Origin of the sequence: Pantoea sp. B550, assembly GCF_024158165.1 — a bacterium.
Lineage (GTDB): Bacteria > Pseudomonadota > Gammaproteobacteria > Enterobacterales > Enterobacteriaceae > Pantoea > Pantoea alfalfae.
Window position 1 is genome coordinate 1,321,280 of record NZ_JAMYXI010000003.1, and the last position, 226,320, is coordinate 1,547,599.

Here is a 226,320-nt window from a genome sequence, read left to right on the forward strand (position 1 = left end):
TCTGTTTGCCGCTGCAGGATTAACAGTTGCTGTTCCATCATTAACCCAGGCGGCGACGACCTCGGGAACCATCAATGCCACGTTAACGCTAACTACCGGTTGCCTGGTAAATGGTCAGTCAGCCACGGCGGGCGTTAACTTCGGTACCCTGAACTTTGGTAGCAGTGCTGCCACCTTTGATACCCTGAACGCCACCCTGGTCGGTGCAGCCGGTAACGGTATTTTTGTGCGCTGCACCACCGGTCAGGACTACAACGTGGTGGTCACCAGCAGCAATGCTGCGCCAGCCACTATCTATGGCACCGCCTCAACGTCGCCGCGTTATCTGATACTGGGATCGAATAATGCGCAGGGCATCGCCTATACCCTTTACAGTGACGCCTCCTTTACCACGGCGATCGCCAACAATACGCCTATCGCCGCCAGCGGTACCACCGATCCGACGCTGGGGACCAACTACGCCATCTATGGCCGGGTGGTCGGCGGCGGTTTTAACCCCCTGATCCCTGCCGGAACCTATACCGACACGATTAACGTTGCCGTGAACTATTAACTGCTGTCGCAGGTAAATACGGGTGGTTCTCTGGCGATCCTGCCTGACGATCGCATGCGGTCTGCTCCTGCTGACAGGGAGTATCAGCGCCTGGAGTCTGCCTACCAGCACCTTTCAGGTTACCGCGTCGATTGTGGCAGGCTGCGTGATATCCGGTACCAATACCGGCGTCTTTGGCACGCTTAATTTCGGTACGCAGTCTGGCGTGGCGGCGAATACCGTCAACGCCAGCTATCTGCAGAGCACCTCGATTAATCTCGCCTGTACGCCAGGCACCACGCTGAGCATGAGCATTAATCAGGGCAACAATTTCACCACGACCCGTAACCTGAAGCTGCCCAATTTCAGCAATACCGTTCCCTACACGCTCTTTAGCAACGCCAGCCGCACCACGGTGATCCCGGTCAATCAGGCGGTGCCGTTGAGTTATAGCAATGCCAATAACATTACGCTGCCGATCTACGGTCAGCTACAACTGCCCGGCACTGCGCGCGCCGGCGTTTATACCGACACGCTGACCGTCACCCTGAGCTGGTGAGGTGATAGAAAACAAGGATATGATCATGAAGCCACTGCGCGCTCTGTTGCTGCTGCTAAGTTCCACCCTGCTCTCACCGGCCTTCGCCGCGAATTCGGTCATGATCTGGCCCATCGATCCCGCCATTAATCCTGAAGAGAAAGCCAGCGAACTCTGGCTGGAGAATCGCGGTAACAGCACCACCATGATGCAGATCCGCGTCTTCAGCTGGCAGCAGAACAATGGCCAGGAGCAGTATCAGACTCAGCAGCAGGTGGTCGCCAGCCCGCCGATGGTGCGGATGGAACCGGGCCAGAAACAGCTGGTCAGGCTGATTAAACAGACGCCGCCTGCGGCCGGTAAAGAGCTGGCCTATCGGGTGGTGCTGGATGAGATCCCGACCCCGCGTAATCCCGGCGAGAATCAGGCCGGGCTGACCTTCCAGATGCGCTATTCGGTGCCGCTGTTTGTTTATGGCACCGGGCTGAACACAGACAGCGCTCGCCCGGCTCTGCGCTGGCAACAGATTAGCGAGGGCGGCAGGCGCTGGCTCCAGTTAACCAACAGCGGCAGCGGTCACGCCCGGTTGAGCAATGTGGCGATTGGCGGTCGCAAACTGGGCGAAGGATTATACGGGTATGTGCTGGCTGACAGCTATCACCGCTGGCCGCTCTCCTCGCCGGTAAGCGGCGAGCTCACCGCAGAGGTTAACAAGAGCCCGTGGCGCAGCGCCGCCAATAAGTAAGCGCTGAATGAGACCGTTTTCTCTGCATCCCTGCGGGCTGGCCGTGGCCAGCGTGATTTACGCCCTTACGCCGGATCCTGTGCTGGCGGAGACTTACTCATCCCTGCCCCCGCCACCCAGCCTGCAGACCAGCGGCAGCGGTCAGCGTTATATGCTGGAGCTGGTGATTAATCAGCAGGAGAACGGCAATATTGTGCCGGTAGAGCAGCGCGACGGTCATTTCTGGATTCGCAGCGGCGATCTGCAGCGTGCCGGCCTGCCAGCGGATAAGCTGGGCCAGCAGCCGCAGGTCGATGTCAGCAGGCTGCAACCCATCAAAGTGGAGTATGACGCTGCGCGACAGCGTCTGCTGCTGACCGTACCGCCTGAGTGGCTGCCCGGTCAGGTCATTGGCGAGGCGAAGAACGGGCCCCGCTATCCGGGCCGTACCAGCAGCGGCGCGCTGATTAATTATGATCTTTACGCCAGCCGCACGGATAACAGTGGCTCCCGCCTGTCCGCCTGGAACGAACTGCGGCTGTTTGGTGATGCCGGTCATTTCTCCACTAACGGCGTCTGGCAACAGCAGCTGGAAGGCAGTACGACTAATCAGGATGATGGCTATATCCGCTACGACACCTGGTGGAGCAATGAAGATGAGAACACGGCGGTAAGCTGGCGGGTCGGGGATCTGATCACCGATTCGCTGGCCTGGAGCAGCAGTGTGCGGCTCGGCGGCATCCGCGTCGGCCGCGACTTCAGCGTCCGTCCCGATCTGGTAACCTATCCGCTGCCCGCCTTTTCCGGTCAGGCCGCCGTGCCTTCCACCGTCGATCTCTTTATCAACGGCTATCGTTCCAGCCAGGCAAACGTGCAGCCTGGCCCCTGGTCGATGACCAATGTGCCGTTTGTTAACGGCGCGGGTGATGCCGTGATCACCACCACCGATGCGGTTGGTCGCCGCGTCACCACCACCATGCCGTTTTACGTCTCCAGTAACCTGCTGAAATCGGGGCTGTCGGACTACGCCTTCTCTGCCGGGGCAATCCGCGAAAACTACGGCATAAAGAATTTCGATTATGGTGAGGCCGCGGCCAGTGGCTCTTATCGTTACGGTATGACCGACTGGCTGACGCTGGAGAGCCACGCCGAAGGCAGCGAAACGCTGGCAATGGGTGGGCTGGGTGGTCAGCTGCGCGTCGGCAGTTGGGGCGTGGTCAACGGCGCGGTGGCGCAAAGTCAGCTCGATGGGGAGAGCGGCAGGCAATATAGCTGGGGATATCAGTACAACAACCGCTGGTTCAACATCGGCACGCAGCAGACCCAGCGCAGCAGCGACTTCGGCAATCTGGCGCTGGTCGGCAGCCGTGCCGGTAGTCAGGCGGATAGCCGCTACGCACTCTCACGCCGCAGTGCGCAGTACAGCGCCAGCGTCTCGCTGAATCGCTTTGGCAGCGTTGGTGCCGCCTTCATCGACATCACCGACGGTCAGGGCGATCGCACCCGGCTATGGAACCTTTCGTGGAGTAAAAATCTTTGGGGTAACAGCAGTCTGTATGTCTCGGCCAGCCGCGATCAGGAAGAGAAGAGCTGGACCGGTGCCATCTCGCTGGTGATCCCGTTTGGCGAACAGGGCAGCGTTGCCCTCAGCACCGAACGCGATCAGCGTGGCCGCGACAGTCAGCGCGTTTATGCCTCCAGCGCCATGCCCAGCGACGGCGGGTTCGCCTGGGATGCCTCGTGGGCGAATCAGAGCGGAGACAGCGGCGATTATCGTCAGGGCAGTCTGCGCTATCGCAACAACCAGATTGATACCTCAGCGGGCTTCTATGGCGATGATGACAACCTCACGCAATGGGCCGATCTCTCGGGTGCGCTGGTGTTAATGGATAACAGCGTCTTTGCCGCTAACGCCATCAACGACGCCTTTGTGCTGGTGAAAACAAGCTATCCCGACGTGAACGTGCGCTATGAAAATCAGTCGATGGGACGCACCAATCAACAGGGCTATCTGCTGGTGCCCGCCATCAGCAGCTATTACCCGGCCAAATATGATATCGACACCCTCGACCTGCCGGCAGATATGACCACGCCGCGGGTTGAGCAGCGCTTTGCGGTGAAACGCCAGAGCGGCTACCTCCTCAACTTCCCGGTGGAGAAACTGCGCGCCGCCAGCGTAATCCTGGTTGATGCGCAGGGCCAGCCGCTGCCGGTCTCAAGCCTTGTACAGCGGCCTGACCATCCCACCGGATATGTCGGCTGGGATGGTATCGTCTGGATGGAAGATCTTACCGCCAGCAACCCGATCGAAGTGGTGACGCCCGATGGTCGCCGCTGCGAAACCGAACTGCATATCGCCAGCGGTCAGCCGCAGGCGCTGAAAACCTATGGCCCCCTGACCTGCGCGCTGCCGGCTCCAGTTGCAGGTAGCGCCGCCGCGCCTGCTGAACCTTTTACGTCCGGAAACCCACTATGATGAGATCTCTGTTACTGGCTGGTCTGCTGCTGTTACTGCCATCGCTGGGTTACGCAGCCTGTACCCTGCCCGCCTCCACAGCGAGCTTTGGTTCGGTCACCACCTTTGTAGCGAATACCACCGTCAGTTCGGTCACCACCAACGCCAACGTCAACTGTGGCTCCGGCTCGTCGCTGTCGCTGCTAGGCAATAACCAGATAACCTTTCAGCTGACCGGCGCAACCAATAGCAACGGCACGCGCGGTACGCTGAAACGCAGCGGTGATACCGGCAGTGATAATGTGCCGGTGCGGCTCTGCACCGACACGGCCTGCACTACTGAACTGACGATTGGCGGCACGCCGTTTGTCTATGGTTCGCAGACCCTGATCAACCTGGCGGGCTTGCTGGGCAGCCTTAACTTCGCCATCCCGGTCTATCTGCGCACCGTTCCCGGACAGGTGGTCGCCGCCGGAACCTATCAGGTGACGCTGAACATGGCGGTGACCTATCGCATCTGCACCAGCGTCGGGGTGGGCAATCTCTGCTTAAGTGAGCAGACCGGTAGCGGCGTAATTCCGATTAACATCACCGCTATCCTGACCAATGACTGTACGACGATCACCTCGCCCAATATCAGCTTTGGCAGCGCGCCGCTGGTCGGCAGCTTCTCCGCCGTCTCGCAGACCATCAACGTATTGTGCAGCAAAGGCAGTACCTATACCGTCGGGCTGAGCAATGGCAGCTATGCGGCGGGTAGCGTCAGGAATATGGCAAGCGGCGCGAATCGGCTGAGCTATGAAATTTATAAAAGTACCACCAGCAATCGCTGGGGATCGGCAGGCACGGAACGCTGGAGCAGTACCACCTCGACGGCGGTATCCACGGATGGACTGACGCGCGGCTTTAACTACACCGCGCGCATCCTGACCACGCAGAACACGCCCCCTGCCGGTAACTACAGCGACAGCGTGGTGGTCGATTTGTCGTTTTAGAGTGAAGCACTGACCGGCGTAGCGCTGTGACGGGTCTGATACTGCTTCACCATCCGGCCAATCAGCAACGTGCCGATCAACCCACAGACTGCGGCAAAGGTCAGCCAGACGCCCGGCATCGCTTTGTCACCGGTTGCATGGATCAGATAGCTGGAGATGGCAGGCGTGAAACCGCCAAACAGCGCCGTCGCCAGGCTATAGGCCATGGAGAAACCGGCGGCGCGCACCTCAGCAGGCATAATCTCCGCCAGATAGACCACCATCGCACCGTTGTAGCTGGCATAAAGAAACGACAGCCACAGTTCCGCTTCCAGCAGATGAGCGAAGCTGGGCGATCCCACCAGCCAATGCAGTACCGGCCAGGTAGTCACAATCATCAGCAGGGTAAAGATGATCAGCAGCGGGCGACGACCGACGCGATCCGACAGCGCGCCCATCAGCGGTAGCCAGAAGAGGTTTGAAACACCGACGCAGAGGGTGACCAGAAACGCCTGTTTGTCGCTCATCATCAGCACGGTTTTACCAAAGGTCGGGGTAAAGGCAGTGATCATGTAGAACATTACCGTGGTGGTGACCACCATCAGCATACCCGCCAGCACCAGCGCCCAGTTACTGGCAACTGAGCGCATGATTTCCGTCATGCTCGGGTGATGTTTACGTTTGCTGAACGCTTCGGTCTCCTCCAGCATCCGGCGGATGTAGAACAGGAATGGCACAATCAGACAGCCGACCACAAACGGGATACGCCAGCCCCACTCCGTCACCGCCTCTTTCGCCAGCAGATGATTCAGCATCAGGCCCAGCAGCGCGGCAAAAATAACCGCAATCTGCTGACTGCCCGACTGCCAGCTGACGAAAAAGCCTTTACGACCTTTCGGCGCGACTTCCGCCAGATAGACCGACACGCCACCCAGCTCGACGCCTGCCGAGAAGCCCTGCAACAGGCGTCCCAGCAGGATCAGAATCGGTGCCGCCGCGCCCAGCGTGGCGTAGCCTGGCACCAGCGCAATGGTCAGGGTACCCATCGCCATCAGGCCCAGCGTCAGCAACAAGCCTTTACGACGACCGTGATGGTCGATGTAGGCACCCAGAATGATCGCCCCCAGCGGGCGCATCAGGAAACCGGCACCAAAGGTCATCAGGGTGAGCATCAGGGAAGCAAACGGGTCATCACCGGGAAAGAAAGTTTTGGCAATGGCGGTGGCGTAATAGCCAAACACCATAAAATCGTACATCTCCAGAAAGTTACCACTGGTGACGTTAAAGATGGTTCGGGCCGCACTTTTCGGCGGCTTTTGTAAAGACGTGGTGTGACTCATGACGGCTTCCTGTTGTTTTTTAGCCGTTTTAGCCTGACTAAGGCGAGATTAATGTGACCTGGCTCACCATTGCACTTTACAATTCTGTGTACATGAGTAACAACCAATTAACAATTCAAATCAGGCAGCATAAATGATCTGCCTGGCCGCAGATCTGCCTGATTTTATCTGGCTGAAGCGCCGCCATAAAAAAAGGCGACCTTAACAGTCGCCTTTTCATTGTGCCGGATAACCCGCTATTTCTTCACAGTTTCCATGCCCATCAGACCAATTTTCAGGTAGCCCGCCGTGCGCAGCTTATCCATCACGCTCATCAGCGTTTCATAATCTACCGACTTGTCTGCCTGGAAGAAAATGGTGGTCTCTTTGTTGCCCTGCGTCTGGCTGGTCAGCACGTTAACCAGCGAATCCGGCGTGACCTGATCGTTACCCACGTAAAGCTGCTTATCCGCTTTAATCGACAGATAGACCGGCTTTTCCGGCCGCGGTTGCGGCGCGCTGGTGGACGCGGGCAGATTAACGCGCACATCAACCGTGGCCAGTGGCGCGGCCACCATAAAGATGATCAACAGCACCAGCATGACGTCGATAAACGGCGTCACGTTGATCTCATGCATTTCACCATCGGTTTCCAGATCGTCGTTTAATCGCATGGCCATAACAACTTACCCTAAGCGCAGTTTCTGGGCGGTCGCAGGACGCGGAACTTCTTTGGCAACGGTGCCCAGGTCGATATCACGACTCTGCAGCAGCATCACCTGAGCAGCGACATCCCCCAGCGAGGCTTTGTAGTTGGCGATCATGCGGGCAAAAACGTTATAGATGACGACGGCCGGGATCGCAGCGACCAGGCCAATCGCAGTCGCCAGCAGCGCTTCGGCAATACCCGGTGCCACCACCGCAAGGTTAGTGGTCTGGGTTTTCGCGATGCCGATAAAGCTGTTCATGATGCCCCAGACGGTGCCAAACAGGCCGATAAAGGGTGCGACAGACCCGATAGTCGCCAGGAAGCCATTGCCCCGTCCTGCATGGCGGCTGAAGGCGGCGACACGGCGCTCAAGACGGAAACTGGTGCGATCTTTAATGCCGTTGGTATCTTCCACACCCGCCGACAATTCAAGTTCATTTTGCGCATCGTTCAGCAGCACCACACTGTGGCTGTGCCCGGTAAACGACTGGGCAATGCGGGCGGCGTCATTCAGATTGCGGGCTTCGCCCAGTGCCAGTTGCTCACGCTTAAGGCGACGCTTAGCCGCGCTAAGTTCGGCATATTTGCCGAAGAAGATCGCCCAGGTCACCACTGAGGCCAATAACAGGCCAATCATGACCACCTTTACCACGATATCGGCATGTTGATACATGCCCCAAACGGAGAGGTCCGTTTGCATCAAATCACTGGCTACCACGCTGCTTCTCCAACTTCTGATTCAGGGATGCGAAACAAGCGCAAATAATAGCAAAATGGTGGCGAATTGATAGTAGTTCTCATTAGTATTTACAAAGCTGATCTGCGCTATTGACCTGTTGTTGAGCGGGTTCAGGCACGGCTTGTGAGGATGTTTCGAAAATGTGAAGCTGCATGAAAATTTATTAAAACAACGTTTCAAAATGTGACGGAATTCATTCAATCAGCATTGCTACATTTTACTCAGACGCGTTTTCACTATGCTGGCTCCTCACGGCCCTCTGCAGTTAGCCCAGACTGCAGGCCGTCTTACCTCTGCGGGAGACAATATAATGATAATGATGAAAACATGCGTAGCCAGTGCCCTGGCGGCGATGATAGCGAGCGCCACCGCCACGGCACAGGTGATTAAAGTGGCTGAAGTACAGCCTGCCGGTTATCCCACCGTGGTCGCCCTGCAACACATGGGCGACAAACTGAAACAGGCCACCGATGGACGGCTGGAGATGAAGCTCTACGCCGGTGGCGTACTGGGCGATGAAGATCAGACGCTGCAACAGGTGCAGCTGGGTGCCATCGATATGATCCGCGTCTCGCTGGCGCCGGTCACCTCGATTGCCCCGGAAACCAGCGTGCTGACCCTGCCCTACGTTTTCCGCGACGTTGATCACATGCACAAAGTGCTGGATGGCGAGATAGGCCGCGAGATCGCCGACAAGTTCGACAACGATCCCAACGCCCGCATGGTGTTCCTGGGCTGGACCGATGCCGGTGAGCGCAACATGATCACTAAGAAGCCGCTGGCGAAGCCGGAGGATCTTAAGGGCATGAAGATCCGGGTGCAGAATAGCGCCATCTCGCTGGCGACGCTGAAAGCGATGGGCGCGAATCCGGTGGCGATGGGCGTCAGTGAAGTGTTCAGTGCGATGCAGACTGGCGTGGTCGATGGCACCGAGAACAACCCACCGACCTTTGTCGCTCATAACTACATGCCGGTTGCGAAGTATTACACCCTCAGCGGCCACTTTATCCAGCCAGAGATGATCCTGTTTTCAAAACGCGCCTGGGATCGCCTGAAACCCGAAGATCAGGCACTGCTGAAAAAGCTCGGCAAAGAAGCACAGGATGAGGAGCGTCAGCTCTGGGCGACCTATACCGAAGAGTCGATCGCCAAAATGAAGGCGGGCGGCGTCACCTTCCAGCAGACTGACCGTGACTATTTCGTCAAAGCGACTCAGCCAGTACGCGATCAGTTTGGCGGCAAATATCAGGATCTGATGACCCGGATTGCTGAGGTGAAATAACCCTTCCCGCGCCACACTGCCGTGTGGCGTGCTTAATCAGGTATCAATTATGTCTGCTTATACGCGTCTGATGGATGGGCTTTATCTGCTCTGCATGCTGGTGGCCGCCGTGGCACTGTTGATCATGGTAACGGTCATCCCGATTGGGATCTTCGCCCGTTACGTGATGAACGGCGCGCTCTCCTGGCCGGAGCCGGTTGCCATTATCTGCATGATTATTTTTACCTTTATCGGCGCGCCGGTGGGTCTGCGCGCCGGAACCCATATCTGTGTATCGATGGTCACTGACCGCCTGTCGCCTGCCCGGCAGCGCCTCATGCTGCGCGTCAGCGATCTGCTGATGATTATCACCTGCCTGGTGATCTTCCAGGCCAGTTACAGCCTGTGCGAAGCGATGTGGGTTCAGACCCTCGCGTCACTTCCAGCGGTGACCTACGGCGAGATGTATCTGCCAATCCCGATTGGCGCGATCTTCACCCTGCTGTTTGTTGTTGAGCGCCTGCTGAGCGGCGATCAGAGCCAGCGGCCGATTGTCACGCTGGGCGGCACCCACTAACGCGGAGCAGAAAAATGGATGCATTGATCTTGATAGGCAGTTTGCTGGTGTTGCTGATGGTGGGCTTTCCGGTCGCCTTTGCGGTGGGACTGAGCGCCTTTATCGGGGCCTGGTGGATCGACCTGCCGCTGGAGGCGGTGGTGATTCAGGTGACCAACGGGATTAACAAATTTTCCCTGCTGACCATTCCGTTCTTTATCCTCGCGGGCGCGATTATGGCCGAGGGCGGCATCGCCCGCCGGCTGGTCAACTTCGCCTATATCTTTGTCGGCTTTATTCGCGGCGGGCTGTCGCTGGTTAATATCGTCGCTTCAACGTTCTTTGGCGCTATCTCCGGTTCGTCGGTGGCGGATACCGCCTCCATTGGTTCGGTAATGATCCCGCAGATGGAGGAGAAAGGCTATCCGCGTGACTTCGCCGCGGCGGTGACCGCCAGCGGTTCGGTACAGGCGGTGCTGACGCCCCCCAGCCACAACTCAGTCATCTACTCGCTGGCGACCGGCGGCATGGTCACCATCTCCTCGCTGTTTGTTGCCGGGATCTTCCCTGGCCTGCTGCTCGGCGGATGCCTGATGGTGATGTGTCTGGGCTTTGCCCATAAACGCGGTTATCCCAAAGGCGAGCGTATTCCGTTTCGTCAGGCGCTGAAGATTTTCTTCGACGCGTTCTGGGGTCTGTTTACCGTCGTGATCATCATGGGGGGGATCCTCTCCGGCATCTTTACCGCCTCGGAATCCGCTGCGATTGCCTGTATCTGGGCCTTCTTTGTCACCATGTTCATCTATCGCGACTTTAAATGGAGCCAGCTGCATATCCTGCTGTTCCGCACCATTAAAACCGTCACCATCGTGATGGTACTGATCGCTTTCGCAGCCGGGTTTGGCGCAGTGATGACCTTTATGCAGCTGCCGACCATTATTACTGAGGCGTTCACCAGCCTCTCCGATAACAAATATGTGATCCTGATGTGCATCAACATCCTGCTGCTGGTCGTAGGCACGCTGATGGATATGGCGCCGCTGATTCTGATCCTGACGCCGGTGCTGCTGCCGGTAGCCACCGCGCTGGGGGTCGATCCGGTTCACTTTGGCATGATCATGCTGACTAATCTGGGCATCGGACTGATTACGCCGCCGGTCGGCACCGTGCTGTTTGTGGCCAGCGCGGTGAGTAAGCAGAAGATTGAGCAGGTCGTCGGGGCGATGCTGCCGTTCTACGGCATGCTGTTCCTGGTGCTGATGCTGATTACTTATATTCCCGCTATTTCACTCTGGTTGCCGCGCCTGATGGGCGTCATGTAAGGCAATGGAAACCGGCTCGCTTGCGGGTCTCAGACTGCTGACAAACTCGAATCAGGGTGCAACTGGCAGCGATGGATTAGCTCAACAGGCAGGGAACACGGTCAGAGGAGGAAAGCGGCCCGCCGCCCGGAAAAAAACGCCGGGAGCGTTTTTGAACAACGCAACGCGTTGGCCCGGCAACGGGCCGAGCGAGCCAGGGATTGGCGTAAGCGCCTTTCCGGTCTGACCGGGTTTCCTGCACTGGCTCGGTCTCACAGCTAACCGGGCCACACTTAGTCATCAATCTCCGGCCCGCTCGCGAGCCGGTTTTTTTCCTGCGACGCACTCTGATAATCACCATTGAGTCTCAACCCTGCTGGCCGTTTCGTGATAACGTGAGGGCTTAGTCTGAAGCGGTAAAGGCGACTCATGACCACCAGAAAAATTGATACCACGCTCGTCAGTGCGGGACGCAGCAAGCGTTATACCCAGGGCTCGGTGAACAGCGTCATTCAGCGCGCCTCTTCGCTGGTTTTTGATACGGTTGCGGAGAAAAAACGCGCCACCGCAGGTCGGGCAAAAGGCGAACTTTTTTATGGCCGTCGCGGCACCCTGACGCACTTTGCACTGCAGGATGCGATGACCGAGCTGGAAGGCGGCGCAGGCTGTGTGCTCTATCCCTGCGGCGCAGCGGCCGTCGCGAACGCGATTCTGGCATTTGTCGAGGCGGGCGACCACGTACTGATGAGCGGCGCGGTCTATGAACCGACACAGGACTTCTGTACAAAAATTCTCGCTAAGCTGCAGGTTTCCACCGGCTGGTTCGATCACTGCATCGGCAGTGAAATCGGTGAGCGGGTGCAGCCCAACACCCGTGTTGTCTTCCTGGAATCGCCTGCTTCGATAACGATGGAAGTGCAGGATATTCCGGCGATTGTGGCAGCGGTACGCGCTAAAGCGCCCGAGGCGATCATCATGATCGACAACACCTGGGCGGCCGGTATTCTGTTTAACGCGCTGGCGCACGGTATCGACATTTCGATTCAGGCTGGCACCAAATATCTGATTGGTCACAGCGATGCGATGATCGGCACGGCGGTCGCCAATGCGCGCTGTATCGACCAGTTGCGTGAGAACTCTTACCTGATGGGCCAGATGGTGGATGCCGATACCGCCTACATGGCGAGTCGCGGTCTGCGTACGCTGGGTACCCGTCTGCGTCAGCATGAAGAGAGTGCGATTCAGGTGGCAGAGTGGCTGGCGGCGCGCCCGGAAGTGGCACGAGTGAATCACCCGGCACTGGCGCAAAGCAAAGGTCATGCGTTCTGGCAGCGCGATTTTAACGGTAGCAGCGGCCTCTTCTCGTTCATCCTGCAGGAAAAATTAAGCGCGCCCCAACTGGCGGAATATCTCGATCACTTCCATCATTTCAGCATGGCTTACTCCTGGGGCGGTTATGAATCGCTGATCCTGGCGAATCAGCCGGAAGAGCTGGCAGAGATTCGTCCGGCGGGCGGTGTGGATTTCACCGGCACGCTGGTGCGGCTGCATATTGGTCTGGAGCACGTTGATGATCTGCTGGCTGACCTGGAGGCCGGTTTTTCACGCCTGACGCGCTAAGTCAGATAAACAGAAAGTAAACAGAAGATAAACCACGTAGCGGTGGCCCGCAGAGTTTGCCGGGCACCGGCTCATTTGTTGTTAAAATTTATCCCGCATCGTTCAGGTTATCAGTGAAATCACTGCGCTGTCTGAACGCAGACGGATTGTTCCTTGTGACGTGATGGAATCGCTAATGGGTGTTTTACACGAGATTGTCCAGGCGCTCTGGCATCAGGATTTTGCCGCACTGGCAAATCCGGATGTAGTGTGGGTGGTATACGGCGTAATGTTCCTGACGCTGTTTCTGGAAAATGGTCTGTTGCCCGCCTCTTTCCTGCCAGGCGACAGCCTGCTGCTGCTGGCCGGGGCGATGGTGGCCAAAGGGGTGATGGATTTTGTGCCGACGATGGTGATTCTCACGACCGCTGCCAGCCTGGGCTGCTGGCTGAGCTATCTGCAGGGCCGCTGGCTGGGGAATACCCGGCTGGTGAAGAGCTGGCTGATGCATCTGCCGGCACAGTATCACCAGCGCGCCTGGAATATGTTTAATCGTCACGGGCTGATGGCGCTGCTGGTCGGCCGTTTTCTCGCCTTTATCCGCACGATCCTGCCGACTATGGCGGGCATTGCAGGCTTACAGAATGGCCGCTTTCAGCTGTTTAACTGGCTCAGCGGCGTGCTGTGGGTCGGCATTGTCGTTGCCTTTGGCTATGGCATCAGTCAGGTGCCGTTTATCAAGCGTCATGAAGATCAGGTGATGGCGATCCTGATGATACTGCCGATGGTGTTGCTGGTGCTCGGCCTGTCCGGCAGCATTGTGGTGATCTGGAAAAAGCGTCGCCAGAAACGCGCCTGACGCGCATCTGGCTTTCGGATCCGCCGCCACTCAGGCGGACGGATCCGCTACCGTCTGCCTGACACGACTCACCTCTTCCCCCGGCGTCACGCCGAAATAGCGTTTAAACTCCCGCGAAAATTGTGAAGGGCTTTCATAGCCCACCCGCACCGCCGCCGCACTCGCCTTTAGTCCATCGTGCAGCATCAGCAGTCGCGCCTGATGCAGGCGATAGCGCTTGAGATACTGCAACGGCGAGGTCTGCGTCACCGCTTTGAAGTTATGGTGAAAGGCTGAGACGCTCATGTTCACTTCTGCTGCCAGCGCATCAACGCTGAGGTTTTCCGCATAGTGATTCTCAATCCGTCGCAGGGCACGCGCGATCAGGCTGAACTGCGTCTGTCGGCTCACCAGCGAAAGCAGCGCGCCGCCGATCGGACCGGTCAGCACATAGTAAATAATTTCACGCACGATGTGCGGCCCCAGAACGCGCGCATCGCGCGGCTGGGTCATCACATCCAGCAGCCGCTCCGCGGCGCACAGCATCGGTTCCGTCAGCCACGCTGAGTGGATACCCGAAGTCTGCGGCTGCGGCTGAAACTGATCGTCGTCGCCGATTTCAATCAGCAGATCCTGCAGGCTGGCGGTATCAACCCTGAGACACAGCCCGGCAATCGGTATTTCCGGCGAGGCCCAGGTTTCGCACTCCACCGGCAGCGGCACGGTCAGCATCAGGTATTTGCTGGCGTCATACTGAAACACGGTGCTGCCGAGATAGCCGGTTTTGCTGCCCTGAAACAGGATAACAATGCCGGGCTGATACATCATCGGCGTACGGGGACGATATTGATTAGCATAAATCAGTGACACATTTTCGACCGGGCAAAGACGGTCGCGACCATGAGTCATTAAGGTGACTACCTGCTGTGCCAGCCGGTGACAGAGTGCATCGTGCGCCATAGCGACTCCTTTTCGGACAAAAAGCCAGTGTGCCGCGCGAATGCCTGAACCGCCAGCAGCCTGGAGAATCAGGCAAGAAATTTACCGGATCGGGCAGAAGAACAGACCTGCTGTTGTTGCTGACGCTGAGCAGGCTGAAAATTGTTGGCTAGACTTAAGCACAGTGAATTCTCACGGGTTAACCGCAACGGAAAGGAGCAACTATGGCAGACCAACCCATTATCAAACTGCGCGATGGCAATATGATGCCGCAACTCGGACTCGGTGTCTGGCAGGCCAGCATCGAAGATGCGCGTCATGCGGTGCTGAAAGCGCTTGAGGTCGGCTATCGCTCAATCGATACCGCCGCCGCCTATAAGAATGAAGAGGCGATTGGCCAGGCTCTGCAGGAAACCGATGTGCCGCGCGAAGAGATTTTCGTGACCACCAAACTGTGGAACGACGATCAGCAGAATGTTCAGCAGGCGATGGAAACCAGCCTGGAGAAACTCAAACTGGAGCAGGTCGATCTCTATCTGATGCACTGGCCGTGCCCGGAAAAAGACCACTACGTTGATGCCTGGAAGAAGATGATCGAATTGCAGCAGCAGGGGCTGACCAAAAGCATCGGCGTCTGTAACTTCCATGAAGCGCACCTGAAGCGTCTGCTGGATGAAACCGGTGTGACGCCGGTCGTGAACCAGATTGAGCTGCACCCGATGCTACAGCAGCGTACGCTGCATGCGTGGAACGCGCTGCACCAGATCCAGACCGAATCCTGGAGTCCGCTGGCACAGGGCGGCAAAGGCGTTTTTGATCAGGAGATCATCAAGTCGCTGGCGAAGAAATATGGTAAGACCCCGGCGCAGATCGTGATCCGCTGGCATCTGGATAGCGGTCTGGTGGTGATTCCGAAGTCGGTGACGCCAGCACGTATCGAAGAGAACTTTAAGGTATTCGACTTCCGTCTGGATAAGCATGAAGTGAGTGATATTGCGAAACTGGACAGCGGTAATCGTCTGGGGCCGGATCCGGACACTTTTAACTGACGTGAAGGTGAACTTAACCGCTCTGCCCTGCCGTTGACGGGCAGAGGGGGCTTAATGCGGTCAGGCGGGTTCTTCCTGCCTGACCGCGCTGTTATGCAGTGGGCTGCACCACCAGCTGACCCGCCGTACCGCGATCGGCCAGTTCCAGGGTCTGACTGTGGTAGACAAACGGGAAGTGATCTGACGAACTTTGCGGGAAGCTGACCATCAGTTCCACGCTGCCATCGACCCACACCGTATCTTTCCAGCCACGATCTTCGCCCATCGGCTGTGCGCCATTCACACTTTTAATCAGGAACATAACGCCCTGAATATGCAGCGACTGTGGCCGATCGGCGTGCAGGATCCAGCGCTCAAAGGTGCCCTGCTGCGCAGTGGTGTCAATGCGGTTCATATCCCAGAGCGCGCCGTTGATGCCCGGCATGCTGTCACCGATGCGGAATTCGCGGGTGCGCACCGCCACCCCATCCAGAATCTGGTCGGCCAGCAGCCGCATCGGGAGATTATCCGTCACCAGCGGCAGTAAGCCGGTTGGGCGCAGCGTCAGGATCAGGGTGGAGGTCAGAATAGAAGATGGCTCAAAGAAACCGCGCAGCCGATCCATAATGCCTGCCGCCGTTCCCGCCGTAATCGACACTTCATCGCCCTGCGACATATCCACCAGCACTTCGCGACGTTCGCCCGGCGCCAGTGACAGACGCTGCACCGCAACCGGCGCAGGCAGATAGCCCTGATCGCTGGCAATCACCATAAACGGACGATTATCGCTGAGCACCATCTCATAGCGTCGCGCATTCGAGGCGTTCAGCAGACGCAGGCGTACCCAGCCGCGTGACACCTCAACATACGGATTGCGTACCCCATTCACCAGCAGCGTATCACCCAGGAAACCACCATCCTGCGGCGGGTCATAGACCGGCGTGGCAAAGTTATCGAGCCGCTTGTCCTGAATGATGATGGGGAAGTCATCGACGCCGTAATGCTTCGGCAGCGGCAGCTGTTTACCGATGTCATCTTCCACCAGCCACATACCCGCCAGACCGTTATAGATATGCGGCGCCATGCGGTTTGGGGTATTGGCGTGATACCAGCAGGTTGAGGCCGCCTGACGAATCGGCAGTACCGGCGACCAGTCGACACCGGCCGACATCATACGTGGCGCGCCACCCATTAATGCACCCGGCAGCTGTAAACCGCTGACGGTCATGGAGACGGACTCATTCAGCCGGTTGCTGTAGATCAGCTTTACGTCGTCACCGCTGTAAACCCGGACGGTCGGGCCAAGATAGAGGCCATTGATACCCCACACCGGCACTTTGTTATTGTCGCCATTAAATGACCAGTGGCTGCGCTGCATCGTCAGGAACAGCGGCTGGCCGCGACGGGATTCCAGCAACGGCGGAACCGGAAGCGGTGTATCGCCATTGGCTGAAGAGGCGGCATGTGCCGCATGAGGGAGTAAACTGGCGCTAAGCGCCGCTCCGGCAGAAAGCTGGATGAACTGACGTCTGCTGAAAGACATAAAACTTCTGACCCTTTACGCGTGGCGCTAAGCGCCGACCCTGTTTTTATTGATCTGTTTTTGCTGTGCTGCGTTCACGGCGAGCCGGATAAGACCCGCCGCGCGGCATCCATGCAGGATAGTTCGGCGAATGACTCGCCGGTCAGATTTTTCCGTTTTTTTCGCGTTCTGCGACTTCGGCGTTGAGTTCTTCCAGCTTCGCCGCCATCAGTTCGCGACAGTGGGTAGCCAGCTTACGCACCGACGAAGACTCGAATGCTTTTACATCAACCGGCGGCAGCATCTCAACAATAACCAGCCCGTTGTTCCAGCGGTTGAGATCGATCTTGCCATGGGTATTGGAGACCACAATCGGAATGATCGGCACGCCCGCCGCCACGGCAGCGTGGAAGGCACCAGTTTTAAACGGCAGCAGGCCACGGCCACGGCTGCGCGTTCCCTCAGGAAACATCCAGATGGAGATGCGCTTGCGGTTAAACTGATCCACCAGCTCACCGATGGTGCCGCGCGCTTTCGCCCGGTCATCGCGGTCAATCAGCAGGTTGCCGGTCAGCCAGTAGAGCAGGCCAAAAAACGGCACCCACAGCAGGCTCTTCTTGCCCACGGTTACCGTATAGGGCTGCACCATTTTAGCCGCGGTGACCATGTCGTAGTTGTTCTGATGGTTGGCGATATAAATCGCATTACCATAATTCTCTGCGCCTTCCGGTTTGCGCAGATCGACTTTAAGACCAAACACCGTCGATAATTTGCCGAACAGACGGCCAAAAGTGGCGACGTGGCGCGGATCGCGTGGTGAAAAAAGACACCAGATACAGCCAAAGATACAGATTAGGATCGAATAAATGACGACGATAATGGCACGCAGAATCAGTAACATAGTTCCCTCATTGAGCCACGGCTGACGCAGGATCAGCCGGGTAGTTTACGCTTCGCTATCCGGGCTCGCCGGACGCGCAGGTGCATCCAGTTCAACACGATCAATTTTTTGCAGACCGCGCGGTAACAGCGTGCCGCGACGTCCGCGATCGGCACGGAATTTCTGTAGCTCTTCACTGCGCAGCAGCATTTTACGTTTGCCCACGTGCAGTGTGATCGCACTGCCCGGCGGCAGGATCATCAGCCAGGCCAGTTTGTCCTGACCCGCGGCGGCTTCTGCTGACGGAATAGAGATGATTTTGTTGCCCTTGCCTTTCGACATCTGCGGCAGTTCGCCAACCGGGAACATCAGCATCCGTCCCGCCTGGGTAATCGCCAGCAGCATGTCATCTTCATGATGGACCGCCATTGGCGTCATTACGCGGGCATTGTCCGGCAGCGTCAGCAGCGCTTTACCGGCACGGTTGCGCGACACCAGGTCGCTGAAGGTACAGATGAAACCGTAGCCCGCATCAGAGGCCATCAGCAGACGCTGGTCATCCGGCTCCATCAGCACCTGTTCAACCACCGCACCCGGCGGTGGCGTCAGCTTGCCGGTCAGCGGCTCGCCCTGTCCGCGCGCGGAAGGCAGCGATGTCGGATCCAGCGTATAGCTGCGGCCCGTGGAGTCGATAAAGGCCACCGGCTGATTGCTCTTGCCGCGTGCGGCAGCCAGATAGCTGTCGCCCGCTTTATAGCTCAGTCCGGCTGGATCGATATCGTGGCCTTTGGCGCTGCGCACCCAGCCCATTTGCGACAGCACAATGGTGACCGGTTCAGACGGCACCAGCTCGGTTTCGCTCAGAGCTTTGGCTTCTTCACGCTCACACAGCGGCGAACGACGATCGTCGCCGTAGCTGGCGCTGTCAGCCTGTAACTCTTTTTTCAGCAGGGTATTCATCTTGCGTTCAGACGCCAGCGTCGCCTGCAGCTGATCGCGCTCTTTTTCCAGATCCGCCTGCTCGCCACGGATCTTCATCTCTTCCAGTTTTGCCAGGTGGCGCAACTTCAGTTCGAGGATGGATTCGGCCTGCGTTTCACTGATGCCAAAACGCGACATCAGGACCGGCTTCGGCTCATCCTCAGTACGGATGATCTCGATCACTTCATCAATGTTCAGGAATGCGACCAGCAAACCTTCCAGAATATGCAGGCGGCGCAGCACGCGATCCAGCCGGTAGTTCAGACGGCGTTTGACCGTATCGCGGCGGAACACCAGCCATTCGGTCAGGATTTCATGCAGATTTTTCACCGCCGGGCGGTTATCCAGGCCTATCATATTGAGGTTAACGCGGTAACTCTTCTCCAGATCGGTGGTGGCGAACAGATGGTTCATCACCTGATCGAGATCGACGCGGTTGGAGCGCGGAACGATCACCAGGCGGGTCGGGTTCTCGTGATCCGATTCATCACGCAGATCCTCCACCATCGGCAGCTTTTTATTGCGCATCTGGTTAGCAATTTGCTCCAGCACGCGCGCGCCTGACACCTGATGCGGCAACGCGGTGATGACCACCTCGCCCTCTTCTTTCTTCCATACCGCACGCTGGCGGATGGAACCACGCCCGGTCTGATAAATTTTGCGGATTTCGTCACGCGGCGTAATGATCTCCGCCTCGGTCGGATAATCAGGTCCCTGGACAATATCCAGCAGCTGTTCCAGCGTGGTTTTCGGCGCGTCGATCAGTGCGATCGCCGCCTGAGCCACTTCGCGCAGGTTGTGTGGCGGAATATCGGTCGCCATGCCTACGGCGATACCGGTGGTGCCGTTCAGCAGAATATTGGGCAGGCGCGCCGGTAACATCTTCGGCTCCTGCAGCGTGCCATCAAAGTTCGGCTGATAGTCGACCGTGCCCTGACCCAGCTCGCCCAGCAGCAGCTCGGCATATTTTGACAGACGGGATTCGGTGTAACGCATCGCCGCGAACGACTTGGGATCATCCGGCGCCCCCCAGTTGCCCTGACCGTCAACCAGCGGATAACGGTAGGAGAACGGCTGCGCCATCAACACCATCGCTTCATAGCAGGCGCTGTCGCCGTGCGGATGGTATTTACCCAGCACGTCACCCACGGTACGTGCCGATTTTTTGAATTTTGCGCTGGCGCTAAGCCCCAGCTCGGACATGGCGTAGATGATACGTCGCTGAACCGGCTTTAATCCGTCGCCAATGTAAGGCAGTGCGCGGTCCATGATGACGTACATCGAATAGTTTAAGTACGCATTCTCGGTGAATGTGTGCAGGGCGAGACGCTCTGCACCATCCTGAGTCAGTTCACTCATTAATTTCTCATCCTCACATCGTGGCCCACAACGGCGGGACACCCGGCGGTGGTTTGGCGAGGATAGTACCTTATTCCCTGGTGTTAGTCACAGGGGAAGCGCGGGACAATAGGCGTCCCGCCGCGCAATTTCATGTGCCGGAAGCACGCCGGATTCAGACCGGCAAGTGCCTGACCTCTCTGCTGAAGTGAATCAGGGCTTTGACCCTATCCACTGACGGGCAATATCACGATATTCACCCGTGGCGATGCTGAGATGCACCCACTGATCGACATAGAGTTTCCAGCTGATGTCGTCACGCGGGATCATGTAAGCCTTCTCGCCATACTGCAGCGGTGTGTCGGGATTGATCGCGCAGAGCGTCGGGTAATGCTGCTGCTGAAAACGCGCTTCTGAGGCATCGGTGATCATCACATCCGCTTTGTTATCGACCAACTGCTGGAAGATGGTGACGTTATCGTGAAACAGCGTCAGCGAAGCCTCTGGCAGATGGCTGTGTACAAAGGCTTCGTTAGTACCACCTGCCGGTTCAATCAGCCGTACGTCAGGCCGGTTGAGCTGTTCGAGGGTCTGGAAGCGCTCTTTATCGCTGCAGCGCACCAGCGGGATTTTGCCATCCACGTCCAGCGGCTGCGCGAACCAGGCCGTCTGCTGGCGTTTCAGCGTGACGGAGACGCCGCCGACGGCGATGTCACACTGCTTTGCCAGGAAGTCTGGCATCAGGTTTTTCCAGCTGGTCTGTACCCACTCTACTTTTGCGCCGAGCGAGGTAGCCAGCGCGTTCGCCATGCTGATATCCAGCCCTTCATACTGACCATCGGGTCGCAGATAGCTATAGGGTTTGTAATCGCCCGTGGTGCAGACTTTGAGCGTCTTAGAACGGAGAACGGTGTCGAGATGAGATTGCGCATGGACAGCACCGCTGGCCAGCAACAAAGCGAGGATTAATTTTTTCATTCTGATTTTTTCTATGATTTTTATGGTGAGTTTGCCCACCGATGGTGCCATAAACCGGCGTATTGTTGCTGCTGCAGCAAAAGTGTTGTGATCAACCACGCATTTTTCTGCGGCTGCGGCGCACGTAAGCTGAGCACCATATTCAGGAAACGAGGCAACCTATTCATGAGCAAGATTTTAATTATCGATGGCGGCAAAACTTTTGCCCACTCTAAAGGCGAACTGAACCACACCCTGACCGATGTTGCGGCCAGCCAGCTGCGTGACATGGGACATGAAGTGTCAGTCACCGTGGCTGACAGCGATTACGTGATCGCCGATGAGGTGCAGAAATATGTCGACAGCGATGTGGTGATTTATCAGATGCCGGGCTGGTGGATGGGCGAACCCTGGACAGTGAAGCGTTACATCGATGAAGTCTTTACTGAAGGCCACGGTTCGCTCTACGCCAGCGATGGTCGTACCCGTTCCGATGCAGCAAAAAAATATGGTTCCGGCGGTCTGCTGCAGGGCAAAAAATATATGCTGTCGCTGACCTGGAATGCGCCGCTCCAGGCCTTTACCGACCCTGAACAGTTCTTTGAAGGCGTCGGCGTCGATGGTCTCTATCTACACTTCCACAAGGCCAACCAGTTCCTGGGAATGGAAGCGCTGCCGACCTTTATCTGCAACGACGTGATTAAAGCGCCGGACGTGCCACGCGATATTGCCGCTTATCGGACCCATCTTAGCCGCGTTTTTGCGTAAGATGGTTGGGGGCTATCCCCTATTTTCCCACGAAAGAGGAATTCGCGAATGTTAACAGTCGTTGCTGAAATTTGTGTTAAACCCGGTCGCCGTCAGGCTGTGCTGGATGCAGTGAAAAAGCTGATCCCGCAGGTCTTAGAAGAAGATGGCTGCCATCAGTATGACGCGCTGCTGGATCATCAGGCGCAGGTGCCATGGAAGCAAAACTCGCCAGACTCTATTTTCATGCTGGAGCAGTGGGAAACGCTGCGCCATCTGGAGCAGCATCAGCAGATGCCGCATATGGATGCGCATCGCGCCATCATTAAAGATGATGTGGTGGATGTGAAGATTCTGGTGCTGGAACCGAGTGCCTGATGATTGCTGAAACCTTAACGCCGGTTGTGTAGCGGGGGTTAAGGCTGGTGATGAAGTCTCAGCAGGGTGCCTCTGGCAGCAATAAATTAGCTCAAAGCGCAGGGAACACGGTCAGAAGAGGAAAGCGTCCCGCCGCCCGGATAAAAACGCCGGGAGCGTTTTTGAACAACGCAAAGCGTTGGTCCGGTCAGGGCGCACCTCAGGGATGAGGTGCGTAATCGCGCGGGCCGAGCGTGCCATGGATGGCGGTAGTTGCGTCTTTCCGATCTGACCGTGTTCCTTGTGCAGGCACGTTCTGAAAGCAAATCCGGCCAGACTTTGTCACCCTCCTCAAACCTCTGTCCTGTGACAGAGGTTTTTTGTTTCTGACAGGCCGGTTCAGAGCATCTGACGCCGATCAATCTCGGTGCGGAGAAAATCGAGAAAGCAGCCGATACGCGAAGAGAGCGTGGTGTTACGGTAATAAACCGCATGCACCGGCAACCGCAGATCGCGGGTTTCCGCGGGAAGAACCGGCACCAGCCGGCCAGCGGCGCAATCTTCCCGGCTGACAAAGTCGGAGAGCCGTGCGATACCCTGTCCTGCCAGCGCCAGCTGCCGGATGGTTTCACCGCTCGAAGCCGAGAGCGTCGGCTTGACACGCATAAAATCACCATCGGGCTGCCAGATCGGCCAGACGTTGAGGGTGTCAGGATAGCTGAAGCCGATGGTCTGATGGTGCGCGAGATCGGCAACGCTCTGCGGCGTGCCCGCTTTTGCCAGATAGGCCGGACTGGCCATCAGCCGGATTGCACTACTGCCAAGCAGCCGGGCGCGCAGCGTGGAGTCACGCAGTTCGCCAATGCGAATGGCAATGTCGGTCTGCTGCTCCAGCAGATCGATCATGATGTCGTCGGTATTCAGTTCGAGTTGGATCAGCGGATAACGGGCGCGAAAATCTTCAACCAGCGGCACAATTACATGCAGCATAAAGGGCGTGGCGGCATTCACCCGCAGCCGTCCTGACGGTATCTCACGCCGCAGTGCAATCTGCTCTTCCGCCTGCTCAACCGAGGCCAGGATCTGGCGCGCATGCTCCAGAAAAACCTGCCCCTCTTCGGTCAGCGCCAGCCGTCGGGTAGTCCGATGCAACAGCGTGGTCTGCAGCTTACTCTCCAGCCGCGATAGCGCCCGGCTGATGCCGGAACTGGTCTGCGCCAGCTGGGATGCCGCCGCAGTAATGGAACCGCTGTCCACCACCGCCACCCAGGCGCGTAGCTCTTCCAGGGTAATTTTCACAAGGGTTACTGTCTCTGCTCTGAATCTGCCGGATTCTCTGAGGATGTACAGGCTGAAGTACAAAGCAAACAGGACGCTTTCGCGTCCTGTTTTCTACACTTCAATATCGGCCATATCGCCTTTTTCCTGCAACCAGTTACGCCGGTCTTCGGAACGTTTTTTCGCGAGCAGCATATCCATCATGCGCAGCGTCTGGTCAACATCCTCTTCACTGATCGTCAGCTGAACCAGCCGACGGGTATTCGGATCCAGCGTCGTTTCGCGCAGCTGTAACGGGTTCATCTCACCCAGCCCTTTAAAGCGCTGAACGTTCGGTTTGCCCTTCTTGCGTTTCAGCTGCTCCAGCACGCCCTCTTTCTCATCTTCGTCCAGCGCGTAGTAAACCTCTTTACCGAGATCGATACGGTAGAGCGGCGGCATGGCGACGTAGACGTGACCATTTCTGACCAGTGAGCGGAAATGCTTCACGAACAGCGCACAGAGCAGTGTAGCAATGTGCAGACCATCGGAGTCCGCATCCGCCAGAATACAGATCTTGCCGTAACGCAGCTGCGAAAGATCTTCGCTGTCAGGATCAATGCCGATCGCCACGGAAATATCATGCACTTCCTGCGACGCCAGCACCTCATCGGAAGAGACTTCCCAGGTGTTCAGGATCTTGCCTTTCAGCGGCATGATCGCCTGATATTCACGATCGCGCGCCTGCTTGGCCGATCCACCTGCCGAGTCCCCCTCGACCAGGAACAGTTCTGTTTTATTCAGGTCCTGCGCGGTGCAGTCCGCCAGTTTGCCCGGCAGAGCCGGTCCGCTGGTGAGCTTTTTACGCACCACTTTTTTGGCTGCCCGCATACGACGCTGGGCGCTGGAGATCGCCAGCTCAGCCAGCATTTCCGCCGTCTGAATATTCTGGTTCAGCCACAGGCTGAAGGCATCTTTTACAACGCCAGAGACAAAGGCAGCACACTGACGTGAGGAGAGACGCTCTTTGGTCTGCCCGGCGAACTGCGGATCCTGCATCTTGACCGACAGCACATAGGCACAGCGATCCCAGATATCTTCCGCTGAGAGCTTCACGCCACGCGGCAGGATGTTGCGGTATTCGCAGAACTCGCGCATGGCATCCAGCAGCCCCTGACGCAGGCCGTTGACGTGCGTTCCGCCCTGCATGGTCGGGATCAGGTTAACGTAGCTTTCCGTTAACAGCTCACCGCCTTCCGGCAGCCACAACAGCGCCCAGTCCACCGCTTCCACATCACCGGCAAAGCTGCCGACAAAAGGTTTTTCCGGCAGCGTCGGTAAGCCATTCACCGCTTCACACAGGTAGTCGGTCAGGCCATCTTCGTAGCACCAGCGCTGTTCGGTATTGTTCAGCTTGTCTTTGAAGACAATCTCAACGCCAGGGCAGAGCACCGCTTTGGCTTTCAGCAGATGGGAAAGACGCGATACCGAGAAACGCGGGCTGTCGAAGAAGCTTTCATCGGGCCAGAAATGGACGCGCGTGCCGGTGTTACGTTTAGCCACCGTGCCGGTGACGGTGAGATCCTGCACTTTGTCGCCATTTTCAAACGCCATGTCATAGATTTCGCCATTACGGCGCACCGTGACTTCGACCCGTTTTGACAGGGCGTTAACTACCGAGATACCGACGCCGTGCAGGCCGCCCGAAAACTGATAGTTTTTGTTGGAGAACTTGCCGCCCGCATGCAGACGACACAGAATCAGCTCGACGGCTGGCACGCCCTCTTCCGGATGGATATCCACCGGCATGCCGCGGCCATCATCAATCACTTCCAGCGACTGGTCAGCGTGCAGAATCACTTCAACCCGCTTCGCATGGCCGCCCAGCGCCTCATCGACGCTGTTATCAATCACTTCCTGACCCAAATGGTTGGGCCGCGTCGTATCGGTATACATGCCCGGACGACGGCGAACAGGCTCAAGGCCAGTCAGGACCTCAATGGCATCCGCGTTATAGTTAGATTGACTCATCGTAAATGTCTGATTAGAAGGGTGAAATGGGGTGCGATTTCCGCATTACTCAGGGATGATTCAGACCGAGAAAGTCCAGAATCTGCGGGAAATGGCGCTCGAATCCAGTAAATGCATGATTTCCGCCCTCTTCTACCGTATGACGGCACGCGCTGTAATAATCGAGCGCCTGGCGGTAATCGAGAACTTCATCGCCGGTCTGTTGCAGCAGCCAGAGTAAATCGGGCGCTTCCAGCGGTTCAATCTGCATTACTTTGAGATCGTAAATGTGGCGTGACTCTAACACATATTGCTGGCCGGTGTAGGGATTCTGATTTTCGCCCAGGAAATCCGCCAGCAGCTCAAAAGGTCGCACCGCAGGATTGACGACTACGGCGGGCAGCATAAAGCATTGCGACAGCCAGGTGGCGTAATAACCGCCCAGCGAAGAGCCCACCAGCCCCAGCGTTTCGCCACTGCGGCTCAGCACCAGATCTTCCAGCATGGCCGCGGCATCGGCCGGAAAAGTCGGCAACTGAGGCACGATCATCTCGATGCCGGGGTGCTGCGCCTCTAACCATTGCCGGAACTGCGTTGCCTTCGCCGACTGCGGCGAGCTGTTAAAACCGTGCAGATAAAGCAATGCCGCCACGCGTTAATATCCTTCTGAGTCTAAATCGGGACGAAAAGCGTCGGTGTCAAGCCGGTTGACCTCGGTCTCAAGGCCGCCATCCGGATGCAGGGTAAACCAGCGCCAGCCAGGCGCCACGGTGTCAATCGTAAAGCTGGTACAGTGCGGTTTGAACTGGACGCAGGTTGACGGCGTCGCCAGCACGCGGCGGCCATGCCACTCCAGATCCAGCTCCTGATGAATATGACCACAGACCAGCGTCCGGGCTAACGGGTAGCGCTGTAATACCGCATCGAGCTGATGGGAATTGCGCAGGCTGTGCTGATCGAGCCAGGTACAGCCCGAGGCCAGCGGATGGTGATGCAGCAGGACCAGCGTATGGCGTTGCGGAAAGCGGGACAGCGCGTTGTCGAGCCACTCCAGCTGATAGTCGCTCAGCATCCCATGCGGGACACCGTAGACCTGGCTATCGAGCAACACAATCTGCCACTGCTCACCCACCAGCACCTGTTTATGGGCATTAATGTGCGCTGCCGCCAGCGTGTCAACCATCGCGGGCTGAAAGTCGTGATTACCGGGCAGCCAGACACAGGGTCGCGGTAAACGTGAGATGCCCTCAGCAAAATGCTGATAGGCTTCGACAGAGTGATCCTGGGCGAGATCGCCGGTAGCGATGATCAGGTCATAGTCGCGCTGTTGCGCAATAATCGCATCCAGCACCGCGTCATAACTCGACCAGGTGTTCACGCCAAGCAGCGATTCATGTTTTCCCGCGAAGAGGTGGGTATCCGTGATTTGCAAAATCCTGATTTCGGAACCGTTCGCTGCAGGAAGAGTTAGCAGGCTATCCAAAGCGTTTCCTTCGTCTCCACGCCATTTACTGCATTATACGCATCAGCAGACCGGAACTGCCATCGCGCCATGCGCCAGGCAGTAGCGCAGCCAGTCTGCAAGAAACTGGTTTATCTGATGCTTTTCATCGCGCTGATGCAATTTTTTATTAGGATAATCATAGCGCGCTTTGAAGCGATAGATCTGTTGAGTTGAACACACTTCGGCGACCATCGCATCGTGATAGAGCCGAACCGACATTGAGGGCAGGCTCCAGTAACTCACAGCAGGCGCGACCTGGCGGATCTCCACCAGCGTGGTGTAGCGCGTCGACTCCTGAATCGTCAGCTGATAACGGGCGCCATTTACCTGATAAATCACCGATTCTCCCGCCTCATCGTTGCGCGGCAGCAGGCGGCGTAACTGGGCGAAGTTGGTTTCGCAGAGCCGCATCATTTCGGGAAAGTCAGGGGTATAGCGCTGTTTCATTTTTGTATCCACTCTTCGCGTAGTTTTTCATGGTGCAACGCCAGCCATTGCAGGGCGATGACAGACGCCGCATTGTCGATTATCCCCTCTTCCACCCAGCGATAAGCCTGTTCGCGGCTTACCACATGCACAAGAATATCCTCATTCTCTTCCTCCAGACCATGGCATCCCTCTGCCTGGCTGGCATCCACTTCCCCAATCAGCACCGACAGACGTTCGCTGGTGCCACCAGGGCTGGCCAGATAGCTAAGCACAGGCTTAACCCGGCCAACGTCCAGACCTGCTTCTTCAACGGCTTCACGGCGCGCAACCTGCTCAACAGATTCGCCGGGTTCAATAATGCCGGCGACCATCTCCAGCAGCCAGGGTGAAGCACTGCTGTCATAAGCCGGGATGCGGATCTGCTCAATCAGCACCACTTCATCGCGTAAGGGATCATAAGGTAGCAGCACGGCGGCATGTCCGCGCTCAAAAACTTCACGCTGCACTTCCCCACTCATTTCGCCATTAAACTGGCGATGGCGGAAGCGGTAACGTTCGATGGAAAAAAAACCATCATAGACGGTTTCGCGTGCAATAATTTCTACATCGTTTTTTGTGAAAGTCACAGGGGATTTTTTTTCTTCCGGCATCATCAGGTTCCTTGTGCAGATTGGGGTGGAGCGAAAAAAGCCTGTAACTGTGCTCCATGTAAGTAGTTCTTTCTGAATTATTTACGTAAATTAGAGGGAGAAGGCACGTTCAGCCAACTTATCTCACAGTTGCCCTCTGCTAGAATCGGCGATAATTTTTGGCTTACCCGGCAGCGCACCCACTGCAATTTGCTGCAACAAAAGGAATGCAAATGAAAAAACTGCTCCCATTTTTTATTGGGCTGAGCCTGGGCGGTTTCAGCTTCGCCAGCCAGGCCGAAGACCTGCTTCAGGTTTACCAGCAAGCGCGTCTGAGCAACCCGGATCTGCGCAGCGCCGCTGCCGATCGCGATTCTGCTTTTGAGAAAATCAACGAAGCGCGCAGCCCATTATTACCCCAGCTCGGCCTGGGTGCAGACTACACCTATAACAACGGCTATCGCGACAGCAGCGGTCTCCATTCCAACACGACCAGCGGCACGCTGCAATTGACCCAGACTATTTTCGACATGTCGAAATGGCGCGCGCTGACCCTGCAGGAAAAAGCTGCCGGTATTCAGGATGTCACCTATCAGGTCGCACAGCAGGATCTGATTCTGAACACCGCGACCGCCTACTTCAACGTGCTGAAAGCGATTGATACGCTTTCTTACACTGAAGCGCAGAAACAGTCGATCTATCGCGAGCTGGATCAGACCACTCAGCGCTTTAACGTTGGCCTGGTTGCCATCACTGACGTACAGAACGCCCGCGCCCAGTATGACAGCGTGCTGGCCAACGAAGTCACCGCGCGTAACAACCTTGATAATAACGTAGAAACGCTGCGTCAGATCACCGGCATGGATTACATGTCGCTTGCTTCGCTGAGCATCGATCGCTTCAGAACCGATAAGCCGGAACCCGTGAGCGCACTGCTTAAGCAGGCGGAAGCCCGTAACCTGTCGCTGCTCTCTGCGCGTCTGAACCAGGATTTAGCCCGTGAGCAGATCCGCCAGATGGAAGCGGGTCATATGCCTACTATTGGTCTGACTGCCTCTACCGGCCTGTCAAACAGCAAGTATGGCGGCAGCCGTGCGAACCAGAGCCAGGGTTCAACTGACTCCATTACCGGTTCTAACCAGGTTGGCCTGAGCTTCTCACTGCCACTCTATAGCGGCGGCAGCGTCACCTCTCAGGTGAAACAGGCGCAGTACAGCTTCGTCAGCGCCAGTGAATCACTGGAAAGCGCGCACCGCTCTGCGGTTCAGACCGTACGTTCATCGTTTAACAACGTGAATGCGTCTATCAGCAGCATCAACGCCTACAAACAGGCCGTGGTCTCTGCGCAAAGCTCTCTCGATGCGTCAGAAGCAGGCTATCAGGTGGGTACACGTACTATCGTCGATGTGCTCGATGCAACTACCGTGCTCTACAACGCGAAGCAGCAGCTCTCTGATGCGCGCTATAGCTACCTGATTAACCAGCTGAATATCAGTTATGCGCTGGGTACGCTCAATGAGCAGAGCCTGCAGAAACTGAACAGCCAGCTTGGTAAAGAGATCCCGACGTCACCGGAAACCGTGGCACCGGAAAATGCCCAGCAGACCGCACGTGTGGATAGCGGTCCGGTGGCAACCGGCTCTTCTGAGGCCGCACGTCCTGCGGCTCGCCACAGTAGCGGTAATCCTTTCGGTAATTAATCAGCAGGTGGGCTGCTTTGCGGCCCGCCTCTCTGTTGAACGTATAACTAAGTAAAGATCCCTGTTGCATCAGGCCTCCAGCTTCAATTTTACCCCCCCATCCCCTATTCTATGCGCTACCTTTGGGCACAGGATAATCATAATGAAACGCACAAAATCTATTCGCTATGCCGCTTTTCGTAAGAGCTGGCAGGCACGCCATTTAACGCCTGTTGCTATCGCCGTTTCGGCGGTATTTATGCTGGCTGGCTGTGAACAGAACGATGAAACGGTTTCGATGTACCAGAACGCCGATGACTGTTCGAAAGCCAATCCGGGCCAGAGTGCGCAATGTACCACCGCATTCAATGAGGCCAAAAAAGAGGCGGAACGCACCGCGCCAAAATATGCCACCCGTGAAGATTGTGTCGCTGAATTTGGCGAAAACCAGTGTCAGCAGACACCGGCTCAGGCAGGCGTGGGCACCACCAATGCGGAATCACAGCAGAGCGGCGGCAGCTTCTGGATGCCACTGATGGCGGGTTACATGATGGGCCGCATGATGGGCGGTGGTTCGGGCTTTGCGCAGCAACCGCTGTTCTCTCCGAAAAATGCCCGCAGCCCGGCCAATGGTCAGTTTGTTGATGCATCGGGCCGTAACTATGGCGCAGCTACCTCTGGCAAAACCATGACTGTGCCGAAAACGGCGCTGGCACCAAAACCGGCGACCACGTCGACCATTACCCGTGGTGGCTTTGGTGAAACCGTCGCGAAGCAGAACAGCATGCAGCGCAGCAGCGCCACCGGCACCTCCAGCCGCTCAATGGGAGGCTAACGCCCCAATGGAACGCATTGCCATTTCAGAGCGCCCGGGCTGGCGCGAAAAAGCCACCGAATTCGGTTTTCGTTTTCACACCATGCATGGCGAGCCCTACTGGTGTGAAGATGCTTATTATCAGTTCACGCTGGCGCAAATTGAGCATCTGGAAGATGTTACCGCTGAGTTGCATCAGATGTGCCTGCAGGTGGTGGAAAAAGTGGTCAACAGCGAAGCGCTGCTGACTAAATTCCGCATTCCTAAGCATACCTGGGATTTCGTGCGCGATTCATGGCATCAGCGTCAGCCATCGCTGTACTCTCGTCTGGATCTCGCCTGGGATGGCAAGGATGATGTTAAACTGCTGGAGAACAATGCCGATACGCCGACCTCGCTGTATGAAGCGGCATTTTTCCAGTGGCTCTGGCTGGAAGACCAGCTTAACGCCGGTCAACTCCCCGCCGGCAGCGATCAGTTTAATAGCCTGCAGGAAAAGCTGATTGAACGCTTTGCCGCGTTACACCAGCAGCACGGCTTTAACTGGCTGCACTTCGCCTGCTGCCGCGACACCGACGAAGATCGTGGCACCGTGCAGTATCTTCAGGATTGCGCCACCGAAGCGGGTCTGCCGAGTGAATTTCTCTATATTGATGAGATTGGCCTGGGCGAAAAAGGTGAATTCACCGACGCTCATGATCAGGTGATTAGTAACCTGTTCAAGCTCTATCCGTGGGAGTTCATGCTGCGTGAAATGTTCTCTACCAAGCTGGGCGATGCTGGCGTGCGCTGGCTGGAACCGGCATGGAAAAGCATCATTTCGAACAAAGCTCTGCTGCCGCTGCTGTGGGAGATGTTCCCAAATCATCCTAACCTGCTGCCCGCCTGGTTCGCAGAAGATGACGTGCCACACATGGAAAAATATGTGGTGAAGCCACTGTTTTCACGTGAAGGCGCTAACATCCGGATCGTGGAAAATGGTCAGGAGATTGCCCGCGTTGATGGGCCGTACGGCGAAGAAGGAATGATCGTCCAGCAGTTCCATCCGCTGCCAAAATTTGGCGACAGTTATACGCTGATTGGAAGCTGGCTGATCGACGATCAACCGGCCGGAATCGGCCTGCGTGAAGATCGTGACCTGATCACTCAGGATCTTTCCCGTTTCTATCCGCACGCCTTTATCGGTTAACGCACCGCGATAATAACAGGCCAGCTTCTGGCCTGTTTTCTCTCCGCTTCGCCCTAACCTACCTGAACCGACAACATGCTGATGGCACCCATCTCCATGCCATCAACCGGAATGCTGATTGTCTCATCCGGCTGACGTGCGCCCAGTACATAGAGCAGCGGCAGATAGTGCTCAGGTGTTGGGTTAGAAAGCGCCGCGCCAGGATGGTCCATAAAATTAACCAGCGGATGAGAAGCGGCATCGCTCTGCACCGCCAGGTTATCGCGGACAAACTGCTCAAAACTGCTGGCCCACGGATAGACTTCGCTGTTGCCATCCCAGCGCACTTTACGCAGGTTATGCACCACGTTGCCGCTGGCGACAATCATTACGCCCTGATCGCGCAGTGCTGCCAGTTTCTGGCCCATCTCAAAGTGCCATGCCGCAGGTCTGGTGCCGTCAATACTGAGCTGTACCACCGGAATATCGGCATCCGGGTACATCTTAATCAGGACACCCCAGGAGCCATGGTCCAGTCCCCAATCCTGATCCAGCTTCACCTCGACGGGCGCTAACTGCTCTGCCAGCTGCCGAGCCAGTTCAGGCGATCCCGGTGCCGGATAGCGCGTATCAAACAGCGCCTGTGGGAAGCCACCAAAATCATGAATGGTCTTCGGCTGTGCCATTGCCGTCACGGCGGTGCCACGCGTATACCAGTGCGCCGAAACCGCAATAATTGCGCGTGGACGTGGCAGCGTATCGCCAGCGTGACGCCACGCGGCGGTATAGCGGTTCTCTTCAAGGGCATTCATCGGGTTGCCATGGCCTAAAAACAGGGCTGGCATGCGTAACTGGCTCATTCGTCATCTCCGGGATCCGGTTGTTTAATAGCCACTACGATACGCGCATTCGCCAGGTTATCACGCGGATAACCGTGATGATGATCACCAGGAAATTTGAATGAAATTTGACGTATCAGATTAAAACGAATTCAGCAGGGAGAAGTGAGGAAAAGCGAGAGTTCAGCCCGCGCCATGACGGTGCGACAGGAATGAAACAGGCCCCGCTCGGGGCCTGTTTATCGCATCAAAGAGATTAGCTGGCGTAGCGCGTTTCGTGCCCGCGACGCCAGGCGATCAGATCTTCGATGGTGACTACCGGCATGTTGTGCTGACGGGCAAACGCAATCGCTTCAGGCGCATGAGCCATAGTGCCGTCGTCGTTGGTCAGTTCACACAGCACACCAGCGGGCTTAAAGCCGGCCAGCGTCACTAAATCGATAGTTGCTTCAGTATGTCCGCCACGGGTCAATACGCCGCCTTCGCTGGCACGCAACGGAAAGACATGACCAGGGCGATGCAGATCGGTAGGTTTGGCATTGTCGGCAATGGCGGCGCGGATGGTGGTGATGCGATCCTGCGCGGAGACGCCAGTGGTGACGCCTTCAGCCGCTTCAATGGTCACGGTGAAGCCGGTGCCAAAGGAGCTGGTGTTGTTTTCCACCATCATGGGCAGGTCAAGCTGCTGGCGACGCGCTTCGGTCAGGCAGAGGCAGACGATGCCGCTGCCGTGACGAATAGTCAGCGCCATCTGTTCAACAGTCATGGTTTCTGCGGCGAAGATCATATCGCCTTCGTTTTCACGATTTTCATCGTCGAGTACCATCACACCGCGTCCCTCACGCAGGGCGGCGATAGCACGTTCTACACGCTGTTCAGGCGTGCCAAATTCAGAAAGTAGCGTCTGATTCATGGTAATAAAAACCTTAAAATGTATGGGTTACCAGAATCAGGGCGTGCTTAGGAGTGACGTCAAAAAGACGTGGCAATAACGTGATGCAGACACAACTGTCCGACAGATGTCGTTACCCTCTCCCATCCGGACTGTAACCGTCGGCTCCGGAATTACACCGGATCTGCTGACCTTTACCTCTCTTTTCATTGAGATAAAGCGCTCGCGGGCTTTCAGCCGAAGCTGATTTACCGCCGGTGGGGAATTGCGCCCCGCCCTGAGAATAAGCCTTTCAACTATAACGCCGATCGTTTGAGGCGGCAATCATCAATAGCGCAATTGCTTTTGCATTTCCTGCGTTACCGATTTGAGGTTTATCCTTTTCATTTCTGGCATTACACTTAACACTTATTACGTTGGTAAACACGCTGACACAGCTCTCCGTAACCAGGAAATCATCATGATCGACACGAAAAAAATTGAACAACTTGCCCGTCAGGTTCACGAAGCGATGCCTAAAGGTGTTCGTGAGTTTGGTGATGATGTCGAAAAGAAAATTCGTCAGGTTCTTCAGGCGCAGCTGACCCGGATGGATCTGGTCAACCGTGAAGAGTTTGATGTGCAGACGCAGGTATTACTGCGTACGCGGGAGAAACTGGCGGCCCTGGAGCAACGTCTGGCCCAGCTGGAAAGTCAGGGGTCATCAGCGGGTACGCCTCCGACTGCAACGGTAACCGCACCGGCAACACCTGTTGCAGCGGCGACACCATCCGCTTCAGTAGCCACTTCACCTGCCGTTTCTCCGCCACCGGTTGCCGATGTCGTGAAACCTGTTCCGGACAACAAGTCAGAATAAGTGTTAAGCGGGAGCCAGGCTCCCGCTTACTTTCTGCTTTAGCTGCCGCGAATAGTTTTGATGATGTTGGTGGTGGAGATACCATCTTCGAAGTTCAGCACCTGCACGTCGCCGCCATTTGCCCACACTTCTTTGCTGCCCGCGATTTCTTCCGGCTTATAATCACCGCCTTTGACCAGCAGGTCGGGCAGAATCCCTGCGATCAGCCGCTGCGGCGTATCCTCTTCAAAGACGACTACCCAGTCGACTGCTTCAAGCGCGCCGAGCACGATCATCCGGTTTTCCTGCGGATTGACCGGACGGCTTTCACCTTTCAGACGTTTAGTGGATGCATCGCTGTTCACCGCGACAATCAGTCTATCGCCAAGCTTGCGTGCATTGGCCAGATAAGAGACATGTCCCGCGTGCAGAATGTCGAACACGCCGTTAGTCATCACCACTTTTTCGCCACGACGACGGGCCATCTCAACGGCGGCTTTTAACTGCGCTTCCGTCATGATGCCGAACCCCTGTTCCGGGCGGGCGTGAATCGCATTTTCCAGCTCAACAGTGCTGACGGTCGAGGTACCGAGTTTACCCACCACGACACCCGCCGCCGCGTTCGCCAGGAAACAGGCCTCTTCCAGCGAGTCGCCCGCAGCCAGTGCTGCCGCCAGCACGCCAATCACCGTGTCACCGGCACCAGTCACATCATAGACTTCCTGCGCCTGGGTCGGCAGATGCAGAGGCGCTTTGCCCGGCTGCAGCAGCGTCATACCGTTTTCGGAACGGGTCACCAGCAGCGCGGAGAGGTCAAAATCCGCGATCAGCTGCGTGCCGCGCGCCACGATCTCCTCTTCGTTTTTGCATTTGCCAACCACGGCTTCAAATTCGGAGAGGTTCGGCGTCAGCAGCGTTGCGCCACGATAGCGCGCAAAATCAGTGCCTTTCGGGTCGATCAATACCGGCACGCCCGCTTCGCGGGCCAGGGTAATCATGGTCTGCACGCTGGAGAGCGCGCCTTTGGCATAATCGGACAGCACCAGCGCACCCGCAGCAGCCAGTGACTCACGCATCTTCTGGTGAATCGGCTCCGGATCGACCTGTTCAAAGCCCTCTTCAAAATCGAGGCGGATCAGCTGCTGATTGCGGGAAAGTACGCGCAGTTTGGTAATGGTCGGATGGCTTTTGACCGCCACGAAGTCACAATGAACGTTGACGTCTTTGAGCGTATTACTTAACACGCGCGCCGCATCATCTTCACCGGTCAGGCCAATTAGCCGGGACGCGGCACCGAGTGCTGCAATGTTCATCGCCACGTTTGCCGCGCCGCCAGGGCGCTCTTCAACCGTGTCCACTTTCACCACCGGAACCGGGGCTTCAGGGGAGATACGGCTGGTTGGGCCATACCAGTAACGATCCAACATTACATCGCCAACAACCAGCACTGAGGCTTGGCCGAACGCGGGCAGAGTCACTTTCATTCCAGACACTCCAGACTGCATTAAAAATAGTGCGCGGATGATAGCACAGTTGCGATTTGTGCTATCAGCATCACGCCAGGATAGACGCAGGCGTTATCAGCCAGCGTTGCCAGCTGTTCAGAACCGTCTGCCGCTCCGCTGCGTAAGCCTCTGGCTCAACGTGGCCCGGCAGCGCCTGCAGGGCGCGATGATGCAGGGCGTCGCGCAGCGTGACATAAGCCTGCGTCAGCGCCTGCGCTTCATCGGCGGGCATTTTATGGTACTTCGCCATCAGCTCAAAAATGCGCACATTGTCAGACCAGCGCGTCAGCTCGGGCTGCTCAGCGGCGTAGCGTAAGACAAGATATTGGGCGATGAATTCAATATCGGTGATGCCACCCGCATCGGCCTTGATATCCCACCGACCTTTATGTTTGTTACTGAGGTGAGCACGCATCTTTTCACGCATCTCACGCACTTCGGTTTGCAGCGCGTCTGCAGGACGTGGCAGCGACAGAATCGTCTGACGAATCGCGTTGAAACGATCACCCAGCGCGGCTTCGCCAAACACCACGCGCGCCCGGACCAGCGCCTGATGCTCCCAGGTCCAGGCTTCACTACGCTGATACTCTTCAAACGCTTCAAAAGTACTGACCAGCATGCCTGCCGCGCCGGAAGGACGCAGACGCGCGTCCACTTCGTAGAGAATGCCGGAGGCGGTACGGGTACTGAAGAGATGCATAATGCGTTGAGCAAGGCGCAGATAGAACTGACGGCCATCAATGCTGCGCTCCCCTTCTGTCACTGCGTCTGCCGGACAGTCATGCAGGAAGACTAAATCGAGGTCAGAACTGTAACCCAGCTCCCAGCCGCCCAGCTTGCCATAGCCCAGTACGGCAAAACCGCGTTCATATTCATTGTTCAGGTGAGAGGGACGACCATAGCGCTGCACCATCATGTTCCACGCCTGACGTACCACAGAGTCGATGATTGCTTCAGCCAGCCAGGTGAGATGATCGCTGACTTTCATCACCGGCAGCGTGCCTGCGATGTCAGCGGCGGCAATACGCAGATGTTGCGCCTGCTTAAACTGCCGCACCGCTTCCAGCTGCTGCTCCTCATCCTCAGTGGGTATGCGCAGCAGATATTGTCGCAGCTCATCGCGATAGGCGTCAGTGGCGGTCGGCTGATAGAGCGTGGCCGGATCGAGCAGTTCATCCAGCAATAAAGGGTGACGCGCCAGCTGGCTGGCCACCATCGGTGAGGCCGCGCACAGGCGAATCAGGTGACGCAGGGCACCGTGATATTCGGTCAGCAGCTCCAGATAGGTGCTACGGGTCAGCACGCCGAGCAGCAGCGGCGTCAGACGACTCAGCGTGACCGCCGCATCTTCACGCGGGCAGACCTCGCTCAGCAGACGCGGCATCAGTTGATCCAGCGCCTGACGGCCACGCGGACCGATAGTGCGCCGGCTGATGTCCTGACGAAACGCCTCCAGCGTCTGATGCAGTGTAAGCCGCTGATCGTCACTGAGCTGCGGTACCAGCGGCGCCAGCTCATTATTCTCCAGCTGGTCCTGCCACAGCACCTGAAACTCCGCCAGCTCACGCTGATCGCCAATCTCAGGCGTATCTTCCCCAATCAGCTCGTCAAAGATTGTCCGTACCGCTGCCATCTGAGCCTCAAGCTGGGTCATCAGCGCAGGCCAGTCGGCACAATCCATCGCCCACGCCAGCCGGGCGCGATGCAGCTCATCTTCCGGCAGCGTCTGGGTCTGCTCGTCGCCCAGGCTTTGCAGCAGATTCTCCAGCCGCCGCAGGAACAGATAGGCGTCACGCAGCGTATCCACCTGTTCAGCAGGCAGCAGAGCCAGGGTTTTGATCGCCTCCAGCGTCGGCAACAGGGCACGTAACTGAAGCGAGCGCTCACGCCCGCCCCGAATCAGCTGGAACACCTGTACGATAAACTCGGTTTCACGGATGCCGCCCGCCCCCAGTTTGATATTGTTTTTCAGTCCGCGACGCCGTACCTCGCGGCTGATCATCCCTTTCATGTTACGCAGTGACTGGATCACGCTGAAGTCGATGTAGCGGCGATACACGAACGGCCGCAACATCTGCTGCAGCTCCAGGCTCCAGCGGTCGTGGTCATCGCCCATCAGGCGCGCCTTGACCATGGCGTAACGCTCCCAGTCGCGTCCCTGCTCCTGGTAGTAATCCTCCAGCGCGGCAAAACTCATCACCAGCGGACCGCTGTCGCCAAATGGCCGCAGCCGCATATCCACACGGTAGACAAAGCCATCCATGGTGGGTTGATCCAGTACTTTGATCAGCCGCTGGCCCATACGGGTAAAGAACTGAGCATTGTCGAGCTCACGCCGTCCGCCACGCGTGGTGCCGTTTTCCGGCCAGGCGAAAATAAGGTCGATGTCAGAGGAGAAATTGAGTTCGCCGCCGCCCAGCTTGCCCATGCCCAGAATCAGCAGCGGCTGTGCGTCGCCGTCGGCATTACAGGGCGTACCAAAATCACGGCAGCAATCCTGATATACCCAGTCACGCGCCCTGCTGATCAGCACTTCGGCTAAAACGCTGAGCTGGTGCAGGCTCTGTTCGGTCGTGGCGTGTTGCAGCGCCTGCATCCAGGCAATACGCACCAGCATACGGCGGCGAAACAGCCGCAGTTCGCGCATCAGGCTCGCTTCACTGTCGATGCTGCTGAGCACCTCGTTTAGCCATACAGCGTAGTGCTGCCACTCTTCAGGCTGCGGCGGCTGGTCGAGCATCATCTGCCACCAGTCGGGATGTTGTTGCAGATTTTCCAGCACAAAGTCGCTGAAAGCCAGCCCGGCGGCCTGCTCCGGGCTGAGCGAAGCCAGCGGAACCCCAAGCTGTCGGGCGGCCTCTTCGGCCTGATCGCGTAGCAACGCGGGAAGTGCTGCCAACATAACGCCCTCCTTGATGGCGGTACGAATTACCCGTTAGCGGCCAGCGCCGCTGGTGAGCCAGAATGGCTGCTGTTTCAGAGCCTGCGACGTCAGCCAGGCTAAGCCGGATGACTGCTTTTCATGAATCGCCGACAGCAGTTGCTGCCAAGGTTCCAGCCAGGCCATTACCGTTTCTGCAGGATAAGATCCGGCCAGCAAATGCACCGTAAGCAGCTGACGCGCCAGACGCGTGGCTTTGTCCTGATACTCGTTAGGTTGTTTGACCGTGACGAACGTCTCTCTCAGGTCAGCATTGACGCGACTCAGCATGATGTCGCTGAAGCGCTTAAATGAACCCTGCAGCTTGGCCTCCCCTTTGGCATCAATCCACTGACGCCACTGAGACTCAGCCAGCCAGTGGGTCAGCGCCCGCTGCGTTTCAACCGAGAGAGAAGATAAGCAGAACGTCGCCGCCTCCTGCTCTTCGTTCACCAGCATCTCTTCCAGCGTGGTCAGTTGCTGACGCAGGGCGCTGCTGGCTTTGCGTGGCACCAGCGCACCGAACAGGCTGAATGCCTGACGCAGCAGATCCAGCGCTTCGCGCACCGCATCCTGCGCCGCCGCGTTGCCGCGCAGCCAGACTTCTTCATGATATTGCCAGTGACGCAAGCCAGCCGACATCGCAGCGACCATGCCCTGCTCAACTGTCGCTTTAACGCCGGCTTTCAGCAGCGGGAAAGCCTCAATCTGGCGTGGCGAATTACCCTGCGCCAGTTGATAACCGCGGGCGGCTTTGCTCAGGCTGCCCATACGCAGACCACCCAGCGCCACCAGCTGCTGTGCGAAGGCCAGCAGATCCTGGCGTTCGCCACGTTTCAGCTCCAGCTCGATCTCGCACAGCGGTTCGCTGAGATCACCTGCCGTGACCTCGCCCTGATCAAACGCCACTTCAATTTCACTGTTGCCTGTGGTGATCAGCCAGATCTCGCGCTGAAAATGGGTGGTAAACAGGGGCTGCAAGCGCGGCTGCAGCGCTGCGACATCGGTGCCCTGCGGCCAGATTTCTGCAGGCAGGCGGGCAATATCCAGCACCGGCTCGCTGAGTTCAACGTTGTATTCCGGGCGCTGATGCAGCCCGCCGAGCGTCTGGCCCGCCGCTTTCAGCGTCATTTCGTACCGCTGGTCGATGCCACGGATACGCAATCCCATATCCCAGCGTCGAAGCTGGTTGTCGTCGGTTTCGAAGTAGATGTTGGTCAGCTCGCGAGCAGCCTGATGCTGATGCGGCAGAGTGGAGAGCAGTTCAGCCAGTTTCCCGGCCGCTTGTGGAGTTGCAATGAACTTTAGTTCGATTTCGATGGTCATAATTTTTTATTCACTACGCCGCTGGCACTTAAGAGAGTTTTTCCTGCATATTTCAGGCGATTATCAGCAGGTTACTCACGCTGTCGCCTGGAGGGCAAGGGGGTATCAGGCGAAGATTAATGCACAGAAGCCGCGCTGTCTCTGCTTTCTTTGCTCTTTCGCAGACCTTTTCGCACTCTCATGAGACCAGGATAGTTCTCATTCAGATTTATGCGAGGCCTCTCCAGACTGTGCCGGTAAATTTTAGTCAGACTAAGCCAAACGAAATCGAATGAAAAAAATCACACTCGCTGGACTCACTTTGCTGGCCCTCAGCACCCTTGCACCTGCCCATGCCGACGAAAAACGCTATGTTTCTGATGAACTCTCAACCTGGGTACGCAGCGGGCCGGGCGATCAGTTTCGCCTGCTCGGTAAGCTGAACGCCGGAGAAGAGGTGCAGCTGTTACAGACCAACAATGACACCCATTACGGCCAGATCCGTGATTCGGAAGGCCGCACTACCTGGATCCCCCTGTCGCAGCTTAGCGCGAATCCGAGCCTGCGTACCCGTGTGCCGCAGCTTGAGCAGCAGGTGAAAGATTTGACAGCCAAGCTGGATAACATCGATAACAGCTGGAACCAGCGTACCGCTGAGATGCAGAACAAAGTCGCCAGTAGCGACGGCGTGATCAACGGGCTGAAAGGCGAGAATCAGAAGCTGAAAAATGAGCTGATCGTCGCTCAGAAGAAAGTCAGCGCCGCTAACGTTCAGCTGGATGACAAGCAGCGCACCATTATCATGCAGTGGTTTATGTATGGCGGTGGCGTGCTGGGTGTTGGCCTGCTGCTGGGACTCTTACTGCCGCACATGCTGCCGCGTCGTAAGAAAAGCGACCGCTGGATGAACTGACCCCCCTTCTGTCGGTCTGATCAGGGGATCACAGGATCCCCCTTTTGGCATGTCTGCAATCCGGGGAATCTGTGCAACAATAAAATGAGATGCACCGCCGATTTCTGGCGCGGGATACGCCCGGCGTGCAGGTCATTTCTTTTTCTCTGGAGTGTTGCGTGAAGACGTTTCTTGTTGGCGGTGCGGTGCGTGATGCGCTGCTGAATCTGCCGGTTACAGATAAAGATTGGGTGGTAACAGGTTCCACGCCCGAAGCCATGCTTGAGCAGGGTTATCAACAGGTCGGTCGCGATTTTCCCGTTTTCCTGCATCCCGTCAGTCGCGAAGAGTATGCGCTGGCCCGGACCGAGCGGAAAAACGGGAAAGGCTACACCGGCTTTGTCACCTGGTCTGCGCCCGACGTGACGCTGGAGCAGGACTTACAGCGCCGCGATCTGACCATCAATGCCATCGCACAGGATGAAAACGGCGAGCTGGTTGATCCCTACAACGGCCAGCGTGATATTGCCCTGCGCCTGCTGCGTCACGTCTCGGAAGCCTTCAGTGAAGACCCGCTGCGGGTATTGCGTGTCGCGCGCTTTGCTGCGCGTTTTGCTCATCTCAACTTTCGTATTGCCCCCGAAACCCAGCAGCTGATGCAGCAGATGGCTGCAAGCGGTGAGCTGTCGAATCTCACTGCCGAACGGGTGTGGAAAGAGACAGAAAAAGCACTGGGCACCCGTAATCCGCAGGTCTACTTTCAGGTGCTGCGCGACTGCGGTGCGTTGCAGGTGCTGTTTCCTGAGCTGGATAATCTGTTTGGTATTCCTGCACCGATTAAGTGGCACCCGGAGATCGACACCGGTGTGCATACGCTGATGACGCTGGCGATGGCCGCCGCGCTCTCCGGCGAGATCGATGTGCGCTTTGCTACGCTGTTCCATGACGTCGGCAAGGCGCTGACACCGCCTGAATTGTGGCCAAGCCACCACGGTCATGGACTGGCAGGCGTTCCGCTGGTCGAGGCGCTGTGCCAGCGGCTGCGGGTGCCCAACGCAATTCGCGATCTGGCGCTGATCGTGACCGAATTTCACGACATTGTGCACACCATTGAGCGGCAATCTGCGGCGTCACTGGTAGCGCTGTTTGATCGCATCGATGCCTGGCGTAAGCCGCAGCGCGTTGAGCAGATGGCGCTGACCAGCGAAGCAGATGCGCGCGGACGTGCCGGGCTGGAGAGTATGCCTTATCCGCAGGGCGACTATCTGCGTCGTGCTTTTGCGCTGGCGCAGACGGTGCCGACTAAAGCGGTCGTCGAAGCGGGATTCAAAGGGATGGAAGTACGAAAAGAGATGACGCGACGACGCATTGCCGCTGTCGCGCAAGGTCTGGCGATTGGGCAGCCTGACTAGCAGGCTGCCACAGGTTTACATGAAGACCATGTAAACCGCTGCCGCCACGATGAAGCGGTAAATGGCGAACGAGACAAAAGAGATGCGTTTGATCAGCTCAAGGAAGGCTTTAATCGCAATCAGCGCCACGATAAACGCCGTGACAAAGCCCACGGCGAACATCGGGAAGTCCGCCATCGTCAGGAAGCCGATGCTCTTGTACATGTCCAGTACAGTCGCACCCATCATCATTGGCACGGCCAGGATGAAGGAGAATTCTGACGCGGCATAGCGGCTCACACCCATCAGCATCCCGCCGGAGATGGTTGCTCCAGAACGTGAGAAGCCCGGCCACAGCGCTAAGCACTGGAAACAGCCAATCATAAACGCCTGACGATAGGTAATATCATCGACACCTACGGCTTTCGGCTGTTTTGGCTTGAGATACTCTGCGGCCAGCAGCAGCACACCCCCCACGACCAGCGCGTACATCACGTTGATCGGATTGAACAGCGTTTTGATCTGATCGTGCAGCACCAGACCCACCACCACAGCCGGAACCATACCCAGCAGGATATGGATCAGCGACAGACGACCGGTGCCGACACCTTCATGTTTGACTTCGCCAAAGTGAATGCCGATCAGGCCAAACAGACGGCGCCAGAACATCACTACTACAGCCAGAATCGATCCTAACTGGATCACAACTTCAAAGGTCTCGGCTTTTTCACCTTCAAAGCCCAGCAGGTGACCCACTATAATCATGTGCCCTGTGGAAGAGACCGGTAAAAATTCGGTCAGCCCTTCCACAACGCCCAGGATTGCAGCTACCCAAAGCTGATGAATATCTGCCATCAAATGTTCCCTCTATCCGTTTCAAAACCATTAAAAAGGCGGTAGCGCGTTGCTATCGCCTGAAATCATGCCGCAATTAGCCTGAATTAAACCTTAAGCTCCGCTCCGTTTCGCCTGCTGTAACGAAACGGTCCACGCTATGACAGACAGTAATTTGGTTTGGTTTCATTGTGATGGCAATCACATCGTATTTATTTAGGAATAGTCCCGCGCTCAATTCGCACGCCAACCTGCGCCGCCTGGGCTACAGCGCCCGGTTTGCTTACCTTTATGCGTACGCCAGGCGAATTGAAACGGTTCATCAACAGATCCGCGATTTCTTCAGCTACCCGCTCAACCAGGGCAAAACGCCCCCCATTCAGATGGGTCAGAATCGCAGAGGAGACATCGGCATAGCTGAGACAATCTTTCACATCGTCGCTGCTGGCCGCCAGACGGTTATCCCAGGCCATTTCGACATCGAGCACCAGCTTCTGCTGTATACCCTGTTCCCAGTCGTAAACGCCAATGGTGGTGAACACCGTGAGTTGTTCTATAAATACGATATCCATGATGAGGGTCTCTGTTTTTGGCTAAGCCGGATACCACTTCCGGCGGATTATGCGTATTATCCACGGTTGATGAGATCAAAACGACCCTAAAGGGAACGGTACGGTGTTATGAGTGCTTTCGCGCTTGGTATGATTATTTTCGCGTATCTTTGCGGTTCGATTTCCAGTGCGATTCTGGTTTGCAAACTCGCTGGCCTGCCCGATCCCCGCACACACGGTTCCGGTAATCCGGGTGCCACCAACGTACTGCGTCTGGGCGGTAAAGCCGCTGCAGCCAGCGTATTAGTGTTTGATGTGCTGAAAGGGATGGTACCGGTCTGGCTGGCTTATCTGATGCACGTGACGCCGCTCTATCTTGGCCTGACCGCCATTGCCGCCTGTCTCGGTCATATTTATCCGGTGTTCTTTCACTTTCGCGGTGGCAAAGGCGTAGCAACGGCATTTGGCGCGATTGCGCCGATTGGCTGGGACTTAACCGGGCTGGTTACCGGCACATGGCTGCTCACGGTGCTACTCAGTGGCTATTCTTCGCTGGGGGCGATTGTCAGTGCACTGATCGCGCCATTCTATGTCTGGTGGTTCAAACCGCAGTTTACCTTTCCGGTTTCCATGCTCTCCTGTCTGATCCTGCTGCGTCATCACGATAATATTCAGCGGCTGTGGCGCGGTCAGGAAGGTAAAATCTGGAAGCGCAAAAAGAAATCTCAGCCATAAAAAAAGCCGGCAAGCCGGCTTTTTTCACATCAGATCGCGGGCAACTCCGCCAGCGGCCATCGCGGCCGCACGCTGACGCTTAACTCGCCCCGTGTTCCGCCTTTTAACCGCACCATGCCCGCATACGCGATCATTGCACCGTTGTCGGTACAGAACTCCGGGCGGGCGTAAAACACTTCGCCGCCGCGCTTTTGCATCATAATTGCCATCTGCTCGCGCAATGTGCGGTTAGCGCTGACGCCCCCGGCAATCACCAGACGCTTAAAGCCGGTCTGATCCAACGCGCGTTTACATTTGATCGACAGCGTATCCACCACCGCATCTTCAAAGGCGCGGGCGATGTCAGCACGGGTCTGCGCATCATCAGGATTGGCGCGAATCGTATTAGCAGCAAAGGTTTTCAGGCCGGAGAAGCTGAAATCCAGGCCCGGACGATCGGTCATCGGACGCGGGAAGGTGAAACGCCCCGCCGTGCCCTGCTGCGCCATCTTCGACAGCATCGGCCCGCCCGGATAATCCAGGCCGAGCAGCTTCGCCGTCTTATCAAAGGCTTCGCCCGCGGCATCATCGATCGATTCACCCAGCAATTCATATTCACCGACGCCGGTGACGCTAATCAGCTGGGTATGCCCGCCGGACACCAGCAGTGCGACAAACGGAAACTCCGGTGGATTCTCTTCCAGCATTGGTGCCAGCAGGTGCCCTTCCATATGATGAACCGGCACGGCAGGCACTTTCCATGCAAACGCCAGCGCGCGGCCAATGGTGGCGCCGACCAGTAGCGCACCGACCAGTCCGGGACCGGCAGTGTAAGCGACTGCATCAATCTGCTGCGGCTCCAGACCCGCTTCTTTCAGCGCCGCCTGAATCAGCGGCACGGTTTTACGCACGTGATCGCGTGAGGCCAGTTCCGGCACCACACCACCATAGTCGGCGTGCAGTTTTACCTGGCTGTAGAGCTGGTTAGCCAGTAATCCAGCCTCGTCATCATAGATTGCGATGCCGGTTTCATCGCACGACGTTTCAATACCCAGAATTCGCATTGCATCACCTCATTCTTGCGGCGCGCAGTTTATCACAGCAATGTGATGTGCAGCGCGGGCATCCCGCGTAAAAAGTCATTTTCTGTCGGCTAAAGAGTGCGCTATACTCCCGCCCCTGGAAAAACCGGCAGCCGCACAGGCAAACGCTCCTGTTGGTTTCAAATTATCCATGGTGCTTTACAAACCAACATGAGTTGGAGTAAAATGCTGCACCATTTTGAAATGTGCTGGCGCCGCAGTCAGCAGCAAAACCGAATTTTATCGAGGTGAGAGTTACATGCCGGTAATTAAAGTACGTGAAAACGAGCCATTTGACGTAGCACTGCGTCGCTTCAAGCGTTCATGCGAGAAAGCAGGCGTTCTGGCTGAAGTTCGTCGTCGTGAGTTCTATGAAAAACCGACTACCGAACGTAAGCGCGCTAAAGCGTCAGCAGTTAAGCGTCATGCCAAGAAACTGGCTCGCGAAAACGCACGCCGCACTCGTCTGTACTAAGTCGTTCCGGAGGTTCGCCTCCACCGCGTGATTCACGCAGACAGAGTCAAGTAAAAGGCCGTGCTTTCCGAAAGGAAGCGCGGCTTGTTGCCGTTTATGAGCTGAAAATCTGGGGCGTATGGCTGGACGAATTCCACGCGTATTTATCAACGATTTACTTGCCCGCACGGATATCGTGGATCTTATCGATGCCCGCGTTAAGCTGAAAAAGCAGGGTAAGAATTTCCATGCGTGCTGTCCTTTCCATAATGAAAAAACGCCCTCTTTCACCGTAAACGGCGAAAAGCAGTTCTATCACTGTTTCGGCTGTGGTGCACACGGCAACGCTATCGACTTTTTAATGAACTTTGATCGTCTGGAGTTTGTTGAAAGTATTGAAGAGTTAGCCACTTCCCACGGTTTAGACGTGCCTTACGAAGCAGGCAGTGGGCCCAGCCAGATGGAACGCCATCAGCGCCAGAGCCTGTATCAGCTGATGGAGAACCTGAACGGTTTTTATCAGCAGGGTCTGCAGCAATCCAGTGCGCAGCCAGCACGCGACTATCTTGATCGTCGTGGTCTGAGCGCCGACATCATCAATCATTTCGCCATAGGTTACGCGCCAGCCGGCTGGGATAATGTTCTCAAGCGTTTTGGTAAGCAATCGGAAGACCGCGAATCGTTGATGGAGGCGGGCATGCTGGTCAGCAATGACAAAGGCCGTACCTATGACCGGTTTCGCGACCGCGTCATGTTTCCGATCCGCGATAAACGTGGACGCGTCATCGGTTTTGGTGGCCGCGTACTGGGTAACGATACGCCGAAGTATCTGAACTCACCGGAAACCCCTATTTTCCATAAAGGCCGCCAGCTCTATGGCCTGTATGAAGCAGTTAAGAACCATCCTGAACCCGCCCGCCTGTTAGTGGTCGAGGGATACATGGACGTGGTTGCGCTGGCGCAGTACGGGATCGATTATGCCGTCGCGTCATTAGGCACCTCAACCACGGCTGAACACATTCAGTTGCTGTTTCGCAGTACCGACACCGTGATCTGCTGTTACGACGGCGACAGGGCGGGTCGTGAAGCGGCATGGCGTGCGCTTGAGACCGCATTGCCTTACATGAATGATGGTCGTCAGCTACGCTTTATGTTTTTACCTGAGGGTGAAGACCCGGATACGCTGGTACGCAAAGAGGGTAAAGCCGCCTTCGAAGCGAGGATGGAGCAGGCCATGCCGCTCTCTTCGTTTTTGTTTGATAGCCTGCTGCCGCAGGTAGATCTGAGCTCACGCGACGGAAAAGCGCGTCTGAGCACGCTGGCTTTACCGCTGATTACCCAGATCCCCGGTGAGACCTTGCGTATTTATATGCGTCAGGAGTTGGGGAACAAACTGGGTATTCTTGACGACAATCAACTTGAAAAGCTGATGCCGAAGCTGGCTGCAAGTGGAACGGCGCCAGTTGCGCCACCGCTGAAACGGACCACCATGCGTGTGCTGATCGCCTTGCTGATTCAGAACCCGCAGCTGGCTACCCTGGTACCTTCGCTTGATGGGCTGTCTGAGTCAAAAATGCCGGGTTTACCGCTATTTATTGAGTTAGTGGGTCGTTGCACTGAGAATCCTGGATTGACCACCGGACAGCTACTAGAGTTATATCGCGGAACAAATTTTAGTCAGACGCTTGAAACGCTGGCGATCTGGAACCACATGATAGTAGATGAAGAAGCCGAAGCGGTATTTCAGGACTCGCTGGCCAGCATCTACGATTCTGCTCTTGAAGAGCGTTTGGAATTTTTGATTGCGCGTGAGCGCACCCAGGGACTGAGCGCCGATGAGCGCCGTGAACTCTGGACACTCAGTCAGGCTTTTGCCAGGAAATAATTTAGCACGCTGCCCGTTCTGACGAAGGGCAGCGTGGCTGTTTTAAGGCCGGGAGCGTTAAGCCAGGCCTGTACCACCAAAATTTATACAAGCGGCTTAAGTGCCGATTACTGTTGGGCAAAGCCCACGCCGCGACGAAGGCAGCGGCAAGAATTAAACGCCTTTACTGCTATTGTTGGCTCGCTGCCGACCGACACCAATCTAATTTAACAGAAGTGTGGATACCGTCTTATGGAGCAAAACCCGCAGTCACAGCTCAAGCTTCTTGTCACCCGTGGTAAGGAGCAAGGCTATCTGACCTATGCTGAGGTCAATGACCATCTGCCGGAAGATATCGTCGACTCAGATCAGATCGAAGACATCATCCAGATGATTAACGACATGGGTATTCAGGTGGTTGAAGAAGCCCCGGATGCTGACGATCTGATGCTGAATGAAAACAGCTCCGATACTGACGAAGATGCCGCGGAAGCTGCCGCTCAGGTGTTATCCAGCGTTGAATCTGAAATCGGGCGCACCACTGACCCGGTTCGCATGTATATGCGTGAAATGGGTACCGTTGAACTGCTGACGCGCGAAGGCGAAATCGACATCGCCAAGCGTATTGAAGACGGTATCAACCAGGTTCAGTGTTCCGTAGCCGAATACCCTGAAGCGATTACTTATCTTCTGGACCAGTACGACAAAGTTGAAGCAGGTGAATCACGTCTCTCCGATCTGATCACGGGTTTCGTCGATCCTAACGCAGAAGAAGATCTGGCCCCGACGGCAACGCACGTGGGCTCCGAACTTTCTGAAGCCGATCGTAACGACGACGATGAAGAAGATGAAGAGGATGATGACAGCTCCGACGACGATAATTCTATCGACCCGGAACTGGCACGCGAGAAGTTTTCTGACCTGCGTAAGCAGTATGAAACCACCCGCGACGTGATTAAAAGCAAAGGTCGCAGTCATGCTGCTGCCGTTGCCGAAATCCAGAACCTTTCCGACGTCTTCAAGCAGTTCCGCCTGGTACCGAAGCAGTTCGATTACCTGGTAGGCAGCATGCGCACCATGATGGAACGTGTCCGTACCCAGGAACGTCTGATCATGAAGCTCTGTATTGAGCTGTGCAAAATGCCGAAGAAAAACTTCATCACGCTGTTTACCGGCAACGAAACCAATGAAAGCTGGTTCAAAGCCGCACTGGCAATGAACAAGCCGTGGTCTGAGAAGCTGCTGGAAGTGCAGGATGACGTAATGCGTTCCCTGCAGAAACTGGCACAGGTTGAAGAAGAGACCGGCCTGACTATTGAACAGGTTAAAGATATTAACCGTCGCATGTCGATCGGTGAAGCTAAAGCCCGTCGCGCCAAGAAAGAGATGGTGGAAGCGAACCTGCGTCTGGTTATTTCGATTGCCAAAAAATACACCAACCGCGGTCTGCAGTTCCTCGACCTGATTCAGGAAGGTAATATCGGCCTGATGAAAGCGGTAGATAAGTTTGAATATCGCCGTGGTTACAAGTTCTCGACCTATGCGACCTGGTGGATCCGTCAGGCTATCACCCGCTCTATCGCTGACCAGGCACGTACCATCCGTATTCCGGTGCATATGATTGAGACCATTAACAAGCTCAACCGTATTTCGCGCCAGATGCTGCAGGAGATGGGCCGCGAACCGACGCCGGAAGAGCTGGCTGAGCGTATGCTGATGCCGGAAGATAAAATCCGCAAAGTGCTGAAAATCGCTAAAGAGCCGATCTCGATGGAGACGCCGATTGGTGATGATGAAGATTCACATCTGGGCGATTTTATCGAAGACACCACGCTGGAGCTGCCGCTGGATTCTGCTACCTCAGAGAGCCTGCGTTCTGCCACCCACGATGTGCTGGCTGGCCTGACCGCGCGTGAAGCGAAAGTACTGCGCATGCGTTTCGGTATCGATATGAATACCGACCATACGCTGGAAGAAGTGGGCAAACAGTTTGACGTTACGCGTGAGCGTATTCGTCAGATTGAAGCGAAAGCCCTGCGTAAACTGCGCCATCCGAGCCGTTCGGAAGTGCTGCGTAGCTTCCTCGACGATTAAGTCCGACAAAAACCCCGGTTTGCCGGGGTTTTTTATGCCTGTCTGCTACCCGCCTCTCCCCTGCCCTGCGCAGGTTCAGCTGCTCTCCGGATGCAGTTCCAGCCAGAGCTGACGATACGCCTCAACCATTTCGTCCAGTGATGCGCGATTCAGACCACTGGGATTCGGCAACACCCATACCTGCGTTTTCCCCATACAGATCGGCTGTTTCCCCCATTCGACTTTGCTCTGCTTAAAGGCACGACGAAACGCATCTTTACCCAGAATCGCCAGCGCGGCGGGCTGATAATTCAGCACCTTTTCCATCAGCCGCTTGCCGCCGTCCCGCAGCTCATCAGGCGCTAACTCATTCGCCTGCACCGTGGGCCGCTCGACCAGCATCGTGATGCCGCAGCCGGTTTCCTCCAGGCGCTGCTCCTCTTCGGGTTTCAGCTGTTCCCGGGTGAATCCCGCCAGATGGATCACCTTCCAGAAGCGATTACCGGGATGTGCAAAGTGGAACCCCTGATGGGCCGTTGACTGGCCTGGGTTAATGCCGCAGAACAGTACATCCAGACCGGAACTGATGATGTCGCGGATAGCGTGTTCACTCATGCGGTGACCTCCAGCGTGCGCTGCTTCAGCGCTGTGCGACTGCGTTGCAGCAGCAGGCTGGCCTGCTCCGCATCCGGACAGGCTCGCGCCAGCGCCAGCGCGCCAATCATCTCTGCCATCATGCTTGAAGCAAGCGTATCCGCTTCCGTCCACCCCAGCTCACTCAGCAACTGCGTCAGGCTGACATGCATCGTACTGAAGCCCTGAGCGAAGATCTGTCGCGTCGGTTGGGGAAGATGCGCCACTTCGCTCACCAGCGCTGCCATCGGACAGCCCTGCGCCGGTGCATTACGATGCGCCTCGGATAGATAGCTATCAATAAAGTCTGCCACCTGCTGCGCTGGCTGGGTCACGGACTCAGCGGGCTTAAAGGTATCGGCTTCAGCGAACATATGCTTTAGCACCTCCTCAACCAGCTCCTCACGTGACGCAAAATGTGCATAAAAACCGCCGTGTGTCAGCCCGACCCGCTTCATCAGCGCCGCTACACCGATTCCTTCGGTGCCGGTTTCACGCATCACACGCGCCGCCTCATCAAGGATACGCCGCCGCGTCTGTGCTTTGCTGCTCTGCTTCTCCATCTTATTTCCTGCGGTGCCTGCTACGTAGCGTCTGGCTATTATAGTAATTATTACGGTCATCATATTCCAGCTTGACGGCAGATATGATGATCGTCATATTTATAGCGATTATGACGATCATCATACGAGGAAAAAAGATGTCAAAATCAGGCACAGCATTAATCACCGGCGCATCCAGCGGTATCGGCGCGACTTATGCAAAACGACTGGCAGCACGCGGTTATGATCTGATCCTGGTCGCCCGGGATCAGGCGCGACTCACCACCCTGGCGGACACACTGGCAAAGCTGCACGCTGTTCAGGTGACCGTGATGAAGGCTGACTTAACGCAGGAGCAGGACCTGCAGCGTGTGGAGTCGGAGCTCGCGAACAACGCACAGATTACGCTGCTGCTGAATAACGCGGGCATGAACGTTGAGGGTGAGTTTCTGGAGGCGGACATCACACGCATTAACAGCATGCTGGCGTTAAATATTCTGGCCCCAACCCGTCTGGCACAGGCGGCTGGCCGGGCATTCAAAGCACGCGGTCACGGCATCATTATCAATATCGCGTCGGTGCTGTTGCTGGTGCACGAGATGTTCAATGGTGCCTACAACGCCACCAAGTCTTACGTGCTGACACTGACGCGTGCGATGCAGCGCGAACTCGCAGAGAGCGGCGTGCAGGTACAGGCGGTGTTACCCGGTGCGACCCGTACGGAGATTTTCGACCGCGCAGGCCAGTCTATCAATGAAATCCCGGCTGAAATGCTGATGGACGTTGATGAGATGGTGGACGCCGCGCTTGCCGGACTCGACAGCAAGGAGACGGTAACTATTCCGGCGCTGGAAGATCTGCAGATGTGGCACGATTACGATCGGGCGCGTGGTGCAATGGTTCCTCACCTTTCACGGGACAAATCGGCATCCCGCTATCGTCAGAAGTGAGTCAGTCTTAATTCTTTCCGCCTGAAGTACAGTTCTGTTAAAGGCACGGTAAAGCATTATCCGTGCCGTTTTGCGACTACAGCTTCAGGCGTTGCCAGATTTGTTATAGAAATCAGCAGCTAAATCGCTGCTGCTTATTTCAGCAACCGATGGCGGAGTGCTGGATCGCCCTGAAGAGATACTTTATAATCCCCGCTCCGCTGGCCCCTTAGCTCAGTGGTTAGAGCAGGCGACTCATAATCGCTTGGTCGCTGGTTCAAACCCAGCAGGGGCCACCAAATTTTAGCTGTAAAATCAGCAGATTAAAGCCACCTTTCACGGTGGTTTTTTTTATCCTTCAAATCTCACTTCCTTGTTTCTCTCTTCCTATAAAAATCTGAAATTTTTCTGTTAAGCCACCGACAGCTAACCCGGCAGGCCGGAAATCTGCTGATTGATGTCCGACTTCATCAGATGGAAAGTTCGGCCTTTCGCGAACTCAACAGGCGGCGTGGTGATGCCTTAGTGCGCATAGCCCAACTGGTCGGGGCCGTGCCAGGTAAGCTACGTCAGGGAGATGAAGGCTTCAGTATATTGCCGCGTCAGCCGTTTCACCTCTCCCTCACTCTTTCCCTGATTAACCTCACACTCTCATATCCACTATTTTCCCTGTAAAAGACGCCACTCATGCTCACTCTGATAACCCGACGGATACCCCGGAGTCACTTTTTAACTCTGCAGAGGGTATATCAGATTATTTTCATAAACCCGCTATATTTACGGATATGAACAAATGCAGTCAAAACGGGCCAATTGAAATCTGCACAACGTGTGCGCTGAGCTCAGATTAACAATGCTGCAGATTAATTTATTGAACAGAAGATTATGAATAGATTAGAGGTTTATCATGAAAAGTTCATCGAGTGCTGAACTCTGCTGCCGGGTAATTCGTGGAAGAACCATCATGCCGCTGGAGAAAGTTGCGTTGTATCAAGTCGAATTTGAAAATGGCAGATTTTCTGTGTTACGCATTAACAACCTCCTGTCGCTTCAGGAAGGCGATATTATTTCAAGAGTTAATGACGTGTGGTCTGCAGGATCAGATATCATTCAACTTTCACCATTCGAATTTCTCGACCAGGGTGAATCAAAGCGTTATTTCACCGAGTATGAAAGATAATGCAGAGTTATCAGCACATTGAAATACATGTTACGAAGATATTGCCTCAATGAGGGATAAGGTTAAACAGTATAACTTGCTGATGCCTGGTGATCACAACATAAAAAGACGACGGACTTTATATAACATACAATGACTTACAGTGAGGGCATAAAACTGCCTGTCCTTTATTCTTTTTAGCTACAGACTGTCTGGAAAACTTTTTACACACCGGACACTGTGTATTGGTTTCGCTGCTGTGTAGCGCGTCGAAGAGAAAGCTCAACCAGGTCATGTCGTTATCCTCTGAAATGTTGCCATCAGCGTAACACAGTGGAGGTAAATTAATTTTTTTATCTGTCGGCTATGATGTTAAAAAGGGCTAAGGTGAGGAGAAGGCAGCTGTTTATTTTTTTTAACGTTATTTAATCGCCATAAAAGAACGTCAGCCGGATAATCAGGAAAGCTACGAATAACGCAAACAGGACTATAATCAATACCATCTACACCTTTTTATCACCTCCAGCCCTTCTTTTGGCTCCTTTTTTGTCATCCTTTCTTTTTTTCCGGATCCAGCTGCTGCGCAAGCGCAAGGAAATGAGTGTGAAAATAAAACTGACGACGTGGTTCAGCCGGGAAAGTGAATTATCCGATGAGCATTTTCCTTTGTTCCCGACAGAAGGTATTTATCAGGCCCATCGGCCAGATGTTTTTTCGGCTGAACAAATGGATAACTACGGCGAAAAATTAGCGAAAACGCATAATCTGTCGGGTGGGAAATGGTCCTACCGACTGTTGCAGCAGCTGGCAGATAATGAACAGTCATTGACGCGCAGCGCAGAAATCCTGAGTGAAGGCGATAAGCGCAGCCAGACACCAGCGGCCGTCTGGATACTCGATAATTTTTACATCATTGAAGAGCAGATCCGCCTGGTCCGGCACCTGTTACCGGCCAAATTCGGTAAAGGATTGCCCATGCTGGAGGAGTCGGCCCATTACCTTCGCATCCAGGCTATCGCCGAGGAGATGATTAAGCACAGTGATGGCCGCCTGGAAACCAGCGTTCTACATCCTTTTATCGCTGCCTACCAGCGTGTTACGCCCCTGCTGCTCGGCGAACTGTGGGCCCTGCCTGCCATGTTACGTTTTGCGCTTATCAACAATCTGTCCCGGATTGCGGATGACGTGGCCAGGGTACATCAGGAACGTAATAAAGCGGAGCAGTGGATCAGCGATATCCTATCCACTGCCGCCGAAGATGCGTCAAAAGTTATTCTGGTCATCGCTGATATGGCCCGCCAGAACCCGCAGGTTTCCGGCGCTTTCGTCGCTGAACTTGAACGGCGATTAAGTGGCCAGAACAATACCCTGGCGTTAACCTGGGTTGAACAACAGCTGGAAATTACCGGCCGGAAAACCTCGGAAGTCATTGAGCAGTTCAACCGGCAGCTGGCCCTGAGTCAGCTCTCTGTCAGCAACACTATTACCGGCCTGCGGCAACTCGGCGAAATTGACTGGCAGGCCTTTGTCGAATCCGTCAGCCTGGTTGAGAAAGTCCTGCAGCAGGATCCCACCGGGACATACCCGCTGATGCATTTTGACAGTCGTGATGACTACCGCCATGTGATTGAACGTCTGGCACGACACAGTCGGTTTGATGAACGTGAAGTCGCCCAGGCTGTGCTGACGCTGGCCAGCCAGCCTGATCTTCCCCTGCGTCAGCAGCATGTCGGCTATTACCTGCTGGATAAAGGATTTCAGCAACTGGAACAGCAGCTTGACGTTAAGGTGACGTGGCTGAACAAGAGCCGGCAGCATCTGAGCCAGACTCCTTTACTCTCCTGGTTAGGCAGCCTTTTACTGCTGACAACCGCGTTTACCGCCGAGATGCTCTACAGCACCCATCAGGCGGGCATGGCATCTTTACTGTGGTTGCTGGTGCTGCCCGCCATCATTGTCAGCAGCCAGTTAGCCTTACAGTTGCTGAGTGAGTTAACCACCCGCAGCCGCCATCCCCTTCCCCTGCCACGACTCGATTATGCTCAGGCGATACCAGAGCATGACCGTACACTGGTGGTTATCCCCTGTTTGCTCAGCAGCAATGAGGGCACAGACGCCCTGTTGCGCTCTCTGGAAATCTGCTATCTCGGTAACGCCTTGGCGAATATCAGTTTTGCGTTACTGACCGACTTTACCGATAGCGCCGAACAGGACCATCATCATGACGCCGCGCTTATCCGTTACGCCGTGCTGAAAACGGAAGCCCTGAATCGGCGCTACAGCGGGGGTAAATCGGACATTGCGCTATTCTCCCTGTTACACCGTGACCGCACCCATAATATTTCTCAGGGCGTCTGGATGGGGTATGAACGCAAGCGCGGTAAGATCCATGCCCTGAATCGCTGGCTTCAGGGTGAAGAAAACGCCTTCAGCGTCACGGTAGGTGCCACGCAGACGCAACTGCACAGCGTTAAATATGTGATTACTCTCGACAGCGACACAATACTGCCGCGTGAGACAGCGCATAAGCTGATTGGCGTCATGGCCCACCCGCTCAATGCGCCGGTGTTCGACGATGTCAAAAATCGGGTAGTTGAAGGCTATGCCATCCTGCAGCCTCGTCTGGCTGAAGAGATACCAGTTAACGGTCAGAGCCGCTATGCCCGGCTGTGCAGCAGCACTCCGGGGAATGATGCTTACTCCTCACTCTCATCCGATATTTATCAGGATCTGTTTGGTGAAGGCTCATTTGTCGGCAAGGGTATTTACGATGTCGCTGTCTTTAGCCGGGCGATACGCAATACCTGTCCGGAAAATCTGGTGCTGAGCCATGACCTGCTGGAGGGATGCTATGCCCGCTCCGGTGTGGTCAGTAACGTCGTCCTGTATGAACAATATCCGGATAGTTACCTGAGTGATGTTGCCCGACGATTTCGCTGGGTGCGGGGCGACTGGCAGCTCCTGAACTGGCTACGGCTGCAGGTGCGGCAGGAAGATTGCAGCCGTCAAAAAAACCCACTCAGTGCGCTTTCCCGCTGGAAATTAACAGACAATCTGCGCCGCAGCCTGGTAGCACCTGCCCTGCTGATGCTGGTGTTTATGCTGTGCACGATAGTACCAAACCCAATATTCTGGGTCGGATGCATCATGCTCTTTCTGCTGCTTCCGGGACTGCCAGCGTTGGTGATCGATGGGGTGACGAAAAGTAAAACGCGTACCTGGCGACAGCATTTATCCATGCTGGTCACCGATGCCTTTAACCGCCTCTCCCGCGCTGGCCTGGCGCTGGCCATCCTGCCTCACGAGAGTTACTGGTCGCTGAAGGCGATTATCGTGACCTTATGGCGCCTGACTATCAGCCATCGCTACCTGAACGAGTGGAAAAGCGCTTCATCACAGAAACCTGTCGAGCCTGATGTGCGCCACTTCTACCGCTGCATGTGGATTAATCCGGTAGCAGGCGCGGTTCTGGTATTCCTGACCAGCCTGAGCATGCCGTCGATGACGCATGTTGCACTGGCGCTCGCTTTATTGTGGGCGGTCGCCCCCGCGTTACTGAGCCGCATGAGCCAGCCTAAACGCGCTCAGCCAGGCAGCCTTTCAGCGGAACAGCGCATCTTTTTGCGTCGCACCGCGCGTAAAACCTGGGCCTGGTTTAACGAATTTGCCAGCAGTGACAACAACCATTTGCCGCCGGATAACCTGCAGGAGATTCCGGAGTCGCGGGTGGCCCACCGGACGTCACCGACCAACATTGGCCTGTCGCTGCTGGCAAACCTGACGGCCTGGGATTTTGGTTATATCAGCCAGAATCGGGTCATCAGCCGGACGCTCGACACCCTCGATACTCTTGACCGAATGGAGCATTTCAGAGGACATCTTTATAACTGGTATGACACCCAGACGTTAAAACCGCTGAACCCACGCTACGTCTCAACGGTAGACAGCGGTAATATGGCGGCTCACCTTGTAACCCTTCAGGCTGGCCTGGCGCAGTGGAAATACCAGCCGGTGATGTCTCTTCCCTGTATCCTGGAAGGTCTCTCCGATACCTTCTCACTGCTTAAAGACCAACTGAGCGACACCCGCAGCGACATTGTGGAAAAAATCGATGCGCAATTAAGCCTGATACAGCACGCTTCGCCCGCCGATTTTCACGCCGGGATGCAGGCTCTGCTGGCGTTAAGCGTGGTGGCAGAACAGACTTATCTTCCGACAACACGGGTAAACTGGCCGGCGCTTTTCCACCAGCAGCTGGTCGATTTTACTCAGGAGTGGTCCCTCCTTTTCAGCTGGGTTAGCCCGGATGCGCCACTGCCTGCCGACATTCCGTCATTGCTGTGGCTCGCTGAGTTGAACCTGAACCGCCCCGGACTCCCGGAAAAACAGGCAGAGGCGGTGATATGGGCCGCCCGCGAACGTATGGCTGCCCTGCTGGAGCTGGACAGCCGCCTTAACGATCACGCCAGTATGGACTTCCGCTTTCTCTATTATCCAGCCACGTCTTTACTCAGCGTGGGCTATAACATGGACAGCGGTCTGCTGGACGCCAGCAAATATGACCTTTTCCCTTCAGAAGTCCGCCTGACGCACTACTTTGCTATCTCCACCAGTCAGCTTCCGGCTAAGAGCTGGTTTGTGCTGGGTCGCTTATTTACTCAGCTGAATAACCAGCCCGCCGTGATGTCATGGAGCGGCTCAATGTTTGAATACCTGATGCCGCACCTGGTCATGCCGGTTTACCCCGACACGCTACTGGAAAAGATGGCGTTATCGGCGGTCAGGCAACAGATTGCCTCGGGTAACAGCACCGATACGCCCTGGGGCGTTTCGGAATCGGGTTACGCTGCGTTTGACGTCAATCATAACTACCAGTATCGGGCATTTGGCACGCCAGAACTGGGTCTGAAACGCGGCCTGAATGACAATCATGTTGTTGCGCCCTATGCGACGCTGCTGGCGCTGATGGTGCTGCCGCAGGAGGCGACGGCTAATCTGATAAGACTTAAAAAAATGGGTGCCAGCGGTGACTACGGTTATTACGAAGCGCTGGATTTCACCGCGGACCGACTGGCTCCCGGTCAGCCATTTTCGATCGTCAAATCGTATATGGCCCATCATCAGGCGATGGGATTGCTTGCACTCTCTCACCAGCTGCTGGATGCGCCAATGGTCGCGCGCTTTATGTCCAGCGCACTGTTTCAGTCTTCGCGTTTGCTGCTTCAGGAAAAAGTGCCTGATGATATTGAGCTCTATACCCCACGCCGCAGTTTTGTCGAAAACAGTGACCCTAAACAGCAGCGCAGCATTACCGACCAGCGAGAATTCAGTGGTTCAGATCCGCACCAGCCACAACTGCAGCTGCTTTCAAACGCAGATTATCACCTGATGGTGACGCACGCGGGGACGGGCTACAGCCAGTGGAAGGGGCTGGCACTCACCCGCTGGCGTGCGGATAGCACCAGCAACAACTACGGAACGTTCTGCTACGTTACCGATCAGCAATCCGCCGAAGTGATTGCTCACAGCTATCAGCCGACCTGCTGCGAGCGTCCGCATTATAAAACCCGTTTTACTGATGCCGGGATTGAGTTTGACGCTTCAGGCACCACCTTCAGCATTCACACGCATATCGTGGTCTCCCCGGAAGATGATGTGGAGATCAGACGCATCACGGTCACTAACCGTTCCCGTCAGACCCGCCCGTTCGATATCACCAGCTACACCGAAGTGGTACTGGCACCAGCAGCCAGCGATATGGCCCACCCTGCGTTCAGTAATCTGTTCGTCCAGACTGAGATCGTTGACAGGCTGGAAGCGATCCTGGCTCACCGACGGCCACGTGAAGAGAAAGAAGTGACGGCATGGATGTTTCACGCGATGGCGATACATGGCAATACCGGCCGCCAGACCTCTTTTGAAACCGACCGGGCTGGTTTTCTCGGGCGTGGCAGGATACCAGCCGATGCTCAGGCGCTGATGCCGGGCAGTGAATTAACGGGTCAGCAGGGAGCGGTGTTAGATCCCGTGTTATCAATTCGCCAGTCAGTGACGTTAAAAGCGGGAGAGGCCGTCACCATCGATATGCTTTACGGTGTGACACTTCAGCGTGAAACAACTATTGCGCTGATTGAGAAGTACCGTAACCACATTAGCGCCGATCGGGTGTTTGAACTGGCGTGGTCCCACAGTCAGGTCGCCTTGCGTCAGTTGAATATCCGCACCGAAGATACCAGTCTGTTTAATCAGCTGGCCAGTGCCGTACTGTTTTCCAGCGCCGAAATGCGTGGCGAATCAGACGCGCTGATGCAGAACCGGCTGGGCCAGGAGTCATTGTGGCGTCATGCGATTTCGGGTGATCTGCCGATTCTTCTGGTTCGGATAGAAAACATTAATCAGCTCGACCTGGTCACCACCCTCATTCAGGCGCATCAGTACTGGCGACAAAAAGGGCTGATGGTCGATCTGCTCATCCTGAACAGCGACCAGGGCGGCTACCAGCAGAATCTGTTCAATCAGCTCACGACTCTGATCCCTGCCGGAGACGAACGACAGCAGGCAGACAAACCTGGCGGCATCTTTATCCGCAAAAGCGAAAGTTTTTCCGCTGACGATCTGCAATTGTTGCTGAGCGTCGCGGCGGTCGTGCTGGAAGGCCGAAACGGCAGCCTCGCCGATCAACTCAGCACGCTGTTAAAACCGGTGCGCACCCCGCCTGCTTTTGCGTTTCCATCGGTCAGTAAGACGCCGCAGCCTGCAGCCGTCACCTTTTCGCCGGAGCGGTTGCAGTTTTTTAATGGCACCGGTGGCTTCAACGAGGACGGCAGCGAATATCACATCATTCTTTCCGGCCAGCAACAGACATCTGCGCCGTGGTGCAATGTGCTGGCCAACAGCCAGTCTGGCACCGTCATTTCCGAGAGTGGCCAGGGCTATAGCTGGTATGAAAACGCGCATGAATATCGCCTGACGCCCTGGCATAATGACCCCGTCAGTGACAGCTCTGGCGAAGCGCTTTATCTGCGTGATGAAGAGACGGGTGATGTCTGGTCGCCCACGCCGCTTCCGGTTCGCGGCAAGGGGGATTATCTGACCCGTCATGGCTTCGGTTACAGCACGTTTGAACACACGGAGTATGGCATCAGCAGCACGCTGACGGTGTTCGTGGCAGAGGAGGCGCCGGTCAGACTTTCCCTGCTGACGCTGAGTAACCTCTCTGGCAAAACGCGTAATCTGTCGATTACCGGATACGTCGAATGGGTTCTGGGTGAGCTGGCGAGCCGCTCCGCAAGGCATGTGGTGACGTCCCCTGCCGCTATTGCCACAGGCAGCGCGGTTCTGGCCAGAAACTTTTATAACAGCACGGGCTCTGCGCGGACCGCTTTTTTTGCCGTCACAGGAACCCGGATTGCGCACAGCGGCAACCGGCTTGAGTGTCTGGGTCGTAACGGCACCACACGGCAGCCCGCGATGATGAATGTTCGTGGTCTGTCAGGTAACACCGGGGCAGGAATGGATCCCTGCGCCGCGCTGCAAACGCTGACGACACTGATTGACGGCGACAGCCGCAGTTTTGTTTTTGCCCTCGGCGTCGGGGAAGATGAGGGTGCAGTGACCGCGCTGATGCAGCAGTTCCTCTCCACCGGGGAGGCTCAGAACGAGCTGACCAGGGTTAAACAGCACTGGCACCAGCTACTGACTAAAGTGCAAATCCAGACACCGGCAACGGAGGTCGATTTACTGGCAAACGGCTGGCTGCTTTACCAGACGCTGGCCAGCCGTTTGCTGGCGCGCAGCGGATATTACCAATCCGGTGGTGCCTTTGGCTTCCGCGATCAGTTGCAGGATACGCTGGCGCTGACCCACGCAGCCCCGCAGCGGCTGCGCGATCAGCTGTTGTTGTGTGCATCCCGCCAGTTTATCGAGGGAGATGTACAGCACTGGTGGCATCCGCCTGCTGGCCGTGGCGTCAGAACCCGCTGCTCCGACGACTACCTGTGGTTGCCCTATGCGCTGTGCCGCTATGTGCAGGCAACCGATGATATTGCGCTGCTGTCACAGCCCGTCAGCTACCTTGAAGGTCGCCTGCTGGCAGAGGACGAAGAGTCTGTCTATGAGCTTCCGGGCGTCAGTAAGATTAATGAAACGCTATGGCTGCACTGCGTTCGCGCGATTAACCACGCCCTTAATTTCGGTCAGCACGGCCTCCCGCTGATGGGCTCCGGGGACTGGAACGATGGTATGAGTACCGTCGGGATTGCCGGCAAGGGTGAAAGCGTCTGGCTCGGCTTCTTCCTCTATACGGTTCTGGACCGCTTTGCCGCGCTGGCTGTGCGGTTCGGCGATACCGATACCGCCCGGCACTGTCAGGACAATGCGCAGGCGCTCAAAACCGCGCTTAACCATGCGGCCTGGGATGGTGAATGGTATCTGCGCGGCTTTTTTGACAGTGGTCAGACGCTCGGTTCACATGCTGACAGTGAGTGCCGGATAGACGCCATTGCCCAGAGCTGGTCGGTACTCTCTGGCGCAGGCGAGGACGCCAGATGCCGGTCAGCGATGGCGGCACTTTATCAGCATCTGGTTGATAAGGATAACCGGCTGATTAAATTGCTTACTCCGCCTTTCGATGGCGCAGGGCCAAATCCGGGCTACATTCGCGGTTATTTACCGGGCGTCAGGGAAAATGGCGGTCAGTACACCCATGGGGCTCTGTGGGCGATTATGGCCTTTGCGGCGATGGGTGAAACAGAGCGCGCCTGGTCCCTGCTCTCGATGATTAATCCGGTTAATCATAGTGGCAATCAACAGGATATGGCGATCTACAAAGCGGAACCTTATGTGATGGCTGCGGATGTGTATGCAGCCGAAGGCCACAGCGGGCGAGGCGGCTGGACCTGGTATACCGGTTCATCAGGCTGGGCCTATCAGCTTATCAGTGAGAGTCTGCTTGGGATAATCCGGCGCGGCAACGCGCTGTCTGTCCGGCCACAGCTTCCCGCTGAATGGTCAGAGATAAAAATTGTCTACCGTGAGGGGGAAGGGATCTACAACATCCGGGTTACTCGCGGTGGCAGCACCTATCAGCTGTGGCTGGATGGCAAACGGTGTGACGGCGACGAAATAGCGCTGGAAAGCCATAGCCAGGAACATCAGGTTGAAGTCTGGCTGGGCTCTGCGTCAGATTAAGTTAAACCAGACACCCCGCCTGCATCAGGTTAAAGAGGAGATTAAGTGGCCTTTGCGAGCGGGCCGTTGAGCTGCCACCCGCGCCGCTACGGGCAGCTCAACGACAGCGATCGGGTGAATGGCGAGGGTTAATCGCCTGCTCACAATTATCTCTCGCCCCACCCTGTTTTCCCGCGCAAACCCCATGCTATCTTGTGGTTTTGATTTTTTCAGTGGGCAAAATTGATGACAAAGTTGCGGGTAGGGATCGTGTTTGGCGGCAAATCGGCTGAGCATGAGGTGTCGTTGCAGTCGGCCAAAAATATCCTTGAGGCGATCGACAAAACCAGGTTTGACGTGGTGTTGCTGGGCATCGATAAGCAGGGACACTGGCGTCTTAACGATGCGTCAAACTTCTTACTTAACGCAGAAAATCCGGCGCTAATCGCGCTGAATCACGCCGCTGAAGATGTGGCGCTGGTGCCCGGCACGACTCAGCAGCAGATCATCACCCGCCACAACGCCCATCCGCTGTCGCAGATCGACGTTATCTTCCCTATCGTGCACGGTACGCTGGGTGAAGATGGCTCTCTGCAGGGCCTGCTGCGCATGGCCTCGTTACCCTTCATCGGTTCCGACGTGCTGGGTTCTGCGGTCAGCATGGATAAGGATTTCACCAAACGCCTGCTGCGTGATGCCGGCCTCAACGTCGCGCCATGGCTGAGCATTACTCAGGCACAACGCGCCCTCCTGGATGCAGAGGCAGTCATTGCCCGCTTTGGCCTGCCGCTGTTTATCAAACCCGCCAACCAGGGGTCATCAGTCGGCGTCAGCAAAGTGGATAGCATGGAAGAATTTGATGCGGCGCTGGCGCTGGCCTTCTCTTTTGACCGCAAGGTGCTGATTGAACAGGGTATCAAAGGCCGGGAGATCGAGTGCGCGGTGCTCGGTAACGATGCGCCGGAAGCCAGCCCGTGTGGCGAAGTGGTGGTGCATGACGCTTTCTACTCTTATGACACTAAATATATCTCTGAAAGTGGTGCGCAGACGGTGGTTCCGGCAGCCATTGCAGCGGAAACCAGCGATGCAATCCGTGACGTCGCCATCAAAGCCTTCTCCGCGCTGGAGTGCTTTGGCATGGCGCGCGTCGATGTGTTCCTGACCGATGACGGCGAGATTATCGTCAATGAAGTGAATACCCTGCCCGGCTTCACCAATATCAGCATGTATCCGAAACTGTGGCAGGCGGCCGGACTCAGTTATCAGGATTTGATCAGCCGTCTGATCGACCTGGCGATTGAACGCCATCAGCAGGCCAGCACCCTGAAAAGCAGCGTCAGTTGATCGAACCCGGTGACGTGGCGTTATGCCACGTCGCTGGTAATCGTGCGGTAGTTAACCGGCGAAGTCTGATTACGGCCATTGCGCTTCGACAGATAGAGATTTTTATCCGCCGCAGAGATTAGCCGGTTGATCACGCGGTGCCATTCCGTCGCCTCATCGGCACTGCCATGGGCCAGCCCCAGGCTGACGGTCACCGTAGCCGTGCTACCCTGCAACCAGAACTTCTCTTTCGCCATCTTCTGCCGGATTGCCTCCGCCAGAAAATAGAGCTTTTCCGCATTCTGGTCGAACAGCACTACCACAAACTCCTCTCCGCCAAAGCGACAGATGCGCCCCGCTTTACCCACCACGCACTGCATCCGGCGGGCGATCTCTTCCAGCACGCTGTCACCCGCATCGTGACCAAAATTGTCATTGATGGCTTTGAAGTAATCAACATCAAGCAGGATCACGCCCACTTTGCGATCCGGAAAAATCGGCTCCGCACGCAGGCTTTCATATAAACCGGAACGTGACAGCAGGCGGGTCAGGAAATCGTAATTCGCGCGCAGCGCCAGACGCTGATTAAGCTGGCGGATTGCATCCATGCTTGCAGCCACGATCAGCGGACTAATTGCGATGGTTGCCACACCCAGTCGCGCAGAGGTCAGATGGCTGAGCGGCAACAGATTATCGTCGCCCTGAATGTTCATCACACCATGAGAGACCAGAATGATTTCAGTAATACCGGTCAGCAGGATCACCAGGCTGGTCAGCGGCATCGGCAACACAATAGCGCACCAGACCAGCGCCGGAACCGGCAGCGTCAGGCTGCCCGCGCCCCCCATCATTGCGCCGATCATCAGCGAAACCATCACGGCGATGACCGGTGCCAGCTTGCGGAACTGCAGAAACTGGCGGGGCGACAGCGACGACCAGTCGCGCGTCAGCAAAAAGGGCAGCAGCATCAGCCCGGTTGATAACTGCTCACTGAACCAGTCACCCCATGCCACCGCCAGTCCGGCATCAAAATCAGCCTGCTGTGCCAGCGCTCCCCAGCTGGCACAGGCCAGCGCGGCCAGCAGACAGGCAGGAAAAATACGCAGCACACTGGTAATACGCTCGCTGCCGGAGTCATGCTGAAGATGCTTTACCAGCAGCGTGGCGGCCACCAGCACAAACAGAATATTCGCCAGGTTGAGGGTAAATGCAGAAAGCGCCCAGCCGGAAAATACGGTGTCGTTAAACACCATCGCGGCAAAGATGGCCAGGTAAGAGCGGGTCTGATGCAGAAAAGGATTACGGACGATAACGCCAGTGACGATCGCGTTGACCGGCCAGAAAAGAGACAGCTCCTGGGGGAAACGCAGGTGTCCGCCGATAAAGCAAAACAGCAGCGTGATTAAAAACAGCAAAAATGCGTTCTTCTTAGCGTTGTGCTCTTCAAACAGCTGTATACGCATACATCCGGACCTTGTCGCAGAGAGGCTGGCTGTCCACGCCAGCCTGAACAGGCGCGTGGTGTCAGAATGATTAAATCCTGAATACCCTCAATCTCATCCGGCGATAAAGCCTCATTTCGTGGGATGATTCAGGAAAGTTATCCTGCAGTGGCTAACCCCATCCGATGACAGCAGAAATTGGGAACTTATTATGCCTCGCAAATAAAAAAATCGGATATCCGAGATATCCGATTTTTTCCTTTTAAACCCCTTTACCGTTGCGCTAAGCGCTATTTTACCGCAACCGGCCACTGACTCAGGCGAATGCCGCGTTTATCGGCGTTATCACCAAAATCTTTCAGCACCGCTTTAACGTCCGGATCGATATATTCCGCATTGTCGTTATCGACGATAACCACGCTGTTCTCCGGGATCTCATCCAGCAATCCCTGCAACTTTGGATTGTGCATAAAGGTCAGGTTCTGCTGGAAGCGCAGCACGTAATGGTCATCATAACGGGTAAGCTGCAACGCGTTGCGATGGCTCTTATAGATGCTGTAGAGGATTTGTGTGGCGATACCGATGCCAATACCAACCAGCATACCCAGCGTGATAATGCCGACGATGGTGGCCAGAAACGGCACGTACTGCTGTGCGCCCATCCGGAACTGCTCAACAAACAGTTTAGGTGTCGCCAGCTTATAACCGGTATAGAGCAGTACGGCAGCCAGGCTGGCCAGCGGAATGGCATTCAGCATCTCACTGAACCACATGCCACAAATCAGCAGCAGCACGCCGTGAATGAAGATCGAGAGCTTCGTCTGCGCGCCCGCACTGACGTTGACCGAGCTACGTACAATCACTGCCGTTATCGGCATCGCCCCAAGAAAACCCGCCGCCAGGTTACCGATACCCTGCGCGAACATCTCTTTATTGGGCGACGGCGCGGGCGTCTGAGGGCGCAGTTTTTTCAGCGCCTCCTGACTCAGCAGCGTTTCCAGACTGGCAACCAGTGCCAGAGTCACCGCCACTACCCAGACCTGCGGATTCTGCCAGGCCATCCAGTCGGGCGTTTCCAGTTCAGCCATCAGTGCGGAAACGCTGTCAAACGCAGGCAACGAAATGCGCGCCAGCCCCTGCGTCATTTCAGGGAAGAGCCGCCCTCCTGCTACCGTCGCCAGACAGCCGATCAGTACCGCAATCAGCGGGCCAGGGATCCAGGCGAGCGCTTTGATCCGTTTCACCGGCGCGGTCGTCCAGAGACAGAGAATGGCCAGGCCGACACCCGCCACCGCTATCGCTGGCAGCGAGAAAGTCATCTGGCCGGTCACCAGTGACACCAGCTCTGCATCACCAGCGGCGCCCAGCGCCACCGGAATCTGCTGCATAATCAGCAGCAGGCCAATCGCCGCCAGCATTCCTTTGATGACACTACCCGGCACCAGCGAAATAAACCGTCCGGCGCGCAGCAGGCCAAACAGGCATTGCAGTGCCCCGGCGATAATCAGCGCAGTGAGAAAAGCAGAGAAGCTGCCCAGTGAAGCCATCGAGGCGACGACAATAGTGACAAGCCCCGCCGCCGGGCCACTCACGGCAAACCGGGATGGGCTTAGTGACGTCACCACCAGACCGCCAATCACACCGGTCAGCAGACCGGCAAACGGAGGTAATCCGCTGGCCTGTGCGATGCCAAGGCAGAGCGGCAAGGCGACCAGGAAAACCACCAGACCCGCAGGAATATCGCGACGCAGGGTATCGAGGTTCATAATGAAGGCTCCTCTGCAGATTGATGAATCAGCTCTTTGAGATGGCCGGAGCGCAGGTCATAAACACAACCAAACACCTCCAGTTCCTGGCCCGATTGCCAGATTTGCCGGACCGGTTCAGATTTCACCAGCCGGGCGAATTGCGCCTTAACGTTTGCCTCAACCAGCCGATCGAGCTGTTCACCCGGCGGCGCGTCTGAGAGGGGAATGTCTGTCAGACCCGCCTGAATATCATCACGCAGGGTCTGAATGCGTCTCGCCAGTGCGCTCTCCTGACCGTCCAGCACACTGCCCGGCAGATTTTGCGCGGCTTCTACGCCGCCGCAGCCATAGTGACCACTTAATACAATGCGTTTAACGCCGAGAAAGAAGAGTGCGTATTGCAGCACGCTCAGTAAATTGTCATCGTCCTCAATCACCATGTTGGCGATATTGCGATGCACAAAGAGTTCGCCGGGATGGGAGCCGGTTAAGACTTCTGCCGGAACGCGACTATCAGAGCAGCCAATCCAGAGTGAGTGTGGCTTTTGCTGATGAAGGAATTTGTTAAAATAATCCGGATTACGCTGGCGGCGCTGTAAGGCCCAACTGCGATTTTTCGCTAATAAGGGTTTAAGTGTCGTCACAATCATCTTCTCTCTACTACCGGGATGTCGCATCCTGGCTAACCACAAAGTGTATCGGCTCACAAATAAAGCGTGAGCCGCCAGGTTAATAAGAACTGAGTCACAGAAAAAGGTTATAGACGCTAACTAATTTCAATGCACGCGTAATATTTCACAGCGATTTAACAATACCGCTATTGTCAACTAACAGTCAGTAAAGGTCAGGGTTAAGTAAATTTAATTCAGCAGCAGAAATGTGGGCAAATAAATCAACCGCCTTATTAATACAGTAAAATCAACCAGATAAAATAGTAATAAAAATAAACTAAAGTTACTGATGACAAATAAATACAATTAATAAATGAGGGGATATTCGCTGCCATACCAACCGGTGGGCTTTTTTCCAGGAATACTCTTAATTAAAAAATTAACCATTAGCACAATCCACCGGCTTAATTGCTGACAGCCAGTTAAATATGCCTGTAATAAGAGAAGAATGAAGCAAGAGATGATTAATTTAATTTGCATCAGAATAGTGACGGCAGTAAGTAAATCAGGACCAGTTCTGAACAGAGCCTGAACGAGCAGGCTCTTTTTCTTGACGAATTATTTACCGTTCCAGCTTTGCAGCCGTGATTCCCGCACCGACAACTGCTGCTCCGGTGTCAGTTTATTGTAGTTTTCCGCCATTCCGCTCTCCCAGTCGCCATAAAGTGGATTCGGCAGAACGATGAACTGCGTACCAAACTGCTTGTGGTTTAGACTCACAAAATCGCGACGCGTCTGATTACCCTTATGCCAGGTCGACCCACCAAAATCGTTGAGGTTGTCGCCGACATAGAGCACCACGTTGTAACCCGCGTTTTTGATGGCATCGAAACGCGCCTGCTTGTTGGAGCTGTCGGTATTCAGACGTACCGTTTTATCACTGACGTTCGGGAAGCCGAGCTGCTGCATATTGGCGACCGTGGCGGCGTAATCTTTCTGATCGCGGTTCGACACATAGAACAGCGTGCCGCCCTTCTCTGTCACATGACGCGCGAACTCGACCGCACCCGGCACTGCTTTCGCCTGACGCGCCTGCGTCCAGGCTGACCAGGTTTTGCTGCTGAACGGCTGGCCGTTCTTCGCCTGCCATGCACTGTAGGCGCTGTTATCCAGCATGGTTTCATCCAGATCGACAATCACCGCTTTGGGTTTGCCGGTCAGCGACGGTGCCTGATCAAACGCCATGCGCGCGGTATTGAACGCCTGCCAGGTCAGTGCCTGATATTCGCCTGACTGCTGGAACCAGTTTACCGCCAGCACCGATTGCTGCCCGAGCTGCTGTTGCGCGGTCTGATGTGTTGACGAGGCGCAGCCGGTCAGCAGCAGCGCGACCAGTCCGGATGCAGCGAGTTTTGCGGAGGTTTTCATCATTTCATCCTTAAGGTGAGAAAGGTCTGAGGAGAAGCTTCAAAAATGTAGCAGTTAACGTAAGCTGTGGGCAGCCTAACGCACGCTGTTATAACAGGAGATTCTTATGGCCGTGATCCCGCGCTCGCCGTTGCTCGATTCACTGGAGTGGCTCGATTATGCGTTTCAGCCCGCCGGTGAGCCGCCTCCCGCCGATGCCGCCTGGGGCCATCAGCGCCACAGCGCGACTGTGGTCACCGACATTGAGAACACCCCGCCGAAAAGCTGCGAGTCGGATGGCGTGATCGGTAGCGGAACACGCCCGGTGGCGGTTTATACCGCCGACTGCCTGCCGGTGCTGTTCGCCGACCGCAATAAACGAATCGTGGCGGCAGTTCATGCCGGACTTAAGGGAACACTGGCGGGCGTGCTGACCCGCGCCGTGGAAAAATTGGGCGAGCAGGGCTGCAACCCGCAGGACCTGGTGGTGGCGATTGGCCCGGCAATGGGGCCCTGCTGCTATGAGCTGGCTGAACCGCAGCTTGCAGAGATTGCGCAGAACCCGGCGTTTGCCAGCGGGCTGCGCTGGCACCGGAACCCGCCGGTCAATCCGCTGGCGCAACGTCCACAGGCTGCTGCCCGCCAGCAGGGCGTCTGGTTCGATCTGCCTGCGCTGGCAACGCATTTGCTGGTGCAGGCGGGTGTGCCGGTCGCGCAGATCGATAACGTGAACGTCTGCACCTACTGCATGGCGGAGAGCGGATCAAGCTACCGCTTTAATACTCATCATGGCAGCGGCTATCGCTCACGCTATTCGTGGATCCGACGGCGCTAAGCGTTTCAGAGTCAGAAACATTAAAGGCCACGGATAGTTGTGCTGCGTAAGGCACAACCTCCCTGCTCCCGCTCATCAGCACTTCCCCACCGATGTTTATGATTTCACTCACACCCTGACATTATTTCACTTTTTTTTAACGCAGAAGTGGCTAGAGTTAACTCATCCGACCACTTAACTGTGAGTGACTATCATGCCCGTCAATCCTGATTATCCTGCGCTGTTTACGCCGCTGAATCTTGGCTTTACCCAATTGAAAAACCGCTTTCTGATGGGGTCAATGCACACCGGTCTGGAGGAGCATCCGGATGGCGCAGCGCGGCTGGCGGCGTTCTACGGCGAGCGGGCGCGTGAAGGCGTTGCACTGATTGTCACCGGCGGCATTGCGCCTAATGCTCAGGGTGTCACCACCGCGCATGGCGCGATGCTTATCGACGAAGCGCAGTGCAGCTGGCATCGGCAGATCACGGAGGCGGTACATCAGCATCAGGGCAAAATCGCCCTGCAGATCCTGCATACTGGCCGTTACAGCTATCAGCCCGATCTGGTTGCGCCTTCGGCACGTCAGGCCCCGATTAACCCGTTCACGCCACAGGCGATGAGCGAGGCGGCGATTGAACAGACCATTGATGACTTTGCCCGCTGCGCCCGTCTGGCGCAGCGGGCGGGCTACGATGGCGTGGAGATCATGGGTTCCGAAGGCTACCTGATTAATCAGTTTCTGGTGAAGCACACCAATCAGCGAACCGACCGCTGGGGCGGCGACTTCCGCCAGCGGATGCAGTTCGCGCTGGCGATTACCCGCGCGGTTCGCGCCGCAACCGGCGATGCCTTTATCATCATCTTCCGGCTGTCGATGCTCGACCTGATCGAAGAAGGCAGCACGCTGGAGGAGACGCTGCTGCTGGCGGGCGAGCTGGAGCAGTGCGGCGTCACGCTGTTCAATACCGGCATTGGCTGGCACGAAGCGCGCATCCCGACCATCGCCACCTGCGTGCCGCGCGCGGCCTTTGCCTGGGTGACGCAGCGCCTGCGCGCCCATGTGTCAGTGCCGGTGATCGCCACCAATCGCATCAACCACCCCGCCGTTGCCGAAGAGCTGTTGCAGTCGGGCTGCGCCGATATGGTCTCGATGGCGCGCCCTTTCCTCGCCGACCCCGCCTTTGTCAGCAAAGCGCAGCGCGGCGAACCGGACAGCATCAACACCTGCATTGCCTGTAACCAGGCCTGTCTCGACCAGGTGTTTGCCGGGAAGATCACCTCCTGTCTGGTCAATCCGCGCGCCTGCCATGAGTCGCTGATGCCGGTTATCGTCAGCACCGCACCGCGCAGGCTGGCAGTAGTGGGTGCCGGTCCCGCCGGGATGGCGTTTGCGCTGCAGGCGGCACAGCGCGGCCATCAGGTGACACTCTATGAGGCCGCGCCGGAGATAGGCGGCCAGTTCAATATTGCCCGGCTGATCCCCGGCAAATCGGAGTTCAGCGAAACGCTGCGCTATTTCCGCAATCAGCTGGCGGCAGCGGGCGTGATGGTCAAAACCGGCTATCGGGTCACGGCGGATCAGCTGAGTGACGCCGATGAAGTGGTGCTGGCGACCGGCATTCAGCCCCGTACGCCTGATATTCCAGGCATCGATCACCCCAGCGTGCTGAGCTACCTTGAGGTGCTGCGTGATAAGCGCCCGGTGGGTAAACGGGTGGCGATTATCGGCGCGGGCGGGATTGGCTTTGATGTGGCGGAGTATCTGTCACAGCCTTCACATGATGAGGATCGGGCGGCGTTTTACGCCGAATGGGGCATCGACCACAGCCTGACGCAGCGCGGCGGCATCGTGAAACCTGAGCCGCCTGCCGCGTTACGGCAAATCTGGCTGCTGCAGCGCCGGACAGGGAAACCCGGCGCCGGGCTGGCAAAAACCACCGGCTGGATCCATCGCGCCAGCCTGCAGGCGCGCGGCGTGGACATGTGGGGCGGCGCGGAGTATCTGGCGATTGATGATAGCGGCCTGCACTTGCGGCGTAACGGCGAAACGCTGCTGCTGGCGATCGATAACGTGATTATCTGTGCCGGACAGGAGCCACAACGCGAACTGGAAGCCGCGCTGCGTGCAAAAGGACAGGTAGTGACGGTAATAGGCGGTGCAGACGTAGCGCAGGAGCTGGATGCGCGCCGCGCGATTGCGCAGGCAACGCAGCTGGCTTTAACGGTCTGACTAGCGCATTTTCACCGCGCGCAGCACCACAAACTTCTGGTTAGAGGCGATCAGCGTGCAGTTGCCGAACAGCTTCTTCAGTTTGTGGTGATAATCAAGGTGGCGGTTGCCGACAATACGCAACTCACCGCCATACTGAAGGCAGCGTTTCGCATCGCGGAACATCTGCCACGCCAGATGATCGGTGACAGCGTGCTGCTGATGGAACGGCGGGTTGCACAACACCGCGTGCAGCCGATCTGACGGATAGCCGCTCAGCACGTTGTTCACCAGGAACTGACAGCGCGACAGATCGTCAGGACGGTTCACTTCCACATTAAGCTGGCTGGAGGCGACCGCCATATAAGACTCATCAAGGAAATGCACTTCGGCCTGCGGATTCTGCTCCAGCGCCACCAGCCCTACCACGCCGTTGCCACAGCCCAGATCGACAATCTCACCTTCAATGTTTTCCGGCAGATGCTGCACGAACAGCCGTGCGCCGATATCCAGCGACGAGCGCGAGAAAACGTTGGCATAGTTGTGGATCTGATAAGAGGTGCCATCCAGCGGCCAGACCAGCGTCGGCGTCGCCTCACGCAGTGCAGGCTTGCTGAACTGGCTGAAAATCAGACGCGCTTTTTTCCACGCCAGTGAGGTTTTGGTTTCACCGATGATCTGTTCGAACAGCTGAAGGGTAGAGTTATGGATCTCTTTGGCGCGCGCCGCCGCCAGAATCACCGTATCGGGTGTGACCACTTCGCGAATGGCACGCAGCTGATGCTCCAGCAGCGCCAGCGTTTTCGGCACCTTAATCAGCACTGCCGCCGGAGCCGCCGGCAATTCCGCGAGGCTATCAACAAAGTGTACGTCGCTGTCATCCAGCCCATTAAAGGAAAGGTTCTGACGGGCGGCCTGCTGGCTGAGCCAGGAGTCGCTGACATGCCAGACGGTGCGTGGATTCAGGGCGCAGGTTAATGCCCCGAAACTGTCGTTGAAGACCAGCACCGGTCCTGCCGGCAGCGCCTGCTGTAAGAGATATTCATCAGCCGCATCCCAGGCTTGTAATGGACTTTCGTCACGCATCTGCGGGAAGCGATGCAGGATCAGTGTGCGATCGTTCAGTTCAAGTTGGCTCATGAATTCTCCGGCGTGGTACACTTTGGTTGATTTTCGCCCCAAAAACGGGGGCGCAGTATACTGTCTTTCGCCTGGAATCCCTAATGTCCTCACTGATCTACCTTCAGGGTTATCCTGCCCCCCTTCTTGAGCAGGTTCAGACGCTGATTACCCACCAGCGCTTAGGTGCGTTTCTGCAGGAACGTTATCCGGACACTCACGACGTGATGAGTGATAAAGCGCTATATGACTACACCCAGGCGCTGAAAAATCGCTATATGCGCAACGCGCCACCCATCAGCAAAGTGATGTGGGATAACAGGATTAAGGTGATGAAGCACGCACTTGGCCTGCATACGGCCATCTCACGGATTCAGGGCGGCAAACTCAAGGCGAAAGCGGAGATCCGCATCTCGACCTTTTTCCGCCTTGCGCCAGAGCCGTTTCTGCGAATGATCGTGGTGCATGAACTGGCACACCTGAAAGAGAAAGACCACGATAAGGCGTTCTACCAGCTCTGCTGCCATATGGAGCCGGATTACCACCAGCTCGAATTTGATGCGCGGCTCTGGATGACTGATCAGGCGATGCGCGGTAACGCGGCTTAAAGAAACTCCTGTGCTTTCTGAATCAGGCTGGTTTTGGTCAGCGCGCCCAGAAAGCGTCGTTCCTGGGGATTGTTAAGCACCGGCAGTCGCTCCAGCGTGACCGCCGCAAACGCCTCCCACCCTTCACGCATACTCTGATTCTCAAACACCACCGGAAAATCCTGATCCATCACGCACTGCACCGGTGAATCAAGGGTGATCTCCTGCGCCAGCACCCGGCGCGAAATCTCATGAATTGAGACCACGCCGAGGAAAGCGCCTGCGGCATTAATGACATAGACGTAGCGTTCACGCTTAAGCGAGCTGACCGCCAGCGCCTGCCCTACCGACTCTTCCGGCTGCAGCGCCGCGCCGGGAATAATCAACTCGGCAATGCGCATATTATCGAAATCATATTTCGCCTCTGAACGGCTGAAGTGATGACTCACCACCGGATAGGTACTGACTGATTGCAGGCGATAAACCACCATCGACGCCAGCACGGTAGCGATCATCAGCGGGAACAACAGGCTGCTGTTGAGCGTCATCTCCAGCACCATCAGCATCGCCATCAACGGCGCCTGACTGACCGCCGCCAGCACTGCCGCCATGCCAATGGCGGCATAGAGCAGCACATTGCCGAGCGGCAGATGCAGCGCCGCACCCACCGTCGCGATGATGACGCCAAGCAGTGCGCCAATCAGCAGCGAAGGCGTGAAGAGTCCGCCGACCGCGTTCGATCCTACCGACAGGCTGGTGGCGAGGGTTTTCAGCACCAGTAGCAGCAACAGGCCCGGCAGCAGATAGTCGCCCGCCATCACTTTGACGATGACCTCGTAGCCGTTGCCGAGGATATCGGTGGAGATCAGCGCCAGTAAGCCTACGGCGAATCCGCCCGCGCCCAGACGCACGGGCAGCGAGGCGACCCGGCTGAACAGCATTTTGCTGCGAGCGATACACTTAATCAGCATCCAGCCCGCCAGACCGGCGCTCAGACCGATCACCACCGTCATCAGCAGGCTGCTCAGATCCATAGCGAAATTCGCGTCCGCCAGCGGATAGAGCGCGCTGCGGAAGCCCAGCGTCCACATAGTCATCACCGCCGTCGCCGAGGCGATAATAAGCGGGATCAGCCGCTGCAACGCGGAAATACCGAAGGCAATCTCCGCGACGAAAATCGCCGACGCCAGCGGCGCATGGTAGACCGACGAGAGGCCCGCCGCGGCCGCCATCGCCACGACGTCACTGTTTTTCAGGTTAAGCGAGGACGGTAACAGGCGGCCAATCGCGCTGCCGCACAGTGCTGAGAGCTGCACCATCGGCCCCTCTTTACCGATCGACGCGCCGCTGCCGATACTGGCAATCGACGACAGGGCGCGGAACAGCGAGGTTTTGGTCGGCACCGCATCGAGCCGGGCGTTGATCACTTCAAGGTAATCCGTTTTCACCGTCTGCTGCTGCTCAATGGCAACCGCATAACGCAGGAAAAAGCCCGCCAGCACGCCGCCCGCGCCCACCAGCAGCGGCCAGAAGATCCACGGCCAGAGATGCAGGGATTCGGTAATGTCGCCACTGCGCGCAAACAGCAGATGGTTGATCATTTCAATGACGCCGCGAAAAGCCAGCGTCACCAGCGACGCCGCACACCCGACCGGAATGGCAATCAGCAATGTGGTCCAGTTTAATGCGTGCTTACTTGCTTTCACCTGTGCTCCCTGGTTGATGCCTGTTTATTATTGCTTCCGCATAGTATTGGAATGCGGATCGCAGGATCAATCCCTGCCTGCCCGGCGCGCTTGCACCGCGTCGGTGAGATGTTACTCTGCCGCTTTACCGCTGCCGGAGAGATGACGTGATTCGTTTTGCCATTGTGGGAACAAACTGGATTACACGCCAGTTTATTGATGCCGCTCATGAAACCGGAGCGATGAAGCTCTGCGCGGTCTATTCACGCAGTCAGCAGCAGGCCGACGCCTTTATCGCCGATTATCCCTGCAAACAGACCTTTACCTCACTGGACGCCCTGGCCGCCAGCCCGGCGATCGATGCGGTCTATCTGGCCAGCCCCAACGCCCTGCACTGCCAGCAGGCGCTGCTGTTTATGTCGCACGGCAAGCATGTTATTTGCGAAAAACCGCTGGCCTCAAATCTGGCCGAAGCAGAGAAGATGATCGCCTGCGCTCGTGAGCATCAGGTGGTGCTGTTTGAGGCATTTAAAACCGCCAGCCTGCCGAATTTCCTGCGTCTACAGCAGGCGCTGCCTGACGTGGGTAAACTGCGAAAAGCGCTGCTGAATTACTGTCAGTACTCTTCACGCTACCCGCGCTATCTCAACGGCGAGAACCCCAATACTTTTGATCCGCGCTGGTCGAATGGCTCGGTGATGGATATCGGGTATTACTGTCTGGCCTCGGCGGTGACGCTGTGGGGCGAGCCAGATAGTGTGCAGGCCACTGCGACATTGCTGACGAGCGGCGTGGATGCACATGGCGTGGTGGTGCTGAGCTACGGTGATTTCGACGTGACGATTCTGCATTCGAAGGTGAGTGATTCCAGCCTGCCCAGCGAGATTCAGGGTGAAGCGGGCGCGCTGGTGATTGAAAAGCTATCGGAGTGCCAGCAGCTGACCTTTGTGCCGCGGGGCGCGGAAAAGCAGGCGCTGAGCCAGCCGCAACATATCAACACCATGCTGTACGAAGCGGCCGTTTTTGCCCGGCTGGTTGAGCAGCGCCAGGTGGACCATCCGGGGCTTGAGGTTTCGCGCATTACCGCCGCGTTGCTGACCGAAATCCGGCGTCAGACCGGCGTGATCTTCCCTGCCGATCATGCTGCTGTGTAAATATTTCTAAATATGTCTGTGAGGAGTTGCTTCCTGTGCGGCTAAACCGTAACTTACCCTCCTGCAAAGGGGAGTAACTTGTAAGCTGATTGATCGTCACTACGATGCGCAGGCATCCGGTCATCAGGCAACCCGGAATCCATTTCTGTGTTGTAAGTGAGACCTTGCCGGAAGGCGAGGTTTGCTTACACAAAAATAAGCGGCTGACGTCTTCTGACTTCAGCCGTTTTTTTATTTTTAAGACAGGATACGAATATGCAAACTGTGGGTACGCCTTTACTGTGGGGCAGCTTTGCGGTTGTGGTGCTGATCATGCTGGCTATCGACCTGCTGTTGCAGGGACGTCGCGGCGCGCAGACCATGTCTTTCAAACAGGCGGCTGTCTGGTCGCTGATCTGGGTTTCCGTCTCACTGCTGTTCAGCGCCGCTTTCTGGTGGTATCTGGAGGGCAGCGCGGGACGTGAAGTGGCTAATACGCAGACGCTCGCCTTCCTGACCGGTTACGTGCTGGAAAAAGCGCTGGCGGTGGATAACGTCTTCGTCTGGCTGATGCTGTTCAGCTACTTCTCTATTCCGGCCAACCTGCAGCGACGGGTACTGATCTACGGCGTATTAGGCGCTATCGTGCTGCGTACCATCATGATCTTCGCAGGTAGCTGGCTGGTCACGCAGTTCAGCTGGATCCTCTATGTGTTTGGTGCGTTCCTGCTGTTTACCGGCGTGAAAATGGCGCTGGCGAAAGAGGATGACGGTGCGGTGGGCGACAAGCCAGTGGTGCGCTGGCTGCGTAAGCATTTACGCATGACCGATGATCTCGACGGCGAGAAGTTCTTCACCCGCAAAAACGGCGTGCTGTTTGCGACGCCGCTGCTGCTGGTGCTGATTATGGTGGAGCTCAGCGACGTGATCTTTGCCGTCGACAGTATCCCGGCGATCTTCGCCGTCACGACCGACCCGTTTATCGTGCTGACCTCAAACCTGTTCGCGATTCTGGGATTACGTGCCATGTACTTCCTGCTGGCGAACGTGGCAGAGCGCTTCTCAATGCTGAAGTATGGCCTGGCGATTGTGCTGGTGTTCATCGGCTTCAAAATGCTGATTGTCGACCTCTACCATATTCCGGTCGGGATCTCACTGGGCGTAGTCGGTGCCATTCTGGCGTCTACCCTGCTGATTAACGCCTGGGTTAACCGCAAAAGAGACCAGAAAAAGCTCACACCATAATTACCTGCAGGGGCAGCGGATGCCCCTGTTTTATTTTGCGGCAGCCTGCCACGCCATTTCATCTCTCTGTCACACTTCCACTATTCAGCATAATAAAAATCCGACATACCCCACAGCAACAGAACTTTCTCTTTTCTCGTCCGATCTTTTCCTTATACTCCGCCGGGCAAACCGTTTTAGCCGATGCAAAACATCGCGTCTGAAACTACATCCGCGACAAAATATAGAAAATATTATGCAGAAAACTCTCTCCGCACGTCTGGGCACGCTGCTCGCCGGAAGCCTGGTGAAGCAAATCATGATTGGGCTGATCGCCGGTGTGGCGCTCGCCTGGATTTCACACGATGCCGCGCTGGCGGTCGGTCTGCTGGGTGAACTGTTTGTCAGTGCGCTGAAAGCGGTCGCGCCCTTGCTGGTTCTGATGCTGGTCATCGCCTCAATCGCCAACCACCAGCAAGGCCAGAAAACCAATATCCGGCCAATTATTATGCTCTATCTGCTGAGCACCTTCTTCGCGGCAGTCGTCGCGGTGGTCTTCAGCCATCTGATCCCGCAGACGCTGACGCTGGCGGTGGGCAGCACGGAAATCGTTCCCCCTTCCGGCATCACCGAAGTGTTACGTGGACTGCTGATGAGCATGGTTTCGAATCCGATCACTGCATTGATGCAGGCTAACTATATCGGCATTCTGGTATGGGCCATTGGCCTGGGGCTGGCGTTCCGTCACAGCAGTGACAGCACCCGTGCCTTTCTCAACGATGCCTCTGAGGCGGTAACCTGGCTGGTGCGCTGCGTCATCCGCTGCGCCCCGATCGGTATTTTCGGTCTGGTGGCGTCGATTCTGGCCTCAACCGGCTTTGGCGCGCTGTGGCAATATGCCCATCTGCTGGCGCTGCTGCTGGGCTGCATGGTGCTGATGGCGCTGGTGGTGAACCCGCTGCTGGTCTTCTGGAAAATCCGTCGCAACCCTTATCCGCTGGTCTTCACCTGCCTGCGTGAAAGCGGCGTGACCGCCTTCTTTACCCGCAGTTCTGCCGCCAATATTCCGGTGAATATGGCACTGGCGAAACGTCTGGATCTCGATGAGGATACCTATTCGGTGTCGATTCCGCTGGGCGCGACTATCAGTATGGCGGGTGCGTCGATCACCATTACCGTGCTGACGCTGGCGGCGGTGCATACGCTGGGGATCAGCATTGATGTGCCGACCGCGATTCTGCTGAGTCTGGTGGCGTCACTCTGTGCCTGTGGTGCATCGGGCGTGGCGGGCGGTTCGCTGCTGCTGATCCCGGTGGCCTGCAATATGTTCGGCATTCCGAATGATCTGGCAATGCAGGTGGTGGCGGTCGGCTTTATTATCGGCGTCCTGCAGGATTCGGCGGAAACCGCACTGAACTCCTCAACCGATATTCTGTTTACTGCCGCTGTCTGTCAGGCAGAAGCGGAGCGCGAAACAAGCCGGGCCTGATTCAGTTAACATAAAAAAGGCGACCCGTATGAATAATTACGGATCGCTTAAGGCTGCTGCCATGCCCACATCAGGGTTAATCCAGCCGCAACGGATAAACTCAACGCGCAGGGAACACGGGCAGAAGAGGAAAGCGTCCCGCGCCAAGGATGGCGCGGGCCGAGCGTGTCATGGATGACGGCCTTTGCGACTTTCCGATCTGACTGTGTTCCCTTCGCAGGCTCGGTCTCACCGCCACAGAGCCGGACTTTATCAACGATCTCAAGCGACCCGCACTTTAGCGGGTCGTTTTGTTTAAAGCGTCACACCGCTTTTAAAAATCGCCAGCTCGCGGAAATCGTTTTTCTCATTGTTGGTCTGCTGACCACTGGCAATCGCCACAATGCTGTCGACAAAATCTTCCAGCATCGCATCCATGCTCATCCCTTCGATCAACCGTCCGGCATTAAAGTCGATCCAGTGCGGTTTTTTCTCCGCCAGCGGCGTGTTGGTCGCCAGCTTCACCGTCGGCACAAAACCGCCATAAGGTGTGCCGCGTCCGGTACTGAACAGCACCATGTGGCAACCGGCGCCGGCCAGCGCACTGGTAGCGACCGCATCATTGCCCGGCGCACTCAGCAGATTCAGCCCCGGCGTTTTTAACCGCTCGCCATACTTCAGCACATCGACCACCTGACTCTGCCCCGCTTTCTGCGTACAGCCCAGCGACTTCTCCTCCAGCGTGGTGATACCGCCCGCTTTGTTGCCCGGTGACGGGTTCTCATAGATCGGCTGTTGGTGATCGATAAAGTACTGTTTAAAGTCGTTGATCATCGCCACCGTTTTGCCGAAGGTCTCTTCGTCGCGACAGCGGCTCATCAGGATGCGTTCTGCGCCAAACATTTCCGGCACTTCGGTCAGTACGGTGGTGCCGCCATTGGCGATCATCTGGTCTGAGAAACGCCCCAGCAACGGGTTGGCGGTGATACCAGACAAACCATCCGAACCGCCGCACTCCAGACCAAACTTCAGCTCGCTAAGCTTGCCCGGTTCACGCCGGTCATGGCGCATTTTTTCATACAACGCATGAAGACGCTCCAGCCCGGCTTCCACTTCGTCGTCATGCTGCTGGCAGACCATAAATTCGACCCGGTCGCTTTCAAACGCGCCGAGGGTGTCTCTGAAGGCATCGACCTGATTGTTTTCACAGCCAAGACCAATCACCAGCACCGCGCCCGCGTTGGGATGGCGCACCATATTCTGCAGCATGGTGCGGGTGTTTTCATGGTCCTGCCCCAGCTGCGAGCAGCCGAAGGTGTGGCTGAACAGGAATGCGCCGTCAATGCCTTCTGCGTCCCGGGTCTCTTTCAGGAAACGCTGCAGGATCTGACGTGCAATCCCGTTGACGCAGCCAACGGTCGGCAGGATCCACAGCTCATTGCGGATGCCGACTTCGCCACCGGCACGACGGTAGATCTGTACCTCCCGGTCACCCGGCTGCGGTGAAAGCGTTACAAACTCGGGCTGATACGCATACTCATCCAGATCGCTGAGATTGGTGCGGGCATTCTGCGAATGGATGACCTCACCGGCGGCCACAGGCTGTGTGGCATGGGCAATCGGCAGCCCATATTTGATCACCAGCTCATCCTGCGCGATGGGCTGCAGGGCGAATTTATGCCCGCGTCCCACGGCCTGTTGCAGCGCCACGCTCAGTGGCGGCAGTTCAATCGTGGCGCCCGCCTCTAAGTCACGTAACGCCACGGCGACGTTGTCGCGGGGATCAATTTTAATTGCGTCTTGCATAGCGTTATCTCAGTTGGCTCAGCGCCTCACGCATTCCGTGGGCGATGATATTTTGCAGGTGTTGGGTGACCACCGCAGCCAGTCCGGGCTGACGGGTTAAATCTTTGCCCCAGTGTTGCGCGTCGCTGAGCACAGCATGCACCAGCTGTTGTGGCAACATCTGGTCCGCATTAACCGCTTTCCAGGCATCGGCGTAGCGCTGTAACCACTGCGGCTCATCCTGTAACGGCCAGCTTTTGCCGGCTGACTCACCGCGATAAAAGGCGATCAGCGCCGCCAGCGCAAAGGTGATGTGTGTCGGCCATTCGCCAGTTTGCTGATGCGCGGCAAGCAGTGGCGTCAGCAGACGGGTACGGAACTTGGTCATGCCGTTGAGAGCAATCGACAGCAGCGCGTGGCGAATGAACGGATTGCGGAAACGGCGCTGAACCGCATCGGCAAAGGCGTGAAGTTCATCGGCGGGCAGATCGAGCGTCGGGATCACTTCGTGACGCAGCAGGTTATCGACAAATCCGGCAATGGCCGGATCGGCCAATGCCTCGCCGACGCTTTCAATCCCGGCAAGATACGCCACCGGTACCATCGCGGTATGCGCACCATTGAGGATCGCCACTTTTTGCGCTTTATAGGGCGCAATATCATCCACATGCCGGACCTGCGGCGACAGCGTCGCCAGCTTCAGCTCACTGAACAGCGCCGACGGCCCCTGAATCACAAACTGGTAGTAGACTTCGCCCGCCACCAGATAGCGATCTTCATAACCCAGCTCACGTTGCAGCTGCTCGCTTTCCGCCGGGAAGCCAGTGACGATGCGGTCCACTAACGTGTTGTAAAATGCACAGTGCTGATGAATCCAGGTTTTAAATTCGGATGGCAGATGCCAGTGGTCGGCATAGCGCAGCACCAGCTCGCGCAGCGTGTCGCCGTTATGGTCAATCAGCTCGCACGGCACCACCAGCCAGCCCCGATCGCTGGCACCACTGAAGTGCGAATAGCGCGCCCACAGCAGCTGCGTCAGTTTGCCAGGGAAACTGCTGGCGGGCTGATCGGTGAGCTGGTCCGTGCCGACAAAGGCGATGCCCGCTTCAGTGGTGTTGGAAAAGACCATACGCAGATCGGGATTACGGGCCAGCGCCATAAACTCGCCAATCTGCTGATAAGGCTGAATTTCACGATTCAGGCTGCGGATCAGCCGGGTTTCGCTGACCTGTTCGCCCTGATCGTTTAACCCGCGGATCAGCGTGGTGTAGAGGCCATCCTGCTGATTCAGGCTGTCGCTGACTTCACGGTTGCGCGGCCGCACCACCACAACCCCCGCATCGGTGCCCTGATGTTCGTTCAGCCAGTCAATCTGCCAGTCAATAAAGGCGCGCAGGAAGTTGCCTTCGCCAAACTGGATCACCCGTTCGCGATAGACCGCGCCCGGAAAGTCGTGGCGGTTTAGCCTTTTCATTATCAGGCTCCCAGCTCGATGCCAAAGTAGTCGCGGGCATTGTTGAAGCAGATGTTCTGTACCATCTGACCTAACAGTGCTTCATCGGCTGGCGCTTCACCCTGCTCTACCCAGCGGCCAATCATCTGGCACAGCAGACGGCGGAAATATTCGTGGCGGGTGTAGGAGAGGAAGCTGCGGCTGTCGGTCAGCATCCCGACGAAGCGGCTCAGCAGGCCAATCTGCGCCAGCTGCGTCATCTGACGCTGCATGCCATCCAGCTGATCGTTGAACCACCAGGCTGAACCAAACTGCATCTTGCCCGCCTGGCCTTCGCCCTGGAAGTTACCCGCCATCGTCGCCAGTACTTCGTTGTCGCGCGGGTTCAGGCAGTAAAGAATGGTTTTTGGCAACGCGTTATTGAGATTCTGTGCGCCCAGCAGTCGCGCCAGCGGTTCCGCCAGCGGCTGATCGTTGATGGAATCAAAGCCCACATCCGGCCCCAGCAGCTGATACTGGCGCGGATTGGTGTTGCGCAGTGCGCCAATATGATACTGCTGCACCCAGCCACGGCGGGCATATTCGCTGCCCAGCCAGACCAGTACCGCCGTTTTAAACTGGGCCGTTTCCTGCGGGTTGGGCGCGGCACCGCTGCGACGACGCGCCAGGATTGCATCCAGCGTGGCGTCATCCGCCTCGGCATAACAGACGACATCCAGCGCGTGATCGGAGACTTTACAGCCGTGAGCCGCAAAGTGATCCAGCCGCTGATGCAGTGCGCGGCGCAGATCGTCAAAACGCTGCACGCTGATATCAGTCAGCTGCTCCAGCGTCGCGATCCACGGCAGAAAGGTTTCGGCTTCGATATTAAAGGCTTTATCCGGACGCCAGCTCGGCAGCACTTTGACGCTGAAGCTGGCATCGTCTGCCAGCGCGCGGTGATGGCGCAGATCATCCAGCGGATCGTCGGTGGTGCCGACCATCTTCACCTTCATCTGCTGCATGATGCCGCGCGTGGTAAAGCTATCCTGCGCCAGCAGTTCATTGCAGCGATGCCAGATGGTGTCGGCGGTTTTCTCAGAAAGCAGCGTATCGGTGATGCCGAAAGGCCGGCGTAACTCCAGGTGGGTCCAGTGATAGAGCGGGTTGCCGATGGTGTGAGGCACGGTGCGCGCCCAGGCGTCAAATTTTTCACGATCGCTGGCGTTGCCGGTACAGAACGCCTCAGCCACACCGTTAGCGCGCATTGCCCGCCATTTGTAGTGATCGCCCTTCAGCCAGATGTCATAAAGGTTGGCGAAGCGATAATTTTCGGCAATCTGCTGCGGCGGCAAGTGGCAGTGATAGTCGAAAATCGGCTGATCCTTTGCATAGTCGTGATAGAGACGACGGGCGAATTCGGTATCCAGCAAAAAATCTTCGGTCATGAAACGTGACATACATGCTTCCTCATCGACTGAACCACTGATGGCCCAAAGTTATCATACCAATTTTAGTTCGTTACGGATTTATTTGAGATCCTGCTCACATAAACGACGGTGACTGACTGCCGTTATGGACGTTTCTGTCGTCCGCAGCGCGCTAAATGGCTGTCATTTCGCAGGTTTCCAGTATCCCACAGTGCAGAAAGGGTTTTTGTGATGGCTCTCAACTTTTAAAGTTGTATAACAAGTTAGGCTCTGGCCCCATCGTGAGGTCGTTAGCGACTCACAAAGGGCAAGGTCATAACAGGGTTGCTCATACAGAACCTGCGGGCGTGAGCAGAGCTGCATCACGTGCTGTCCCGCTCCAGATAACAACAGCGGCAAGACCGCATACAGAACTGGAAGAGGTAGAGGATGCGTAAGATCAAAGGGTTACGCTGGTACATGATTGGGCTGGTAACGCTCGGTACGGTATTAGGGTATCTGACCCGTAACACCATTGCCGTGGCGGCCCCGACACTAATGTCAGAGCTGCATATCACCACGCAGCAGTACTCCTACATCATTGCGGCCTATTCAGCCTGCTACACGCTGATGCAACCGGTGGCAGGTTATGTACTGGATCTGCTTGGCACCAAAGTTGGCTACGCGGTGTTTGCTATTATGTGGGCGATTTTCTGTGCCGCTACGGCGATGGCGGGCAGCTGGGGCGGCCTTGCTCTGGCGCGTGGTGCCGTCGGTGCGGCTGAAGCGGCGATGATCCCGGCCGGACTGAAGGCGAGCAGTGAGTGGTTTCCGGCCAAAGAGCGTTCGGTTGCGGTAGGCTACTTTAACGTCGGTTCGTCTATCGGTGCGATGCTGGCTCCGCCACTGGTCGTCTGGGCAATCGTGGCGCATAGCTGGCAGATGGCCTTTGTCATGACCGGTGTGCTGAGCATGGCGTGGGCACTCTGCTGGCTGGTGTTCTATAAGCACCCCAAACAGCAAAAGAAGCTGAGCGATGAAGAGCGTGACTATATTATCTCTGGTCAGGAAGCGCAGCATCAGACCAACAACACCCACAAAATGTCGGCCCTGCAGATTATCCGTAACCGTCAGTTCTGGGGCATCGCGCTGCCGCGTTTTCTGGCAGAACCGGCGTGGGGAACGTTCAACGCCTGGATACCGCTGTTTATGTTCAAGGTGTACGGCTTCAATCTGAAAGAGATTGCAATGTTCGCCTGGATGCCGATGCTGTTTGCGGATTTTGGCTGCATCCTGGGTGGCTATCTGCCGCCGCTGTTTCAGCGCTGGTTTGGCGTTAACCTGATCGTCTCCCGCAAGATGGTGGTGACAATGGGTGCGGTATTAATGATTGCGCCAGGCACCATCGGGCTATTTACCAACCCTTACGTCGCCATTGGCCTGCTGTGCGTCGGCGGCTTTGCGCATCAGGCCCTCTCTGGCGCACTGATCACCCTGTCGTCAGACGTTTTCGGCCGCAACGAAGTTGCGACAGCGAACGGCTTAACCGGCATGGCCGCCTGGACCGCCAGTACCATGTTTGCGCTGGTTGTCGGCGCCCTGGCCGATACGCTGGGCTTCAGCCCGCTCTTTGCCGCGCTGGCAGTGTTCGATCTGCTGGGTGCTGTCGTTATCTGGACGGTCCTGAAAAATAAACCTGTTTCAGAGCTGAATACTGAAGCGGTTATTCCGTCAGCCAGCGCCGTTCGCAGTTAACCCGCCGGGCTGGCTTGCGCCAGCCCATTTCCTCGCACGCCCTGAAGTGGTATAACAACTTATCTGTCTGCTACCAGGATTGTGCAATGGACATCACTGAATCCCGTCGACTCTATCAACAGCTGGCCAGCGAGCTGAAAAGCCGCATTGAAACCGGGATCTACCCGGTGGGTGAAAAACTGCCTGCCGAGCGCCTGATTGCTGAAGAGATGGAAGTGAGCCGCACCGTCGTCCGCGAAGCGATCATCATGCTGGAAGTTGAAGGCTATGTTGAGGTTCGCAAAGGATCGGGTATTCATGTTATCGCCAGCCAGCAGCAGAACCGCATCGCCGCTACCAGCAGCCAGCTTGAGTTTGCCACTTTTGGTCCGTTTGAATTACTGCAGGCGCGCCAGCTGATTGAGAGTAACGTGGCGGAATTCGCTGCCACCCAGGTAACGCGTCAGGACATTATCGATCTGATGGCGATCCAGGAAAAAGCCCGCCAGGAGGATCACTTCCGTGACTCCGAGTGGGACATGCAGTTTCATGTGCGAATTGCACAATCCACCCAAAACAGTGCCCTGGCCGCCATCGTTGAAAAAATGTGGCTGCATCGTCTGCACAATCCCTACTGGCTTAAACTTCACGAACATATCGACCAGCGCAGCATTCTCAGCTGGTGCGACGACCACGATCAGATTCTCAAAGCCCTGATGCGTAAAGATCCCGCCGCCAGCAAACTGGCGATGTGGCAACATCTGGAAAATACTAAACAGATGCTGTTCAACGCGACGGCGGATGATTTTGAATTTAACGTGGATCGTTACATGTTTGGTGAAAATCCGGTCATCCTGCCTGATGGATCCAACAACGCCCGCTAAAAGTGCCTGAAAACACCCTGAGATGGTCAGTTAATCTGCAATAGTGTCAGGTCATGTAAAGCTCCTTTTTACACGCCGTTTCACAAGGTAAAACTCCTGTTTGCCAGAGAGTTTTCCTGTCTCAGACAGGCGATTTTTGTTACAGTTATCGCCCTTTTATTACCCTTTGCGACAGGGTTTTATAAAGTCGCTGATTTAACAATCAATTCTGGAAGGATCCGGAAAACCCCGCCCAGGCTGCGCTCCTAAAATTTATAACGAAATGCCGGTCTGCGTTTAAGTCCCTGTGGGACATGTTTAACAATGATGTTCAGGAATGATTGATGGATATTTTGCAAGCGTTGCTGCATGCCCTGTGGCAACAGGACTACGAAACTCTCTCCGACCCCACGCTGGTATGGGCCATTTACGGCGTGCTGTTTATGATTTTGTTTTTAGAAAATGGTCTTCTTCCTGCCGCATTTCTGCCGGGTGACAGTCTGCTGATTCTGGTTGGTGTTCTGATTGCCAAAGGCACCATGAGTTTCCCGTTAACGATTCTGGTTCTCACTACTGGGGCCAGCCTTGGCTGCTGGGTGAGCTACATTCAGGGCCGCTGGCTGGGCAATACGCCTACGGTACAGAAATGGCTCTCTCACCTTCCCGCCCAGTATCATCTACGCGCGCACAGTCTGTTCCATCGCCATGGTCTGTCTGCCCTGTTGATTGGCCGCTTTATCGCATTTGTGCGAACGCTGCTGCCGACCATCGCCGGATTGTCAGGCCTCAGTAATGCCCGCTTTCAGTTCTTCAACTGGGTGAGCGCCTTCCTCTGGGTAGTCATTCTGACCGTTATCGGCTTTGCGCTGGGTAAAACCCCGATTTTCCGTCGTTATGAAGATGAGATGATGTTCTTCCTGATGATGCTGCCACTGGCGCTGCTGATCTTTGGCCTGGTGGGATCGCTGGTCGTGTTATGGCGTAAGCGTCAGGCGAATCAGAACGGGAAAGCCGAGTAATGAAACTGCTGCAGGCTATTCCTAAACGGTGGATACCGTGGTTGATCGCTGGCGCACTTGCGCTGACCGCGCTTTGTGTGGTTCCTCCTCTGATGCAGCACGAGACGGTAGTGAAAATTCGGGTTTCTCATGCTGGTGCAACGCTGCCTGATGGCTTTTATCTCTATCAGCAATTAAGTGCGCAGGGTATTCGTATCAAAAGCATCACGCCTGCGGGTGACGCACTGATTATCCATTTTGACAGCGAAGAGCAGAGTCTGGCCGCACAGAAGGTATTGCGCCGACTGTTGCCACAGGGTTTTATCGTGGCCCAGCACGATCACGCTCAGCACCTCTCTCTGGCGTAATAAGCTCCTCTCTTTGCTTTCAGGCCGCCGCGGCAGGGTGTGGCAGTCTGAAAGGCGCCCTATCTCCCGGTCTTCTTTGAACTTTTTACTATCGATGTCTATGCTTAACTGAGAGTCGATTCTCAGCACGCGCAGGCATAACATTACGCGTGTGATGAGGAATCAGATCGCAATGGAAGGTTCAGGACCGATGAAATATCAAGTATTACTGGGCGTCGCGCTGCTTTCGTTGTCGGGTTCGCTGCTGGCAGCAGAATCGCTTTGTGAACAGAAAGAACAGGATATTCAGCGTGAAATCGGGATGGCACAGAAGCATAACAACCAGCGCCGGGTTAACGGCCTGGAGCGCGCGCTGACCGAAGTCCGGGCTGATTGCAGTGATAAAAAGCTGGAAGCGGCCCATCTGGAAAGAATTAATGCTCAGAAGCAGAAAGTGGCTGAGCGTGAGCACGCACTCAGGGAAGAGCGTGAAGAGGGCCATGACAGGGAGAAGATTGCCAGGCGACAACAAAAACTGGATGAAGCGCGCCGGGAGCTGAAAAAGTTACAGGCGGAGCCCTATTAATCGGAATTAACCAACTGATGTTAAAGGAGTATTTTATGTCTAAAGACACATCATCGGAACATTTACGTGCTGAACTGAAAAACCTTGCTGATACGCTGGAAGAAGTGCTGAGCAGCAGCACCGAAAAATCCAAAGGTGAGCTGGATAAACTTCGCAATAAAGCGCGTGTGGCGCTGGATAGCTCTCGTGAGCGGCTGGGCGAATCAGGCGAGCGCATCGCTGCGACTACGCGCGAAGCGGCGCAGAAAGCTGAAGGCTACGTGCGTGAAAATCCATGGCATGGTGTGGGTATCGGTGCAGCGATTGGCGTCGCACTCGGCATGCTCATTTCGCGTCGCTAACCATGGCAGACTCACAGCAGAACCACGGCCCGGCTAAAGGGGTCATTAACATCGGCCAGCGTATCGTTACCACGCTGGTTGGCATAGTTGAGACACGCGTTCGTCTGGCAGTGGTGGAACTTGAGCATGAGAAAGCGAATCTGATACAGATGCTGTTGATGACTGGCCTGACAATGTTGTTCACTGCATTTGGTCTGATGAGCCTGATGGTCCTGATCATCTGGGCAGTGGATGCACAATATCGTCTGATGGCGATTGGCATCACGACCGGTACGCTGTTTTTGCTGGCGGTTATTTTCGGACTCTGGACGCTTCACAAATCACGTCAGTCCACGCTGTTGCGCCACACGCGCAAAGAGCTGGAAACAGATCGTGATTTGCTTGAGGACCAGCGCTGATGAGTCGCCGCGAGCGTGAAGAACGCATCCATGAACTGCTTAAGCATGTGCAGCAGCAGCGGCTGGATTTAAGCGCTGCGCGGCGTGACTGGCTGGAAGGCACCGCCCACTACGATCGCGGCTGGTTTACTTTCCTCAGCTTACGTCGCTATCTGGCCATTGGCAGCAGCGCGCTGGCCGTTTACTCCATTCGCAGTCCCAGCAAGCTGTTGCGCTGGGCAAAGCGGGGATTCGGTGCATGGAGCACCTGGCGCATGATCAAGTCTGCTCTGCCCCCGCGTTAATTCTGCTTAAAGCCGGTCCTGAAAAGGCCGGTTTTCTTCATCAGAATTTCTGAAGAACACTGACAGTATATCTCGCTTACAACCTTTCCACGCCGCGATTATCATCTCCAGCTATCAACCCAATGAATGCAGAACTGCTTTCAGCGGGCATAAACCCTGCGGGCAGCTTGCCCTGCATTCCTGATAGCGCTGGAGTAAATGATGAAAAAATTCGAAGACGTTGGTTTGTTACTGGCTCGCATCCTGATGCCAATCCTGTTCATTACGGCTGGCTGGGGCAAAATCACCGGTTATGCTGGCACTCAGCAATATATGGAAGCAATGGGCGTCCCGGGCTTTATGCTGCCGCTGGTTATCCTGCTGGAGTTTGGCGGCGGTCTGGCCATCCTGTTTGGTTTCCTGACCCGTTTCACTGCCCTGTTCACTGCAGGCTTCACCATCCTGACCGCGTTTCTGTTTCACAGTAACTTTGCCGAAGGCGTGAACCAGCTGATGTTCATGAAGAACCTCTCTATCGCCGGGGGTTTCCTGGTGTTAGGTCTGGTGGGTCCGGGTGCATATAGCCTTGATCGCCTGATTAGCAAAAGAAAAGCACAGCCAGCGATTGCGCGCTAATCTCACATAAAGCGTAATGCCACATATACTTAGCAGGGCGGGGACATTTCCCCGCCCTGTTTGCATTGGAGCCATTATGGGACAGTTAATTGACGGTGTCTGGCATGACACCTGGTACGACACTAAATCTACCGGCGGACGCTTCAAGCGTTCAGAGTCGGCTTTCCGCAACTGGGTTACCGCGGATGGCAGTGCTGGCCCGGCAGGTAAAGCGGGATTTGTCGCCGAACGCGACCGCTATCATCTTTATGTCTCGCTGGCCTGCCCCTGGGCGCACCGCACGCTGCTGATGCGCCAGCTGAAGGGCCTGGATAGCATGATCGATGTCTCCGTGGTGCATCCGCTGATGCTGGAGAATGGCTGGACCTTCGATGATAGTTTTCAGGATGCGACCGGCGATAAGCTCTACCAGAATGAGTTCCTCTATCAGCTCTATCTGCACGCCGATCCGCAATACAGTGGCCGCGTAACCGTGCCGGTATTGTGGGACAAACACCAGAATACCATCGTCAGCAATGAGTCGTCGGATATCATCCGCATGTTCAACAGTGCGTTTGATGCGGTGGGCGCCCGTGCCGGTGACTACTATCCCGAAGCGCTGCGCGAGAAGATTGATGAGCTGAATGGCTGGATCTACGACACGGTGAACAACGGCGTCTATAAGTCAGGCTTCGCCACGTCGCAATCCGCGTACGATGAGGCCGTCACGGCGCTGTTCCATTCGTTGTCGCGGCTGGAGCAGATCCTGGGCCAGCATCGCTACCTCACTGGCGATCAGCTGACCGAAGCGGATCTTCGGTTGTGGACCACGCTGGTGCGCTTTGATCCGGTCTATGTGACCCACTTTAAATGCGATCGCCATCGCATCAGTGACTACAGAAACCTCAGCGGTTTCCTGCGTGATATCTATCAGATGCCGGGTATCGCAGAGACGGTTAATCTGCCACATATCCGCCATCATTATTACTGCAGCCATAAGACCATCAACCCGAACGGCGTCATTTCGCTGGGCCCGGCGTTTGACTGGGATGAGCCGCACGGCCGCGGTTAAGCTGCCAGCACATATCCCACAAAGCAAAAACCCCGCCGAAGCGGGGTTTTTGATAAAAAGTCGAAGCTGACCGTTAAGCCGGGTTCTGTCGTGGACAGTCATTCATCTAGGCCAGCAATCGCTCACTGGCTCAAGCAGCCTACCCGGGTTCAGTACGGGCCGTACCTTGTGAACCCCTATTTGGCCTTGCTCCGGGTGGAGTTTACCGTGCCACGAACTGTTGCCAGTCGCGCGGTGCGCTCTTACCGCACCCTTTCACCCTTACCTGATCCCATTTCTGGGCCATCGGCGGTTTGCTCTCTGTTGCACTGGTCGTAGGCTTGCGCCTCCCAGGCGTTACCTGGCACCCTGCCCTATGGAGCCCGGACTTTCCTCCCCTCTGCCCGTCTCCCCACAAGTGAGGACGACGACAAAGCGGCGACTGTCTGGTCAGCTTCGGCGCAGGATAATAGGCGATTCGCCAGCGTTTGTCACGCCTCTTGCTGCTCCAGCGCATACTTATAAAGAGCATTTTTCTTCACGCTATGGATCTCAGCGGTCAGCGCAGCCGCGCGTTTCAGTGGCAGCTCTTTCTGCAGCAGCGCCAGCGTACGTAGCGCATCGGCCGGTAGCGCATCTTCATCATCGACTTTATACCCTTCAACAATCAGCACCATTTCGCCTTTGCGACGATTCTCATCTTCTTTCACCCAGGCCAGCAGCTCGCCAACCGGTGCACCGTAGATCGACTCCCAGGTTTTAGTCAGCTCGCGCGCCAGCACCACGTAGCGTTCGGCGCCCAGCTCACTCACCATATCCTGCAGGCTGTCGATCAGACGATGAGTCGACTCATAGAAAATCAGCGTGCGTGGCTCCTGCACCAGCGCCCGCAGCGCATCGCAGCGGCCTTTGGTTTTAGCGGGCAGAAACCCTTCGTAACAGAAACGATCGGATGGCAGTCCTGCAGCACTTAACGCGGCAATGGCAGCACAGGCACCGGGCAGCGGCACCACACGAATACCCGCTTCACGGCAGCGACGCACCAGATGGTAGCCCGGATCGTTGATTAGCGGCGTGCCAGCATCGGAAACTAAGGCTATGCTTTGACCCTCCTGCAGCTTCGTTAACAGCAGTTCAGCCTTATGCTGCTCGTTGTGGTCATGAAGTGAGAAGAGTCGCGCATTGATGGCGAAATGTTGTAGCAACAGCCCGGTATGACGTGTATCTTCCGCAGCGACCAGATCGACGCTCGAAAGCACCGTCAGCGCCCGCTGGGTGATATCACCCAAATTACCAATCGGGGTTGGAACGATGTAGAGCGTGCTGGCAGAAATCTCTGCCCGATCGAGTTGTTTCATTGTTTCATCCGAATTGCCGATTTAATATTGAGCATCTTGAAAAAAACATCACTGGATACAGTATGCTTCCTTCAAAAGTCGTTCGTCATAAAGCAGGACGCTTTCTGCCTGTCATTCTTGCTGGGCTGATTTTAGCCGCGTGTAGCGGTCAGGGGCCGCAAACCTCAACCGTCAATATTCAGGGGCCAGTCACCGCCAGCTCCGCTTACTATCTGCAGCAAGCGCAGCAAAGCAGCGATGATAGCAAGACCGACTGGCAATTACTCGCAATCCGCGCCCTGTTGAAGGAAGGAAAGTATCCTGAAGCGACCCAGCAACTGAGCCAGTTGCCGCAGCAGCTCTCAGAGACGCAGCAACAGGAATCCCTGCTGCTGAGAGCGCAATTGCTGATTTCACAGCAGAAAACCAAAGAGGCTGAACCCCTGTTAGCACAGGTGAAAACCGGTTCGCTGTCGCAGGATCAGCTGGCACGTTATTACAGTCTGCAGATCGCCAGCGCCCAGGGTCGCCCTTCACTCTCACTGCTGCGCACCTATATTGCGCAGGAGCCGCTGCTGAAAGGCACCGATCATCAGGCCAACATTGACGCCACCTGGCAGACCCTGACGCAGATGTCACCACAGGAGGCCAGCAACCTGGTGATTAATGCCGACGAAAATGTGCTGCAGGGCTGGCTCGATCTGCTCGCGGTCTGGCGTGCCAACGCCCAGGATGCGGAGATGCTCAAGTCCGGCATCAAAGACTGGCAGACCCGCTATCCGCAGAACCCGGCGGCTAAAACGCTGCCGACGCAGCTGAGCCAGATGCAGAACTACACTAAAGCCTCTACCAGCATCATCGCCCTGCTGCTGCCGCTGAATGGCCAGGCGCAGGTCTTTGCGAATGCGATTCAGAAAGGCTTTAACGACGCGAAGAATGGCGTAACCGCGCCGGTCGCCCAGCCAGCGGCTGCCCAGCCTGCTTCTGCAGATGCGACGGCCAGCACGCAACCTGCCGCCGCGGGATCGGCTGCCGATCCCATCAGCGCGCCGCAGCAGTCTGCTGACACCACAACACAACCTCAGTCACAGCCCCAGTCTCAGTCTCAGTCTCAGTCTCAGTCTCAGTCTCAGTCTCAGTCTCAGTCTCAGTCTCAGCCTGCTGCAGCCGCACCGGCCAGCAACGCCCAGATCAAGGTTTATGACACCAGCAGCCAGCCTATTGAGCAGGTCATGCAGCAGGCCCAGCAGGATGGTGCGACTATCGTGGTCGGCCCGCTGCTGAAGAGCAACGTTGAGAAGGTCGCCAACAGCCAGACGCCACTGAATGTGCTGGCGCTTAATGAGCCGGAAAAGATCCAGAACCATCCGAATATTTGCTACTTTGCGCTTTCTCCTGAAGACGAAGCGCGCGATGCCGCGCACCATATCTGGGATCAGGGCAAACGCCAGCCGCTGTTGCTGGTGCCGCGCAGTGGACTGGGCGATCGCGTCACCAACGCTTTTGCTCAGGAGTGGCAGACGCTGGGGGGCAGCACCGTCATGCAGCAACGCTTTGGCACGACATCTGAGCTGAAACAGGGCATCAACAGCGGTGCGGGCATCAGCTTATCGGGTACGCCTGTGAACGCTGCACCTGCCGAGCCACAGGGCGTTTCGATTGCAGGCCTCACCATTCCAGCACCGCAACAGAGCACGCCAGATGTGGTCAGCACCAGCAGCGGTGGCGGCGTCGATGCGGTCTACATCGTCTCCACGCAGGATGAACTGCAGCTGATCAAACCTATGATTGCCATGCGCACTGGCAGTCGCAGCAACATTTCGCTCTATGCCAGCTCGCGCAGCGCGCAGGCAGGTGCAGGACCGGACTTCCGTCTGGAAATGGATGGCCTGCAGTTCAGCGATATTCCGCTGCTCTCCGGCAGCAACCCTGGCCTGATGCAGCAGACCTCGAAGTCATTCAATAATGACTACTCGCTGGTGCGTCTCTATGCCATGGGAATGGATGCCTGGACGCTGGCGAACCACTTTAACCAGATGCGTCAGTCTGCTGGCTTTACGCTGGATGGTAATACCGGCAAGCTGAGCGCCGACACGGATTGTGTGATCAACAGGAAGTTGACATGGAACCAGTATCGTCGGGGCGAAATCGCACCGGCCAACTAAATCGCCGTCAGATTGGTGCCGGGCATGAAGAAAATGCCCGACACTATCTGGAGCAGGCAGGCCTGATATGGGTCGCCAGCAATGTTCACTTTCGCAACGGTGAACTTGACCTGATTATGCGTGACGGGCACTGTTGGGTGTTTGTTGAAGTCCGCTACCGGCGCGATGCGCGTTATGGTGGCGCACTCGCCAGCATTACCCGGAATAAACAACAAAAGCTGCTGCGCGCCGCTGCTCTCTGGCTGGCGCAACGCGGCGGCAGTTTTGAAACAGTGAATTGCCGTTTCGACATCATCGCCATTACCGGCACGGCGCTCGAGTGGCTGCCGAATGCCTTTAATGCAGACGTTTAGAACCAGGTGGTCGTGTGCAGGAAAGAATTAAAGCGTGTTTTACCGAAAGTATTCAGACTCAGATTGCCGCAGCAGAGGCGTTGCCCGACGCTATTTCCCGCGCAGCCATGACGCTGGTGCAGTCGCTTCTGAATGGCAATAAAATCCTCAGCTGTGGCAACGGTGCCTCATCCGCCAATGCACAGCACTTCGCCGCCAGCATGATTAACCGTTTTGAGACTGAGCGTCCCAGCTTACCGGCGCTGGCATTAAGTGCAGACAACGTGATGCTGACCGCGATTGGTAATGATCGTCTGCACGATGAGATCTATGCCAAGCAGGTACGCGCGCTGGGACACGCAGGCGATGTACTACTGGCTATCTCAACCCGGGGCAACACCCGCGATATCGTTAAGGCCGTCGAAGCAGCGGTAACACGCGATATGACTATCGTTGCGCTTACCGGGTATGATGGCGGAGAGCTCGCCGGACTGCTGGGGCCGCAGGATGTGGAAATCCGCATTCCATCGCACCGTAGCGCCCGTATCCAGGAGATGCATATGCTGACCGTGAATTGCTTATGCGATCTGATCGATAACACTCTCTTTCCCCATCAGGAATGACCGAAGGAGCACGAATGAAAGCATTGAATGCTATAGCTATTCTGTTAACCGCCATGCTGCTTCAGGGCTGCGTTGCGGTTGTGGCTGGCGGCGCAGCGGTTGCCACCAAAACGGCGACCGATCCACGCTCGGTAGGTACGCAGGTTGATGACGGCACTCTGGAGCTGCGCGTCACTAACGCGCTGGCGAAAGATCAGCAGATTAAAACCGATGCACGCGTCATCGCCACGGCTTATCAGGGCAAAGTGCTGCTGACCGGTCAGGCACCTTCGCAGGATATCGCCAATCGTGCCAAACAGATCACCATGGGCGTCGATGGCGCAACCGAAGTCTATAACGAGATCCGCATCGGCCAGAAAGTGACGTTAGGCACTACGTCGTCCGACACCTGGATTACCACCAAAATCCGATCGCAGCTGTTGGGCAGCGATCAGGTGAAATCCTCCAACGTGAAAGTGACGACCGAGAATGGCGAAGTATTCCTGCTGGGTCTCGTGACACAACAGGAAGCGCAGGCTGCGGCCGATGTTGCCAGCCGCGTCAGTGGCGTGAAGCACGTCACTACGGCCTTCACCATGCTGAAGTAATTCCTGAAACGCAAAAAAGGCGGCCATGGCCGCCTTTTTTATGGTCCGATTTTCAGACCGGAATGTCGATGACCAGCGCGCGGGTCGCGGTTTTTGCTGTCAGCTGCAACTGTTTCTCTTCCTGTAAAAACGCACCATCGCCACAGCCCAGCTTCTCCTGATGATCCGTGCCGGACATCGCCTCCAGCGAGCCATGAATCGACTGCAGATAGGCGCGCGGGCCCTGTATCGGCAGCGAGTAATGTTCGCCCGGTGCCAGCTCGACCTGGTGGATCCACACCTGCTGACGCAGTTGCAGACTATCGTCCACGCCATCCGGCGAGGCGATAAGCTGAGACAAGCGACCTTCCGTGAGGGCTATTTTCTGCATCCGCAGATTTTCGCGCTCCGGACAGGCAGCCAGCCAGAGCTGCATGCGTGTCAGCGGGCGATCTTTGCTCAGATTAATTTCGGTGTAACTCACACCGGGTTGAGCAGAGAGCAGCAGCGCTTCCCCTTCCCGCACGCTGATCGTATTGCCTTCGCTGTCGCGATATTCGGCTTCACCCTGCAGCACGATGTTCAGCACATCGACCTGCGGATAGGTGCGCGGCTGAAAAGCGGCACCCGGCGCCAGCACTTCCTGGTTCAGTACGCGCAGCGATGCGTACCCCATCAGTTTGGGATCAAAGTAGTGGCCAAAAGAGAAACTGTAGCGGCCCTGCAACCAGCCGAAATCGGCCTGACCACAGGCGGACGCACTGCGTGTCGTTATCATTATTTACCTCCGGCATCCGGTGACGAGGATCGGCCACGGACTTTATGCACCCATGGTAAAAGTCTGGACGCCGGATTGTTAGCCAGTTAATCTGCCCGGCATGTTCAAATTTCCTGACAGAGAACCGGGATGGCTAAAGAGCGTGCGTTAACCCTTGAATCGTTACGCGTTATGGATGCGATCGATCGCCGTGGCAGTTTTGCAGCAGCAGCGGATGAACTGGGGCGTGTACCGTCTGCCCTCAGCTACACCATGCAAAAGCTGGAAGAAGAACTGGATGTGGTGCTGTTTGACCGCTCCGGTCACCGCACCAAATTTACCAACGTGGGGCGCATGCTGCTGGAGCGTGGCCGGGTACTGCTGGAAGCGGCCGACAAGCTCACCACCGATGCGGAAGCGCTGGCGCGTGGCTGGGAAACCCATCTGACTATCGTTACCGAAGCGCTGGTGCCCATTGATGCACTCTTTCCGCTGGTGACCCGTCTGGCCGACAAAGCTAACACGCAGTTTTCGCTGGTCACAGAAGTACTGGCGGGCGCATGGGAACGACTGGAACAGGGCCGCGCCGATATCGTGATTGCCCCCGATATGCATTTCCGCGCCTCCACCGAGATCAATACCCGCAAGCTCTACACCATGATGAGCGTCTACGTCGCCAGTGCGGATCACCCGATTCATAACGAGCCGGAACCGCAGTCTGAAGTGACGCGGGTGAAATACCGTGGCATTGCAGTCGCGGATACTGCGCGCGAACGTCCGGTGCTGACCGTGCAGTTGCTGGATAAGCAGCAGCGCCTGACCGTGAGCAGCATGGACGATAAGCGCCGTGCGCTGCTGGCGGGTCTGGGCGTGGCAACCATGCCCTATTCATTAGTCGAGCAGGATATTGCTGAAGGTCGTCTGCGGGTAGTGAGCCCGGAATATACCCGCGAGGTCGATATTATTATGGCGTGGCGACGTGACAGCATGGGCGAAGCCAAATCCTGGTGCCTGCGCGAGATCCCGCGCCTGCTGGCGAAGAAAAACTAAGTATCGTGGTTTCAGGGCGAAGCTAAGACCGGCTCAGGCAATCCATCGCCACCGCCCTGAAGCTGTTAAAATCGCTGCTGTCCCGCAGGCGGGTCATCGCCCGTTCACGCAGGAACGTCACAAACAGATCGTAAATTGCCATTGCTTCTTCATATTCACTTTTGCTGATCGCCAACAGGAAGATGACATAGGCGGTATCGTCGCCCCACGCGATGCCGTGCGGTGCCAGCACGGTATAGACCACGGTTTTCTTTGCCAGCAGTCCCAGCGAATGCGGCAGCGCAATCCCTTCGCCGAGCATGGTGCTGACAATCGCTTCACGCTCTTCAACCGACGGATAGAACGCCGCATCTACAAAGCCCTCAGTCTGTAGCTGATCGCACAGCTGACGGAACAGTTCAGACTGGGTCATCGGCCTGTCAACGATATGAAAGTGCTGGGCATCAAAAAATTTCGCCAACATGTAGGGCCGGGTCCGGTCAACCAGCACCAGCTTGCCAATCTGCTCCAGCTGAAAACCGGTGGGAAACGGTGACATCACTACCACCGGTTTCTCTTTTTCACTGAGCCGGATGGTCGAGATAACAAAATCCTCGTCAATACGACTTCGCGCTTCATATTCGCGCTGTGACAGGCGCGCCGTGATCTGTAACTGCGGGTATTTGCGCAGCAGCATCGCCTCTATCATGCGCAGCGTAGAGTTACCACTGTCGCACACCAGCAACACCTGCGGATGACGCTGATAGCCCACGTCATAGTGGCGCTCCAGCCCGACGCCAATATGCAGCACCAGAAAGCCGATCTCATTCTCGGAGATAACATATGGAGTATATTTCCCCCAGCTGGTCACCGCCGCTAAGGTGACATCGTAGGCCATCGGATAGTGCTGCTTAATGTTGCTGAGCAGCGGGTTGGGAATGTGGATCTGATAACGCACCCGGGTAATCATAGTTTTGATGTGGGTGAGCAGGTCAGCACGCAGCTGCTGATCGTTTTGCAGATTGAAGTTGTAGTGCGTGTTGATAAAGCTGAGCAGATAATCCACCAGCGCGTCGGCATCATCCGCATTGATGGCGCTGGGCGCGATCGCCTGAATGCGTCGCGCCGCAATATTGACCCGCAGCCAGTTCTCTTCCGCCGGTGAAATCGGTTTGCTGACCAGCGGGCGCATCAGATTAATCAACTGATGCGCCGCTTCCCGCACTTCATCGCCAATCTCCTCGGCACCCGGATCGTTAAGCGGATAGCCCTCGCTGATGCGACGCACCGCCACGGCGCAGTAAAGCCGCAGATAGCGTTCACCTTCATCGCTGAGGCGAATGTTGTGTTGAGCAAAACAGCTTTGCAGCAGCGGGCGCAGCGTCTTCAGCATGCCGCTGTTCAGCGCTTCAATCGTCAGCAGCGGACTCTCTGGCTGCGCCTGATCGATTTGCCATAACAGGTCGGTCAGGCAGGTACGAATTGCCACTTCGCTGCCAAACAGCTTCATGCCGTAGTGTGGCTTGCTCTCAATGGTGAGGTGATAGCGACCCAGCCATTCGCGCACCTCCGCCATATCATTCTGCAGGGTGGCGCGGCTGACAAACCACTCTTCGGCCAGCTCTTCAAGTTTCAGCGAATAAGCCGCAGTGAGAAAGCGGGTCAGCAGGTAACGAACCCGGTCTGGCGAGGTGCGTGGCACTCGTAGCGGCGACGCGGTGTGCTGCTGCAGATGCTGAAAGCGCTGAATATCCTCAATCTTCAGCTGATAGCCCGCGCCACGGCTCAGGATAAACTGCGCGCCATGCTCTGCCAGCAGCGCATTCAGCGCCGTGATATCGGTGCGCACAGTGCGGGTCGAGACGGCAAAACGCCGCGCCAGCTCATCCTGAGGCAGCGTTTCGTTTTGCAGGGCATCGAACAGTTGCGCAAGGCGCTGATTGGGAAATCTCACAAGCGTTACCTGTTTGCAGACAGAAAGTGGGAAGATCAGCCTACGGCGATCGTCACGCAACGTCCATGTCGCGCGATCGGCCTGCCGCAGGCTGATCGTGTCGATCTTCAGGTCAGCAGCGTTTTACAGATGGCCAGTAGCTGCTGCACATCTTCAATGCGGGTCTCTCCGCTGGCTTTGTCAATGATCGAACTGTAGACGTGCGGGATCACTTTGCTGACGCCCGACTCCAGCGCAATGCGCACGATCTCGCCGAAATTGTCCAGATCGATGCCGCCGGTGGGCTCCAGCCAGAAATCCTGTTTTGCACAGGCTTCCGCCACAGCGCGGTACTCATCCACCGCCTGCAGGCCGCCCATCGGGAAATATTTCACCGAGCTGCCGCCCATATCCTGCAGCATCGCAATCGCCGTTTCGATGGGCACGATCCCGTCCTGCTCTTTTGCGCTGCGCGGTCCGGTAGAGATTTTGACCCGGCCGGGCGTGCCGGTGGGCGAGATCAGACCGTTCACGATGGTCTGTGACTGGCCCAGCAGCGCACGACTGGTGGCAACGCCGGTAAAGACCTGGTTCACATGCTGTGGTTGCAGCACCGCCGAAATCTCACTCACCATCAGTGACTGATTGGGATCGCCCGCGCCCAGCCCCACCGAGAGTGCATTATCGATCAGCGCGGCATACTCACGCATATCCGCGATAGCAGCGTCATTGCTGGCGTAGTTTTTTGACAGCACGCCGACCAGCACGTGCCCTTCTGCTGCCTGCCAGATGGCGCGGGCGTTCTCCTTTGATCCCGCCAGGACGTTAAGGCAGATGCGATCCTGATAAAAGTTGGGGGTCAGCGTCATGCGTGTTTCTCTCCGTTTAACAGTGCCTGAATGCGGGTGAAAATCGTGTGCAGTTGATCGGCGCTGACGCTGCGCACGTCCGCCTCAATGATCCCCTCGTTGGCTTTGTAGCCACGGAAGTAGATCGCGACGTCGCCCTTTTTCAGCGCCTGCACCAGATCGCCGGTGCGCTGCTGGATCGCGGCTTCGTCAAATGCGATCTCAGCGCGGGCGATATCGCGTCCGGCTGCATCCCACACGATGCGGGCCGTCACGCCATTCAGGCTGTTGAGCCGCTCAATAAACGGCGTCATTTTTTCCACCATCTGCGCGCCGCTGATTTTTGGCTGAGACAGATAGTTTTCAATCGCCTGGGTCAGCCCGAGAATCCCCTCTTTGCCCACTTTCATCGCGCGGCCTATACCGTTAGTCTGGCGTTTGACCCACTCAACGTAGTGGTGTCTGCCAATGACCAGTCCGCTGGTCGGCCCTTCAATCGCTTTTGCGCCGCTGTAGATCACCAGATCGGCACCCGCCTGGTAGTAGCATTGCAGATCCTCTTCCGCTGCCGCATCGACGATTAGCGGCACACCATGCTCACGCGCAACCGCCGCGGCCTGTGCCACATCGAGATGGCTTTTCTGCACGCAGTGGTGAGATTTCACATAGAGGATCGCTGCGGTCTGTGGCGTGATCGCCGCCGCCAACTGGGCGGGTGAGCACTCGTTGCTATATCCTGCTTCCACAAGTTGCCCGCCACCCAGCGCCACCATGCTGCCGACCGGTGCGCCATAGTTCACGTTGTGCCCTTTCGGCACGACAATCTGGTGCGGGATGGTCAGCGGTGCGGCGTGCAGGTTGTCCACCAGCCAGTCGCTGTCTTTCACAATCACCGCCGCCACGCTCTGGGCAATACCGGCCGAGGCGCAGGAGACCACCAGCGCGTCCTCCACCTTCAGCAGACCGGCGATATAAGTACCCGTCTTATCCACCAGATCTTTCATTTCAAAGTAGTGGTCGAGGCCGTACTTCACCGTATCGATCACGTCACTGGACGGCGTTGAAACGCCGAGGATCGTCATACGGCCAGAGGCGTTTATTACCGGCTTCAGGCCATACTTTTCATATACCGAGTTCATGCGCTATTCCTTCTTTTGTCGCGAACCACGTACCAGCGACGACGGCCGCCAGCGGAACAAGATGCTTCTCACCGGCGATCTGTTCACCTTCTGAATCGATAAAGGGCCGGGTTTCCTCTTTGACGCTAAAAACCGTCAGGTCGGCGTCGTAGCCAATTTTCAGCTGGCCCTTGCGCAGCAGGCGAAGTCCTGCCGCCGCATTGACCGTTACGCAGTCAATCACCTGCGGCAGCGTCATGCCGACGCTGAAGAATTTCGACATCACATGTGCCAGGCTGTGAACCGGCCCGCTCAGGCGATTACGGCAGTAGATGTCAGAGCTGATGGTGTCGGGCAGAATGCCCTGCGCAATCGCCACGCGGGCAACCTCAAAGCTGAAACTGGCGCTACCGTGGCCGACATCGAGTTTTACGCCACGTGCAATGGCATGTTTTACCGCCGCTTTGAGTTCACCCTGCGGCGTCAGAATGCGGTTGGGTTTGCCATTAAAACAGTGCGTGATGATGTCGCCCGTGGTGAGCAGATCCGCAATCTGGTCGAGATTGGGTGGATTATTGCCGATGTGAACCATTAGCGGCAGACCGCCACTTTCCTGCTGAATTGCCTTAGCTTTTATCAGCGGCTGGACGCCGTTCTGACCCACCACGCTGCTGCTGATGCGCGCCTTAAGGCCGACAATAAAATCGGGCAGTCGTGCTACGGCCTGCTGCACCGCTTCGCCGTCGATCTGCGTCATATCGGCCAGCTCATTCTGGGTGACGATGCCGGTGCGGGCGATATTGATCAGCGCATAGACCTGAGTCTGCGCCGCACGCGTCAGCTGGTAGAAATCGTCAATGTGTTCTGCGCCGGTGCTGCCCGCATCGACTACCGTGGTGACGCCATGCGCCACACCAATCGCGTCCGCTTCATCATGGTAAATCGGTGATTTGGGATAGCAGTGAACGTGTGAGTCTATCCAGCCAGCGCTGACGTAGTAGCGGCCCGCCAGATCGCGCTCGTGCCGGGCCTTGCCCTGCACGTTGCCGATAGCGGCAATGCGGCCATCCTGCAGCGCAATGTCGACCACCTGCTCATCGCAGAGTCTTGCTGCGCGGATAATCAAGTCGTACATGGTTTCTCCTTAACGGCAGCCCGCTGCCGGGCTGCCGGTGAGATTCAGAGAGCAATCGGGAACAGCGCACCCAGAATCATCGCGCCGAGGATGGCACCGCCGGTAATCGGTTTGTTCCAGAGGTAGAACAGCAGCGCACCCAGCAGTGAGCCCAGGCCAATCGGAATGGAGGCTGCCATAGCGGACAGGATGATCAGCGGACCCAGGAAGCGGCCCGAAGCATTACCCGCGCCCATCATCACGTCTGCGCCGTAGGTGGAGTCGCTCTGATTGATGGTGAATTTACGCGCCAGAATAATCAGGTAGCCAATCGCCACGCCAATCACCAGGCCGGTCGCCAGCGAAGCCGCGAAGTTCGCCACCGGAAAGACGATGCCCGCCCCCAGCAGCAGTGCCGGAACACCCAGCCCGACGCCGGTCTGGATCGCGCCGCCGATATCCAGAATGCCCACCAGCGAACCTTCAATGATGCGGGCAAACAGGAAACTGGCACCGAAGGCGGCGACTGCACCGTAGACGCCGGTCTCCATGCCCGCGCGCAGCATCGAAACAAACGCCACTTCGTTAAACGCGCCGATGCCATAGAGGTAATACATGTGGGTCCCGGCAAAAACGCCCGAGGAGAGCAGGCCAACAAAGATTGGGAAAGACCAGTCGGCGTACCAGAAGCCTTTATTTTCGTTCATCGCATCGCCTCTTATTTGCCGCTGACTGCGTTATGGATCATGTCGAGCCAGCCGGGAATGCCGAACTGGAAGGACTGCAGCAGCTTCATGTCGAAACCACGGAAGAAACCGCTGAGCACAAACAGCAGCACGATGGCGGTCATCATCACTTTAGTGACCCGGTTCCAGCCGCTCTCTTCCACGCCTTTACCGATCAGGATACCCAGCACCAGACCTGGCACGGCGTTGCCCATAATCAGCTGCGCCAGACCGCCAAAAATGGTGGCCCAGAAGCCTGATTTTTTGCCTGCATCAATCGCCGCCAGCCAGAAGATCACCGGCATGACGGTATTCACCAGCAGGTTAGCGGCGGGCACCAGTACTTTGACCGCGGTCACCTGCAGTGCAGCCGGCACAGCAGAGGCAGTGGAGTTGAGGAAGGCGACCACGATCATGCCGATGATGCCGCAGGCGATGGCCATTTTTTTCGGATCGTGCAGCGTCTCCGCCACATTACGGTTCTTCACCATCAAAGCGGCCGCGCCCCAGTTTGGAATGATGCGGTGATCCACATCCTGCGTGAATGAACCGGCTGCGACAGACGATGCCCAGGCATTGAAAAAGAAGCCAAGACCAAAGGAGAAGTGGGATGCCGGATCGCCCTCGCACGAATTCAGCTCGCCCAGCGTACGAAAGGCGCCCATGCCCTGGGTGGTGGGCGCATGGAACATGCGCGCAGCACCCGCACCGACGCCGACCCCGACCAGCCCGCCAATGATCAACGACTTAAACAAAATGATTAAAAACATGTTGTTGTACCTTGTTGTCGTTTTTACCCGCCCTATCCGCGACGCCGCATTGACCTGGCCTGACCGCCGCGCTATCGCAACAGCAGTGGAACGGACAAACGGCGGGCTGATGTGAACAGGTTCTGTTTTATGATGCCGCCGTGAACGTCACCTGTTCGGTGTCGAAAACGGTGACGCTGACGGTGATCTCCAGCGTGACGCTGAAGCTCCTCCGCTGGCGCGCCAAAAAGAAGAAGAGAAACTTCTCGGTTCTGACGCTCTCCTGCGCGCGCAGCACCCGGACATCCTGAGGTTCAATGCGCAGCAGAATTTTTTGCGTCGCGCGCAGGACCTGGTTCTGCACCCGACTCAGGGCATCGGCAAAGGCTTTCGCTTTGGTGTCGCCTTTGCCCTCGACCGTCACCTGGGTAACGTAGTGTTCTTTCATAATCAGCTGCCGTGCTTCTTGTTCCAGGCCTGCACCAGCCGCTCGCCTAACTCTTCTTTATCCATAAAGCCGAAGCCCAGCACCGTGGCACCTTCATTGATGGCAGTGACGCCTTCGTCGACAGAACGCATGCCATGTTTTGCTTTGTAGCCATATTTGTTCTGCGCGGTAATAGCACCCGCGCCACCGCTGCCGCAGAACGAGATGCCGAAATCAGCGTTCTCTGCCTTCATCACGTCACCCAGCTTCATGTCAGCGGCCACGCCTGGCACCACGACGGCACGACCACCCGCTTTCTCGATGCCCGCGGCCACTTTCTGGCCCTTACCTAAACGATCGCCAATCACTACTGTTACCATGGTGTGTTCCTCTCTATTTGTTTGATCGCGCGACTTCAATATGCACTGACAGCAGCCAGGCCTCTTCGCGGGGGAGATTGCCAAACAGGTCGACAACCTGCTGCGCCAGCGCGACCGTTTCCGGCGGAATATCCTCAAACAACTCCGCTTCCACTTCCGGTAACGGCTCGCCGCTCAGCGAGCGTGACGCCATGGCTCCGACATGCGATTGCAGCATCTGCTGCTGGACCGCATTGGGCTGAATGCCATGCTGCTGATAGATCGCCGCAATCTGCGTCATTACGCTGTCAGCCAGCTGCTGCACTTTCTCCGGTGGCGCTTCATACACCGGGACGCCGTTATTGCTCACCTTGCTACTCCTGTTAAACCGGATAATTCGCGTTAGAAATAAATTAGCGGTCATCACCCCGGCTGTGGAGAGGCAACATTTCCAGCAGCAAGTGGAAATTGAAGTGAAGGTTGTGCGTCAGATCGCAGGCTGCATGCTTAGTGCGATCTGCGTCTCAAAATGCGCAAAATGATGGCGTTAGCTTCGCCAGGCGGTAATGTTGTGCGGCGACCAGACTGCCAGACGGTAGTTTACGGCGCGGTAATAAGCAGAAGTGATGGTAAAAACTGCCGGTCGGGCTGACCGGCGGTCGGATTAGCGGAATTTCTTATGGTTAGTATTACGGATGTCATCAAATTTAGCGGCTTCGCGTTTTGCGCCGTCCACGTTGTTAGCTTTCGCCAGCGTGCTGACCACATCAATCTGTGCGATGAGTGAGTCCAGGCCAGCGTGATAGTCTTTGATCTGCGCACTGTCAGCAGGCTGACCTTCCAGCTTATCGGGCGTCGACTTTTTGGCATCCTGCGCCGCGGCACGCATTTTGGTTAACGCCTGCTGCATCTCCTGCGCACTGTCCGTTTTCTTAACGATTTTCAGGTTCGCATTCAGCGTGTCCATATCCTGCTCCAGATCTGCCGCATAGAGACTGACGCTGGAGAACAACAGAGAAGCCGACAACATTGCAATCACATGCTTACGCATCATTACTTCCTTTTTATTGTGATGAAAAAAAAGCAGCCAACAGGCTGCTTCAGGAATTCATCTTTATTGTCCCGCTATCTTCATCTCAGGCAGTAGCACCGAACCGCACTGGATATTACTGCGGGTTTCAATATCGTCACCGATGGTCACCATGTTGTGCCACATCTCTTTAAGATTGCCGGCAATAGTGACTTCGCTGACCGGGTACTGAATTACGCCATTCTCAACCCAGAAACCGGCTGCACCGCGTGAGTAGTCACCGGTAATGGCGCTGACGCCCTGGCCCATCAGTTCGGTCACCACTAACCCGGTACCCATCTGCTTCAGCAGGTCGTCAAAGCTGTGGCCCTGACCCGCAATGCGCCAGTTATGAATACCACCAGCATGGCCGGTGCTGGTCAGACCCAGTTTACGGGCGGAATAGCTGGTCAACAGCCAGGTCTGCAATACGCCATCTTTGATGATGTCGCGCGCCTGAGTCCGCACCCCTTCACTGTCAAACGGCGTAGAGGCGAGCCCTTTCAGCAGGTGTGGCTGTTCACTGATAGTGAGCCACTCCGGCAGAATCTCCTGACCCATTGAATCCAGCAGGAAAGTCGATTTACGGTAAACGCTGCTGCCGCTGATCGCACCAACCAGATGGCCAAACAAGCCAGTCGCCACTTCAGCGGCAAAAATCACCGGGGCTTTCATGGTCGGAAGTTTACGCGGGGCCAGACGGGAGAGCGTACGGCGCGCGCACTCTGCACCTACCCAATCCGGGCTTTTCAAATCTTCAAATGCACGGCCAATGGTATAGGCGTAGTCGCGCTCCATGTTGCCATCCTGCTCAGCGATAACGCAGCTGGAGAGCGAATGGCGGCTTGAGCAGTAGCTCTGCAACATTCCGTGGCTGTTGCCAAAGACTTTGATGCCGACGTGGCTGTTGAAACTACCGCCTTCGGTGTTGGTAATACGCTTGTCGGCACGCAGTGACGCCTGTTCCGCCTGCGCGGCCAGTTCAATGGCACGATCAGCGTCAATTTCCCACGGATGGTAGAGATCCAGATCCGGCGCATCATAGGCCAGCAGTTCTGCGTCGGCCAGACCGGCAAAGGGATCGGGTGAGGTGTAGCGGGCAATATCAATCGCCGCCTGCACGGTACGCTTGATCGCATCCGGGCTGAGGTCGGTCGATGAGGCACTGCCTTTACGATTCTGATGATAAACGGTGATGCCCAGCGCACCGTCGCTGTTAAATTCAACGTTTTCCACTTCGCCATAGCGGGTGCTGACCCCGATGCCGGTGGTCTTACTGACAGCCACTTCCGCGCTGTCAGTGCTTGCTTTAGCCAGTTCAAGTGCCTGCGCAATGGCCTGCTCCAGTACTTTTCGCTGTTCTGCAACCTGAGTAGATACGTTCATCGACCTGCCGTCTAATCTTATGTGTGAATGATTTGAGTCTATCAGAGTCAGAGAACAATTTCGCAGTCACCCGATAAACTGGTAGGATTAGCCTCTTTTTTTTGGGAGCCCGGAAATGACCAGACAGCCCGATGAGTGGCTCGACGATGTGCCAGATAATGACGAAGAAGAAGATGAAGAGATTATCTGGGTCAGTAAGAGTGAAATTAAACGCGATGCAGAAGAGCTAAAGCGCCTGGGAGCCGAACTGGTTGATCTGGGTAAAAACTCGCTGGATAAAATCCCGCTGGATGAACGCCTGCGCACCGAGATCGAACTGGCACAGCGCATCAAGAAAGAGGGTCGCCGCCGTCAGCTGCAGCTGATCGGTAAACTGCTGCGCAGTATTGATGTGGAGCCGATCCGCATTGCGCTGGATAAGCTAAAGAATCGCCACAACCAGCAGGTTGCGCTGTTCCACAAACTGGAAATGCTGCGCGATCGTCTGATTGAGCAAGGCGATGAGGCGATGAGCGACGTCATTGCGCTTTATCCCGATGCCGATCGTCAGCAGTTACGCAGCATGATCCGTAACGCGCAGAAAGAGAAAGCGGGCAACAAGCCGCCGAAGTCTGCCCGTCAGATTTTCCAGTATCTGCGCGAGCTGGCCGAAGCGCAGTAATGCCATGGCGGGCAGTTTCGCCCGCCTCCCGGCAGCCCTTACCGATAGATATAGAGAATACCGGTGCGCAGCCGCAACTGGCGTTCGCTCGATGTCGCAGAACGTCCGATATCGCCAAAGGTGACGTAAGGCACCCAGACGCGATCGTTGCCAAGCGCATAATCGAACTGTAATTCCTGTTCATAGTCATCATGCTTATTAGCAAACAGTTTCGCATCCGCGTGCTTATATACCAGCTTATAGGTGGTGGTGAGACGATCGGTTTTATTGCGCAGATAGAGGTCAAAACGGTTAGCCGTGCGATGCCGGTCAGTATCGCAATAATCAATCCCCCCGGTGCGGCATTGATCGTCATGGGCATAATCGGTCAGTTCAAGGCGATATAATCCGCCAACAGACCAGCGGTCATTAATTTTATACCAGGGCGCCACACCAAACTTCCATTCGGTGCGCGAGGAGTTAAATTCCGGCTGGATAAAAGGTGACAGCGTCCAGTTACCCCAGTAATAGGACTTCAGAAAGGTGACTTCCACCACATTTAACACGGTGTCGTTATAATATTTATCTTTTGGATCGGCGCCACCGGTTTTAAATTTGGTTTCGACGCCAAGAAACATATTATCCGGCAGCGTGGTACTCAGCCCCAGCTTGTCATAGTGCGTGCGGTCGCGAAGACGGTATTCGTGCCGGTAATCCACCGTGGCTGTTGCCAGTGCTGCTGCGGAAGTGCATAACAGCGTAACGCCCAGAGCCAATGATCGTGTTGTACTTTTTCCCATAAAAAACATCCTTATTCTCAGTCATCAGGGCAATGAATTATCCGAACTCATTTAACCCAAAGTTAACTTATATTTAAAAACCGTATTAATATAAGATGCCACATAAATAAAACCTGTTATTTTTTAACCTGAATCCTTCTGGTTATTATTTATTTCCCGGCTACAACAGAGACGATGCTAAAAATAACCGACAGGTGTGGCCTTTCTGTTTCAGACACTAATAGAGAAAATATGGCAACTGAAGGAAGAGTGAGCAGATCAAATTCAAAAATATGTGGTATTTGTTGAGAAGATAATATTATGGGGAATACTACGTTTAAAAAAACGCCCGATATGGGCGTCGGAGATTGTTGATAAAGTTCGGCCCTGTAGCGGTAAGACCGAGCCTGCAAAGAGAACGCGGTCAGATCGGAAAGACGCAAAAGCTGTCATCGATGACACGCCCGGCCCGCGTCATCCGTAGCGCGGGACGCTTTCCTCTTCTGACCGAATTCCCTTCGCCTTGGGCAACTGCGTTGCTGCCAGATTCACCCTGATTAGGGTTTGTCATCAGTCTGAAACGCCCGAAACGGGTGCCTGTTTTTAGGCCAGCCTGTCCAACAGCTTCTGATGAATGCCGCCAAACCCACCGTTGCTCATCACCAGAATCGTGTCACCTGGCTGAGCGGCTTTTGCCACCATTTCTACCAGGGTATCGATATCCGCGCTCCAGTGTGCAGGCGGAATGCACGCTTCTGCGACATCTGAAACCTGCCACGGAATATGGTGCGGCTGGAACAGGAAGACCTCATCAGCACGCGCCAGCGACGGTGCCAGGTCGTTTTTGCTGACGCCCATCTTCATGGTATTGGAGCGAGGCTCCAGCACGGCCAGGATGCGTGCTCTGCCGCCCACTTTGCTGCGCAGGGCAGCCAGCGTCGCCAGAATTGCCGTCGGATGGTGAGCGAAGTCATCATAGACTTTGATGTTATTTACTTCGCCACGCAGCTCCAGCCGGCGACGTGCATTGATAAAGGTGTTCAGCGCCTGGCCTGCATCTTCCGGCTTCACACCGACATGCCGCGCGGCTGCAATCGCCATCAGCCCGTTGTGCATATTGTGTTCACCCACCAGCGCCCAGTTCACTTCCCCGACTTTTTCGCCGTCGAGCCAGATTTCCCAGTGAGACGCATCGTTGGTCAGCTTCTTCGCCTGCCAGCGCCCGTGCTCGCCAATGCTCTCCTGCTCGCTCCAGCAACCCATCGCCATCACCTGTTTGAGGTTAGGATCATGTTCCGGCAGCAGGATCTTGCCCTGCCCCGGCACGATCCGCACCAGATGGTGGAACTGCTTCTGGATCGCCCGCAGATCGTCAAAGATATCGGCGTGATCAAATTCAAGGTTGTTGAGTATCAGGGTTCGTGGAGAGTAATGGACAAACTTGGAACGCTTATCAAAAAACGCGCAGTCATACTCATCCGCTTCAATCACGAAGAATGGACTTTTTCCTAATTTTGCCGAGACATCGAAGTTTCCAGGCACACCACCAATAATGAAGCCGGGTTCCAGGCCGCAGGCCTCGAGAATCCACGCTGCCATGCCGGCTGTGGTGGTTTTACCGTGGGTTCCGGCCACGGCCAGCACCCAGCGATCGCGCAGCACGAAATCGTGCAGCCACTGCGGGCCAGAGAGGTAGGGAATGTTGCGTTCCAGCACCGCTTCCACACAAGGATTACCCCGCGTCATCGCATTGCCGATAATGACTAAGTCAGGCACCGGATCAAGCTGACTGGCATCATAACCTTCTGTTAATTCAATACCTTGCTGTTCGAGCAGTGTACTCATTGGCGGATAAACGTTGGCGTCTGAACCGGTCACCTGATGACCCAGTGAACGAGCCAGCACCGCCAGACCACCCATAAAAGTGCCACAAATCCCGAGGATGTGAATGCGCATAACATGATCCATTACTCAAAAGTTCGGCGCACAGTGTAACGCCGCTCGCAGACGGAAGAAACGGATTAGGACTATGGTTTTTGAAGTTCAATCGGCTAAACTGCGTACGCATCCGTTGGCAGACTGTTACGCGTGCTGCCACTCCATCGAAGATTCAGGGAATGTGTTATGAAAACGTTGGGCGAATTTATCGTCGAGAAGCAGCATGACTTTCCGCACGCTACAGGTGAACTGACAGCGCTGATTTCCGCTATTAAGCTGGGTGCCAAAATCATCCACCGCGACATCAACAAAGCCGGTTTAGTGGATATTCTGGGTGCCAGCGGCGTCGAGAATATTCAGGGTGAGCAGCAGATGAAACTGGATCTGTTTGCCAACGAGAAACTGAAGGCAGCACTGAAAGCACGCGGCATCGTCGCCGGTATCGCTTCTGAGGAAGAAGACGAGTTTGTGATCTTTGAAGGTGAAGAAAACGGTAAGTACGTGGTGTTAATGGATCCACTGGATGGTTCTTCTAACATCGACGTTAACGTTTCTGTCGGCACCATTTTCTCTATCTACCGCCGCGTCAGCGAACCGGGTACGCCGGTTGTTGAAGCGGACTTCATGCAGCCAGGCAACAAGCAGGTCGCTGCGGGTTACGTGGTTTACGGCTCCTCCACCATGATGGTTTATACCACCGGTGCAGGCGTGCATGCGTTTACTTACGATCCGTCTCTGGGTGTATTCTGCCTCAGCCACGAACGTATGACCTATCCACCAACGGGTTACACCTACTCCATTAACGAAGGTAACTACATTCGTTTCCCGCAGGGTGTGAAGAAATATCTGAAGTTCTGTCAGGAAGAGGATCTGCCAACGCACCGTCCTTATACCTCACGTTACATCGGATCGCTGGTCGCGGATTTCCATCGTAACCTGCTGAAAGGCGGTATCTACCTCTATCCAAGCACCGCCAGCCACCCACAGGGCAAGCTGCGTCTGCTGTATGAGTGCAATCCGATGGCCTTCCTGGCCGAGCAGGCGGGCGGTAAAGCCAGCGACGGTCAGAAGCGTATTCTGGATATTCCACCGGTCACGCTGCACCAGCGCTGCCCGTTCTACTGCGGTAACGAGGCGATGGTGAACGACGTTGAGCGTTTCCTGGCCGAGTTCCCGGATTGCCGTCAGGGTTAATCAGGTAGTGGTTTAATAAGAGATATAAAAAGGGCGCGATTTCGCGCCCTTTTTGCTTTTACGCCGTCTGCAATCTGAACTGCGCCATCGTCGCCTGAAGCTGGCCGGACTGCGCTTCCAGCGACTGGGTCGCGGCGGTGGCCTGCTCTACCAGTGCCGCATTCTGCTGCGCCGTTGCATCCATCTGCGTGACCGCCAGATTGACCTGCTCAATGCCACGGCTCTGCTCGTCGGAGGCCATCGAGATCTCTTTCATCAGTGCCGTTACGCGCATCACTTCACCAGAAATTTCATCCATGGTTTCCCCGGCGCGCGTCGCCATCTCCGTCCCCTCTTTGACCCGCGACTGTGAATCACTGATTAGCGTGCGGATCTCTTTGGCCGCGTTAGCACTGCGCTGCGCGAGCGTACGCACCTCATTCGCCACCACCGCAAAGCCACGCCCCTGTTCGCCGGCTCGCGCCGCTTCGACGGCGGCGTTAAGCGCCAGAATGTTGGTCTGGAAGGCGATGCCGTCAATCACGCTGAGAATGTCGCCGATACGATTGGCGCTATCGGTAATCTCATGCATTTTTTCCATCACGTAGCAGACCACTTCAGCGCCGCGATCGGCGGTATCAGAGACCGCGTTAGCCAGCTGATGCGCCTGCTGAGCGTTGCTGGCGTTAAGACGGACCGTGGCCGTAAGCTGCTCCATGCTGGCCGCCGTCTGCTCCAGCGAGGCAGCGGACTCTTCGGTGCGCTGCGACAGATTGACGTTACCCGCCGCCAGTTCACGGCTGCCGATGTCGATCTGCATACTCGCTTCACGCACCTGACTCACCGAGGTGCGCAGTGACTGCTGCATCCCGCTCAGTGCATGATTAAGCCTGCCCAGCTCGTTGTTGCTGGACGGCGGCAGCGCCTGCGACAGGTCGCCAGCCGCGATCTGTTCAAGATGGACAATCGCCAGATTCAGCGGCTGCAGCAGCATCCGGCGCAGCAGTTGCCAGGCGAGCACCAGCAGCAGTAGTGTTAATACGCCTGCCACAGCGATCAGAATTTTCATTTTGGTTTCATTGTAGGCCGCCTGTGCGAGCTGGGCCTCGGTGACCTGTCCGGCGAACTGGCTGAAGTCTGTGACAGCGTTGTTGTAGCTTGCCGCCAGCGTCGCCAGGTTGCCTTCCAGCAGCTGGTAATATTCGTCAGTGTATTGCTTATCAAGCGCGTCCATCATCGGTTTGATGCCCTGGTCGAGATAGGCTTTGTAACTGGCTGAAATCGCGTCCGCCAGCATTTTCCCGTGCGCCGTCACCGTTCCGGCATCCACAAAGCGCTTCAGGTTTCGCTGTGATGACACCACATCCGCCTGCGACAGCTTTGTCACTGCCGCGCCCTCTTCCAGCATACCGATTTCAATTTTACGCACCGCCAGCGCTGCATTAGCGCGGGCCCGCATCAGATCTGAATTACTCTGGTAAAGACTGTTCAGCTCGATCCCCTGAATACGGTTGATCACATCCAGCGAGCGATTCCCTTTATTAATTGCCACGATACCCATAAAACTCACCGCCAACAGCAGCAGTGTCATAAATGCCAGCAATGCCAGCAACCCCGTGCGAAGTGATATCTGTTTCATCCTGATAATTTCCGTGTAAGAGAAAAGGCGAATTTTCCAGCGGCCCTAAAACGGATGAAGTATCGGCAGTAACGGCGCGAAACTTTAACTCTGATTAGTGTTAACAACTTGATCATCACGGGAACATCCATCAAGCTAATCGCCGCTTATCCGTTATCCGGAGAAAAGAATGAAACCAGGATTACTTCTGATGCTGCTGTGCCTCAGCACGGCGGCGCTGGCAGGGGATCTGCCGACAGACGCCTCGCCCGACCGCTGCCTCAATGACGCCTCGACTACCCTTGCCATGAACCAGTGCTACGCTGCGGCCAATCGGGCCTGGGATCAGGAGATGAATAAGCAGTACAACACACTGATGAAAACCCTCTCCGGTGAACCTAAAAACAAACTGCGTGCCGCGCAGCGCGCCTGGCTGAGCTACCGCGACAGCTGGCTTGAGGCGAGCCGCAGCCAGCTCACTACACAAGGCTCGCTGGGCAGCGTGGCGCTGAGCGCTCAGAGCCTGAGCCTGGTGCGCAATCAGGCACTGATGTTGCAGTCACTTGGTAAAGGCAGCTGTGCTAACCCCGATGACTGCTGATCGATAACCGGCTTTTGCGCTGGCTGAAGTCAGCGCGCTCATTCACCTTCAGGGAGAAACCATGGCTGCTTACGCCTCGACCATCATTCTGATTTGCCTTGCCGTGCTGAGTTATTTCGTTCACAACAACGCGGTCACGATTTCGATTCTGGTGCTGCTGGCGATTAAAATTACCCCACTGGCGCAGTTCTTTCCCTATGTGGAGAAACAGGGCATTACTTTAGGCATCATTATTCTTACCGTGGCGGTGATGGCCCCGCTGGCCAGCGGCTCACTGCCCGCCTCCGCGCTGCTCAAATCGTTTGCCAACTGGAAGTCGATTGTGGCGATTGTGGTGGGGATTTTTGTCGCCTGGCTGGGCGGTCGTGGCGTGAACTTTATGAGCGTGCAGCCGTCGGTCATCGGGGGACTGCTGATTGGCACGGTGATCGGCGTAGCGTTCTTCCGCGGCGTGCCGGTAGGGCCACTGATTGCCGCAGGCATTGTTTCGCTGTTTGTGGCGGCGAAGTAGCGTTTGGGCGCATTCCGAAACGCCAAAAAGAGGGCATACTTTCAGAGTCAGTTGGCTATAATAGCCGACACTCAACATACGACTACTGAAGGAATGCCAGATGAGTTTGAACCAGGTGCCAGCAGGTAAAGACCTGCCAGAAGATATCTACGTTGTCATTGAGATCCCAGCGAATGCTGATCCGATCAAATATGAAGTTGATAAAGAGTCTGGTGCCCTGTTTGTAGACCGTTTCATGTCTACCGCCATGTTCTATCCGTGCAACTACGGCTACATCAACCACACCCTTTCTCTGGATGGTGATCCGGTTGACGTACTGGTTCCGACCCCGTATCCACTGGTCCCAGGCTCAGTGATTCGCTGCCGTCCGGTTGGCGTGCTGAAAATGACCGACGAGTCTGGCGAAGATGCCAAACTGGTTGCCGTTCCGCACACCAAGCTCTCTAAAGAGTACGATCACATTAAAGATGTGAACGACCTGCCAGAACTGCTGCGTGCACAGATCACCCATTTCTTTGAGCACTACAAAGATCTGGAAAAAGGCAAATGGGTGAAAGTGGATGGCTGGGATAACGCCGAAGCCGCTAAAGCCGAAATCATCGCCTCTTACGAGCGCGCACAGAAGAAGTAATCCTGCTGCCGGTTTGTGAGTCGAAAAAAAAACACCGTCCAACTGGACGGTGTTTTTGTTCAGGCCTCTGGCTCCTCATCGCGCTTCAGCCAGTCACCACTCATAATGCGCTGGCGTCCTGCCACTGAGCGTTGATAGACATAAAGCCATGCACTGCCAAACGGCGTCTGAGTCAGATAACGTTTGTACTCTCCCCCTTTGGTGCGAAGCGCATCCAGCTCCGCAAGGGTTGAGGCATCAATGCGGTACACTTCACACTGTACCGCTCCATTGCCCTCTATGACGCCGGGATAATGCCCCAGACTGTAAAGCTCAAAGCCTTCAATCTGGTGATCACCCAGCCACTGCGCATTCGTCATCCAGTGACTGTTTCCCTGTTTGCGCCGTAAACTGCCGTAGACAATTATTCGCATTGCTAAAACTCAAACTGATAGAGCAAATCGAGAGCCTGATCCACACCGGACACGGCTTCCAGATAGAGTTTAGGCATCAGGCGGTAACGCAAGGTTAACGTCGCCAGTGAATCAAATATGCCAACACCGTATTTTACCTGCAGACCCGGTAGTACATAGCCACTGACCTGCACCTGCTGGCTATCGCCAACACCCGCAGTATCAACGGCCAGATTACTGACACCGAATGTCTCCCCGATTTTACCCACAACCTGCCCACTTTGTGCAACCCCTAAGCCAACAAGAGCCGAAGTCAGGGCGTTACTGTCGCCGTCACTGCCCAGTCCCTGACCGCGCAGCAGGTAGGAAAGCGCTTCCTGTTGCGACATCGCCGGATCGGAGAAGACCTCTGCTTTCGGCTCATCGGCAAGGCCGGTGACGCGCAGACCGGCAGTGACGCCATCTTCAGTCGCATCCGGGTTACGGATGGCTTCCAGGTTGATGTAAGGCTGGTCCGGCGGGCCAGCAAACTGCAGTTCGCCTTTACGCACAATCAGATCCTGACCGTAGGCGTGGAAGCGACCTGATGGGATATTGATCTGACCGTTTAAGCCCAGTCCTGACCGATCCTGCACCATTTTCAGATCGCCATTCAGTTTCGCTTTCAGGCCAAATGCTGAGAGCCGCACATCGTTACCGACATGGATCACCAGATTACTGTTAATCGGAATCGCGGCGGTTTGCGGTGCGATTGGCTTCAGCTGTTTATCCAGCATCACTTCATCCGACGAGACGCCAGTGGCGCTTTCCGGCACTTCCTGCACCGTGATGCGCGCCCACGGAATGTCGACCCGGCCATCAAGGTTAAAGGCGGCTGGCGTCGCTTCAAATACCAGATCCGGCGAGACGTCCATACGCACCATCGGCGGCACGGTCACGCGAACCCGGCTGCCCTGCGCCGCAATGCGCGCACGCCAGTTATCAAGCTGACTCCAGTCCGCGTTACCGCTAAGGTTGATGTTGCCCTGCCCGGTCTGCACCAGACCGTTCAGGGTCGAACTCATTCCGTTGAACACCAGATCCAGGTTAGCGGCAGTGAGATCGACCGGCATAAAGTTGCCATCCACATCGACACCCGTCAGACCAAGCTGACCAAACACCTGTGGCTGCTGGATGCTGCCACCCAGACGCAGGCTGCTGTTCAGGCTGCCTTTGATTTTCTCACCCTGCATCAGGGCCGGATTGAGCATCGCCAGCGAGATATTGCGGATGTTAACGTTGCCACCCAGCGTGCGCCGGTTTTGCGGATCGTCGATCTGCACACTGCCATCCATCTGCCCGTTTTTAGCGATGCGGATCAGCCAGTCGAGCTGGGCGCGTCCATTACGCAGCGCGGCATTGAGGTTCAGCGTATCAAAGGCGATGGGCAGGTTATTGCCCTGCACATCCTGCACCACTTTCACGCCATTGCCTTTCAGCGCCACGGTTCCGGTCGGCAGCGCGCCGTCGGCCGTCCAGTTGACGCGCACATCACCGCTGAACAGGCCGCTGAGTTGGGTCGCATCCGGCATAAACGGCTTCACCATCGCCAGGTCAAAGCGATTCAGCACGACATGCGCCTTGCCTTCCGGCCCGGCTTCTACCGGCTCTGGTACACAAATCTGTGCATTCGGGTTCTGCCAGCAGTGCGGCCCAATGGTCGCCGTCTGGCGGCTGTTGAGATAGTCGATGGCCATCGCGCGGGTCAGACGCCACTCGCCGACAGGCGTATCAAAGCGGGTATCGTTCAGCGAGCCTCTCCAGCGTTCGGTCTGGCGATCAAAGCTGCCATTGAGCGCCAGCTGGCCAGAGACCGGTTTGCCCTGCACATTCAGCTTCAGCTGATGCTGACGCTCGTTGCCATCCGCATTCAGCGTCAGCAGGCTGATGTTCAGCGCATCCTGCTTCAGTTGCTCGACGCGCAGTTGCAGTTTACCCGCCACCTGTTCGCCGGAACGCACATCGCCATTCAGCGTAACGCGATTAATTTGCATCTGCTGCCAGCGCAGACCACGACCGTTGAGATCGGCCAGCAGCTGCGGCGCCTTCAGGGTGCCGCGCGCTTTGAGGGTGCCGTTGACGACACCGCCCAGACCGGGCAGTGCATTATCGAGCTGCGGTGCGTCGATGCTGGCATCGAGATCCAGACTGTCACCCAACGCCCCTTTGACATCCAGATGGTTGCGTCCCAGCGCCAGCTTAATGCCCGGCACTGTCCACTGGTTGTAGCTGTTACCGGTCAGTGAGCCGTCAGCGGTCACGGCGTTCTGCTTCACGTTTCCTTTCAGCTGAAGCTGCGGCACACTCAACTGCCAGCTGCCGCCATAAAGGCTGCCGCGGGTGGTAATTTTTCCATCCAGCCGCGCCGGCCAGTCAGGATACTGTTTCGCGGTGTTGATCCCGGCCAGCGTCAGCTCACTGCGCCAGCTGATCGCCTTGCTCCAGTCCACCAGCGCGGTGAGATCGATGTTGCCCTGCAATGCAGCCACGCGCAGGCGATCCAGGCTGAACTGCTCAACATTGCCTTTACCCGTCAGCGAGATAGTGGCTGGTGGTACGGACTCGCCCTTCACGGCGGTTTGCAGTGACATCACATAGTCAGTGGCTTTGCCTTTGAACTGATAGTCCAGGTTATCCGCCTGGTACTGTACCGGGCCGGTTAACGGCCAGCGAAGCTGCGGGCTGGTCAGCTTCAGTGACAGCGGCAGTCCCGCCACCGCCAGCTGGGTCGTGGCGTCCAGCTGCGCATTCACCGGACCGGAGAGGTTCAGCCCCATCTTCAGCTCGTCGCGCATCGCGCCATTCAGTTTCAGCGCCAGCTTTTCGCCTTTAATCGGATCGGTGTTAACTGTACCGTTAAGGGAGAAATCGACCGGCCAGTTATCCGCCAGCGTCGCCTGACCACTACCCTTCAGGTTGCCGAGGTTCGAGTCCACCTCCAGCGTGCTGAGTTGCATCTGACGATCGGCGGTTTTAGCTTTCAGCAGCAACCGGCTGACGGAGATATCGGTATCGCCGGTAATGCGCAGCTGTTCGCCCAGAATCTGCTGAACCTCAATATCCAGCGGCAGACGGAAATCGGGCAGCGCAGGCAGCAGCGGTTGGGCAAACATCGCCTGCAGCGTTTCACCCAGCGGTTTCTCGGCAGGATGGGGCTGCTGGACTTTCGGTTCTACTACCTCGTCATTGACCACTTTCGCCGCTTTCGGCAGCGCAATCAGCAGGCTTTGAATATGGGTCGGATTCAGCGTCAGCGCGCGATCCTGCCATTGCAGGCCGGTAGTAAAGTCGAGCAGCGAGATCGCCGTGTCATCCACTTTGACATTGATGTTGTGCAGGCCAAGATGACGCAGCGTAATCGGGTATGGCGTGCTGAGGTTAGTGCTGCCACTCTCCTCTTCCGGCGCAGGTGCAGCAGGTGTCATCTTCTTGCTGTCAACGACCACGCTGATATCGTGCAGGGAGACGTCGTTAACGCACACGGAGGAGTGCAGCAGGCAGTTGAGATCCACCGCCAGATGAATCTGCCCGGCATCCACACTGACGCCTGGCATTTCATAGCGCAGACCGTTGAGCGTCAGGTTACGCCAGCCGCCATCGACCTGTTTGATTGACAGGCCGGGCACCCAGCGCGATGCCCCTTTCAGCACTAAATGCAGCCCAGGCGTGGTACCGATTAAAAATGCCGCGCCGCCCAACAGCAGTACCAGAAAGATCAGAATACCGATCAGGACCTTTTTCCACAGCTTCATAGTTCTGGCCCCAGCCCTACGTAAAATTGTAATCCATGTGCCTCGTCATCCCCGATAGGTCTGGCGATATCAAATTTGATGGGGCCAACTGGTGAAGACCATCGTACGCCGACGCCCGCACCGGTTTTGACGTTACTTTGCTTGATGTCGTTAACCGCTTCGCCCGAGTCGACAAACACCGCGCCCCACCATTTCCCGGTGACGTTGTACTGATATTCCAACGATCCGGTGGCGAGTTTGGATGCACCGGTGAGTTTGCCGTCGTCATCACGCGGGGAAATGTTTTTGTATTTGTAGCCACGAATACTGCGGTCACCCCCGGCAAAGAAGCGCAGATCCGGCGGCACTTTGTCAAAGTCGTTGGTTTCGATCCAGCCAAGATTGCCGCGCGCCACAAAGCGATGGCTGTCGCCCAGCGTGCGGATCCAGACGTTTTGCGCCTGCAGGATCAGAAAGTCAACGTCCGAACCCCAGGTCGTATCAGAGACGTCCACCGAGTAGCGCTGTGAATCGCCCCAGGTCGGCATCAGACCGCCACGCGAACGGGTGCGGTTTACGCTGACGCCGGGATAGAGCAGCATCGTGGTGTTGGTCACGCTGCCCTGCGTAAAGTGGTCCAGGCTCCAGCGCAGGTTAACGGCCTTCTGCCAGCCGCTGCTGCTGTCCCAGTTGCGCGACATCGCCAGCGTCGTGGTATCGGCTTTCGTGTCGTTGAGGTCGGTGCGCTTCAGACCGCCAGAGAAGGTGTAATACTGCTCCAGCGGGCTTTTCAGCAGCGGCACTTTGTAGCTGAGATCGACCTGCTGTTCCGGCGCAGAAACGTAGGCGCTGGCCGCCAGGCTGTGGCCGCTGTCGTTGATCCACGGTTTTTTCCAGGTGCCTTTCAGGCGCGGACCGACATCTGTGGAGTAGCCGACACCGGTTTCAATAGTATTTTCGGTGCGGGGCGACATCACGGCATTCAGCGGCAGGACTTTGGTCTGGCGTCCCTTGCTGAATTCCGGCGCGACCACCACCGAATTAAACCAGCCGGTGGCGGAAAGGCGGCGATTCAGTTCGGCTAAATCGCGGGAACTGTAGTAATCCCCCTCTTTGAACGGCACCAGATTCTGCAGGTACTCTTCGCGAATCTGCGACCCCTGGAACGTGACGTCGCCAAAGCGATAGCGCTCGCCGCTGTCGTAATCAATATCCCAGAAGGCTTCACGCCGCTCTACCGAGACGCCGAGCTGGCTTTTTTTAAACGTACCGTCGAAGTAGCCGTTACGCAGCGCAAGATTTGAGAAACCGCTTTTGAATTTGTCATATTGCCCGTGGTTAAGCTGCGCGCCCACTTTGGGCCGTCCCTGCTTCACCCAGGCTTTGTAATCGGGATCATTGCGCGCATCGCCTTCAACGACGATGGTGCTGCCGCCGATTTTGACAGGCTCGCCAGGGGTGACATGGGCCACTAATACCGGGCGTCCGCCCTGCGCAGGCGCGGGGCGGGATTCAAAATCGATGGTGGGCTCATAATAACCGAGTGCACGTAGCCCCTCTTTTATCGCAACAGAAACACGCGCGCGAAAACGGCCATCGTTAGAGACCTCATCGCTGCCGATGGTCGACAGGCGCGCCCTGACATTTCTCTGAAGATCCCCGGTTAAGCCGTCTACCTGTAATCGCACTGTCGCCGCCTCAAGGGCGGGCGCGGCAAGCAGCAGGCCAGCCATGCAATAAACATAAAATCGTGGCACCTGTACTCCTGTTAATCATGCCGGCCCCTTTTCCGCGGGGCACTTATTAATCATCTTTGCCCGCACTACCGCAACGGCAACACCCTCATCATAGCCGCACTTTATGGTAAACGGCGGCGCAACGCTGACATCTAAGTCAAATAACAGGGTATTGTCGGTAAATGAGGATCGCGATACAACTCCTGAGGAGTGGAATGATCAATTTCAGATGACTCAGCCAGATAAATCCGAGCCGATAACCGGCTGCTCTGGACGCTAATGCTGTCCGATGCGGCGGTTTGCCCTCTGGCGGCACAATGAGCGCTCCTGCTATAATCTGCCACCACAGGCATTCCGCCTGTTTTCATTTCTGCCCCGACATCTTTTTTCCTGTCGAACAGGCGCAGACATTTTTGGCACGGATAGCTGTGTTTCACGGATAAACCAACTCTGTTTGCGCTTACCCACGCTGCCCAGGCCAAAAATGACAAGTGGATAACCCTTTGGATCTCATATGTTAGATAGCTTACTTGTCATTCTGTTGCTGATCGTAATCAGTGCCTTTTTTTCTCTGTCAGAGATATCGCTGGCGGCCGCCCGTAAGATCAAACTCAAACTGCTGGCCGATGAAGGCAATGTTAATGCGCAGCGTGTGCTTAAAATGCAGGAAACGCCGGGCATGTTCTTCACCGTGGTGCAGATTGGCCTTAACGCCGTCGCCATCCTGGGCGGTATTGTCGGCGACGCCGCCTTTTCACCGGTTTTCAGCGGCCTGTTTAACCGCTTTGTCTCGCCAGAACTGGCAGAGCAGCTCAGCTTTATCTGCTCTTTCACCATCGTCACCAGCCTCTTTATCCTGTTCGCCGACTTAACGCCGAAACGGGTCGGCATGGTCGCCCCGGAAACCATCGCGCTGCGCATCATCAACCCAATGCGTTTCTGCCTGCTGGTGATGCGTCCGCTGGTGTTTCTGTTTAACGGCCTGGCCAACGTCTTCTTCCGTATATTCAAACTGCCGATGGTGCGCAAAGATGACATCACCTCTGACGACATCTATGCCGTCGTTGAAGCGGGTGCCCTGGCGGGCGTGCTGCGTAAGCAGGAGCATGAACTGATTGAAAACGTGTTTGAGCTGGAATCACGTACCGTTCCCTCTTCCATGACCTCGCGTGAGAATATCGTCTGGTTTGATCTGCATGAAGATGAAACCAGCCTCAAGACCAAAATCGCTGAGCATCCGCATTCTAAATTTCTGGTCTGCAGCGGTGATATCGATCATATCGTCGGTTATGTCGACTCTAAAGAGCTGCTGCTGCGTGTGCTGGGCAATCAGAGTATGGCGCTGAACAGCGGCCTGCAGATTCGCTCTGCGCTGATTGTGCCGGACACGCTGACCCTCTCCGAAGCGCTGGAAAGTTTTAAAACCGCTGGCGAAGATTTTGCGGTGATCATGAACGAGTATGCGCTGGTCGTGGGCATCATTACCCTGAATGACGTGATGACCACGCTGATGGGTGACCTGGTGGGACAGGGCATGGAAGAGCAGATTGTGGCGCGCGATGAAAATTCATGGCTGGTTGAGGGCGGCACACCCATTGATGACGTAATGCGCGTGCTGGACATTGATGATTTCCCGCAGTCAGGCAACTACGAAACCATCGGCGGCTTTATGATGTATATGCTGCGTAAGATTCCGAAGCGTACTGATTTTGTGAAGTTTGCTGGCTACAAGTTCGAGGTGGTGGATATTGATAGCTATCGCATCGACCAGCTGCTGGTGACCCGCATCGACGAACGACCGCCGGTACTGAGCATGACGAAAAGCGAAGAAGAGTAGAATGACTCAGGGCCAGGTTCAGACTGTCAAATAAAATAGTCTGACGGGCCAGACACTAAGGGCGCCATCGGCGCCCTTGATATTAGTTGAACTCAAGCTTGAGACGAACGACCTGGCGGTTAATTTCTGACATCACGCTCAGATGCTGTTTGTCTTTAACGCGCGGGATTAAGACTTTCCCTTTATCGAACTCGAACGCGCCAACGTCCTTGATATACAACCTTCCTTTGAACAGCGTTTTTACATATTTCGCTATTTGTAGCGGATTATAGCGCTGGAAGATCTTCATACTGACTAACTCCTGTACATTTTTAAAGCACGCTTCGCCGTTTCCAAATTTGGTTCCAGCCCATGAAGCGCGAATTCGCGATAACTATAGAACACTAAAATCGACTGGTGTTCCGAAAAGTGAATTTTTTTACTGAATTGACACATCATTACAGAACACTCTGTTATCAGCGTCATACAAGACAGTATAAACCTTCATTGGTTAAGGAATTGTGGTGTCCATAACAAACCTGACACCTTTCCATGACAGGCGCATCATCCCTGCTTACTATTGCAGTAAAATGACTAACTGGTCCGATCACTCAAGGAAATAGCAATGCGAAACATTCTGACCGCGGTGGCGCTGTCTTTGCTGATACCAGCAAGCGTGATGGCCCATGACCTCAGGCTGGGATCACGAGTCCCCGCCATTGGCGTCAACGATAAGGGCGAACTGTTATTACAGCAGAAGAAGTTTAGCTACAAAAACTGGAATAGCGCGCAGCTTAGTGGAAAAGTTCGCGTGGTCCAGCATATTGCTGGCCGCTCCTCCGCTAAAGAGATGAATGCGGCACTGATAGAGGCGATCAAGGCCGCGAAGTTGCCGCACGAGCGCTATCAGACCACCACTATCGTAAATACCGATGACGCCATTCCCGGCACCGGCATGTTTGTGCGCAGCAGCGTTGAGACCAACAAGCAGCAATATTCCTGGTCGCAGTTTGTCATCGACAGCAAGGGCAATGTGCAGCATGCCTGGCAGTTACAGTCGGGCGGTTCCGCCATTGTGGTACTGGATAAACAGGGCAAGGTGAGATTTGTGAAGGATGGATCGCTGACGCAGGATGAAGTGACAAAAGTGATGGCGCTGCTGGCCTCACTGCTGAAAGAGTAATCGCTGAAATCCCGGCGGTCACAGAGCGACCGTCGGCATTTCATAAGCCTGCAAATTCAGACAGCATTAAAACAGTGAGACGCGGAAGCCAGGATTAAGAAAGGATTCGCGCGGCGCGTAGTCCAGGGTTTTACCCTGCCAGTCATGAACATGGGCGCCAGCGGCCATCGCCACGGCATGACCCGCGCCGGTATCCCAGATGTTGGTTGGCCCGAAACGGGGATAGAGCTGGGCTTTCCCTTCCGCCACCAGGCAGAATTTCAGAGAAGAGCCGGTGGCGACGGTCTGATGTTCACCCAGCTGTTTCAGGTACTCTTTCATCTCGGCGTCATCGCCATGTGAGCGGCTTACCACCACCAGCGGAGGACGCGCGTCACGGGCATGAATCTGCTCACGCTGACCGCCCTCCTCTTTCCACGCTTTGCCATCTGCTGCGGAGTACATTACGCCCAGCACCGGCGCGTAAACCACGCCCATCACTGGCTTGCCCGCTTCGATCAGCGCAATATTGACGGTAAATTCGCCGTTACGCTTGATGAACTCTTTGGTGCCATCCAGCGGATCGACCAGCCAGTAACGCTGCCAGTGCTGACGCACCTCCCAGGCAGGGGGATCTTCTTCTGACAGCACCGGGATTTCAGGCGATAACTGCTTCAGGCCCTGCATGATAACGTGGTGCGCCGCGATATCTGCGGCGGTCACCGGTGAATCGTCCGATTTGTGAGAAACGTCAAGCGGCGCGGCATCGTTATAGACCTGCATAATCGCGTCGCCCGCTTCGCGTGCCAGTTGGCAGATTTGCTCTAACATTTTTCACCTCGTTGTGTCTGTCTGCTGCGGGATAGGTTCACCCCAGCTAGTGACATTTTAGCAGTTCAGCCTGCGGTGCTCATGCACAGGCAGGCTGACCCATCAATTTATAGATATATCAATACCATAGTTACACGCTTATCGCTACGCCTGCGCCGATGCGCCTCCGGCGTATAAGAATCCGCCGCTGGCTGATGCACCAAAACGTTATATCCATCACGATTTAAAATGACTATCTGTCATGCTTTTACATTATTTTGAGAGCCTTAATTTAATTTGCAGCAGGAGCAAGCATGTTTAAGCCCGGAATGATGTTACTGGCCCTGAGCGTTTCCGTCGCCACCCAGGCCGCAACGGTGGATTTGCGGATACTTGAAACCACCGATCTGCACAGCAATATGATGGATTTCGACTATTACAAAGACACGCCAACCGCGAAGTTTGGGCTGGTGCGAACCGCCACGCTGATTCACACTGCGCGCCAGGAGGTGAAGAACAGTCTGCTGGTCGATAATGGTGACATCATCCAGGGCAGCCCGCTGGGTGACTATATGGCGGCCAAAGGGTTACGTGATGGCGAGATTCATCCGGTCTATAAGGCGCTCAACACCCTGGATTACAGCGTCGGCAACCTCGGTAATCATGAATTCAATTATGGCTTGCCCTACCTGAAAAAAGCGCTGGCAGGCGCCCGCTTTCCTTATGTGAACGCCAACGTGATTGATGTGAAGAGCGGCAAGCCGCTGTTTACCCCATATATCATCAAATCCACCACGGTGGTTGATCGTGAGGGGAAAACACAGACCCTGAAGGTTGGCTATATCGGCTTTGTGCCGCCGCAGATCATGGTGTGGGATAAAGCCAACCTGCAGGGCAAGGTACGGGTCGATGACATCACCGAAACGGCACGCCGCTACGTGCCTGAGATGCGTGCGCAGGGTGCCGATCTGATTATTGCTATCCCTCACTCCGGCCTGAGCAGCGAGCCGTATCACACGATGGCGGAAAACTCGGTTTACTATCTCAGCCAGGTAGAAGGCATCAATGCCATCCTGTTTGGTCATGCACATGCAGTCTTCCCCAGTGAGGAGTTCGCCGCCATTAAGGGTGCAGACATCGCTAACGGCACGCTGAACGGGATTCCGGCAGTGATGCCAGGCATGTGGGGCGATCATCTGGGTGTGGTCGATCTGGTGCTGAGCAATGAAGATGGACACTGGCAGGTAAGCAGTGGCAAAGCACAGGCGCGGCCAATTTATGACATCGCCGCAAAGAAATCACTGGCCGCAGAGGATCCGACGCTGGTAAAAGTGCTCGCTGACGATCACCGCGCAACACGGGAGTTTGTGGCGAAACCCATCGGCAAGTCCGCCGATGTGATGTACAGCTATCTGTCGCTGGTTCAGGACGACCCAACCGTGCAGATCGTCAATAATGCTCAACGCGCCTATGTGGAGCACTTTATTCAGGGCGATCCGGATCTGGGCCGACTGCCGGTACTCTCCGCTGCTGCGCCGTTTAAAGCGGGCGGACGTAAAAACGACCCATCAAGCTACACCGAAGTGGAGAAAGGCGCGCTGACCTTCCGTAACGCCGCCGACCTTTATCTCTATCCCAATACGCTGGTGGTGATGAAAGTCACAGGCGCACAGGTCAAAGAGTGGCTGGAGTGTTCTGCGGGCCAGTTTAACCAGATCGATCCACACAGCAGCAAAACGCAGTCGCTGATCAACTGGGATTTCCGCACCTATAACTTCGATGTGATCGATGGGGTAAATTACCAGATCGATGTGACTCAACCCGCGCGCTACGACGCGGAGTGTAAACTGATCCACCCGGATGCTTCACGTATCCGCCAGCTTACCTGGCAGGGTAAGCCCGTCGATCCGCAGGCCACTTTCCTGGTCGCGACCAATAACTATCGCGCTTACGGCGGCAAGTTTGCTGGCACCGGGGATAAGTACATTGCCTTTGCTTCGCCGGACGAGAACCGGGCAGTGGTTGCGGCTTATATCAGCGCGGAAACCAAAGCACACGGTGAAGTGCAGCCGAAGGCGGACAATAACTGGCGTCTGGCACCGATTACCGCATCCACCCCGCTCAATATTCAGTTTGAAACGGCACCGGGTGATAAGGCGACCAACTTTATTCAGCAGCATGCGCAATATCCGCTTCAGCCCAAAGGCACAGATGCGATTGGCTTTGCGCTGTGGCAGGTGAATTTACAGCAAAAATAAGGCGGGAGAAAAACGCTGCAACCGGATTGGTTGCAGCGTCCGGGTATTACAGAATTTCCAGCAGTTCGACTTCGAAGATCAGGGTGCTGAATGGTGGGATAGAGGCACCCGCACCGCGCTCGCCATACGCGAGGTTCTGTGGGATCACCAGTTCCCATTTTGAGCCAACCGGCATCAGGGTCAGTGCTTCGATCCAGCCAGGGATAACACCACTTACCGGGAATTCAGCCGGTTCGCCACGGGCAACCGAGCTGTCGAATACGCTGCCGTCGATCAGTTTGCCGGTGTAATGAACGCGTACGCGATCCTGACGTGATGGGATTGGACCTTCGCCCTGAGTAATCACGCTGAACTGCAGGCCTGATTCGGTGCTGCTCACGCCTTCACGCTGCGCATGTTCCTGCAGGAACGCCTGACCTTCTGCTGCCATGGCTTCGGTGCGCTCACGGCGCACGCCTTCTGCACGTTCGTGTACTTCACGCAGTGCGCGATGAACCACGTCAACCGGTACGGCCGGTGAGTTCCCTTCCAGCGCGTCGCGCAGACCCGCGAGCAGTGCTTCTGGTTGCAGACCCTGCAGACCAGATTCCAGCAACTGCTGGCCAACCTGTAAACCAATACCGTAACTTGCTTGTGCTTCGACGCTGTCGAAAGAAGGGGTAGTCATCTTCGTTCCTTTCACTCTCGGATAAATTCGAACCGGCAGCATAGCAGTGCAGGCCGCTGGCGTAAAATGCCCTGCGTCGCAGATGACTTTTACTGATGAAAGAGAAACAATAGAGCCGTCAAATTTATCAATGCTGGCAGGCACTTCGCGCCGGTATTGCCCATACTATAACTATCGATGGGGATCACCCCGTCTGTAGCACCTGAATAAGAGAGTAAACATGGGCCAGATTGCCCCACGCCGCCGCAGGATGCGTGCACAACATATTGTAACCCGGCTACAGACCTGGCTGGCCGCACGCAGGCCGCAGCAGCCTGCCGGAGAGGAGGAACCCCGAATGGCTTCAGACGCGTCATCCCGCCTGCCGAGCTGGCTACAGCGTATCTGGCATTTTACCGACCACATTCGCTGGATGGATCCGCTGCCAGCGTCGCACCGCCGGGGCATCGTAGCTGCCCTGCTGGTGATACTGGTGGCGTTTCTCTGGCCCGCCAGTACATTGCGCTATCCGGTTGAGCAGCCTGTTACACCCTCGGCTGAGAAGGAGGTACCGATGCAGGCGGATATTTATGAAAACAACGGTACCCGCCAGCCTTCATCCTCACAATCTCAGCAGACGCCAAAAGCCGATTCTCAGGGGGAATGGCGTAACCTCACCATCGCTTCCGGTCAGACGCTGGCGCAGCTGTTCCGTGACAACAGTCTGCCGGTCAATGATGTGTTTGCGATGGCGCGGGTAGAGGGTAGCGATCAGCCGCTCAGCACACTGAAAAGTGGTCAGCAGGTAAAAATCCGTCAGGATGCGCAGGGTGCAGTAACAGGTCTGACGGTGGAGGGCGCTAACGGCCCGGTGCTGTTTACCCGTCAGCCCGATGGCAGCTTTATTCGCGCGCAGTAATGCGAACAGCGGATAAACAAAGGTATAAAAACAAAAACGCCGGCACAGGGCCGGCGTTGATGTCGTGCTTAGTTAATCAGGATTAACCAGCAACAACTTTCACGTTCAGTTTAGCGAAGACTTCGCTGTGAACCTGGAAGCTTACTTCATGCTCACCGGTAGTGCGCAGAACGCCGTTCGGCAGACGAACTTCGCTCTTAGCAACTTCAACGCCTGCTGCAGTCACTGCATCAGCGATGTCGCGGGTACCGATTGAACCGAACAGTTTACCTTCATCGCCTGCTTTAGACGTGATGGTTACCGTGCCCAGTGCATTGATTTTCTCAGCGCGTGCAGTTGCTGCAGACTGAACGTCAGCCAGTTTGGCTTCCAGTTCAGCACGGCGTGCTTCGAAGAACTCAACGTTTTTCCTGGTGGCAGGAACAGCTTTGCCCTGTGGTACCAGGAAGTTACGAGCGTAGCCCGCTTTAACGTTAACCTGATCACCCAGGGTGCCAAGGTTTGCTACTTTATCAAGCAGAATAACTTGCATTACCTTATCCTCTTAAAGTCGTTAATGGACAGTTGCCGATTACTGATGACGATCAGTGTACGGCAGCAGAGACAGGTAACGCGCACGCTTGATGCAGCGAGCCAACTGACGCTGGTATTTTGCACGAGTACCGGTGATACGGCTCGGGACAATTTTACCGCTTTCGGTAATGTAGTTTTTCAACGTTGCGATGTCTTTGTAATCGATCTCAACAACGCCTTCCGCGGTGAAACGGCAGAACTTGCGACGACGGAAATAACGTGCCATTAGGCTAGTCTCCAGAATCTATCAATTCAATCTGCTCGGCATGGAACACCACTTTGCTCTGGCCATTTCGTGCCTGATGGCAACTAATGAAGCCGTCGAGTGTGAGTTGCGTGCCGACCGTTATATGTTGAGTAATCACCTGATGGGCGCTGCCGCTAATAATAACAGGCATACGACACCAGGCTTGCCGGTGAAACCCGGCCTCCTCCTGCACTGAGCGGTGCTCAAGCACGAACTGACAGTGAGGAATTCCTGACGGGCTAACTCTTCGAACCGGTGTCCTGCACACAGTGCCTGACAGGCGAAGTCGATTGACCGTCACGATGGATTACTCTTCAGAATCCCCAGCATCTGACTCATCAGCGGATTCGTTAGCAAAATCTTCGCGACGATCACGACGCTCATCTTTCGCTTTAACCATCGGCGATGCTTCAGTTACCGCGTTTTTAACGCGCATAACCATGCTACGGATAACGGCGTCGTTGAAGCGGAAGTTCGTTTCCAGCTCATCGATCGCTTCCTGCGGCGCTTCAACGTTCATCAGAACGTAATGCGCTTTGTGCAGTTTGTTGATCGGGTAAGCCAGCTGACGGCGGCCCCAGTCTTCCAGACGGTGAATCGTGCCTTCTGCACCAGTGATAGCACCAGTGTAACGCTCGATCATGCCAGGAACCTGTTCGCTCTGGTCAGGATGAACCATAAATACGATTTCGTAATGACGCATCGAAATTGCTCCTTACGGATTATTCAGCCTCCTGTCGGGGTCAACCGCGGCCCATGGAAGCAAGGAACGTTATAGGCTGTGTCCCACAAAGGTTCGCTGTGACGAGCGTTTGTGGGACACAGCCTGAGAATGCGGCTGAAAAATTGACGCGTAATCATACTGGTGACGGCCCGTGAACTCAAGCGCACATTTAAACAAATTGCCGATAGCGTGCCAGATACCGTGGCTTTTTGTGCTAATGGCGTGAATACAGCGGGTTAATGCCGCTTTGTTCAAAAACGCTGACGAAGAGGTTCAGAGGAACGATCTGGCGATACTATGCTCAGTCGCTAAACTGAATAAAGACGCGACGATTCGCTTCGTGGCGTCATTCAGAGTGTGTTCCCTGAAGTGAGGAGTCGGGCATGAAAACGTTCGTCATCGCCACTTTACTGGGTCTCTTCCTGTCTCCACCCGCTCTTGCCAGCTATGCTGACTGTGCGCAGCAGATGAGAAGTCACAGCAGCGAAGCGGCATCGGGTTATGTCTACGTTAACCGTCTGGATACGCCGGAAAGAAACCCGGTCAATGCGCCTGCCAGAACAGCAGAAAAATCGTCTGCACACTGGTAAGTGCCGGTAAGTTTACGGGCGGCAGAGTTCTTCTACGCCCGTTCATTGTTCAAAGCTGATCTTTAAAAAAGCTGACCAGCGCCGTCAATGCGGATGGGGTGATCTTATGCCCAATCTGCTTTTCCGATAGCGTGGTCAGATGCTGCGCCAGCCCGTTTTCACGCAGTGCGCGCTCCAGTCGGACGCTCTCCGCCCAGGGCACCACCTCATCCGCCTCGCCGTGCCATAACAGCAGCGGTCGGTTTGCCAGTGCCTGCAGACGATTGCAGGGATCATAGTCCGCCAGCGGTGCCATGCGGGCCGCAAACTGCGCCTTCTGCTCTGGCGTGTCGGCCACCAGCGGCGGAAAGAGCGACTCGCTGAGCTGCATAAAATAGCCCGATCCCATCATGCAGGCGACACTTTGAATCTGTGGATAACGCGCCATCGCACCCAGCGCCGTCATCCCGCCCATCGACGCGCCTGCCACGGCGAAATGCCCGTCAGCGATCAGATTCTTATTACGCAGCGCAGTCTCCAGCAGCGGCAGCTCATCAATGTTCTGCTTCAGTATTTCCCAGAAGTGGCCCAGGCGTGCTTCGGCGTCACCGTGAAAACGCGCGCCGTGCAGCTCGGCATCCGGCATGACTGCACGAAATCCCGCCTGCGCCAGCGCAACGGCGAAGTAGGCGTAGACCTCTTTTGATGAGGTGAAGCCGTGATAAAACAGTACGGTCGGCAGCGGCTGATTCCGCTGTCCGGCAGGCGTGGCGTGCAGGCATTCGATACCGGCCAGCGTTTCTGTGGTGAGTTCAATCATGGTCTCTCCTGAGCGGGGGCAAGGCGTGCCGTTCAAGTGTACGTTCTGCGGGTTAATTTGCGAAATTCCCCGCTGCGCTTAGTTATGCTTTTCCACGCTAAACTTTTTCCGCAGCGTGCCGTTGATCGTGTATTCCCCTAACTTGATCAAAGGTAATTTATGAAGCGTCTCTCTCTCAGCGGACTGAGTCTCGGAGTTAAGCTGTCTGTACTGACGTCTCTCAGCGTAGCGCTGCTGTTGCTGGTACTGACCCTGACTCAAAGCCACAACGCCTCGCGCCAGCTGGAAAATCTCGCCATTGATGACATGCACAACCAGGTGCAGGGCATCTATGAAATGACTACCATGTTTAACGCCACCCTCACCGAAGAGGTGGCTCACTACACCGATTTATTTACCAGTTTCCTGCCCAGGCGCTTTAGCCTGGATGAAAGCTCGCGGGTGCAGGTGGGTACCATTTCGACGCCGGTGCTGCGTGCCGGATTAAAAACGCTGAACCTCGATCAGACCGCGGTTGACGATTTCACCGACCGCACTGCCGCTGTGGCGACCATTTTCGTGCGCGATGGTGATGATTTTGTCCGTGTTTCAACCTCGCTGAAAAAAGAAGATGGCAGTCGCGCCATCGGTACGCAGCTGGACCGCAGCGGTGCCGCCTGGAAGAGTGTTCACCAGGGCGAAGTCTACCGCGGCCTGGCCACGCTGTTCGGCCATCGCTACATCACGCAGTATCAGCCGGTAAAAGATGAGAGTGGCAAAGTCGTCGCCATCCTTTTTGTCGGTGTTGGCATTGATAAGCAGTATGCCCTGATGCGCGAGAAAATCCTGGCGCGCCGGCTGGGCGACAGCGGCCATTTCTATGTGCTCAACGGCACGCCAGGCAAGAATCAGGGCGAGTATCTGTTCGATCAGCACAATGAAGGGAAACGGCCAGACTGGGATGACGCGACACTTCAGCCCCTGCTGACGCAGCCGCAGGGTATGCAGCAGGTGGAGATCAACGGTAAACAGCAGATGCTGGCATGGCAGCAGCTGCCGGGCTGGAACTGGGTGATTACCGGTGAAGTTAACCGTGCCAGCCTGCTCGCCCCGATTACCCACAGCCGTAACCTGTTCCTGATTACCGGACTGATTCTGGTGGTGATCTTCGCACTGGGGTTTGTCTGGTACAGCCGCCGGGCGATTACCCGTCCGCTACAGCAGGTGATCCATCTGGCGGAGCAGTATGCCGCCGGAAATCTGCAGGTCCATACGGATACCCGCCGTCGTGATGAAGTCGGTCAGTTGATTATTGCGATTAACGGCATTGGCGATGGGCTGGAAAAAATCGTCGGCCAGGTGCGCGGCGCGGCGCAGGAGATCAGCGACGGCACGGACACCATCGCGGCCAGCAGCCATAACATCAGCGAGCAGATCGGGCGTCAGGCCAGCAGCGTGGAGCAGACCTCTGCCAGCATGGAGCAGTTTGGTGCCACGGTCGAACACACCGCTGACAGCCTGCGTCAGGCGATGTCACTGGTGGCCGAAGCCAGCGATATCGTCAGTCATGGCAGCCAGACGGTGGTGCACTCGGTTAACACCATGTCGGCCATTAAGGTGTCATCGCAAAGCATTGCGGATATCACCCATGTGATTGAGTCGATCGCCTTCCAGACCAATATTCTGGCACTGAATGCGGCCGTTGAAGCGGCACGAGCCGGTGAACAGGGCCGTGGCTTTGCTGTGGTGGCTGCAGAAGTGCGTGCGCTGGCACAGCGTTCCGCGCAGGCCGCCAAAGAGATTGATGGATTGATTGCCACCTCTATCAGCAACGTGGCGGAGGGACACCAGCTCTCTGAGCAGACGCGTGATGCGATGACCAACATTGTGACCCACATCGAACAGGTGCAGGCGCTGATGGGCGAGATCAACGTGGCAGCGCAGGAGCAGGCGGCGGGTATCGGCCAGGTGAATCTGGCGATGAACCAGATCAGCCAGGCAACCCATCAGAACAGTGAACTGGTGGCACAGGCAGAACACAGCGCACAGAACCTGAGTGATAAAGGGCATCACCTGACTCAGCTGGTCAGCGTTTTCAGCCTTAAATCCTGACGTCATTCAGGACGATGACATACACTTATTGTTTCGTCCTGAACAGGGGTTTGGCTATGCGTTCCGCTTACTTACTGATAATCAGTTTGTTGCTGGCAGGCTGTTCCGCGCTTGAAACCACGCCAAAAGCCCCGCCTGCGCCAACCCAACAGGCGCAGGAAATTTCACGGGCACAGAGTGGCGGTTTGCCGAAGCTGGGTAACATTACCGTTAACGTGCATGGCTCACCGGATGATGCCCAGCGGGCCATCGCTGCCCAGGCTAATCAGGCTGGCGCGGCTTACTATCAGATCGTGATGCTGAGCGAAACCGTGATGCCCGGTTTATGGTACGCCAGCGCAATTCTGTATGGTGCCTCACCGGCCACAGGCGCGGGCCAGTAACCGGTCAGTTACTGCAGCCTCAGACGGGTGTGAACCCCGCTGGTCGAGCCACTGCTGGCACCACGCATCCGCCAGCGGTGGCTCACTGTATTTCAGTAGCTGAGCGCCTGTCGCCAGCTGCAGTAGCGCGTGGGTGACGTCGCGCGCCTGCTCTTCGGGAACGTTCTTAAGCCTCAGTCGCAGCTGACGCCAGCGCGTATCGAAATGACGATTACTCCCTTTTACCGCCTCAAACTCCTGACTCAGCATCTCAGTCACCTCTGCGTGACGGGCGAGTACGCGCAGAACGTCAAGACACATCACATTGCCCGATCCTTCCCAGATGCTGTTGACCGGCATGTCACGATAGAGGCGCGGCAGCTCACTCGCTTCGCAGTAGCCGATGCCCCCCAGCACTTCCATCGATTCCGCCACAAACGGCGCACCCGCTTTGCAAATCACATATTTTGCCGCTGGCGTAAATAAACGGGCAAAGGCGACCTCATGCGGTTTGGCCGGTTGTGACCAGGCACGAGCCAGCCGCATCAGCAAGGCGGTTTGCCCCTCAAGCTGCAGCGCCTGCTGTGCCAGAACCTGACGCATCAGTGGCTGATCCACCAGATTTTTTCCCATGACCTGACGCTGATGGGCATGCCAGATCGCCACTGAGAAGGCACGCCGCATCTGGCCATGACTGCCGAGCGCGCAGTCAAAGCGCGTCATACCGGCCATTTTCAGGATCAGTCGTACGCCTTCGCCCTCCTCACCCAGCAGCCAGCCGGTCGCGTCGCGAAATTCCACTTCGCAGCTGGCATTTGAGCGATTGCCCAGCTTATCTTTGAGCTGCTCAAGCTGGATGGCGTTGCGTGACCCATCGGGCAACAGACGCGGCAGGAAAAAACAGCTTAATCCCTCGGGCGTCTGGGCCAGGACCAGATGCGCATCGCTCTGCGGCACTGAGAAGAACCACTTGTGACCGGTCAGTCGGTAGGCTTCTCCCGCGCCGCGCGCCCCCAGCGGCTCGGCACGGGTGGTGCTGGTAAGCAGATCGCTGCCGCCCTGCTTTTCTGTCATGCCCATCCCGATCAGCAATCCGCGTTTCTGGTCGCCAGGCTGTGTATGCGTGTCGTAGCGGTCGCTGAGCAGCGGATCGAGCCAGCTTTCAAACGCGGCGGGCAGATAAGTCTGCAGCAGCGGAATGGCGGCGTGCGTCATGGTCACCGGGCAGAGCGTACCCGCATCTACCTGTGCGTGCAGAATAAAGCGTGCAGCGCGCGCTACGCTGGCCTGTTCACGCACCGTCGGTTGCCAGCTGAGATTGTGCAGACGACTGGCGCAGACGCCCTGCATCAGCAGGTGCCAGGCAGGATGAAAGCGAATCTCATCCAGGCGCACGCCACGGGCATCGTAGCGCAGCAGTTCAGGCAGTTCAGCGTTGGCGAGTCGGCCCAGCTCCAGCGACTCGGCGCTGCCCAGCTGGCGGCCGACTGACGCCAGCCATTCCCCATCCCATCCGGCGCCTTCGCGTGACAGTGCCTCACCAAGCGGCGTGTCGGACAGGAACAGGTTACTGTTGCTCAGAGGATGGGGCTGATTAAAAACGGTGTGTGTTGTCCAGGTCATAACCACTCCTCGCGGATGTCACTCAGTAAGTATACCCGTCGTCTTTCAAGCTGCATTTTTGTTGGCTGCGTTCACTCACCCGAATCACTTACTCATGTAAGCTCATCGGGATTCGTTCTCTTGCCGCCTCAATGCAACCCGAAATCCTTTGGGTATATACGAATGACGCGCACTTATGCCTGGTACAGAAACTAATTTGTGGCGAGGATCACATCGGGGATCAGGCGTTGCGCTGACGCACTGCTTCAAACAGGCAGACACCGGTTGCGACCGAGACGTTGAGTGAAGAAACACTGCCCGCCATCGGAATGCTGATCAGCTCATCGCAATGCTCGCGGGTCAGACGACGCATGCCTTCGCCTTCCGCGCCCATTACCAGCGCCATCGGACCGGTCATTTTGCTCTGGAAGACGGTATGGTCCGCTTCACCTGCGGTGCCGACCACCCAGATGTTGTACTCCTGCAGCAGGCGCAGTGTACGCGCAAGATTAGTGACGCGAATCAACGGCACATTCTCTGCCGCACCGCTGGCCACTTTTTTGGCCGTGGCATTCAGGGGAGCAGAACGATCTTTGGGCACGATAATCGCATGAACACCGGCCGCATCGGCGCTGCGCAGGCAGGCACCCAGGTTGTGCGGATCGGTAACCCCATCCAGCACCAGCAGGAAAGGCTTCTCCAGGCTCTGCAGCAGATCCGGCAGGTCGCCTTCCTGATACTGACGACCCGGTTTTACCCGTGCCACGATGCCCTGATGCACACCGCCTTCAACCTGGCTATCGAGCCACTTACGCTCGGCCAGTTGAATCACGATCCCCTGAGCTTCCAGCGCGGCGACCACGGGTTGCAGGCGACGATCGTCGCGGCCTTTGAGGATAAAGACTTCCTGGAAACGTTGTGGATCACGTTCCAGCAGCGCCTGCACGGCATGGATACCAAAAATAATTTCGCTCATCGATCTGCTCAGTGGTTGGAAATGAATAAATGACCGCCCTTTCTGCGGAAAGAAAGGGCGGGTATGCGCACTCTATTACGCTCAGCCTTCAGGCTCAGCTTTTTTTCTGGCGCGCTTCGCCCGGGTGGCGGCGGCGATTTTACGGGTTTTTTCCGAGACGTTTTTACTTTTTTTCTCGGTATTCGCCACGGCTGGTTTGCCCTTGTCACCCCGGAATGCAGCATCCGGCTCGAAGTTGGACTTTTTGTTCACGTTACGACGACGCTTCGCTGGCGCGTTGTCTTCACGCTTCGCCCGATCACGCGCGGTTTTACCCTCACCACGCACCTGACGCTGGCTGGAGATAAGAGCGAAGTCGATTTTACGCTCGTCCATATGGACCGCTTCGACACGTACTTCAACGGTGTCACCCAGACGATAGGTACGGCCGCCCGATTCACCAATCAGACGCTGACCTACCGGGTCAAAACGGTAGTAATCGTTGTCGAGGGTTGAAACGTGGACCAGTCCGTCGATGAACAGATCGCTCAGGCGGACAAAGAAGCCAAATCCGGTCACGCTGGAGATAACGCCGTTGAAGACGTTGCCAACCTGGTCCTGCATGAAGTCACACTTGAGCCAGTCCGCGACGTCGCGGGTTGCTTCATCGGCGCGACGTTCGGTCAGGGAACAGTGCAGACCCAGTTGCAGCATCTCCGGCATCTCGTAGTGATAGCCGCCGGTTGCTGTCGTCATATCTTTGGCGACGCTGCGCTCTCTCGGCATCAGGTATTTGATGGCGCGTTGTACCAGGCCTTTACCTTCATCCTGCTCTTTTGCCAGCAGATATTTGATGGCGCGGTGCAGCGTCAGATCCGGGTAGCGGCGAATTGGCGAAGTAAAGTGCGCATACGATGAGAGTGCCAGACCAAAGTGACCACGGTTTTCCGGATCGTAAACCGCCTGCTTCATCGAACGCAGCAGCATGGTTTGGAGCATCTCTGCATCAGGACGATCGGCAACCTGCTTCAGCAGCGCCGCATAGTCGACAGGCTGCGGTTTGTTGCCGCCTGGCAGAGTCAGTCCCAGCTCGTTTAGCACGGTACGGAAGCTCTTGATGCTCTCATCGGTCGGGCGATCGTGATCGCGGAACAGTGCCGGTTCCTGATTTTTCTCAACGAAGCGTGCTGAGGCGATGTTCGCCAGGATCATGCACTCTTCGATCAGCTTGTGGGCGTCATTACGTGACGCGCGCTCAACACGTTCAATACGGCGCTCGGCGTTGAAGATGAACTTCGCTTCTTCCGTTTCAAACGAGATACCGCCGCGCTCTTCACGTGCAGCATCCAGTACCTGGTAGAGGTTGTGCAGCTCTTCAAGATCTTTGACCAGCGGTGCATACTGCTGACGCAACTCTTTATCGCCCTGCAGAATGTTCCAGACTTTGTTATAGGTCAGACGCGCATGGGAGTTCATCACCGCTTCGTAATGCTTAAAGCCGGTGAGCTTACCTTTAGTCGAAATGGTCATCTCGCACACCATACAGAGTCGATCGACCTGCGGGTTAAGCGAGCATAAGCCATTCGACAAGACTTCCGGCAGCATCGGCACAACCTGCGACGGGAAGTAGACTGAGGTGCCGCGCTGATGCGCTTCGTCATCCAGTGGCGTACCCGGACGGACGTAATAGCTCACATCGGCGATAGCGACCCACAGACGCCATCCGCCACCGCGTTTTTTCTCGCAGTAGACCGCATCATCAAAGTCACGGGCATCTTCACCATCTATGGTGACCAGCGGCAGTTTGCGCAGATCGACGCGGCCTTTTTTGGCCTCTTCCGGGACGTCTTCTTTCAGCTTGCTGACCTGAGCTTCCACTTCTGGCGGCCAGGTGTGCGGAATTTCATGGGTACGCAGCGCCATATCAACGGCCAGGCTGGTGCCCATATCATCGCCCAGTATCTCAGCCACTTTACCGATCGCTTTGGTGCGACGGTTCGGACGCTGGACCAGCTCAACCACCACCACAGAACCCATGCGGGCATTCATCGTCTCTTCAGGCGGGATGAGGATGTCAAAACTCAGGCGACTGTCGTCAGGCACCACAAAGCCGGCACCCGCATCGGTAAAGTAGCGGCCAACGATCTGATTGTTGCGCGGTTCCTGCACGCGGACCACGCGCGCTTCGCGGCGGCCTTTGCGATCGGCACCCAGCGGCTGCGCCAGGATTACGTCACCGTGCATACAGAATTTCATCTGCTCTGCGGAGAGGTAGAGGTCATCTTTCTGACCTTCTGCCCGCAGGAAGCCGTAGCCATCACGATGGCCAATGACTTTACCCCGCAGGAGATCAAGACGTTCTGGCAGCGCATAGCATTGACGGCGGGTGAACACCAGCTGACCATCACGTTCCATGGCGCGAAGACGGCGACGTAGCGCCTCAAGGTGCTCTTCTTCGTGCAGATTCATCTCTTCAGCCAGCTCTTCACGGCTGGCTGGTTTTTCACGTTTTTCTAACAGAGCCAGAATAAATTCACGGCTTGGAATAGGATTTTCGTATTTTTCAGCTTCTCTATCCTGAAAAGGATCTTTTGACATAGCGGTTCCTCCGATGTCATTTAATATTTATTTCCGGCGGCGATTTGGACAGGATGATTTCATAAAGTGGTGTATTACCTTCGACCAAATCTGCCAGCGTATAGCTATCCAGCTCCTGCAAAAAGCGCTGCACTGCATCGTGCAGTGCCTGCTTCAGACGGCAGGCTGGTGTGATGGAACAGGAGGCGCAGTCCACTAATTGTAGCGGTTCCATCTTGCGTACCACGTCGCCAATGACAATCTGACGAGGCGGCATACCCAGGCGAATGCCCCCATTTTTACCACGCGTTGCGGCAACGTAGCCCGCACGGCTCAGCTGATTGATGATTTTGACCATATGATTACGGGACAAACCATAGGTGTTTGTCACTTCCGTAATATTGGTCTGCTGATCTTCAGGCAACGCTGCCAGATAAATCAGCGCCCGTAAGCCATAATCAGTAAAACTCGTGAGCTGCACAGTAACCTCAGTGAACCTTCAGGCGTGGCATTGCATTATTCGCCCTGTGATTGATGTCAGGATTAAATCGGATTGCCATTCGATTAACTACGATGATAAACCAGAGTCTGATTTGCCGTGCGTTTTTTTAAGCCAGCACAAGGTTTGACAAGCGAAGGGAGGTAAAGTGGCATCAAATAGTGGAAAAACAAGGGCCGGACAGCGTCCGGCCTGAGTGATTATGCGTCGAACGGATCGCGCAGAATCATCGTTTCACTGCGATCGGGACCGGTTGAGATGATATCAATCGGCACACCCGTTACCTCTTCTACACGCTTAATGTAGTCGCGTGCGGCCTGAGGCAAACCTTCCAGCGTCTTCACGCCAAACGTGGTCTCGCTCCAGCCAGGCAGGGTTTCGTAGATCGGCTCAATGCCTTCCCAGTTCTCTGCCGCCAGTGGCGTCGTGGTCACTTCGCGGCCATCAGGCATACGGTAAGCAACACAGATTTTCACTTCTTTCAGGCCATCCAGCACGTCCAGCTTGGTCATGCAGAAACCTGACAGGGAGTTAATCTGAACCGCACGGCGAACCGCGACCGCATCCAGCCAGCCGGTACGACGGCGACGTCCGGTGGTCGCACCAAACTCATTGCCCTGCGCACAGAGGAATTCGCCAGTTTCATCGAACAGCTCGGTCGGGAACGGGCCTGCGCCCACGCGGGTTGAGTACGCTTTCACAATACCCAGCACGTAGTCGACATAACGCGGACCAATGCCTGAACCGGTTGCCACGCCACCTGCGGTCGTGTTGGACGACGTCACGTACGGATAGGTTCCGTGATCGATATCCAGCAGCGTACCCTGCGCGCCTTCAAACATAATCAGATCGCCACGCTTACGCGCAACGTCCAGCAGTTCAGAGACGTCAACCACCATGCCCGTGAGGATGTCAGCGACTTCCATCACATCGCTCAGCACTTTGTCGAAGTCCACTGCCGGCTCTTTGTAGTACTCAACCAGCTGGAAGTTGTAGAAATCGACCACTTCTTTCAGCTTGGCAGCAAAGGTTTCTTTGTTGAACAGGTCGCTAACGCGCAGTGCACGGCGAGCGACTTTATCTTCATAAGCAGGGCCGATGCCACGGCCGGTAGTACCAATCGCTTTGGCACCACGGGCACGTTCACGCGCCATATCCATCGCAACGTGATATTGCAGGATCAGCGGACAGGCTTCAGAAATCAGCAGACGTTCACGTACCGGGATCCCGCGCGCTTCCAGGCCTTTCATCTCTTTCATTAAGGCTTCAGGAGAAAGCACTACGCCGTTACCAATAATGCTGGTTACGTTATCGCGCAGAATGCCAGAAGGGATCAGGTGGAGGACGGTTTTTTCACCGTTGATGACAAGCGTGTGGCCCGCATTGTGGCCGCCTTGATAACGCACAACGTAATTCGCGCGCTCAGTCAGAAGGTCTACAATCTTACCTTTACCTTCGTCACCCCATTGGGTGCCCAGTACGACGACGTTCTTACCCATTTCTCAAAATCACCGATTGCTTAAAAAAGGATTCTACCATCTGATCCCATGGCTTTCAGCACTTTTAGCATACGATTGCGCGCTTTTTTGCCTGAGTTTTGATCACTACAACATGTTGGGGATAATGGCGCGAAGAGGCACAATTTAGCCGGTGTGAACTCGGGTACTAGAGGTTGCCGTGCAGGCTGAGCATGCAGTAAATCACCATGCCAGCAACGACCAGTCCTCCCCCAAAGCGGTGCAGCAGACGATCGGGCAACCGCGTCATCGTCAGGATCATGCGTCGCCAGGCGCGCGGCATAAACATCGGTCCCAACCCTTCCAGCACTAACACCAGCGCCAGCGCCATCCAGATGCTTGTTTTCATTCTGAATCCTAAAAAAAAGGCCGACAACATTGTCGGCCCACAGGTTATATCAGTTCTTAGCGTGTTGCGTTAGAGGGCGCCTTCATATATCGGAAGAAGTCGCTATCCGGGCTTAACACCATCACATCCTGATCGCTATTGAAGCTGTTTTCATAGGCACGCAGGCTACGAATAAAGGCGTAGAAGTCAGGATCTTTACTGAACGAATCGGCAAACAACCGCGCCGTTTCCGCATCACCATCACCGCGCGTGATCAGGGCTTCACGCTGGGCTTCAGCCAGCGTACGCGTCACCTGGTAATCGGCCTGGGCGCGCAGTTTTTCCGCCTCTTCCTGACCCTGTGAACGCTGACTACGCGCTACGGCCTCACGCTCAGCACGCATACGGTTGAAGATGGCATCGGAGACTTCTGTCGGCAGGTTGATCTGCTTGATGCGCACATCCACAACCTGAATACCCAGTGCTGCCATACTGTTCGGATTCGGTGCCGGCTCGCTGCTGTTGGTTTCGCGCTCGACACGGGCTGCTGCGCTGGCAATCGCATCATCAGCCGCAGGCGTGGCGATTTCATCATCGCTGCCCGCAGAACCAGTATTCAGCGCGTCACGCACATCGGTGGTCAGGCGACCACGGGAGTCTGTGACGATATCCTTCACATCCAGACGACCCATTTCAGAACGCAAACGGTCACTGAACTTACGTTTCAGCAGCACTTCTGCCTGAGAAACATCACCGCCACCGGTAGCCAGGTAGTAGCGACTGAAATCGCTGATACGCCATTTGATGTAGGAGTCCACGATCAAATCTTTCTTCTCTTTGGTGACGAAGCGATCGGCCTGGTTATCCATCGTCTGAATTCGCGCATCCAGCGTTTTAACCGTTTCCAGGAATGGAATCTTAAAATGCAGACCCGGCTCAAATACCTGCGGTTTGTTTTCGCCGTCGCGCAGGACTTTACCGAAGCGCAGAACAATGCCTCGCTGCCCTTCCTGCACCACAAACAGCGACGCATAGAGCGCCACCAGCACGACAATGATTAAAAATACTATTGGCTTACGCATCGATTACTCTCTCCCTTCGCGCTGGCTGTCGCTGCGTTGAGCATTCGCCCGACGCTGATCCATGATATTGTCCGGACTGTATGACGACGTGTCATTGCGGCTGGCGTTGCGATCGGAGATGGCTGGCAGCGAAGAACTGTTACCGCCTTTCTGACCATTCTGGCCTGGTGCAGACTGACCACCACGCATCAGTTGATCCAGCGGCAGTACCATCAGGTTGTTACCCCGATCGTTAACCAGTACTTTGCGGGTATGGCTCAGCACGCGTTCCATTGTCTCAATATAGAGACGCTCTTTGGTAATTTCAGGCGCGGCTTTATACTCCGGCAAAATCTTGGCGAAACGCGCCACTTCACCCTGCGCTTCCAGCACGGTACGCTCTTTGTAAGCGCGCGCCTCTTCCAGAATACGTTGCGCCTGGCCATTAGCTCGAGGCTGAACTTCGTTGGCGTAAGCTTCTGCTTCACGGACATACTGTTCGCGGTTTTCACGTGCGGCAATCGCATCATCAAACGCAGACTTCACCTCTTCCGGCGGACGGGCAGCCTGGAAGTTGACGTCCAGTACCGCGATCCCCATGTTGTAAGGGCGAATTGTTTCATCGATTTCACGCTGGGTATCGCTACGCACCACGGTACGACCTTCAGTCAGAATGCGGTCCATGGTAGAACGACCAATCACGCCGCGCAGCGCACTGTCAGTCGCCTGACGCAGACTGTCATCCGCGCTGGTGACGGCATAAAGATAACGTTCCGGATCGGTCACGCGATACTGCACGTTCATCTCCACGCGTACCACGTTCTCATCTGAGGTCAGCATCACGCCAGAAGCCGCCAGTTCACGCACCGATTCAACGTTAACCGCACGTACCTGATCAACAAATGTCGGTTTCCAGTTCAGGCCGGGCTCAACCAGGTGACTGAACTTACCGAAGCGCGTTACCACGCCGCGTTCCGCTTCTTTGATGGTGTAGAAACCGCTTGCAGCCCAGATGACTACAGCAGCAACAGCCACGATGCCAACGATTTTGCCTCCGCTGCCGGAGCCGCGTTGACCGTTATCGCTCTGTTTGCCACCACCCAGTCCACCAAGCTTCTTGCTCAGCTTACGGAAGATATCATCCAGATCAGGAGGCCCGGATTCCCGTCCTCCCTTATTTCCCCCAGAGTTGCCGCCTTGATTATTGCTGCTTCCCCACGGGTCGCGGTCCTGTCCGTTATTTCCGGGCTGATTCCACGCCATGTCTCTACTCCATTTATTGTAATTACGGTTTTTACCCTTCATCTTTCGGATTGCAGCGGTTTTGGCTGCCTTCGCTCACCCCGCTCACTCATCTGCGTAAGCGCCCGGGGATTCACTCAGTTGCCGCCTTGCTGAAATCTGAAATACCCGGGTAAATCCTGCGTATTCAGGCCTGCAACGAAAGTGCGACAATCTTCAATTTTTAAGGTAAATGCGTTTGGGCAATATCAAACAATGTAACTGGTCAGCGACGGTTCCTGCTTACATAAACGCATCCACTCAATGATGGGCATACGTATCTGCAATCCTACACTGCCGTCGTCTTCATTCCACTCTTTCTCAATCGCCTGCAACTGATAGAAACGGCTGCGAAGTCGCCCCGCCTCCGGTGGCAGACGTAACGCGTGCTGGGCAATTTCACCTGACAGGCGCTCGGACAGGGCCTGCCACAGCAACGGAATGCCTGCACCAGTCTGGGCGGAAAGCCAGACGCGGATGGGCAGGTTCTCTTCGTTGCGATCAATACGCGGTTCGAATCCGTCGAGCATATCGATTTTATTCATGACCAGAAAGGTCGGAATTTCGTCCGCTTCGATCTCTTCCAGTACGGTATCGACGGCGGCGATATTTTCCGTAACGCGAAGATCGGCACCATCAATCACGTGCAGTAACAGCGTCGCCTGACGTGTCTCCTGCAGCGTAGCTTTAAATGCGGCAACCAGATCGTGAGGAAGATGGCGGATAAAGCCCACCGTGTCCGCCAGAACGACATCTCCGACATCGGCAACATTCAGACGGCGCAGTGTAGGGTCAAGTGTCGCAAACAGCTGGTCTGCGGCAAAGACGTTGGCAGAGGTCATGGCGTTAAAGAGGGTCGACTTGCCGGCATTGGTGTAACCCACCAGCGAAACCGTTGGCACATCCGCTTTAGCACGAGACTGTCGTCCCTGCTCACGCTGTTTTTCAACCCGCTCAAGACGTGACAGGATCTGACTTATACGTCCGCGCAGCAGACGACGGTCGGTTTCTAACTGTGTTTCACCCGGGCCACGCAAGCCTATCCCGCCTTTCTGACGTTCAAGGTGCGTCCAGCCGCGTACCAGACGTGTCGCAAGATGGCGCAGCTGTGCCAGCTCAACCTGCAATTTACCTTCGTGGGTACGTGCGCGTTGGGCAAAGATATCCAGAATCAGACCGGTGCGATCAATGACACGGCATTCGCACAGGCGCTCGAGGTTTCTTTCCTGAGCGGGCGTAAGGGCATGATCGAATAATACGACCGATGCTCCTGTTGTTTTTACCGCATCGGCAATTTCAACGGCTTTTCCTTCACCGACAAAATACTTGGGGTGTGGCGCTTTGCGGCTGCCAGTAACCACTTGCAGCGCCTCAACGCCAGCAGAAGAGACCAGGGTTTCAAACTCCTGCAAATCTTCTACTTCTTTGTCTTGGGAGAACCAGATGTGTACCAGTACGGCCTGCTCACCGGCTTCATAACGGTCAAACAAGCTATAACCTCGCTAAATAAAAGACCAGGACGGAAAACCGCTGTTCTCCGTTCCTGGCTGTACGGTGACGCGTTATTCTGCGTTATCACCGTCTTGTTGTGGCTGTGGCTGCGCAGTTGTGTTGCTGCCGCCATGATGGTAATTGTTGCTGCCGCCACCGGTATTATTGCTATGGTGAGAAACCGGGCGTGAAGGAACAACGGTAGAAATGGCGTGCTTATACACCATCTGACTCACCGTGTTTTTCAACAAAATGACGAACTGATCAAATGACTCAATCTGACCCTGCAGCTTAATACCGTTAACCAGATAAATCGAAACCGGAACACGTTCACGACGCAGTGCGTTCAAAAACGGGTCTTGTAATGATTGCCCCTTAGCCATTCTATCTTTTCCTTATATGCTTGTTGTTTGTTGCAAGTAGAACCTATGGTTCTGAAAAAACTGCGTAAAAATTTGCGCACGATAACCCATCAATTGTACACAATCACCCATGCTTCGCACTAAGAACCTGTAACACTGTATCACGCGCCAGCCGGGGCTCGTCACTGTCAAGCCAGTGAACATTTTCCCAACCGCGTAACCAGGTCATCTGTCGCTTAGCAAGCTGCCGGGTTGCGCAAATTCCCCGATAAACCATCTCGCTGTAATCGATTTCGCCCGACAAATAAGACCACATCTGACGATAACCAACACAACGAATGGAAGGCATGTCCGTATGCAAATCACCTCGTGCAAACAGGGCCCGAGACTCCGCTTCAAATCCTGACGCCAACATCTGCTCAAAACGCAACGCGATGCGCTGGTGCAGCAATTCGCGGCTCGCGGGGGCGATGGCAAACTGTTGCACGTCGTAGGGTAACGCTTCACCGGATGTTTTTGTCAGTTCCGTTAAAGTTTTACCCGAAATAAAAAAAACTTCCAGTGCTCGCGAAAGTCTCTGCGGATCATTCGGATGAATACGACTGCCGGCAACCGGGTCGATTTCACACAGCTGGCGGTGTAAAGCTTCCCAGCCTTTTTCACGCGCCGTTTGCTCTATCCGCTGACGAACGTCGGGATCGGCCGAGGGCAACGGCGACAATCCTTCAAGTAACGCCTTGAAGTAGAGCATGGTTCCACCAACAAGCAACGGTATTCGTCCGGCTTCAACGATATCCGCCATTTCTGCTAAAGCATCCCGCCGGAACTCCGCTGCCGAATAGGTTTCTGCGGGGTCGCGGATGTCGAGCAGACGATGGGGCGCCACTGCTAACTCCTCAGCCGACGGTTTCGCCGTGCCAATATCCATCTGACGATAGATTAAGGCAGAATCTACGCTGATTAGTTCCACTGGTAACTGCTTACGCAATTCAATTGCTAAAGCCGTTTTGCCAGACGCCGTGGGTCCCATCAAAAAAATAGCCTTTGGCCGGCCAGCCTGGTTTAATTCACTCATGCTTCAACGCGTTGATCGCGCTCTCAATCTCTATGGGCTGTAATAAGCCTGAAGGCGGCGATTTCAGCAGCTGTGGGCAAAGCCGTTCAAGCTCTGCCAGCAGGTTGATCGCCTGTGAGTGATTCCAGTCGGAGGACTCTGTATCCTGACGCCGCGCCAGCCACTGGGCCAGTTGCGTCGCAGAGATCTCCTGCTGCCGGGCGAGATAGCCTAACAGCTCAGGAATCAAGATTTGTAAATTTTGTGTTCGTAACGGTAAAGGCACCGCGCGCAATGTCACGTGGTCTCCTTCGGGCTGAAGTTCAATGCCCATCTGATTGAGCAGGCTGCTCTTTTCTTTTGCTGCCTGTCGTTCTTCCTGGGCGATTTTCAGGCGCACCGGGATCAATAGTGGCTGCGGTTTAAGCCCCTCTTCGCCCGGTTCAAGCTGCGCCTGTTTCAGCCAGCGCGCCGCCACCGGCAACGCCATCAGCATTAATGTCTGATCCTGCTCCAGCAGTGCAAAGTGATTGTGTAACACGGTCAGTACACGGCCAAAACTTTGAGCATGCGCGGCCAGTGGCGAGGGTCTTTCGGGCTGACGCGCTATCGGCTCGCGGGCTTTTGGCGGTGATGACGTGCTGACAGGCGTTTTCAGCAACTGCTGATAAACCGCCCCTTCACGTTGACGATACCCATTCTCTTTGTTCTGCCAGGCCGGAGCAGGCTGTGTTTCACGCCCGGATGCTGCTGATTTCTTCTCACTGACGGATGCCGATGGCTGCGCAAAATGATTACCGCCTGCTGCCTGACGGTTTTCCGGCTGCCAGCGCGGTGCGGGCTCTTCTGCCTGGAGCGCAGGTAAGGTCGGTGTCGCCATCGCCTGTAATGCGCTGACCACACCCTGATAGATAAAGTCATGCACCAGGCGTGATTGATGAAACCGTACTTCGTGCTTGGCCGGATGGACGTTGACATCAACCTGATGCGGGTCGATCTCCAGATAGAGCACATAAGCGGGCTGCTGGTCATCCTGGAGCTGAGTCTGGAACGCCTGGCGAATAGCGTGGTTAATCAGTTTATCGCGCATCATTCGGCCATTCACATAGCAATACTGCAGATCGGTGACCTGGCGCGAACCGGCAGGGTCGGCAACCCAGCCGCGCAGCGAGAGGTCGTCATGCTGCCAGTCGATGCGCAGCGCATGCTGCATAAACGTGGTGCCGCAGATAGAAGCCAGCCGCCGTTCGCGCTGGCTCTCCTCGCTGACGGCCCGATACTGACGCATCATTTTACCGTTGTGGCTTAGCGAAAGGGCGACATCAAAACGTGCCAGGGCAATACGGCGAATGACCTCGTCGATATGACCGAACTCGGTTTTCTCGGTGCGCATAAATTTGCGGCGTGCCGGCGTGTTATAAAACAGGTCCAGCACTTCCAGTGTGGTACCACAGGGATGCGCCGCCGGTTTAACCGTTACCGCCATATCACGCCCTTCTGCATAGGCCTGCCAGGCTTCAGTTTGGTCGGCGGTGCGTGAGGTGAGTGTCAGGCGGGAGACAGAACTGATACTGGCCAACGCTTCACCACGAAAACCCAGGCTCATGATCGCTTCCAGGTCATCCAGTGAGGTTATTTTACTGGTAGCGTGACGGGCGAGTGCCATCGACAGCTCGCTTTTCACGATGCCGCACCCGTTGTCACGAATGCGAATCAGCTTTGCGCCGCCCTTTTCAATATCAACGTCAATGCGCGTCGCGCCGGCATCCAGGCTATTCTCCACCAGCTCTTTAACCACGGAGGCAGGACGCTCAACCACTTCACCCGCCGCAATCTGGTTAGCCAGCTGGGGTGGTAAAATTTGAATCGGCATGGTTTTCCTTTTAGCTGGCAGCCCGGCGCAGGGGCCGGGCAAACAATCAGGATGCAGGAATTTTCAGGTTCTGCCCCAACATGACGTTGGTCGACTTCAGATTATTGGTCTGCATTATCGCTTTCGGACTGACGCCGTAGTGTGCGGCAATGCCGGTTAATGAATCGCCCACCACAACTTTGTGGCGCACAACGCCGCGCGGCGTAGCGCGCGTGGTGCGACTGGCGACTGCACTGGCCGGCACTTTGAGCCGCTGTCCGACCCACACCACATCCCGCTTCAGGGTGTTCATCTCACGCAGGGTGTTCATGCTGACGCCATACTGCGCGGCAATACCGGAAAGTGTCTCACCACGCGTTACCGTATGGCGCTGCGTTGCTCCGGTATATTGTGTCACACCTGTCGCCGGGTTGCTGGCGACGCTAACCGCTGGCGACGAGCCCAGCGGCCGGTTTTCCTCCTTTGGGATGGATTGCAGCGGGTGCGCCAGGAAATAAGTGCGCAGACCCTTATAGATCGACTGCGCAATCTTATCCTGGTGTGCGCTACTGCCAAGCAGTCGCTCCTCCGAGGAATTACTGATAAAGCCGGTTTCCACCAGCAAAGAAGGAATATCGGGTGAACGCAGCACGCCAAGACTGGCATGCTCAGGCAGACGTTTATGCAGCGACGTCACGCTACGCATCTGCTGCAACACTTTCTGGGCGATGTCATAACCGACCCGCTGCGAGTGACCGAATTGCAGGTCAAGTACCGCCTGGCTGAGGTAGGGGTCGGCCTGACTGTTAGCCAGCAGGTCACCTGCGCCGCCCAGCAGCTCAGACTGTTTCTCTTTCTGCTCCAGCCAGTTAGCCATCTCGTTATTGGCCCGGCGGTTTGATAATACCCAGACCGATGCACCGGTCGCCGCATGGCTCGGCGCGGCGTCAGCATGAATTGAAACCAGCACGTTGGCGTTGGCTTTACGCGCCACGTCTGAGCGGCCCATAACCGAGATAAAATAGTCGCCATCACGCGTCAGGACGCCTTTAAACATCGGATCGTTATTCAGCAACACCCGCAGTTTACGTGCAATCGCGATCGTGACGTTCTTCTCTTTCAGTCCGCGCTGCCCGATGGCGCCGGGATCCTGACCGCCATGTCCGGCATCAATCGCCACAATCACGGTATCGTTCTGGCTGACGGCCCGGCCAGGACTCACGGTGCTGGCTGTGCTGGTCACGGACGTCACCGGATTCGAATTAAAGGGGTTAGCCGCAGCGGCACTCTGGGTGGGTACGCGCGTCGGTGCTGTGACGGGCGCAGGCACACTGCGCGTAACAGCAGGTGGCTTACCGGTAATGGTGAAGACTACGCTGTAGCTGTTGCCATTGCGCTGGGTGACCGCCCGGGTTTTACCCGCCTGCGTCAGCTCAAACACCAGCCGCACGCTCTGTTTATCTTTAGGGGTGCTGGTGCGAATTCGCTTTACGATGTTTTCGCCGCTGAAATTTAACGGCAGCCCCTGAACCACGCCGCTCTGGCGCACATCCAGCACTACACGATTCGGGTTGTGCAGAGAGAAAAAGGCATAGACCGGCTGTCCGGCAAAGTTCAGCGTAACGGTAGCCTGACTATCGCCATTGGCCACTTTGATATCAGACAGCGTGGCGGCAAACAGGGGCGTACAGACCAGCAGCAGCAGTGATACCAGTGCTATTTTCATCCGTGACATCATGCCTCATCCCTGTTCTGACCAACGTGTTCAAGCCACTGCTGGCCGGACGCGGATTGTGCCGTCAGTTCTGCTTCACGCGCCTCACCCGCATAACGTAGCGTTAAGGTGAGATCGGGCTGTGGCAGAAAACCGGCACCCTGCTGAGGCCATTCCACCAGACAGATAGCATCACCGTTGAAGTAGTCGCGGATGCCCATAAACTCAAGCTCTTCGGGATCGGCAAGGCGATAGAGATCGAAGTGGTAGAGCGTACGGTCATCCAGCGTGTAAGGTTCAACGAGGGTGTAAGTAGGACTTTTGACATTGCCCTGATGGCCCAGCGCCTGCAGAAAGCCGCGGCTGAAGGTGGTTTTACCCGCCCCCAGATCGCCATAGAGATAAATCACTGCCGCGCTGCCACAGGCGCGCGCCAGCTGAGTGCCCAAACTGAGCGTAGCCGCCTCATCGGGCAAAGAAATAACACAGGTCTTCATGCTTCTTTATTCATCTCAGGATTAACAAACTGCCACAGCAGATCCAGTAAATCAGTGGCCAGCATACCGCGAGTACCGCGTTCTGCCGCAACCGCATCGGCCGCCGCACCATGTGCAACGCAGCCCGCGCAGGCCGCATCGAACAGCGTCAGTTTCTGACCCACCAGCGAGGCGATAATTCCACTCAGGAGATCGCCCATACCGCCGGACGCCATACCGGCATTGCCTACATCCGCAAAGGCCATTTCGCCCTGCTCGCTGGCAATCAGCGTGCCGGCACCTTTCAGTACCACTACGCCACCATAACGCTGCGCCAATGTCTGCGCTGCATGTAAGCGGTCACTCTCAATTTCACTGGTCTCGATATTCAGCAAACGCGCCGCTTCGCCAGGATGCGGCGTAATAATGCGATTCTGACGTTTCTCAGGACTGATTGCCAGCAGGTTAAGTGCATCCGCGTCCCAAAGCATCGGCTTTTCACTGCCTGCTACCCGCTTCAATGCCTGCTTTCCCCATTCGCGCTGACCCAGACCGGGTCCAATCGCGATGACATCAGCCCACTCCAGCGCCTCCGTCAGGCGTTCATCAGTCAGTTCATCGACCATAATTTCAGGCCGTGCGGTCAGAATCGGAATAATATTATCTTTGTGAGTGAGTACTCGCACCAACCCACTGCCGCTGCGTAACGCGGCTTCGGCCGTCATTCGAACGGCGCCAGCAGTGCCCGCATCGCCTCCCACGACCAGCAGCCGGCCGTGACTGCCCTTGTGTGAGGTCGGTTTACGTGGCTTAAGCCAGCGGGTTAATGCGCTGGCATCATAACGGGCGATAGGTGCCTCTTCTCCGGCCAGAAAAGCAGCCAGACCAAGATCGGCATACCAGAGCTTTCCGATGTAGTCTCGCGCCTTGCCGGTGATCTGGCCCGGTTTCAGTGCGACCATACTCAGCGTATGACTGGCATTAATCACCTCGCCGGGCGCAGTGCCGTTGCGCGCGGATAAGCCAGAAGGCATATCAATGGCGACTATCGGTGCCGCATGGGCGTTCGCCTGCTGGATCAGCGTGGCATAGGGTTCTTCGGGCGCACGATTGCTGCCCGTTCCCAGCAGGGCATCGACAATCATATCAACCTGATCTGGCCAGGCCGCATCGGCCGCATGAATTTCACCGCCCGCATCCAGCCATGCGTCCCGCGCACGCTGTGCCTCTTCCGGCAGCGCTTTTTCACTTTCGCACGCCAGCAACGTGATGGTTTTGCCCGCCGCCTGCCCCAGACGCGCCAGCACATAGCCATCACCGCCGTTATTGCCATGACCGCACAGGATCAGCCAGTGGCTGGCTTCGGGCCAGTGCGCTGTCAGATGCTCGTAAGCGGCCTGCCCGGCACGCTGCATCAGCTCATACAGAGTAATCCCGAGCGCATCGGCTCCCTGTTGCTCAAGCTGTGCCACAGCCTGCGCAGGCCAGACAGAATATGGTAAACTGCGGCTGTTTTTCTTCGAATCCTGGTCACTCATGTCATACCCTCTCGATCTTCATGAACTCGCACAACAGATTAAACAGTGGGGATTGGATCTCGGCTTTCAGCAGGTCGGCATCACCGATACCGATCTCAGTGCAGAAGAGCCGCGCCTGCAGGAATGGCTCGATAAGCAGTATCATGGTGAGATGGCATGGATGGCGCGACACGGCATGATGCGGGCGCGTCCTCATGAGTTGCTGCCCGGCACGCTGCGCGTCATCAGCGTTCGTATGAACTACCTTCCGGCCAAAGCTGCCTTTGCCACCACGCTGAAAAATCCCCGACTGGGCTATGTCAGCCGTTATGCACTCGGTCGTGATTACCACAAAGTATTGCGCAATCGACTGAAAAAGCTCGGAGAAATGATCCAGCAGCACTGTGGCGAGCTGAATTTCCGGCCGTTTGTGGATTCGGCACCGCTGCTGGAGCGCCCGCTGGCGGCCAAAGCCGGACTCGGCTGGACCGGCAAACATTCGCTGATACTGAATCGGGAAGCCGGCTCGTGGTTTTTCCTCGGCGAGCTGTTGATCGACATTCCGCTGCCGGTCGACACTCCGCAGCAGGAGCAGTGTGGCCGCTGCGTTGCCTGCATGACCATCTGCCCCACCAGCGCAATCGTTGAGCCTTACGTCGTGGATGCCCGGCGCTGTATCTCCTATCTCACCATTGAGCTGGAAGGGGCTATCCCGGAAGAATTTCGTCCGCTGATGGGTAACCGGATTTATGGCTGCGATGACTGCCAGCTGATCTGTCCGTGGAATCGCTATGGACAACTCAGTGACGAAAGCGACTTTTCACCGCGCGCGGCTTTACATGCACCGGAGCTGCTCGATTTGTTTCAGTGGGATGAAGCGAAATTTTTACGCATTACAGAAGGCTCAGCCATTCGCCGTATTGGCCATTTACGCTGGCTGCGCAATATTGCCGTGGCGCTGGGTAATGCACCCTGGTCGCCCCACATCATTCAGGTGCTGGAACAACGACTTGGTGAGAGTGAACTGCTGGATGAACATATTCAGTGGGCAGTGATACAACAGCAGCAGAAACGTGAGCAGCTGGTAGTTGAAGTGCAGCCCGCCCAGCAGAAACGGCTGGTTCGTGCAGTTGAGAAGGGTTTACCGCGTGATGCATGATTGAACAGCGAGCCGCTGGATATCGTTTTCCACATGCTGTGAATAAAAATAAAAAGCCGTTGTCATTCAACTGCAACAACGCTGATTTCACTGTGGAATAACAAATTGAAATATCTTCATAAACATAAATATCAACCACTTATGAAAAATTTGTGTTTATTTAATAATGAGACTACCGCTGCGGTTAAATCACAAAGCTGTGGATAACTCTGTTCAGAAGATATTTACAGATCGCCCTGACAGGCATGAAAGATGGGGGGTGGTGCTGTGGATAACCTTCAGGAGACAACTAAAATCACGCGACCAAAAACAGCCATATAACGAACTGAAACAGGGGGTGATGTAAAATCTGGAGCGGGAAACGAGACTCGAACTCGCGACCCCGACCTTGGCAAGGTCGTGCTCTACCAACTGAGCTATTCCCGCAAAGAGGTTACTGCTTACATTTTAAAAATCTGGAGCGGGAAACGAGACTCGAACTCGCGACCCCGACCTTGGCAAGGTCGTGCTCTACCAACTGAGCTATTCCCGCAAAGAGGTTACTGCTTACATTTTAAAAATCTGGAGCGGGAAACGAGACTCGAACTCGCGACCCCGACCTTGGCAAGGTCGTGCTCTACCAACTGAGCTATTCCCGCGCTTTGTACCGATACTAAATTCTTCACCGGTACGGGGTGCGCATTATACGAGAAATCGTTGCTGCTGCAAGCGTCTGAAAGCAAAATTTTTCGCTTTCAGCGCGTTTGCTGATTAAATCAGCAACCTGGTGATTTCATGCGCACCCGTCGTCGATTAAAGCTGCAAAAAGTGTTCGCGGTAGTAGGCCAGCTCCGCCACCGACTCGCGGATATCATCCAGTGCCTGGTGCGTTCCGCCTTTTTTGAAGCCAGGCAGGATCTCCGGTTTCCAGCGGCGAGCCAGCTCTTTCAGGGTACTGACATCCAGATAACGATAGTGGAAGTACGCTTCCAGCTCAGGCATATACTTAAACAGGAAGCGGCGATCCTGCCCGATACTGTTGCCACAGATTGGCGACGTGTTAGCCGGCACCCACTGTTTCAGGAATTCAATGGTCGCCAGTTCGGCTGCGCGATCGTCAATCTGACTTTCCTTCACTCGCGCAACCAGACCACTGTTGGTGTGGGTGCGGACATTCCACTCATCCATCAGCGCCAGCTGCGCATCGGACTGATGGACGGCCATGACCGGCCCTTCCGCCAGAATGTTCAGGTTGGCGTCCGTCACCAGGGTCGCAATCTCAATAATACGATCGTGCGTCGGATCCAGTCCGGTCATCTCAAGATCAATCCAGATCAGATTCTGTTCATTTCCAGTAGCCATGCTGTTTCCTGCGGTTGCGGTAGTCGTCATTCACGATGAATAAGGTGTATCATAGACGTTTTGCCCAGCCGGGCGAAATCTGGCTAACGCTGTGAGGGTGAGTGAGTAAAAATAAACTGTCGAAGGGCCAACAACGCCGCGTAAGCGCTAACCACGATCGCCGTCTCAACCAGCGCAAAGAGCGTCCGGAAGCGGATGACAACCTGTTTGGTGAAGCTGCAGATGGGGTCGTTGTCAGTCGTTTTGGCATGCATGCTGATGTTGAAGATAGTGCAGGCGTCGCCCACCGCTGCAATATCCGCCGGACTATCCGTTCGCTGGTCACAGGCGATCGCGTGCTGTGGCGTCCGGCGACCAGCGGCGGCAAAGGCATAGTTGAAGCGGTGCACGAACGCACCAGCGTATTAACCCGCCCCGATTTTTATGACGGCGTGAAGCCGATGGCGGCGAATATCGACCAGATCATCATCGTCTCTGCAATCCTGCCGGAACTGTCACTGAACATCATCGATCGCTATCTGGTGGCCAGCGAAACGCTGTACATTGAACCCTTACTGGTCCTGAACAAAACCGATTTGCTGGATGACGAAGCGCGCGTCTTAGTCGATCAGCAGATGGATATCTATCGTGATATTGGCTATCGCGTGGTGATGGTCTCCAGCCGGGCGAAAAATGGCCTGGACGATCTGAAAGCGGCCTTAACCGACCGCGTGAGTATCTTTGCCGGTCAGTCTGGCGTCGGCAAATCGAGCCTGCTGAACGCCCTGCTCGGCTTCGATAAAGAAGAGCAGGTCGCGATTCTCACTAAAGAAGTGTCGGATGGCTCAGGCTTAGGCCAGCACACTACAACCGCATCGCGCCTGTATCATTTCCCGCACGGCGGCGACGTGATTGATTCTCCTGGTGTGCGTGAGTTTGGTTTATGGCATCTGGAACCGGAACAGGTTACCCGAGGATTTGTTGAATTCCGCCCTTTCCTGGGCTCTTGCAAATTCCGTGACTGTAAACATGGCAGCGATCCCGGCTGTGCGATTCGTAAAGCGGTCGAACAGGGAAAAATCAACCGATCCCGTTTCGATAACTACCACCGTATTCTGGAGAGCATGGCACAGGTAAAAACGCGTAAAAATTTCCCTGAGGGTGAAAGTTAATCGGTATAACCGCGTCTGAGCGGATAAGCCGCTGCATTTTGCGAAGCAGATTCCGATCACGCGTCCGGACCGTGCAGCGTGCCGGAAATCAGGTATAGTCGCCATCTGAACGGGGCACTGCTACAATCCGCCCCCTTTTTACCATGTCCTGAAATAGCCAGGAGGCTAAGGTGTTTGATCGTTTAAAACTCGGCTTGAATCATATTCTCCCGAAGAAATGGCTGACTGAACTTGCCGGTTGGGGCGCCAGTCGCCGCGGTGGTTGGTTGACCAAACTGGTCATTGACATCTTTGTCTGGTTTTACAAAGTCGACATGGCGGAGGCGCGCAAGCCCGATACCGCCAGTTATCGGACGTTTAATGACTTTTTCGTCCGTCCGCTGAAAGACGATGCGCGTCCGGTGGATGCCGATGCCAGCCTGATCGCCCTGCCCGCAGATGGTGCTATCAGCCAGCTCGGCCATATTCATGGCGATCAGATTTTCCAGGCTAAAGGTCATCACTACACCATCGATGCTCTGCTGGCGGGAGATGAGCGGATGGCCGCTCAATTTGTGGATGGTGAGTTCGTCACCACCTATCTGGCTCCGCGCGATTATCACCGCGTGCATATGCCGTGCAACGGTATCCTGCGGGAGATGATTTATGTGCCTGGCGATCTCTATTCAGTCAACCCGCTGACCGCGCGTAATATTCCCAATCTGTTTGCCCGTAACGAGCGCGTCATCTGCTATTTCGAAACGGATATCGGACCGATGGTGCAGATTCTGGTGGGGGCGACGATTGTCGGCAGCATTGAAACCGTCTGGGCGGGCACCATCACCCCACCGCGTGAAGGTGTGATCAAACGCTGGCACTATCCGGCAGCGGATGATGAAGGTGCGGTAGTACTGCTGAAAGGACAGGAAATGGGTCGCTTTAAACTCGGTTCGACGGTCATCAACCTGTTCGCGCCTGGTCGCGTCAAACTGGCTGAAAGTCTGGAAGCAGAAAGCAAAACCCGTCTGGGTCAACCGCTGGCGATTGTGCTGCCGGTTGCAACAGACATTTCCGACGTCATCATCGACTAAATTGAGTGTCCTCTGTGCGTTCGATTCTCCTCCTGCTGCTGAGCCTGTGGCTCAGCAGCCCGGCCTTCGCGGCCAGCCTTCCTGATGCCAGCCAGCTCAAACAGCAGCTGGAAGAGATAAAATCGGCCAAAAGTTCTCCATCCCAGGCGGAACAGATCCAGACGATTGAAGCTGCCTTAAACTTCCTCTCCGAACGCGATGACTCGCTGGAGCGCGCGGCGCAATATCAGCAGGTGATTGATGACTTTCCGCGTCTGGCGCGCGAACTGCGTCAGCAGATCGCCACACTAAGCGACAGCGGAAAAACCGTACGCAGCAACATGAGCAGCGCCGAGCTGGATCAGGAGATTCTGCAGGTCAGCAGCCAGTTGCTGGAAGAGGGTCGTCAGGCACGCCAGGAGCAGGATCGGGCGCGGGAAATCAGCGATTCGTTGTCGCAATTGCCGCAGCAGCAGACTGAAGCGCGCCGGGCGATGACGGAGAGTGAACGCCGGCTGCAGGGCGTCAGCACCAGTTCACCACAGGGCCAGCTGCAACTGGCCGCTCGCCAGGCGGAAAGCGCCGCAAATAAAGCGCTCGTTGATGAACTTGAGCTGGCCCAGCTCTCCGCCAATAACCGTCAGGAACTGGCGCGGATGCGGGCTGAAGTTCACCAGCGTAAAGCGACGCAGCTTGATAACTATCTGCAGGCACTGCGCAACCAGCTCAATGATCAGCGGCAACGTGAAGCGGAAGTCGCTCTCGCCCGCACCGAGCAACTGGCGGAAAATAGCGGCGATCTGCCGCCGGCGATTAGCGATCAGTTTCGGGTTAACCGCGAACTCTCTGTTGCGCTGAATCAGCAGGCGCAGCGTATGGATCTGGTGGCATCGCAGCAGCGGCTGGCCACCAACCAGATTATTCAGGTCCGTCAGGCGCTCTCTACGTTGAGAGAACAGTCGCAGTGGCTGGGCGCCTCTAATCTGTTGGGCGAAGCGCTTCGGGCGCAGGTCGCGCGTCTGCCGGAGATGCCTAAGTCTCAGCAGATTGATAATGAGATGGCACAGCTTCGCGTACAGCGTCTCTATTACGAAGATCTGCTGGAGCGTCAGGAGACGCTGCGCAAAGGACGGCAGGCAGATGGTCAGCCCTTCACTGCAGAACAGAAGCGTATTCTTGATGCGCAGCTACGCACCCAGCGTGAACTGCTCAACTCCCTGATCTCCGGCTGTGACACCCTGATCCTGGAGATCACTAAGCTCAAGGTCGGCAACACCCAGCTGCAGGATGCGCTGACGGAAGTCAAAGACGCGACGCACCGCTATCTGTTCTGGACCGCTGACGTCAGTCCGATCGGTCTGAGTTATCCGCTGGATCTGGCTAAAGATCTTTCCCGCCTGCTGTCGCTGGATACGCTGGGCCAGCTTGGCAAAGCCATGGCGATGATGTTTACCAGCCGCAACTCGGTGCTGCCGATTATTGGTGCCCTGCTGCTGGTCGGTTTCAGCATCAGTTCGCGCCGCCACTTCAATGCCTTTCTTGAACGTTCTGCCAGCAAAGTCGGCAAGGTCACCCAGGATCGTTTCCGCCTGACTATTCGTACCGTGTTCTGGTCGATTCTGGTGGCGCTGCCGCTGCCGGTGTTATGGGGCGCACTGGGTTACGGCTTGCAGAACGCCTGGCCCTACCCTATCGCCGTGGCGATTGGCGATGGCATTACCGCCACGCTGCCGCTGCTGTGGGCATTTATGATCAGTGCCGCCTTTGCCCGCCCGAATGGTCTGTTCATTGTGCATTTCCGCTGGCCGCAGAACCGGGTAGCGCGCGCCATGCGCTACTACTCGCTGAGCATCGGCCTGATTGTGCCGCTGATTATGCTGCTGATCGCCTTTGGCAACCTGGAAGATCGGCAGTTCTCCTCGTCGCTGGGTCGCCTCTGTTTCATCCTGATCTGCGGAGCAATCAGCATTGTTACGGTAAGCCTGAAGCGATCCGGTATTCCGCTCTATCTCGATAAAGAGGGGAATGGCGAGAATATGGTGAACCGGATGCTGTGGAACCTGATGATCGCCATGCCGCTGATGGCTGCCCTCGCCTCCGCAGTGGGATATCTGGCGACCGCGCAGGCGCTGCTGGCGCGACTGGAAACCTCAGTCGCCATCTGGTTCCTGCTGCTGGTTATCTATCACATTATCCGGCGCTGGATGCTGATTCAGCGTCGCCGTCTTGGTTTTGACCGCGCCCGTCAGCGCCGTGCCGATATGCTGGCTAACCGGGCGCGTAGTGAAGAAGAGAAAGAGCAAAGCGCGCTGAATACCGACGCGATTGAAATCGAAGAACCGGTGATTGATCTCGATGCGATCAGTGCGCAGTCGCTGCGGCTGGTGCGTTCTATCCTGACGCTGATTGCCCTGGTCTCGGTGATCGTGCTGTGGTCAGAAATTCACTCGGCTTTCGGCTTCCTGGAGAATATTCAGCTGTGGGATGTCAGTACGTCCGTACAGGGCGTGGAGTCGATTCAGCCCATCACCCTTGGTTCAGTACTGATTGCTATTCTGGTATTTATCATCACCACTCAGCTGGTGCGCAATATGCCCGCGCTGCTTGAGCTGGCACTGTTGCAGCATCTTAATCTGACGCCGGGTACCGGTTACGCCATTACCACACTGACCAAATATCTGCTGCTGTTGATTGGCGGGCTGATTGGTTTCTCCATGATTGGTATTGAATGGTCGAAGCTACAGTGGCTGGTTGCCGCACTGGGTGTGGGACTCGGGTTTGGTTTGCAGGAGATTTTTGCCAACTTTATCTCCGGTCTGATTATCCTGTTCGAAAAGCCCATTCGTATCGGCGATACTGTGACGATCCGCGACCTGACCGGCAGCATCACTCGTATTAATACGCGTGCTACCACCATTACCGACTGGGACCGCAAAGAGATCATCGTGCCAAACAAGGCCTTTATCACCGAGCAGTTTATTAACTGGTCGCTGTCCGATTCCGTAACGCGTGTGGTGCTCACCATCCCGGCCCCGGCCAAAGTCAGCAGTGAACAGGTAACCACCATTCTGGTTCAGGCGGCTGAGCGCTGCAGTTATGTGCTTGATACGCCACAGCCGGAAGCCTTCCTCGTCGATTTGCAGCAGGGGATTCAGTTGTTTGAGATCAGGGTACATGCTGCAGAGATGGGGCACCGTATGCCGCTGCGTCATGAACTGCACCAGCTGATTCTGCTCGGATTTGAACAACACGGTATTGAAATGCCGTTCCCACCATTCCAGATGCGCATGGAAACCCTGGGCAAGAAGCTCCCTGCCAGCAACGGTACGCCCGCAGCCCGCGCCTTCAAATCTGGCGGCCTGTAATGAAAACGCCCGGCAAAGCCGGGCGTTATTGCAAGTCTGATCCGTCAGTTACGGCTTAACAAACTCTTCACCCTGAGCAATATCTTTCTTCAGCGTATCGAGCATGCCTGACAGCGCCTGTTGTTCGAAAGCGCTGAGTGTGCCAATTGGTCTGCGTTCAGCAATCCCGTTTTTACCGAGCAGCAGCGGCTGAGAGAAGAAGCGGGCATATTCGCCCTCGCCTTCCACGTAAGCACACTCTATAACATTCGCCTCGCCCTTCAGCGCACGTACCAGTGATAAACCGAAACGTGCAGCCGCCTGGCCCATCGACAGCGTGGCCGATCCGCCACCCGCTTTAGCTTCCACCACTTCTGTGCCGGCGTTCTGAATGCGTTTGGTTAAATCAGCCACTTCCTGATCGCTGAAGCTGACGCCTTTGACCTGTGACAGCAGCGGCAGAATGGTTACGCCAGAGTGGCCGCCAATCACCGGCACTTCCACCTGATCCGGCTGCTTACCTTTCAGCGCGGCCACAAAGGTGTTAGCACGAATAATGTCCAGCGTGGTTACACCGAACAGACGGTTTTTGTCGTAAACGCCGTGCTTTTTCAGCACTTCTGCCGCGATAGCAACAGTGGTATTGACCGGATTGGTAATCACGCCAATCAGCGCTTTAGGGGCCGTGGTGGCAACCTGCTCAATCAGGTTACGAACAATGCCTGCGTTTACATTAAACAGGTCCGCGCGATCCATACCGGGTTTACGTGCGACGCCAGCAGAAATCAGTACCACATCGGCACCCTGTAAGGCAGGCGTGGCGTCTTCTCCACTAAAACCTTCAATAGCTACAGCAGTAGGAATATGGCTGAGATCAACGGCAACGCCAGGTGTAACCGGCGCAATGTCATACAGTGAGAGTTCTGAACCTGCGGGAAGCTGGGTTTTGAGCAGAAGTGCGAGCGCCTGGCCTATGCCGCCAGCGGCACCGAGAACGGCAACTTTCATTCTTAACTCCTTATTAAGGTGGGGCAGAGATGGGCCGAAATTCTATCTGTGTCAGACCTTAATCAACTGCTCAGGCGATGATAAATATCCGCTGTTAATTCTACGTGTTTTCACACTTGCTCGCCGGATTCAAAAGTTACTTATCATTGCGCCTGAATGACCGACAACTTTGCCGTCGTCAGACAGAGAACGGCTGTGTGCGTTTTCTGTTACTACTTCTGATACTACACCACCAATAATATAACAACTTTGCAACCTTCGCCTTTCGGGGCTGTGACGGGGGTTTTGGTCTGAGCGAATTTATTTGCTATTATCGCCGCCCGCTAGCCGCCCGAACTCTGCTCATCAATCGACCGATTGCATAAAAATGCATTTAAATGCATAATCACCACTCTGCCGCGGGCGGATGCGCGGTTATTCTCTCTATTTATTGGTAACCTATGCGAAACCCATCGAAACAAGACGATCTGATCAAGGCTTTCAAGGCCTTATTAAAAGAAGAAAAATTCAGTTCCCAGGGCGAAATTGTTCAGGCGCTTCAGGATGAGGGCTTTGAAAATATCAATCAGTCCAAAGTCTCGCGGATGCTGACCAAGTTTGGCGCAGTACGCACCCGTAATGCCAGGATGGAAATGGTCTATTGCCTGCCCGCTGAACTGGGCGTGCCGACCACCACCAGCCCGTTAAAAAACCTGGTACTGGATATCGACTACAACGATGCGCTGGTGGTGATTCATACCAGTCCGGGCGCAGCACAGCTGATTGCACGTATGCTGGATTCGCTGGGCAAAGCGCATGGGATTCTTGGCACGATCGCTGGCGATGACACAATCTTTATTACCCGTGCGCGAGACTTTACGGTTAAGCAGCTGCACAGCGCGATCCTCAACCTGTTTGAACAGGAACTCTGACCGCTGACTGACGGCCTGCTATCCTGCCCCAGGTCGTCAGTTTGTTCTCTCTGCCCATAGTTTTGCGTCACACTGCTCCGCTGTTTAATAATGATAAGCCTGATTCAATACACCTGACTCCTGGTCAGATCGTTTACTCTGCTTAACCTTCTGCGCTATTTTACACTGCTTTACATCACTGATCCGGCACCATTGCCCGGATCCAGATCAAACTCCAGCCCAATACGCTTCATAGTTTCGCACTAAACGCTAAAGTGATCTATCTCACTGTTTTTGTAATTAAAATCGTCGTAAAGGCTATTTTTTATGCTGTTTTTATAACGTTAAGTTATTAAAAGTAGGCATAATGATAAAGAATCACAAAAAAACATTATTAGCCGGGTATTAATTTCTATCGTTATTAGTTCTATACTTATTTTCGTGATGCAAATCACACTAACTAGAAAGATAAAAATAGACGACGAGGAAATATCTATGAACGTAAAAACTACCATCGCTACCCTGAGCATTCTCTCTGCACTCTCATTTGGTGCAGTAGCAGCAGAATCTATTGATGCCGCGCAGGCACAGGATCTGCAGGCTGTCGGCACCATCAGTGTCAGCGGCGTCGCGGGTTCACCGATGGATATCAAACAGAAGCTCAGTGACAAAGCGGATCAGCAGGGCGCAAAAGCCTATCGCGTGATCGAGGCTTACAACAACGGCAATTATCACGCTACCGCCGCGTTGTATAACTAAACCCAATAATGCCAGCAGCTTTCTGTCTGACGCGCCTTTTTGCGCTCCGGAGAGCTGAAGCAAAATCTTCAGGAGAGTTGACCATGAAAACTAAATTAGCAATTGCTGCTCTTAGTCTGGCGTCCCTGTTCTCAGTGGGTGCCAGCGCCGCCAGCCTGGTATCGAATGAACAGGCGCAGGGTTTGCAGCCCATGAATCAGACCATCAGCATCGGTGGACGTAACGGCGACCAGACGCATATCCGTCAGGTGCTGTCAGAGAAAGCAGATGCACAGGGCGCAAGCCACTATCGCATCATTGAAAACAACCAGGACAACACCTGGCATGTCACCGCTGAGCTTTATAAATAATTAACTGTGATGACGTCTGAAGGCGCATAACAAATATCGACGACCCGCCCTTACGAGTAACCGCAGGTTGTTGAATGTAATGAGGAGATAATCATGAATATCAAAACAACCATTGCTACAGTCAGTCTGCTTTCCGTTATTGCGTTCGGCGCTTCTGCCGCACAGCTGGTAACCGGCGATCAGGCGCAGAATCTGCAGCCTGCGGGTACCGTGACCATCAGTGGAACCGCGGGATCACCGATGGATTACCGCGCAGAACTTTCACAGAAAGCGGATGAGCAGGGTGCCAGCGCCTATAAAGTGATCGAGGCGCGTACCGGTGATAACTATCACATCACCGCACAGCTTTATAAGTAATTCCTCGTCAGATTAATGACGAACCCTTTGGCCCCGCTCGCCGGGGCCTTTTTTCATCTGATGTATTATCTGACATTAAAGTGCAGCCGGCCTTCCAGCTCCTCTTCCGCTTCATCAAATAACAGAATCAGCGCGCCATAACGCCGTCGCTGTCCTCTACCCAGATTGACAAACTCAATCTCCAGCGGCATCGGTAACAGATCCCCTGTCACAACATCCCACAATCCATCCAGATCGCAGATGCGGCGCTCCTCCAGCGCAAATCGCTCGCTGAACTGGCGAAAGAAATGGGCCTGGTCGACTATTTCATTAAAATCAAAACGCTCGATTTTCATGCTGACGGCTCCCATGCTCCGTCTGCGGGCGACCTCTGCCGCCCGTTCATGCCGTTAGCTCAAACCGCCCAGGTGCAGCGCTTTGACCTCCAGATACTCTTCCATACCCAGTACCGAACCTTCGCGGCCCAGACCCGACTCTTTCACCCCACCAAACGGCGCCAGCTCGGTGGAAACGGCACATTCGTTAATGCCGATCATGCCGCTTTCCAGCGCCGCTGAAACGCGAAACACCCGTTGCAGATTCTGGGTATAAAAGTAAGCAGCAAGGCCGAATGGCGTATCATTGGCGCGGCGGATGACGTCATCTTCATCATCAAAGCGGAAACAGGCAGCCACCGGACCAAAGGTCTCTTCCTGCGCAAGCTGCATGCCTTCATGCGCCTCGGTAATGACCGTAGGCTGCCAGAAGTTGCCACCCAGCGCATGGCGCTCACCACCTGCCAGTAGTTTGCCGCCTTTTGCTACCGCGTCTTTAACGTGCTGCTCAACTTTTTCCACCGCCGACGCTTCAATCAATGGTCCGACAATCACGCCTTCATCCATGCCATTACCGACTTTGAGCTTGCTGACTTCGGCTGCCAGCTGCTCAGTAAACGCATCATAGACAGCGTTATGAATATAGAAGCGGTTAACACTGACGCACACCTGACCCGCATTACGGAATTTGTTGGCAATGGCACCCTGTATGGCGGCATCAAGGTCGGCATCGTCGAATACGATGTACGGCGCATTGCCTCCCAGTTCCATCGACACTTTCTTCATGGTTTCGGCGGCATTACGCATCAGCAGCTTGCCCACCTGCGTTGAGCCGGTGAACGAGATTTTACGCACCGCTTTGCTGGCCATGATCGCATCGCTGATAGCATGAGTATCACCCGCCACCGCATTCAGCACGCCATCCGGCACGCCCGCCTGCTTCGCCAGTGCCAGCAGGGCAAAAGCAGAGAGTGGCGTGTTATTAGCAGGTTTAATGATGCCGGTGCAGCCCGCAGCAAGCGCGGGCCCCAGTTTGCGGGTCAGCATCGCCATCGGGAAATTCCACGGCGTAATGGCAGCCACTACGCCAATCGGTTCGCGGGTCGCCAGAATGCGGGATCCGGGTTTTGCGGGCGGAATGATCTCGCCGTTCGCCCGTTTCGCCTGCTCGGCGAACCACTGAATAAAGCTGGCGGCGTACTCCACTTCTCCTTCGGCCTCTTTCAGGGGTTTGCCCTGTTCAGTGGTCATCAGTTGTCCCAGCCAGCGCTTGTTCTCAATGATCAGCTGGTACCAGCGATTGAGAATTTCAGCGCGCGCTTTTGCGGTCTGCGCCCGCCAGGCGGGAAAGGCACGTTCCGCTGCGGCGATAGCCTGTTCCGTTTCCGCCTTACCGGCTTTTGCCACCTGCGCAATCACCTCGCCGGTTGCCGGATTAGTCACGTCAAACGTGGACGCCGCCTGATGCCACTGACCGTCCGCTAAATAGCCGGTCCGGAACAGTTCGCTCTCTTGCAGTGATTTCATTGATTCGCTCCTGTCAGTTTTGCTCTTCCGTCTGGAGAGTATAGTTGGCAAAAGCGACAGATTTTGTGATGGGTGGGGATTGCACTGGCCGCTGCAGGTCGCAGCGGCCAGATTCAGATTTGGATGAGTGTGTTCTGGTACTTATCCAGCATCGTCGCCAGTCGTTTGACCGGTTCCGTTACGCTGACGGGTGCCTCGTAATGGACCAGTTTTTCCTGATAGACATCCAGCTCTTTAAGCAGACGTTCAAAGTAGTAACGGCGCTTGTCGTCGCTGCTGGCGGAGATCACCCGATCGGCGGTGTAACGCAGCTGTCGGTGATACGCAGAGAGATCGGCATTAACTGGCACTTCTGCGTCGCGTAATCGCTGATGACCGATGATCAGCGTCAGAGCGATGCGATATTTATTGATATCACCCGGAAACAGGTTCAGCAGCAAAAACAGTTGCTGATAGAGCGCTGGCAGATGATTTTCACGCCGACGCGCCTGATTGGTGGTCATGGCCGAGACCGCTGCATACATAAAGCGGTTCAGCAGTTTGCGGCCGGTGCGCGCCTTCGATTTATCCCGAATCAGCAGAATGACCATCATCGCGACAAAGCAGCCGATAACCTGACCGAGCACATTATCGAGGAAGACGTTAATGTGAAATTCCATCGGATTATCGAGAACCAGCACGTTGAGCGTACCAATCAACGCGCCCAGCGTGCCGAGCTGACGCCGCTGAATAAAGATGCCGCCGATAAAACCCAGTATGCCGATAGCGATGCAAAGCAGTAGTGCGCTCTGCTGTGTCGCGGGCAGAACATACATAAAATAGAGCGCCCCCAGCGGAACCGCGACCGTCATGCCGTAGAGAAAATCCTTGGCCATCATCAGCGGGTTAGGCATACGCATCGCCAGCGCGGTAATTACGGCCAGCATTACCATACAGCCACTGCCAGAGGTCCAGCCCGTATAGAGCCAGAACAGTGAACCCAACGCGGTTGCAACGAAGGTGCGGATGCCGTTAATCATCGCATGATGTGTTTCAGCCGAACGCGCCTGAATCACCACTTCGCGCTGCAGAATCTCCTCTTCCAGCGAGGTGATCCGGCTATTACTTTTGATTCCTTTCAGCAGCAACAGATATTCGGTAGCAGTGCCTACCCAGCTGGCCAGCGTGACCGGCGTTGATTTGCCGCTGGCACCAATCACGCGGCGCATCACTTTCATCCGCTTATGCACCTCTTCAACCGTCGAGGCCGGTTTTTCAACCATCAACCGATACTGGGGCGGAATGTAGTCCGGGCGGGAATTCTGAATGAGGAAGGTTTCGGCAGCCTGCGTTATCAGCGTCAGTGACAGGGTATTGAGCATCTGCAAGCGGCGGTTGCTGTTCTTCCAGCGTGATGACTCCATCATCAGCTGGCTGCGCATGCTATTCAGCGCCGTGGTGCGCCGCACCAGCGCGCTCCAGGCTTTGTCGACCTCTTCCTTATCACCGTGTGCGACGCAGAGTTGCAGCAGCTGGTAGTGGGCCACCAGCAGCGAATCAACTTCCGCGTCGATCACTTTTTTAATCGAACGGGGTGAGAAAATCATGTCGGCCAGAATAGCGCAAAGAATGCCGAGTACGATTTCACTGCAGCGCTCTACCGCATATTGGGGCACCAGCGTCAGACCGCCGCTGGCTTTAGCCGTCACCACAATAATCAGCGCGGTGTAGCCCGCCAGTCCGAGCGCGTAAGAGTTTTCTACCTTGATCAGCGAAGAGAGCCAGACGCAGAGTCCTGCCCAGATGCAGCACAGCAGCAGCATCACGACCGGTGCACGCACGGTGGCAATCATGATGGTCAGCGCGGCGATACAGCCAATAAATGTCCCGATAATACGCAAAACGCCGCGATAGCGTAGTGCCCCTGAATAGGGATCGCCGCCTGCCGCAAATGCCGTACCACCTGCCACGATCCCGGCGGTCATCACCGCCCAGCGCGGCGTTTCAAGGTTAAAGTGAAAACCCACCATCAGCGCTAACACCAGCGCAAAGGTGAGCTTTACCGGGAACCGCAGGAACTCGATCATATCGCCCTCTTAACCAAACTCACGCAGGCGATTAAACAGTCGGACCATCGGTGAAACCTGTTCAGGCTGACGATCGGCCTGACCGGTGATCACCACTGTCGCTGTCGTGCCCGCCGGGAAGCGATTGCCGGGCTGCTGATCAAGCCGGATGCGCACCGGCACACGCTGCGCCAGACGGACCCACTCCAGATTGGAATCTACCGTTGCCATGCCTTTACTGTCGACCGAGCTGCTGCTGTTGGTGACACCCGCCGCGACGCTGTCCACGGTGCCACGCAACACGATGTTGCTGCCAAGTGGAGTCACTTCCGCGCGGAAGCCCTTCTCCACGCCGTGAAGTTTGGTCTCTTCCAGGTAAGCCAGCACATAGAAAGAGTGCTGCTGAACCAGCGCCACCGCCACAGAACCACGGGTAATAAATTCGCCCTGGTAGACGTTGAGGTTGGTGACCCAGCCATCGGAGGGTGCTTTCACGGTGGTGCGCTCAAGATCGATCTTCGCCAGATCGCGCGTCGCCACCGATTTTGCCAGCTGATGCTCACTGGTTTGCAGGTCGTTATTGGATTGTTCGATCGCCTCGCGCGACATCGCAGAGGTGCCAAGCTGGTTGCGGCGGCCGGCTTCGCGACGTTTTTCACTCACCAGGGCCTGGTAATATTCAACATCCGCCTGTGCCTGATCGAGTGCCTTCTGATAGCGAGGGCGGTCAACCACAAACAGTGTATCGCCCTTCTTCACCAGCTGGTTGTCATGTACCGGAACCTCAGTAATCAGGCCAGTGACGTCAGGCGAAATCGCCACCACGTCAGCCGCAAAACGTGCATCGCGGGTCCAGGGTGATTCGGTATAGAACACCCAGGCGCGGAAGATGATAACCACTGCGATGATGACCAGCAGAATAGTGATCGCGTAGCGCGCGATTTTTCTTATGAGTGCTTTCACTTCAACCTCAGACTAATAAACGGGAGACAAGGTAAAACACACAGCAGTAAAGCGCTGTATTAAAAAGTGCCGGATGCCAGACAAGATCGTAGATGCCGCTCGGCGTCAGCACGCGTTTCACTAACCAGAACAGCATCAGTGAAATAATCAATTCGATGAAAACGGGCGGAAAAGAGAGCCCAAACATGACAAATACCGGAAGCACACTCATCACAAATCCTTAGTTCGACCTTGCCGGGATACTTCGTTGCCTTTTCAGATGTCGCAGGAAACCCCTCTGGCAGCGTTATCCGAACCGCAGCTGGCTTAATAATAGCGTATCATCGAAGGGTATCAGGCAATGAAGAATCACCGGGAAATACCCCGGCGCGCTTATAATAACGCGCCTGACTATACGTTTTCTACTGAATGTGATCTAAATCACTTTTAAGCCAGAGTAAATAATGGAACGACTGAAAGGTATGTCTGTCTTCGCCAGAGTGGTCGAACTCGGTTCGTTTACCGCGGCGGCTCGTCAGCTCCATCTGAGCGTCTCATCCATCAGCCAGATCGTCGCGAAACTGGAGGATGCATTGCAGGTTAAGTTGCTGAATCGCAGTACCCGCAGTATCGGACTGACCGAAGCGGGTAAAATCTATTATCAGGGCTGCCGCCGTATGCTGGCGGAGGCGACGCAGGTGCATGAACAGCTTTACGCGTTTAACAATACGCCGATTGGCGTGTTGCGGATCGGCAGTTCCTCGACCATGGCGCAGAATGTGTTAGCCGGTATGACCAGCGATATGCTGCGGGAGTATCCGGGGCTGAGTGTGAATCTGGTTACTGGCGTTCCGGCCCCGGATTTGATTGCGGATGGTCTGGATCTGGTGATTCGGGTGGGCGCATTAAAAGACTCCAGTCTCTTTTCGCGTCGCCTTGGCGCGATGCCGATGGTGGTGTGTGCCGCAAAAAGCTATCTTGCCCAGCACGGCACGCCGGAGAAGCCGGGCGATATCGATAATTTTTCCTGGCTGGAATATAGCGTACGGCCCGACAACAATTTTGAGCTGATTGCGCCGGAAGGCCTGGTGACCCGCCTGGCACCACAGGGACGTTTCGTAACAAATGATTCGCTGACGCTTATCCGCTGGCTGAAGTCGGGCAATGGTATCGCTTATGTGCCAATGATGTGGGTGATTGATGAGATCACCGCAGGCGAGATCGATATTCTGTTTCCGCACTATCAGTCCGATCCGCGTCCGGTGTATGCGCTCTATACCGAGAAGGATAAACTGCCGCTGAAGGTGCAGGTCTGCATCGATTATCTGACCGGCTATTTTGAACAAGTGGCTGAACAGTATCAGCAACACCGTAAAAGCTGACAACCCGCCGGGCGGCGGGTTGTTGAGGTCACATCAGGCGGTGCCGCCGATGGTCAGTTTATCCAGCTTCAGGGTGGGCTGACCGACACCGACCGGCAGGCTCTGGCCCTCTTTACCGCAGACGCCCACGCCTTTATCCAGCGCCAGGTCATTACCTACCATCGAGATTTGCTGCATCGCTTCAATGCCGGAGCCAATCAGCGTGGCACCTTTGACCGGTTTGGTGATTTTGCCGTTTTCAATCAGATAAGCCTCTGAGGTTGAGAAGACAAATTTGCCGGAGGTGATATCCACCTGACCGCCACCAAAGTTCGGCGCATAGATGCCGTACTCAACGCTTTCAATAATATCCTGCGGCGATGATTTGCCTGCCAGCATATAGGTGTTAGTCATGCGCGGCATCGGCAGATGTGCATAAGATTCACGACGTCCATTCCCGGTCGGGCTGACGCCCATCAGTCGCGCATTCAGCTTGTCCTGCATGTAGCCTTTCAGCACCCCGTTCTCAATCAGCATGTTGTACTGACCGGGAACGCCTTCATCATCCACCGCAAGTGAGCCGCGCAGCCCTTCAAGGGTGCCGTCATCCACCACGGTACACAGCTCAGACGCGACCTGCTGACCGATTTTACCGCTGAACACCGAGGTGCCACGGCGGTTGAAGTCACCTTCCAGACCGTGACCGACCGCCTCATGCAGCAGCACGCCCGGCCAGCCCGCACCCAGCACTACCGGCAATGCGCCAGCAGGAGCCGCCACCGCAGAGAGATTAACCAGCGCCATGCGCACCGCTTCACGCGCCCAGGCGTCAGCGCGCACGTCGCCATTTTCATCTTCAAGGAAGAACGCATAACCGGTGCGTGCACCGCCGCCGCTTGCGCCGCGCTCACGCTTGCCCTGGTCTTCAACCTGAACGCTGATAGAGAGGCGAACCAGCGGACGAACGTCTGCCGCCAGCGTGCCATCAGTGGCCGCCACCAGCACCTGCTCGTAAACACCGGTCAGGCTGGCATTGACTTCCTGCACACGTGGGTCAGCCGCGCGGGCGACTTTATCGACGCGATGCAGAAGGGCAATTTTGTCTTCACGCGTCAGGCTGCTCAGCGGATCGACCGCCGAATAGAGTGAACGGTTCATCACGGCAGAAAGCGTATGGGCCTTGCCGTTTCCCTGTTCGCGTACAATGCTGCGAGCCGCTTCAGAGGAGAGACGCAGCGCATTCAGCGTAATCTGGTCGGCATAGGCAAAGCCGGTTTTCTCACCGCTGACCGCGCGCACGCCGACGCCCTGATCGATATGGTATGAGCCATCTTTAATGATTTTGTCTTCCAGCACCCAGGATTCGTGAAAGCTGGACTGAAAATAGAGATCGGCATAATCCAGACGACGTTCTGAAAGCTGCCCTAACAGGGAAAATAGGTCCTGCTGATTAATGCCGTTAGCAGTCAGTAACTGCTCACTTACCAGGTTCAGAGTCATCGTTTCTCACTCATTATGTGCTCAGATAATCATAGCCTGCGGTAATTCCGGTACGGCGTCAAATTCACTTGTTGTCTGTTTCACGCGGTTTACGCAGTACTTCATTGATTTCCGGTTTATCCAGTGGGCCACTGATGTGATAACGCAGCAGCGATATCTTGTTCCACAGGGGGCCCAGGACTTTACTGGCAGCAAATACCGCCGCGCCAATCACCGGATTAATCGCAAAGGCGGTCGCTACGCCGACAGAGGCAGAAATCTCAGGCGCAACCACCGCTTCCATATCGATCTGACGTTTCACCAGGTCGAGATTGCCCTGCATGGCGATGTCTGCTTCCAGTCCATCTACCAGCAGGTTATCGGTGCGCATGACGCCGTTTTCGATCCAGGCCGTGCCGTTAATCGAATCGAAATAGAACGCGTTGGTGAAGGTGTCGCTGAAGTCGAAGCGCAGCTTGCGCAGCAGCGCATCGAAGCTCACCAGACGCAGGATTTTTCCCGCCGTGCCGGTATTCACATCTGCAATCTGGCCTTTGCCAAAGTGGGTCTTCAGGGTGCCACTCAGTGTCTCTGCAGAGGGCTGCCAGGGTGCAGAGCGCCAGTGCAGGTCGTAAGCAATATCAAAGGGCGCATCGCGCAGCGGCGTGTTGACGCCAAACCAGTTGGTCGCGTTATTAATATTCGGTCCCTTAAGCGTGCCCTTCAGCGAGGTGCGCTGGTCGTCCGGGCGATTAACCCACTCACCGTTAATTTTAAGCTGGGAGCTGCCGGTATCCACTTTTCCGTTAGTAAGCGCTAACGTATCTCCTTTAGGCTGCAGCACCGCGGAGACCTGGCCATATTTCTGGCCCAGTACCCAGCACTCTTTACAGCGCAGCTGTAAGGCGGGCCACTGGCTGAAGTTAATGTTTGTGGTTTGCTGAGAAGGCGCTTTGCCGCCCTTGCCTGTCTCGTTTTCCCATTGCGGATTGTAGTAGAGGTAATCCAGGTTCACCTGCCATGGCGCTTTGGGGGCCATCGCCAGTTCACCGCGCAGCTCTTTCGCACTGACGCTGACCTGGCCATTGCCGCCTGAACGCTGTGCCAGTGTCGCTTCAACGTCATGCCATTGCTGCCCCGCCAGCGTGACCGCCGGACTGCGTAGCGTGATGTTACCCGGCAGCGTGACGCCACCCGTCTGGAAGTCGCTGCCGCCGCCTGTCGTCCCCGCACCTGCAGAACCGCCGGCAGCCATCATCGCTACCCAGGCCTCGCCATCCAGCACGGGCAGATTCAGTACCATGCCCTTATGGTCGGGTAGCGCAGGCGTTTTCTGTGCATCATTCAGCCAGATGCCACGATCGACGCGCAGCGTCGGTTCCAGCAACCAGCGGCTGTTAAAACGATGGTTTGCATTGACGCTGCCGCTGAGATCGAAATGGTTCAGGTCACCACTGGCCTGAATGACAGCTGGCATCGCCTCACCGGCTTTCTTATTGAGCGGCGCAGGTAAGTGACTACTTACTTCTTTAGCATTACCGTTCAGCCTCACGTCATAACGCGCCCCGCCATGATGCGGTAACGTAATATTGACGTCGCCCTGCCACGGCAGATGCCCGCCGAGCTGCTTGCTGACGGCTGCCGGAACCTGGCTGATTTTCGCGGGTTGCCAGTCGCCCTGAAGTTTGACGTTAACGCCAAAGTCATCCGGGTTCTCGTGGGTGCTGAAACGAACGCCCATCGGCTGCCCGAACCAGTTCGCCCGCAGATCCTCACTGGCCAGATTGCCGTTGTCATAACGGAAGCGACCAGAAAGATTGTTGATGGTGGTTTTTAACGGTTTGATAAACAGCGCGTTGTTGTTCAGATCGACATTACCGCGGGCGTGCACCTGCTCTCCATCCAATGGGATGTCCAGATTCAGATGGCCACCGACACGGCCTTTAATTTTCAGCTGCTCCAGTGCGGCACCCAGTGACGGTTTAAGCGGCGTCTGATCGAAATAGTCAGCGATCTGCTGGCCTTCACCACTGATATCCCCGTCGATGATCAGTTTTTCTTTCAGGTAGTCAGGGATTACCGCCGTGACGTTGCGAGCGTCTACTTCGCCCAGGTGCGCCATTGGCGCTTTCATCCACAGACCATCGTTCAGGAAGTTAAGGTCGACATCGAGATTGCTCAACGCTGGCCATTTGGGCTGAAACGCATAGGTCGCCTGGCGAAGCGGCACCCAGACCTGGAACATGCCATCATTGTGCTTGAACGGGAACAGCGCCGGATTACCGGCAAACAGCAGCGTGGCGTTGTCCACTCTGCCACCCTTCACCGCCCCACTCAGATAGTGCGTCAGGCTGTTACCCATCAGCGGCACCGGGAAGTAGCGCCAGGCATCGCCCGCATCAGTAAGTCGGATACCCGCCAGAATATCCAGACGGGGCTCGCCGCCGCTATTCTGCTGGTAGCTGAAGTCGCCACGCGCCCAGAGTGAGCGCGCTTCGAGGTTAAGCTTTTCACCCGCCAGCGTCAGGCCATGTTCATCTTTAAGCCAGCGCAGTGCCCCGGTCACCCGCTTAATCTCTAACGGAGCCTGGAACATATCGCCATAGGGAACGGTTGCCGCGCCCATATCCACACTGACCTGACCATGGCTCAGGCTGCCGCGTGCTTCTCCGCTCAGGTGACTGATGCCCGGCAACAGTTTCCAGTGCTGCCAGCTGAAATCACGCCACTTCACCTGTAAACGGGTTTTTTCAGGCTGCTGTAATGGAATATCCAGCGCCAGGCCATCGATGGTGCCCTGTGGCTGCAGCGTCTGCCAGTTTTCAAACAGGGCCGGAGAGAGCGGCGCAAATAACGGAACGATCGGCGCAATATGACTCAGCACCAGCTGTGTGGCGCGCACCCGCACCTCCTGCTGACCATCCGGCCCCAGCAACTGCTTATCTTCAGGACGCCATAACAGCGAGAAGTGACCGGCGGGCCAGGCCTGACCGTCAGTGCTGAGCCGGGTCTGCGGCACATTGACCACCCAGCCATTCTGGAAGCGCGACAGATGCGCGGTCAGCCCATCGACCTCTATGCGGTGTCGTCCGGTTTCGCCCTGCCAGCTGGCACCGCCCTTGCGCAGCAGCAGATCGCCAGCATAGATGTCACCATCGCGCAGGTTAACCCAGGCCGCCAGGCTGAAGCGGGCACTGTCCAGCCGGGTATTGTCGCGCACCCAGCGGCCCAGCCATGGACGCATGTCGACGTCATCGGCCTGCATCCAGATGCGGCCGTCATTAAGTAAACCGTTACTGTCGTTAAGGTCGAGCCGCACCTGAACCACGCCGTGCTGACCGGTAAAGCTCGACAGACTGACTTCGCCTTCGGCGCGATGGCGGTTATCTTCATTGACCCAGGTGAGTCGGGGGATCGCCAGCTCAGCATGCTGGCCGGAAGGGGTACGGAAACGAATGGTGCTGTCGCGCAGATCAAAGTGGTCAAACTGACGCAGGAAAAGTTCGTTAATCTGCGCCGGACGGAAGCTGTTTTTCTCTTTGTCGTTGTCGAGTAAGGGGCGATTCGTGTCGAGATGCAGCTGCCAGAAGGTCAGATCGCGAAACTGCCAGCGCCAGTGCAGCAGAGACTGCCAGACGTCGAGCGCCAGATTGATACGTTTAATCGTGAGTTTGCCGTTTTCATGCAGATCGACGCTGAGGTCATGAACCTGCAGGGTTGGGCCGAAATTCTCCCATTTACCCTGTAACTGGCTGGCGTTGACCGGCACATCCGTTTTGTCGGAGATGAATTGCAGAAGGTTGTTGCGATAGCTGTCGAGATGCGGCATTACCAGACGCAATCCGCTGACCAGCAGCGCGACAATCACGATGATTGCCGCGACCAGCAGTAACAAAATCCTCGGCAACTGCCTCACTCACGCCTCTCCTTGTGTTCCGTAAACGACGGATAGTTGGTTCTCATACCCGACCGTCTTCAGATAAAAGCGTTAAAACGCGCATTTTATCCCAAACAAGGGCGTTTATTCAGCCTGATAACGGGCTGATGTTACATCATTACCACGTCGAACTGCTCCTGAGTGTAGAGCGCTTCAACATGAACTTTAACCTGCTTACCGACAAAGATTTCCACTTCAGCCAGCGCATGAGACTCGTCGGTTTTTAACGCCTCACCCACCGTCGGTGAAACATACACCAGGAAACGATCAGAATCATAGGCGTGGTGAACCCGCACAATCTCACGCATGATTTCATAGCAGACCGTTTCAACTGTTTTCAGGGTGCCGCGCCCTTTACAGACCGGGCAATCCTGGCACAGGACATGCTCAATGCTTTCACGGGTACGCTTACGCGTCATCTCTACCAGACCCAGCGCCGAAAAACCATTAATCCCGGTTTTGACCCGATCTTTACTGAGCGCGCTTTCCAGTGAATGCAGTACCCGGCGTCGATGATCTTCATTGCTCATGTCGATGAAGTCGATAATGATGATGCCGCCCAGATTCCGCAGGCGCAGCTGACGCGCAATCGCCTGAGTGGCTTCAACATTGGTGTTGAATATCGTCTCATCGAGATTGCGATGACCAACAAATGCACCGGTATTAATATCGATGGTCGTCATCGCTTCGGTCTGATCGATGATCAGATATCCGCCTGACTTTAGTTCAACTTTGCGATCCAGCGAGCGCTGAATCTCATTTTCGACGTCAAACAGGTCGAAAATAGGCTGTTTACCATTGTAGAGCTCCAGTTTACCGGCCATTTCCGGGATATATTCACCGGTAAATTCCACCAGCATATCGCAGGTCAGGCGGGAGTCGACCCGGATGCGATCCAGCGCCGCGCCCGCAAAATCACGCAGAATACGCTGGGCCAGAGCCAGCTCACCGTAGAGCAGGCAGCGGGTCTGATTGCGCTTTTTACGCTCGCTAACTTTGGTCCAGAGACGTTTGAGAAAAGCCGCGTCCTGCGCCAGCTCCTCTTCGCCAATCCCTTCTGCAGCGGTGCGGATAATAAAGCCACCCAGATCGTCACAGTAGTCAGCGACTACCGCTTTAAGCCGATCGCGCTCTTTCTCACTCTCGATACGCTGAGAGACACCGACATGCGATGCGCCTGGCATAAAGACCAGATAACGCGAAGGCAGGGTAATGTCCGTGGTCAGCCGGGCGCCTTTGGTGCCAAGCGGATCCTTGACCACCTGAACCACCAGATCCTGTCCCTGACGCACCAGCTCGGCAATATCGCGCACGATGAAATTTTTCTTTTCGTCGCCCGCCACACATTCCGTATGCGGCATGATATCTGAGGCGTGCAAAAAGGCGGCTTTTTCCAGGCCTATATCAACAAAGGCCGCCTGCATGCCGGGCAGAACACGGCTTACCCGTCCTTTATAAATATTGCCAACAATGCCGCGCCGCGCTTCACGCTCAATATGGATTTCCTGAAGGATGCCGCCATCAATGTAGGCAACGCGTGTTTCAGAAGGCGTGACGTTAACCAGTAATTCAGCCGTCATGTTGACCCCTTACGGCACGCAGTGAGTGAAAATGGCTGAGCAACTCCGCTGTCTCAACCAACGGTAATCCGACCACTGCATGGTAACTTCCGTTAATTTTGCGGACAAAGTTTCCTCCCCTGCCCTGAATGCCGTATGCACCCGCTTTATCCATCGGCTCACCGGTAGCGATATAGTCGTCGATGTCGCTCTCCGTTAAGGTGCGGAATGTCACATCAGTCGTCACGATGCAATCCAGCGCCTGCTGGCTGTCGGCCAGCGCCACTGCCGTCATGACCTGATGCGTATGACCGGAGAGTCTACGCAGCATCGCGTGGGCATCGGCGGCATCGCGCGGTTTTTCCAGCACGTCACCATTCAGCACGACAATCGTATCCGCGCCCAGCACCGGCAGATCCTGCGCGGCCAGTTTTACACCCGCCTGCGCTTTGTCATTGGCCAGACGGCGGACATAGCTCTCCGCCGCTTCATTCGGCTGACGCTGTTCTTCAACGTCAGTCACAATGCGCTCGAATGTCAGGCCAAGTTGAGTTAACAGCTCACGACGACGCGGTGAACCGGAAGCAAGATAGAGGGTTACCATAAATTTCCTTATTGAACAGCGAACTGACGACGAATTTTTCTCATAAGTAAGAATAGCCAGGGCCAGAGAATACCGTCGACGACACTGCTCCAGAAAATTTCAGGTCGGAATGAAACGTTGATTACCAGGAATTCTGCCCAGAAGACAATCACATCCATCGCCAGAGACAGCACCATAACCATTAACGCTTGCTGCCACAACGCTAAGTTGCGGAATAACTGGAACTTAAAGGCTATCAGGTAGGCGATGATACTGAGCGCCAGCGCACGTACGCCAAGCGTGGACCCGGCAATCAGATCCATGATGGCACCCAGCATAAATCCGCTGCCGACGTTGACCCGATGCGGCAGAGCAAGAACCCAGTAGATAAGGATGAGCAGCAGCCATGAAGGCCGGAACATATAAATTTCATCCGGCCATGGCATGATCTGCAGAACTAACGCGACCAGGAAAGAGAGCCAGATGACCCAACGTCCCTGGCTGCGATATCGACTCAAGGCTGCCCCCCGCGTGAACGCGAGGAGTTGTTCTGTCCGCTACTGCCTGTTGATGGAGCAGGCGGCCCCATCTGTGCGGCAGGCGCAGGCGGGCCCATTTCACCCGCAGGCGGTAAGACCTGCGGCATCATCTGCATCAGACGCTCATTCGCAACGCGATGAACTTCATCCTGCGGCAGCGGCATATCGCCATTACGATCCGCGCCCCACAGCAGCAGCAGATAACGCAGACGCTGCAGACCCGCGGTCGGATGCGCCTGAATCACCGTATAAGCGCGCTGCGTATCCACTTTCACTGAGGAGACCACGCCCACCGGATACCCCTCAGGGAAACGACCACCGATACCTGACGTCACCAGCACATCGCCGACCCGAATGTCCGTATTACCCGGCAGATGCTCAAGCTGGAGATCTTCAGTACAGCCGTTACCAGCGGCAATCACACGAATGTCATTACGCAACACCTGAATAGGCAGCGCATGTGACGCATCGCAGATCAGCAGAACACGGCTGGTGAGCTGTCCGACGGCGATAACCTGACCGACCACGCCTTTATCACTGATGACCGGCTGACCTTCATAGACACCGTTAACGCTGCCTTTGTCGATCACCACCTGGTCGGTGTAAGGATCGGTGCCGGTAGAGATTACCTGCGTCACCATCTTTTGCTCATCCTGACGCAGCGGTGAACCCAGCAGTTCACGCAGGCGTGCGTTTTCCTGCTTATATTGCCCCAGCATTAGCAGGTTACTGTTTTTCAGGAAGAGCTCACGACGTAACGCTTTGTTTTCCTGCTCCAGCTGCTGACGCGACGCCAGCGACTCTGACACGCCATCCAGCAGCTGACGTGGCCCATTAGCCAGGAAGTAAAACGGACTGACCGACGTATCCAGATAGTTGCGTATTTGGGTGAAAGAGCTCACACGGCTGTCGGCAACAATAATGGCAATTGCCACGATGACCGCCAGGAAAAGACGCAACTGCAGGGAAGGTCCCCTGCTAAAAATCGGCTTCATATAATCTGCGTGATCCTCGACAACAGGAGAGGAAGCGACGGCCAAACACCGTGCTTCCCTGGGCTGAACGCACTGTACCGGCACACATTTCGCCGGTTCACATGTCACTCCCTCGCATGATCATTGCGTTCTCAGCCGGTTGAGGCAATTATTCTTCGCTGAACAAATCGCCGCCATGCATGTCGATCATTTCCAGCGCCTTGCCGCCACCGCGAGCCACACAGGTCAGCGGATCTTCAGCAACAACAACCGGAATACCCGTCTCTTCCATCAGCAGGCGATCCAGGTTGCGCAGTAACGCACCACCACCGGTCAGCACCATGCCGCGCTCTGAGATATCGGAGGCCAGCTCAGGCGGACACTGCTCAAGAGCAACCATCACCGCGCTGACAATGCCGGTTAACGGCTCCTGCAGCGCTTCCAGGATTTCGTTGGAGTTCAGCGTGAAGCCGCGCGGTACACCCTCTGCCAGGTTACGGCCACGAACTTCAATTTCACGGACTTCATCACCCGGATAAGCTGAACCAATCTCATGCTTAATGCGTTCTGCGGTCGCTTCACCAATCAGTGAACCGTAGTTACGACGCACATAATTAATAATAGCTTCATCGAAACGATCGCCACCAATACGTACGGATGAGGAGTAGACCACACCGTTCAGGGAGATCACCGCCACTTCGGTAGTACCACCACCGATATCAACGACCATTGAACCGGTCGCTTCAGAAACGGGCAGACCTGCACCAATAGCTGCAGCCATCGGCTCTTCAATCAGAAAGACTTCACGCGCGCCGGCGCCCTGAGCGGATTCACGAATCGCACGACGTTCTACCTGCGTGGCCCCGACGGGTACGCAGACCAGCACACGTGGGCTGGGACGCATAAAGCTGTTGCTGTGAACCTGCTTGATGAAGTGTTGCAGCATCTTTTCGGTCACGAAGAAGTCAGCGATAACGCCATCTTTCATCGGACGGATAGCGGCAATATTGCCTGGCGTACGACCGAGCATCTGTTTGGCGTCATGACCCACGGCCGCGACACTTTTCGGTGAACCGGCACGGTCCTGACGAATAGCAACCACAGAAGGCTCGTTCAGCACGATGCCTTGTCCTTTTACGTAAATCAGGGTATTCGCGGTACCCAGGTCAATGGACAAGTCGTTGGAAAACATGCCACGAAATTTTTTAAACATACTAAGGGATAATCCTGCAAGCTGGGGGCGGAAAATAAAATCCGCTTACTTTACCAACCACACGAAGCTGCCACAAGGCGCAAAAACGTTCTGCTTCGGTGAAAAAAGACGCCTGATTGCGTTTAAGTCATCTGAACCCGCGATCCGTAGCAGCAGAATGGCGACCAGACGCCATCAGTGCTGCATTTCACGTGATTTCCGCTTGCCATGCCCGACATAAAATTTAACATTTCCGGCACGATGGTTATGGGTTCAGATGCGGTTTAACATTAAAAAAAACCGTCAATTTCTGTCATTACGACAGCAAATCATTAAATACGGTAACGTTGGGAATACTTCTTCACGTTACTGTTAACCGGAAGCGAAGGGGCAAAAAAGTCGCCCTGCCCGCCTGCCACACCCAGCGCCACTAATGTCTGCCACTCCGCTTTGGTGCGGACACCGGTGGCAAACACCTGAATACCCGTGGACTTACAGACCTCCAGCAGACTCTGTACAAACAGCTGATTGGCGGTCCGTCGTTCAATGTTGCGCACCAGACCTGCATCAAGCTTGATCAGTTCCAGCGGCAGCTGTCGTATATAGGCACTGCTGACGACGGTTAAACCCGCCTGATTCACCGCTACACGGCAGCCAAAAGCCTTAAGTGCACGGAATACTGGTGTTAAATGGTCGATGTGTTGACAGACATCTGCCTCGGCAAGTTCAAATAAAAATCGTTTTCTTTGTGATTTGGGGCACTGCAGCAGCATATTCTGTAGCCAGAGGACAAATGAACGTTGCAGGAGCGAGGTCATCGTCACCGGCATCACCAGCGTCTCTTCCGGCCACAGTTCAGAGAGTGCCGCGATGCGCGTGACCAGCTGACGATCCCAGCCATCAGCCATACCGAGCTGCTGTACCAGCGGCATATATTCAGCGGCCAGTACCTCTTTATCGCCGTCAAAGATACGGGTCAGCATGACCCGATGCTGTACTTTGCCTTCGATATTAACGGTGGGTTTATGGTACAGCCGTGGACCACCGCGGCTTAACGTATTCTCCAGCAGGGTTCGCCAGCGCACGCTGCCGCGCCCGGCGTCCTGAGGGTTTCCTTCACCATTAATCCAGTTATTACCACCCAGCAGTGCTGCACGTCGCGTGGCCATTTCGGCATTTTCTATCACCTGCAGGACGGTCTGCCCGCTGTGCCAGGCGGTGATTCCGATGTGGATCAGATCATCGCGATTGACCAGGCGCATCGGTGGCAAAGAATCAACAGCATTGATCAGTTGATCGGCAATACTGTTTGCCTCTTTAAGACTGCGATGCGGCAGTAATACGGCAAAATCACTGCGAAAATAACGTGCCAGCAAAGCGCCGGGATAGCGCAGCACAAAGGTAGAGAGCATGTTGACGAAATTGAACAGGTACTCCTCAACCAGCGCTGGCTCCAGTGAATCTTTCAGCGCGTCCAGATCGGGCAGGCGCACCATCATCACCACACCATGGGTGCCGACAGCTTCCTGATCTTCCAGAAGGGTCGCGAGCTGGTTATCAAAGAACAGTCGGTTGTTAAGGCCAGTGCGTCCATCCTGCGCGGCAAAGGTGCGGATCAGCGTGTCGATACGCAGGCGCTGTTCGCCCGCTTCCTGCAGATCCGCCAGCAGTATATCCATCGCGCGACTCGCCCTGGGTGGCCACTCATCCACATCCCGTTTCGGCACAACCCCACGTTCGCCGTTGATAATCGCCTGTGCCCGTCCTTCAAGATGCTCCATGCCACGCCACTGACGACTAAGCCAGCGATGCATCATCAGCAGCAGCAGACTCATCACCAGCATGACCGTAAACAGAATGCCCAGCGTAGAGGTGCCGGTGATGGAGCGCAGCCAGGTTTTGGCAGGATCAAGGGTCACAACCCGCAGCTGTAAGCCGGTCTGGTGCATCAAAGGCACATCGACCTGGATAAAACGATTGGGTTCGTCTTCCAGCATCTGGTTTTCGTGTCGGGAGAGTGTGAGGAAAGTCTGCCTGCCGTTATGAAGGGAAATCTGCTCGGCATTCATTATTGGCATCATGCGCGTAAGCCAGTTATGAAGCTGTTCTGGCGTCTCGGAGAACATCGCCTGATCGACCTCGGTCGCCAGCACCTGCGCCCGATGTTCAACCCGCTGATGACTGAACCAGAAAACACTGAATGCGCAGCCTGCCAGCATCAATGACATCGCCAGCAGGCTTAAAAAGGTAATAAACGCAGATAATTTTGTGGTTAATCGCATCCCTGTGCCTGTATTGCTGCGGTGATAACCGGATCACCCCACCTTGTACCGTCAGCCTGACGAAAACGCGAGCAAAATAGCATAATTTGCCGCTGCCGACAGCGCCGAGTCGCATGAAGCCGAAGTATATCGTCGGGATAGGATTGCTGACGTTGATCCCGACACTTTTCAGCGCATTCTCATCGCACAGGCCAGCCAGGAAATTTCACATTTTCAGGGCGAAACTGGCTGATATCAGCGATAGTCATCATGCTGGTTGATGACATCCTGTCTGGAGAAGCCCCATGAAACGCATACCCTGTCTGACCGAAGCCGACGTAACGCCGGAAAGCATATTTAATATGAAGCGCCGCCAGGTGCTGAAAACGCTGGGACTAAGCGCTGCGGCGATGGGTATGCCGGGCGTGGCTAATGCCGATATTCTCAGCTGGTTCAAAGGCAACGATCGCCCACCTGCTCCAGCAGGCCGACCGCTCGACTTCACCAAACCGGCGCAATATCAGGCCGATCTGACGCTGACGCCTGCGGATAAAGTTTCCGGCTACAACAATTTCTATGAGTTCGGGCTGGATAAGGCCGATCCGGCTGCCAATGCCGGAACACTGAAAACAGAGCCCTGGAAACTGACCATTGATGGCGAAGTGGCGAAACCCCTAACCCTTGATATGGATGACATCTTCAAACGCTTTGCTATGGAGCAGCGAATCTATCGTATGCGCTGCGTAGAGGCCTGGTCGATGGTGGTGCCCTGGGTAGGCTTTGAGCTGAATAAACTTCTCTCGCTGGCGGAACCCACCAGCAAAGCGCGCTTTGTTGCCTTTCAGACGCTCTACGATCCTGAGCAGATGCCGGGCCAGAAAGATCGCTTTATTGGCGGTGGCCTCAATTATCCCTATGTCGAAGGTTTGCGTCTGGATGAAGCGATGCATCCGCTGACAATACTGACCACTGGCGTCTATGGCAAAGCGCTGCCGCCGCAGAATGGCGCGCCGATTCGTCTGACGGTGCCGTGGAAATATGGCTTTAAAGGCATTAAGTCGATCGTCAAAATTACGCTGACCGACAAACAGCCGCCGACCACCTGGAACCAGATTGCCGCCGACGAGTATGGTTTTTATGCCAATGTGAACCCCCACGTCAATCATCCACGCTGGTCACAGGCGACAGAGCGGTTTATTGGCCCGGGCGGCAGTCTGAAGGTCGAACGTCAGCCAACGCTGCTGTTTAACGGCTATGCCGAACAGGTGGCGTCGCTCTACCGCGGCATGGATTTACGGGAGAATTACTAAGTGGTCCGCCTGTCGATAAAACAGATCATGTGGCTCAAGGTGATCCTGCACCTGGCAGCCCTGTTGCCGCTGGTTTATCTGGTGCTTGCTGTGATGCAGGGTGGACTGAGTGCGGACCCGGCAAAAGATATTCAGCATTTTACCGGCCGCATGGCGCTGAAACTGCTGCTGGGTACGCTGCTGGTTTCACCCCTGGCACGCTACGGCAGGCAGCCTCTGTTAATCCGCACCCGGCGCCTGCTTGGCGTCTGGACATTTGTCTGGGCTTCTCTCCACCTGCTGAGCTACTACCTGCTGGAATTGGGCGTGGATAATCTGCGTCTGCTGGGCAGCGAACTCATCTCCCGTCCCTATCTGACGCTGGGAATTATAAGCTGGCTGATATTACTGGTCCTGGCGGTAACGTCATTTCAGCGCGCTCAGCGCAGGCTCGGTAAACGCTGGCAAACCCTGCACAATGCGGTCTATCTTGTGGCGATTCTGGTCCCAATTCACTATATCTGGTCGGTGAAAACCGTGTCCCCACAGCCACTTATCTATGCCCTCATTGCTGCACTGCTGTTAGCCTGGCGTTACAAAAAATTTCTCAAATGGTGGCCCCGCTAGCACTTCACCCGTTGTTTTCCTCTGCTGTTTTCTGATAAAAGATGTGGCCCGCAGGCCACATCCGATCATCTTCGCAGATAAGACCAGTATTTTGCTGCGAAATGACACGAAACGGATATAATGCCCGGCTTTATTGCTCGTCGGGTCTTCTTTTTCAGCCTGAAAGGTGACAAATGAAGATTCGCAAGGTATTTTACGCGATGCCTCAATGATTGCGGGAGATGGCAGCACGATGGCGCATAAATTACATATTCTGCTTTTAAACGGGCCCAACCTGAATCTGTTGGGAACACGTGAACCTGAGAAGTATGGTCATACCACGCTGAGTCAGATCGTTGACGATTTGACGCGTCAGGCAGACCAGTTGAATGTGGAGTTGAGCCACCTGCAAACCAATGCTGAATTTCAGCTGATTGATCGCATTCATGAGGCCAAAGGCAATGTGGATTACATCATCATTAATCCTGCCGCGTTTACCCATACCAGTGTCGCACTGCGTGATGCCCTGCTGGCGGTAGAAATACCGTTTATCGAGGTTCATCTCTCCAATGTGCATGCCCGCGAGCCCTTCCGTCATCACTCCTATCTTTCTGATGTTTCTGCTGGCGTGATCTGTGGGCTTGGCGCTGACGGCTACACATGGGCTTTACAAACGGCAGTAAAACGCCTGTCTCAAACTAATTAATCAAACTGAGTACGGAACCCCACTCATGGATATTCGTAAAATTAAAAAACTGATCGAACTGGTTGAAGAGTCTGGCATTTCTGAGCTGGAAATCTCTGAAGGTGAAGAGTCCGTTCGCATCAGTCGTGCACCTGCAAACGTGGGTTACCCGATGATGCAGCAGGCTTATGCTGCGCCGGTTCAACAGCCTGCTCTGGCGACAGCCGTTGCCCCTGTTGCAGCAGTTGCCGAAGCGGCACCGGCTGAAATCAGCGGTCACATCGTGCGTTCACCAATGGTAGGTACCTTCTACCGTACGCCGAGCCCGGATGCGAAAGCCTTTGTGGAAGTTGGCCAGAAAGTCAATGCCGGCGATACCCTGTGCATCGTCGAAGCTATGAAAATGATGAACCAGATCGAAGCTGACAAATCAGGCGTGGTGAAAGCTATCCTGGTTGAAAGCGGTCAGCCGGTCGAATTTGACGAGCCACTGGTTATCATCGAGTAACGGGGCAGATCATGCTGGATAAAATTGTTATTGCTAACCGTGGTGAGATCGCACTGCGCATTCTGCGTGCCTGTAAAGAACTGGGCATCAAGACTGTTGCGGTACACTCAAGCGCGGATCGTGACCTGAAGCACGTGCTGCTGGCAGACGAAACCGTCTGCATCGGCCCGGCGCAGTCAGTCAAAAGTTACCTCAACATCCCGGCGCTGATCTCTGCAGCAGAGATCACCGGCGCGGTGGCGATTCACCCCGGCTACGGCTTCCTCTCTGAGAATGCCGATTTTGCTGAGCAGGTTGAGCGCTCCGGCTTTATCTTTATCGGCCCGAAAGCAGACACCATTCGCCTGATGGGTGACAAAGTTTCTGCAATCAATGCGATGAAGAAAGCCGGCGTCCCGACCGTACCCGGTTCTGACGGTTCGCTGACGGATGATATGGAAAAAAACCGTGCCTTTGCCAAGCGCATCGGTTATCCGGTCATCATCAAAGCGTCTGGCGGCGGCGGCGGTCGTGGTATGCGCGTAGTGCGCGGCGACAAAGATCTGGAAGAATCCATCAACATGACGAAAGCGGAAGCCAAAGCGGCTTTCAACAACGACATGGTTTACATGGAGAAGTATCTGGAGAACCCGCGCCACATCGAGATTCAGGTACTGGCTGACGGTCAGGGCAACGCGATCTATCTGGGCGAACGTGACTGCTCCATGCAGCGTCGTCATCAGAAAGTTGTCGAAGAAGCGCCAGGCCCAGGCATCACAGAAGAACAGCGTCGCTTTATCGGCAACCGCTGTTCCCAGGCCTGTATTGAGATTGGCTATCGCGGCGCAGGTACCTTTGAGTTCCTGTACGAAAACGGTGAGTTCTACTTCATTGAGATGAACACCCGTATTCAGGTAGAACATCCGGTAACCGAGATGATCACCGGTGTGGACCTGATCAAAGAGCAACTGCGTATTGCTGCCGGTCAGCCACTGTCAATTAAACAGGAAGATGTGATCATTCGCGGACATGCGGTCGAGTGCCGTATCAACGCCGAAGATCCAGTGACCTTCCTGCCAAGCCCGGGTAAAATCACCCGCTTCCACGCGCCAGGCGGTTTCGGCGTGCGCTGGGAGTCGCATATTTACTCAGGCTACACCGTACCGCCTTATTACGACTCCATGATCGGCAAGCTGATCACCTATGGCGAAACGCGTGACGTGGCTATCGCTCGCATGAAAAATGCGCTGGCGGAACTGATCATCGACGGTATCAAAACCAACGTTGAACTGCAGATGAAAATCATGTCCGACGAAAACTTCCAGCACGGTGGAACCAATATCCACTATCTGGAGAAAAAACTCGGCTTGCACGAGAAATAATCGCAACGCTGAGTCAGTCTGAGGCCGGTTAATCCGGCCTTTTTCTTTTGCCGCTGGCGTTAAGGTTGAATCATGGATGCTCGTTTTATACAGGCACATAAAGAGGCGCGCTGGTCGCTTTACCTCACCCTGCTCTGGCTCGCTGCCTGGGGGCTCTCTGCCTGGCTGGGTGGCAGTGAAATCGGTGTTACCGGCCTGCCGCGCTGGTTTGAACTCTCCTGCCTGTTTGCTCCCCTGTTGTTCATTTTTCTGTGCTGGATGATGGTGCGGGTGATTTTCCGCGACATGCCGCTGGAGGATCAAAGTGAACAGTGAAATTATCCTGCCGTTACTGATTTATCTGGTGCTGATTGCCGCGCTGTCGGTGTTTGCCGTCCGTAAAAAGCGTGAAGGCAGCTTCCTTACTGAATATTTCCTTGGCAGCCGCTCCATGGGCGGATTCGTACTGGCGATGACGCTCACTACCACCTATATCAGCGCCAGCTCATTTATTGGGGGTCCCGGTGCCGCCTACAAATATGGGCTGGGCTGGGTATTGCTGGCGATGGTGCAGGTTCCCGCCGTCTGGCTGTCGCTGGGTGTGCTGGGGAAAAAGTTTGCCATTCTGGCACGCAAGCATAATGCGGTAACGCTGAATGATATGCTCTATGCTCGCTATCAAAGCCCGCTGCTGATCTGGCTGGCGAGTCTGAGTCTGCTGATTGCCTTTATCGGTGCCATGACGGTGCAGTTTATCGGTGGTGCACGGCTGCTCGAAACCGCCGCTGGCATCCCGTATGACACCGGCCTGCTGATTTTTGGTGGCACCATCGCGCTCTATACCGCGTTCGGTGGATTCCGTGCCAGCGTGCTCAATGACGCCATGCAGGGCATTGTGATGCTGATTGGCACTTTTCTGCTGCTGTTCGCAGTGATTCATCAGGCAGGTGGCCTGAGCACGGCGGTGCAGAAACTGCATGACATCGATCCGGCTCTGCTGTCGCCACAGGGGCCGGGCGAGATTATTACGCCAACCTTCCTCAGTTCGTTCGTTGTGCTGGTCTGCTTTGGGGTGATTGGCCTGCCGCACACGGCGGTGCGCTGTATCTCTTATAAAGACAGTAAGGCCGTCCATCGGGCCATTATTCTGGGCACTATTGTCGTGGTGGTGTTGATGCTGGGCATGCATCTGGCCGGTGCGCTGGGCCGCGCGGTACTGCCGAATCTGACCGTACCGGATAGCGTCATTCCGACTCTGATGATCACTGTTCTGCCACCGTTAGCGGCCGGACTGTTTCTGGCAGCCCCGATGGCCGCAATTATGTCGACCATCAATGCCCAGCTGTTACAGGCTTCAGCCACGCTGATTAAAGATCTCTACCTGCGTGTCGCCCCGCAGCAACTGGAAAATGAGTCACGGCTGCGACTGTTATCTGGCACCATTACCTTCGCACTGGGTATCCTGCTGCTGATTGCGGCATGGAATCCGCCCGATATGATTATCTGGCTCAACCTGCTGGCATTTGGCGGCCTGGAGGCGGTTTTCCTCTGGCCGCTGGTTCTCGGCCTCTACTGGGAACGTGCCAATGCCGCAGGCGCCATCACCGGCATGGTAGTGGGTGGAGGCTGCTACGCTTTTATGGCGAGCCTTAACCTGCAGATTCTGGGTTTTCACCCTATCGTGCCCTCCCTGCTTTTAAGCCTGCTGGCATTTCTGGTGGGTAACCTGTTTGGACGCGCGCCGCACGTGGCGGACGCGCCGCAACATTGACGGAAAGAGAGACGTTATGCCGTGGATTCAAATCAAAATTAACAGCTCAGGTGAACATGCGGAAATGCTGAGCGATGCGCTGATGGAGATCGGTGCGGTTTCAGTCACCTTTCAGGATACCAACGACACGCCGGTGTATGAGCCGCTGCCAGGCGAAACGCGCCTGTGGGGCGATACCGACGTTATCGGCCTGTTCGATGCAGAAACGGATATGGCCCTGATTACTGCCGAACTGACACAACATCCGCTGCTGGAAGACGGTTTTCGTCACCGGATCGAGCAGATCGAGGATAAAGACTGGGAGCGCGAATGGATGGAGAACTTCCACCCGATGCGCTTCGGCGAACGTCTCTGGATCTGTCCGAGCTGGCGTGATGTGCCGGATCCTGATGCCGTCAACGTCATGCTCGATCCCGGTCTGGCATTTGGCACCGGCACCCATCCCACCACCTCGCTCTGCCTGACCTGGCTCGATGGGCTGGATCTGGAAGGCAAAACGGTGATCGATTTCGGCTGTGGTTCGGGGATCCTGGCGATCGCCGCACTGAAGCTGGGCGCGGCTCAGGCGATCGGGATTGATATCGATCCGCAGGCTATTCAGGCCAGCCGGGATAATGCTGAGCGCAACGGCGTCTCCGATCGCCTGTCGCTCTATCTGCCCCACCAGCAACCCGAAAATCTGCAGGCTGATGTGGTGGTGGCCAATATCCTGGCCGGCCCGCTACGTGAACTGGCCCCGCTGATCGGTGTACTGCCGAAGTCTGGCGGTCATCTGGGCCTCTCGGGCGTGTTAGAGAGCCAGGCAGAGAGCGTCTGCGAAGCGTATGTCAGCGCGTTCACGCTCGACCCGGTTGCGGTTAAAGAGGAATGGTGCCGGATTACCGGGATTAAATCCTGATTTTTGCGTTTGTCCGTTTGCACTGATATCGCCGTCGTCGTAACAAAGCGGCTTAACAGAATATTCAGCCAACCCGTAGCGTAAGTTGCGGGCTTTCCCGATTTGAAATGGATGCTTGTATCGTTAATCACGGCATGTGACGTTTTTTATCTGGCGAATTGACGTACTTTTCTGGAAAAAATTTTGCTCACAATTTCAGCATAAATAGCTAAATCATTGTTATTTAATAATAATAATGAATAGCATCGATCATCATCCGGATTTCATTGATCTTTCTTGCTGATTGTTCAAAGTTTGGCCTTTCATCTTCCTGCAAAAATGCGTAATATACGCCGCCTTGCAGACACAGTATGGCCATTCTGACTTCATGCGTATTGGAAACCTCCAGCTGAGAAATCGACTGATTGCAGCACCGATGGCCGGTATTACCGACAGGCCGTTCAGGACGCTGTGTCACGAAATGGGTGCAGGCATGGCAGTTTCTGAGATGCTGTCTTCTAACCCGGAAGTCTGGGCTAGCGACAAATCTCGATTACGTATGGTTCACAGTGATGAGCCAGGCATTCGCGCCGTGCAAATTGCCGGTTGCGATCCCAGTGAAATGGCGCAAGCTGCACGCATTAATGTCGAGGCTGGTGCACAGGTCATCGACATTAATATGGGATGCCCTGCCAAGAAGGTTAACCGCAAAATGGCGGGTTCAGCCTTATTGCAATATCCCACCGTGGTGGAGTCCATTCTCTCCGCAGTGGTTAATGCAGTGAACGTGCCGGTCACGCTGAAAATTCGTACTGGCTGGGATCCTGAAAACAGGAACTGTGTCGCGATTGCCCAATTGGCTGAACGCTGCGGTATACAGGCTCTGACGATACATGGTCGCACTCGTGCCTGCCTGTTCAACGGAGAAGCTGAATATGACAGCATTCGGACAGTTAAGCAGAGTGTCTCCATTCCGATTATCGCGAATGGAGACATAACTGACCCGCATAAAGCCAGAGCGGTGCTCGACTATACAGGGGCCGATGCTCTGATGATAGGACGCGCTGCTCAGGGAAGACCGTGGATCTTCCGGGAAATCCAGCATTATCTGGACACTGGGGAGTTGCTTGCCCCGCTGCCGATGGCAGAGGTCAAGCGCTTGCTTGTTTCGCATATACGTGAGCTGCACGACTTTTACGGTTCAGGCAAGGGATACCGTATAGCGCGAAAGCACGTCTCCTGGTACCTGCAGGAGCACGCCCCGAATGACCAGTTTCGGCGCACATTCAACGCCATAGAGGATGCCAGCGAACAGCTGGAGGCGTTGGAGGCATACTTCGAAAATCTTGCGTAACGAAATAAAGAGCTGAAAGAACTATGTTCGAACAACGCGTAAATTCTGACGTACTGACCGTTTCTACCGTTAACTCACAGGATCAGGTAACTCAAAAACCTTTGCGTGATTCGGTTAAACAGGCACTGAAGAACTATTTTGCTCAACTGAATGGTCAGGATGTGAGCGACCTGTATGAGCTGGTTTTGGCTGAAGTCGAGCAGCCTCTGTTGGACATGGTGATGCAGTATACCCGTGGCAACCAGACCCGTGCTGCCCTGATGATGGGTATCAACCGCGGTACGCTGCGTAAGAAATTGAAAAAATACGGCATGAACTGATTTTTAGTTCTGTCTGTTAATCACGCCAGCCTTCGGGCTGGCGTTTTTATTTGTGCGTCATCGCACAAAGTAACGGCAGGAAGCGTGAAACAGTTGCCTGCCGTATGGTAACTATAGTTGCAATCGCTGGTGTGATATTTCACCTTCTCGCTTTTGTCCGCCTGGATTTGATTTAAGTAATGTTCTGTCGCCCGTCTTGCTGCCTGTGCCCGCCACTGCTGGGCATGTGACTTCCTGCGCATAAAAAAGTAACGCCTTCCTTTCATACATTTCTGCCTGAGCGAGCGCTCACACTGCTCTCATCTAGTGAAACTATTTGCACTAAATGTGATCGGGTCGACTCGCATTGCTTCCTTTTGGTGCGCCATATTAGCGAAACTTTCCAGGTGCTTCTGATTATTAACCGTTCTTTCATACGAATTCAGGATCCTGCAAACCTGGCATCAGCTTTGCAGAGTCGTGAATGGCTGACCGCCACAGACAGGAAAAACGCACACTAAAGTGCGCAAACATAACAACATGATCCCGCCACACAGGATGCTTTATGAAAAAGATGATGCTCTCTACGCTGATCGCTGCCGCCTCGCTGGTTGCCATTGCTCAGCAGGCACACGCAGGCACCACACTGGATGCGATTAAGAAAAAAGGTTTTGTTCAATGTGGTATCAGTGACGGCCTGCCGGGCTTCTCCTATGCAGATGCTGGCGGCAAGTTTACCGGTATCGATGTGGATGTGTGTCGTGCTGCTGCTGCCGCGGTATTCGGCGATGCGACCAAAGTGAAATACACCCCGCTGACCGCGAAAGAGCGTTTTACCGCGCTGCAGTCAGGCGAAGTGGATGTACTTTCACGTAATACCACCTGGACCTCATCGCGTGATGGCGGCATGGGCTTCCTGTTTGCGGGCGTGAACTATTACGACGGCATCGGCTTCCTGACTCACCAGAAAGCCGGACTTAAAAGTGCGAAAGAGCTGGATGGTGCCACCGTCTGTATTCAGGCTGGAACCGACACCGAGCTGAACGTGGCAGACTTCTTCAAAGCCAACAAAATGCAATATACGCCGGTGACCTTTGATCGCTCTGACGAATCTGCTAAGGCGCTGGACAGCGGTCGCTGCGATACGCTGGCGTCCGATCAGTCTCAGCTTTATGCCTTGCGTATTAAGCTCGGCAAACCTGACGAGTTTATCGTCCTGCCAGAAGTGATCTCCAAAGAGCCGCTGGGACCGCTGGTGCGTCGTGGCGATGATGACTGGTTCACTATCGTCAAATGGTCGCTTTACGCCATGCTGAATGCCGAAGAGATGGGCATCAACTCGAAGAACGTTGATCAGATGACAGCTAAACCGACCACGCCAGATATGGCGCATCTGCTGGGTGCTGAGGGTGATTTTGGTAAAGATCTGAAGCTGGATAATAAGTGGGCCTACAACATCATCAAACAGGTCGGCAACTATCAGGAAAGCTTTGACCGCAACGTCGGTAAAGACAGTGCACTGAAGATCGCGCGCGGTCAGAATGCGTTGTGGAACCAGGGCGGGATTCAATACGCACCACCGGTACGTTAACAGACCTCACCAATCGGGCACCGTATTCTGCGGTGCCCTACCCCGGCTTTCGTTACTGAGGTTTCAACATGTCACAACGCCCAACCGTGAAAAGGGATTTTTCATTTGGTAATCCCACGGTTCGCGCCTGGATTTATCAGTTCATCGCCGTCGTCGCGGTGCTTGGTGTGGTGGGTTATCTGGTACATAACACCATCATTAACCTCGCCAATCGCGGCATTACATCAGGGTTTGGATTTCTTGAGCGCACTGCCGGCTTCGGCATCGTTCAGCATCTGATAGAGTACACGGAGGGAGATACCTACGCACGCGTGTTTCTGGTCGGATTAACCAACACGCTGTTGGTTTCTGCACTCTGTATTGTTTTTGCGTCAATTCTCGGCTTTGCGGTCGGTCTTGCCCGTCTTTCTGACAACTGGCTGCTGCGGAAACTCTCGAATATCTATATCGAAACCTTCCGTAATATCCCCCCTCTGCTGCAAATCTTCTTCTGGTACTTCGCGGTATTACGCAATCTGCCAGGCCCACGTCAGGCGCTGAATGCGTTCGACCTGGCCTATGTCAGCAATCGCGGACTCTACGTCCCGTGGCCAACCTATGCACCAGGCAGCTGGCCGTTTGTTATCGCACTGCTGCTGGCCGTGGCTGTCAGCTATGGCCTGTACCGCTTTAACCGTCAGCATCAGCTGAAAACCGGTGAGTTACGTCGTACATGGCCCGCAGCCGTTGCAATGCTCATCCTCTTTCCTTTGCTTGCACACCTTGGGTTTGGAGCAGCGACGCACTGGGATGTGCCGCAACTACGCGGGTTCAATTTCCGTGGCGGCTCGGTGATGATTCCGGAACTGGCAGCACTGACGCTGGCACTGTCGATCTATACCTCGTCGTTTATTGCTGAAGTGATCCGATCCGGGATTCAGTCGGTGCCACATGGTCAGCACGAAGCTGCACGATCGCTGGGTCTGCCGAATCCGGTGACGCTGCGTCAGGTGATTATTCCACAGGCCATGCGCGTCATTATTCCGCCGCTCACCAGCCAGTATCTGAACATCGTGAAGAACTCCTCACTGGCCGCTGCTATCGGTTATCCCGATATGGTGTCGCTGTTCGCGGGATCGGTGCTGAATCAGACCGGTCAGGCTATTGAGACAATTGCTATCACAATGGGCGTTTACCTGATTATCAGTCTGCTGATATCGCTGCTTATGAACTTCTACAACCGCAAAATTGCGCTGGTTGAGCGTTAAGAGAACGGGATAACTATGTCTGTCACTACGCATGAAACGCCCCCCATCCCGACGACGCCTGTCAGTCGCGCCTGGCTTTGGGCTCGTAAGAATCTGTTTTCCAGCTGGTTTAATACGTTACTGACGCTGTTTTGCATCTGGGTCATCTGGCACGTCATTCCGCCTGCGCTGAACTGGCTGATCTTTCAGGCTAACTGGATCGGTACGACACGCGCCGATTGCACTAAAGAAGGTGCCTGTTGGGTCTTTATCCATGCTCGTTTCGGTCAGTTCATGTATGGGCTTTATCCACATGAGCTGCGCTGGCGTATTAACCTGGCGCTGGTGATTGGCCTGCTGTCGATTGTGCCGATGTTCCTCAAAAGCCTGCCCTACCGTGGACGCTACATTGCGGCCTGGGCCGTCATCTATCCGGTGATTGTCTGGTTCCTGCTGTATGGCGGCTATCTGGGACTGGAACGTGTGGAAACACGTCAGTGGGGCGGGTTAACGCTGACGCTGATTATCGCGTCGGTGGGGATTGCTGGTGCGCTGCCGCTGGGCATCCTGCTGGCGCTTGGCCGTCGCTCACGGATGCCGGTTGTGCGTACGCTGTCGATTATCTTTATCGAGTTCTGGCGCGGCGTTCCGCTGATTACCGTGCTGTTTATGTCATCGGTGATGCTGCCGCTGTTTATGTCTGAAGGTACGACTATCGACAAGCTGGTACGTGCGCTGGTCGGTGTGATCCTGTTCCAGTCTGCTTATGTGGCGGAAGTGGTGCGCGGTGGCCTGCAGGCATTACCGAAGGGTCAGTATGAGGCTGCAGAATCGCTGGCGCTGGGCTACTGGAAAACGCAGATGTTGGTCATTCTTCCCCAGGCACTGAAGCTCACCATCCCTGGCCTGGTTAACACCATCATCGCGCTGTTTAAAGATACCAGCCTGGTCATCATCATTGGTCTTTTCGATCTGTTCAGCAGCGTCCAGCAGGCAACGGTCGATCCAACCTGGCTGGGCATGTCGACTGAAGGTTATGTCTTTGCTGCACTGGTCTATTGGATTTTCTGTTTTAGCATGTCGCGCTACAGCCAGTATCTGGAAAGGCGCTTTCACACCGGGCGTACATCGCACTGAGGTTTTACATGACTGACTCTATAACACACTCTTCCGACGCGTTGATGATTTCGCTTGAGAACGTGAATAAATGGTACGGGCAGTTTCACGTATTGAAAGACATCAACCTGCAGGTTAAACCCCGTGAGCGCATCGTGCTGTGCGGCCCTTCTGGCTCCGGCAAATCGACCACGATCCGCTGCATCAACCATCTGGAAGAGCATCAGCAGGGACGCATTATTGTTGACGGTATCCATCTTAATGACGACGTACGTAACATTGAGCGCGTACGCACAGAAGTGGGGATGGTATTTCAGCACTTCAATCTCTTCCCGCATCTGACTGTTTTGCAAAACTGCACGCTGGCACCTTCCTGGGTGAGAAAGATTCCAAAGAAGGAAGCGGATGAACTGGCCATGCACTATCTGCAACGCGTGCGCATTGCAGAGCATGCACATAAGTTTCCGGGTCAGCTTTCCGGCGGACAGCAGCAACGCGTCGCCATCGCTCGCTCACTCTGTATGAAACCAAAAATTATGCTGTTTGATGAGCCAACCTCAGCGCTGGATCCGGAGATGGTTAAAGAGGTGCTGGACACGATGATTGGTCTGGCGGAGGATGGGATGACCATGCTGTGCGTCACCCACGAAATGGGCTTTGCCCGAACGGTTGCCGACCGGGTGATCTTTATGGATCGGGGTGAGATCGTCGAAGTTGCCCCACCGCAGGAGTTCTTTTCTAATCCAAAATCGGAGCGTACCCGGGCGTTTTTATCGCAGGTTATTCACTGATTACCGACCCCGTTATCTTACCACCCGGCCTGGTGCCGGGTTTTTTATGGCATTTATACACTTTAATCAGCTGAATGAGCCGATGCGGTGATAAAGGCACAGAAAACCGGGCTGATATGAGGGAGTTTTAGTGCGGATTATCGGATTGCCACAACGAAAAAAGCCCTTCGCATACGCGAAGGGCTCTCTCTTATTTGATGCCTGGCAGTTCCCTACTCTCGCATGGGGAGACCCCACACTACCATCGGCGCTACGGCGTTTCACTTCTGAGTTCGGCATGGGGTCAGGTGGGACCACCGCGCTACAGCCGCCAGGCAAATTCTTTTATTTACCGAACTCGTGTCTTAACTGGTGCTGATACCCAGAGTCGAACTGGGGACCTCACCCTTACCAAGGGTGCGCTCTACCAACTGAGCCATATCAGCACACTAAATTTGATGCCTGGCAGTTCCCTACTCTCGCATGGGGAGGCCCCACACTACCATCGGCGCTACGGCGTTTCACTTCTGAGTTCGGCATGGGGTCAGGTGGGACCACCGCGCTAAAGCCGCCAGGCAAATCTTGGTGCACGAAACGAATCTTTTACGCCATGACCGCGTTGCCATCGCTCAGCCACACCGGTCACATACCTCAGTATGCTCCCGCTGATGTCTTCGCTCTGCGCCTTGTCACGCCGCAAAATCTTTCGTTTCCGCTAATTTTATCCGGAATAAGCTGAAAATCGTGTCTCTCAAAAACGCCTCTGGCGTTGTAAGGTTAAGCCTCACGGGTCATTAGTACCGGTTAGCTCAACGCATCGCTGCGCTTACACACCCGGCCTATCAACGTCGTAGTCTTCAACGTCCCTTCAGGACCCTCAAGGGGTCAGGGAGAACTCATCTCGGGGCAAGTTTCGTGCTTAGATGCTTTCAGCACTTATCTTTTCCGCACTTAGCTACCGGGCAGTGCCATTGGCATGACAACCCGAACACCAGTGGTGCGTTCACTCCGGTCCTCTCGTACTAGGAGCAACCCCCCTCAATTCTCCAGCGCCCACGGCAGATAGGGACCGAACTGTCTCACGACGTTCTAAACCCAGCTCGCGTACCACTTTAAACGGCGAACAGCCGTACCCTTGGGACCTACTTCAGCCCCAGGATGTGATGAGCCGACATCGAGGTGCCAAACACCGCCGTCGATATGAACTCTTGGGCGGTATCAGCCTGTTATCCCCGGAGTACCTTTTATCCGTTGAGCGATGGCCCTTCCATTCAGAACCACCGGATCACTATGACCTGCTTTCGCACCTGCTCGAGCCGTCACTCTCGCAGTCAAGCCAGCTTATGCCATTGCACTAACCTCACGATGTCCGACCGTGATTAGCTGACCTTCGTGCTCCTCCGTTACTCTTTAGGAGGAGACCGCCCCAGTCAAACTACCCACCAGACACTGTCCGCAGCCCGGATAACGGGCCTACGTTAGAACATCAAACATTAAAGGGTGGTATTTCAAGGTTGGCTCCACGCAGACTGGCGTCCGCGCTTCAAAGCCTCCCACCTATCCTACACATCAAGGCTCAATGTTCAGTGTCAAGCTGTAGTAAAGGTTCACGGGGTCTTTCCGTCTTGCCGCGGGTACACTGCATCTTCACAGCGAGTTCAATTTCACTGAGTCTCGGGTGGAGACAGCCTGGCCATCATTACGCCATTCGTGCAGGTCGGAACTTACCCGACAAGGAATTTCGCTACCTTAGGACCGTTATAGTTACGGCCGCCGTTTACCGGGGCTTCGATCAAGAGCTTCTCCTTGCGGATAACCCCATCAATTAACCTTCCGGCACCGGGCAGGCGTCACACCGTATACGTCCACTTTCGTGTTTGCACAGTGCTGTGTTTTTAATAAACAGTTGCAGCCAGCTGGTATCTTCGACTGGCTTCGGCTCGGGGAGTAAATCCCTCCACCTACGCGCCAGCGTGCCTTCTCCCGAAGTTACGGCACCATTTTGCCTAGTTCCTTCACCCGAGTTCTCTCAAGCGCCTTGGTATTCTCTACCTGACCACCTGTGTCGGTTTGGGGTACGATTCTGTGTTACCTGATGCTTAGAGGCTTTTCCTGGAAGCTGGGCATTTATCACTTCAGCACCGTAGTGCCTCGTCGTCACGCCTCAGCGTTAATAAGGGACCGGATTTACCTGGACCCTCCGCCTACACGCTTAAACCGGGACAACCGTCGCCCGGCTGATATAGCCTTCTCCGTCCCCCCTTCGCAGTAACACCGAGTACAGGAATATTAACCTGTTTCCCATCGACTACGCCTTTCGGCCTCGCCTTAGGGGTCGACTCACCCTGCTCCGATTAACGTTGAACAGGAACCCTTGGTCTTCCGGCGAGCGGGCTTTTCACCCGCTTTATCGTTACTTATGTCAGCATTCGCACTTCTGATACCTCCAGCATGCCTCACAGCACACCTTCGACGGCTTACAGAACGCTCCCCTACCCAACAACACATAGTGTCGCTGCCGCAGCTTCGGTGCATGGTTTAGCCCCGTTACATCTTCCGCGCAGGCCGACTCGACCAGTGAGCTATTACGCTTTCTTTAAATGATGGCTGCTTCTAAGCCAACATCCTGGCTGTCTGTGCCTTCCCACATCGTTTCCCACTTAACCATGACTTTGGGACCTTAGCTGGCGGTCTGGGTTGTTTCCCTCTTCACGACGGACGTTAGCACCCGCCGTGTGTCTCCCGTGATAACATTCTCCGGTATTCGCAGTTTGCATCGGGTTGGTAAGCCGGGATGGCCCCCTAGCCGAAACAGTGCTCTACCCCCGGAGATGAGTTCACGAGGCGCTACCTAAATAGCTTTCGGGGAGAACCAGCTATCTCCCGGTTTGATTGGCCTTTCACCCCCAGCCACAGGTCATCCGCTAATTTTTCAACATTAGTCGGTTCGGTCCTCCAGTTAGTGTTACCCAACCTTCAACCTGCCCATGGCTAGATCACCGGGTTTCGGGTCTATACCCTGCAACTTAACGCCCAGTTAAGACTCGGTTTCCCTGCGGCTCCCCTATACGGTTAACCTTGCTACAGAATATAAGTCGCTGACCCATTATACAAAAGGTACGCAGTCACCCCCGTAAAGAGGGCTCCCACTGCTTGTACGTACACGGTTTCAGGTTCTGTTTCACTCCCCTCGCCGGGGTTCTTTTCGCCTTTCCCTCACGGTACTGGTTCACTATCGGTCAGTCAGGAGTATTTAGCCTTGGAGGATGGTCCCCCCATATTCAGACAGGATACCACGTGTCCCGCCTTACTCATCGAGCTCACAGCGCGTGTGCTTTTGTGTACGGGAGTATCACCCTGTACCCTGCGACTTTCCAGACGCTTCCACTAACACACATGCTGATTCAGGCTCTGGGCTGCTCCCCGTTCGCTCGCCGCTACTGGGGGAATCTCGGTTGATTTCTTTTCCTCGGGGTACTTAGATGTTTCAGTTCCCCCGGTTCGCCTTGCAGCACTATGTATTCATGCTGCAATGATGCACAGAGTGCACCGGGTTTCCCCATTCGGACATCGACGGCTGTAGCGGTTCATATCACCTTACCGTCGCTTTACGCAGATTAGCACGTCCTTCATCGCCTCTGACTGCCTGGGCATCCACCGTGTACGCTTAGTCGCTTAACCTCACAACCCACAGGCGTTTTGCAACGCTGCAGACTGCAAGCATTTGAGAGACTCGAACGTGCCGCGTTTTTCATTCTTATTACGGAGAATGAAAGCGACACGTCGTTTCAATTTTCAGCTTGTTCCGGATTGTTAAAGAGCAATATCTTAAACATGACTCGTAAGTCATCTTTAAGATATGTGGGCAACATCTTTCACCTGTCACCAAGCTTTGGCGTCCCCTAGGGGATTCGAACCCCTGTTACCGCCGTGAAAGGGCGGTGTCCTGGGCCTCTAGACGAAGGGGACAATTAAGTCTGTCTTCGAAAGACACTTTGCTCGTTATTTTCTATCAGACAATCTGTGTGGACACTGCGCGGGAAGGTATCTTCAGGTAAGGAGGTGATCCAACCGCAGGTTCCCCTACGGTTACCTTGTTACGACTTCACCCCAGTCATGAATCACAAAGTGGTAAGCGCCCTCCCGAAGGTTAAGCTACCTACTTCTTTTGCAACCCACTCCCATGGTGTGACGGGCGGTGTGTACAAGGCCCGGGAACGTATTCACCGTGGCATTCTGATCCACGATTACTAGCGATTCCGACTTCACGGAGTCGAGTTGCAGACTCCGATCCGGACTACGACGCACTTTGTGAGGTCCGCTTGCTCTCGCGAGGTCGCTTCTCTTTGTATGCGCCATTGTAGCACGTGTGTAGCCCTACTCGTAAGGGCCATGATGACTTGACGTCATCCCCACCTTCCTCCGGTTTATCACCGGCAGTCTCCTTTGAGTTCCCGACCGAATCGCTGGCAACAAAGGATAAGGGTTGCGCTCGTTGCGGGACTTAACCCAACATTTCACAACACGAGCTGACGACAGCCATGCAGCACCTGTCTCACGGTTCCCGAAGGCACTAAGGCATCTCTGCCGAATTCCGTGGATGTCAAGAGTAGGTAAGGTTCTTCGCGTTGCATCGAATTAAACCACATGCTCCACCGCTTGTGCGGGCCCCCGTCAATTCATTTGAGTTTTAACCTTGCGGCCGTACTCCCCAGGCGGTCGACTTAACGCGTTAGCTCCGGAAGCCACTCCTCAAGGGAACAACCTCCAAGTCGACATCGTTTACGGCGTGGACTACCAGGGTATCTAATCCTGTTTGCTCCCCACGCTTTCGCACCTGAGCGTCAGTCTTTGTCCAGGGGGCCGCCTTCGCCACCGGTATTCCTCCAGATCTCTACGCATTTCACCGCTACACCTGGAATTCTACCCCCCTCTACAAGACTCAAGCCTGCCAGTTTCAAATGCAGTTCCCAGGTTAAGCCCGGGGATTTCACATCTGACTTAACAGACCGCCTGCGTGCGCTTTACGCCCAGTAATTCCGATTAACGCTTGCACCCTCCGTATTACCGCGGCTGCTGGCACGGAGTTAGCCGGTGCTTCTTCTGCGGGTAACGTCAATCGGCGCGGTTATTAACCGCACCGCCTTCCTCCCCGCTGAAAGTACTTTACAACCCGAAGGCCTTCTTCATACACGCGGCATGGCTGCATCAGGCTTGCGCCCATTGTGCAATATTCCCCACTGCTGCCTCCCGTAGGAGTCTGGACCGTGTCTCAGTTCCAGTGTGGCTGGTCATCCTCTCAGACCAGCTAGGGATCGTCGCCTAGGTGGGCCATTACCCCGCCTACTAGCTAATCCCATCTGGGTTCATCCGATAGTGAGAGGCCCGAAGGTCCCCCTCTTTGGTCTTGCGACGTTATGCGGTATTAGCCACCGTTTCCAGTGGTTATCCCCCTCTATCGGGCAGATCCCCAGACATTACTCACCCGTCCGCCACTCGTCACCCGAGAGCAAGCTCTCTGTGCTACCGTCCGACTTGCATGTGTTAGGCCTGCCGCCAGCGTTCAATCTGAGCCATGATCAAACTCTTCAATTTAAGTTTGATTTGCTTAAACAAGTTAAGCGGTGCTCATCTGTAAAACGTCATAATGAATTTCATTATGTGTTCACTCGTGAGGCTTTGATATTTTTGTGCGTCCAAAGACGCTGATATCAATCCTGCGAGTGCCCACACAGATTGTCTGATAAATTGTTAAAGAGCAGTGCGAACAGTGCGTTAGCGTCCTGTCGCGAGGTGGCGTATATTACGCTTTCCTCCTGCAGAGTCAACCTCTTTCTCAGAAGTTTTCTCCGGCGGGTCAGTCTCCTGAACCTTCAACCCGTTTCCCGTTGCCGGTGTGCCGTGTCGATGGAGGCGCATTATAGGGATCCCGTTTCAGAGCACAACCCTTTTTTAGGATCTTTTATCTGAACGGTTATAAATGATCCAGATTGATGAGATCGCCAGCGATCCGGGTCAGAATTGGCTTGTCAGCTGGCTAAAATGGCATCAGGCTGCAGTGAAAACAGAACAAAGGAGAACAAGATGACTTCCGCCCTACGCCCCTATAAAGATCTTTTCCCGCAAACTGGCCAGCGCGTGATGGTCGATCCAAGCAGTGTTGTCGTCGGTGATGTGATTATGGAGGATGATGTGAGCATCTGGCCGCTGGTTGCGATCAGGGGTGATGTGAATCAGGTCCGCATTGGTGCCCGTACTAATGTGCAGGACGGCAGTGTTCTGCACGTCACACATAAATCAGCCGCCAACCCGCTGGGCTTTCCTCTTATTATTGGCGAGGACGTCACCGTCGGGCATAAAGCGATGCTACACGGCTGTACCATTGGCGATCGCGTGCTGGTCGGAATGGGATCGATTCTGCTGGATGGCGTAATAGTAGAAGAAGAGGTGATGATTGGTGCCGGAAGCCTGGTGCCGCCCGGTAAAAGACTGGAGAGCGGCTATCTCTATCTGGGTAGCCCGGTAAAGCAGGTCAGGCCGCTGAATGACAGTGAGAAGGAAGGTCTGCGCTATTCCGCCAATAACTATGTTGGCTGGAAAGAGGATTATCTGGCGGGAGATAGCCAGACCCAGCCCTGAGCATCCACGTTATCCTGACGAACAGCCGCTTCGGCCTCATCTTCCAGATCCCAACGATGGTGCCGAAACAGCGCCATCGCCTCCCCTTTACCAAAACGTGAAGCCAGCGAATCGCGGCTGATTGCACAATTCAGCCGCATGCCATTGACCAGTACTGGAAAACAGACTGCGTTTAGTTCAGCGTCATAGGTTTCCTCATCCGGGAACTGTATCGCCTGATTCATGGCTGCATGTTCTGCTTAAGCTGAGCAATCACCGGCGTGATTTCCGGCATCACACCGTGCCATAGATAGAAGGAATGCGCAGCCTGCCCCACCAGCATCCCCAGTCCATCGGCCAGATGATGAGTCCCCTGCGCCTGACACCCGCGTAAAAAAGGCGTTAGCCCGCTTTGGTAAAACATGTCATAACAGCGCACATCTGAATGGATTACTTCTGCAGGTAAAGGAGGCGTTTCTCCATTCACACCACTTGACGTGGCGTTGATGATCAGATTAAAGCGCTGATCCGTCAGTTGCTCAAAACCAGATGCCCGGATACTCCCGCTCGCGCTAAACAGGTTCGCCAGCTCTTCAGCGCGCGCGGCTGTACGATTGACGACGGTAAGCGTCACGCCTGCTGAAAGCAGCGGCAGAACGACACCGCGAGCGGCCCCGCCCGCTCCCACCAGCAAGACATTATCGCCAGCGTTGATCATATTTAGCCGTTCAAGATCGCTTAACAAGCCGATACCATCCGTGTTGTCTCCCAGGATTTGCCCATCACTGAGCTTTTTGACGGTGTTTACCGCACCGGACAGAGCTGCACGTTCGCTGAGCTGATCGGCAAATTCCCATGCCTGCTGTTTGAAAGGTAACGTCACGTTGGCACCACGACCTCCCTGCTCGAAAAAAGCAGAAAGCGATTGAGGAAAACCATCAACCGGGGCACAGATGCGACCATAGCGATGTTCAATGCCCGTCTGCTCAGCAAAAGCCTGATGGATTAGCGGCGATTTACTGTGGCTGATCGGATTACCGAAAACGGCGAAGTGATCCATAAATTAACCCTGACGTATAAGTTCGCCGCTGATGACATCGCGGATTTCAGAAGGATTGAGTCGTCCACCCGTTTTACCCGCCAGAACCGGGAACTGCTCACCAAACTGCTGCTTCACTTCTTCTGCTGTGCGGCAGGGAGGGAGGCCTGACAGATTTGCGCTGGTCGAGACCAGCGGTTTGCCAAACGCGCGGCATAGCGCCTGAACATCCGGATGATCACTGACGCGAATGGCCAGTGAATCAAACTGTCCGGTAAGCCAGCGAGGCGTCTGTGGCGGTACCGGTACGACAAAAGTCACCGGGCCGGGCCAGCGGGCAAACATCCGCTCCCGCTGGATTACAGAAAGTTCGCGCGCCGAGATGTAAGGCTCAAGCTGACTGTAATCAGCCGCAATGAGGATGAGCCCCTTCTCTACCGGGCGCTGTTTGAGTGCCAGCAGGGCCATAACGGCAGATTCACTGTCAGGGTCACAGCCCAGACCAAATACGGCTTCCGTAGGATAGGCGATGACCGCCTGACGATTCAGATGCTCTAAACAGGACTCAAGTGAATCGGCGAGGTGTTGATTTTCCATGGTCTATGAATTCTCTTCAGCGATGGCTTTGCCACAACTCTTACTGGCGCAGAAGCGCTTAACGCCCTGAGCCGTCTTTTTCTCAACTAACAGCGGATACTCACAATAAGGACAGATTCCGGCAACGGGTGTCAGATTGACGACAAACTGACAGGCCGGATAACGATCGCAGGAGTGAAACGTTTTGCCATAACGGGAACGCCGCTGAACTAACCGGCCTTCATGGCACTGTGGGCAGGCCAGCGAGGTTTCATCCGGTTTATCGATGGTTTCTGTGTATCCGCATTCCGGATAGAGGCTGCAGCCGATGAACATGCCAAAACGCCCCTGCCGCAACACTTTATCCGCACCGCATTCAGGACAGGCATGGCCTTGCAGCACTTTGACCACATGGCCATCGGCCTGACCTTTTAAAGGTCGAATGTAGTCACAAGCCGGGTAGTTCGTGCAGCCCAGAAAAGGACCGTGTTTACCGGAGCGGATAACCAGTTCTGCCCCGCAAGCGGGGCAGGGATCCTGTTTACGCACGGTGAAGAGTGCAGCTTTACTCATAGCGATCAATGCATGAAAGGAAATTTAATGCAGCATACCTTCATTGGCGTCGAATAGCAGTTCTTCCATCTGCTGATAGGCATTTTCACATCCCGGGATGTTGAACAACACCATCAGCACCACCCATTTGAGATCCTCAAGGTCAAACTCAGAGGTATCCAGCGCCATGATACGTTCGATGACCATTTCACGGGTTTCCAGGTTCAGCACCTGAATCTGCTCCAGGAACAGCAGGAAACCACGGCTGTCAGCATCTAAACGTTTGCTCTCTTCATCGGTATAAATACGCATGGAGAGCGGATCATTTGTCAGTAAAATTGGTTCTACCAGTCCTTCCTGATAGTCAGCCAGTCTTTCTAACCAGTTCAGCGCACTGTAAACATCTTCACGATGGAACCCGGCATCCGTCAGGTCGTCTGTCAATCTGTCCTGATCAACACCCATTTCTGCTTCGTTGTGGATATATGTTTCAAACAAGTACATCAGTACGTCGAACATGGCATGCCCTCCTCAATCGGACATAGCCGCCGGGTACAGCTGCGATCCATCCTGCTAACTCCAGTTCCAGCAACTGAGCTGAGATAACTGGCACAGATTGGCCGGCACGTTCAGCGACAACGTCAACAGGTGTAACATCATCTCCTACGTTAGCCAACACATCAGCAAATGGCAATGGAGCATCGTCCCTCACCTCAGAATAAATTTCATCCGCCTGAGCCACAGGTAGCCAGTTAAGTGCATTTGCCAGATCTTCTACGATGTTATTGGGATGAGCCACCAGCAGCGCGCCCTGCTGAATCAGCCAGTTTACGCCTTCGCTTAACGGGTTGCCGAGTGCGCCAGGTAAAGCATAGACATTGCGATTTTGCTCCAGCGCATAACGGGCCGTCACCAGTGAGCCACTTTTCAGCGAGGCTTCTACCACCAGCACACCGTGGCTCAGGCCGCTAATGATACGATTGCGGCGTGGAAAATTAAGGGGATGCGGTATGGTCGTCAGTGGAAACTCAGAAACGATAGCACCGCCCTGCTCGACGATCTCGGCGGCAAGGCCTGTATGGTTTTTGGGATAGAGACGCTGCAATCCGCTTCCTAACACTGCCACCGTTTTACCGCCCACGTTGAGTGCGGCCTGATGTGCAACGCCATCAATACCCCGCGCCAGTCCGCTGGTGATAGTCAATCCGCCCGCGCTTAAATGCTGGGTAAACCAGTCACACCAGTAACGACCATAGTGGGAGCTGTTTCGGCTCCCCACAATGGCTAACTGTGGTGTAGTGATAACGGCAGGATCGCCATCAATATAGAGCAGGGGCGGAAAACGATTGGTTTCTTTAAGACGGGCTGGATAAGCTGCATCCAGAGCGGTAATCAGATGATGAGCCGGACTCTGCGCCAGCCAGGAACAGATTTGCTCAATATTTTTTTCATTAAATTCATAATATTGCTGCCGCTGGCTGGCGTCTAACCCAAGCCGGATAAGCTGCTCATCGTCTGCCGGTCCGGCACCTGTCTGCTGCGCCACGTCAACCCAGCGTTTCCCTGTCATTCCGGTGACGGCAGCCAGCCGCACATACTGCCCTATTTTGTCCATCTCCTGCTCCCTGATCGCCCTTGCTTCCTGCCGCACAATGCTGTCAATCAGGCCTCGAAAAGTCTACAATATGAGGCAGTAATCTTTTCTTAACCGAATACAGATCTGGATATTTATGTCAGTTTTGCAGGTATTACATTTCCCTGACGAGCGTCTTCGCAAAGTCGCCGCGCCCGTTAAAGAAGTTAACGCAGACATTCAGCGTATCGTTGATGATATGTTCGAGACGATGTATGCCGAAGAAGGTATAGGTCTTGCGGCTACGCAGGTCGATATTCATCAGCGCATTATCGTGATTGATGTCTCTGAAAGTCGTGAAGAGCGTTTAGTCCTGATCAACCCTGAGCTGCTGGAAAAAAGCGGCGAAACCGGTATTGAAGAGGGTTGCCTCTCTATTCCGGAACAGCGCGCATTTGTTCCACGTGCCGAGCGGGTAAAGGTTCGCGCCCTTGATCGTGACGGTAAAAGTTTCGAGCTGGAAGCCAGCGAGTTACTGGCCATCTGCATCCAGCATGAGATTGATCATCTGGAAGGCAAACTGTTTATTGATTATCTGTCGCCTCTGAAGCGGCAACGAATCAAAACTAAATTAGAGAAACTGGCGCGTCAGAACGCGCAGGCTTCCTGAGATCTTAAGAAGGGATAAACGTGTCTGCCCCGCTAAAAATCATCTTTGCCGGCACACCTGACTTCGCAGCGCGTCATCTTGACGCGCTGCTTGCTTCTGAACATCAGGTTATCGGCGTATTCACCCAACCTGATCGTCCTGCGGGTCGCGGTAACAAACTCACCCCAGGCCCGGTCAAAACGCTGGCGCTGTCACATGACATTCCGGTTTATCAGCCGAAGTCTCTGCGACCTGAAGAAAATCAGCGACTGGTCGCTGATCTGAAGGCCGATGTGATGGTAGTTGTGGCCTACGGATTGATTCTGCCCAAGGCCGTGCTGGATATGCCACGTCTCGGCTGTATCAACGTTCATGGTTCGCTGCTGCCGCGCTGGCGCGGAGCCGCGCCTATTCAGCGCGCTCTGTGGGCTGGCGACAGTGAAACCGGCGTGACCATTATGCAGATGGACGTCGGTCTGGATACTGGCGATATGCTGCATAAGCTCGCTTGTCCGATTACTGCCCACGATACCAGTGCAACGCTCTATGACAAGCTCGCGCAGCTTGGTCCACAGGGGCTGCTGGATACGCTGACCTTACTGAGCACACAGCAGGCTTCACCTGAAAAACAGGATGAGACTCTGGCCAACTATGCTGAGAAGCTTAGTAAAGAGGAGGCGCGTCTTGACTGGACACTCTCAGCAGAACAGCTCGAACGCTGTATTCGCGCGTTTAACCCGTGGCCGATGAGCTTTTTCACCATTGATGATCAACCCGTAAAAGTCTGGCAGGCAAGTGTCCTGCCTCACTGCGATCGTTCGCTGGGTGAAATAATCAGTGCGGATAAGCATGGCATACAGGTAGCGACGGCTCAGGGTGTACTTAATCTGCTGCAGTTACAGCCCGCCGGTAAAAAACCGATGTCGGCTCAGGATCTTCTCAACTCGCGCCGGGAATGGTTTGAACCTGGAACCCTTCTGGACTGACTCTCAGGCCCGGTCACTCACCGGGCCTTTTGTTTGATGACAAAACCTTATGACTAAATCAATCAACCTGCGTAGCCTCTCCGCTCAACTTATTGAGCGCGTTGTCGACAAGGGCGAATCCCTGAATACGGCACTCCCCGCCGCCCAGAAAAAACTCTCTGACAAAGATAGCGCGTTAGTGCAGGAAATCTGTTTTGGCGTATTGCGCACATTGCCGCAGCTGGAAGCGCTAATCGGCAAACTGATGGAGCGTCCACTGACAGGCAAACAGCGGGTTCTGCACTATCTGATTATGGTCGGTCTTTATCAGCTGGAATATACCCGCGTACCTGCCCATGCCGCACTGGCAGAAACCGTCGCGGGCGCCGAAGTCCTGAAGCGTACCAGCCTGAAAGGCTTGTTAAATGGTGTATTACGCCAGTTTCAGCGCCAGCGGGAAGAGCTGCTCGCCAGCATTCAGGATGGCCCACAGCGTTATCTGCATCCGGGATGGCTGCTAAAGCGATTGCAGCATGCCTGGCCGGAACAGTGGCAACAGATTGTGGAAGCCAATAATCTGCGTCCGCCGATGTGGCTGCGGATTAACCGTCAGCACCAGGATCGTGACGCGTGGCTGCACAAGCTGGTTGAAAGTGGCAGGAATGCACAACCGGCTGACGACGTGCCGGATGCGCTGCGGCTTGACGCCCCTGCCCCCGTCAGTCAGTTACCTGGGTTTGATCGGGGTTGGGTAACCGTGCAGGATTTGTCCGCTCAGCGCTGTGCGTTACTGCTTGAACCGCAAAACGGCGAACAGATCCTGGATTTATGCGCGGCTCCCGGCGGCAAAACGACCCACATCCTTGAAATCGCGCCGGAAGCCCATGTAATGGCCGTCGACGTGGATGCGCAACGCCTTAAACGCGTGGAGGAGAATCTGCAGCGACTGGGCATGAAAGCAGACATTAAACAGGGTGATGGACGGACGCCGCAGCAGTGGTGCGGTGATCGTCAGTTTGACCGGATTCTGCTGGATGCGCCCTGCTCTGCAACCGGTGTTATCCGACGCCATCCCGACATTAAGTGGCTGCGTCGCGATCGTGATATCGCTGAGCTGGCAAAGCTTCAGAGCGAAATTCTTGATGCTATCTGGCCACACCTTAAACCCGGCGGTACGCTGATTTATGCGACCTGCTCTATCCTGCCAGAAGAGAATCATCAGCAGATAGACGCTTTCCTGCAACGCCAGCACGACGCCCAGGCGGAACCGTTGTGGGATGCGTCCGCTAACGGGTTGCAGGTATTCCCGGAAGCCGAGGGCGGAGATGGTTTCTTCTACGCTAAGCTGATAAAGAAATCGGGTACAAACTGAGATGAGTATTGATAAGCGATGAAAATAATCATTCTGGGTGCAGGACAGGTTGGCGGAACCCTGGCAGAAAATCTGGTAGGTGAGAACAACGACATCACGGTTGTCGATACTGACTCTTCGCGCCTGCGTCATCTGCAGGACAAATTCGATCTGCGCGTGGTTCAGGGTCATGGTTCCCATCCGAGAATTTTGCGTGAGGCGGGTGCAGAAGATGCCGACATGCTGGTTGCTGTAACCAACTCGGATGAAACCAACATGATCGCCTGCCAAATTGCTTATTCGCTTTTCAATACGCCGAATCGCATCGCCCGTATCCGTGCGGCCGACTATCTGCGTGATGCAGACAAGTTGTTTATACCTGAAGCAGTGCCTATCGATCATCTGATCTCCCCTGAGCAGCTGGTCATCGACAACATTTACCGTCTGATTCAGTATCCTGGCGCATTGCAGGTGGTTAACTTTGCTGAAGGAAAAGTCAGTCTGGCAGTGGTAAAAGCCTATTATGGCGGGCCGCTGGTGGGAAATCCGCTCTCGATCATGCGTGAGCACATGCCACACATTGATACGCGCGTAGCCGCTATATTCCGCCAGGATCGCCCTATTCGTCCGCAGGGTTCAACCATCGTAGAAGCCGGTGATGAAGTGTTCTTCATCGCTGCCAGCCAGAACATTCGTGCGGTGATGAGTGAAATGCAGCGGCTGGAGAAACCTTATAAACGGATTATGCTGGTCGGTGGCGGCAACATCGGTTTCGGTCTGGCGCAGCGGCTTGAGAAGCACTACAGCGTTAAGCTGATTGAGCGGAATCCCCAGCGCGCAGCGGAACTCGCAGAACATCTGCATGACACCGTGGTGTTTTATGGCGATGCGTCCGATCAGGAGCTGCTCGCTGAAGAACACGTTGAGCAGGTCGATCTGTTTATCGCCGTCACCAACGATGATGAAGCCAACATCATGTCTGCCATGCTGGCGAAAAAGATGGGTGCAAAAAAAGTGATGGTACTGATTCAGCGCCGCGCTTACGTCGATCTGGTCCAGGGCAGCGTCATCGATATCGCTATTTCCCCTCAGCAAGCCACGATCTCGGCTCTGCTGGGTCATGTGCGCAAAGCGGATATCGTGGGCGTTTCATCTTTACGACGCGGTATTGCAGAGGCGATCGAAGCGATAGCGCATGGTGACGAGTCGACGTCACGCGTTGTGGGTCGTTCGATTGATGACATCAAACTGCCGCCAGGGACCATTATTGGCGCTGTTGTTCGTGGTGATGATGTGATGATTGCCAATGATAACCTGCGTATTGAACAAGGCGATCATGTCATCATGTTCCTGACCGACAAGAAATTCGTGTCAGATGTGGAACGCCTCTTCCAGCCGAGTCCATTTTTCCTTTAAATGCCGCGTTTACAGGCTGACTCAGCATACGGCATACAAAACCGCTGCTTAATTGGCTGTGTTGATGGCAAAAACAGTGAGGTTTGTTAGACTTTATGGCGTTAGCTTGGGCAAGGAGAGAAGTATGAGTTTAATCAAAGAGTTTCGTGATTTCGCAATGCGCGGCAACGTAATGGATTTAGCCGTGGGTGTTATCATCGGTGCGGCATTCGGCAAAATCGTTTCATCATTAGTCGCTAATATCATCATGCCACCATTAGGCCTGCTGATCGGTGGAGTCGATTTCAAATCATTCGCCTGGGTTCTTAAGCCCGCAACTGGCGATGCGCCAGCTGTTGTTATGCAGTACGGTATCTTCCTTCAGACCATCTTTGATTTCGTCATTATCGCTTTCGCGATCTTTATGGCGATTAAGTTGATGAATCGTCTGTACAAGAAAAAGGAAGTGGAGAAGCCGGTTGCTAAACCGTCAAATGAAGAAGTTTTATTGACTGAAATCCGCGATCTGCTGAAACAGCAGAACACCCGGGTATAGTGAATAAGCCGCCTCAACGGCGGTTTTTTTACTGAAAAAGTAGAAGGGCAGTGATAAGACGCTTTCTTATCACTGCCCTCCCATCCCGTCCCCTTACCATGTTTCTCTTTCCGCTTAAAACTGCCCTTACCCTTTTGCTTCTGTTCAATACGCTGTCGAAATAATGGGTCGTGCAGCAGAGCCTGAATCGCGTTATCGCGAATTTGCCCTTTAGTGTGCTGATATTTACTCATAACGCCTCCTGTTGAGATGGTCAGATACTCTATTCCATTGCAGCAAAATAACAAGATGCTTATTTACTCAATGCCTCTCCCCGCTCAAGCGCCTCAAGAATTGAGCACGAAATGCTACTGTGACTGTCACCACAACACGCGTCCGAGAGGTGACGCAAAGAACGTTGCATCGTTTCCAATTCTGCGATCATCTGAGCCACTTCACTTAGCCGTTTTTCAACGATCGCTTTCGATTCCTGACAGGTATGATGCGCAGGATCGACCCTTATAGAAAGTAGCTCTCTGATGGCTTCAAGGCTAAATCCGAGTTTACGACCGTAGCGAATAAATTTCAGACGCTGAAGATCGGCCTCGGTATAAAGGCGAAATCCCCCTTCCGTACGACCGTCATGATCCATCATCTGCTGTTTTTCATAAAAACGGATGGTGTCTGGCGTCACCTCTGCAAGCTTAGCTAACTGACCGATGCGAAACATTTACTCCTCCTCGCGGAAACGATGCTCAATAGCAGTAGAATAACTGCCATGAAGAAAATCGGTACTGATACCCGCCTGGCGTAATCTTAGCTCCAGCACCTGAAGCCGATGACAATGATCCTGATAGTGTTGATCCGCAGGATCGAGGTTCCTAATAAGATCGTTAACTTCCAAGGCTTCACGTCTGAGCTCAAGCTCCGGCGGCAGAAAGCCCGAATTTTTCAGTAACCGGTAGCCCGCTCTTAACTCAGGTGGAACATGACTGTCATCATCCAGCTGCAGTGGCTTACCAGAGCCGGGAAGATTACTCAGCTCGCCTTTTTCCAGCGCCGCTTTGATGTGCTGTTCAGCAAGTTCATCAACCAGCCACATAGTTGGCTCCTTTGAACATGAAAAGAGTAAGTTCTAAGGTAGTAAATTTCAGGCAATAAAAAACCCGCCGAAGCGGGTTTTTTACGTTGCTACAGATTACTCTGCGGCTGCTTCTGCTTGAGCTTCTGGACGATCAACCAGCTCGATGTAAGCCATCGGAGCGTTGTCACCAGCACGGAAGCCACACTTCAGAATACGAGTGTAACCACCGGCACGGCTCGCGAAACGCGGGCCCAGCTCATTAAACAGTTTTGCCACGATCTCGTTATCACGAGTACGGGCGAATGCCAGACGACGATTAGCTACGCTGTCGGTCTTGGCAAGAGTAATCAGCGGCTCAACTACGCGACGCAGTTCTTTGGCTTTCGGCAGAGTCGTTTTGATGATCTCATGACGAACCAGAGAACCGGCCATGTTGCGGAACATAGCCTGACGATGGCTGCTGTTGCGGTTCAGTTGACGACCACTCTTACGATGGCGCATGACCTTATCCTTCTCAGTGAAACCTTAACCTGTGATCTGATTATTCATCAGCAATGCTTGCTGGCGGCCAGTTCTCAAGGCGCATACCCAGAGAAAGACCACGCGAAGCCAGCACATCTTTAATCTCAGTAAGAGATTTTTTACCAAGGTTAGGCGTTTTAAGCAGCTCAACCTCGGTACGCTGTACCAGATCACCGATGTAGTGGATAGCTTCTGCCTTAAGGCAGTTAGCAGAGCGGACAGTCAATTCCAGATCGTCAACAGGGCGCAGCAGGATCGGATCGAATTCTGGTTTCTCTTCTTTAACTTCCGGCTGACGTACATCACGTAAGTCAACGAAAGCTTCAAGTTGTTCTGCCAGAATGGTTGCCGCACGACGAATCGCCTCTTCAGGATCGATTGTGCCGTTGGTTTCCATTTCGATGACCAGCTTGTCCAGGTCGGTGCGCTGCTCTACTCGCGCTGCTTCAACATTGTAGGCGATACGGTCTACAGGGCTATAGCAAGCGTCAACTAACAGGCGGCCGATTGGGCGCTCATCTTCTTCCGAATGAATTCGGGCAGAAGCCGGCACATAGCCACGTCCACGCTGAACTTTGATACGCATGCTGATAGCCGCGTTCTCATCGGTCAGATGGCAAATGACATGCTGAGGCTTGACGATTTCGACATCACCATCATGGGTAATGTCGGCTGCAGTCACAGGGCCAATGCCAGATTTATTCAGGGTCAGAATAACTTCATCTTTACCCTGAACTCTTACCGCCAGCCCTTTCAGGTTGAGCAGGATTTCCAGGATATCTTCCTGTACGCCCTCTTTGGTGCTGTACTCATGAAGTACACCATCAATTTCAACCTCGGTCACCGCGCAACCCGGCATGGATGAAAGCAGAATACGGCGCAGTGCGTTACCAAGAGTATGGCCAAAGCCACGCTCTAAAGGCTCAAGGGTCACCTTGGCGTGCGTCGAACTCACTTGCTCGATATCTACCAGGCGCGGTTTTAGAAACTCTGTCACAGAACCCTGCATTGTGTCCTCTCTTTGGTACTAAGCTTTACTTGGAGTAAAGCTCGACGATCAGGTGTTCGTTAATGTCCGCAGACAGATCAGTACGTTCAGGAATACGCTTGAACACACCTTCCATCTTAGTCGCATCAACTTCCAGCCAGGTTGGCTTTTCACGCTGCTCAGCCAGCTCCAGAGCGGCCTTCACGCGAGATTGCTTTTTGGCTTTCTCACGGATGCTAACGACATCATTCGGAGATACCTGATAAGAAGCGATGTTAACAACGCGGCCATTTACCAGAACAGACTTATGGCTTACCAGCTGACGTGCTTCCGCACGAGTGGCACCAAAGCCCATACGATAAACTACGTTGTCCAGACGACCTTCCAGCAGAGCCAACAGGTTTTCACCGGTGTTGCCTTTCAGACGAGCTGCTTCTTTATAATAGTTACGGAACTGACGCTCCAGCACGCCGTAGATACGACGAACTTTCTGCTTTTCACGTAACTGACCGCCGTAATCAGACAGACGCGGTTTACGCGCACCATGCTGACCAGGGGCTTGTTCAATCTTACACTTGGAATCAATCGCGCGAACGCCAGACTTAAGGAATAAGTCAGTGCCCTCACGACGGCTCAGCTTGAGCTTAGGACCCAAATATCTTGCCATTTTCTTTCTCCAACTATCCTAAAAAAACGGGCGTTATACGCGACGTTTTTTCGGCGGACGACAACCGTTATGAGGGATCGGAGTCACATCAGTAATATTAGTGATGCGGAAACCAGCGGCGTTCAAAGCACGAATCGTAGATTCGCGACCTGGACCCGGACCCTTTACCATAACTTCCAGGTTCTTAATTCCGTAATCTTTTACCGCTTCTGCACAGCGCTCTGCAGCGACCTGAGCAGCAAACGGAGTGGATTTACGTGAACCGCGGAAACCGGAACCACCGGCGGTTGCCCAACCCAGTGCGTTACCCTGACGATCAGTAATGGTAACGATGGTGTTGTTAAAAGAAGCATGGACATGAGCCACGCCATCTGAGACTTGTTTTCTTACACGCTTGCGTGCACGAACTGGTGCCTTTGCCATTATTTACTCACCCCGATTATTTCTTGATCGGTTTACGCGGACCCTTACGGGTACGTGCGTTGGTCTTAGTACGCTGACCGCGAACCGGAAGACCACGACGATGGCGCAAACCACGGTAGCAACCAAGGTCCATAAGACGCTTGATGCTCAGGGTGATTTCACGGCGCAGATCACCTTCTACAACGAATTTCGCAACTGCATCACGCAGCTGATCAATTTGTTCTTCAGACAGCTCACTGATCTTAACATTTTCAGCAATACCCGTTGAAGCGCAGATGGCTTTTGAACGGGTTTTACCAATACCGAAGATCGAAGTTAATGCGATAACGGTATGTTTTTGATCAGGAATGTTAATGCCTGCTATACGGGCCACTATGCACTCCTATAATTAAACAAGCACGTCCCATGCTGAAAAGCCCGTTTTCAGGATACTCAAATGGAAACGTACTGACATACAAAAGATTGGCTGGCTAATCTAGCCAGCTCAACCCGACTTTGCAAGAAAAATATGTGACAAAATCAGCCTTGGCGCTGTTTATGCTTTGGCTCGGCGCTGCAGATCACACGTACGACACCGTCGCGACGAATGATTTTGCAGTTACGACATAATCTCTTGACGGAAGCACGAACTTTCATTTTTACTCTCCGTAACTTCTCAACCAACTGAATTAACGGCCGTAGCCTTTCAGGTTAGCTTTCTTCAGTGCCGACTCATACTGACTAGACATCATCAGAGTTTGCACTTGAGCCATAAAGTCCATGATGACGACAACTACGATGAGCAGTGAAGTACCGCCAAAGTAGAAGGGAACCTTCATCGCATCACGCATGAACTCCGGGATAAGGCAGATAAAAGTAATATACAGCGCGCCGATTAAGGTCAGTCGCGTCATCACTTTATCAATATACTTCGCCGTTTGCTCTCCCGGACGAATTCCCGGTACGAATGCACCAGACTTCTTCAGGTTATCTGCTGTTTCACGTGGGTTGAAAACCAACGCCGTATAGAAGAAACAGAAGAAGATGATTGCAGTCGCATAGAGTAGCACATAAAGCGGCTGTCCTGGCTGCAAATACAGCGAAATTGTTGTCAGCCAGTTCCAACCGGTACCGCCCCCAAACCACGATGCAATCGTTGCCGGGAACAGAATAATGCTGGAAGCAAAGATGGCTGGAATAACACCCGCCATATTCACTTTCAACGGTAAATGTGTGCTCTGTGCAGCGTAAACGCGACGACCCTGCTGACGTTTTGCGTAGTTCACCACAATGCGGCGCTGACCACGTTCAACGAAGATAACAAAGAAGGTCACTGCGAATACGAGTACTGCAACCAACAGCAACAGAAGGAAGTGCAGGTCGCCTTGCCGCGCTTGCTCGATGGTATGGCCAATGGCCGGCGGAAGACCCGCAACAATACCTGCGAAGATAATGATCGAAATACCGTTACCGATACCACGCTCAGTAATCTGTTCGCCCAGCCACATCAGGAACATTGTTCCTGAGACCAGACTCACAACAGCGGTAAAGTAGAAAGCAAAGCCTGGATTCATGACCAGGCCTTGCATCCCTGGCATATTCGGCAGACCGGTAGCAATACCGATCGACTGAAATATGGCCAATACCAACGTACCGTATCGGGTGTACTGGCTAATCTTACGACGGCCAGCCTCACCTTCTTTCTTAATTTCCGCTAACGCTGGATGAACCACCGTTAATAACTGAATGATAATTGATGCCGAAATATACGGCATGATACCCAGTGCGAAAATAGAAGCACGGCTGAGAGCACCACCAGAGAACATGTTAAACATTTCAATGATGGTGCCACGCTGTTGCTCAAGCAGTTTGGCAAGTACAGTGGCATCAATACCAGGGATTGGAATAAAAGAGCCAATACGGAAGACAATGAGTGCGCCGATTACAAACAGCAGTCTGCGTTTCAGCTCACCAAAGCCACCTTTGGCACTTTGAAAATCTAATCCCGGTTGTTTAGCCATCTGCTACTTATTCCTCGATTTTACCGCCAGCAGCTTCGATTGCAGCACGAGCACCTTTGGTGACACGCAGGCCGCGAACCGTTACCGGTGTAGATACTTCACCAGACAGAATTACTTTAACGAATTCAATCTGAACACCGACAATGTTGGCTGCTTTCAGCGCGTTCAGGTCGACGATACCGCCTTCAACTTTCGCCAGATCAGACAGACGAATCTCTGTGGTGATCATTGCTTTGCGAGAGGTGAAACCGAACTTCGGCAGACGACGGTACAGAGGCATCTGACCACCTTCGAAACCGCGACGTACGCCACCGCCAGAACGTGAGTTCTGACCTTTGTGACCACGACCACCGGTTTTTCCGAGGCCAGAACCGATACCACGACCCAGACGCTTGGTAGCGTGCTTAGACCCTTCGGCCGGAGACAGAGTATTTAAACGCATCTCTTACTCCTCCACTTTAACCATATAGGAAACCGCGTTAACCATACCGCGTACTGCAGGCGTGTCTTCACGCTCAACGGTGTGGCCAATACGACGCAGACCCAGGCCAACCAGAGTGGCTTTATGCTTAGGCAAGCGGCCGATTGAACTACGGGTTTGAGTGATTTTAATAGTCTTAGCCATCGTGATTACCCCAGAATTTCTTCAACGGATTTACCACGCTTAGCAGCGACCATTTCCGGAGATTTCATATTGCCCAGGCCGTCGATAGTTGCACGAACCACGTTAATCGGGTTAGTAGAACCATAGGCTTTTGCCAGTACGTTATGAACTCCAGCGACTTCCAGAACGGCGCGCATTGCACCACCGGCGATGATACCGGTACCTTCTGAAGCCGGCTGCATGAACACGCGGGAACCCGTGTGTGCACCTTTAACAGGGTGCTGCAGGGTGCCGTTGGTCAGCGCGACGTTAACCATGTTGCGACGGGCTTTCTCCATCGCTTTCTGGATCGCTGCTGGAACTTCACGCGCTTTACCGTAACCAAAACCTACGCGACCATTACCATCGCCTACCACAGTCAGTGCTGTGAAGGAGAAGATACGACCACCTTTAACAGTTTTAGAAACACGGTTTACCGCGATCAGTTTTTCCTGCAGTTCGCCAGCTTGTTTCTCGATGTGTGCCATCTTAGACCTCTACCTTAGAACTGAAGGCCAGCTTCACGGGCAGCATCTGCCAGTGCCTGGACGCGACCATGATATTGGAAACCGGAACGGTCGAAAGAAACACCAGTGATGCCTTTTTCGATTGCGCGTTCTGCGATAGCTTTACCTACTGCAGCTGCGGCTTCTTTATTACCGGTATACTTCAGTTGTTCAGTGATAGCTTTTTCTACAGTAGAAGCAGCGACCAGAACTTCGGAACCATTCGGGGCGATTACCTGTGCGTAAATATGACGCGGGGTACGATGTACCACCAGGCGAGTAGCACCCAGCTCTTTGAGCTTGCGACGTGCACGGGTCGCACGACGGATACGAGCAGATTTCTTATCCATAGTGTTACCTTACTTCTTCTTAGCCTCTTTGGTACGCACGACTTCGTCGGCGTAACGGACACCCTTGCCTTTATAAGGCTCAGGACGACGGTAGGCGCGCAGGTCCGCAGCAACCTGACCAATCAACTGTTTATCAGCGCCTTTCAGCACGATCTCAGTCTGAGTTGGACATTCTGCAGTGATACCCGCGGGCAGCTGGTGATCGACTGGATGAGAAAAGCCCAGAGACAGGTTTACCACGTCGCCTTTAACGGCTGCACGATAACCTACACCAACCAGCTGCAGCTTCTTAGTGAAGCCTTCGGTAACACCGATAACCATTGCGTTCAGCAGCGCGCGAGAAGTACCCGCCTGCGCCCAGCCGTCAACGAAACCTTCGCGCGGAGCGAAAGTCAGAGCGTTGTCAGCATGCTTAACTTCAACAGCATCATTGATAGTACGAGTCAGCTCGCCGTTTTTACCTTTAATCGAAATTACCTGACCGTCGAGTTTTACCTCTACGCCGGCAGGAACAACGACAGGTGCTTTAGCAACACGAGACATATGTATCCTCCGATTACGCTACGTAGCAGATAATTTCGCCACCAAGACCTGCCTGGCGCGCTGCACGATCAGTCATGACACCTTTAGATGTAGAAACTACAGCGATGCCCATACCAGCCATTACCTTTGGCAGCTCATCTTTTTTCTTATAGATGCGCAGGCCAGGACGGCTTACTCGCTGAATGCTTTCTACAACAGCTTTGCCCTGGAAATACTTGAGAGTAAGTTCCAGTTCCAGCTTGATGTCGCCTTCGATTTTGAAATCTTCAATATATCCTTCTTCCTTCAGAACGTTGGCAATTGCCAATTTCAGCTTGGAGGAAGGCATGGTGACCGCAACTTTGTTCGCGGCCTGACCGTTACGGATACGGGTCAGCATATCCGCGATCGGATCTTGCATGCTCATCTGTGTTACTCCCGTGATTCAATTGGTGACAATTACCAGCTAGCCTTTTTCAGACCCGGAATTTCACCGCGCATGGCGGCTTCGCGGACCTTGATACGGCTCAACCCAAACTTCCGCAGGAAACCGTGCGGACGACCTGTTTGACGGCAGCGGTTACGCTGACGTGAAGGGCTGGAATCACGCGGCAGACTCTGCAGCTTCAGAACAGCATCCCAACGGTCTTCGTCGGAAGCGTTCACATCAGAGATGATCGCTTTCAGTTCAGCGCGTTTAGCGAAGAATTTGTCTGCTAATTTTGCACGCTTAACTTCGCGCGCTTTCATAGATTGCTTAGCCATTAAGTAACCCTACCTTACTTACGGAACGGGAAGTCAAAGGCAGCCAGCAGAGCACGGCCTTCATCATCAGATTTCGCAGTAGTGGTAATGGTGATATCCAAACCACGAACGCGATCGACTTTGTCGTAGTCGATTTCTGGGAAGATGATCTGCTCACGTACACCCATGCTGTAGTTGCCACGACCATCGAATGACTTAGCGGACAAGCCACGGAAGTCACGGATACGTGGAACTGCAATGGTGACCAGACGCTCAAAGAACTCCCACATGCGCTCGCCACGCAGAGTTACTTTACAGCCGATCGGATAGCCCTGACGGATTTTGAAGCCTGCAACTGATTTGCGTGCTTTGGTGACCAGCGGTTTTTGACCGGAGATTGCTGCCAGGTCTGCTGCTGCATTATCCAGCAGTTTCTTGTCAGCGATCGCTTCACCAACACCCATGTTCAGGGTGATCTTCTCGACCCGAGGGACTTGCATGACAGAATTGTAGCCAAACTCTGTCATGAGTTTCTGGACTACTTCGTCTTTGTAGTAATCATGCAGTTTCGCCATCGTACTACTCCAAATTACTTGATAGTTTCGCTGTTAGACTTGAAGAAACGGACTTTTTTGCCGTCTTCGAATCTAAAGCCTACACGGTCAGCCTTACCAGTTGCCGCGTTGAACAGTGCAACGTTAGAAACCTGAATAGCAGCTTCTTTTTCAACGATGCCACCTGGTTGGTTCAGAGCCGGAACCGGCTTCTGATGTTTCTTAACCAGGTTGATACCTTCAACGATGACCTTACCAGAAGACAGGACATTCTTAACTTTACCGCGCTTACCTTTATCTTTACCGGTTAACACGATAACTTCGTCGTTACGACGGATTTTAGCTGCCATTGTTCGCTCCTTAGAGTACTTCTGGTGCCAGAGAGATAATTTTCATGAACTTTTCAGTACGAAGTTCACGAGTTACCGGCCCAAAAATACGCGTACCGATAGGCTGCTCACTGTTATTGTTCAGAATAACGCATGCATTACCATCGAAGCGAATGACAGAACCGTCCGGGCGACGAACACCCTTCCTGGTGCGCACCACTACCGCCTTCAGGACATCACCTTTTTTGACTTTACCACGAGGAATTGCTTCCTTGATGGTAACTTTGATGATGTCACCGACGCCTGCGTAGCGACGGTGCGAGCCACCCAGAACCTTGATACACATTACGCGACGTGCACCGGAGTTGTCGGCGACGTTCAGCATAGTCTGTTCTTGGATCATTTTAGTGCTCCGCTAATGTCAACTACTACTTCGGGACCTAAACCTCAGGTCGTTAGAAAGCCCCATAATTGAGGGCGCGGCATTGTAACACCGGTTCTCACAGATGGGTAGAAAAAATAAACGGCTCTCAATCGAGCCGCTGATTTTCCCTGATGACAGGGAGGGCGTATTCTAGGGAATAGTGCGAACAGTAGCAAATGTAATCTGCCTTATTTTTCGTCGCCTCCCTAATAAAGTGCCCTTATGACTCAACTAACCAGTTTTCTGGCCAGTTGGTTATGCTGATGCAGCACGGCTGGCAGTTCAATTCCGGCCAGTTGTCCGTTTCGCACCCTGACTTTTCCGTTGATGATGCTGTAAGCGACCTGCCCCGGATTACAGAACACCAGGGCGGCGACAGGATCGTGCCCCGCCCCGGCAAGACCAATGCGATTCAAATCAAAGATGGCCAGATCAGCCATCATGCCCGGCGCAATGGCGCCCACGTCATCGCGATTCAGCACTTTTGCTCCACCCAGCGTCGCCAGCTCCAGAGCCTGACGAGCCGTCATCGCATCCGGGCCGAAACCCACGCGTTGTAACAGCATTGCCTGACGTACCTCCGCTATCATGTCTGAGCTGTCATTGGAGGCTGACCCATCTACGCCCATACCGACATGGACACCGGCATCGCACATGTGGCGTATTGGTGCAATGCCCGAACCGAGCCGCATGTTTGAACAGGGACAGTGTGCGACGCCGGTTCCGGTGCGTGCAAAGAGCTCCATACCATACTGATCCAGTTTAACGCAGTGTGCATGCCAGACATCCGGCCCTACCCAGCCGAGGTCTTCAACGTACTGTGCTGGCGTCATGTGGAACTTTTCGCGGCTATATCGGATATCGTTGTCGTTCTCCGCCAGATGAGTATGCATCGAGACGTTGAAGCTGCGTGCCAGTGCAGCGGATTGTTTCATCAGTTCACGACTGACTGAGAACGGTGAACATGGGGCCACCACGATGCGTAACATCGAGCCGTGGCTGTCATCGTGATAGCGTTCAATCACACGCTGCGTATCCTTGAGGATGGCGGCTTCATTCTCAACCAGCGAATCGGGCGGCAGGCCTCCGAGGGATTTGCCCACACTCATGCTGCCCCGGCTGGCATGGAAACGCATGCCCATCAGTGCTGCAGCCTCAATGCTGTCGTCAAGCTTACAGCCGTTAGGGTAGACATAGAGATGGTCACTGGTGGTGGTGCAACCGGAGAGCATTAACTCAGCCATCGAAATCTGCGTTGAGATATGAATCATCTCAGGCGTCAGGTTCTGCCACAGTGGGTAGAGGTGGGTCAACCAGTTGAACAGTTCGCCGTTTTGTACCGCAGGAATAGCCCGGGTCAGGCTCTGATACATGTGATGATGCGTATTGATCAGCCCGGGGATAACAATGTGTCCCTGAAGGTCAATCATTTCATCCGCGCTATCAGGTAACGATCCTGCTTCCCCGACCGCAACGATTTGGTTCCCTTTAATCAGAATACTGGCGTTACGTATTTCCCGACGCTCGGCATCCATGCAGACCACGCATTCAGCGTTCTTTAGTAATAACGTTCGTTCCATGCTATTGCCTGTGGGTTGTGGGTGTGTACTACCCGATAATAGCGGCAGGCTTTTGGCAGAGCTAATAGCTGGTAACGCAGCTAACAGTGGTAATTTTAACAGTGACCGGCGTAAGCGATCATGATTCTCCATTTCCACGGCACATTTCCTTGTACAGTTATGATAACTCCGGCCTCAACAGACTGGAGCTTTCAGGTCACATCGCCTGAAGAGTCGCAGCTTAATCCTCGCCATTCCCTAAATTTGTGAGCGCCATCAAATCTGCTCTGCCGCAGGCACAAATGGATCAAGTCAGAATAAAAGGTAAAAAAAAACCCCCTGCCGAAGCAGAGGGTTTCCTCAGAAAAAACAATTCTTATTACAGAACCGCTTTCTCGATTACGCGAACCAGGGTCCAGGATTTAGTCTTGGACAGTGGACGGCATTCGCGGATTTCTACCACGTCACCAATTCCACATTCATTGTTCTCGTCATGGATGTGCAGCTTGGTCGTACGTTTGATGAATTTGCCGTAGATCGGGTGTTTCACGAAACGTTCGATAGCGACAACTGCAGATTTCTGCATTTTGTCACTTACTACACGACCCTGCAGAGTACGGATTTTATCGGTCATTACGAACCCGCCTTCTCAGTCAGTAAAGTCTTAACGCGTGCAACATCACGGCGAACCTGTTTCAGCAGATGAGTCTGCTGCAGTTGGCCAGATGCTGCCTGCATGCGCAGGTTAAATTGCTCACGCAGCAGATTAAGCAGCTCAGTGTTCAGCTCTTCAACGCTTTTTTCACGCAGCTCAGTTGCTTTCATTACATCACCGTCTTAGTTACAAAGGTGGTTTTGATAGGCAGTTTTGCTGCTGCCAGCTTGAATGCTTCACGGGCCAGCTCTTCTGGTACGCCGTCCATTTCATACAGGACTTTACCAGGCTGGATCAGGGCAACCCAATACTCTACGTTACCCTTACCTTTACCCATACGCACTTCCAGCGGCTTCTCGGTGATCGGTTTGTCCGGGAATACTCGGATCCAGATCTTACCTTGACGCTTAACTGCACGGGTCATAGCACGACGTGCTGCTTCGATCTGACGAGCAGTCAGACGACCACGGCCAACAGCTTTCAGACCGAAAGTACCGAAGCTGACATCCGTACCCGCAGCCAGACCGCGGTTACGGCCTTTGTGCACCTTACGGAATTTCGTACGCTTTGGTTGTAACATCAGCGACTCTCCTTACTTACGGCCTTTACGCTGCTGCTTTTTAGGTTGAGCAGCCGGTTCCGGTTGTTCAACAGCAGCCATACCACCCAGGATCTCACCTTTGAAGATCCATACCTTAACGCCGATTACACCATAAGTGGTGTGCGCTTCAGAGGTGTTGTAGTCAATGTCAGCACGCAGTGTGTGCAATGGCACGCGACCTTCACGATACCATTCGGTACGTGCGATCTCAGCGCCACCCAGACGGCCGCTAACTTCAACTTTAATACCCTTCGCGCCAAGACGCATGGCGTTCTGAACTGCACGCTTCATAGCACGACGGAACATCACACGACGCTCCAGCTGTGAAGTAATGCTGTCAGCTACCAGTTTCGCGTCCAGTTCCGGCTTGCGGACTTCGGCGATATTGATCTGTGCAGGAACGCCAGCGATTTTCGCGACGACCGTGCGCAGTTTTTCTACATCTTCGCCTTTCTTACCGATAACGATGCCCGGACGAGCGGTGTGAATAGTCACACGGATGCTCTTCGCTGGACGCTCGATAACGATACGAGAGACAGATGCTTTAGCCAGTTCTTTAGTCAGGAACTGACGTACTTTAAAATCGCTGTCCAGGTTGTCAGCGAATTCGTTGGTGTTCGCAAACCAGGTAGAGTTCCATGGTTTTACAATACCCAGGCGAATACCATTAGGATGTACTTTCTGACCCATTGCTAGTCTCCAGAGTCTCAGCGATCGGACACAACCACAGTAATGTGGCTGGTGCGCTTCAGGATGCGATCTGCACGACCTTTGGCACGCGGCATAATGCGTTTCATGGTCGGACCTTCATCAACGAAAATTTTCGTGATTTTCAGATCGTCGATATCAGCGCCATCGTTGTGTTCGGCGTTAGCAATGGCAGATTCCAGAACTTTTTTGACCAGTACAGCCGCTTTCTTATTGGTGTAGGTCAAAATGTCCAGTGCCTGCGACACTTTCTTACCGCGAATCAGGTCAGCAACAAGGCGAACCTTCTGAGCAGAAGAACGAGCGTGGCGATGTTGAGCTAAAGTTTCCATCTCTTCCTCCTACTTATTTCTTCTTGGCTTTTTTATCAGCCGCGTGACCGCGATAAGTACGTGTCGGCGCGAATTCACCCAGTTTGTGACCAACCATTTCGTCGGAAACAAAGACAGGAACGTGCTGACGACCATTATGGACAGCGATGGTCAAACCGATCATGTTAGGAAAGATCGTTGAACGACGGGACCAAGTGCGCAAAGGCTTCTTGTCACCGCTTTCCACCGCTTTCTCTACCTTCTTCAGCAAGTGCAGGTCAATAAAAGGACCTTTCTTGAGAGAACGTGGCATGGCTTATCCTCTAATATTATTTGCTACGGCGACGTACGATAAATTTATCAGTACGCTTGTTGCTACGGGTCTTCTTACCTTTGGTCTGAACGCCCCACGGAGTTACCGGGTGCTTACCAAAGTTACGACCTTCACCACCACCGTGCGGGTGATCAACTGGGTTCATCGCGGTACCACGAACGGTCGGACGAACACCACGCCAACGGGCTGCACCAGCTTTACCCAGAACGCGCAGCATATGCTCAGCGTTGCCGACTTCGCCCAGTGTTGCGCGGCAGTCAGACTCGACTTTACGCATTTCACCTGAACGCAGACGCAGGGTAACGTAAGAACCTTCACGCGCAACGATCTGCACGTAAGCACCAGCTGAGCGAGCAATCTGACCGCCTTTGCCTGGTTTCATTTCTACGTTATGCACGGTTGAACCCACCGGGATGTTACGCATCGGCAGAGTGTTACCTGCTTTGATCGCAGCATCAACGCCAGATTGGATCTGGTCGCCGGCTTTCAGGCCTTTAGGGGCCAGGATGTAACGGCGCTCGCCGTCTTTGTACAGAACCAGTGCGATGTTCGCAGAGCGGTTCGGATCGTACTCAAGACGTTCAACAACTGCCGGGATACCATCTTTGTTGCGTTTGAAGTCAACAATACGGTAAGCCTGCTTGTGACCACCACCGATATGACGGGTAGTGATACGACCATTGTTGTTACGGCCACCGGATTTGCTGTTTTTTTCTACCAGCGGGGCAAATGGTTTGCCCTTGTGCAGCTCCGCGTTTACCACTTTAACTACATGGCGACGACCCGGAGATGTCGGTTTACATTTAACAACTGCCATTGTCTTTCTCCTCCGACTTACTCAGCGCCGCCAGCGAAGTCCAGATTCTGGCCTTCTTTCAGGGTGACGTAAGCTTTTTTCCAGTCGCTACGACGACCGATACGCTGTCCTTGACGCTTAACTTTGCCCTTAACTACCAGGGTGTTTACGTCTTTAACTTCTACTTCGAACAGTTTCTCAACAGCAGCAACGATCTCTGCTTT

General features: G+C 55.2%; 214 protein-coding genes, 6 tRNA genes, 4 rRNA genes, 1 other RNA gene, 1 pseudogene and 1 riboswitch (2 of these 227 only partly in view). Of the genes and pseudogenes, 90 read left to right on the forward strand and 136 right to left on the reverse strand.

All coding sequences use genetic code 11. The features are described from left to right. The 5 genes in view from NIM72_RS09200 to NIM72_RS09220 are tightly spaced (at most 25 nt apart) and all read left to right on the forward strand, a layout consistent with a single transcriptional unit that may run on beyond the window. Positions 1–553, forward strand: the 3' portion of a protein-coding gene (locus tag NIM72_RS09200; protein WP_161735041.1) for a spore coat protein U domain-containing protein. It extends 17 nt beyond the left edge of the window; the window shows 553 of its 570 coding nt (coding positions 18–570); its start codon lies off the left edge, out of view; the stop codon is at positions 551–553. Between the two features lie 22 nt (positions 554–575). After that, the gene (locus NIM72_RS09205) at positions 576–1,091 is read left to right on the forward strand and encodes a spore coat U domain-containing protein (protein ID WP_161735038.1); all 516 of its coding nucleotides are present in this window, start codon (positions 576–578) and stop codon (positions 1,089–1,091) included. Between the two features lie 25 nt (positions 1,092–1,116). Then, positions 1,117–1,815, forward strand: a complete 699-nt coding sequence (locus NIM72_RS09210; protein WP_253420052.1) for a molecular chaperone — start codon at positions 1,117–1,119, stop codon at positions 1,813–1,815. A gap of 7 nt (positions 1,816–1,822) precedes the next feature. Next, a complete protein-coding gene (locus NIM72_RS09215; protein WP_253420055.1) occupies positions 1,823–4,270 on the forward strand; it encodes a fimbria/pilus outer membrane usher protein in 2,448 nt (815 codons plus the stop codon). Continuing rightward, positions 4,267–5,244 (forward strand): spore coat U domain-containing protein, encoded by a 978-nt coding sequence (locus NIM72_RS09220; RefSeq protein WP_253420058.1) that lies wholly within the window; start codon positions 4,267–4,269, stop codon positions 5,242–5,244. Before NIM72_RS09215 ends, NIM72_RS09220 begins: the two co-directional genes overlap by 4 nt. Here NIM72_RS09220 and NIM72_RS09225 read toward each other — a convergent pair. The 3 genes from NIM72_RS09225 to exbB all read right to left on the reverse strand — a co-directional run bounded on the left by NIM72_RS09225 (position 5,241) and on the right by exbB (position 7,951). Further along, a complete protein-coding gene (locus tag NIM72_RS09225; RefSeq protein ID WP_253420061.1) occupies positions 5,241–6,563 on the reverse strand; it encodes an MFS transporter in 1,323 nt (440 codons plus the stop codon). The two genes, NIM72_RS09220 and NIM72_RS09225, sit on opposite strands and share 4 nt — an antisense overlap. A gap of 236 nt (positions 6,564–6,799) precedes the next feature. Next, a complete protein-coding gene (gene exbD / locus NIM72_RS09230) occupies positions 6,800–7,222 on the reverse strand; it encodes a TonB system transport protein ExbD (RefSeq protein ID WP_013359036.1) in 423 nt (140 codons plus the stop codon). A 6-nt stretch (positions 7,223–7,228) separates the two neighbouring features. Then, positions 7,229–7,951, reverse strand: a complete 723-nt coding sequence (gene exbB, locus NIM72_RS09235; RefSeq protein WP_222924979.1) for a tol-pal system-associated acyl-CoA thioesterase — start codon at positions 7,949–7,951, stop codon at positions 7,229–7,231. Positions 7,952–8,300: 349 nt separating this feature from the next. Between exbB and NIM72_RS09240 the strand changes: the two genes are divergently transcribed. The 5 genes from NIM72_RS09240 (at position 8,301) to NIM72_RS09260 (ending at position 13,566) form a co-directional block, all read left to right on the forward strand. Continuing rightward, positions 8,301–9,272 (forward strand): TRAP transporter substrate-binding protein, encoded by a 972-nt coding sequence (locus tag NIM72_RS09240; RefSeq protein ID WP_253420064.1) that lies wholly within the window; start codon positions 8,301–8,303, stop codon positions 9,270–9,272. Between the two features lie 49 nt (positions 9,273–9,321). Further along, positions 9,322–9,828 carry a TRAP transporter small permease gene (locus tag NIM72_RS09245; RefSeq protein WP_161735011.1) on the forward strand — a complete coding sequence of 169 codons (507 nt, stop codon included), beginning with the start codon at positions 9,322–9,324 and terminating at the stop codon, positions 9,826–9,828. A gap of 14 nt (positions 9,829–9,842) precedes the next feature. Continuing rightward, positions 9,843–11,129 carry a TRAP transporter large permease gene (locus NIM72_RS09250; protein ID WP_161735008.1) on the forward strand — a complete coding sequence of 429 codons (1,287 nt, stop codon included), beginning with the start codon at positions 9,843–9,845 and terminating at the stop codon, positions 11,127–11,129. 408 nt (positions 11,130–11,537) lie between these two features. Further along, complete coding sequence (gene metC, locus NIM72_RS09255) at positions 11,538–12,728, forward strand: cystathionine beta-lyase (RefSeq protein ID WP_161735006.1); 1,191 nt, start codon at positions 11,538–11,540, stop codon at positions 12,726–12,728. Positions 12,729–12,903: 175 nt separating this feature from the next. Then, positions 12,904–13,566 carry a DedA family protein gene (locus NIM72_RS09260; RefSeq protein ID WP_033733897.1) on the forward strand — a complete coding sequence of 221 codons (663 nt, stop codon included), beginning with the start codon at positions 12,904–12,906 and terminating at the stop codon, positions 13,564–13,566. Between the two features lie 30 nt (positions 13,567–13,596). On the opposite strand, the gene NIM72_RS09265 is transcribed toward NIM72_RS09260, so the two are convergent. Beyond that, the gene (locus tag NIM72_RS09265; protein WP_013359043.1) at positions 13,597–14,505 is read right to left on the reverse strand and encodes an AraC family transcriptional regulator; all 909 of its coding nucleotides are present in this window, start codon (positions 14,503–14,505) and stop codon (positions 13,597–13,599) included. Between the two features lie 203 nt (positions 14,506–14,708). On the opposite strand from NIM72_RS09265, the gene dkgA reads away from it, so the two are divergent. Beyond that, complete coding sequence (gene dkgA / locus NIM72_RS09270; RefSeq protein WP_161735003.1) at positions 14,709–15,533, forward strand: 2,5-didehydrogluconate reductase DkgA; 825 nt, start codon at positions 14,709–14,711, stop codon at positions 15,531–15,533. A gap of 91 nt (positions 15,534–15,624) precedes the next feature. Here the strand turns inward: dkgA and ftsP are convergent, their stop codons facing one another. The 4 genes from ftsP to NIM72_RS09290 all read right to left on the reverse strand — a co-directional run bounded on the left by ftsP (position 15,625) and on the right by NIM72_RS09290 (position 21,262). Next, positions 15,625–17,055: a cell division protein FtsP gene (gene ftsP, locus NIM72_RS09275; protein ID WP_033733900.1), complete on the reverse strand. Its 1,431-nt coding sequence runs from the start codon at positions 17,053–17,055 to the stop codon at positions 15,625–15,627. 142 nt (positions 17,056–17,197) lie between these two features. Beyond that, entirely contained in the window at positions 17,198–17,935 is a 738-nt protein-coding gene (locus NIM72_RS09280; RefSeq protein ID WP_161734996.1) for a 1-acylglycerol-3-phosphate O-acyltransferase, read from the reverse strand. Between the two features lie 45 nt (positions 17,936–17,980). After that, entirely contained in the window at positions 17,981–20,254 is a 2,274-nt protein-coding gene (gene parC, locus NIM72_RS09285) for a DNA topoisomerase IV subunit A (protein ID WP_161734993.1), read from the reverse strand. A gap of 192 nt (positions 20,255–20,446) precedes the next feature. Next, positions 20,447–21,262, reverse strand: coding sequence for a transporter substrate-binding domain-containing protein (locus tag NIM72_RS09290; protein ID WP_253422070.1), 816 nt, complete (start codon positions 21,260–21,262; stop codon positions 20,447–20,449). Positions 21,263–21,376: 114 nt separating this feature from the next. Between NIM72_RS09290 and NIM72_RS09295 the strand changes: the two genes are divergently transcribed. Together NIM72_RS09295 and NIM72_RS09300 are read left to right on the forward strand one after the other, a co-directional pair. Then, entirely contained in the window at positions 21,377–21,958 is a 582-nt protein-coding gene (locus NIM72_RS09295) for an NAD(P)H-dependent oxidoreductase (protein WP_150014764.1), read from the forward strand. A gap of 48 nt (positions 21,959–22,006) precedes the next feature. Next, positions 22,007–22,315, forward strand: a complete 309-nt coding sequence (locus NIM72_RS09300) for a putative quinol monooxygenase (RefSeq protein WP_013359050.1) — start codon at positions 22,007–22,009, stop codon at positions 22,313–22,315. A gap of 378 nt (positions 22,316–22,693) precedes the next feature. Here the strand turns inward: NIM72_RS09300 and NIM72_RS09305 are convergent, their stop codons facing one another. The 6 genes from NIM72_RS09305 to nudF all read right to left on the reverse strand — a co-directional run bounded on the left by NIM72_RS09305 (position 22,694) and on the right by nudF (position 28,144). Continuing rightward, positions 22,694–23,593 (reverse strand): LysR substrate-binding domain-containing protein, encoded by a 900-nt coding sequence (locus tag NIM72_RS09305; RefSeq protein ID WP_161734990.1) that lies wholly within the window; start codon positions 23,591–23,593, stop codon positions 22,694–22,696. A 93-nt stretch (positions 23,594–23,686) separates the two neighbouring features. Continuing rightward, on the reverse strand, positions 23,687–25,582 hold the full coding sequence (gene parE / locus NIM72_RS09310; protein WP_033733909.1) for a DNA topoisomerase IV subunit B: 1,896 nt from the start codon (positions 25,580–25,582) through the stop codon (positions 23,687–23,689). Positions 25,583–25,631: 49 nt separating this feature from the next. Continuing rightward, positions 25,632–26,213, reverse strand: coding sequence for an esterase YqiA (gene yqiA, locus NIM72_RS09315; RefSeq protein ID WP_033733910.1), 582 nt, complete (start codon positions 26,211–26,213; stop codon positions 25,632–25,634). Positions 26,214–26,216: 3 nt separating this feature from the next. Continuing rightward, positions 26,217–27,044 carry a 3',5'-cyclic-AMP phosphodiesterase gene (gene cpdA, locus NIM72_RS09320; protein ID WP_013359054.1) on the reverse strand — a complete coding sequence of 276 codons (828 nt, stop codon included), beginning with the start codon at positions 27,042–27,044 and terminating at the stop codon, positions 26,217–26,219. Between the two features lie 42 nt (positions 27,045–27,086). Continuing rightward, the gene (locus NIM72_RS09325; protein WP_061063379.1) at positions 27,087–27,512 is read right to left on the reverse strand and encodes a DUF1249 family protein; all 426 of its coding nucleotides are present in this window, start codon (positions 27,510–27,512) and stop codon (positions 27,087–27,089) included. Then, a complete protein-coding gene (gene nudF / locus NIM72_RS09330; protein WP_161735044.1) occupies positions 27,509–28,144 on the reverse strand; it encodes an ADP-ribose diphosphatase in 636 nt (211 codons plus the stop codon). The genes NIM72_RS09325 and nudF overlap by 4 nt, the downstream gene beginning before the upstream one ends. Before the next feature lie 212 nt (positions 28,145–28,356). Here nudF and tolC point away from each other — a divergent pair, with 212 nt between their 5' ends. The 3 genes from tolC to NIM72_RS09345 all read left to right on the forward strand — a co-directional run bounded on the left by tolC (position 28,357) and on the right by NIM72_RS09345 (position 31,805). After that, positions 28,357–29,823, forward strand: coding sequence for an outer membrane channel protein TolC (gene tolC / locus NIM72_RS09335; protein ID WP_222924976.1), 1,467 nt, complete (start codon positions 28,357–28,359; stop codon positions 29,821–29,823). Positions 29,824–29,965: 142 nt separating this feature from the next. Next, positions 29,966–30,637, forward strand: a complete 672-nt coding sequence (locus NIM72_RS09340; RefSeq protein WP_033733914.1) for a DUF1190 family protein — start codon at positions 29,966–29,968, stop codon at positions 30,635–30,637. A gap of 7 nt (positions 30,638–30,644) precedes the next feature. Further along, positions 30,645–31,805 carry a glutathionylspermidine synthase family protein gene (locus NIM72_RS09345; protein ID WP_161734981.1) on the forward strand — a complete coding sequence of 387 codons (1,161 nt, stop codon included), beginning with the start codon at positions 30,645–30,647 and terminating at the stop codon, positions 31,803–31,805. 53 nt (positions 31,806–31,858) lie between these two features. On the opposite strand, the gene ygiD is transcribed toward NIM72_RS09345, so the two are convergent. Together ygiD and ribB are read right to left on the reverse strand one after the other, a co-directional pair. After that, positions 31,859–32,644 carry a 4,5-DOPA dioxygenase extradiol gene (gene ygiD / locus NIM72_RS09350; RefSeq protein WP_253420067.1) on the reverse strand — a complete coding sequence of 262 codons (786 nt, stop codon included), beginning with the start codon at positions 32,642–32,644 and terminating at the stop codon, positions 31,859–31,861. 235 nt (positions 32,645–32,879) lie between these two features. Next, positions 32,880–33,536 carry a 3,4-dihydroxy-2-butanone-4-phosphate synthase gene (ribB, locus tag NIM72_RS09355; RefSeq protein WP_222924974.1) on the reverse strand — a complete coding sequence of 219 codons (657 nt, stop codon included), beginning with the start codon at positions 33,534–33,536 and terminating at the stop codon, positions 32,880–32,882. Positions 33,537–33,646: 110 nt separating this feature from the next. Next, positions 33,647–33,804, reverse strand: a riboswitch (FMN riboswitch). Positions 33,805–33,975: 171 nt separating this feature from the next. On the opposite strand from ribB, the gene NIM72_RS09360 reads away from it, so the two are divergent. Continuing rightward, positions 33,976–34,371: an accessory factor UbiK family protein gene (locus tag NIM72_RS09360; RefSeq protein WP_161734973.1), complete on the forward strand. Its 396-nt coding sequence runs from the start codon at positions 33,976–33,978 to the stop codon at positions 34,369–34,371. A gap of 38 nt (positions 34,372–34,409) precedes the next feature. Here NIM72_RS09360 and hldE read toward each other — a convergent pair whose 3' ends face one another. The 3 genes from hldE to NIM72_RS09375 form a co-directional block, all read right to left on the reverse strand. After that, on the reverse strand, positions 34,410–35,834 hold the full coding sequence (gene hldE / locus NIM72_RS09365) for a bifunctional D-glycero-beta-D-manno-heptose-7-phosphate kinase/D-glycero-beta-D-manno-heptose 1-phosphate adenylyltransferase HldE (RefSeq protein ID WP_161734970.1): 1,425 nt from the start codon (positions 35,832–35,834) through the stop codon (positions 34,410–34,412). 70 nt (positions 35,835–35,904) lie between these two features. Further along, the gene (glnE, locus tag NIM72_RS09370) at positions 35,905–38,757 is read right to left on the reverse strand and encodes a bifunctional [glutamate--ammonia ligase]-adenylyl-L-tyrosine phosphorylase/[glutamate--ammonia-ligase] adenylyltransferase (protein ID WP_161734967.1); all 2,853 of its coding nucleotides are present in this window, start codon (positions 38,755–38,757) and stop codon (positions 35,905–35,907) included. Between the two features lie 33 nt (positions 38,758–38,790). Further along, on the reverse strand, positions 38,791–40,101 hold the full coding sequence (locus NIM72_RS09375; protein ID WP_161734964.1) for an inorganic triphosphatase: 1,311 nt from the start codon (positions 40,099–40,101) through the stop codon (positions 38,791–38,793). Positions 40,102–40,372: 271 nt separating this feature from the next. Here NIM72_RS09375 and NIM72_RS09380 point away from each other — a divergent pair, with 271 nt between their 5' ends. Beyond that, positions 40,373–40,993 carry a TIGR04211 family SH3 domain-containing protein gene (locus NIM72_RS09380; RefSeq protein ID WP_008925741.1) on the forward strand — a complete coding sequence of 207 codons (621 nt, stop codon included), beginning with the start codon at positions 40,373–40,375 and terminating at the stop codon, positions 40,991–40,993. A gap of 158 nt (positions 40,994–41,151) precedes the next feature. Further along, positions 41,152–42,384, forward strand: a complete 1,233-nt coding sequence (locus NIM72_RS09385) for a multifunctional CCA addition/repair protein (RefSeq protein ID WP_161734961.1) — start codon at positions 41,152–41,154, stop codon at positions 42,382–42,384. A 15-nt stretch (positions 42,385–42,399) separates the two neighbouring features. Here the strand turns inward: NIM72_RS09385 and bacA are convergent, their stop codons facing one another. Together bacA and folB are read right to left on the reverse strand one after the other, a co-directional pair. Continuing rightward, positions 42,400–43,218: an undecaprenyl-diphosphate phosphatase gene (gene bacA, locus NIM72_RS09390; RefSeq protein WP_003848438.1), complete on the reverse strand. Its 819-nt coding sequence runs from the start codon at positions 43,216–43,218 to the stop codon at positions 42,400–42,402. A 191-nt stretch (positions 43,219–43,409) separates the two neighbouring features. Further along, a complete protein-coding gene (gene folB / locus NIM72_RS09395; RefSeq protein ID WP_013359068.1) occupies positions 43,410–43,769 on the reverse strand; it encodes a bifunctional dihydroneopterin aldolase/7,8-dihydroneopterin epimerase in 360 nt (119 codons plus the stop codon). A 108-nt stretch (positions 43,770–43,877) separates the two neighbouring features. Here folB and plsY point away from each other — a divergent pair, with 108 nt between their 5' ends. Then, positions 43,878–44,483 carry a glycerol-3-phosphate 1-O-acyltransferase PlsY gene (plsY, locus tag NIM72_RS09400; RefSeq protein ID WP_098052336.1) on the forward strand — a complete coding sequence of 202 codons (606 nt, stop codon included), beginning with the start codon at positions 43,878–43,880 and terminating at the stop codon, positions 44,481–44,483. A 29-nt stretch (positions 44,484–44,512) separates the two neighbouring features. Here plsY and tsaD read toward each other — a convergent pair whose 3' ends face one another. Continuing rightward, complete coding sequence (gene tsaD, locus NIM72_RS09405; RefSeq protein WP_150014796.1) at positions 44,513–45,526, reverse strand: tRNA (adenosine(37)-N6)-threonylcarbamoyltransferase complex transferase subunit TsaD; 1,014 nt, start codon at positions 45,524–45,526, stop codon at positions 44,513–44,515. A 277-nt stretch (positions 45,527–45,803) separates the two neighbouring features. On the opposite strand from tsaD, the gene rpsU reads away from it, so the two are divergent. The 3 genes from rpsU to rpoD all read left to right on the forward strand — a co-directional run bounded on the left by rpsU (position 45,804) and on the right by rpoD (position 49,956). Then, positions 45,804–46,019 (forward strand): 30S ribosomal protein S21, encoded by a 216-nt coding sequence (rpsU, locus tag NIM72_RS09410; protein WP_001144069.1) that lies wholly within the window; start codon positions 45,804–45,806, stop codon positions 46,017–46,019. A 118-nt stretch (positions 46,020–46,137) separates the two neighbouring features. Further along, complete coding sequence (dnaG, locus tag NIM72_RS09415) at positions 46,138–47,883, forward strand: DNA primase (protein ID WP_161734958.1); 1,746 nt, start codon at positions 46,138–46,140, stop codon at positions 47,881–47,883. A 231-nt stretch (positions 47,884–48,114) separates the two neighbouring features. Next, positions 48,115–49,956, forward strand: a complete 1,842-nt coding sequence (gene rpoD / locus NIM72_RS09420; protein ID WP_013359071.1) for an RNA polymerase sigma factor RpoD — start codon at positions 48,115–48,117, stop codon at positions 49,954–49,956. Between the two features lie 75 nt (positions 49,957–50,031). On the opposite strand, the gene mug is transcribed toward rpoD, so the two are convergent. Beyond that, entirely contained in the window at positions 50,032–50,550 is a 519-nt protein-coding gene (mug, locus tag NIM72_RS09425) for a G/U mismatch-specific DNA glycosylase (RefSeq protein WP_161734955.1), read from the reverse strand. After that, positions 50,547–51,131 carry a TetR/AcrR family transcriptional regulator gene (locus NIM72_RS09430; RefSeq protein ID WP_253420070.1) on the reverse strand — a complete coding sequence of 195 codons (585 nt, stop codon included), beginning with the start codon at positions 51,129–51,131 and terminating at the stop codon, positions 50,547–50,549. Before NIM72_RS09430 ends, mug begins: the two co-directional genes overlap by 4 nt. A 137-nt stretch (positions 51,132–51,268) precedes the next feature. Between NIM72_RS09430 and NIM72_RS09435 the strand changes: the two genes are divergently transcribed. The 3 genes from NIM72_RS09435 to NIM72_RS09445 all read left to right on the forward strand — a co-directional run bounded on the left by NIM72_RS09435 (position 51,269) and on the right by NIM72_RS09445 (position 53,219). Then, the gene (locus tag NIM72_RS09435; protein WP_253420073.1) at positions 51,269–52,060 is read left to right on the forward strand and encodes an SDR family oxidoreductase; all 792 of its coding nucleotides are present in this window, start codon (positions 51,269–51,271) and stop codon (positions 52,058–52,060) included. A gap of 202 nt (positions 52,061–52,262) precedes the next feature. After that, positions 52,263–52,338 (forward strand) — tRNA-Ile (locus NIM72_RS09440). Between the two features lie 608 nt (positions 52,339–52,946). Further along, positions 52,947–53,219 (forward strand): hypothetical protein, encoded by a 273-nt coding sequence (locus NIM72_RS09445; protein ID WP_253420076.1) that lies wholly within the window; start codon positions 52,947–52,949, stop codon positions 53,217–53,219. Between the two features lie 118 nt (positions 53,220–53,337). Here the strand turns inward: NIM72_RS09445 and NIM72_RS21500 are convergent, their stop codons facing one another. Beyond that, positions 53,338–53,493: a YnfU family zinc-binding protein gene (locus NIM72_RS21500; RefSeq protein ID WP_216844881.1), complete on the reverse strand. Its 156-nt coding sequence runs from the start codon at positions 53,491–53,493 to the stop codon at positions 53,338–53,340. 308 nt (positions 53,494–53,801) lie between these two features. Between NIM72_RS21500 and NIM72_RS09450 the strand changes: the two genes are divergently transcribed. Then, positions 53,802–62,387: a GH36-type glycosyl hydrolase domain-containing protein gene (locus tag NIM72_RS09450; protein ID WP_371876286.1), complete on the forward strand. Its 8,586-nt coding sequence runs from the start codon at positions 53,802–53,804 to the stop codon at positions 62,385–62,387. 225 nt (positions 62,388–62,612) lie between these two features. After that, a complete protein-coding gene (ddlA, locus tag NIM72_RS09455) occupies positions 62,613–63,710 on the forward strand; it encodes a D-alanine--D-alanine ligase (protein WP_161735328.1) in 1,098 nt (365 codons plus the stop codon). 20 nt (positions 63,711–63,730) lie between these two features. Here the strand turns inward: ddlA and NIM72_RS09460 are convergent, their stop codons facing one another. From NIM72_RS09460 to NIM72_RS09475, 4 genes are all read right to left on the reverse strand, one after another. Then, positions 63,731–65,152 carry a diguanylate cyclase gene (locus NIM72_RS09460; RefSeq protein WP_161735330.1) on the reverse strand — a complete coding sequence of 474 codons (1,422 nt, stop codon included), beginning with the start codon at positions 65,150–65,152 and terminating at the stop codon, positions 63,731–63,733. 269 nt (positions 65,153–65,421) lie between these two features. Beyond that, positions 65,422–66,897, reverse strand: coding sequence for a SulP family inorganic anion transporter (locus NIM72_RS09465; RefSeq protein ID WP_161735332.1), 1,476 nt, complete (start codon positions 66,895–66,897; stop codon positions 65,422–65,424). Next, positions 66,894–67,529, reverse strand: a complete 636-nt coding sequence (locus NIM72_RS09470; RefSeq protein WP_161735333.1) for a carbonic anhydrase — start codon at positions 67,527–67,529, stop codon at positions 66,894–66,896. Before NIM72_RS09470 ends, NIM72_RS09465 begins: the two co-directional genes overlap by 4 nt. Before the next feature lie 579 nt (positions 67,530–68,108). After that, the gene (locus NIM72_RS09475; RefSeq protein ID WP_161735391.1) at positions 68,109–68,918 is read right to left on the reverse strand and encodes a 5'-nucleotidase, lipoprotein e(P4) family; all 810 of its coding nucleotides are present in this window, start codon (positions 68,916–68,918) and stop codon (positions 68,109–68,111) included. A gap of 106 nt (positions 68,919–69,024) precedes the next feature. On the opposite strand from NIM72_RS09475, the gene NIM72_RS09480 reads away from it, so the two are divergent. Both NIM72_RS09480 and NIM72_RS09485 read left to right on the forward strand, forming a co-directional pair. Further along, positions 69,025–69,732, forward strand: coding sequence for a polyphenol oxidase family protein (locus NIM72_RS09480; RefSeq protein ID WP_222924959.1), 708 nt, complete (start codon positions 69,025–69,027; stop codon positions 69,730–69,732). Positions 69,733–69,925: 193 nt separating this feature from the next. After that, positions 69,926–71,944, forward strand: a complete 2,019-nt coding sequence (locus NIM72_RS09485; RefSeq protein ID WP_253420090.1) for an NADPH-dependent 2,4-dienoyl-CoA reductase — start codon at positions 69,926–69,928, stop codon at positions 71,942–71,944. Here NIM72_RS09485 and rlmG read toward each other — a convergent pair whose 3' ends face one another. Beyond that, the gene (rlmG, locus tag NIM72_RS09490; protein ID WP_222924957.1) at positions 71,945–73,063 is read right to left on the reverse strand and encodes a 23S rRNA (guanine(1835)-N(2))-methyltransferase RlmG; all 1,119 of its coding nucleotides are present in this window, start codon (positions 73,061–73,063) and stop codon (positions 71,945–71,947) included. An 83-nt stretch (positions 73,064–73,146) separates the two neighbouring features. On the opposite strand from rlmG, the gene NIM72_RS09495 reads away from it, so the two are divergent. Further along, the gene (locus NIM72_RS09495; RefSeq protein WP_161735341.1) at positions 73,147–73,650 is read left to right on the forward strand and encodes a M48 family metallopeptidase; all 504 of its coding nucleotides are present in this window, start codon (positions 73,147–73,149) and stop codon (positions 73,648–73,650) included. Here NIM72_RS09495 and NIM72_RS09500 read toward each other — a convergent pair. Beyond that, positions 73,647–75,335: a chloride channel protein gene (locus tag NIM72_RS09500; protein ID WP_253420107.1), complete on the reverse strand. Its 1,689-nt coding sequence runs from the start codon at positions 75,333–75,335 to the stop codon at positions 73,647–73,649. The two genes, NIM72_RS09495 and NIM72_RS09500, sit on opposite strands and share 4 nt — an antisense overlap. Before the next feature lie 146 nt (positions 75,336–75,481). Between NIM72_RS09500 and NIM72_RS09505 the strand changes: the two genes are divergently transcribed. The 3 genes from NIM72_RS09505 to sstT all read left to right on the forward strand — a co-directional run bounded on the left by NIM72_RS09505 (position 75,482) and on the right by sstT (position 79,160). Further along, positions 75,482–76,468 carry a Gfo/Idh/MocA family protein gene (locus NIM72_RS09505; RefSeq protein WP_161735345.1) on the forward strand — a complete coding sequence of 329 codons (987 nt, stop codon included), beginning with the start codon at positions 75,482–75,484 and terminating at the stop codon, positions 76,466–76,468. Between the two features lie 255 nt (positions 76,469–76,723). After that, positions 76,724–77,692: a TerC family protein gene (locus NIM72_RS09510; protein WP_161735347.1), complete on the forward strand. Its 969-nt coding sequence runs from the start codon at positions 76,724–76,726 to the stop codon at positions 77,690–77,692. Positions 77,693–77,927: 235 nt separating this feature from the next. After that, positions 77,928–79,160 (forward strand): serine/threonine transporter SstT, encoded by a 1,233-nt coding sequence (sstT, locus tag NIM72_RS09515; protein ID WP_061063447.1) that lies wholly within the window; start codon positions 77,928–77,930, stop codon positions 79,158–79,160. A 294-nt stretch (positions 79,161–79,454) separates the two neighbouring features. On the opposite strand, the gene NIM72_RS09520 is transcribed toward sstT, so the two are convergent. Genes NIM72_RS09520 through uxaC form a run of 3 tightly spaced genes read right to left on the reverse strand, consistent with a single transcriptional unit; the run spans position 79,455 to position 83,816 of the window. Continuing rightward, positions 79,455–80,945 (reverse strand): UxaA family hydrolase, encoded by a 1,491-nt coding sequence (locus NIM72_RS09520; protein WP_253420110.1) that lies wholly within the window; start codon positions 80,943–80,945, stop codon positions 79,455–79,457. 4 nt (positions 80,946–80,949) lie between these two features. Beyond that, entirely contained in the window at positions 80,950–82,398 is a 1,449-nt protein-coding gene (locus NIM72_RS09525) for a tagaturonate reductase (RefSeq protein WP_253420113.1), read from the reverse strand. A 2-nt stretch (positions 82,399–82,400) separates the two neighbouring features. After that, positions 82,401–83,816: a glucuronate isomerase gene (gene uxaC / locus NIM72_RS09530; protein WP_161735354.1), complete on the reverse strand. Its 1,416-nt coding sequence runs from the start codon at positions 83,814–83,816 to the stop codon at positions 82,401–82,403. Positions 83,817–84,215: 399 nt separating this feature from the next. Here uxaC and NIM72_RS09535 point away from each other — a divergent pair, with 399 nt between their 5' ends. The 10 genes from NIM72_RS09535 to NIM72_RS09580 all read left to right on the forward strand — a co-directional run bounded on the left by NIM72_RS09535 (position 84,216) and on the right by NIM72_RS09580 (position 90,982). Further along, on the forward strand, positions 84,216–85,520 hold the full coding sequence (locus NIM72_RS09535) for an MFS transporter (RefSeq protein ID WP_253420116.1): 1,305 nt from the start codon (positions 84,216–84,218) through the stop codon (positions 85,518–85,520). 86 nt (positions 85,521–85,606) lie between these two features. Further along, positions 85,607–86,383, forward strand: a complete 777-nt coding sequence (gene exuR, locus NIM72_RS09540) for a transcriptional regulator ExuR (RefSeq protein WP_150013533.1) — start codon at positions 85,607–85,609, stop codon at positions 86,381–86,383. A 323-nt stretch (positions 86,384–86,706) separates the two neighbouring features. Next, complete coding sequence (locus NIM72_RS09545; protein ID WP_253420119.1) at positions 86,707–87,381, forward strand: DedA family protein; 675 nt, start codon at positions 86,707–86,709, stop codon at positions 87,379–87,381. After that, the gene (gene mzrA, locus NIM72_RS09550; RefSeq protein ID WP_161735360.1) at positions 87,381–87,728 is read left to right on the forward strand and encodes an EnvZ/OmpR regulon moderator MzrA; all 348 of its coding nucleotides are present in this window, start codon (positions 87,381–87,383) and stop codon (positions 87,726–87,728) included. The genes NIM72_RS09545 and mzrA overlap by 1 nt, the downstream gene beginning before the upstream one ends. 190 nt (positions 87,729–87,918) lie before the next feature. Then, positions 87,919–88,293 (forward strand): DUF1090 domain-containing protein, encoded by a 375-nt coding sequence (locus NIM72_RS09555; protein WP_161735362.1) that lies wholly within the window; start codon positions 87,919–87,921, stop codon positions 88,291–88,293. Positions 88,294–88,328: 35 nt separating this feature from the next. Beyond that, positions 88,329–88,634, forward strand: a complete 306-nt coding sequence (locus NIM72_RS09560; protein ID WP_089414886.1) for a YqjD family protein — start codon at positions 88,329–88,331, stop codon at positions 88,632–88,634. Between the two features lie 2 nt (positions 88,635–88,636). After that, a complete protein-coding gene (locus NIM72_RS09565) occupies positions 88,637–89,032 on the forward strand; it encodes a phage holin family protein (RefSeq protein WP_161735364.1) in 396 nt (131 codons plus the stop codon). Continuing rightward, entirely contained in the window at positions 89,032–89,316 is a 285-nt protein-coding gene (locus tag NIM72_RS09570) for a YqjK-like family protein (RefSeq protein ID WP_033733988.1), read from the forward strand. The genes NIM72_RS09565 and NIM72_RS09570 overlap by 1 nt, the downstream gene beginning before the upstream one ends. Before the next feature lie 201 nt (positions 89,317–89,517). Continuing rightward, positions 89,518–89,931 carry a DoxX family protein gene (locus NIM72_RS09575; RefSeq protein ID WP_161735393.1) on the forward strand — a complete coding sequence of 138 codons (414 nt, stop codon included), beginning with the start codon at positions 89,518–89,520 and terminating at the stop codon, positions 89,929–89,931. A gap of 76 nt (positions 89,932–90,007) precedes the next feature. Then, positions 90,008–90,982 carry a glutathione S-transferase family protein gene (locus tag NIM72_RS09580; RefSeq protein WP_253420123.1) on the forward strand — a complete coding sequence of 325 codons (975 nt, stop codon included), beginning with the start codon at positions 90,008–90,010 and terminating at the stop codon, positions 90,980–90,982. A 58-nt stretch (positions 90,983–91,040) separates the two neighbouring features. Here the strand turns inward: NIM72_RS09580 and rnpB are convergent. Both rnpB and rsmI read right to left on the reverse strand, forming a co-directional pair. Continuing rightward, an RNA gene (gene rnpB / locus NIM72_RS09585) (RNase P RNA component class A) lies at positions 91,041–91,419 on the reverse strand. Between the two features lie 33 nt (positions 91,420–91,452). Further along, entirely contained in the window at positions 91,453–92,319 is an 867-nt protein-coding gene (gene rsmI / locus NIM72_RS09590) for a 16S rRNA (cytidine(1402)-2'-O)-methyltransferase (RefSeq protein WP_045139595.1), read from the reverse strand. Between the two features lie 62 nt (positions 92,320–92,381). Between rsmI and NIM72_RS09595 the strand changes: the two genes are divergently transcribed. The 4 genes from NIM72_RS09595 to dolP are packed head-to-tail and all read left to right on the forward strand — an operon-like array spanning position 92,382 to position 96,005. Then, positions 92,382–94,463, forward strand: coding sequence for a penicillin-binding protein activator (locus tag NIM72_RS09595; RefSeq protein WP_253420125.1), 2,082 nt, complete (start codon positions 92,382–92,384; stop codon positions 94,461–94,463). Further along, the gene (locus NIM72_RS09600) at positions 94,421–94,816 is read left to right on the forward strand and encodes a YraN family protein (protein WP_161735370.1); all 396 of its coding nucleotides are present in this window, start codon (positions 94,421–94,423) and stop codon (positions 94,814–94,816) included. The genes NIM72_RS09595 and NIM72_RS09600 overlap by 43 nt, the downstream gene beginning before the upstream one ends. 14 nt (positions 94,817–94,830) lie before the next feature. Beyond that, complete coding sequence (gene diaA, locus NIM72_RS09605; protein WP_003855538.1) at positions 94,831–95,418, forward strand: DnaA initiator-associating protein DiaA; 588 nt, start codon at positions 94,831–94,833, stop codon at positions 95,416–95,418. 14 nt (positions 95,419–95,432) lie between these two features. Next, on the forward strand, positions 95,433–96,005 hold the full coding sequence (gene dolP / locus NIM72_RS09610) for a division/outer membrane stress-associated lipid-binding lipoprotein (RefSeq protein ID WP_161735372.1): 573 nt from the start codon (positions 95,433–95,435) through the stop codon (positions 96,003–96,005). 52 nt (positions 96,006–96,057) lie between these two features. Here dolP and NIM72_RS09615 read toward each other — a convergent pair whose 3' ends face one another. After that, positions 96,058–96,762, reverse strand: coding sequence for a pirin family protein (locus NIM72_RS09615; protein WP_161735374.1), 705 nt, complete (start codon positions 96,760–96,762; stop codon positions 96,058–96,060). A 129-nt stretch (positions 96,763–96,891) separates the two neighbouring features. Between NIM72_RS09615 and NIM72_RS09620 the strand changes: the two genes are divergently transcribed. Further along, a complete protein-coding gene (locus tag NIM72_RS09620; RefSeq protein ID WP_013359142.1) occupies positions 96,892–97,791 on the forward strand; it encodes a LysR family transcriptional regulator in 900 nt (299 codons plus the stop codon). 22 nt (positions 97,792–97,813) lie between these two features. Here the strand turns inward: NIM72_RS09620 and NIM72_RS09625 are convergent, their stop codons facing one another. The 11 genes from NIM72_RS09625 to pmbA all read right to left on the reverse strand — a co-directional run bounded on the left by NIM72_RS09625 (position 97,814) and on the right by pmbA (position 107,498). Further along, positions 97,814–99,724 carry a PRD domain-containing protein gene (locus NIM72_RS09625; protein ID WP_253420128.1) on the reverse strand — a complete coding sequence of 637 codons (1,911 nt, stop codon included), beginning with the start codon at positions 99,722–99,724 and terminating at the stop codon, positions 97,814–97,816. Between the two features lie 107 nt (positions 99,725–99,831). Beyond that, entirely contained in the window at positions 99,832–100,572 is a 741-nt protein-coding gene (locus tag NIM72_RS09630) for a KDGP aldolase family protein (protein ID WP_253420131.1), read from the reverse strand. Then, positions 100,569–101,690 (reverse strand): DgaE family pyridoxal phosphate-dependent ammonia lyase, encoded by a 1,122-nt coding sequence (locus NIM72_RS09635; protein ID WP_253420134.1) that lies wholly within the window; start codon positions 101,688–101,690, stop codon positions 100,569–100,571. The genes NIM72_RS09630 and NIM72_RS09635 overlap by 4 nt, the downstream gene beginning before the upstream one ends. Next, positions 101,674–102,804, reverse strand: coding sequence for an amidohydrolase/deacetylase family metallohydrolase (locus tag NIM72_RS09640; protein ID WP_253420137.1), 1,131 nt, complete (start codon positions 102,802–102,804; stop codon positions 101,674–101,676). The genes NIM72_RS09635 and NIM72_RS09640 overlap by 17 nt, the downstream gene beginning before the upstream one ends. Positions 102,805–102,848: 44 nt before the next feature. Then, a complete protein-coding gene (locus NIM72_RS09645) occupies positions 102,849–103,490 on the reverse strand; it encodes a DUF4310 family protein (protein ID WP_010256482.1) in 642 nt (213 codons plus the stop codon). Positions 103,491–103,501: 11 nt separating this feature from the next. Beyond that, positions 103,502–104,278 carry a DUF4311 domain-containing protein gene (locus NIM72_RS09650; protein WP_253420144.1) on the reverse strand — a complete coding sequence of 259 codons (777 nt, stop codon included), beginning with the start codon at positions 104,276–104,278 and terminating at the stop codon, positions 103,502–103,504. Between the two features lie 127 nt (positions 104,279–104,405). After that, complete coding sequence (locus NIM72_RS09655; RefSeq protein ID WP_013359149.1) at positions 104,406–104,705, reverse strand: DUF4312 family protein; 300 nt, start codon at positions 104,703–104,705, stop codon at positions 104,406–104,408. A 2-nt stretch (positions 104,706–104,707) separates the two neighbouring features. After that, positions 104,708–105,064 carry an SFCGS family glycine-rich protein gene (locus NIM72_RS09660; RefSeq protein WP_010256477.1) on the reverse strand — a complete coding sequence of 119 codons (357 nt, stop codon included), beginning with the start codon at positions 105,062–105,064 and terminating at the stop codon, positions 104,708–104,710. Between the two features lie 13 nt (positions 105,065–105,077). Beyond that, a complete protein-coding gene (locus NIM72_RS09665; protein WP_161735385.1) occupies positions 105,078–105,413 on the reverse strand; it encodes a glycine dehydrogenase in 336 nt (111 codons plus the stop codon). Positions 105,414–105,707: 294 nt separating this feature from the next. Further along, complete coding sequence (cybC, locus tag NIM72_RS09670; RefSeq protein ID WP_161735395.1) at positions 105,708–106,094, reverse strand: cytochrome b562; 387 nt, start codon at positions 106,092–106,094, stop codon at positions 105,708–105,710. Between the two features lie 63 nt (positions 106,095–106,157). Further along, positions 106,158–107,498, reverse strand: coding sequence for a metalloprotease PmbA (gene pmbA / locus NIM72_RS09675; RefSeq protein ID WP_161735387.1), 1,341 nt, complete (start codon positions 107,496–107,498; stop codon positions 106,158–106,160). Positions 107,499–107,613: 115 nt separating this feature from the next. Between pmbA and yjgA the strand changes: the two genes are divergently transcribed. Beyond that, positions 107,614–108,159 (forward strand): ribosome biogenesis factor YjgA, encoded by a 546-nt coding sequence (gene yjgA / locus NIM72_RS09680; protein WP_013359154.1) that lies wholly within the window; start codon positions 107,614–107,616, stop codon positions 108,157–108,159. A 38-nt stretch (positions 108,160–108,197) separates the two neighbouring features. Here yjgA and NIM72_RS09685 read toward each other — a convergent pair whose 3' ends face one another. Together NIM72_RS09685 and mpl are read right to left on the reverse strand one after the other, a co-directional pair. Further along, entirely contained in the window at positions 108,198–108,938 is a 741-nt protein-coding gene (locus tag NIM72_RS09685; protein WP_135907641.1) for an oligogalacturonate-specific porin KdgM family protein, read from the reverse strand. Between the two features lie 582 nt (positions 108,939–109,520). Next, the gene (mpl, locus tag NIM72_RS09690; RefSeq protein ID WP_222924947.1) at positions 109,521–110,873 is read right to left on the reverse strand and encodes a UDP-N-acetylmuramate:L-alanyl-gamma-D-glutamyl-meso-diaminopimelate ligase; all 1,353 of its coding nucleotides are present in this window, start codon (positions 110,871–110,873) and stop codon (positions 109,521–109,523) included. A gap of 168 nt (positions 110,874–111,041) precedes the next feature. On the opposite strand from mpl, the gene fbp reads away from it, so the two are divergent. Further along, the gene (gene fbp, locus NIM72_RS09695; protein ID WP_010256459.1) at positions 111,042–112,049 is read left to right on the forward strand and encodes a class 1 fructose-bisphosphatase; all 1,008 of its coding nucleotides are present in this window, start codon (positions 111,042–111,044) and stop codon (positions 112,047–112,049) included. A 58-nt stretch (positions 112,050–112,107) separates the two neighbouring features. Here the strand turns inward: fbp and NIM72_RS09700 are convergent, their stop codons facing one another. After that, positions 112,108–113,667 carry a methyl-accepting chemotaxis protein gene (locus NIM72_RS09700; RefSeq protein WP_161734838.1) on the reverse strand — a complete coding sequence of 520 codons (1,560 nt, stop codon included), beginning with the start codon at positions 113,665–113,667 and terminating at the stop codon, positions 112,108–112,110. Positions 113,668–113,836: 169 nt separating this feature from the next. On the opposite strand from NIM72_RS09700, the gene NIM72_RS09705 reads away from it, so the two are divergent. From NIM72_RS09705 to ppa, 3 genes are all read left to right on the forward strand, one after another. Further along, positions 113,837–114,247, forward strand: coding sequence for a lysozyme inhibitor LprI family protein (locus NIM72_RS09705; protein ID WP_253420147.1), 411 nt, complete (start codon positions 113,837–113,839; stop codon positions 114,245–114,247). Positions 114,248–114,308: 61 nt separating this feature from the next. Beyond that, positions 114,309–114,758 carry a DUF441 domain-containing protein gene (locus NIM72_RS09710; protein ID WP_253420161.1) on the forward strand — a complete coding sequence of 150 codons (450 nt, stop codon included), beginning with the start codon at positions 114,309–114,311 and terminating at the stop codon, positions 114,756–114,758. A 100-nt stretch (positions 114,759–114,858) separates the two neighbouring features. After that, complete coding sequence (gene ppa / locus NIM72_RS09715; RefSeq protein WP_033734022.1) at positions 114,859–115,389, forward strand: inorganic diphosphatase; 531 nt, start codon at positions 114,859–114,861, stop codon at positions 115,387–115,389. Between the two features lie 59 nt (positions 115,390–115,448). On the opposite strand, the gene NIM72_RS09720 is transcribed toward ppa, so the two are convergent. Genes NIM72_RS09720 through NIM72_RS09730 form a run of 3 tightly spaced genes read right to left on the reverse strand, consistent with a single transcriptional unit; the run spans position 115,449 to position 121,284 of the window. Further along, the gene (locus tag NIM72_RS09720; protein WP_013359161.1) at positions 115,449–115,802 is read right to left on the reverse strand and encodes a gamma-glutamylcyclotransferase; all 354 of its coding nucleotides are present in this window, start codon (positions 115,800–115,802) and stop codon (positions 115,449–115,451) included. A 2-nt stretch (positions 115,803–115,804) separates the two neighbouring features. After that, on the reverse strand, positions 115,805–119,572 hold the full coding sequence (locus NIM72_RS09725; protein ID WP_253420170.1) for a translocation/assembly module TamB domain-containing protein: 3,768 nt from the start codon (positions 119,570–119,572) through the stop codon (positions 115,805–115,807). Continuing rightward, a complete protein-coding gene (locus NIM72_RS09730; protein ID WP_202604986.1) occupies positions 119,569–121,284 on the reverse strand; it encodes an autotransporter assembly complex family protein in 1,716 nt (571 codons plus the stop codon). Before NIM72_RS09730 ends, NIM72_RS09725 begins: the two co-directional genes overlap by 4 nt. 517 nt (positions 121,285–121,801) lie before the next feature. On the opposite strand from NIM72_RS09730, the gene NIM72_RS09735 reads away from it, so the two are divergent. Further along, positions 121,802–123,124, forward strand: a complete 1,323-nt coding sequence (locus NIM72_RS09735) for a hemolysin family protein (protein ID WP_013359164.1) — start codon at positions 121,802–121,804, stop codon at positions 123,122–123,124. An 82-nt stretch (positions 123,125–123,206) separates the two neighbouring features. Here NIM72_RS09735 and NIM72_RS09740 read toward each other — a convergent pair whose 3' ends face one another. Beyond that, a complete protein-coding gene (locus NIM72_RS09740) occupies positions 123,207–123,413 on the reverse strand; it encodes a DUF1107 domain-containing protein (protein WP_003855513.1) in 207 nt (68 codons plus the stop codon). A gap of 315 nt (positions 123,414–123,728) precedes the next feature. Here NIM72_RS09740 and NIM72_RS09745 point away from each other — a divergent pair, with 315 nt between their 5' ends. Continuing rightward, entirely contained in the window at positions 123,729–124,286 is a 558-nt protein-coding gene (locus NIM72_RS09745; RefSeq protein ID WP_253420173.1) for a YtfJ family protein, read from the forward strand. 66 nt (positions 124,287–124,352) lie between these two features. Here NIM72_RS09745 and cysQ read toward each other — a convergent pair whose 3' ends face one another. Further along, complete coding sequence (gene cysQ / locus NIM72_RS09750; protein WP_161734855.1) at positions 124,353–125,096, reverse strand: 3'(2'),5'-bisphosphate nucleotidase CysQ; 744 nt, start codon at positions 125,094–125,096, stop codon at positions 124,353–124,355. A 293-nt stretch (positions 125,097–125,389) separates the two neighbouring features. Between cysQ and NIM72_RS09755 the strand changes: the two genes are divergently transcribed. Beyond that, positions 125,390–127,333, forward strand: coding sequence for a bifunctional 2',3'-cyclic-nucleotide 2'-phosphodiesterase/3'-nucleotidase (locus tag NIM72_RS09755; protein WP_161734858.1), 1,944 nt, complete (start codon positions 125,390–125,392; stop codon positions 127,331–127,333). Positions 127,334–127,379: 46 nt separating this feature from the next. On the opposite strand, the gene fklB is transcribed toward NIM72_RS09755, so the two are convergent. After that, positions 127,380–128,000, reverse strand: a complete 621-nt coding sequence (fklB, locus tag NIM72_RS09760) for an FKBP-type peptidyl-prolyl cis-trans isomerase (protein WP_010256433.1) — start codon at positions 127,998–128,000, stop codon at positions 127,380–127,382. Between the two features lie 220 nt (positions 128,001–128,220). On the opposite strand from fklB, the gene NIM72_RS09765 reads away from it, so the two are divergent. After that, positions 128,221–128,898 (forward strand): LysM-like peptidoglycan-binding domain-containing protein, encoded by a 678-nt coding sequence (locus tag NIM72_RS09765; RefSeq protein WP_305884805.1) that lies wholly within the window; start codon positions 128,221–128,223, stop codon positions 128,896–128,898. An 82-nt stretch (positions 128,899–128,980) separates the two neighbouring features. Here the strand turns inward: NIM72_RS09765 and rplI are convergent, their stop codons facing one another. Genes rplI through rpsF form a run of 4 tightly spaced genes read right to left on the reverse strand, consistent with a single transcriptional unit; the run spans position 128,981 to position 130,421 of the window. Then, a complete protein-coding gene (rplI, locus tag NIM72_RS09770) occupies positions 128,981–129,430 on the reverse strand; it encodes a 50S ribosomal protein L9 (RefSeq protein WP_161734864.1) in 450 nt (149 codons plus the stop codon). A gap of 39 nt (positions 129,431–129,469) precedes the next feature. Further along, positions 129,470–129,697 carry a 30S ribosomal protein S18 gene (gene rpsR / locus NIM72_RS09775; protein WP_002210155.1) on the reverse strand — a complete coding sequence of 76 codons (228 nt, stop codon included), beginning with the start codon at positions 129,695–129,697 and terminating at the stop codon, positions 129,470–129,472. Between the two features lie 4 nt (positions 129,698–129,701). Beyond that, positions 129,702–130,019: a primosomal replication protein N gene (gene priB / locus NIM72_RS09780; protein ID WP_013359169.1), complete on the reverse strand. Its 318-nt coding sequence runs from the start codon at positions 130,017–130,019 to the stop codon at positions 129,702–129,704. Between the two features lie 6 nt (positions 130,020–130,025). After that, complete coding sequence (gene rpsF, locus NIM72_RS09785; protein ID WP_003855334.1) at positions 130,026–130,421, reverse strand: 30S ribosomal protein S6; 396 nt, start codon at positions 130,419–130,421, stop codon at positions 130,026–130,028. 404 nt (positions 130,422–130,825) lie between these two features. Here rpsF and NIM72_RS09790 point away from each other — a divergent pair, with 404 nt between their 5' ends. Continuing rightward, positions 130,826–131,032, forward strand: coding sequence for a hypothetical protein (locus NIM72_RS09790; RefSeq protein ID WP_013359170.1), 207 nt, complete (start codon positions 130,826–130,828; stop codon positions 131,030–131,032). 49 nt (positions 131,033–131,081) lie between these two features. Here the strand turns inward: NIM72_RS09790 and yjfP are convergent, their stop codons facing one another. Further along, positions 131,082–131,831 (reverse strand): esterase, encoded by a 750-nt coding sequence (gene yjfP, locus NIM72_RS09795; protein ID WP_253420175.1) that lies wholly within the window; start codon positions 131,829–131,831, stop codon positions 131,082–131,084. Between the two features lie 159 nt (positions 131,832–131,990). Here yjfP and NIM72_RS09800 point away from each other — a divergent pair, with 159 nt between their 5' ends. Then, positions 131,991–133,922 carry a methyl-accepting chemotaxis protein gene (locus tag NIM72_RS09800; RefSeq protein ID WP_253420177.1) on the forward strand — a complete coding sequence of 644 codons (1,932 nt, stop codon included), beginning with the start codon at positions 131,991–131,993 and terminating at the stop codon, positions 133,920–133,922. A 56-nt stretch (positions 133,923–133,978) separates the two neighbouring features. After that, positions 133,979–134,305 carry a biofilm peroxide resistance protein BsmA gene (gene bsmA / locus NIM72_RS09805; protein WP_033734041.1) on the forward strand — a complete coding sequence of 109 codons (327 nt, stop codon included), beginning with the start codon at positions 133,979–133,981 and terminating at the stop codon, positions 134,303–134,305. Here the strand turns inward: bsmA and NIM72_RS09810 are convergent. The 15 genes from NIM72_RS09810 to nnr all read right to left on the reverse strand — a co-directional run bounded on the left by NIM72_RS09810 (position 134,279) and on the right by nnr (position 152,591). Continuing rightward, a complete protein-coding gene (locus NIM72_RS09810) occupies positions 134,279–135,907 on the reverse strand; it encodes an isovaleryl-CoA dehydrogenase (protein ID WP_253420180.1) in 1,629 nt (542 codons plus the stop codon). The genes bsmA and NIM72_RS09810 overlap by 27 nt on opposite strands. Positions 135,908–136,127: 220 nt before the next feature. After that, on the reverse strand, positions 136,128–136,862 hold the full coding sequence (gene rlmB, locus NIM72_RS09815) for a 23S rRNA (guanosine(2251)-2'-O)-methyltransferase RlmB (RefSeq protein WP_033734044.1): 735 nt from the start codon (positions 136,860–136,862) through the stop codon (positions 136,128–136,130). A gap of 81 nt (positions 136,863–136,943) precedes the next feature. Further along, the gene (rnr, locus tag NIM72_RS09820) at positions 136,944–139,439 is read right to left on the reverse strand and encodes a ribonuclease R (RefSeq protein WP_161734883.1); all 2,496 of its coding nucleotides are present in this window, start codon (positions 139,437–139,439) and stop codon (positions 136,944–136,946) included. Between the two features lie 16 nt (positions 139,440–139,455). After that, positions 139,456–139,899 (reverse strand): nitric oxide-sensing transcriptional repressor NsrR, encoded by a 444-nt coding sequence (nsrR, locus tag NIM72_RS09825; protein WP_161734886.1) that lies wholly within the window; start codon positions 139,897–139,899, stop codon positions 139,456–139,458. Between the two features lie 218 nt (positions 139,900–140,117). Continuing rightward, on the reverse strand, positions 140,118–141,416 hold the full coding sequence (locus tag NIM72_RS09830) for an adenylosuccinate synthase (protein ID WP_031592738.1): 1,299 nt from the start codon (positions 141,414–141,416) through the stop codon (positions 140,118–140,120). Between the two features lie 166 nt (positions 141,417–141,582). After that, complete coding sequence (locus NIM72_RS09835) at positions 141,583–141,783, reverse strand: DUF2065 domain-containing protein (RefSeq protein WP_010256126.1); 201 nt, start codon at positions 141,781–141,783, stop codon at positions 141,583–141,585. 56 nt (positions 141,784–141,839) lie between these two features. Further along, on the reverse strand, positions 141,840–142,844 hold the full coding sequence (hflC, locus tag NIM72_RS09840; protein WP_161734908.1) for a protease modulator HflC: 1,005 nt from the start codon (positions 142,842–142,844) through the stop codon (positions 141,840–141,842). A 3-nt stretch (positions 142,845–142,847) separates the two neighbouring features. Next, on the reverse strand, positions 142,848–144,086 hold the full coding sequence (gene hflK / locus NIM72_RS09845) for an FtsH protease activity modulator HflK (RefSeq protein WP_161734911.1): 1,239 nt from the start codon (positions 144,084–144,086) through the stop codon (positions 142,848–142,850). Between the two features lie 227 nt (positions 144,087–144,313). Next, complete coding sequence (gene hflX / locus NIM72_RS09850; RefSeq protein ID WP_253420181.1) at positions 144,314–145,594, reverse strand: ribosome rescue GTPase HflX; 1,281 nt, start codon at positions 145,592–145,594, stop codon at positions 144,314–144,316. Between the two features lie 72 nt (positions 145,595–145,666). Next, entirely contained in the window at positions 145,667–145,978 is a 312-nt protein-coding gene (gene hfq, locus NIM72_RS09855) for an RNA chaperone Hfq (RefSeq protein WP_010256116.1), read from the reverse strand. A gap of 103 nt (positions 145,979–146,081) precedes the next feature. Continuing rightward, entirely contained in the window at positions 146,082–147,032 is a 951-nt protein-coding gene (gene miaA, locus NIM72_RS09860) for a tRNA (adenosine(37)-N6)-dimethylallyltransferase MiaA (protein ID WP_161734917.1), read from the reverse strand. Further along, a complete protein-coding gene (mutL, locus tag NIM72_RS09865; protein WP_161734920.1) occupies positions 147,025–148,884 on the reverse strand; it encodes a DNA mismatch repair endonuclease MutL in 1,860 nt (619 codons plus the stop codon). Before mutL ends, miaA begins: the two co-directional genes overlap by 8 nt. A 46-nt stretch (positions 148,885–148,930) precedes the next feature. Beyond that, positions 148,931–150,601: an N-acetylmuramoyl-L-alanine amidase AmiB gene (amiB, locus tag NIM72_RS09870; protein ID WP_222924940.1), complete on the reverse strand. Its 1,671-nt coding sequence runs from the start codon at positions 150,599–150,601 to the stop codon at positions 148,931–148,933. Beyond that, a complete protein-coding gene (gene tsaE / locus NIM72_RS09875; protein ID WP_161734926.1) occupies positions 150,598–151,074 on the reverse strand; it encodes a tRNA (adenosine(37)-N6)-threonylcarbamoyltransferase complex ATPase subunit type 1 TsaE in 477 nt (158 codons plus the stop codon). Before tsaE ends, amiB begins: the two co-directional genes overlap by 4 nt. After that, on the reverse strand, positions 151,071–152,591 hold the full coding sequence (gene nnr / locus NIM72_RS09880) for a bifunctional ADP-dependent NAD(P)H-hydrate dehydratase/NAD(P)H-hydrate epimerase (RefSeq protein ID WP_253420183.1): 1,521 nt from the start codon (positions 152,589–152,591) through the stop codon (positions 151,071–151,073). The genes tsaE and nnr overlap by 4 nt, the downstream gene beginning before the upstream one ends. Between nnr and queG the strand changes: the two genes are divergently transcribed. Continuing rightward, entirely contained in the window at positions 152,590–153,729 is a 1,140-nt protein-coding gene (queG, locus tag NIM72_RS09885) for a tRNA epoxyqueuosine(34) reductase QueG (RefSeq protein ID WP_222924938.1), read from the forward strand. The genes nnr and queG overlap by 2 nt on opposite strands. 350 nt (positions 153,730–154,079) lie before the next feature. Here queG and NIM72_RS09890 read toward each other — a convergent pair. The 4 genes from NIM72_RS09890 to orn form a co-directional block, all read right to left on the reverse strand. Then, positions 154,080–154,155: transfer RNA gene (locus NIM72_RS09890), tRNA-Gly, on the reverse strand. A 30-nt stretch (positions 154,156–154,185) separates the two neighbouring features. Continuing rightward, a tRNA-Gly gene (locus NIM72_RS09895) sits at positions 154,186–154,261 on the reverse strand. Between the two features lie 30 nt (positions 154,262–154,291). After that, positions 154,292–154,367: transfer RNA gene (locus NIM72_RS09900), tRNA-Gly, on the reverse strand. A 154-nt stretch (positions 154,368–154,521) separates the two neighbouring features. Continuing rightward, positions 154,522–155,070, reverse strand: coding sequence for an oligoribonuclease (gene orn, locus NIM72_RS09905; protein ID WP_003855299.1), 549 nt, complete (start codon positions 155,068–155,070; stop codon positions 154,522–154,524). A gap of 101 nt (positions 155,071–155,171) precedes the next feature. Between orn and rsgA the strand changes: the two genes are divergently transcribed. The 3 genes from rsgA to mscM all read left to right on the forward strand — a co-directional run bounded on the left by rsgA (position 155,172) and on the right by mscM (position 160,635). Further along, positions 155,172–156,221 carry a small ribosomal subunit biogenesis GTPase RsgA gene (gene rsgA, locus NIM72_RS09910; protein WP_253420185.1) on the forward strand — a complete coding sequence of 350 codons (1,050 nt, stop codon included), beginning with the start codon at positions 155,172–155,174 and terminating at the stop codon, positions 156,219–156,221. 170 nt (positions 156,222–156,391) lie between these two features. Next, a complete protein-coding gene (gene asd / locus NIM72_RS09915) occupies positions 156,392–157,291 on the forward strand; it encodes an archaetidylserine decarboxylase (RefSeq protein ID WP_161734938.1) in 900 nt (299 codons plus the stop codon). A 14-nt stretch (positions 157,292–157,305) separates the two neighbouring features. Next, the gene (mscM, locus tag NIM72_RS09920; protein ID WP_161734941.1) at positions 157,306–160,635 is read left to right on the forward strand and encodes a miniconductance mechanosensitive channel MscM; all 3,330 of its coding nucleotides are present in this window, start codon (positions 157,306–157,308) and stop codon (positions 160,633–160,635) included. Between the two features lie 48 nt (positions 160,636–160,683). Here mscM and mdh read toward each other — a convergent pair whose 3' ends face one another. Next, entirely contained in the window at positions 160,684–161,622 is a 939-nt protein-coding gene (gene mdh, locus NIM72_RS09925; protein WP_161734944.1) for a malate dehydrogenase, read from the reverse strand. 440 nt (positions 161,623–162,062) lie between these two features. On the opposite strand from mdh, the gene argR reads away from it, so the two are divergent. From argR to yhcN (NIM72_RS09945), 4 genes are all read left to right on the forward strand, one after another. Next, positions 162,063–162,533 (forward strand): transcriptional regulator ArgR, encoded by a 471-nt coding sequence (gene argR / locus NIM72_RS09930; RefSeq protein WP_013359192.1) that lies wholly within the window; start codon positions 162,063–162,065, stop codon positions 162,531–162,533. 474 nt (positions 162,534–163,007) lie between these two features. Beyond that, positions 163,008–163,271, forward strand: a complete 264-nt coding sequence (gene yhcN / locus NIM72_RS09935) for a peroxide/acid stress response protein YhcN (RefSeq protein WP_098052264.1) — start codon at positions 163,008–163,010, stop codon at positions 163,269–163,271. An 83-nt stretch (positions 163,272–163,354) separates the two neighbouring features. Continuing rightward, a complete protein-coding gene (locus NIM72_RS09940) occupies positions 163,355–163,621 on the forward strand; it encodes a YdgH/BhsA/McbA-like domain containing protein (RefSeq protein WP_161735991.1) in 267 nt (88 codons plus the stop codon). A gap of 93 nt (positions 163,622–163,714) precedes the next feature. Then, the gene (gene yhcN, locus NIM72_RS09945; protein WP_161735990.1) at positions 163,715–163,978 is read left to right on the forward strand and encodes a peroxide/acid stress response protein YhcN; all 264 of its coding nucleotides are present in this window, start codon (positions 163,715–163,717) and stop codon (positions 163,976–163,978) included. Positions 163,979–164,043: 65 nt separating this feature from the next. On the opposite strand, the gene NIM72_RS09950 is transcribed toward yhcN (NIM72_RS09945), so the two are convergent. From NIM72_RS09950 to aaeX, 5 genes are all read right to left on the reverse strand, one after another. Then, positions 164,044–164,313 carry a barstar family protein gene (locus tag NIM72_RS09950; protein WP_033734738.1) on the reverse strand — a complete coding sequence of 90 codons (270 nt, stop codon included), beginning with the start codon at positions 164,311–164,313 and terminating at the stop codon, positions 164,044–164,046. A 54-nt stretch (positions 164,314–164,367) separates the two neighbouring features. Then, positions 164,368–165,819 (reverse strand): NAD-dependent succinate-semialdehyde dehydrogenase, encoded by a 1,452-nt coding sequence (locus NIM72_RS09955; RefSeq protein WP_161735989.1) that lies wholly within the window; start codon positions 165,817–165,819, stop codon positions 164,368–164,370. Between the two features lie 113 nt (positions 165,820–165,932). Further along, on the reverse strand, positions 165,933–167,885 hold the full coding sequence (aaeB, locus tag NIM72_RS09960) for a p-hydroxybenzoic acid efflux pump subunit AaeB (RefSeq protein ID WP_253420187.1): 1,953 nt from the start codon (positions 167,883–167,885) through the stop codon (positions 165,933–165,935). Between the two features lie 9 nt (positions 167,886–167,894). Then, positions 167,895–168,827, reverse strand: coding sequence for a p-hydroxybenzoic acid efflux pump subunit AaeA (aaeA, locus tag NIM72_RS09965; RefSeq protein WP_010256061.1), 933 nt, complete (start codon positions 168,825–168,827; stop codon positions 167,895–167,897). Between the two features lie 7 nt (positions 168,828–168,834). After that, entirely contained in the window at positions 168,835–169,038 is a 204-nt protein-coding gene (aaeX, locus tag NIM72_RS09970) for a p-hydroxybenzoic acid efflux pump operon protein AaeX (protein ID WP_003855277.1), read from the reverse strand. 232 nt (positions 169,039–169,270) lie between these two features. On the opposite strand from aaeX, the gene aaeR reads away from it, so the two are divergent. Further along, positions 169,271–170,188, forward strand: a complete 918-nt coding sequence (gene aaeR / locus NIM72_RS09975; protein WP_135907618.1) for an HTH-type transcriptional activator AaeR — start codon at positions 169,271–169,273, stop codon at positions 170,186–170,188. Between the two features lie 33 nt (positions 170,189–170,221). On the opposite strand, the gene tldD is transcribed toward aaeR, so the two are convergent. From tldD to csrD, 8 genes are all read right to left on the reverse strand, one after another. Further along, complete coding sequence (gene tldD / locus NIM72_RS09980) at positions 170,222–171,667, reverse strand: metalloprotease TldD (RefSeq protein WP_222924936.1); 1,446 nt, start codon at positions 171,665–171,667, stop codon at positions 170,222–170,224. A 64-nt stretch (positions 171,668–171,731) separates the two neighbouring features. Beyond that, positions 171,732–175,562: an AsmA2 domain-containing protein YhdP gene (gene yhdP / locus NIM72_RS09985; RefSeq protein ID WP_253420189.1), complete on the reverse strand. Its 3,831-nt coding sequence runs from the start codon at positions 175,560–175,562 to the stop codon at positions 171,732–171,734. A 131-nt stretch (positions 175,563–175,693) separates the two neighbouring features. Next, positions 175,694–177,163, reverse strand: coding sequence for a ribonuclease G (gene rng / locus NIM72_RS09990; RefSeq protein WP_003855268.1), 1,470 nt, complete (start codon positions 177,161–177,163; stop codon positions 175,694–175,696). Continuing rightward, entirely contained in the window at positions 177,153–177,746 is a 594-nt protein-coding gene (locus NIM72_RS09995) for a nucleoside triphosphate pyrophosphatase (RefSeq protein WP_161735985.1), read from the reverse strand. The genes rng and NIM72_RS09995 overlap by 11 nt, the downstream gene beginning before the upstream one ends. Before the next feature lie 8 nt (positions 177,747–177,754). Then, positions 177,755–178,243, reverse strand: a complete 489-nt coding sequence (mreD, locus tag NIM72_RS10000) for a rod shape-determining protein MreD (RefSeq protein WP_013359205.1) — start codon at positions 178,241–178,243, stop codon at positions 177,755–177,757. Beyond that, on the reverse strand, positions 178,240–179,259 hold the full coding sequence (gene mreC / locus NIM72_RS10005) for a rod shape-determining protein MreC (protein WP_253420193.1): 1,020 nt from the start codon (positions 179,257–179,259) through the stop codon (positions 178,240–178,242). The genes mreD and mreC overlap by 4 nt, the downstream gene beginning before the upstream one ends. Positions 179,260–179,407: 148 nt before the next feature. Further along, a complete protein-coding gene (mreB, locus tag NIM72_RS10010; protein ID WP_003855260.1) occupies positions 179,408–180,451 on the reverse strand; it encodes a rod shape-determining protein MreB in 1,044 nt (347 codons plus the stop codon). A 311-nt stretch (positions 180,452–180,762) separates the two neighbouring features. After that, positions 180,763–182,712: an RNase E specificity factor CsrD gene (gene csrD, locus NIM72_RS10015; protein WP_161735983.1), complete on the reverse strand. Its 1,950-nt coding sequence runs from the start codon at positions 182,710–182,712 to the stop codon at positions 180,763–180,765. Positions 182,713–182,996: 284 nt separating this feature from the next. Between csrD and msrP the strand changes: the two genes are divergently transcribed. From msrP to NIM72_RS10085, 14 genes are all read left to right on the forward strand, one after another. Then, on the forward strand, positions 182,997–184,001 hold the full coding sequence (gene msrP, locus NIM72_RS10020) for a protein-methionine-sulfoxide reductase catalytic subunit MsrP (protein WP_253420195.1): 1,005 nt from the start codon (positions 182,997–182,999) through the stop codon (positions 183,999–184,001). Continuing rightward, complete coding sequence (gene msrQ, locus NIM72_RS10025) at positions 184,002–184,607, forward strand: protein-methionine-sulfoxide reductase heme-binding subunit MsrQ (RefSeq protein WP_260060207.1); 606 nt, start codon at positions 184,002–184,004, stop codon at positions 184,605–184,607. Between the two features lie 232 nt (positions 184,608–184,839). Beyond that, positions 184,840–185,292, forward strand: a complete 453-nt coding sequence (gene aroQ, locus NIM72_RS10030; RefSeq protein WP_033734740.1) for a type II 3-dehydroquinate dehydratase — start codon at positions 184,840–184,842, stop codon at positions 185,290–185,292. A 25-nt stretch (positions 185,293–185,317) separates the two neighbouring features. Beyond that, positions 185,318–185,779, forward strand: coding sequence for an acetyl-CoA carboxylase biotin carboxyl carrier protein (gene accB / locus NIM72_RS10035; RefSeq protein WP_013359212.1), 462 nt, complete (start codon positions 185,318–185,320; stop codon positions 185,777–185,779). Positions 185,780–185,790: 11 nt separating this feature from the next. Next, positions 185,791–187,140 carry an acetyl-CoA carboxylase biotin carboxylase subunit gene (gene accC, locus NIM72_RS10040; RefSeq protein WP_013359213.1) on the forward strand — a complete coding sequence of 450 codons (1,350 nt, stop codon included), beginning with the start codon at positions 185,791–185,793 and terminating at the stop codon, positions 187,138–187,140. A gap of 72 nt (positions 187,141–187,212) precedes the next feature. After that, complete coding sequence (locus NIM72_RS10045; RefSeq protein ID WP_033784124.1) at positions 187,213–187,455, forward strand: YhdT family protein; 243 nt, start codon at positions 187,213–187,215, stop codon at positions 187,453–187,455. Beyond that, entirely contained in the window at positions 187,445–188,890 is a 1,446-nt protein-coding gene (gene panF / locus NIM72_RS10050; RefSeq protein ID WP_161735979.1) for a sodium/pantothenate symporter, read from the forward strand. The genes NIM72_RS10045 and panF overlap by 11 nt, the downstream gene beginning before the upstream one ends. Positions 188,891–188,906: 16 nt before the next feature. Next, a complete protein-coding gene (gene prmA, locus NIM72_RS10055) occupies positions 188,907–189,788 on the forward strand; it encodes a 50S ribosomal protein L11 methyltransferase (RefSeq protein ID WP_253420198.1) in 882 nt (293 codons plus the stop codon). A gap of 367 nt (positions 189,789–190,155) precedes the next feature. Beyond that, on the forward strand, positions 190,156–191,121 hold the full coding sequence (gene dusB / locus NIM72_RS10060) for a tRNA dihydrouridine synthase DusB (protein WP_031592707.1): 966 nt from the start codon (positions 190,156–190,158) through the stop codon (positions 191,119–191,121). 23 nt (positions 191,122–191,144) lie between these two features. Then, positions 191,145–191,441 carry a DNA-binding transcriptional regulator Fis gene (fis, locus tag NIM72_RS10065; RefSeq protein ID WP_003855228.1) on the forward strand — a complete coding sequence of 99 codons (297 nt, stop codon included), beginning with the start codon at positions 191,145–191,147 and terminating at the stop codon, positions 191,439–191,441. A 544-nt stretch (positions 191,442–191,985) separates the two neighbouring features. Continuing rightward, positions 191,986–193,011, forward strand: coding sequence for an amino acid ABC transporter substrate-binding protein (locus NIM72_RS10070; protein WP_013359218.1), 1,026 nt, complete (start codon positions 191,986–191,988; stop codon positions 193,009–193,011). A 68-nt stretch (positions 193,012–193,079) separates the two neighbouring features. After that, positions 193,080–194,258 carry an amino acid ABC transporter permease gene (locus tag NIM72_RS10075; protein WP_033784127.1) on the forward strand — a complete coding sequence of 393 codons (1,179 nt, stop codon included), beginning with the start codon at positions 193,080–193,082 and terminating at the stop codon, positions 194,256–194,258. Between the two features lie 15 nt (positions 194,259–194,273). Beyond that, on the forward strand, positions 194,274–195,374 hold the full coding sequence (locus NIM72_RS10080) for an amino acid ABC transporter permease (RefSeq protein WP_253420201.1): 1,101 nt from the start codon (positions 194,274–194,276) through the stop codon (positions 195,372–195,374). Positions 195,375–195,382: 8 nt separating this feature from the next. Further along, positions 195,383–196,144 carry an amino acid ABC transporter ATP-binding protein gene (locus NIM72_RS10085; RefSeq protein WP_161735976.1) on the forward strand — a complete coding sequence of 254 codons (762 nt, stop codon included), beginning with the start codon at positions 195,383–195,385 and terminating at the stop codon, positions 196,142–196,144. Between the two features lie 199 nt (positions 196,145–196,343). Here NIM72_RS10085 and rrf (NIM72_RS10090) read toward each other — a convergent pair. The 6 genes from rrf (NIM72_RS10090) to NIM72_RS10115 form a co-directional block, all read right to left on the reverse strand. After that, positions 196,344–196,459 (reverse strand): 5S ribosomal RNA (gene rrf / locus NIM72_RS10090). Between the two features lie 34 nt (positions 196,460–196,493). Continuing rightward, positions 196,494–196,569: transfer RNA gene (locus NIM72_RS10095), tRNA-Thr, on the reverse strand. A gap of 14 nt (positions 196,570–196,583) precedes the next feature. Beyond that, positions 196,584–196,699 (reverse strand): 5S ribosomal RNA (rrf, locus tag NIM72_RS10100). A gap of 197 nt (positions 196,700–196,896) precedes the next feature. Beyond that, positions 196,897–199,804, reverse strand: a 23S ribosomal RNA gene (locus NIM72_RS10105). A gap of 212 nt (positions 199,805–200,016) precedes the next feature. Beyond that, a tRNA-Glu gene (locus NIM72_RS10110) sits at positions 200,017–200,092 on the reverse strand. Positions 200,093–200,178: 86 nt separating this feature from the next. Next, positions 200,179–201,718: ribosomal RNA gene (locus NIM72_RS10115) — 16S ribosomal RNA — on the reverse strand. Together the 16S, 23S and 5S rRNA genes with 2 tRNA genes alongside form the textbook arrangement of a ribosomal RNA operon. 489 nt (positions 201,719–202,207) lie before the next feature. On the opposite strand from NIM72_RS10115, the gene NIM72_RS10120 reads away from it, so the two are divergent. Continuing rightward, entirely contained in the window at positions 202,208–202,762 is a 555-nt protein-coding gene (locus NIM72_RS10120) for a gamma carbonic anhydrase family protein (protein ID WP_222924929.1), read from the forward strand. Here NIM72_RS10120 and NIM72_RS10125 read toward each other — a convergent pair. From NIM72_RS10125 to dprA, 6 genes are read right to left on the reverse strand one after another with little or no spacing between them, the layout of a single operon-like run. Then, on the reverse strand, positions 202,729–202,986 hold the full coding sequence (locus tag NIM72_RS10125; protein ID WP_161736882.1) for a DUF1488 domain-containing protein: 258 nt from the start codon (positions 202,984–202,986) through the stop codon (positions 202,729–202,731). The two genes, NIM72_RS10120 and NIM72_RS10125, sit on opposite strands and share 34 nt — an antisense overlap. Continuing rightward, positions 202,983–203,801: a shikimate dehydrogenase gene (gene aroE, locus NIM72_RS10130; protein ID WP_253420205.1), complete on the reverse strand. Its 819-nt coding sequence runs from the start codon at positions 203,799–203,801 to the stop codon at positions 202,983–202,985. The genes NIM72_RS10125 and aroE overlap by 4 nt, the downstream gene beginning before the upstream one ends. Before the next feature lie 3 nt (positions 203,802–203,804). Beyond that, positions 203,805–204,377, reverse strand: coding sequence for an L-threonylcarbamoyladenylate synthase type 1 TsaC (gene tsaC, locus NIM72_RS10135; protein WP_253420208.1), 573 nt, complete (start codon positions 204,375–204,377; stop codon positions 203,805–203,807). A 3-nt stretch (positions 204,378–204,380) separates the two neighbouring features. Next, positions 204,381–204,929 (reverse strand): topoisomerase DNA-binding C4 zinc finger domain-containing protein, encoded by a 549-nt coding sequence (locus NIM72_RS10140; protein WP_161736879.1) that lies wholly within the window; start codon positions 204,927–204,929, stop codon positions 204,381–204,383. Positions 204,930–204,953: 24 nt separating this feature from the next. Beyond that, on the reverse strand, positions 204,954–205,427 hold the full coding sequence (gene smg / locus NIM72_RS10145; protein ID WP_013359228.1) for a DUF494 family protein Smg: 474 nt from the start codon (positions 205,425–205,427) through the stop codon (positions 204,954–204,956). Further along, entirely contained in the window at positions 205,399–206,523 is a 1,125-nt protein-coding gene (gene dprA / locus NIM72_RS10150) for a DNA-protecting protein DprA (RefSeq protein ID WP_253420212.1), read from the reverse strand. Before dprA ends, smg begins: the two co-directional genes overlap by 29 nt. 115 nt (positions 206,524–206,638) lie before the next feature. On the opposite strand from dprA, the gene def reads away from it, so the two are divergent. From def to mscL, 5 genes are all read left to right on the forward strand, one after another. After that, positions 206,639–207,151, forward strand: coding sequence for a peptide deformylase (gene def, locus NIM72_RS10155; RefSeq protein WP_013359230.1), 513 nt, complete (start codon positions 206,639–206,641; stop codon positions 207,149–207,151). 20 nt (positions 207,152–207,171) lie between these two features. Next, on the forward strand, positions 207,172–208,116 hold the full coding sequence (gene fmt / locus NIM72_RS10160) for a methionyl-tRNA formyltransferase (protein ID WP_161736877.1): 945 nt from the start codon (positions 207,172–207,174) through the stop codon (positions 208,114–208,116). 49 nt (positions 208,117–208,165) lie between these two features. Then, positions 208,166–209,467 (forward strand): 16S rRNA (cytosine(967)-C(5))-methyltransferase RsmB, encoded by a 1,302-nt coding sequence (gene rsmB / locus NIM72_RS10165; RefSeq protein ID WP_253420214.1) that lies wholly within the window; start codon positions 208,166–208,168, stop codon positions 209,465–209,467. An 18-nt stretch (positions 209,468–209,485) separates the two neighbouring features. Next, on the forward strand, positions 209,486–210,862 hold the full coding sequence (gene trkA, locus NIM72_RS10170; protein WP_013359233.1) for a Trk system potassium transporter TrkA: 1,377 nt from the start codon (positions 209,486–209,488) through the stop codon (positions 210,860–210,862). Positions 210,863–210,986: 124 nt separating this feature from the next. Further along, positions 210,987–211,397 carry a large-conductance mechanosensitive channel protein MscL gene (mscL, locus tag NIM72_RS10175; protein WP_033734108.1) on the forward strand — a complete coding sequence of 137 codons (411 nt, stop codon included), beginning with the start codon at positions 210,987–210,989 and terminating at the stop codon, positions 211,395–211,397. A 158-nt stretch (positions 211,398–211,555) separates the two neighbouring features. On the opposite strand, the pseudogene arfA reads toward mscL, so the two are convergent. The 29 genes and pseudogenes from arfA to rplW all read right to left on the reverse strand — a co-directional run. Continuing rightward, positions 211,556–211,630: pseudogene (gene arfA, locus NIM72_RS21535) on the reverse strand (alternative ribosome rescue factor ArfA); the annotation flags it as partial. A gap of 59 nt (positions 211,631–211,689) precedes the next feature. Continuing rightward, on the reverse strand, positions 211,690–212,106 hold the full coding sequence (gene zntR, locus NIM72_RS10185) for a Zn(2+)-responsive transcriptional regulator (protein WP_161736567.1): 417 nt from the start codon (positions 212,104–212,106) through the stop codon (positions 211,690–211,692). After that, on the reverse strand, positions 212,107–212,478 hold the full coding sequence (locus tag NIM72_RS10190; RefSeq protein WP_222924925.1) for a DUF1992 domain-containing protein: 372 nt from the start codon (positions 212,476–212,478) through the stop codon (positions 212,107–212,109). It abuts the gene before it with no gap. A 96-nt stretch (positions 212,479–212,574) separates the two neighbouring features. Further along, positions 212,575–212,961: a 50S ribosomal protein L17 gene (rplQ, locus tag NIM72_RS10195; protein ID WP_003850180.1), complete on the reverse strand. Its 387-nt coding sequence runs from the start codon at positions 212,959–212,961 to the stop codon at positions 212,575–212,577. A gap of 40 nt (positions 212,962–213,001) precedes the next feature. Beyond that, a complete protein-coding gene (rpoA, locus tag NIM72_RS10200; protein WP_003850179.1) occupies positions 213,002–213,991 on the reverse strand; it encodes a DNA-directed RNA polymerase subunit alpha in 990 nt (329 codons plus the stop codon). 25 nt (positions 213,992–214,016) lie between these two features. Continuing rightward, positions 214,017–214,637, reverse strand: a complete 621-nt coding sequence (rpsD, locus tag NIM72_RS10205) for a 30S ribosomal protein S4 (RefSeq protein WP_008927131.1) — start codon at positions 214,635–214,637, stop codon at positions 214,017–214,019. A gap of 33 nt (positions 214,638–214,670) precedes the next feature. Continuing rightward, positions 214,671–215,060, reverse strand: coding sequence for a 30S ribosomal protein S11 (gene rpsK / locus NIM72_RS10210; protein ID WP_004160563.1), 390 nt, complete (start codon positions 215,058–215,060; stop codon positions 214,671–214,673). 16 nt (positions 215,061–215,076) lie between these two features. Then, the gene (rpsM, locus tag NIM72_RS10215) at positions 215,077–215,433 is read right to left on the reverse strand and encodes a 30S ribosomal protein S13 (protein WP_003850176.1); all 357 of its coding nucleotides are present in this window, start codon (positions 215,431–215,433) and stop codon (positions 215,077–215,079) included. A 146-nt stretch (positions 215,434–215,579) separates the two neighbouring features. Beyond that, positions 215,580–215,696, reverse strand: coding sequence for a 50S ribosomal protein L36 (gene rpmJ, locus NIM72_RS10220; RefSeq protein WP_010252805.1), 117 nt, complete (start codon positions 215,694–215,696; stop codon positions 215,580–215,582). A 32-nt stretch (positions 215,697–215,728) separates the two neighbouring features. Continuing rightward, a complete protein-coding gene (secY, locus tag NIM72_RS10225; protein WP_003850175.1) occupies positions 215,729–217,060 on the reverse strand; it encodes a preprotein translocase subunit SecY in 1,332 nt (443 codons plus the stop codon). Positions 217,061–217,067: 7 nt separating this feature from the next. Further along, positions 217,068–217,502, reverse strand: coding sequence for a 50S ribosomal protein L15 (gene rplO, locus NIM72_RS10230; RefSeq protein WP_003850168.1), 435 nt, complete (start codon positions 217,500–217,502; stop codon positions 217,068–217,070). A 3-nt stretch (positions 217,503–217,505) separates the two neighbouring features. Next, positions 217,506–217,685, reverse strand: coding sequence for a 50S ribosomal protein L30 (gene rpmD / locus NIM72_RS10235; RefSeq protein ID WP_003850166.1), 180 nt, complete (start codon positions 217,683–217,685; stop codon positions 217,506–217,508). Positions 217,686–217,690: 5 nt separating this feature from the next. Then, the gene (gene rpsE, locus NIM72_RS10240; protein ID WP_003850164.1) at positions 217,691–218,191 is read right to left on the reverse strand and encodes a 30S ribosomal protein S5; all 501 of its coding nucleotides are present in this window, start codon (positions 218,189–218,191) and stop codon (positions 217,691–217,693) included. Between the two features lie 14 nt (positions 218,192–218,205). Further along, positions 218,206–218,559: a 50S ribosomal protein L18 gene (gene rplR, locus NIM72_RS10245; RefSeq protein ID WP_003850163.1), complete on the reverse strand. Its 354-nt coding sequence runs from the start codon at positions 218,557–218,559 to the stop codon at positions 218,206–218,208. Positions 218,560–218,568: 9 nt separating this feature from the next. Then, positions 218,569–219,102 carry a 50S ribosomal protein L6 gene (rplF, locus tag NIM72_RS10250; RefSeq protein WP_013359237.1) on the reverse strand — a complete coding sequence of 178 codons (534 nt, stop codon included), beginning with the start codon at positions 219,100–219,102 and terminating at the stop codon, positions 218,569–218,571. 13 nt (positions 219,103–219,115) lie between these two features. Continuing rightward, positions 219,116–219,508 carry a 30S ribosomal protein S8 gene (rpsH, locus tag NIM72_RS10255; RefSeq protein ID WP_003850158.1) on the reverse strand — a complete coding sequence of 131 codons (393 nt, stop codon included), beginning with the start codon at positions 219,506–219,508 and terminating at the stop codon, positions 219,116–219,118. Between the two features lie 32 nt (positions 219,509–219,540). Continuing rightward, positions 219,541–219,846 carry a 30S ribosomal protein S14 gene (rpsN, locus tag NIM72_RS10260; protein ID WP_008927132.1) on the reverse strand — a complete coding sequence of 102 codons (306 nt, stop codon included), beginning with the start codon at positions 219,844–219,846 and terminating at the stop codon, positions 219,541–219,543. Between the two features lie 14 nt (positions 219,847–219,860). Then, the gene (rplE, locus tag NIM72_RS10265; RefSeq protein WP_003850155.1) at positions 219,861–220,400 is read right to left on the reverse strand and encodes a 50S ribosomal protein L5; all 540 of its coding nucleotides are present in this window, start codon (positions 220,398–220,400) and stop codon (positions 219,861–219,863) included. Positions 220,401–220,414: 14 nt separating this feature from the next. Beyond that, positions 220,415–220,729, reverse strand: coding sequence for a 50S ribosomal protein L24 (rplX, locus tag NIM72_RS10270; RefSeq protein ID WP_003850150.1), 315 nt, complete (start codon positions 220,727–220,729; stop codon positions 220,415–220,417). 10 nt (positions 220,730–220,739) lie between these two features. After that, a complete protein-coding gene (rplN, locus tag NIM72_RS10275) occupies positions 220,740–221,111 on the reverse strand; it encodes a 50S ribosomal protein L14 (protein WP_006120590.1) in 372 nt (123 codons plus the stop codon). 248 nt (positions 221,112–221,359) lie between these two features. Beyond that, the gene (locus NIM72_RS10280) at positions 221,360–222,712 is read right to left on the reverse strand and encodes an 8-oxoguanine deaminase (protein ID WP_253420216.1); all 1,353 of its coding nucleotides are present in this window, start codon (positions 222,710–222,712) and stop codon (positions 221,360–221,362) included. 358 nt (positions 222,713–223,070) lie between these two features. Beyond that, entirely contained in the window at positions 223,071–223,325 is a 255-nt protein-coding gene (gene rpsQ / locus NIM72_RS10285; RefSeq protein ID WP_003850147.1) for a 30S ribosomal protein S17, read from the reverse strand. Beyond that, positions 223,325–223,516 carry a 50S ribosomal protein L29 gene (rpmC, locus tag NIM72_RS10290; RefSeq protein ID WP_003850146.1) on the reverse strand — a complete coding sequence of 64 codons (192 nt, stop codon included), beginning with the start codon at positions 223,514–223,516 and terminating at the stop codon, positions 223,325–223,327. The genes rpsQ and rpmC overlap by 1 nt, the downstream gene beginning before the upstream one ends. Continuing rightward, on the reverse strand, positions 223,516–223,926 hold the full coding sequence (rplP, locus tag NIM72_RS10295; RefSeq protein WP_008927134.1) for a 50S ribosomal protein L16: 411 nt from the start codon (positions 223,924–223,926) through the stop codon (positions 223,516–223,518). Before rplP ends, rpmC begins: the two co-directional genes overlap by 1 nt. A 12-nt stretch (positions 223,927–223,938) precedes the next feature. Next, entirely contained in the window at positions 223,939–224,637 is a 699-nt protein-coding gene (gene rpsC / locus NIM72_RS10300; protein WP_008927135.1) for a 30S ribosomal protein S3, read from the reverse strand. Positions 224,638–224,654: 17 nt separating this feature from the next. Beyond that, positions 224,655–224,987, reverse strand: a complete 333-nt coding sequence (gene rplV, locus NIM72_RS10305; RefSeq protein ID WP_008927136.1) for a 50S ribosomal protein L22 — start codon at positions 224,985–224,987, stop codon at positions 224,655–224,657. Positions 224,988–225,000: 13 nt separating this feature from the next. Beyond that, a complete protein-coding gene (gene rpsS / locus NIM72_RS10310) occupies positions 225,001–225,279 on the reverse strand; it encodes a 30S ribosomal protein S19 (protein WP_001138115.1) in 279 nt (92 codons plus the stop codon). Positions 225,280–225,295: 16 nt separating this feature from the next. Next, a complete protein-coding gene (gene rplB / locus NIM72_RS10315; RefSeq protein ID WP_008927137.1) occupies positions 225,296–226,117 on the reverse strand; it encodes a 50S ribosomal protein L2 in 822 nt (273 codons plus the stop codon). 17 nt (positions 226,118–226,134) lie between these two features. Beyond that, on the reverse strand, positions 226,135–226,320 hold the 3' portion of the coding sequence (rplW, locus tag NIM72_RS10320; protein ID WP_003850708.1) for a 50S ribosomal protein L23. It continues 117 nt past the right edge of the window; the window shows 186 of its 303 coding nt (coding positions 118–303); the start codon falls outside the window, past its right edge; its stop codon occupies positions 226,135–226,137.

What these genes read in the sequence shown, in the direction of transcription:
- NIM72_RS09485 (WP_253420090.1), top strand. Translation starts at nt 69,926, where the DNA reads ATGCCCGTCAATCCTGATTATCCTGCGCTGTTTACGCCGCTGAATCTT.
- NIM72_RS09325 (WP_061063379.1), bottom strand. Translation starts at nt 27,512, where the DNA reads ATGAAACAGCGCTATACCCCTGACTTTCCCGAAATGATGCGGCTCTGC.
- NIM72_RS09225 (WP_253420061.1), bottom strand. Translation starts at nt 6,563, where the DNA reads ATGAGTCACACCACGTCTTTACAAAAGCCGCCGAAAAGTGCGGCCCGA.
- dusB (WP_031592707.1), top strand. Translation starts at nt 190,156, where the DNA reads ATGCGTATTGGAAACCTCCAGCTGAGAAATCGACTGATTGCAGCACCG.
- NIM72_RS09790 (WP_013359170.1), top strand. Translation starts at nt 130,826, where the DNA reads ATGAAAACGTTCGTCATCGCCACTTTACTGGGTCTCTTCCTGTCTCCA.
- mdh (WP_161734944.1), bottom strand. Translation starts at nt 161,622, where the DNA reads ATGAAAGTTGCCGTTCTCGGTGCCGCTGGCGGCATAGGCCAGGCGCTC.
- NIM72_RS09290 (WP_253422070.1), bottom strand. Translation starts at nt 21,262, where the DNA reads ATGGCACCATCGGTGGGCAAACTCACCATAAAAATCATAGAAAAAATC.
- NIM72_RS09645 (WP_010256482.1), bottom strand. Translation starts at nt 103,490, where the DNA reads ATGAACGAAAATAAAGGCTTCTGGTACGCCGACTGGTCTTTCCCAATC.
- rpsR (WP_002210155.1), bottom strand. Translation starts at nt 129,697, where the DNA reads ATGGCACGTTATTTCCGTCGTCGCAAGTTCTGCCGTTTCACCGCGGAA.
- mreB (WP_003855260.1), bottom strand. Translation starts at nt 180,451, where the DNA reads ATGTTTAAAAAATTTCGTGGCATGTTTTCCAACGACTTGTCCATTGAC.
- NIM72_RS09520 (WP_253420110.1), bottom strand. Translation starts at nt 80,945, where the DNA reads ATGCAAGACGCAATTAAAATTGATCCCCGCGACAACGTCGCCGTGGCG.
- NIM72_RS09810 (WP_253420180.1), bottom strand. Translation starts at nt 135,907, where the DNA reads ATGACCTGGACAACACACACCGTTTTTAATCAGCCCCATCCTCTGAGC.
- folB (WP_013359068.1), bottom strand. Translation starts at nt 43,769, where the DNA reads ATGGATATCGTATTTATAGAACAACTCACGGTGTTCACCACCATTGGC.
- rsmB (WP_253420214.1), top strand. Translation starts at nt 208,166, where the DNA reads ATGACTAAATCAATCAACCTGCGTAGCCTCTCCGCTCAACTTATTGAG.
- NIM72_RS09955 (WP_161735989.1), bottom strand. Translation starts at nt 165,819, where the DNA reads ATGAAATCACTGCAAGAGAGCGAACTGTTCCGGACCGGCTATTTAGCG.
- dnaG (WP_161734958.1), top strand. Translation starts at nt 46,138, where the DNA reads ATGGCTGGACGAATTCCACGCGTATTTATCAACGATTTACTTGCCCGC.
- rpoD (WP_013359071.1), top strand. Translation starts at nt 48,115, where the DNA reads ATGGAGCAAAACCCGCAGTCACAGCTCAAGCTTCTTGTCACCCGTGGT.
- NIM72_RS09650 (WP_253420144.1), bottom strand. Translation starts at nt 104,278, where the DNA reads ATGTTTTTAATCATTTTGTTTAAGTCGTTGATCATTGGCGGGCTGGTC.
- NIM72_RS09470 (WP_161735333.1), bottom strand. Translation starts at nt 67,529, where the DNA reads ATGATTGTGACGACACTTAAACCCTTATTAGCGAAAAATCGCAGTTGG.
- NIM72_RS10190 (WP_222924925.1), bottom strand. Translation starts at nt 212,478, where the DNA reads ATGTGGCTGGTTGATGAACTTGCTGAACAGCACATCAAAGCGGCGCTG.
- mutL (WP_161734920.1), bottom strand. Translation starts at nt 148,884, where the DNA reads ATGCCGATTCAAATTTTACCACCCCAGCTGGCTAACCAGATTGCGGCG.
- uxaC (WP_161735354.1), bottom strand. Translation starts at nt 83,816, where the DNA reads ATGTCACGTTTCATGACCGAAGATTTTTTGCTGGATACCGAATTCGCC.
- ftsP (WP_033733900.1), bottom strand. Translation starts at nt 17,055, where the DNA reads ATGTCTTTCAGCAGACGTCAGTTCATCCAGCTTTCTGCCGGAGCGGCG.
- NIM72_RS10045 (WP_033784124.1), top strand. Translation starts at nt 187,213, where the DNA reads ATGGATGCTCGTTTTATACAGGCACATAAAGAGGCGCGCTGGTCGCTT.
- NIM72_RS09660 (WP_010256477.1), bottom strand. Translation starts at nt 105,064, where the DNA reads ATGGTAACAGTAGTGATTGGCGATCGTTTAGGTAAGGGCCAGAAAGTG.
- nudF (WP_161735044.1), bottom strand. Translation starts at nt 28,144, where the DNA reads ATGCCGGAAGAAAAAAAATCCCCTGTGACTTTCACAAAAAACGATGTA.
- rpsU (WP_001144069.1), top strand. Translation starts at nt 45,804, where the DNA reads ATGCCGGTAATTAAAGTACGTGAAAACGAGCCATTTGACGTAGCACTG.
- NIM72_RS09570 (WP_033733988.1), top strand. Translation starts at nt 89,032, where the DNA reads ATGAGTCGCCGCGAGCGTGAAGAACGCATCCATGAACTGCTTAAGCAT.
- rlmB (WP_033734044.1), bottom strand. Translation starts at nt 136,862, where the DNA reads ATGAGCGAAATTATTTTTGGTATCCATGCCGTGCAGGCGCTGCTGGAA.
- NIM72_RS09250 (WP_161735008.1), top strand. Translation starts at nt 9,843, where the DNA reads ATGGATGCATTGATCTTGATAGGCAGTTTGCTGGTGTTGCTGATGGTG.
- rpsF (WP_003855334.1), bottom strand. Translation starts at nt 130,421, where the DNA reads ATGCGTCATTACGAAATCGTATTTATGGTTCATCCTGACCAGAGCGAA.
- pmbA (WP_161735387.1), bottom strand. Translation starts at nt 107,498, where the DNA reads ATGAACGTATCTACTCAGGTTGCAGAACAGCGAAAAGTACTGGAGCAG.
- NIM72_RS09565 (WP_161735364.1), top strand. Translation starts at nt 88,637, where the DNA reads ATGGCAGACTCACAGCAGAACCACGGCCCGGCTAAAGGGGTCATTAAC.
- NIM72_RS09340 (WP_033733914.1), top strand. Translation starts at nt 29,966, where the DNA reads ATGAAACGCACAAAATCTATTCGCTATGCCGCTTTTCGTAAGAGCTGG.
- aaeR (WP_135907618.1), top strand. Translation starts at nt 169,271, where the DNA reads ATGGAACGACTGAAAGGTATGTCTGTCTTCGCCAGAGTGGTCGAACTC.
- aroQ (WP_033734740.1), top strand. Translation starts at nt 184,840, where the DNA reads ATGGCGCATAAATTACATATTCTGCTTTTAAACGGGCCCAACCTGAAT.
- NIM72_RS09755 (WP_161734858.1), top strand. Translation starts at nt 125,390, where the DNA reads ATGTTTAAGCCCGGAATGATGTTACTGGCCCTGAGCGTTTCCGTCGCC.
- hldE (WP_161734970.1), bottom strand. Translation starts at nt 35,834, where the DNA reads ATGAAAGTGACTCTGCCCGCGTTCGGCCAAGCCTCAGTGCTGGTTGTT.
- accC (WP_013359213.1), top strand. Translation starts at nt 185,791, where the DNA reads ATGCTGGATAAAATTGTTATTGCTAACCGTGGTGAGATCGCACTGCGC.
- NIM72_RS09300 (WP_013359050.1), top strand. Translation starts at nt 22,007, where the DNA reads ATGTTAACAGTCGTTGCTGAAATTTGTGTTAAACCCGGTCGCCGTCAG.
- rplI (WP_161734864.1), bottom strand. Translation starts at nt 129,430, where the DNA reads ATGCAAGTTATTCTGCTTGATAAAGTAGCAAACCTTGGCACCCTGGGT.
- tsaE (WP_161734926.1), bottom strand. Translation starts at nt 151,074, where the DNA reads ATGAAGACCTGTGTTATTTCTTTGCCCGATGAGGCGGCTACGCTCAGT.
- NIM72_RS09595 (WP_253420125.1), top strand. Translation starts at nt 92,382, where the DNA reads ATGCTTCCTTCAAAAGTCGTTCGTCATAAAGCAGGACGCTTTCTGCCT.
- nnr (WP_253420183.1), bottom strand. Translation starts at nt 152,591, where the DNA reads ATGAGTGACCAGGATTCGAAGAAAAACAGCCGCAGTTTACCATATTCT.
- NIM72_RS09685 (WP_135907641.1), bottom strand. Translation starts at nt 108,938, where the DNA reads ATGGGAAAAAGTACAACACGATCATTGGCTCTGGGCGTTACGCTGTTA.
- tolC (WP_222924976.1), top strand. Translation starts at nt 28,357, where the DNA reads ATGAAAAAACTGCTCCCATTTTTTATTGGGCTGAGCCTGGGCGGTTTC.
- NIM72_RS09555 (WP_161735362.1), top strand. Translation starts at nt 87,919, where the DNA reads ATGAAATATCAAGTATTACTGGGCGTCGCGCTGCTTTCGTTGTCGGGT.
- NIM72_RS09620 (WP_013359142.1), top strand. Translation starts at nt 96,892, where the DNA reads ATGGCTAAAGAGCGTGCGTTAACCCTTGAATCGTTACGCGTTATGGAT.
- miaA (WP_161734917.1), bottom strand. Translation starts at nt 147,032, where the DNA reads ATGAGTGAATTAAACCAGGCTGGCCGGCCAAAGGCTATTTTTTTGATG.
- tsaC (WP_253420208.1), bottom strand. Translation starts at nt 204,377, where the DNA reads ATGGAAAATCAACACCTCGCCGATTCACTTGAGTCCTGTTTAGAGCAT.
- rplF (WP_013359237.1), bottom strand. Translation starts at nt 219,102, where the DNA reads ATGTCTCGTGTTGCTAAAGCACCTGTCGTTGTTCCTGCCGGCGTAGAG.
- NIM72_RS09260 (WP_033733897.1), top strand. Translation starts at nt 12,904, where the DNA reads ATGGGTGTTTTACACGAGATTGTCCAGGCGCTCTGGCATCAGGATTTT.
- NIM72_RS09655 (WP_013359149.1), bottom strand. Translation starts at nt 104,705, where the DNA reads ATGAAAGAACACTACGTTACCCAGGTGACGGTCGAGGGCAAAGGCGAC.
- rplN (WP_006120590.1), bottom strand. Translation starts at nt 221,111, where the DNA reads ATGATCCAAGAACAGACTATGCTGAACGTCGCCGACAACTCCGGTGCA.
- NIM72_RS10125 (WP_161736882.1), bottom strand. Translation starts at nt 202,986, where the DNA reads ATGAATCAGGCGATACAGTTCCCGGATGAGGAAACCTATGACGCTGAA.
- metC (WP_161735006.1), top strand. Translation starts at nt 11,538, where the DNA reads ATGACCACCAGAAAAATTGATACCACGCTCGTCAGTGCGGGACGCAGC.
- rpmC (WP_003850146.1), bottom strand. Translation starts at nt 223,516, where the DNA reads ATGAAAGCAACTGAGCTGCGTGAAAAAAGCGTTGAAGAGCTGAACACT.
- hfq (WP_010256116.1), bottom strand. Translation starts at nt 145,978, where the DNA reads ATGGCTAAGGGGCAATCATTACAAGACCCGTTTTTGAACGCACTGCGT.
- fis (WP_003855228.1), top strand. Translation starts at nt 191,145, where the DNA reads ATGTTCGAACAACGCGTAAATTCTGACGTACTGACCGTTTCTACCGTT.
- mpl (WP_222924947.1), bottom strand. Translation starts at nt 110,873, where the DNA reads ATGCGCATTCACATCCTCGGGATTTGTGGCACTTTTATGGGTGGTCTG.
- rplQ (WP_003850180.1), bottom strand. Translation starts at nt 212,961, where the DNA reads ATGCGCCATCGTAAGAGTGGTCGTCAACTGAACCGCAACAGCAGCCAT.
- NIM72_RS09280 (WP_161734996.1), bottom strand. Translation starts at nt 17,935, where the DNA reads ATGTTACTGATTCTGCGTGCCATTATCGTCGTCATTTATTCGATCCTA.
- NIM72_RS09735 (WP_013359164.1), top strand. Translation starts at nt 121,802, where the DNA reads ATGTTAGATAGCTTACTTGTCATTCTGTTGCTGATCGTAATCAGTGCC.
- parE (WP_033733909.1), bottom strand. Translation starts at nt 25,582, where the DNA reads ATGAGTCAATCTAACTATAACGCGGATGCCATTGAGGTCCTGACTGGC.
- rpsD (WP_008927131.1), bottom strand. Translation starts at nt 214,637, where the DNA reads ATGGCAAGATATTTGGGTCCTAAGCTCAAGCTGAGCCGTCGTGAGGGC.
- NIM72_RS09950 (WP_033734738.1), bottom strand. Translation starts at nt 164,313, where the DNA reads ATGAAAATCGAGCGTTTTGATTTTAATGAAATAGTCGACCAGGCCCAT.
- ppa (WP_033734022.1), top strand. Translation starts at nt 114,859, where the DNA reads ATGAGTTTGAACCAGGTGCCAGCAGGTAAAGACCTGCCAGAAGATATC.
- NIM72_RS09375 (WP_161734964.1), bottom strand. Translation starts at nt 40,101, where the DNA reads ATGACCATCGAAATCGAACTAAAGTTCATTGCAACTCCACAAGCGGCC.
- rplE (WP_003850155.1), bottom strand. Translation starts at nt 220,400, where the DNA reads ATGGCGAAACTGCATGATTACTACAAAGACGAAGTAGTCCAGAAACTC.
- rpmD (WP_003850166.1), bottom strand. Translation starts at nt 217,685, where the DNA reads ATGGCTAAGACTATTAAAATCACTCAAACCCGTAGTTCAATCGGCCGC.
- NIM72_RS09465 (WP_161735332.1), bottom strand. Translation starts at nt 66,897, where the DNA reads ATGAACCTCGATACCCTGCGTCGCGATATTCCTGCGGGTCTGGTGGTT.
- accB (WP_013359212.1), top strand. Translation starts at nt 185,318, where the DNA reads ATGGATATTCGTAAAATTAAAAAACTGATCGAACTGGTTGAAGAGTCT.
- NIM72_RS09640 (WP_253420137.1), bottom strand. Translation starts at nt 102,804, where the DNA reads ATGTACGACTTGATTATCCGCGCAGCAAGACTCTGCGATGAGCAGGTG.
- NIM72_RS10075 (WP_033784127.1), top strand. Translation starts at nt 193,080, where the DNA reads ATGTCACAACGCCCAACCGTGAAAAGGGATTTTTCATTTGGTAATCCC.
- exbD (WP_013359036.1), bottom strand. Translation starts at nt 7,222, where the DNA reads ATGGCCATGCGATTAAACGACGATCTGGAAACCGATGGTGAAATGCAT.
- NIM72_RS09535 (WP_253420116.1), top strand. Translation starts at nt 84,216, where the DNA reads ATGCGTAAGATCAAAGGGTTACGCTGGTACATGATTGGGCTGGTAACG.
- NIM72_RS09580 (WP_253420123.1), top strand. Translation starts at nt 90,008, where the DNA reads ATGGGACAGTTAATTGACGGTGTCTGGCATGACACCTGGTACGACACT.
- orn (WP_003855299.1), bottom strand. Translation starts at nt 155,070, where the DNA reads ATGGCTACTGGAAATGAACAGAATCTGATCTGGATTGATCTTGAGATG.
- NIM72_RS09210 (WP_253420052.1), top strand. Translation starts at nt 1,117, where the DNA reads ATGAAGCCACTGCGCGCTCTGTTGCTGCTGCTAAGTTCCACCCTGCTC.
- NIM72_RS09525 (WP_253420113.1), bottom strand. Translation starts at nt 82,398, where the DNA reads ATGAAAAGGCTAAACCGCCACGACTTTCCGGGCGCGGTCTATCGCGAA.
- amiB (WP_222924940.1), bottom strand. Translation starts at nt 150,601, where the DNA reads ATGATGTCACGGATGAAAATAGCACTGGTATCACTGCTGCTGCTGGTC.
- ribB (WP_222924974.1), bottom strand. Translation starts at nt 33,536, where the DNA reads ATGAATCAGACGCTACTTTCTGAATTTGGCACGCCTGAACAGCGTGTA.
- NIM72_RS09545 (WP_253420119.1), top strand. Translation starts at nt 86,707, where the DNA reads ATGGATATTTTGCAAGCGTTGCTGCATGCCCTGTGGCAACAGGACTAC.
- cybC (WP_161735395.1), bottom strand. Translation starts at nt 106,094, where the DNA reads ATGCGTAAGCATGTGATTGCAATGTTGTCGGCTTCTCTGTTGTTCTCC.
- prmA (WP_253420198.1), top strand. Translation starts at nt 188,907, where the DNA reads ATGCCGTGGATTCAAATCAAAATTAACAGCTCAGGTGAACATGCGGAA.
- NIM72_RS09740 (WP_003855513.1), bottom strand. Translation starts at nt 123,413, where the DNA reads ATGAAGATCTTCCAGCGCTATAATCCGCTACAAATAGCGAAATATGTA.
- rpsN (WP_008927132.1), bottom strand. Translation starts at nt 219,846, where the DNA reads ATGGCTAAGCAATCTATGAAAGCGCGCGAAGTTAAGCGTGCAAAATTA.
- mug (WP_161734955.1), bottom strand. Translation starts at nt 50,550, where the DNA reads ATGAGTGAACACGCTATCCGCGACATCATCAGTTCCGGTCTGGATGTA.
- rpoA (WP_003850179.1), bottom strand. Translation starts at nt 213,991, where the DNA reads ATGCAGGGTTCTGTGACAGAGTTTCTAAAACCGCGCCTGGTAGATATC.
- fklB (WP_010256433.1), bottom strand. Translation starts at nt 128,000, where the DNA reads ATGACTACCCCTTCTTTCGACAGCGTCGAAGCACAAGCAAGTTACGGT.
- NIM72_RS21500 (WP_216844881.1), bottom strand. Translation starts at nt 53,493, where the DNA reads ATGACCTGGTTGAGCTTTCTCTTCGACGCGCTACACAGCAGCGAAACC.
- NIM72_RS09615 (WP_161735374.1), bottom strand. Translation starts at nt 96,762, where the DNA reads ATGATAACGACACGCAGTGCGTCCGCCTGTGGTCAGGCCGATTTCGGC.
- rplP (WP_008927134.1), bottom strand. Translation starts at nt 223,926, where the DNA reads ATGTTACAACCAAAGCGTACGAAATTCCGTAAGGTGCACAAAGGCCGT.
- csrD (WP_161735983.1), bottom strand. Translation starts at nt 182,712, where the DNA reads ATGCGATTAACCACAAAATTATCTGCGTTTATTACCTTTTTAAGCCTG.
- aaeX (WP_003855277.1), bottom strand. Translation starts at nt 169,038, where the DNA reads ATGAGTGTGCTTCCGGTATTTGTCATGTTTGGGCTCTCTTTTCCGCCC.
- rlmG (WP_222924957.1), bottom strand. Translation starts at nt 73,063, where the DNA reads ATGAGCCAACTTGAACTGAACGATCGCACACTGATCCTGCATCGCTTC.
- cysQ (WP_161734855.1), bottom strand. Translation starts at nt 125,096, where the DNA reads ATGTTAGAGCAAATCTGCCAACTGGCACGCGAAGCGGGCGACGCGATT.
- NIM72_RS09380 (WP_008925741.1), top strand. Translation starts at nt 40,373, where the DNA reads ATGAAAAAAATCACACTCGCTGGACTCACTTTGCTGGCCCTCAGCACC.
- rng (WP_003855268.1), bottom strand. Translation starts at nt 177,163, where the DNA reads ATGACGGCTGAATTACTGGTTAACGTCACGCCTTCTGAAACACGCGTT.
- NIM72_RS09435 (WP_253420073.1), top strand. Translation starts at nt 51,269, where the DNA reads ATGTCAAAATCAGGCACAGCATTAATCACCGGCGCATCCAGCGGTATC.
- rpsQ (WP_003850147.1), bottom strand. Translation starts at nt 223,325, where the DNA reads ATGACCGATAAAATCCGTACTCTGCAGGGTCGTGTAGTAAGTGACAAA.
- dkgA (WP_161735003.1), top strand. Translation starts at nt 14,709, where the DNA reads ATGGCAGACCAACCCATTATCAAACTGCGCGATGGCAATATGATGCCG.
- exuR (WP_150013533.1), top strand. Translation starts at nt 85,607, where the DNA reads ATGGACATCACTGAATCCCGTCGACTCTATCAACAGCTGGCCAGCGAG.
- ygiD (WP_253420067.1), bottom strand. Translation starts at nt 32,644, where the DNA reads ATGAGCCAGTTACGCATGCCAGCCCTGTTTTTAGGCCATGGCAACCCG.
- aaeB (WP_253420187.1), bottom strand. Translation starts at nt 167,885, where the DNA reads ATGATCGAGTTCCTGCGGTTCCCGGTAAAGCTCACCTTTGCGCTGGTG.
- msrP (WP_253420195.1), top strand. Translation starts at nt 182,997, where the DNA reads ATGAAACGCATACCCTGTCTGACCGAAGCCGACGTAACGCCGGAAAGC.
- bsmA (WP_033734041.1), top strand. Translation starts at nt 133,979, where the DNA reads ATGCGTTCCGCTTACTTACTGATAATCAGTTTGTTGCTGGCAGGCTGT.
- NIM72_RS09240 (WP_253420064.1), top strand. Translation starts at nt 8,301, where the DNA reads ATGATAATGATGAAAACATGCGTAGCCAGTGCCCTGGCGGCGATGATA.
- NIM72_RS09710 (WP_253420161.1), top strand. Translation starts at nt 114,309, where the DNA reads ATGGCTGCTTACGCCTCGACCATCATTCTGATTTGCCTTGCCGTGCTG.
- NIM72_RS09720 (WP_013359161.1), bottom strand. Translation starts at nt 115,802, where the DNA reads ATGCGAATAATTGTCTACGGCAGTTTACGGCGCAAACAGGGAAACAGT.
- parC (WP_161734993.1), bottom strand. Translation starts at nt 20,254, where the DNA reads ATGAGTGAACTGACTCAGGATGGTGCAGAGCGTCTCGCCCTGCACACA.
- NIM72_RS09445 (WP_253420076.1), top strand. Translation starts at nt 52,947, where the DNA reads ATGAAAAGTTCATCGAGTGCTGAACTCTGCTGCCGGGTAATTCGTGGA.
- NIM72_RS09475 (WP_161735391.1), bottom strand. Translation starts at nt 68,918, where the DNA reads ATGAAAACCTCCGCAAAACTCGCTGCATCCGGACTGGTCGCGCTGCTG.
- rpsK (WP_004160563.1), bottom strand. Translation starts at nt 215,060, where the DNA reads ATGGCAAAGGCACCAGTTCGTGCACGCAAGCGTGTAAGAAAACAAGTC.
- NIM72_RS09430 (WP_253420070.1), bottom strand. Translation starts at nt 51,131, where the DNA reads ATGGAGAAGCAGAGCAGCAAAGCACAGACGCGGCGGCGTATCCTTGAT.
- yhcN (WP_161735990.1), top strand. Translation starts at nt 163,715, where the DNA reads ATGAATATCAAAACAACCATTGCTACAGTCAGTCTGCTTTCCGTTATT.
- NIM72_RS09600 (WP_161735370.1), top strand. Translation starts at nt 94,421, where the DNA reads ATGGAACCAGTATCGTCGGGGCGAAATCGCACCGGCCAACTAAATCGC.
- NIM72_RS09295 (WP_150014764.1), top strand. Translation starts at nt 21,377, where the DNA reads ATGAGCAAGATTTTAATTATCGATGGCGGCAAAACTTTTGCCCACTCT.
- dprA (WP_253420212.1), bottom strand. Translation starts at nt 206,523, where the DNA reads ATGGACAAAATAGGGCAGTATGTGCGGCTGGCTGCCGTCACCGGAATG.
- rplX (WP_003850150.1), bottom strand. Translation starts at nt 220,729, where the DNA reads ATGGCAGCTAAAATCCGTCGTAACGACGAAGTTATCGTGTTAACCGGT.
- rpsS (WP_001138115.1), bottom strand. Translation starts at nt 225,279, where the DNA reads ATGCCACGTTCTCTCAAGAAAGGTCCTTTTATTGACCTGCACTTGCTG.
- NIM72_RS09800 (WP_253420177.1), top strand. Translation starts at nt 131,991, where the DNA reads ATGAAGCGTCTCTCTCTCAGCGGACTGAGTCTCGGAGTTAAGCTGTCT.
- hflC (WP_161734908.1), bottom strand. Translation starts at nt 142,844, where the DNA reads ATGCGTAAGCCAATAGTATTTTTAATCATTGTCGTGCTGGTGGCGCTC.
- NIM72_RS09360 (WP_161734973.1), top strand. Translation starts at nt 33,976, where the DNA reads ATGATCGACACGAAAAAAATTGAACAACTTGCCCGTCAGGTTCACGAA.
- NIM72_RS09510 (WP_161735347.1), top strand. Translation starts at nt 76,724, where the DNA reads ATGCAAACTGTGGGTACGCCTTTACTGTGGGGCAGCTTTGCGGTTGTG.
- rpmJ (WP_010252805.1), bottom strand. Translation starts at nt 215,696, where the DNA reads ATGAAAGTTCGTGCTTCCGTCAAGAGATTATGTCGTAACTGCAAAATC.
- NIM72_RS10280 (WP_253420216.1), bottom strand. Translation starts at nt 222,712, where the DNA reads ATGGAACGAACGTTATTACTAAAGAACGCTGAATGCGTGGTCTGCATG.
- fbp (WP_010256459.1), top strand. Translation starts at nt 111,042, where the DNA reads ATGAAAACGTTGGGCGAATTTATCGTCGAGAAGCAGCATGACTTTCCG.
- dolP (WP_161735372.1), top strand. Translation starts at nt 95,433, where the DNA reads ATGAAAGCATTGAATGCTATAGCTATTCTGTTAACCGCCATGCTGCTT.
- aroE (WP_253420205.1), bottom strand. Translation starts at nt 203,801, where the DNA reads ATGGATCACTTCGCCGTTTTCGGTAATCCGATCAGCCACAGTAAATCG.
- mscL (WP_033734108.1), top strand. Translation starts at nt 210,987, where the DNA reads ATGAGTTTAATCAAAGAGTTTCGTGATTTCGCAATGCGCGGCAACGTA.
- NIM72_RS09835 (WP_010256126.1), bottom strand. Translation starts at nt 141,783, where the DNA reads ATGAAAACAAGCATCTGGATGGCGCTGGCGCTGGTGTTAGTGCTGGAA.
- NIM72_RS09215 (WP_253420055.1), top strand. Translation starts at nt 1,823, where the DNA reads ATGAGACCGTTTTCTCTGCATCCCTGCGGGCTGGCCGTGGCCAGCGTG.
- ddlA (WP_161735328.1), top strand. Translation starts at nt 62,613, where the DNA reads ATGACAAAGTTGCGGGTAGGGATCGTGTTTGGCGGCAAATCGGCTGAG.
- yjfP (WP_253420175.1), bottom strand. Translation starts at nt 131,831, where the DNA reads ATGATTGAACTCACCACAGAAACGCTGGCCGGTATCGAATGCCTGCAC.
- NIM72_RS09705 (WP_253420147.1), top strand. Translation starts at nt 113,837, where the DNA reads ATGAAACCAGGATTACTTCTGATGCTGCTGTGCCTCAGCACGGCGGCG.
- hflK (WP_161734911.1), bottom strand. Translation starts at nt 144,086, where the DNA reads ATGGCGTGGAATCAGCCCGGAAATAACGGACAGGACCGCGACCCGTGG.
- zntR (WP_161736567.1), bottom strand. Translation starts at nt 212,106, where the DNA reads ATGTTTCGCATCGGTCAGTTAGCTAAGCTTGCAGAGGTGACGCCAGAC.
- NIM72_RS10080 (WP_253420201.1), top strand. Translation starts at nt 194,274, where the DNA reads ATGTCTGTCACTACGCATGAAACGCCCCCCATCCCGACGACGCCTGTC.
- rpsE (WP_003850164.1), bottom strand. Translation starts at nt 218,191, where the DNA reads ATGGCACACATCGAGAAACAAGCTGGCGAACTGCAGGAAAAACTGATC.
- queG (WP_222924938.1), top strand. Translation starts at nt 152,590, where the DNA reads ATGTCATACCCTCTCGATCTTCATGAACTCGCACAACAGATTAAACAG.
- NIM72_RS09730 (WP_202604986.1), bottom strand. Translation starts at nt 121,284, where the DNA reads ATGGCTGGCCTGCTGCTTGCCGCGCCCGCCCTTGAGGCGGCGACAGTG.
- NIM72_RS09495 (WP_161735341.1), top strand. Translation starts at nt 73,147, where the DNA reads ATGTCCTCACTGATCTACCTTCAGGGTTATCCTGCCCCCCTTCTTGAG.
- NIM72_RS09220 (WP_253420058.1), top strand. Translation starts at nt 4,267, where the DNA reads ATGATGAGATCTCTGTTACTGGCTGGTCTGCTGCTGTTACTGCCATCG.
- sstT (WP_061063447.1), top strand. Translation starts at nt 77,928, where the DNA reads ATGCAGAAAACTCTCTCCGCACGTCTGGGCACGCTGCTCGCCGGAAGC.
- mreC (WP_253420193.1), bottom strand. Translation starts at nt 179,259, where the DNA reads ATGAAGCCGATTTTTAGCAGGGGACCTTCCCTGCAGTTGCGTCTTTTC.
- glnE (WP_161734967.1), bottom strand. Translation starts at nt 38,757, where the DNA reads ATGTTGGCAGCACTTCCCGCGTTGCTACGCGATCAGGCCGAAGAGGCC.
- rnr (WP_161734883.1), bottom strand. Translation starts at nt 139,439, where the DNA reads ATGTCAAAAGATCCTTTTCAGGATAGAGAAGCTGAAAAATACGAAAAT.
- NIM72_RS09245 (WP_161735011.1), top strand. Translation starts at nt 9,322, where the DNA reads ATGTCTGCTTATACGCGTCTGATGGATGGGCTTTATCTGCTCTGCATG.
- NIM72_RS09560 (WP_089414886.1), top strand. Translation starts at nt 88,329, where the DNA reads ATGTCTAAAGACACATCATCGGAACATTTACGTGCTGAACTGAAAAAC.
- NIM72_RS09995 (WP_161735985.1), bottom strand. Translation starts at nt 177,746, where the DNA reads ATGGTAACCCTCTATCTTGCTTCCGGTTCACCGCGTCGTCGTGAGCTG.
- rplR (WP_003850163.1), bottom strand. Translation starts at nt 218,559, where the DNA reads ATGGATAAGAAATCTGCTCGTATCCGTCGTGCGACCCGTGCACGTCGC.
- plsY (WP_098052336.1), top strand. Translation starts at nt 43,878, where the DNA reads ATGAGTGCTTTCGCGCTTGGTATGATTATTTTCGCGTATCTTTGCGGT.
- yjgA (WP_013359154.1), top strand. Translation starts at nt 107,614, where the DNA reads ATGACCAGACAGCCCGATGAGTGGCTCGACGATGTGCCAGATAATGAC.
- rpsC (WP_008927135.1), bottom strand. Translation starts at nt 224,637, where the DNA reads ATGGGTCAGAAAGTACATCCTAATGGTATTCGCCTGGGTATTGTAAAA.
- NIM72_RS09480 (WP_222924959.1), top strand. Translation starts at nt 69,025, where the DNA reads ATGGCCGTGATCCCGCGCTCGCCGTTGCTCGATTCACTGGAGTGGCTC.
- NIM72_RS09830 (WP_031592738.1), bottom strand. Translation starts at nt 141,416, where the DNA reads ATGGGTAAGAACGTCGTCGTACTGGGCACCCAATGGGGTGACGAAGGT.
- NIM72_RS10140 (WP_161736879.1), bottom strand. Translation starts at nt 204,929, where the DNA reads ATGAGTAAAGCTGCACTCTTCACCGTGCGTAAACAGGATCCCTGCCCC.
- def (WP_013359230.1), top strand. Translation starts at nt 206,639, where the DNA reads ATGTCAGTTTTGCAGGTATTACATTTCCCTGACGAGCGTCTTCGCAAA.
- NIM72_RS09635 (WP_253420134.1), bottom strand. Translation starts at nt 101,690, where the DNA reads ATGAACTCGGTATATGAAAAGTATGGCCTGAAGCCGGTAATAAACGCC.
- NIM72_RS09265 (WP_013359043.1), bottom strand. Translation starts at nt 14,505, where the DNA reads ATGGCGCACGATGCACTCTGTCACCGGCTGGCACAGCAGGTAGTCACC.
- secY (WP_003850175.1), bottom strand. Translation starts at nt 217,060, where the DNA reads ATGGCTAAACAACCGGGATTAGATTTTCAAAGTGCCAAAGGTGGCTTT.
- tsaD (WP_150014796.1), bottom strand. Translation starts at nt 45,526, where the DNA reads ATGCGAATTCTGGGTATTGAAACGTCGTGCGATGAAACCGGCATCGCA.
- rpsH (WP_003850158.1), bottom strand. Translation starts at nt 219,508, where the DNA reads ATGAGCATGCAAGATCCGATCGCGGATATGCTGACCCGTATCCGTAAC.
- NIM72_RS09345 (WP_161734981.1), top strand. Translation starts at nt 30,645, where the DNA reads ATGGAACGCATTGCCATTTCAGAGCGCCCGGGCTGGCGCGAAAAAGCC.
- yhcN (WP_098052264.1), top strand. Translation starts at nt 163,008, where the DNA reads ATGAACGTAAAAACTACCATCGCTACCCTGAGCATTCTCTCTGCACTC.
- NIM72_RS10070 (WP_013359218.1), top strand. Translation starts at nt 191,986, where the DNA reads ATGAAAAAGATGATGCTCTCTACGCTGATCGCTGCCGCCTCGCTGGTT.
- tldD (WP_222924936.1), bottom strand. Translation starts at nt 171,667, where the DNA reads ATGACTCTGAACCTGGTAAGTGAGCAGTTACTGACTGCTAACGGCATT.
- rsmI (WP_045139595.1), bottom strand. Translation starts at nt 92,319, where the DNA reads ATGAAACAACTCGATCGGGCAGAGATTTCTGCCAGCACGCTCTACATC.
- bacA (WP_003848438.1), bottom strand. Translation starts at nt 43,218, where the DNA reads ATGGCAGATATTCATCAGCTTTGGGTAGCTGCAATCCTGGGCGTTGTG.
- NIM72_RS09700 (WP_161734838.1), bottom strand. Translation starts at nt 113,667, where the DNA reads ATGAAACAGATATCACTTCGCACGGGGTTGCTGGCATTGCTGGCATTT.
- NIM72_RS09765 (WP_305884805.1), top strand. Translation starts at nt 128,221, where the DNA reads ATGGGCCAGATTGCCCCACGCCGCCGCAGGATGCGTGCACAACATATT.
- rplV (WP_008927136.1), bottom strand. Translation starts at nt 224,987, where the DNA reads ATGGAAACTTTAGCTCAACATCGCCACGCTCGTTCTTCTGCTCAGAAG.
- mzrA (WP_161735360.1), top strand. Translation starts at nt 87,381, where the DNA reads ATGAAACTGCTGCAGGCTATTCCTAAACGGTGGATACCGTGGTTGATC.
- NIM72_RS09725 (WP_253420170.1), bottom strand. Translation starts at nt 119,572, where the DNA reads ATGAAGCTGTGGAAAAAGGTCCTGATCGGTATTCTGATCTTTCTGGTA.
- smg (WP_013359228.1), bottom strand. Translation starts at nt 205,427, where the DNA reads ATGTTCGACGTACTGATGTACTTGTTTGAAACATATATCCACAACGAA.
- rplB (WP_008927137.1), bottom strand. Translation starts at nt 226,117, where the DNA reads ATGGCAGTTGTTAAATGTAAACCGACATCTCCGGGTCGTCGCCATGTA.
- NIM72_RS09630 (WP_253420131.1), bottom strand. Translation starts at nt 100,572, where the DNA reads ATGACGCTGACCCCCAACTTTTATCAGGATCGCATCTGCCTTAACGTC.
- NIM72_RS09575 (WP_161735393.1), top strand. Translation starts at nt 89,518, where the DNA reads ATGAAAAAATTCGAAGACGTTGGTTTGTTACTGGCTCGCATCCTGATG.
- rplO (WP_003850168.1), bottom strand. Translation starts at nt 217,502, where the DNA reads ATGCGTTTAAATACTCTGTCTCCGGCCGAAGGGTCTAAGCACGCTACC.
- NIM72_RS09940 (WP_161735991.1), top strand. Translation starts at nt 163,355, where the DNA reads ATGAAAACTAAATTAGCAATTGCTGCTCTTAGTCTGGCGTCCCTGTTC.
- trkA (WP_013359233.1), top strand. Translation starts at nt 209,486, where the DNA reads ATGAAAATAATCATTCTGGGTGCAGGACAGGTTGGCGGAACCCTGGCA.
- NIM72_RS10120 (WP_222924929.1), top strand. Translation starts at nt 202,208, where the DNA reads ATGACTTCCGCCCTACGCCCCTATAAAGATCTTTTCCCGCAAACTGGC.
- exbB (WP_222924979.1), bottom strand. Translation starts at nt 7,951, where the DNA reads ATGCAAACGGACCTCTCCGTTTGGGGCATGTATCAACATGCCGATATC.
- NIM72_RS09745 (WP_253420173.1), top strand. Translation starts at nt 123,729, where the DNA reads ATGCGAAACATTCTGACCGCGGTGGCGCTGTCTTTGCTGATACCAGCA.
- NIM72_RS10085 (WP_161735976.1), top strand. Translation starts at nt 195,383, where the DNA reads ATGACTGACTCTATAACACACTCTTCCGACGCGTTGATGATTTCGCTT.
- NIM72_RS09460 (WP_161735330.1), bottom strand. Translation starts at nt 65,152, where the DNA reads ATGCGTATACAGCTGTTTGAAGAGCACAACGCTAAGAAGAACGCATTT.
- argR (WP_013359192.1), top strand. Translation starts at nt 162,063, where the DNA reads ATGCGAAACCCATCGAAACAAGACGATCTGATCAAGGCTTTCAAGGCC.